Origin of the sequence: Paraburkholderia sp. J7 (assembly GCF_905220155.1) — a bacterium.
Lineage (GTDB): Bacteria > Pseudomonadota > Gammaproteobacteria > Burkholderiales > Burkholderiaceae > Paraburkholderia.
In genome coordinates this window covers 285,291-515,976 of record NZ_CAJMYZ010000002.1, presented here as the reverse complement: position 1 = coordinate 515,976, position 230,686 = coordinate 285,291, and the positions used below count along the sequence as shown (strand labels likewise).

Below are 230,686 nucleotides of genomic sequence, written 5' to 3'. Positions count from 1 at the left end.
ACGTGTGCGTCACAAGATGATCGAGCTTGATGCGCTTGCTCGCAGTGACATTCAGAAGACGGCGCATCCGCTCCTTCCCGCCAGGGCAAGTGGATGTGACGATTCGCTTGTTGGCCAAGCCCGCACCGAACCCGTCCAGAGGAATCGGAATGCTCTTCGAGTAGATCCCGACGCTTGAAATCGTGCCACCGGGCCGGGTGACATTCACGCACGTGCCGATTGTCTCGTCCCGCCCGAGGCACTCAAGCGCAACATCGGCACCGACACCTTGGGTGAGCTTTAAGACCTCTTCCACGACGTCGCACTTCGTGGGGTTCAGGACCACGTCGGCACCCATCGTCTTTGCCTTTTCGAGTCGATCTTGCACTGGATCGACTGCAATAATGAGCCCGGCACCCAGCAACTTTGCACCGGCGGTTGCGCAAAGCCCGATCGGACCTTGTGCCACAACCACGACAACGTCGCCAATCTTTACCCCACCCGATTCAGCGGCGGAGAAGCCAGTGCTGACAATGTCAGGGATGAGCAGCACGTCTTCATCGGTCAAACTGTCCGGGATGAGTGTCAGGTTTGCTTGCGCATCAGGTACGACAAAGTATTCCGCCTGGCAGCCATCGAGGTAGTTGCCGATTTTCCACCCACCGGCAATTTTCCAGCCTGTCGATGACTTGCTGCCGCATTGCGAGTGGAACCCCATCAGGCAGGACGAACACACTCCGCACGGAGTGACTGCGGCACAGAGCACACGCTGGCCTTCCTCGTAGCCTTTGACCTGCGACCCTAGCTTCTCGATGATGCCGATAGGTTCGTGGCCAAGCGTAAGACCCTGTTCTACGGGGTATTCGCCTTTGAGGATGTGGATGTCGGTACCGCAGATGGTCGTCGTCGTGATTCGGATCAACGCGTCGGTCGGTCCGATGTCGGGGATATCCTTTTCCTCGAGTGCGATGCGACCGGGCTCCACGAAAACTGTAGCTTTCATCTTAGCCATTTGACTCCTCCTGTTTTCACATGATGCTGCGCTCTACGTTGCGTAAATCAGGCGACCAATAGTGCGCAGGTAGACAAGAATGGATACGCCTGAATCTTATTTATCTTCCGATCAGTGATCGGTTGATCAATTATAGGCGAGACCCTGTGGCACAGACATCGTTGATGCGTCGGTGTTTACCCTCTCGATTCGCTAAGTGGTTGGCGGCGCGTTCCTGCAGGTGGCGTCGCAGATCCGATTCGGCCCTCTATCCATGCCGGATGGCTACCGATCGATCGTTCGAAAGCCGGTGGAGCACCCGGCTCGTGGTTCGCAATGTACGACTAGTAAGTCGCAAGCGCGATATGACCTGACTCAATTCAATGGGTCCGCTTCGCGGTGTTGAGCAAGTGCGGTCTCGCTTTCTAGCGTTCCCATATTCGAATGGTTACTGAACGATTGGGTCAAGCGCCGCTAAATTGGACGCCAGGTGAGGATTCCCAAGGTACGCCTGGCTCCCAGCGCTCCACCAGCAGATCGATGAACGCCCGGATACGTGGTGAGAGATGACGCTTGCTCGGATAGAGCACCCGAATCGGGTCAGGCTGGGGGCGAAATGCCTCCAATACCTGGACCAACGCACCGCTGTCCAGGTCATTGCCAAGGATGTAAGTCGGCAGATGCACGAGTCCAAAGCCTGCTAGCGCTGCTGCGCGCAGCGCCTCGGAACTGTCGATATTCAAACGTCCAGGTCCCTCGAAAAGATAAAGGCCATTCGGCGTCAAGAAACGCCACGGGTTCGGCCTTTCGCCGCTGAGAAATGCGATCGTGTCGTGCGCCGCCAGATCTTGCGGCGTTTGCGGAACCCCACGCCGCTCGATGTAGTCCGGCGAAGCACAGGTCACAAATTGCTGCCAGCCTACGGTACGCGTGAGGATCTGGGAGTCGTCCTTGGGCGTGCCGATGCGCACCGCAATATCGAAGCCCTCTTCAACCAGATCAACGAATCGATCGGTAAACCAGATGTCCGCCCGAAGTTCGGGCCACTGCTTCATGTACGCGTCGAGCACCGGCAGGATGTGGCGCTGACCAAACGATAGCGGTGCCGTCAGCTTGAGCGTACCAGTCGGCTTGCCACGGCGCAAAGCCATGGTCGCATCCACTTCGTCCAGATCCTCCAGGACCTGACGCCAACGCTCGTACACCACCATCCCTTCGTCGGTCAGGCTCAACTTGCGTGTCGTTCGATTGAGCAGGCGAACGCCCATTCGGGTTTCGAGCCGAACGATACTCTTGCCGACTGCAGAACGGGTCAGTCCGAGTGACGCGGCCGCGGAGGTGAAGCTGCCACTCTTCACCGCTGCCACGAAGGCGGTGATGTCACCGAATCGATTGGGCTCCATGGTACTCGGTCATGTGCGGCCCGCTCAGGGCACTGGGGTTGCGTGAGAAGGGACTCCAAATCCCTAATCTTCCATTTATTCTCTCACCGTGTCCAGATTGGAACAGGTTCAGATCTATCTCCCCGTTCTTCAACTGGGCCTCACGCGAACGCCAAAACAAGGGGTAGACGCGTCCCGCCCAACAGGAGTCCGCAGTATGAGTCATCTCCCCATCGGCCCACTCCCGTCGGAGTTGCAGACACACCCCGGATACCGGCGGGTGTTCAAGCCCGGCCAGTTGACGTTCGGCTTCATCATGCCCCTGGAAGGCTACCCGTCATCGGCATTTCCCACACTCGATGACCACCAGCGCCTGGCCACGCTGGCCGATGAAGCGGGCTTCTCCGCGCTGTGGATGCGTGATGTGCCCTTCTACGACCCAAACTTTGGCGACACCGGGCAGATGCTCGACCCGATGGTGTATTTGGGCTTTCTGGCTGCACATACCCGCCGGATCGCACTCGGCACTGCTGGAATCGTCCTGACGCTACGCGACCCGCTCATTGTGGCAAAACAGGCGGTCTCCGTGGATCAACTTGTCCAAGGCCGCCTGTTGCTGGGCATGTCGACCGGAGATCGTGCCGTGGAATATCCGGCGTTCGGCCTCGACTACGACAACCGGGGTGAGCGTTTCCGGGAGGCGTTCGAATTGATCAAGACGGTTACGGAGCAGCCATTTCCGCGTATGAGCACCACGCACTATGGCACCTTGCGCGGCGACATTGACCTGATCCCCAAGCCCGCCCATACGCGCATACCCATGCTCGTAATCGGCCGTGCGCGTCAGGACTTCGCCTGGATGGCCAGGCACAGTGACGGCTGGATTTGGCACCTGAGCGACTTCAGGCAGATTCCAGACCTCCTTGACGCATGGCATACGAGTCATGAAGGCAACTGGCTGAGACCCTATGGTTACGGCGCCTTCTTCGACCTGGCCGATAACCCGAACGCACCATTGCAGTATGTCGGCAACGGCTTGCGCGCCGGTCGCAAGGCACTCATTGCGCTGTTGCATCACCAACAGGCGCAAGGCGTTAGCCACGTCGCCTTCAACCTCAAGGCGCTGCGACGCCCGGCGGCAGACGCCCTGGCGGAATTGGCCGAATTTGTCTTGCCGCAATTTATCGCTGAATAGTGGAAATTCATCATGTCATCCAAGGTCTCTCGGCAACAACTCCTCGACTTACTGGACGCCTTCTGCGACGTCTGGGCGGGCGCGCCATCCGCAACAGACGCACCGCTATTCACTGAGGATATCGAACTTTTCAGCAGCCACAGCGGGAACGCCCAAGGCCGCGTCCAAGTCTTGAGTATGCTGCGTAGCGACTTCATCGGCTCGCGAACAGTGCGTATCTCCTCAACCAATCGCGTACCTCGGGGCAACGACAACGAAAGTATGATTGGCGGCTACATCCTTGGCGAGCTCGAACCCTCCCAGGAAAGCACCGACAATCGCGCCGCCACTTTCGGCGGCGTCATCACTCTGTCACTTGAAGGCGGTGCTGAACAGCTGCGTATCCGTAGCATTCGGTTCCAGCTCAACTTCGCCCAGGGCAATCTGTCTTTGCTGAATGGCTGGACGCTGCCAGCGATGGACCGCGCGTGGAAGCCTGGTGACCCGCCAGCTGTCATCGTGAGCGAGTTGGATAGTCCCTGGCATAGGATTCCGGCCTCCGAGCTTCCCACTACCGATGAAGAAGCGATCATCGAAGCGTGGTACCGGTATGCCTGGGCGTTAGACCAGGCTGACTTTGTCCTGTTCGACAAAAGCTTCAGCGACAACGTGGAAGCAGAACTGACGCCTATGGGAAGAATGAAAGGGCGCCGCACGCTATTGGCTACGCTCAAGGCATTCCGCTTGCCGTGGCCATGGATGAAGCACTATGGCGAACCGATTCGAGTTGACCTAGGTATCGACGGAAGAAGCGCCGCGCTGGTGGTGGCGCGAATCATCCCCGGGCAGACTCACGCACCCGATGGAAAGCGGATTTATGGTGCGCACTACCGCATCAACGCGATTCAGGAAGACGGTAATTTCTGGCGGATTGGCCAAATGGAGTACATCCCAGGCTGGATTAGCGTCGAATGAAACAGTATATGTGGCGGATTTATCTGGACACTCGTGCCACGAATATGACCCGAGCTTTGACTAGAAGTATAGAGATTGAATGAGCAGTCCCCAACCCCGTACGATCACAACGGCACCGAAAAGCCGGCGCAGCGAATTCTGGCGCGGGCCGACCGCTGCCTTACCCGTCATGGCGGGCTTTCTTCCTTTTGCCATGGTGCTGGGAGCACAGGCGTCACAGAAAGGCTTCAGCCCGCTTGAGGTGCCGCTGATGACCGGGCTCAACTTCGGTGGCGGTTCCGAATTTGCTGCGGTGGGGCTCTGGTCCTCGCCTCCGCACGTGCTACTGATTGTGGCTATCACACTCCTTATCAACAGCCGTCACCTTCTGATGGGTGCGGTCTTGGCGCCACTTCTCCAGCACTTGCCCAGGCGCAAGGCGCTGCCGGCGTTGTTTTTCATGTGCGACGAGAGCTGGGCCATGGGTTTGGCCGATGCGCGAGAACGAGCGCACGCGGGGAAAACCGTCGCACTAAGCTTGCGCTACTACCTGGGCGTCTCCGTTGGTCTCTACCTGACGTGGGTCGTCTTCACTGGCATCGGAGCCGTCGTTGGCCCGTTGATCGGCGATATCAAGGCATATGGCTTTGACATGGCATTTCCGGCGGTCTTCCTTGTGCTACTCCGCGGAATGTGGAAGGGTATGCGCGCCTCCCGGCCGTGGCTGGTCAGCCTTTTGACCGCCGCTGCAACCTACCTGATCATTCCAGGCGCGTGGTATGTCGTGGTGGGTGCGCTTTCCGGGCTCGGCGCCGCATACGTTATGGCGGGCGAATCGTGATTCCAATTGCCTCCGTTCTTACCATCGCTCTAATGGCAGTAGTCACGTATTTGACTCGAGCCCTAGGTTACATCGTACTGCGCAATCGGAACTTGAGTCCTCGTGCCACACGAGTCCTGGAAGCGGCGCCAGGCTGCGTGTTGATTTCCGTCATTGCGCCCGATTTCGTCTCGCGCCACCCCGCAGACCTGATCGCGCTGGCAGTCACGCTGTTTGCCGCGACGCGCTTATCCACACTCCCCACTGTGGTAGTTGGCGTCGTGACCGCCGCTCTATTCCGTCACTTGCTTGGCTGACAGGAGGCCGCGCCCTTTGCGTCACACGCTGCGTGTGGATTCGGCAGGGACTATTGCAGTTCCTCTGGCCGATCCACCGCGGCACTCACGCCATGCGGCGCACTACTTCGCCTGTTCTCCCTCGATGTGCGTGTAATGAATGTCGAAGGGCTTATTAGTGATAAAGAGAAATGTGGCATCGTTATCCTGTTGGGCACCATGCGTCATGGTTGTTCCTTCGGGAAACCACACAAAGCTACCTGGCCCGAACGATCCTGCACTGGTAACGAGGATGCCATCCAGAACGTACATCCCGTGCGCACAATTATGCCAATGCGAAACATTGGTAAAGCCTGCTTTGTAGCAGATCTTGCTGACCGACATCCCGGTATCGTCGTCGACAACGCACAGCTTCTGAAGAATCGATGCGTTAAGTTCTGGTACTTCGAGCACTTCCCACGGAATCGTGTTCGTATCGACGGATTTGATCTCAGCGTTGCTCATTTCAGTTTCCCTATGTTCTCTTGATTCAAATTTCTCGCTCTCGAGGCATCGAAAGGAAGCGAGAATCCACTCCCATCAGATGATCAATTGATCACTAATTGATTGACATAAGGATAGTGTTTAGCTGGGAAACATAGAATGCTAGCGACGTGCAACGGTTCCTTGCGTCGCAAGCAAAGGACAAGCCGATCGGCGAGCCACTATCCGCTTTGACAACTTGCCATCCCTGCCTCCCGCTTTCGCTCGATCGATAGCTAGTCGCGCGACACCACCTCCTGCAGCCTGATCGGCTCTCGATTTTAGAGCCCCATGATTCTGTCGCCCATCGCGATACCCCACCTCGTCATGCTGGCGCCAGCGAGTAGCTGTGATTTCTGCCAGTCAGCGAGTGCTGCATCGAGGTTTCCACTGCTTACGCCATCAAGCGCGTAGGCCAGGGCAACTGCATTCGCCGCGGCTTTGGCCGTGCTCCCCGCAGTATGTGGCCGAGGTACGAACGCCGAATCGCCCGTGAGCACGACTCGCCCGAACACCATCTGGTTCACCTGAAGGTCCAGAATGGCCTGGACGAAGGGTTCTTGTGTCACACCCACCAGGGACTGGAAGGTCGGCGCCAGAAGCTCTGACGACTTCTGCCGCATGGCTGCAATGTCAGACTCTTTCGGAGAGCCGGGCGGAAGCGAAAACGCATGGCTCACGCCTGACCGGTCGGTCAGCAGGCTTTGCAGAGGCTCGCCTGGCGAAACGGGGAGGTACCAGACCCAGTTCCACCTCCGCTCACCGATCCTCACAGACTCGTCTTCTCCGGGAACAAGGTATTCGAGCATCAGGTGTCGGGGTCCTTGCTGGAAGGCGAATGTCCTTGCCAGCACCGAGGCCGCGGCTTGGGGAAGTTCTAACTCCGGAACCAACCCACGCCACGCCACATAGCCCGCGTAAGTGGGCCGCACACCAGGCATGACCTGCTCGCGGACCGTTGACCTTGCGCCGTCGGCTGCGATTAGAAGATCCCCCCGAGCCTCGTGCCCGTTTTCGAAGAATACGTGCACCGACTTACCCTCTTGCTCAAACCGGACGAACTGGTGCCCTGGCCGCACGAGATCCTGGGGAAGGTGACGCCTCATCGCGCTGTAGACCATACTCCATGAAGTCTGGGTCTGCGGCATGGAAGACCGCTGGATGACGCGGTCGTCGCGCTCGAGATAGATACGGTCGAAAGAAGGAACACCCAGAGTGTCGCTATGGTTCACCCCACCGAAACTCAAAGCAGCGAGGACATCGGGTTGCAGGACAATGCCGCCTCCACGGCTATCGAGCGTATGGGGAGAACGCTCATAGACCTCGACGTCCCAACCAATCTTCAGCATCGTGGTTGCCGCAAACAGGCCGCCCAGGGAGCCGCCAACTATGATCGCACGGGGTTTGGTGTCTGGCACGTTGTTCTCCTTTCAGGCTTATGCCGGCTGATCGGCCGACTGGCTGATTTTGATCGGACCGTTTGCATGCACAAATGGCAGAACTTCCAGACCCAGTTCGTCTATGACTTCAAGCGCTGGCCGGGACGTACTGCCGAGATGCAGCAAAAGATGGTTGACGCCGGTGGCTTCCAGCCTCAGCAGGTATTGCGCAACCGCATCGCGCCCACCGCGAATGCCAAGCTCAATCGGTTCAGGCGGCGCATGAGGATCATCGAGCAATTGCAGATGCAGTGAATGGATGAAAGGCTTTGCGATTTCCACACCCTGTGACTCGAGTGCTCGTCGCCACAGCCCAATGCGGCCCAACTGACGAACTTCGTCCCGGTGGTAGGTCGCCCAACCATCGGCGTTTGCGGCAACCCACTGCAACGACTGGCGAGCCGAACCCACCACGATCATCGGGATGCGACTTTCCGGGGCAGGCAGAACGTCATAGCCTCCCGTTGCGAGACGCACAGCCTCGCGCTCCGTTGCATCGGTCGACAGCGCCGAAGCCAGAAGCGCCCAACGCTGCCGAAAAGCCTCAGCTCGCTGCTCGTGGTCCTCGCCGAATGCCTGAAACTCTTGCGGCCGGTCACCCGAACCGAGTCCGAGAATGAAGCGCCCGCCGGTGAGCCGATTCATTGACAAGGCGGCCTTGGCGACATGAAGTGGATTGTGCAGCGGCAGCACCACCGCTGCGGTGCCGAGAGCGGCGCTACTCGTCGCAGCCGCCAAAGTCGCTAGCCACACAAAGGGATCGTCTACTGGCGACGCCTCGTTACTGGTACCCTGCGGCACCATCAGCGGTACGTCCCGAGCCCACAGGCCAGCGAAACCGTGGCGATCCGCTCGCGCCGCGAGCTCTAGCTCGCGTTCCGGTTCCGCCATCCGCCCTTGCTCGCGCCCCGCCGGGGTCATGAGCCCGACCGTCATTCGTCCGGACCCGAACACCGTCTTGTAGGCACGATTGAGCGCCATGGCGACCTCCTCCACTAAGGTTTCAGCTGCGTCTTACCGGTGTTGAGCGTAGGCCCTTAGTCGCCACGCGAGAATCGGGTACAGGCGCAACCCAGCATTGCGCATTCCGCAAAAGCCGAACATGCCAATCGCACCCCGTTTTCCGGCGCCGCCGAATGTACTCATGGCAGACCCGATTGCTATTTTTCGAGTGATAGATAACAATGACTTGCGTAAAGGAGGCCCACTATGCCGAAGTCCACGCGTGCAGACATCGCTGAAAGCCCCAATATTGAGCGACCTAAGCAAGCCGGCACGGCCACCGGACGGCGGCTTGCTCCTGAGGAGCGTGAACAGCAAATCGTCGAAAAGGCGATCGAGCATTTTGCAACCCACGGATTTTCGGGGAGCACGCGCGAGCTCGCTCGTGAGATTGGCGTGACACAACCCTTGCTGTACCGGTATTTCCCGAGCAAGGATGCGCTGATCGATCGCGTATATAGCGAGGTCTACAAATGGGACCCGATTTGGGAAGAGCAGATCCAGGACCGGTCCGTTCCGCTCCTGGAGAGGCTGATGGGGTTCTACCGATCATATGCACGGACCATTCTTCAACGCGAATGGATACGGACCTTCATCTTCGCAGGACTCAGCAAGGAAGGGATCAACACGAAATACCTCACCCAGTTGCGCGAGCGCGTCTTTCTCCCTGTCCTGCGTGAACTCTGGACTGAGTATGGCGTCGTTGCCCCCACTACCGCAGCCGGGCTCGAACTACACATCGAGCTGATCTGGAGCCTGCACGCCAGTATTTTCTATATTGGAGTAAGAAAGTGGGTGTATGGCCTGCCTGTTTCCGAGGATATTGATTCGATCGTCGGCCGTCAGGTCGACACCTTCCTGAACGGCGCGGCTGCTGCGCTGAAGAAAGCAAGCACAATTGAACCTCCTGCACGCCGTGAGTTCGCCTGATCGTCCATGCTCCGGCCGGGTTACCCGGCAGCATTTGAATTCCTGCCTCGCAGTCCGCCGCAAGGTCCCGCCTCAGTGACCTACCCGGCACAGACGGGTGTCACCCCGCCCGCACCGACGCATGCGGTGTTTTAGACTGACTTGACTGACGCGTAGTCGATATACCCGCTCTCATCGCCGCCAAAGTAGCTCGACGGGTCGCCGGTGTTCAACGAGTTTCCGTCCTTGAATCGCACTGGAAGGTCCGGATTCGCAATGAAGGGGCGCCCGAATGCGATGATATCCGCACGTCCGTTAGCCAGGGCTTGCTCCGCAGACTCCTGGTCGTAGCCACCGGCGATCATCAAAACGCCGTCGAATTCGCCGCGCAACTGCTTGATGATCGCGTCCCAGCGCGGGTCATATTGCTCGTCCTTGACCGTTCCGACCATGGCGGGCTCAACAAGATGCAAGTAGGCAAGGCCGAATCGGTTCAGTTCGCGCACGACATAGCCAAACGTTGCTTCCGGTGTATCGTCGTTCATGCCCATAAAGCGACCCATCGGGGTAAGGCGCACAGCCACGTTTTCCGCACCGATTTCGTCGGTTACTGCCTGGACGACCTCAAGGAGCAGTCGCCCCCGATTCTCGATGGTTCCACCGTAAGCGTCCAGGCGTTGGTTGCTGCTGCTGTTGATGAATTGATCGAGCAGATAGCCATTTCCTGCGTGGATCTCCACCCCATCCATTCCGGCTGCCATTGCGTTCTTCGCAGCATGACGATAGTCATCGACGATTTGCCGGATGCCATCGACGGTCAGTTCCTGCGGCACCGGGATCTCCCCCCATACACCGTTGCCCGCTTCATCGACGATGAATGTCTTTCCAGGCACAGGAAGAGCACTAGGCGCCACCGGAAGTCCACCTTCCGGTTGAAATACCGGATGCGAAACCCGCCCGACGTGCCACAGCTGCAGGAAGATTCGTCCGCCCTCGTTATGAACGGCTTCGCTTACCGTGCGCCAGCCCTGAACTTGTTCTTCCGTGTGGATACCCGGCGTCCACGCATACCCCTGCCCCTGCTGGGAAATCTGGGTCGCCTCCGTAACGATGAGCGCCGCGCTCGCACGCTGCCGGTAATATTCCACGTTCATCGCTGTCGGCACGTTCCCCGGCTGGCCAGCGCGTGAGCGCGTAAGCGGCGCCATCGCGATTCGGTGTTCGAGAACGTGCTTGCCGATCTTGATGGGCGTGAAGAGATTCGTCATTTCAATACTCCGTTGGAGAAGGCTGTCTGATCGCTCGCTTGCATGATCGCTGTGTCGAACACAGGGTTGCACGCGATGACGACACAGTAGGTCACTTGGCGCAGCGGCGGAATATGAGCTCCGCGCTATCCACCTTTGCAGTCTGTGCAACGCAGCCACGTTTCCCTGTTGCGGCCGAGCCGTTGGTATGTGAACGACCTGGCAACGCGCACTGCAGCGTCTCAACGGTTTTGCGCCGATTGCAACGGTCCTTTGCCTGGTCGTACCGGCATCCCGCTCAGCCCCTGTCCACGTGGCTTCCAGCGATTTCACGAGAATCTTCCGCATCCTGGTGCCAGTTCGGCATCCTCTTTCATTTATCTATTGATTACTTATAATCAACTGCAAGACAAGCGGATGCAGTTTCCCTTCGTCAAAACCCTCAACTCCTTCTTGAGGAGACGCCATGTCCACGCTTCTTGACCCAATCCGGATCGGTGATCTGGAACTCGCCAACCGCATAGTGATGGCACCCATGACACGGAGCCGCGCCGGCGATGCGGACGTTCCGACGAACCTCAACGGGGACTACTATGTCCAACGAGCCAGTGCGGGCCTTATCATCTCCGAGGCCACCAACGTGAGCCGCTGGTCGAATGCCTTCGAACGAGCGCCAGGCATCTATACCGATGCACAGGTCCAGGGCTGGAAAAGCGTCGTTAGCCGAATCCACGATGCTGGTGGTCTCATTTTTCTGCAGCTCTGGCATTCTGGCCGCATTAGCTCACGCGCTCTGCTTGACGGGCGCCAACCGTTGTCTCCGTCGGGCGTGAACGACGATTTGGAGAAGCTCCAGGTTTGGGCGCAACTTGCAAACGGCGCTTACACAAAAATTCATGCGACCTCATCCCGCGCGATGACCACTGCGGAGATTGCTGAAGTCATTCAGGAGTACCGCCTGGCTGCTGAGCACGCGTGGCATGTGGGCTTCGACGGCGTCGAGATACATTCCGCGAACGGTTACTTGCCTCACCAGTTTCTGTCGCCGACCATCAATCAGAGAGACGACGAATATGGCGGCAGTGTCGAAAATCGCGCGAGGTTCCTCGAGCAAATCATCAGGAACGTCTCCGAAGTCATGCCTGCCAACCGCGTCGGCGTGCGAATTTCTCCATTCGCGGACTACAACAATGTACGCGACCCGGACCCGGGTGCCACGTATGCCTATGTGGCAGACATGCTCGAACGTTTCAAGGTTGGATACACACACCTTGCTGATACGAATGGATGGTCCGGAACGCCTGACCTTCCGAAGATCCTGGACATTGTCCGGCCGCATTTTTCCGGAACATTAATCGCGAATGGGGGTATCAGCGTCCACCAGGCGAGGCAATTACTGGAAAATGGTCGAGTCGATCTTGTAGCGTTTGGGCGCCTGTATATTTCCAACCCGGATCTCGTCAGCCGGATCGGCAAAGATGCTCCTCTCGCCGAATCGGATCCCCACGGCTGGTACGGCGGTGACGAGGTCGGCTATACCGACTACCCTCCGCACGAATAGCCGTTTCGGCGTCCCTCTCGCTCCAGGCGACCGGAAGAGTTTTGACACCCCCAGCCGATCTCTAGCCCCCGAATCAAATGGCCGGGGCGCCACAGGCGCCGCGGCCGCCCGGAACTGCATTCACTTCCTTCCAGCATCGACGATCAGAGATTTGAGCTGGCCTCTTTTGGCTCCTGAACCGCCGCTAATCTCGCCCGGATTTCTTCAGCAAATCTCTCCGGCTTTCCGTAGAACCTGCCAATCGGAAACGGTTCAACCTTGTCCCCCACCTGAAGCGCAAACGCCGGAACACCATGTGCGCCAAGTGCGGCAAGAAAGTGACTGCTCTTTTTGATGTGCGAATCGAGCGATGTGGCCACTACATCCTCGAAGGTCTTCGCGAATGTCTGGTGGTCGAAACCGAGTTCATCCGCAGTTTGGAGGATGACATCCCGATCCGCGATTGGCTTGCCTTCGATGTAGTACGCCCGTTGCAGGCGTTTGAGCATCTCGAGGCCACGCCCGGACAATTGCTCGGCAGCCAGCATCGCCGCCGTTGGAATGCTTGAGTCGAGCACGACGGAGGAATCCTCCAGTATCCCGTTGATGTACGGCGCGCCAAATTCGGCGTGACTCAGCGCGGTAATGCGCAACTCGTGCGGCCGGACGAAGTCCCGCCATTCCGGCGACATCATCTTTCGACCAGGGCCAGCCAGCATCCCAATGCCATGTGGCTCAACGTGCAACCCTTCGATCGCCTGTGCCGCAGTCAGCATGGGCGCAGCGCCGAAGCACCAACCACAATAGGGATCATATAAGTAATGCAATGTGGCGTTAGCCATTTCTCTCTCCTGCTAGCGATAGCTCATCGCAAACGTGTTGGTTACGCGGCAGCGCGCATGAGGCGATCGCCCATGCGCACTCCCCATTCGATCATCTGGCGGCCCACGTTCAACTGGTCGCTTTCCCACAGGCGCAACGCCATGTCGATGTCCGTGGGCGACGCGCGTAGCGCGGCACCCAGACTCAGAGCATTCTCGGCCGCCTTTGATGTACTCCCCGCGGTATGCGGCCTCGGTACGAACGCAGCATCACCAAGGAGAATCGCCCTGCCAAACACCATCTGAGGCACTGCGAGATCGACGATCGCCTGCACGAAAATCTCGTGGGTTTTCTCGACTAACTCGCGGAAGGCGGGATTTACATTGGCCTCGGCGTAATCACGAAACACGCGCTCCTGGGCAGGCGCAAGCATGCCAGGAGGAACGGAATGACGACGGTGGACGCCTTGCCGGTCAGTCAGGACAGCATCCAGGGTCTCCCCCTTCGCCGCCTTGAGGTACCAGAGCCAGTTGAAGCGACGCTCGCCTGGGTTCGTCGAGCCATCTTCTCCCGGCACGAGGTATTGCAGCATCAGCGATTCCGGGTCGTGCTGAAATACGAACTTGTCTGTCAATGCTGCAGCCGTCTCCGGCGACACGGATCTTTCGGGCACGAGTCCTCGCCAGACCACATAACCCGAGTAGCTCAAAGATGTCTCAGGCAACAGGATCGAACGAACCGTCGAGTCGGGGCCGTCGGCGCCGACCAGGAGATCACCCTCGGCGATCGCACCCGCTTCGAAACGAGCAGTGATGCGCTCACCATCCTGCGAAAACGACGTGAGACGCTGCCCCCTGTGGTAGCGTTCGCTGGGTATGCCCCTGACGAGCCGACGATACAGCGTGTTCCAGGAGGTCTGCGTCTGCGGCATGAAGGCGCTTTGCAAAACCTCTCCATGCCGATCAAGATAGACGCGCTCCTGTGACAGCACGCCGAGCGGCGACGCCGAGCCGAGCCCTGCGTTGTTAATCGCCGCCACGACCTGGGGTTGCAGGACGATGCCGCCACCGCGGCTATCGAGCGCGCTCGGCGAGCGTTCGAACACGTCCACATCCCAACCGGACTGAAGCAGGCTATTGGCAGCAAAAAGGCCGCCTAGTGACCCGCCAATGATGAGTGCCCGAGGCTTCTTCTCGACCAGCATGATGACCTCCTTACTCTGCGGTAGCGCCGAGTGCCTCATTCAGCGCGTCCCTGAAAACAACGACCGGTTGTGCTCCGCTGATCACGGTTGATCCGATACGGAACGATGGCACGGAGACCACTCCGCGACGGTTTGCGTCCGCCTCAAGTGAACGGACTCCCGCAACCCCCTCCTCGCTGGCGAGAAATGCCTCGACCGCATCACGGTCCAATCCGACTTCAGCAGCGATCTCGACTAGTACATTTGCATTTCCGACATCACGACCATCACGGAAGTACGCGGCAAACAGTGCATCAACCAGGCCGGACGCGTCTCCCTCGCGCTGCGCGAACCAGATCAGGCGATGTGCCAGCAAGGTGTTCGGGGTGCGTTCGACGGCGTCGTAACGAAACTCGAGTCCGTCCGCCCTACCGGTGTCGGCGACGTGCACATCCATCGCCTGGGATCTCGGCCAGCTCCCGAACTTCAAGGTCCGGTAGGCTTTGCGATCCATACCCTCGGCCGGCATCGTCGGATTCAGTTCGTACGGTGTGAACCGGACCGACACGGAATCGGAGAGGCCCAACTCGTCGACAGCGCGGCGAAGGCGCCGCTCGGCGATCCAGCACCACGGGCAAATAAGGTCATATGTCAGGTTAATTTCCAGCTTGTTCATATCAATCTCCAGGTGATCTACGGATGACAAGATATGGGCTGCGAGGTATCTGTAGAATGACTGCCGGGTGCAACGCATCATTGCGACAAAGGCAAAGGCATGGACAAGTTCTCCGCCCTTAGGGCGTTCGTAGAGGTGGCAGAAGCCGGTGGGTTTTCCAGCGCGGCACGGCGGCTTGAACTTGCTACGTCGTCGGTAGTTCGATCCGTGGATGCGCTCGAGGAATCGCTGGGCACGGTACTGCTGAACCGGACAACCCGACAGGTAACGCTGTCTGACGCAGGCGCGCTCTACTATGTCCGCGCGAAGAAGCTGCTCGAAGATCTTGCGGACGCCGATTCCCTCGTGGGCGACCGTGGGGAAGAACCATCCGGACCCCTGCGGGTTTCCGTACCCGTCGCTTATGGGTTGCGCAGGATTGGGCCACACGTCTCCGGATTCCTGGCCAGGTATCCGAAGCTGGATCTCGACATGCGACTCAGCGACGATATGGTTGACCTCGTCACGGAACGGATAGACGTCGCAATCCGGCTCGGCGAGGCAGCACCTACTGCGGAAGTCGTAGCCAGACAGCTCGGGACTTTTCGCCGCTATGTCGTAGCCAGTCACGACTATCTGGCCGCTCATGGAACACCGGTTGAGCCGGTTGATCTTTGCAACCACCAGTGCGTGCGCTTCTCCTATAGTGGCGACCAGCAGGTCTGGACATTTTCGGGTAATGGCGACACGACAAAGGTGGCCGTTGCGGGGCGCCTGAAGTGCAACAGCTCCGAGGTGTTGCGCGAAGCGGTTCTCGACGGTTCAGGCATTGCCCTTCTACCGGACTGGCTGGTCGAGGCAGATATCCAGTCGGGCAAAATGCTGAAGTTATTTGAAAGCTACGATGTCACGCCCAATGAGGCGCGGTCGGTCATCAGTGCGCTCTACCTGCCCAATCAACGCGGGTCCACCCGCGTCAATGCTTTCATCGATCTCGTTTCATCTCTCGCCAGCAATCCGGCTTAGTCGATCCACACGGATCTCCCTCACTCCGCAACGGTAGCGGCGGGCTTGCACTCACGCCGCCTCGGCGCGCTACGCTGACGCATTGCCTGTTATGCAACGTAGCGTTGCTCCCCGTTGGCGTTCCCTGCCTGAATTCCCGGATTTATTCTTGGCCGTCGATTAAATACCGAGGTTTTCAGCGATGGGAGCGAAAAATAGTTCTGCAACAACGAGAAGTGTGGCGAGCGCGCAGTTTGTCGCTATGGCCTACACGTTAGGCACGATCATGGCCGGGGCGACGATCGCCAGTCCACTGTATCCGCTCTATGAGCAGACGTTTCATATCGGACCGAGCGGTGTCACTGTCGCTTATACGATGTACATGGCCGGCACACTGCTCGCGCTGCTTTTCCTCGGACATCTGAGCGACCATATTGGGCATATCCGGACGTTGCGAGTGGCGACCATACTCGCACTTGCCGGTCTTCTCGTCTCTGCCTTCGCACCAGACCTTGCGATTCTCTCCATCGGGAGATTCATGATAGGCGTCGCAGCGGGAATTGCCTCTACCTCCGCCACTGCCGGGCTGGTAGCGGTGACCCCGCCAGAGCGGATGACGTTTGCCTCGTCCATCGGCGCGTTGATGACAATCATTGGACTGGGTGCGGGTCCCCTCGCAGGTGGCTTCATAGCACAGAGCCTGCCGTTTCCTCTGCACCTGCCTTATTGGGCGCTGGCTGGCGCGCTCTCGATTGCACTGGTGGCCTTGTTACGCTACGGAGCAAGTGACCGGCCAACGGCCGCTGGCCGTTTTATACCCCGTTTGCGCTTTCACGTCCCCAGCATGCACCACGGCAGACAATTCGCCACTGTGGCGGTCATCACGTTCACCGGCTACACCCTCTTTAGCCTGTTTGCATCACTGGCTCCGTCCTTTTTTAATGCGTTCATGCCATGGAAGGGACCGGCCGTCGGCGGCATCGGCGTCGCCCTGTTGTTTGCAGGGTCCGCGGCAGCCCAAATGACACTGCAAGGGATGAGCCCGAGGCGCGGGCTGGTCATCGGTTCGCTTATCGTGACGGCTGGCCTCGCGATGCTGGCGATCTCGGTCAAGATTTCGTCCGGGTTGCTTTTCGTCGCAAGCGACTTGCTTGGCGGATTCGGTCAGGGACTTGCGTTCATGTCGGCGCTATTCGTAGTGAATGCGATCGCCACGCCGGAACGGCGGGCGGGCATGATTTCCTCCTTTTTCACCGTCGCCTATCTCGGTGGCATTGTTCCCGTGCTTGGACTCGGGATTGCCGCAGATCGCTTTGGTCTAAACGTGTCGCTTATCGGCCTGTGTGTCGTAATGGCGATTCTCGCAATCAGCCTGGCTCTTACTGCACAGCGCCTCTTCGTCACCGACCGCGTTCAGGCACGGTAGCGGCGAGTTGAACCCCAGACTGGACGTGTATGCGTGCTGCCTTCGGCTGAACGGCCCGAGGCAGCGAAGAATGCAAAGTCCACACGGATGCACATAGTTATCTAATGATAACTTAAAAAGTCGACCTCCCAACATGCCGTCGATTTCGGAGTAGGTGTTAACCCGCTTCACATTGACACGGTATGACCCTTTCCAGTTTGTTGGCGCAGGCCACACGGTCATCACGGGTAAACACTGACGCATTTTGATCTTGTTCAAATCGTGGCCGGCCTATAATTTATCAAACGATCACTGATCGATCGATAAACAGCGGAGACGCAAATGCCAATCACCAAGCTTGCACACTACTCGATCCGCACTGCGGATCTCGAGAAGTCCAGACAGTTCTATACACAGGTTCTCGGCTTCCGTGAGGGTTTCCGCCCTCCATTCAAGTTCCCCGGTATCTGGTTGTACAACGGAGAGGACGAGTCTGACTTCGGTGTCGTTCACATCATCGGCGTTGACGCCGATGACCCCAGCGGCCTCGCTGAATACCTCGGTGACAAGGCACTCCCCGTGACCGGAACCGGCACCGTTGACCACATCGCATTTCTCGCGACAGGTTTGGAGGAGTTCTGGGCCAAGCTGCGCACCGCGGGCTACGAATGGCGAGACCGCACGGTACCGAGCCTCGGCCTGCATCAGGTATTCGTTGAGGACCCGTCCGGCGTCACGATCGAAATGAATTTCCCGGCACACGAAGCAGCGGCGCTCGAAAAGACGTCGCGGGCCGCCGCCAGTCAGTAAGGAGACACAGACATGCAAAGCAGTCTTACCAATCGCCGCTCGGCGGTCATCGTGGGCGGGTCGCTCGGTGGTCTTTTTGCGGCCAATCTTCTGCTACGCAGTGGCTGGGACGTCACTGTGCTTGAACGGGTACCCGATGAGCTCGCCGGGCGTGGCGCGGGCATCGTCACGCATCCCGAGCTGTTCGACGCGCTGACGGCGGCCGGCGTGGCGGTGGGCGACGACATCGGCGTGACGGTGCACAGCCGGGTCACGCTGAATCCGGACGGCACCGTCGGCGGCTCGCGTCCGCTCACGCAGACTCTCACTGCCTGGAGCAAGATGTTCCACGTATTACGCGCCGCCTTGCCAGACACCTCGTACCGATCGGGCGCCTTTGTGGAGCGCGTTGACAGCTTCGCAGACCACGCTGAAGTTACGCTCGCTGACAACACGAAACTGCGTGCCGATCTTGTCATCGCTGCTGATGGATTCCGCTCGAGCATCCGCCAGAACTATTTGCCGTCCGTGCAACTGGAGTATGCGGGATACATTGCGTGGCGGGGGCTGGTCGATGAACGCGACTTGTCCCGCGAAACGTGGGAGGCGCTGTTCGACAAGTTCGGCTTTTGCCTGCCGCCGGGAGAACAGATGCTCGGCTACCCGGTAGCAGGCCCAGGTAACAGCACGGAACCTGGCCACCGTCGCTACAACTTTGTTTGGTACCGTCCGACGGACGAGGCAACTACGCTGCGTGAACTACTCACGGATGCAACAGGGAAATGCCATCCCAACGGCATTCCGCCACATCTGATTCGCCCCAGCGTCCTTGCCGACGTGCGCGAGGCCGCACACGAGCTGCTTGCACCGCAGTTTGCGGAAGTGGTCGACAAGACGAAGCAGCCGCTGTTCCAGCCGATTTATGACCTCGAAGCGACCAAACTCGTATTCGACCGAGTCGTATTGCTCGGCGATGCCGCTTTCGTGGCGCGGCCTCATTGCGGCATGGGTGTCACCAAGGCTGCAGGTGACGCCACTCAACTGGCCAGATCACTTTCCGCAACCGGCAACATCGACCAGGCTCTGGCTGAATACGAGCGCCAGCGTCTGCAATTCGGTTGCGCCATCGTCGAGCACGCACGCCACCTCGGCGCCTATATGCAGGCTCAAATGAAGAGCCCGTTCGAGCGGGAAATGGCCGAGAAATATCGCACGCCGGAAGCGGTCATGCGCGAGACAGCGGTCGCCCCGACGCTATAGGGATACGTCGGGCAACCAGCCACAAGAGCCGGTGCCCGCATAGCCCATTCAAACTACCCTACGTGGAGGAAACATGAACACAAACGCGGCAGCCTGTCCGAATGGCGCCCAATCAGCAAACCTGCAGGCGGGGCGAGGGACCGCCCCACCTATTCTGGGCAATGCCCGGTTTCATCAGCTCGTGCGAAGCCGTCGCCGATTCTCATGGACGTTGGCAGCGTGCATGCTGGTGGCGTACTTCGCCTTCATCTTGCTGATAGCGTTTGCCCCATCTCTGCTTGCCACCCCGATCGTCGCTGGCCATCCGACCACGTGGGGCATTCCCATTGGTTTGGGGATGCTTGCGTACACATTTGCACTGGTCGCCATCTACGTCCGTCGCGCCAATACCGTCTTCGACGGCTTGCTCGACAGCATTCGTCGCGAGGGACAATCATGAGTCTCCGCAATTTTCTCCCGCTCCTCGCAGCATTGCCTTCGACCGGTATCTGGGCAGCCCCTGCCGCGACTAGCGGCGGCGCCGCCGCCGTGGTACACCAACCTCGCAATCCAGTTGCCATCGCAATGTTTGTCGTGTTCGTCCTTGCCACGCTGGTCATCACCCGCTGGGCCGCACGAAAGAACCACGGAGTCGCGGACCACTACGCCGCAGGAGGCAAGATCACCGGCCTGCAAAATGGTTGGGCCATCGCGGGTGACTACATGTCGGCAGCATCGTTGCTGGGTATCTCATCGTTGGTGTTCTCGAACGGGTACGACGGTCTAATCTATTCAATCGGCTTTCTCGCAAGCTGGCCGATCATCCTGGCGTTGATCGCCGAGCCGCTGCGCAATCTGGGCCGGTTCACGTTTGCCGACGTCGTGTCGTACCGGCTGCAACAGCGTCCTGTGAGAATCTTCTCAGCTATCAGCTCGCTCGTCATCGTGCTGCTCTACCTCGTGTCGCAGATGATTGGTGCTGGCAAGCTCGTGCAACTCCTCTTCGGAATCCACTATCTTCCTGCCGTCATTGTTGTCGGCGTGCTGATGGTCGTATATGTGTTCTTTGGCGGCATGCTCGCCACCACATGGATTCAGATCATTAAAGCCATCCTCCTGCTCGCTGGCTGCGCGTTCATGGCGTTCATGGTGCTGCGACACTTCGCGTTCAATCCGGACGCCTTGTTTGCTGCTGCCGTGCAGGCTCATCCGCACCATGACGCGATCATGAGCCCTGGTGGTCTGATTCATGATCCCATTTCAGCTGTATCGCTTGGGTTGGCACTGATCTTCGGTACGGCAGGCCTGCCGCATATCCTTATGCGCTTCTTTACCGTCGCCGACGTCAAGGAAGCGCGAAAGAGCATCCTGCACGCCACCGGTATCGTAGGCATCGGCTATGCGATGATTGTGATTATCGGATTCGGCACCATCGCGCTTGTATCGACTGACCCAACCTATCACGACGCCAAAGGCGCACTGATCGGCGGCGTCAACATGGTCGCGATCCATCTCGCACATGCTGTGGGCGGCAACATCTTCCTCGGCTTTATCTGTGCCGTCACGTTCTCGACAATTCTGGCCGTGGTTTCGGGTCTGACGCTTGCTGGCGCGTCTGCGGTCTCCCATGACCTGTACGCCAACGCGTTCCGGCGCGGCCGCGCGACCGACCGCGAAGAACTGCGTGTCTCCCGGGTCACGACGGTGGTTCTGGGCATTCTGGCGACGTTACTCGCGATCGCGTTTGAAAACCAGTACATCGCGTTCGTCGTGAGCCTGGTGTTCTCTATTGCTGCGAGTTCGACGTTCCCCGTACTTCTGCTGTCCATCTACTGGCGCGGTCTCACGACGCGAGGCGCAGTGCTGGGTGGGATGTTGGGGCTGGTAACTGCCGTTGTTCTGACGATTCTGAGTCCGACGGTGTGGGTGCAGGTGCTGGGCCATACCCATGCGATCTATCCGTATGAATACCCCGCCCTGTTCTCGATGATTGCGGCATTCGCAGGAATCTGGTTGTTTTCCGTCACCGACCGATCGACAGCTGCGCAACGGGAACGTGGGCTGTTCGACAGCCAACTGGTGACGTGCGAGACCGGAATGCAATTGCCGGGACACGGAGGTCACTGAGGTTCGCTCAACGGGCTCGGCAAGCTTCGTCTCCAGCGGTTTGTGCGAACCGGCCCGCGGAGTAATCAGACCCGATGTCCACGGGGTCCATGGGCAGCAGCTATTAAACGCTTAAAATTTACTAAGCATACCAAATTAATATAACAAATGAATTCTATGACAAGGATCAAAACCATGGCGGCCGTGGTTTCGGTCGGCTTCTCGTCTGCCGCATTCGCTCAAAGCAGCGTAACGTTCTATGGGATCGTGGATCCGGACATCGTCTACGTAAGTAATGCACAAACAAACAAAGCGGGCGGTGTGCTGCATGGGGCTCACCAGTATTCGATGCAGGATGCGTCTTCGTCAGCATACGTTGGTAGTCGATTTGGGTTGAGAGGCTCCGAAGATTTGGGTGGCGGAATCAAAGCGATCTTCACACTCGAGAACGGTTTCAATGCCGCAAATGGGGTACTCGGTCAGGGCGGTGCACTGTTCGGGCGACAAGCGTTTGTTGGTCTGGCAAACGAAAGCATCGGTACGATCACAGCTGGCCGGCAGTATTCGTCGTTCGTGGACTATCTTTTCCCCTTGTCGTCTGTGAATCTATGGGGCGGCTTCATCACTGCCCACCCAGACGATGTCGACAACCTCGGCCTGACCGTCCGTCAAAACAATACAGTCAAGTACACGTCTCCCACCTGGAATGGATTTTCGGCAGACGTCATGTACAGTTTTGGCGGCGTGCCGGGGAGCATCTCGACCGATCAAGTGATCTCGGCGGGAGCGGGATACAGCGTGGGGCCGTTGCGTATCGGCATCGGATACTTGAGCGCATATGATCCGAATGTCTCAATGTGGGGCAGCCAGCCGAACGGAGGCGGCGCGGCGGTAAACAATATCGGTTCCCTTGGGTCCGCTACAACGCCACAGAAGAATCCTGTCATCGCCGGCTACGCGTCCGCCAACCGTGAGGAGGTCTTTGGGGGCGGAGCGTCATACACGTTTGGTCACGCGGCTGTCGGGTTTATCTACACAAATACACGCTTCATCGGTTTGGGTTCCGATGCGGGACCGAATCCACTCGGGTATGTTGGGAGCGCCGTCTTCAGCACGATTGAACTGAATACTTCGTGGCGGTTCACGAACGCGCTTTCTGTTGGAGCCTCTTATTCATACACCAGCACGAGCGGACCAAAGGCCAACAAGGCGCATTACAACCAGGTGAACGCGGGGGTGCACTACAACCTGTCCAGACGGACAGACGTGTATACGGTAGTCGCATATCAACGTGCTGCCGGTGTCGATTCGCTGGGACAATCGGCGGTTGCGTCCGTCAACGGGATGACGCCCTCAGCAACCAACCAGCAATTCGTCGCTACGATCGGCCTCGCCCATCGCTTCTGAGGGCTGCCTTGAAAGATAGTGGATGACATTAGCCGCCGACGCAGTCGGCGGCGTCATGAGCACTCGGCGCCCCCCAGCAAGCGACGAATCCGTCACGTTGCTGACCAACCCGTTGACAATATCATGTGGCACCTGCGCCGAGGCAACCAAAAATCTGCAAATAAATCAAATACATACGAACACAACGGAATGCTTGTTTCTAGAGTGGATTTGCGGGAGCGGTAGTGGTCCAGCGGGCGACTGTGGTGAACGGTAGACCTGTTAATATATTCCGACCTAACCGATTGATCACGCGATAAGAGAGACAACATGCCGCCGCAAAAGCGCCTCGCAGCCGACAAAACACTATCCGGGCACGACCGCGGCGAGGCGGTCGACACGAGCACTATTGTTCGACGCATGGCGCCAGAAGAGCGTGAACAACAGATCGTCGAGAAGGCCATCGAACATTTCGCCACACACGGCTTCTCTGGTAGCACTCGCGAACTGGCAAAGCAAATCGGCGTAACCCAGCCTTTGCTGTATCGTTATTTTCCCAATAAGGAAGCACTCATCGACCGCGTATATAGCGAGGTCTATCGATGGGACCCTTCATGGGAGCGGTTGCTTGCTGACCGCAGCATACCGCTGCAAGAACGTCTTTGCTCGCTCTACAAGGCCTATTCGCATGTCATCCTTCAACGCGAATGGATCCGCACATTCATCTTTGCTGGGCTCACGCGTGAGGGCATCAACAAGCGCTATCTGGAAAAGCTGCGTGAGCGCATCTTCCGCCCGGTAATGGATGAGATCCGTAACACCTACGGCTTGCCCGCTCCGACGTCGCCGGCTGCAAAAGAAGCTGAACTGGAGCTAGTCTGGAGCCTGCATGCGAGCATCTTCTATATCGGTGTCCGCAAGTGGGTGTACGGGCTACCCGTGCCCAAAGACCTCGATGCACACGTTGAGCGGCAGGTTGAGGCTTTCCTCAACGGCACTCCCGCGACTCTCAAAAAGCTCTCCTCACCTACCTCCATTGCGAAAGAAACCTCGACACGGGGACGCCGGTCGCAGACTCGCTGATACCAAAGACGCCGAACCAAACCAGAATCGTACACACACGCCGCTCGGACATTCAAAGGAGTTCGCGGAAATGCTCGACGCACCGTTCAATCGAGCCCTTCGACAATGAAGGCACGGTACTTCGCCCCTGCATGTCGGTGAGCCGCCGCGTTCTGATAAGCCGGGCTGTCGTACCATTCCTTTGCCTCATCAACGGTCGGGAACTTCAGAATGACGGCTCCCTCGATCGATGGCCCCTCAAGTACCTCGTGCCTGCCATACAGCGCCAGGAACGAAATATCGCGGCCTTCAGCCGCCGCGGGAGCCAGCCTGGCATATTCGTCAAGTTGTGTCTGATCGGTCGTTTCATCTAGAGTTAAGACAACGTACGCGCTCATGATTGGATATCTCCTTGGTAAATGTTGCCGACTAGCCTGCGAACCTGTTCAGTCGGTGGCCCGTCGTGCGAATGAAAAAACTACTCTTCTCCCTGGGTAGTAGCCATCTTCGACCGGATATCGGCTGCGAACTTCTCTGGTCGACCAAAATACCTGCCTACGGGAAGCGCCTCCAGCTCGCCACCGATTTCAAGTGCAAAAGCCGGGAACCCGCGTGCATTCAGCCTGGAGAGAAGCTGATTGCTCGCCTCGATGTGTGATTCCAGGGTTACGTGCAGCGCATCTTCAAAGGCTTTGACGAAACTCTGCCGTTCATATCCGAGTTCATCGGCAAGGCTCAGAATCACCTCGCGGTTCGATATGGGCAGGCCCTCAACATAATACGCACGCTGCAAGCGTTTCAACATTTCAAGACCGCGTCCGGACAACTTCTCCGCCGCCAGCATGGCCGCTGTCGGTACGCCAGAATCGAGCGCGACAGACGGATCTTCCAGTGTGCCGTTGACGTAGGGCGCTCCGAATTCGACATGGCTATAGGCAGTAATCCGCTTTTCGTGCGGTCGCACGAAATCGCGCCATTCCGGGGACATCATCTTGCTGCGGGGGCCAGCCAACATGCCGACGCTATGAGGCTCGACGTGGAGGCCTTCGATTTCCCGGGCCTCAGTGAGCAATGGCCCAGCGCCAAAACACCAACCACAGAAAGGGTCGTATATGTAGTGCAGTGTGGTGTTCGACATCTCTTTCTCCAGTTGTCCCTTCTTCGTGACAGTAGGTGACGGCAACGCGGTTCGCCGTGTGCGCGCAGCTTTCAGCGCGCCCTGCTGTCTGGACATGAAGATAGACGTACTTGGCGGACTTTTGAATCCGAGCGAGAAGCAACGCTTCATTGCGACAAAAGCAAAGGTGCAAGCAGATAGCTCATCGGTGCCCAGTTGCGAGAAAGCGGTGAATCTGCGCGACCACAGCCGCGCCTTCACCAACCGCGGCGGCGACGCGTTTGGTCGACCCCGCTCGCACGTCACCAATCGCGAAAACGCCATCGACACTGGTCTCCAACGGCAGCGACCGAGGAACCACACCGGGAATGTCGGTGCCTGTCAAGACGAAGCCCTTGGGATCCAGCGACACCCCGCAAGTTTGCAGCCACCCTGTGTTGGGCTGTGCTCCAATAAACAAAAACAAGTGATGTGTCGCGATGCTGTGTTCCTCGCCTTCCCCTTTGCGCCGGTAGCGCACTCGCTCAAGTCGCTCTGCGCCCTCGAGTGCAGTGACCTCTGCGCGCGCGTGCAGTGTGACGTTGGGGAGCGATGTGATGCGTTCAATCAGATACCGTGACATGCTCTGCTCCAGATTCGCAGCACGGATGAGCAAATGCACGTGCGACGCGTGTGATGCAAGATATGCGACAGCTTGTCCAGCCGAATTGCCTCCGCCGACCAAAAGCACAGGGTCGTTCCGGCATAGCCGTGCCTCAACGGGAGAAGCCCAGTAGTAAACGCCGCAACCTTCGAACCGTGCAAGATGCTCGACCGGCGGTCGCCGATATTCGGCACCGCTTGCGATGACCACTGAGCGTGTCTGGATTCGGCGGCCATCGCCCAACTCGACTGCGAGTGGCAATGCGCCGCAATGCAGCGCCTTGATCTCGCAGGGTATGCCGATATGTGCTCCGAACTTCTGTGCCTGGTTAAACGCTCGGCCTGCCAATGCCTGTCCGGATATACCTGTTGGGAATCCCAGATAGTTCTCTATGCGCGAGCTCGTTCCAGCCTGGCCGCCCGGTGCACGAAAGTCGAAGGCGACAACCGAAAGCCCTTCGGAGGCGGCGTATACCGCTGCGGCGAGCCCACCGGGCCCAGCACCGACTATCGCGACATCGTAGACATGCGCTGGATTGAATTCCGGCAAGAGTCCCAGGCAGGAAGCAAGCTGGGCCTCCTCAGGGTTGCGCAACACCGAACCATTTGGGCAGATGACAAGAGGAAAGTCGTCGCGCTTCGGAGCCAGTCGCTCGATCAGCCCAAGCGCCGCAGGATCACTCAACGCGTCAAGCGCGAGGTGCGGCTGACTATTTCGTCGGAGGAAATTCTGCAGCGCAAGGAACCGCGCGCTTGCGCTCGTGCCCACCAGAATCGGGCCGTCGCCGCGTTCAATTGCAGCCACGCGCCGCAAGATCAACGAGCGCATGAGTCGCTCGCCAAGTTCGGCTTCGGCAATCATCAGTGCGCGCACCCCCTCCATTGGGAGCAGCAGCGCCTCGACATCCTCAGTCACGATCGCATCGACTACTGCGGGCTTCCCGGCCAATTGTCCAATCTCGGAGCTGAATTCACCGCGCTCCATTTGTGCGCGCACCACACGTTCACGTCCCAATGCATCGCGGCCGACGACCCGCACCTTGCCGGACAGCAGGACGAACATTCCTGGACTGATTCCCCCCGCGCGATAGAGTGCCTGCCCGGCGCTGCGATGGGTCAAACTGCCGAAGCGACGCATTCTTTCTATGTCAGCGTCGGACAGGATTGGATACAGCTGATAGTAACGCGGGTTGTTACGAACGCTCGGGTCTTCCTCGTTCGCGGGGTCTTTCGCTTGACGACCCGAGATGCCGCCTTGCTGTGTGGAGTCGCTGTCCATCATGAACCTCGCAGCCGCGCGTCGGATCTGGTGACCGATCGTGATTCGGAGATATCCTGACGACCGCCAGCGCGGATACACGGCCGCATGTTGCAGGAGCTGATGGCGTGGCAGCGCCGCTGCCGTCCCAGAAGATCATTATCGGTCAACCGCGAGGCAATGATAGGCGCTGCGCCGCGCTGCCATACCGAATTGCGACGGCCCCAACATGGTTCACGCCCCCTCAATCCGCGTTGCGTCCAAGGTGCGCCATTGCTTTTGTAATGGGTGCCGTCACCCCAACAGTCGAGTCGTCTTCGTCGAATCGGTGTGGCTGGTCGGCGATAAAAGCAATTGCCTGTACTTCAACGCCTAAACAGACCTGCTGCGGCGAGCTCTCGCGTGAGCAAACCGTTTGGCCCCCTTCGCTGCGATTGAGGGCCATGCACCGCGGTTCGCCTCCAATCTCACTCAGTGTCCAGCGCCCTGCCCGACCCTGTAGTCCACACCGCGGTTCTGCAGCACGTTTGCGAGAAGCATCACCAGACCGATACTCGAAAGGACTGCCCCGATCACCGCGGTGTACGAAACACCGATTGTGCTGATAGTCACACCTCCCATCAGCGATCCCAACGCGATACCAGAGTTAAATCCCGCGATATTGAGTCCAGCCGCAACTCCATGCGCATGAGGTGCATGAATCTCCGCGATCCCTAGCAACCTCGCCTGCAGCGCCGGCACCCCGGCAAACGTAAACATCCCGAGAAGCGCAATAAGGACAGCCATAATGATCGCAGAATGCGCGAAGCCCCAGATGCCGAGCACCGTCAATATGATGCCGATCACCACGGTCAGACTCGCTCCGTTCACGCCCAGACGGTCAGTCATCTTGCCTCCGATGACGTTCCCAACCGCCGCAAGGACACCGTACGAAAGCATGAAAATGCTGACCGTGTGACTGCTCACGCCAGTGACCTGAGTGAGAACGGGCGCGATATACGTGTACGCAGCAAACGACCCCGAGTAGGCAAACACGGTCACGAGCGCACCACCGAGGAGCTTCACGTTGAGCAGCGCCTTCAGCGCATGCGCCGCCGACGCGGGTGAGTCGCCGTCGAAGACCCGGAGCGGATCGCGCATCCCAAACAGCAGCCCCACAAATCCAAGCGCTCCAAACGCAGCGATCGCACCAAGCACCGGGCGCCAGGAAATCGCGCCACCGAGATAGGTGCTGATCGGCACACCAATCGCCATCGCGATGGTAAACCCACCAAAAACCACGGCCACAGCGCTACCCGCCTTTTTGGAACCAGCAAGTCGAGCCGCCGTACTGGAGGCAACAGCGAGAAACAGCCCGTGCCCCATACCGGCGACAAACCGTGCAACGAGGAGCATGGGCAGGTTCGCCGCGACGGCTGCAATTCCACTGCCTGCCGTGAAGACAAGCGCCGTCATCAACATCACATTCTTGCGAGACCAGCGTGCGGTCAATGCGGTCAGCACAGGCGCGGCGAATGTCGCGCCGAGCGCGTACGTGGTAATGGCCGAGCCGGTCTGCTCGATATCGACGTTCAAGCTGTGCGCCATGACGTCGGTTAGACCAATCGGAACGAACTCTGCGAGCCCCAACGCGAATGCGCTGAGGGTAAAAATATAGATGACGAATGGCACGATAACTCCGACCTCTCAACTGTGAGCGGCCCAAGGCGGCCGCGACAGAGCAAGTCTACGGAGCAGCCAGCAATATTTGAAATTATAATACTTAGCCCAGGTATTATTTTATTTATACGAAACGCAGACGATCCCGGCGCGCCGGCAGTATCGGAAGTTCCCGCAAAGATCGATCTTCAGTCTGCGCACGCACGACGAGCTACGACATGAGTCACCTTACCCATCTGCGGACGTTCCTCGATGCATATCGGCTGAAGTCATTTTCCAGGGCCGCACAACATCTGGGCATCACGCAGCCGGCGGCCTCGATGCATATCAAGGCACTTGAATCGGTGGTCGGGAAGCCACTGTTTGTTCGCAGAGCGCGTGGCGTCGTCGCGACCGAAGCCGCGGATGAACTCGCTCGCTCCGTTGGCCCGTTGCTGGACGGCCTTGAGTCGAAGCTGGCTTCGTATCGTACGGGCAGCCCGCTGGGGGGGACCATCCATATTGCCGGCCCGTCAGACTTCATTTGCTCGCAGATCGCGACCAGACTCGCCCCTTTGCTCGCCGAGGGCTATTTGGTCCGTTTTCACACAGGGAATCGTGACCGTATATATAGCCTCCTGAACGCGTCGACGGCGGACCTTGCGATTACAGCATCCCAGCCCGATGAACACTCGCACGGCTTCGCTCGCCTCCTGACCGAGCGCTTTTTGCTCGTACTGTCTCCACAGATTGCGGCGCAGTTGGGCAAGCGCCCCACTGCGGACGAGCTATCGAGAATACCGCTTATCGCTTACGACGAGGACCTGCCGCTTATCAGGCCTGTGTGGACATCCATGTTCCAGGTCGCTCCAAGTTTTCAGGCCGCATTGACTATTCCGGACTTGCGAATAATCGAAAATTTCGTCATCAGTGGGCAAGGCTGGACCGTCTTACCGGACTATCTCTGCGCGGACGCGCTCTCGTCAGGCCGCCTGGTCTCGATCACACGTCGAGAGAACGCACCAACGAATGACTTCTACCTTGCGTGGAACAAGATGTCGATGCGCAATCCCCGTATCGTGTACGTCCGCGACTATATTCTCCGTCTGTTCGAAACCAGGGTATAGAAACCGGGCAACAGGGGGCGTCAATCTCGTCGCAAAGCGATTGAACGGACTCTGGTTCCGCGCATCCGAAAAGGTCCGGAATCGCTATTGCCCCCGAAGGTGGACGCCAATGGTCAAATATTGCTCACAAGCAGACAAATAGCCTTCGTTTTGCCAGCGCCAGGCGAGTGGCTATGATAGGACGACGTCGAATGACGGCAACGTCGTACAAGTCAGACGTGTGGGCCGGGGGGCGGCACACTTCGAGCGAGACCGCTTGCCCCGATTCGATCAACTCGAGAAGATCCCGATGAGTACAAACGAGAGGCTCTGCCGCTGGGGCATCCTGGGCACTGCGAGCATTGCAAAAAAGAACTGGCACGCGATCATCAACGCCGGCAACAGCCAGATTGTCGCGGTCGGCAGCCGTTCCGCCGAGACCGCGCAACGGTTCATCGCCGAGTGCCAGGCGTCGGTGCCAACCCCCTACACGGTTGATGCCGTCGAAGGATACGACGCGCTGATTCAGCGACGAGACATCGACGCACTCTATATTCCATTGCCAACTGCACTTCGTACGGAATGGGCCATCAAGGCAGCTCAGGCAGGCAAGCACATCGTCATCGAGAAACCTTGCGGAGTCTCCGCGGCGGATTTGCAACGTATCATCGACGCTACCAATGCCTCGGGCGTGCAGCTCATGGATGGCGTCATGTTCATGCATTCGTCTCGCCTGCCTGCGATTCGGGCGGTACTGAACGACGACACGAGCGTAGGCGACATCCGCCGCATTACCAGCCATTTCAGCTTCATCGGTGACGTCGAATGGATCCAGCGCAATAGCCTGATCGAACCAGCCGGATGTCTTGGCGATGTCGGTTGGTATAACATCCGGCTTATTTTGTTTGCGTTGAACTACAAAATGCCCGTCGAAGCGCGTGGACGCATCTTGCAGGGTGTGCACCGCTCCGACGGATCAGGTGTAACGCCGACTGAATTCGAGGGCGAGCTGCTTTTTGACGACGGCGCTACAGCGACGCTATACAACGCCTTTAGCACTAGCCGCCAGCAATGGGCTTACATCGGTGGACTAGAGGGCTATCTCCACCTGAAGGACTTTGTTCTGCCCCACTTCGGAAACGAGGTTTCGTTTACCGTGGCCAATGACAGCTTCGCCGGAGACGGCTGTTTCTTCAACCTGGAGAGACACGAGCGAACAGTTTCTCTGCCCGAGTACAGCAACAACCACCACAACTCACAGGAAGCCCGTTTGTATCGAACCTTCGGCGACCTCGTCCTGTCGGGCAAACGAGATCCATTCTGGCCGGAAGTCGCGCTGAAGACGCAGCGGATAATGGATGCCCTGCTGGAGTCTGCTCGCTCGGACGGCATTCCCGTTACGCTGTCCTGACGCCACGCCTTTGAGCGCGCACGGCCAGCTTGGCCGCCAGCCCGCGCTTCTCCGCGTCTCGCGTTTTAGAGAACTGCGTCCGGCTGAAGTATGCCCCCCCCGCGGACGGCAAGTGCTTCGGCGCAAGCGTGCGTGCCGGGCGCCCGTCATACCGAACGGCTTTCTGGCGCGCTGGGCGCGACCACCGTGATTGCGAGTTCGTATATGTCGCATCTCGCGACGCGCAGGATCGAGGGCGATGTTGGGCAGTCGATGCTCGATGCCGTTCGCAACGAGTGCGCAATACGCCAGCATATTGCGTCATAGGTTTTTCGTCGCGCGAGATCGAAGTGTCCAGCGACTGTTCTCATCCTTGTCTCCCGGCGCCTTCGGAAACGGCCTGGAGTGCTTCGGAGCTCGCATCACATTCGCGCACGAAGCAGATCGGCGTGGTCTTCCACACAGCATTCAGCACCGGTGGCCAACTGCCACCGGATCCCGATAGCGCGCCTATCGTGCCGTGAAACGCGGTGTGCCGCCACCGCGAGGCATTGCCGAGCCCCCGGGCGCATCATCCATGCGCCAGAATCAACTCAAGCGGACACTGCTGACCACCGAGACACTGAGTGGCTCCAGTGTTTCACGGAAACACGACGCCATACAGCGCCATGAAGATAAGCCTTCTTGCATTGATAGCGGCGTTTGCCGCCTCGCTTGCCGAAAGGGAAGCCAACTTTGATTGCAGGGCGAGGACAGATTTCGATTACTACGCAGGAAATGTAGCGAGCCCGCCTTGGGCCAAGAATCATTGCAACCAGGGTGCATCTGTAAAAAATGCAACTCTCTTAGTTTCAAAAGGTTAGACGAGGCGCGCAGGACAGGTTTCAATTGCGAATCACCAGCGCGCGCCCGAGCAGGCGAATCGTCGGAACCGACGACGCACGACGTGCGCGCGAGCCGTCAGAATCAGGGCGATCGGCCGCCCCGCGCCTGCCTCATCGCCGCATCTGATAACACGAAGCGGCGCATCCCAGCCAGGGCGCAATCCGCATAAACAGGCGACTCAATCGCCATTCGGAGACACAACGTGAATCTCGCCCGCTATTGCTCCTATTGGGCCGCCATGCGCGGCGATGAACCGGCCGCCGTTTTCAGGGGCGAGAACCTCACATGGGCCGAATTGGACCGGCGCGCCAACGCGCTGGCCGCGAGCCTCGCGCGCATAGGCCTCGGTCGGGGCGATCGCGTAGGCTGCCTCCTCAACAATTGCCTGGAATGGGTCGTCACCTGGTGCGCCGCACTGAAAGCCGGCGCCATCCTGGTGCCGTTGAATCCGCGCTATGGCGACGGCGAACTGCGCGAGATCGTCGCGAGCGTGGGCTGCACTGCGCTCGTTTCGCTCGCGCGCGATGTCGAGCGTCTGGCGCCGTCCGTCGCGGCGCGCGCGAACGGCTCGGCCGACATCCACCTGTTCGCGCTGCAGGCCGATCTTGCGCCGATCGCGTTCAGAGAGGCGATCGAGGGAGACGCCCACCCGCCTTCGATCGACGTGCAGCCCGACGACATCGCCGTGGTCACGTTCACATCGGGCTCCACGGGCCTGCCCAAAGGCGCGATGCTGAGCCACCGCGCCATCCGCGCCATGGGCATGAGCACCATCGCGGCAAACCGCTTCACCTCGGAGGAGCGCGTGCTCCTGCTCGCCCCATTCGCGTTTACGGGCGGCATCATCTCGGTCTATTCGCCGACCTATCTCGCGGGCGGCTGTATCTATATCGAGGAATCCGCGGATCCCGAGCGCGCGCTCGGGACCATCACGAGCCAGCGCATCACGGCGATCACGGGCGTCCCCATTCTCTGGGAGCGCATGGCCGATTCGCCTCAGTTCGCCACGGCGGACCTCGCGTCGCTCAGTTCCGCCGCGACCGGCGGCGCGCCTGTTTCTCCTGCGCTATTGCAGCGTTACATCGAGAAAGGTGTACGCATCCGCCAGGTCTACGGCTGCACCGAGGCGAGCGGGCTGATCGCCACGCCCAACGAGCAACACGCGCTCGAAAAGCCCTGGGCCTGCGGCGTGCCGCTGCCCACGGTCGAAGTGCGCGTGGTCGATGTGTCAGGTGCGCCCTGCCAGAGTGGCGAGGTGGGTGAGCTGATCCTGCGCGGCGAGCAGATGTTCTCGGGCTACTGGGGCAACGAGGCCGCCACCGCCGAAGCATGGCAGAACGGGTGGTATCGCACCGGCGATCTGGGCCGAATCGACGAGGCGGGCCACATCCAGATCACGGACCGCAAGAAGAACATGGTTATCAGCGGCGGCGTCAACATCTATCCCGCCGAAGTCGAGCGCGCGATGAGCGCGCTGCCCGGGGTGATCGAGATCGTCGCGTTCGGCATGCCCGACGCGAACTGGGGCGAACGCGTGGTCGCCGTCGTGCACGGTGCGCAAGGGCTCGATGCGCGCGCGCTGATGCAGGCAGCGCGCGCGGCGCTTGGCGCCTACAAGACCCCGAAGGAGATCGTGTTGGTCGAGGAGAGCCTGCCGCGCACCTCGACGGGCAAGCTGCAGCGCACGAAGTTCGCGCAGCTCTATGAGTCGCTGCGCGATGCCGCGCGCGTTTTCGCGAACGATGTACCCGCGCCCGACAAGGCCCTCGCCGCTCCGCAACCCTGAGCGGCGACCCGGCGCGTAGCCTCGGCTTCTGCAAAGGATCGACTCCATGTACTTCAGCCCCGAACGCAACAAGCGCTTTGCACAACGGTTGTTCGAGCATGTGCGCAACGGCACGACCGATCAGACGGCCGACATGCTGCCTTACGATCTGTCCATGTACGTCGACACGGAGATCGCCGCCGCCGAGCGCACGAAGATCTTCGAGAAGCTGCCGATGATGGCGCTCCACAGCTCGCAGGTACCCGAACCCGGCGACTTCGTCACGGTGCAGCTCAACCGGACCGAAGCGATCGTCTCGCGCCAGAAGGACGGCAGCGTCAAGGCGATGGTCAACGCGTGCCGCCATCGTGGCGCCACCCTCGTCAAGCAGGAATCGGGCAGGCGCAATCTGTTCGTGTGTCCGTATCACGGGTGGAGCTACGCGGGAGACGGTTCGCTCAAGGCGATCTCGTTTAGCGAGACCTTCGGCGCCTGCCGCACAGATGAACGGCGCCTCGTGCAACTGCCGGTCGAGGAGCGCCACGGCTTCGTCTGGATCGTCGAGCATCCGGAGGGCAGCATCGACGTGGCCGCTCATCTCGGCCCCGAGATGGACACGCTGCTCGCCGAGTACGGACTCGAGCGCTACCACGTCTGGCGCAGCGCGACGTTCGAGTTCGACCAGAACTGGAAGATCATGCTCGAAGGCGTGCTCGACGGCTATCACGTGTCGTTCGTGCACGGCGCGACGATCAAGCCGTACTTCTATCTGAACATGATGGCGATCGAGGACTTCGGCCACCATCATGTGACGGCCACGCCGCGCCGCGCAATCGACAGGATCCTCGACGAGCCGCCGGGCCAGTCGCCGCTCGACGAGTATGCGGTGTTCGGCAATCTCGTCTCGCCGAATGCGACTTTCGTGCTGCATCCGCATCATATCGAGCACTGGACGATCTACCAGAACGCCAGGGACCCCGGCCGATGCCGGGCGATGCTGCGCATCCTCACGCCGCACAAGCACCTCGACGAACGCGGCGAAGCAATCATGGAGAAGAACTGGAACATCGCTTCGGCCGCCATCCTCAACGAGGACGTGCCCGTGGGCAACAGCATCCAGGCGTCGGCGAACATGCCGCATGCGGGTCCGGTGCTGCTCGGCCTCAACGAAGTCGGCAACCGCGTGTTCCACCGCGCCTGGCGCCACTACATGCAGGACTGAGCGCCTCCCTTCCCTTCGACCTTTTCGCCGCACGCACATGAACGAACCCGCATTGCTGATCGAGCGCCCGCACGAGGGCGTGCTGCAACTCACGCTGAATCGTCCGCGCGCGCTCAATGCCGTCACGATCGAGCTCGCGGACGCACTGGCGGACGCGCTAGCCGCCTCAGCCAGCGACGAGACCGTGCGCGCCATTGTCCTGACCGGCGCAGGCGAGCGTGCATTCAGCGCGGGCTACGACATTCGCGAGATGGCCGCGATGCAAGCCGATCAGATGCTTGGCGCCACGCTGCACCGCTGCCCGGTGATCCACACGATCGCGCGTCATCCCAAGCCTATAATCGCCGCGCTCAACGGTCTCGCGCACGGCGTGGGCGCGCTCTACGCAATGGCGGCCGATATCCGCCTCGCGTGCCCCGAAGCGGACTTTCGCGTCGCGGCAACGCTGCACAACGCCGCCGAAGGCGCATGGCAATTGCCACAACTCGTAGGCGCCGCGCGCGCGAAGGAGATCCTGATGACAGGACGCATCGTGAGTGCCGGGGAAGGCCTGCGCATTGGCCTGTATCACGAGGTCGTCGCGCGCGCCTCGCTGCTGGAAACGGCGCTCGCGAAAGCGCGCGAGATTGCGGCCTTGCCGCCGCTCGGCGTGCAATGGGTCAAGCGCTTGATCGACGAAGGCCACGGGCGCACGCTCGACGAGCAATTCCACGCCGAGCAGTTCGCGCTCGCGACCGTCATGCGCCCGGCCAACGGACGCGCGACGTTCGAGTCGTTCCTCGGCAAGGCCGATTCCTGAAACCGGCCTTCCGCGCGCCTACCGCGGATCGAAGAAGCTCAGCGCATCGCCGGCCGTTTCGCGCTCGAAGCGCCGCACGACGCCAACACGCAGCGCCGTTCCGTATCGCTGAGGCTGCGAACCGAAGCACGTTCCGGCGGCCGGACCACTGTGGCGCGCCGGCTCCCCGATCATCGATTCGATGTCGATCCGCTGGCTGCGCGCAACGAACAGCGCGCGCTGCATGATGAAGTAGTGCTCATGCTGCTGCTGCGGCACGTGCGTGCGCACCCATGCCATGAACCCCTTCAGCACGCCGATGCCGCCGTAGGCGGGCGGATCGACGATCGTGTCGTTCCCGTCGATGGCGAACGCCAGCAGCGTTTCGCCATTGCGAGTGAGCGTCGCGCGGCGCGGGCCGTCCACGGCATCGGGCACCGTCACGTCATAGCGGCAGTCGGCGCGCCGCGCACTGGCATGGGTCGCGGCAAGGCAGAACATGTCGTACATGTGCGTGCATTGCGAAGCCGCATCCGTGTGGCGCGCGATATCGAACAGGTTGTCGCTCAGGCGGCATCCCACCATCGCATCGGCCAGCGCCTCGGGCGCGCCTGCGCACGAGCTGAGCGGTTGACGCACCCAGCCCGCCCGGACCGCCGTGACGCGGTCGTCGCGGTGCTCGAAGTCGATCTGGAACGCGTGCACCGGGTCCTCCATCGCGAGGCTCACCCGTCCCGGCGCCGGACTGCGGATGGCCAACGACCTCACGTACACGCCATTTCCATACGCCGCCCGGTAGGGCATGGTGCGCGGTTCAGGTCCGCTCATTCTCTTTTCCCTTCCGTCTGATTGCGGCCGTCTAGCGGATGATCCCGAGGCGCCGCGCAGTGGCCACGGCCTGCGTGCGGCTATGCGCTCCGAGCTTGACGTTGATGTTGCGAAGGTGCGTGCGCACGGTGCTGTCCGAAACGAAGAGCTTGTTCGCAATGGCGCTGTTCGAATCGCCTCCCGCGAGCAGTTGCAGCACGCGGATCTCGCTGCGCGTGAGCGGCTCCTGCAAGCCACTGTTGCCGACCTCGGGCGCTGGCCCGAGCACTTTGAGCAGGCGCTGCACGTACTCAGAGAGGATAGGATTGCGAAGCGCGCCGGCCTGCTCGCGCGACAGCGCGTCGTAACACTGGATCAGCGGCGCGACGGCCGGGCCTTCCTCAAGGATGAGGCGCACGAACCCCTCTTCGCTCGCGGTGCGCAGCACGGTGTCGGCTTCCTTGACGGCCGCGCCGAGGTCGCCCGCGCGCTGCAGGCCGATCGCATGGAGCAGACGCAGTTTGAGCAACCGGCGATAACGCTGCGCCGCTTCGGCCGCCGCCATTTCGCGCGCGATGAGCGGCAGGGCCGAGTGCACGTCGCCGAACGTCAGCTCCCAGCGCAGCTTCGCCAGCGCGTAGTACTCCAGATCGTGTGCGGGCAGCCGCTGGTCGCGCTCGCGACCCCAGACCGCTTCGTCGTTGGCGCGCCGCAGTTCATCGAGCGACGCCGCGCTGTTGCCCTGGAGCAGCAGCACGCGCGCGCGCTCGAGCTTCGCGCTCGCCACCACACGCGGCAACTGGCGCAGATGCCCAACGTATTCGAGCTCGGTCAAAAGCAGCAGCGCGCTCTCCACGTCGCCGGAAACGAACGCGATACGCGAGCGGGCCACGTGCGTCATGATCATGTGGTCGGGCAGCCCGATATCGCGCGCGAGCGGCAAATAGACGTTCAGCAGGCGGTCGGCTTGTTCGAGCTTGTCGGCCTCGTAAAGGGTGCAGGCGAACAGCACACCTGCCCACGCATTGCCGTGCGAGTGCGGATAGCTCGTTTGCCGCGTGGCGTCGACGGCCAGCTGAAAGCGTGCGGTGGCCTGGCGCATGCGGCCGCCGTACAGATCGAGCAATCCTTCCGACGATTCGATGTACATACGGTTGAACGCGCTGCTGCCCTGCTCGCGGCGCGCCTCGTCGAGCAGCCGCTGCGCCTCATGCTCCTCGCCGAGCGTCGCCAGCACGTTCGCCGTCACGTTGAGCAGCAGGCTATCCGCGAATGGTTTGCCCGTGGGGAGCGCGGCCATCGCCACGCGGCCCGCCTCCAGCGCTTCCTCGTAACGGTCCTGCATGGCCAGCAGCAGCGGACGCAGCGCCGCGACATTGGCGCGCACGCCTGGATCGTCGCTCGCGATGCAGCGCGACGTTTCGAGCTGCTGCATCGCAACCCACGGCCCCTGCGTGAAGCAAGTGGCCCACAGCGCCATGACCTGAAGAAACGGATGAGCGTCGAGCAGCGCGGGCGGCAGCGCGGCGAACCAGCGCGCGAGCATGCGCATGCGCCCCTGCTCAAGATACGGTTCCGCATACTTGTCGAGCAGATAGACGGCCTGCGGAAAGTCGCCGCCTTCGATCGCGTGATCGATCGCCTGCACCACGCGTCCCTGCGACTCGTACCAGCCCGAGGCCGCGAGATTGAGGCGCATGACGTCGTCGGGCCGCTCCCGCACGAGCTGCGTACGCAGGAAATCCGCGAACAGGCTGTGATAGCGCCACGCACGCGTCTTACCCGCTAGCGGCGTGATGAACAGGTTCATCGCGTCGAGGCGTTCCAGCATTTGCTCGCAGTCCACGCGCGGGCAGATCGCCTGGCACGTCGGCGCGTCGAGCTGGCGCAGGATGCTCGTGCGCAAGAGGAAGTCGCGCACATCCTCAGGCTGGCTCGCGAGCACGTCTTCGGCGAGATAGTCCGCCACGCCAATATCCGCGCCCGAGAAGCGCTCGATGAAATCGGCGGCATCGTGGCTGCGCTCGAGCGCCATCGAAGCGAGCCAGAGCCCCGCGATCCAGCCCTCGGTTTTGCGGCGCAGCTGGTCGAGCATGTCGATGGAAAGCCGGATCGCACTGCGCTGGCCGAAGAATTTGTCGGTCTCGCGCAAATCGAAGCGCAGGTCCTCCGTGTCGATCTCACAGAGCTGGCCGCGCGCGCGCAGGCGCGCGAGGCCGAGCGCGGGCAGGTTGCGCGAGCCGATGACGACGCGGCAGCCGTGCGGCAGCTGATCGATCACTTCGCGCAGCCAGCCGAGCACGGCGGGCTCATACACCGTTTCGAGATCGTCGAGAAAGAGCGCGAACGGCCCCTGCCAGGAGGCTAGCGCGCTGATGGGGTCAACGCGCGCGTCGACGCCAAGCCGTGCAACGGCCTTCGTGAGGTTGTGATGAAAACGCGAGGTGTCGTTGTCCGAACGGTCGAGCGTGAGCCATGCGCTCGTCACGCCGCGCGCCTCCAGCATGCGAAAGCTCTGTGTGAGCAAGGAAGTCTTGCCGAAGCCGGCCGGCGCGCGCACCAGCACGACCTTGGCCGGCGTAGAGCAGATCTTGTCGCACAGCGCCTCGCGCGGAATCTGCACGCCGCCCGCCGTGGGCGGCATGACCTTGACCTTCAGCGATTCCAGAAAACGCATCGAGGTGGGCGGTCCCTCTCCACGCGAAGCAGATTGGGAAAGGCCTTCAGTTGACCTGGGCAGTGTGGGAACGATGGTGTCCATTGAGCGGCTGCCTTGTCTGGGTTGAGCAAGAACCTGGGGAAAGCCGCGGCCGGGCCGCGCGCGTTGTTTGACGCATCGCAATGATTATCTTATTCTATTAGATAAAATCGCAGTGCGTATTTACCCCGACAGAACCCCGCAAAACCGGGAGGAGACGAATGCTGAAGCTCTATCATTGCAAGGATGCCAGGTCGTTCCGCTGCCTTTGGCTGCTCGAAGAAATGGGCAAAACGTACAATCTTATTAACTTAGATTATCCTCCAAAGGAAACCGCCCCGAAGTTCCTCGAGATCAACCCGGCCGGCACGGTGCCCTGCCTTGTCGACGGCGAGACCACGCTGTTCGAGTCGGGCGCGATTCTCGAATACCTGACTGCCACCGACGCAAGCAACGCGTTCGCCGTGCCGCCAGGCCACCCCGAGCACGGCAACTGGCTCAACTGGCTGCATTTCGGAGAAGCGTCGCTCACGGTGCCGCTCGCGGCCATGTTCCGCTACGCGCATCGCTTGCCCGCGGAGCAGCGCCAGCCAGGCGCAGCGGCCGACTGCCGCGCGCAGTTCGTCGAGCGGGTCGCCGTGCTCGATCGCGCACTCGCGCATCGCGAATACCTTGCGGACGGCCGCTTCACGAGCGCCGATATCAGCGTTGCCTACGCGCTCATGCTCGCCAAGGCGCTCGGCCTTGGCGGCGAGTTGCCGCCGGCCGTTTCCGCCTACCTCGACCGGCTCTGCGCGCGCCCGGCATTTGCCGCCGCGCGCGCCGCGCAGAAAGCCGCGCCCGTCGCCACGCTCTAGTTTGCGCGCCGCCGCGCCGCCGCAGGGTGGCGGCGCATGCCGCCGCCCCTTGGCACGCGCTCCCGAGGCGGGCACACTACGCACACACGATGAGCGGCCCCTGCCCGGCGCGCGCCGCACCGGAAGCGACCCTTTTATCTATGAACCGGAGTTTTTGTGGGACGACCGACCAAGCCAATTATTTCGACCGAACGCGCCGCGCGTGCCGCGCTCGGGGTAATCGACGTCCGCGGGCTGGACGCTTTCAGCCTCGAACTCGTCGCCAATCGAATGGGGATCAAGGCGCCGTCGCTCTACTATCACTTCAAGAGCAAGACCGCCCTGCTCGCCGAGGTGGCGAGGCTCATTCTGCTCGACGTCCAGATTCCGGAAGAACTGGAGGGGGACTGGCGCGAGCGCATGATCGCGCTCAGCGTGGCGACGCGCCGCTCCGTCCTTCAGCATCCGAACGCGGCGCCGCTGCTCCTGCAGTTCTTTCCGCGCCATCTGCTGCTCGGCAGCTACGATCACTGGATCCGCGACTATCCGTTGCCGCCTGATCAGCACATGATTTTTGTCGAGGGCCTCGAAAAGCTGACGTTCGGCTCGGCGCTTTTCGAAGCCGCCTGCCGCGCACGCGGCGTGGAACCCATGCCGCAGTTCGATCACGCCCGCTATCCGCACCTTGCCGAGGCGCTGCGCACGAACGCGCTCGACGATGAGCAACTCTTCATCGAAACGATACGGCGCTTCATTGACGGCTTCGCGGCCTATACAACCGACAAGAAAAATGCTGCGAAGAAGAAGCCCGCGCGCAAGACAGCGGTCCGCAAGCCGCGCAAGACTGCCGAAAGTAACGACACCGAAGCGGTCGCGGCATCAGAAGCCGATACGGTGCAAGACGCATGAATGAGGGGCATGCGCCCCTCGCACGGCACCCTCAGCGCGAGCCGAACACAGGCTCGCGCCGCTCCAGAAAGGCCTGCACGCCCTCCGCGAATTCCGGCTGCTCCAGCAACTCGCGTTGACGCGAAGTCTCGTACACGAGCTGCTCGTCGAGCGTATTGGCGAATCCCGCATCGAACGCACGGCGCGCTTCGAGCGCGCGCGATGCGGGCAGCCGCGCCAGCCGTTGCGTGAGGGTGAGCGCCTCCTCGCGCAGCCGCTCGTCGTCAACGCACGACCAGATCAGGCCCCACTCCACCGCCGTCTCAGCGGGCAGGCGTTCGCCCAGCAGCGTCAAAGCGCTGGCGCGTGCGCGGCCCAGCAGGCGCGTGAGGAACCACGTCGCGCCCAGATCGGGCAGCAAACCCAGCTTCGGCACGAAGGGCAGATAGAAGTACGCCGAGCGCGCAGCCACGACAATATCGGCCGCGAGCGCGATGCCCACACCCGCGCCCGCGGCCGCGCCGTTGAGCGCGACCACCACGGGCACCGGCATCTCGCGCAGGTCGGTCACGATACGGTTGGACAACTCGTGCATGAGGTCGGCCGTACGCTGGCCGAGGCCGGGCGTGCCCGGCGACATCGGCCCTTCGGTCGAAATGTCTGCGCCCACGCAGAACGCCTTGCCCGCGCTCGTGAGCAGCAGCGCGCGCACCGAGCGGTCTGCGCGAACTTCGGCGAGGCGCGCGCGCAATTGCCGTTGCAGATCGAGGCTCAGCGCATTGAGCTTGGCGGCCTCGTTGAGCGTGATGATCGCGACGTCGCCATCGCGCTCGAACAGTATCGGTGATGCAGTCATGGTGTACCCAATCGAAAATGCTGGCGGGGGAGCAGCGCTCGTCGCGCTGTCTCCGTTACGCCGGATAGAAACGCCGTTGCGCGGCGGCCATCTCGCTCAGGAGCGCCGGTGCGCGGTACGCCTCGCCGAGTGGCGCATAGTGCGCGAAGCGCGCGAGCAGAGCGTCGAGGCCTAGCCAGTCCGCGTACTTCAGCGCGCCGCCCACGTGCGCCGGGAAACCGAGGCCCAGCAGCAGCGCGGTATCGAGTTCCGCAGGCGTGTCGACCACGCCCTCCGCGAGCGCATGAATGGCCTCGCCGATCATCGGCAGCATCATGCGCTCCACGATCTCGGCGTCGGCCATGACGCGTGTCGCGACGGCCCGTTGTTGCGCGAGCAGCGCGTGCGCTTCGGGCGAGACGCGCTTGCGCAGCTTGCCCGTTTCGTCCTTCTCGTAGCCATAGAAACCCGCGCCGGACTTCTGGCCGAAGCGCCCGTTCGCGACCATGAGGCGCAGCGCGCTGCGCTCGTCGGGACGCATGCGCTCGGGATAGCCTGCGGAAATCACGTCGACCACGTGGCTGCCCACGTCCATGCCCACGACGTCCTGGAGATACGCGGGACCCATTGGCCAGCCGAACGCCTCCATGGCGCGATCGATGCGCTCGAAGTCCACGCCCTCGGCGACCATCTCGACGAAAGCGTTGATATAGGGCGTGAGAATGCGATTGACGAGAAAACCCGGGCAGTCCTTCACGACGATCGGCGTCTTGCCCATCGCCACCGCATAGCCCACGGCGGAGGCCACGGCCGTTTCGCTCGTGCGCTCACCGCGTATCACCTCGACAAGCGGCATTACGGGAACCGGATTGAAGAAGTGCATGCCGACAAAGTTCTCAGGACGCGCGAGCGGCACGGCGATATCGTCGATGCGCAAGCTCGAAGTGTTCGACGCGATCACCGTGTCGGCGCGCACCTGCTGTTCCAGTTCGACGAGCACCTTGCGCTTGACGCTCAGATTTTCAACCACGGCCTCGATGACGAGGTCGCTCTGATCGAAGCCCGCATAGTCGAGTTGCGGCGTGATCGAGGCGAGCACTTCGTCGGCTCTCGCCTGTGCGAGACGGCCCGCCTTCACCTGCCGCGCGAGCTGGCGTCCGGCCTCGCCCATGCCCAGATCGAGCTGGCCCTGCGCAATGTCCTTCAGCCGCAGCGGCGTGCCGCGCAGCGCGCTCGCATAGGCAATGCCGCCGCCCATGATGCCCGCGCCGAGCACGGCCGCGCGCGTCACGGGACTGGCCTTGGCCGACCACGCATGGAACTGTTTCTTCAGCGCCTGCTGGCTCATGAAGGTCTGCACGAGCGCGCCGGCGGCCTGGGTTTTCGCGACTTCGGCAAAGGCTCGCGCTTCCTGATCGAGCGCGGCGTCGCGCGAGAGCGTCGCGCCTTGCTGCATCGTCTGCGCGGCGCGCAACGCGGCCGGCTGATGCGGCGACGCGGCTGCGCTCACCTGCTCCAGCGCGGCGTCGAATCCGGCGCGCGCATCGCTCGTCATCGCGTCGCGCTTGCGCTGCTGCGCGGCCCGCCAGTCCGCTTCGCCCGCCACGGCACGGCGCAGCAAGTCGAGCGATGAGGCGCGCAAGCCGGCTGCGGCCGCCACGGCGTCGACCACGCCCGCCTCGCGCGCCTGCGCCGCGCCGAACTGCTTGCCCGTGCGAATCCAGTCGACGGCCACCCGCGCACCCGCAATGCGGCCAAGCCGCACGGTGCCCCCAAGCCCGGGAAAGAGCCCGAGGCTCACTTCGGGCAGCCCCACGCGCGCGGTCTCGGACATGACACGCAGCGAGCACGCCATCGCCAGTTCGAGGCCGCCGCCTAGCGCGAAGCCGTTGATCTCGGCCACCGTCGGCACCCCAAGATCCTCGAAAGCGGCGAGCGCTTCGTTATTGCGCCGCACGTGTGCGGCGATTGCTTGCGCGGAACGTTCGAACAGCGCGCTGAACTCGCCGATATCGGCGCCGACGATGAACACGTCTTTCGCGCTCGTAACCAGCACGCCGCGCACAGACGCGTTGCGCGCGATCACGGCGCTCGCCTCGCGGAACTCGTCGAGGGTGCGCTGATCGAGCTTGTTGATCGCCTCGGCCTGCCGATGAAAACACAGCTCGACGAGACCCTCCTCAATCGGCTTCACTTGAATGCTTTCGCCCGCGAACACACCGTTCTCCTCATGATTTTCGGATGGCGGCGCACGCACGGCTGCAAGACGAAACGCGCGCCAGATTGCAGTCGATGATAGGCGGGGGGCGGGTGCTCAACATCGTCGAATCCGACGATTGAGCGCTTGCGCGCACAGGCCGATCATCGGCGGGGGCGGCGAGCGCCCATCACGTGGAGTCTCTACATGCATCTCACCCAACCCCTGCACAAAGCGCTGCTCCAGAAGCCCGACGCACCGGCGCTGATCTGCGGCGAGCGTCGCCAGAGCTTCGCCGTGTTCGTCACGCGCGTGGCCCGGCTCGCGGCCGTGCTGCGCGAAGCCGGTGTGAAAGCCGGCGAGCGCGTCGCGATGCTCGGCTTCAATTCCGACCGCTACGTCGAGTATCTTTACGCGGCCTGGTGGGCCGGCGGCGTGATCAACCCCGTCAACGCGCGCTGGAGCGCGCGCGAGATGGCCGCCTCGCTCGACGATTGCGACACGCGCATCCTGCTCGTCGACGATCCGTTCCTGCCGCTGGTCGACGAACTGCGCAGTCTTTCACGGTCGCTCGACACGGTGCTGCGCTTCGGCGACGGCGCATACGTTGCATTGCCGCCCGGCGTTGACGACGCCGCCGTGCGCATGGCCGCCGCCGCCCCAATCGAAGACGCACGGCGCGGCGGCGACGATCTCGCCGCGATCATGTACACGGGCGGCACTACGGGCCGCCCCAAGGGCGTCATGCTCACGCACGCGAATCTCTACGTGAGCCAGCTATCGAGCAACCTCGCGGCGCCGCGCCCCGACGACGCCGTCGGGCTGAACCTCGCGCCGCTCTTCCACGTGGGCGGCCTCGGGCTCACGCTGCAATTGATGATGCGTCTGTGCGCCCAGGTGCTCGTTCCGGCGTTCGACGAAGAGACCATGCTGGCGCTCATCGAGCGTGAGCGCGCGAGCGAGACCTTCCTCGTGCCGACGATGCTCAAGCGCCTCATCGATCATCCGCGCTTCGCGGCGCACGATCTGTCGAGCCTGAAGCTCGTCCTCTACGGCGCGGCGCCGATCGACGAGGCGCTGCTCAAAGCCGCGCTCGCGCGCCTGCCGCAAACGCGCTTCTGCCAGCTCTATGGCATGACCGAGCTATCGCCGGTCGTGGCCGTGCTGCCGCCATGGTGTCACGACCCCGCGCAGCCACCCGCGCGCCTGCGCGCCGCAGGACGGCCCGTGCCGATCGCGGAGGTGCGCGTGCTCGCAGCTGATGGCACGACGGCGCGCGCGCATGCGGTTGGCGAAATCGTCGCGCGCGGCCCGATGACGATGGCCGGCTACTGGAACCAGCCCGAACGCACGGCCGAGGTGCTGCGCGAAGGCTGGCTGCACACCGGTGACGCGGGCTATTTCGATGAGGACGGCTTCCTCTACGTCGTAGATCGATTGAAGGACATGATCGTGACGGGTGGCGAGAACGTCTATTCGGCCGAGGTCGAGAACGCCATCGCACAGATGCCGCAAGTCGCGCTGTGCGCGGTGGTCGGCGTGCCCGACGACCAATGGGGAGAGCGCGTGCATGCGGTCGTTGCGCTACGCGCGGGTGAGACGCTTGACGAAGCGGCCGTCATCGCGCATTGCCGGACCTTGATTGCACGCTACAAGTGCCCCCGCAGCGTAGCGTTCGTCGATCAGCTTCTGCTCTCGCCGAGCGGCAAGATTCTCAAGCAGCCGCTGCGCGACACGTACTGGGCCGCGCGCTCGCGCAAGGTCAACTAAGGCCTTACGTGCTCATGGTTCAGCGCGGGAACTGTGCGTCGTCCACGCGCACGCAAATGCCCGTCACGAACTCGGAGGCGGGCGAGACGAGGTAGAGCAGCGTGCCGTCGAGCTGGGCGGGTTCGCCCGCGCGCTTGCGCGGCATGCGCGCGAGCGCGGCTTCGCCGTGAGTGGCGAGATGCTCCGCCGTCATTTCCGTGCGGAACACGCCGGGTGCGATCGCGTTGACGTTGATGCCATGCCGCGCCCACTCCATCGCCAGCGCCTCGGTCAGCCGGATCACGGCGGACTTGCTCGCGCAATAGAGCGCAGCCCCGCTGCTCGCCGTGTAGTGGTACGCGCCCACCGAAGCCACATTGACGATGTGGCCTGGCTTGCGCGCCGCGATCAGCGCGCGCGCCACGGCTGAGGCCAGCACGAAGGGCGCGCGGAAGTTGGTGTCGATGATCGAATCGATCTCGTCGAACGTGAGGTCGGTCGCGAAGCGCCCTTCGGCCACGCCCGCGTTGTTGACCAGGATATCGACGACACCGAACTGGGCCTCGATGCACGCGAGCGCATCGGGCAACGCACGCGCGTCGCGCACGTCGAGTTCGAGCGGCAGCGCGCGGCCGCCGGCTGCGCGAATCTCACCGGCGAGCGCCTCTAGCCGGTCGAGCCGCCGTCCCGCCAGCACAACCGCCGCCCCTTCGCTCGCCAGCACCTGGGAGAAGCGGCGGCCAAGGCCGCTCGAAGCCCCGGTGATGAGCGCTACGCGGCCGTCGAGTCGCGTCGTGAAGTTTGGTAATGCGAAGGGAATCGTCTGGTTCATGGTCGTTGGCATGAAAGAAGGCGCGCTCACGCGAGCGCGGCGAGAAAGTCTTCGATCGCTTCGTTGAACGCGTCGTTGCGGTCGCCCGCCACCATGTGGCCCGCGCCCTCCACATCGACGTACTGCGCCTGTGGGATCAGATCGAGCAGGCGCCGCGCGCCTTCGTCGCTGACGACGTTGCTCGCCTTGCCGCGCACCAGCAGCGTCGGCACGCCGATACGGCGCGCGGCGGCTTCCATGCGCGCGGTCATGGCGTCAGGCTGGATGCGAATGGGCCCGGTCTGGAACGCAGGGTCCCAATGCCAGTACAACCGCCCATCGGCATGCTCGCGCAGGTTTTTCATCAGGCCTTCGTTCGAGGCAGGACGGGGACGATCGGGCAGATAACGGGCCACGGCGTCGGCGGCCTCGTCTACGCTCGCGAAACCGTGCAGATTCGCCCGCATGAAATCGCGGATATGGCCCACCCCCTCCGCCTCCATGCGCGGCACGACGTCGACCAGCACGAGCGCCTGCGCGAAATCGCCGCGAAGCTCGCCCGCCGCCACGAGCGCGGTAGCGCCGCCAAGCGACGCGCCGATCAGCACGGGCGCGCTCTCGAGCGTCGCGACCACGGCATCGAGGTCGGCAACGAAGGCGTCGATGGAATAATCGGCGCCCGCCGCCCAGTCGCTTTCGCCATGACCGCGCAAGTCGAGCGAGATGACATGATGGCCTCGCCGTGCAAGGTCGGCCGCCGCACGGCCCCACGAGTAGCGGGTCTGCCCGCCGCCGTGGAGCAGCACGACGGGCGGCTCGCCGATGCTGCCGCCTACGTCGGCGGCGAGCGTCACGCCGCCGGAAGCCTTGAAGCGTTCGGTGCGCAGCGGCATCGTTGCGTTCTCCACTTGCAGGCTGCTCAGTACTGCGAAGCCGGCAGCCGGATCACGGCGCCGTCGAGCGCCTCGCTCACCTTCACCTGGCAGCTCAGGCGGCTCACCGGTTCGGGGTCGAGCACGCAATCGAGCATGTTGCGCTCCTGGTTATCGGGGCTGTCGAGCCGGGTTGCCCAAGGCTCGTCCACATAGCAGTGGCAGGTCGCGCAGCTGCACACGCCACCGCACTCTCCAATGATGCCCGTCACGCCGTTCGCCACAGCCACCTGCATCAGACTCGCGCCGGTCTGCGCCTCGACTTCGACGCTCGCTCCATCGTGAGAAATAAAAGTAATCACCGGCATGTTCATCCCCTTTCACATCACAAAACAATCTTTGATATCGATGGATTCGTCCGCGACCCGCTGCGGATCGGCCGACTGCTGCTCGGCCAGAAAGCGCTTGCTCATCATGAATTCCTTGGGCCGGTTGACGGCGTCCACGGCGATCAACCGCCCCTGCCGGTAGTAGAACGCCGCGAAGCTGCGTCCATTGCGCGGGTCGCCTCGCGTCACCACGTCGTCAAAGCCTTCCGACAAGCCCGCAATCTGCAGCTTCAGATCGAACTGGTCGGACCAGAACCACGGCAGCGCGCGATAGGGCGCAGGTTTGCCGCACAGCGCGAGCGCGGCCGTGCGTGCCTGGTCGTTCGCGTTCTGCACGGATTCGAGCCGCAGCCAGCGCGCGTAGATCGGGTTGAAATGACGCGTGCAATCGCCAATCGCGTAGATGTCGGGGTCGCTCGTGCGCGCATGCTCGTTCACGACGATACCGTTGTCGATCTTCAGGCCCGCCTGTTCGGCCAGCGCGACGGCGGGCAGCACGCCCACGCCGACGATCACGAGATCGGCTTCGAGCCAGCGTCCGTCGCCAAGCCGCACGCCGCGCACACGGCCCTCGCCTTCGATTGCCTCGACTGCCACCCCGGTGAGGAGCCGCACACCCTCTTCCTCGTGCACGCGCGTATAGAACGCCGAGACCTCGGGCGCCGTCACGCGTTGCAGCACGCGCGACTGCGCTTCGAGCACGGTGACGTCGAGGCCGAGCTTGCGCAGCGAAGCCGCGGCTTCGAGTCCGATGTAGCCGCCGCCCACGATCACCGCGCGCGCGCCGGGCACGATCGCCTGGCGCAGCGCATGCACGTCGGCGATCTCGCGCAGGTAGAACACGTTCGCCAGCGAGTCGCCCGGCACGTTCAGGCGGCGCACGTGCGCGCCTGTCGCGAGCACCAGCTTGTCGTAGGCGAGTGAGGTGCCGTCGTCGAGCGTTACGCGGCGCGTGTCACGATCGATCGCGCGTGCTCGCACGCCAAGGCGCACGTCGATCGCCTGCTTCTCGTAGAACTCGCGCGGACGGATCAACAGGGTGTCGTCGCTGTCGTTGCCGCACAGGAACGTCTTCGACAGCGGCGGCCGGTGATAGGGCAGCACGGCCTCCGCGCTCACCAGCGTGACCGGTCCCGTCCAGCCCTCCTGCCTCAGGCTTGCCGCCAGTTGCGCGACGGCATGGCCGCCGCCGACGATCACGCAATGCCCTGCTTCCATGCTTGCTCCCTGCAATGCTCTGTCGTTCACGGCACGGCGTCCTCAAAGATCCTCGGTGCCGAACAGCGCCGAGCTGACCGTCGGCGCGCCTGGGCCGCCCGCCAGCAGGCAGATCTTCGCGTCCGGCACTGGGTTGGCCGATTCGCCGCGCAGCACGCGCACGGTTTCGATGGCCGTGCCGATGCCGTGCACGAAGCCGTGCGCGAAATTGCCGCCCGAGGTGTTCACAGGCAGCTTGCCGTGCGGCGCGATGAGATTGTCGAAGCGAATTACCTCGGCGACGTTCTCGAAGGTGCAGAAGCCGTGGTCGATGAGCGAGGCCACGCCCTGCGCGCTGAAATTTTCGTAGAGCTGCACGACGTCCACATCCGCGGGGGTGAGGCCGGTATCGCGCCACAGCCGCCGCGCGATCGGACGAAAGCCCGCCGACTCGTAATCGACATCGTTCTCGGCGAGATCGCCCCAGCCCTTCGACGCGCCATTGGCCACGCCGAGCAGCCGGATCGGCTGCTTGCGCAGGTCTTTCGCTCGCGCCGTGGAAGTGAGCAGCAGCGCACCCGCGCCGTCGTTTTCGCGCGAGCAGTCGAACAGGCGAAACGGCTCGGCGATCCGGCGCCCGTTGCGGTAGGCATCGAGGTCGAGTTCCTTGCCGAACGCAGTCGCCTCCGGATTGCGCGAGCCGTGGTAGTACGACGCGCGCACCAGCTCCTCGGCCACACTGGGCGGCACCTTGTGATATTCGAAGAGGCGCTGGGCGCGCAGCGCGCAGATCTGCGCGGGCGCGAGCAGCCCGCCGCCGATCACGTGATCGTTCAGATGGTGGCGCATGACCGCCGCCGACATGCGCCCGCTATTGCCCTGCACGAGCGCGCGGAACACGACGACCGCCTCGGCCTGGCCGGTTGCGATCGCCGCCGCCGCGACGCCGAACGCCGCCGCGATACCGCCGCCACCGCCGCCCCAAACCTGGGTGTTGAAGCGCAACTCATGCGTGCCGAGGTCGGACATCAGGCGCACCGGCTCGTTGTGGTCGTCGCCATAGGCGACGAAGCCGTCGATGTCCTGGGGCGCAAATCCCGCGTCTTCGCATGCATCGAGGATCGCGCGCACCAGCACACCTTGCTCGGGCTCGGGCGCCGCGCCGCGCTTGTACTGGCGCAGCCCGATACCGGCCACGGAAACCGAGTTGCAAAAAGGCGTGCGGCTCATCGCGCCTCTCCCTTCGCCTGCGGCGTGACGGGAGAGGCAAGATGCCAACGCAGCGCCGGAATCGACTCGCCTTCGAAACTCACAGGGCGGACCTCTCCAATCACGGCTTGGCCGATTGTTATTTCGGCATCCTGATCGGCTAGCGTGCCGATCAGCCGCTTGCCGCCGGCGCCTTCCAGCTCGACCACCACGCTCACGAACGGCAGCCCCAGCTCGGCGGGGGCGCCGAAGTCGTGCCACGTGCGAGTCCAGCTGAAAATGCGGCCCTTCGGCTCGACTTCACTCCAGCGATGCTCCCACGAGCCGCAATCGCCGCAACGCCAGACCGCCGGCCAGTTCCATTTCTCGCAGCCCGCGCATTGCTGCATCTTCACGACGCCACTCGCCAGCGCGTCCCAATACGCGCGGTCCGCTCCCAAGCCTTTCACATTGAGTCTCCTTGTTGTACGCGCAACGTTTCAGCGCGCGGCCTCGCGCATGATGAGGTCGGCGGCGCGCCAGGCCATCGCCATCGTCGGCGCGTTCGTGTTGCCAGAAGGAATTTGCGGGAAGATCGACGTATCGACCACGCGCAGCGCCTCTACACCGCGCACACGCAGCTCGGGATCGACGACCGAAGCGGCGTCGCTGCCCATGCGGCAGCTGCCGACCGCGTGATAGCCGCAGGTGCCGAATTTGTCGTAGGCTTCGATGATGGCGTCGTCGCTCGCGCACGCAAGGCCGGGAAACGTCTCCGCCTCGATGAAGGCCCGCAGCGGCGCCTGGCCCGCGAACTCGCGCGCGAGCTGCACGGTGCGGATCATCAGCGCGCGATCCTCGGCCGTGACGCGGTAGTTCGGCTTGAGTTCCGGAAGCTCGTGCGGATTCTTGCTGCGAATGTGGATCTCACCGCTCGACGTGGGCCGCAGCGGATAGCCGACAATGCTCATGCCCGGCTGCTTTTCGAGCGCGGTGCGCTGCGTCGAATAGTCGAAACTGAACGGCGCGACGAGAAACTGGATGTCGGGACGCGGCACGGTCCGGTCCGACTTGAGCCACATGCCCACCTCGTACGCCGCCGAAGCCATCGCGCCCGTGCGCGCCGTGTAGTAGCGCAGCATGTTGCGCAGCAGCGGCAGGCCCGCGTATTCGCTGTTGTCGGACATCGGCACCTTGAGGCGCCATTGCTGGATGATGCCGCGATGCTCGCGCAGATTGCGGCCGACCTCGGGGCTGTCATGCACGACCTGGATGCCCAGTTGCGCGAGCTGCGCCGCCGCGCCCACGCCGGAGCGTTGCAGGATCCCGGGCGAGGCCATCGCGCCCGCCGCGAGAATGATCTCCTTGCGCGCGCGCAGGACCATGCGCTCGCTGCCGCTCAGCACCTCCAGCTCCACCGCCCGCTTGCCCTCGAAACGAATGCGGTCGACCGTGGCATCGGCGATCACCTGCAGGTTGGCGCGATGCAAGACGGGATCGAGAAACGCCGTCGAGGCGCTCTGCCGCCGCCCGCGCCAGATCGTGCGCGACGCGTAGCCGACGCAAACCGCGTTGTCGGGATCGTTGACGTCTTCCTTGCGAGCAAGGCCCATTGCGCTGCCCGCGGCGATCATGGCTTCCGTGAGCGGCGTGCGCCGGTCGGCGAGCGTGAGGCGCAGCGCGCCGTTGCCGCCGCGGGTTTCGCCTTCGCCCAGTTCGTGGGCTTCGAGCGCGCGATAGGCGGCGCCGATGTGGCGCCACGACCAGTCGTCGCTGCTCACTCGCGCGAGCTCGTCGAAATCGGCGGGCTGGCCGCGCACGTACATCATGCCGTTCACGCTCGACGACCCGCCGAGCAACCGGCCGCGCGCCCAGATCTCGGGCTGGTAGGCCGTGGCGGCCTCGGGGTCCGCGCGATATTGCCAGGTGCGCTTCGGATCCGCCATCACCTTCGCGAGACCCTTGGGCATCTGGATGAACGGATGCTTGTCGCTGCCGCCGGCCTCGAGCAGCGCCACCGTGACGCCGGGCGTCGCGGACAGGCGGTGCGCGAGCACGCAACCCGCCGCGCCGGCGCCCACGATCACGTAATCGAATTCGCGCATCTGTGTGTCTCCATCGTTTTTTGTGGTCCGGTGCGCTGTGTCGCGCTTGCCGGTAAGGCCGGCTGCGTGATCAACCGTGGGCGCCCGGCCCGCGCGCATGACCGAGGAACGACTCGATCGAGCGATGGAACGGGCCGATCATCTCCTCCATGCCGCCGAAGTACACCTCGTCGATGCCGCCCGCGCACATGGCGGCCTGCTGCAGTTCGGCCGCGCGGAAGTCCTCGCCGCCGAATACGTCGTGGATCAGCTCGAACGAGCGGCGGAACAGGTCCTCGGCCTTGGCCGACTCCGCCGGCCCGCGCGTGAGCATGTAGTACTCGACGATCGTGCGGTCCTTCGCGCGCGGCATGAGGATCATCACGCTGAAGTAGTACGGGCTCGTGATGACGACCGTGTTCGGGAATACGAGGTAGGCGTGCGTCACGTACTTGTGCAGGTTGTCGACCGGTCCCTTGAGGATTTCCGGATCGAAATTCGCCTTGCCCGAGGTCTGACACTGGTGATGGCCGATGCGGCGATAAACGCTCGGCACGTCCACGAACATCGAGGCAATCGAGTTCGCGTGCAGACGCTGGATGTGATAGGCCTCGAGGAACGGCTCCATCACGAATTTCCAGTTCGCCTTGAGATCGTATTGGCGGCGCCCGTACACATGCATGTTCTTGAGCCCGAGCGCGTCGAGGTCGGCGCCCAATTGGTCCGACGCGTCGAGCATGGCGGGCTGCTGGCTGTGGTCCATGCCAACCCAGATCAGGCCGCCCGCCTCATAGGCCTGGAGCGGCACGAGACCCATATCGCACTTCTTGATCGAAGGGAAAGTCTCGGCGCGCGGCAAGCCGACGAGCTTGCCGTCCATTGCATAGGTCCATGCGTGGTAGGGGCAGGAAAGCCGGCCGCTCTTGACCGGCTCGCTGCCCTCCACGAGCTTCGAGCCGCGATGGCGGCACGCATTCAGGAACGCGCGGATTTCGCCCTTGCTGTCGCGCGTGACGACCATCGGCACGCCGTAGCCGTCCACCGGCAGCGACATGCCCGGCTCCGGCAGATAGCACGAAGGCGCGACCACCACCGGCACGCGCTTGAAAAGCTGCTGGATCTCCAGGTCGAAATGTTCGTCGCTCAGATAGATCGAGGTCGGCTGCTTGTCCTCGCGTGTCGGAATCTCTGCCTCGCTGTGCGGCTTGAGCGCACGAATCGCTTCCCACTGGCTTTCGGTCAGGCCGAGCGGTGCCGGCTCGATTGCCATTTCGTTCTGGTTGGTCACGCAATCCTCCTTGCCTGCGATGGGTGTTGCGGGTCTGGCAACGCTGGCCACGCCCGCTTCGTCGGTATGGAGGCAGATTATTCCCAGCTAAACCTAATGTCAATAGGTTTAACCCGTCCAACTATCGCCTTCGTGGCCAGCTACGACAGGGATGCCACGTGATCTGCGGGGTTACCCGACCTTATAAATCTAAAATTTGTAGATTAATATGCGCTTCGCAATCGCAATCTGAAGCCAGCACTTGCCGGGGCCGCTGTCATTCACTTCCGGCAAGCACTCACACGGGCGCACCGCCCCGACTCGACGCCGGAGTTCTACCGTGACCACCCAACTCGTGCCATTGCCTGAACACGTTTCCCCAGCGTTGCTTTACGACTTCGACTTCCTTGGCGACACGCGCGTCTCGTCGAACGTTCACAGCGACTACGAAAAGCTGCATCGCGACGCGCCCGACATCTTCTACACGCGCCACAACGGCGGTCACTGGATCGTGACGCGCTACGATGCCATCGCCGAAATCGTTCGCGACCCGGAACACTTCTCGTCCGCCGAGCAGCAGATCCCGCGCATCGACCCGCCGCCCGTTTTCCTGCCGCTCAGCCTCGACCCGCCGCACAACATTCCTTATCGCCAGGCGCTGATGCCGTATTTCTCGGCCAAAGCGGTCAAGGACATGGAAGCCAAGATCCAGTACTGGGCCAACCGGCTCATCGACGACGTGATCGAAACGGGCCGCTGCGATTTCGTGGACGACATCGCCTCGGTGTTTCCGGTTTCGATCTTCATGGAATTGATGGGCATGCCGCTCGAGCGCCTGCGCGAATTCCGCGCGCTCTCGGACGAGTTCTTCAAGACCAACGTCGCCGCCGAACTGCACGCGCTGAGCGCGCGCATCATCGGCCTGATGACGGAGTTCATCGAGCTCAAGCGCCAGCAGCCCGCGGACGACCTCATCAGCCACCTTCTGAAGGTCGAGATCGACGGCCGCCCCGTGCGCATGGAAGAGATCCAGAACATGTGCTTCCTGCTGTTTCTCGGCGGCATGGACACGGTCGCCAACGTCACGGCGTTCACGTGGCGGCAACTGGCGCAAGACCCGCAGTTGCAGGCACGCCTCGCCGCCGATCCGGCGCTGATCCCGAAGTTCGTTGATGAAGGGCTGCGCTGCTTTGGCGTGATCAGCACGCCGCGTCTCGTCGCGAAGGACTGCGAGCGCTTCGGCGTGACGTTCCGCAAGGGCGACATGGTGCTCAACATGCTACCCATCGCGGGTCGCGACGAGCGCAAGAACGAGGACCCGAACCGCTTCGATATCGACCGTCCGAAGCGCGAACACCTGACGTTCTCGAGCGGCGCGCATCTGTGCCTCGGGCACTTCCTCGCGCGTGCGGAACTGCGCGTGCTCACCGAGGTGTGGACGAAACGCATTCCCCGCTTCTCGCTGCTGCCGGAAGTCGAGCACCGGTATCGCATGGGCTTTGGGCTCGCGCTCCTGAACCTGCCGATCGAGTGGCCGGTGAACTGACGCGCCATGCAAAAAGCCGGCGCCCGTTCGAGAACGGGTGCCGGCCGGACGAGCGCTTGAAGAACGCCTAGGACTCAGACATAAGCGCCCTTCGCGGGCGCTTTTTTCGTTTACCGCACGCGTTCCAGTGTCTGATGCGCGTTCGCATATTGAGCGCGCAGCGCGGGCTTGGCGAGCTTGCCGGTCGCGAGACGCGGCAGCGGATCGGTGCCGATCACCATGTAGCGCGGCACCTTGAAGCCGCTGAGGTGCTCGTTGCAATGCGCAACCACCTGCTCGACCTGAAGCGAGGCGTCGCCGCTGATGATGGCAAGCGGCGTCTCGCCGAACTTCGCGTCGCTCGCCGCAATCACGGCGACTTCGCGCACGCCCGGCACTTCGGCGATCACGCGCTCGACCTCGGCCGCCGAGATGTTCAGACCGCCCGAGATGATGATGTCCTTGATGCGATCGAGCATCGTAAGCGAGCCCTCTGCATCGACCTTGCCGAGGTCCCCTGTACGCAGCCAGCCATCGACGACTACCTTCGCTGTCGCCTCCGGATCGTTCCAGTAGCGCGCCATGACACCCGGCCCGCGAATGACGATTTCGCCCGGCGTGTCGGGCGGGCAGAAGCGCCCCTGCTCATCGATGATCGCGATGCGCGTATAGGGCGAACCGCGGCCGCATTTCTCGGGGCTGGCGAGCGAGCCTTCGTCGCTGTTGAAGGTCGCCTGGCCGCCCGCCTCGGTCTGGCCGTAGAGCTGGCGCAGCACCACGCCCTTGTCGAGCCACGCTTGCAGCAATTGCCTCGAAACCGGCGCACCGCCCACGAGGCTGTAGCGGACACTGGTGAGGTCTGCGTCCCTGAATTCTTCGCAGGCCGCCATGCGTTCGAAGAAGATCGGCGTGCCCATCACGGTGGTCATCTTTTCGCGGATGATCTTCTGGATCGCCGCCTTGGGATCGAAGGCTTCTTCGAGGTAGACCGTGCCGCCGTAGGCGAGGTACTGCGTAAGCTGCACGTAGCCCGCCGACGTGCACAGCGGCGCGAACACGAGCACGCGCGCGCGATCGATCGCGGCCGGCCGCGCCATGCAGGTGTCGGACATGTAGCCGCACAGCGTGCGATGCGTGTAGACGACGCCCTTGGGCCGCCCCGTCGAGCCGCTCGTCGAAATGATCACGACGTCGTCGTCGGGGCCGATGCCGCGCAGCGGTGCGCCGCCGCGCGCCGGGTTCGCGGCTTCGCCACGCAGCGCGCGCACCGCATCGAGCCCGTGGACCGTCACGCCCGGTACGTCCTTCGCGACCTCGGCCGCGAGCGTGGCGCGCTCGGCGTCGTGAAAAACGAAGCGCGCCTGGTAGCGCTCGGCGACCATGTACGAGGCTTCGCTCACCGTGAAGCGCGGGTTGACCGGCGCAAGAATGCCGCCGGCCAGCATGACGCCCTGGGCGAGCACGGCCCATTCGAGACTGTTGGCCCCGATGACAGCCACGCGGTCGCCGCGCTGGAGGCCCTGCTGCTCGAGCCACGCAGCGAGCGCCTCGGCCCAGCGGTCCAGCTCGGCATACGTCACGCTATCGGAAGATGCGACGATAGCGGGCACGTTGGCGCGCTCGATCGCCCACCACTTGAAGGTATCGATGAGGGTTGCAGACACGGCTATCTCCTGTGGCCCTGGCGATGCTCGCGAGCGCGTCGCGGTCCCAGGGCAATGTTTCTCGTTGCTCGCGGGGAACGGGCTTCCCATTCCTCAGATGTTTTGGTGAATGCGCGCAGCAACCTTTATTTGCTCAAGACCGTAGCAAAGGGCCACCCCTTCGCGCAATCGTCGAATACGACGATTCCGTTGGCGGCTGCGCGCGGCTACTGCGCTTCAGCGCCCCGTGAAGCGAGGCGCACGCTTTTCGGCAAAGGCCGCCGACGCCTCGCGAAAGTCCTCGGTCATGAGCGCGAGCACCTGGGCGCGGTTCTCCAGTTCGAGCGCCTCGTCGAGCGAGCCCGCCTCGAGGTTCGCCCACATCACGCGCTTGGTGTGCTGCGTGGCGTACGGACTGTTGCGCAGCACGCCAGCGGCGATTTCCAGCGCGTGCGCCCGCAGCGCGTCGCCGTCGACGGCCGCGCTCACCAGCCCGATGCGTTCGGCCTCCTGCGCGCCAATCGGGCGGCCGCTCAGCATGACCTCGAACGCGCGGCTCGCGCCGATCAGGCGCGGCAGGTGATAGCTGATGCCGCACTCGCCGGCGCTCAGGCCAATGCGCACGGCGCCCACATGGAACGACGCCTCGCGGCTCGCCACGCGAATATCGGCGGCGAGGCTGAGCGCGAAGCCCGCGCCCACCGCCGCGCCGTTCACGGCCGCGATGACCACCTTGTCGAGCGCACGCACGCGCCGGACCATGCCCGCGAACACTTCCTGTCCCGCGTAGTAGTCGGTCACGCCGGGCGGCCCGGGGAGCGGGCTGTCGTCGGCTGCGGTAAGCGGGCTCGTGAGGTCCCAGCCCGCGCAGAAGCCACGCCCCGCGCCAGTCAGCACCACCACGCGCAGCGCCGGATCGGCGGCGAGCTCGTCGAGCATGCGGCACAAATGGCGTACCGCCGGCTGGCTCAGCGCGTTCAGACGCTCGGGCCGGTTGAGGGTCAGCACCGCGACGCCGGGCGTGCTGCGGTCGCAGAGGAGTTCGTCCTGGCTCATTGCATCGGTTCCTTTGACGTAGGGGCGAACGCTCTCAGACGCGGCGATACCACGCCACGCCCTGAGCATCCGTACTGCATTCGATTTCGCCACGCTGGCGCAGATGATTGAGGTAGGCGAGGCTCTCGCCCGTCGCCATGCGCAAGAGCGCCGCGTCGTCCTCCACGGACCGTGCGAACAGCACGCCGAATACATCGACGGCGCGCCTCGGCTCGGCGAGCCGCGCGCGCAGGCGGCGCAGCGCACGCTCGCGCTTGTCGCGCAGTTCGCCGAGACGCGCGTGCAAGCCATGAAACGGCTCGTTGTGCGCGGGCAGCACGAGCACGTCGCCGGGGACCGTCGCGGCCACGTGCGCAAGCGAGTCGAGCCAGTCGCCGAGCGGATCGGCGTCGGGCGCGTCGGGCCAGACGGAGACGTTCGACGAGATGCGCGGCAGCACCTGATCGCCCGAGATAAAGAGTCCGCGCTCTGGACAATGCAGGCACGCGTGCTCTGGCGAATGGCCCGAGCCGACGACGACGCGCCACTCGTGATTGCCGATGCGCAGCGATTCCCCCCCGGCGATCCGCCTGTAACCCGCCGGCAGCGCGTGCATCGCCGCGACTTCGCGCCGCGGAAACCGTCCTGCGTGCTGCGCGAGCGCGCGTTCGCTCCAGCCCGCGCGACGATAGAAGGCCAGATGCGCCTCGGGCACCGCGCCCTGGGACTCGCGCGCCACAGCAAGCGAGGCCTCGTGCTCGCCTTGCGTCATCCACAGCGTGACGCCGTGCTCGCGTGCAAGCCAGTTCGCCATGCCGATATGGTCCTGATGCATGTGCGTCGCGATCAGCCGCGTGACCTTGCCCGGCGCAAACGGTCCCGGCGGGCCGAGTAAATGCGTCCAGGCCGCTCGGGTCGCGTCGTCGGGATAGCCCGAGTCGATCACGGCCCAGCCAGCGCCGTCGCGCAGCGCCCAGATGTTGATGTGCTGCGGCGAGAACGGCAGCGCGAGGCGGATCCAGCGAACACCGGCCGCGATCTCACGCGCCTCGCCCACGACGGGCGGCTCGCCGCACGGATACGCAAGCGTTTGGCGCGTCACGGGCGTCACATTCATCGCGTCGCGCCGCTCGCGCACCGCATCGAGCGTCGAGCGGTCCCGAGCCTGCGAACAGGCGGCTTGCGCCGTCAAAAGAGCCGCCCATGCGCCACGAGATGCGCGGCATCGAGCAGGCCGTCGGCCAGCGTGCCGAACGCGGCATAGCGCCCGTCGTTCGTCGCCCCGCGCCGGTAGCGGTCGTGCAATTGATAGAAGATCACGGCGAGTTTGTACATGGCGAGCACGCGGTAAAAGCGGAAGTCCGAGAGATCGCGGCCCATCGCGCGCGCGTAGGTCTGCGCGGCCCACTCGCGCGACGGAAAGCCGCCGTTCGCGGTCGGCATCTGGCGCAGCGCGTGCAGCGCGGGCGGATCGTCGGGCTCGGTCCAGTAGCTGAGCGTCGTGGCGAGATCGAACAGGCCGTCGCCGCGCGTGCCCTGATCCCAGTCGAGCACGGCCGCGGGCGCGAGCGTCGCGCCGTCGAAGAGGATGTTGTCGAGCTTCAGGTCGTTGTGCAGCAGCGTGGGCGCACCATCCGGCATGAGATGCCGCTCGAGCCAGGCGCCCAGTTCCTCGACGAGCGGAATTTCGATTCCCTGGGTGGCGAGATGTGCGCGCTTGCGCCAGCCCGCGACACTGCGCGCGAGAAAGCCCTCGGGACGCCCGAGCGTATCGAGCCCGACGGCGGCCGGATCGATCCGGTGAAGCCGCACGAGCACGCCGATCAATGCGTTGGCGAGCCGCTGGCCGACCTCCGCGACACTGCGCAGCGCCTCCGGCAACTGCGCGCCCACCGCGAAGCCGCGCCGGTATTCGATGATCTGAAACGGCGCGCCGAGCACCGTCGCGTCCTCGCAAAGGTGGATGCCTTGCGGCACGAGATCGAATCCGGTCGAAAGACGCTGGAGAATGCCGAATTCCCGTCCCATGTCGTAGGCGCCGGGCGGCAGCGTACCCATGGGCGGGCGCCGCAGGACGGCGCCGCGGCCGTCGATGTCGAGCAGATAGTTGAGATTCGCGAGCCCGCCGCTGAACTGCCTGGGCGCGGGATGCAGCCCGAGCGTGTGCCCATGCGGGGCGAGATACTGCGCGAGCGCCTGCCAGGGCTGGGCCACTTGTTCGGCGGTGGCGCGCAAACGCGGTGACGTGTCGATGAGCATGACGATGTGCGATGTGGGCCTTGCGGGCGATAAAGACTGGCCGCGGCGCGGCCAGGCAGGAACGATGCCGCGTCAGAACGCGCGCGAAATGACTTCCTTCATGATCTCGTTGGTGCCGCCGAAGATGCGCTGGATACGCGCATCGGTGTACATGCGCGCGACCATGTATTCGTTCATGTAGCCGTAGCCGCCAAAGAGCTGCAGACATTCGTCGAGCACGCGCCCTTGCGCTTCGGAGGCCCAAAGCTTGGCCATCGAGGCCGTAGCGGTATCGAGCTTGCCTTGCACGAGCTGCTCCACGCAGCGATCGACGAAGGCGCGGCCCACGGTGATCTCGGTTGCCATTTCGGCGAGCTTGAAGCGCGTATTCTGGAACTCCGCAACGGGACGTCCGAACGCCTTGCGATCGCGCACGTAGTCGAGCGTCGCGCGCCAGGCGCCCTCCATCGCCGCCAGTGCGTTCACGCCGATGATGAGGCGCTCATAGGGCAGGTCGGACATCATCTGGAAGAAGCCCTGGCCCTCCACACCGCCCAGCAACCGGGAAGCCGGTACGCGCACGCCGTCGAAGAACAGCTCCGCCGTGTCCTGCGCCTTCATGCCGATCTTGTCGAGCAGGCGCCCCACGCGAAATCCCGCGCAGTTTTCGGCCTCGACGATCAGGATCGACATGCCGCGCGCCCCCTGGCTCGAGTCGGTCTTGGCAACCACGAGGACGATGCCCGCGAGCAGGCCGTTCGTGATGAAGGTCTTGGAACCGTCGATCACATAGTCGTCGCCGTCGCGCACCGCACGCGTGCGCACGCCCTGGAGGTCGGAGCCCGCGCCGGGCTCGGTCATCGCGATCGCGCCGACCAGCTCGCCGCGCGCCATGCGCGGCAGGTAGCGGTCCTTCTGCTCGGGCGTGCCGTGATTGAGGATGTAGTGCGCGACGATGCTGTGCACGCCCGTATTCATGCCGGTGAGCGCGCGCGCAGCGAGTTCTTCGAGAAACACCGCCTCGTGGCGGAAGTCGCCGCCGCCACCGCCGTAGGTGTCGGGCACGTCGGCGCAAAGCAAGCCTAGCGCGCCGGCCTTGCGCCAGATTTCGTGGCCTACATGGCCGCGCTTGCGCGCTTCCTCGTCGCCGCCTTGCACCTCGCGCTCGACGAAACGCGCGACATTGTCGCGATATAGTTCGATGTCCTCATCGCTCCACGAGCGCGAAAAGGCAAGCGGCATGTTTCATTCCCTGTCGATGTTTGAACATGGTGCCGGCGGCCATTTCGCGTTCCCGCAGGTTTGCGCTTTCGCACAGGCACCGCCGATACGTCATGTTCTCGCATCGCCGCGCGCCGGTCATCGTCGCATTCGACGATGTTGCGGCGCGCGTCGCGCCGGGCACTAACGCTCGCAGCGCTCGCTCGTGTAGACCGCTTCGGCCGCGCGCAGGCGCTCGACTTCGTGCGTGTCGAGGCCGAGCAGATCCCCGAGGATTTCCGTCGAATGCTGCCATTGCGCAGGCGCGGCAGCGGGCGCGAACGCTTGCCCCGGCGTCTTCACCGCAGTGGTGCCCAGCCGCAGCTTGCCGACACCCGGCTGCTCGACTTCGTAGATGTTCTCCCGCGCGAGGAAATGCGGGTCATGCGCCAGCGTTTGCGGCGAGTTGGCCGGTCCGCCCGGAATGTCGTGCTCCCTGAAGAGCGTCATCCAGTCGTCGAAGTCGCGCGAAGCGAACAGTTTGAGCAGTTCGACGTGCGCGCGCTCGTCGGCCTCGCCGGTATCCGGCGTTTGCTCATAGAGCGCGGCGAGATCCGGGCGGTCGAGCACGTCGCAAAAGCGCGTCCAGAATTTCGGGGAAAGCCCCTGAAAAAAGACCTTTTTGCCGTCCCGCGTCGCGTAGGCGAACAGACGGGGCCAGCCCGCCATCTTCTCGCGGCTATTCAGGAATCCTGGGCGCGCGAAAACCAGGGGCGCGTTGAGCACGCTGTTGATGCCGTCGGGCAGCCAGTGCGCCGCCGACTCCGCGCCGGTGACTTCGACGTAGGCGCCCTCGCCAGTGCGCTGCGCGCGGTTGAGCGCGGCGAGTGTGCCGAGCGCGGCGTTCAGGCCCATTGCATGCATGCCGATCGGCGCCCAGTCGGTCGCCTTGCGCTCCTCGGGTGAGAGTCCATAAGGATTCAGCGACGTGAGGCCGCCAAACGCATCGAACGATGGTCCGTGCGAACCGAGTGTCGAGTAAGGCCCTGTGCTGCCAAGGCCTGAGATCGAGCAGAACACGATGCGTGGATTCACTGCGCGCAGCGCCTCGAACCCAAGCCCAAGACGATCGAGCACGCCGGCGCGCATGCCCTCGATGACGATGTCGGCCTTCGCGACGAGCTTGCGAAAGAGCGCCGCGCCCTCCTCGCTCTTCAGATTCAGCCCAAGGCTGCGCTTACCGCGATTCCAGCGCAGATGCAGCAGGCCCGGACCGTCGGGCGCGCCGATGGCGGGCGTGCCGCTGTACCGCACCGGGTCGCCGTCGCGTCCCTCGACCTTGATGACATCGGCGCCCATGTCGGCCAGATAGCCGCCGAGGCTCGACGGCCCCAGTTGCGCGACCTCGACAACGCGCACGCCCTCGAGAAAGTTGTATCCAGACATCGAACCTCCTTCGTTCCGTGGTGCGTTATGCCGACTCGCCGTCCAGATCGCGCCGCAACTGGCGGTGCAGATGCGCGCAGGCGAGTTCGCTGCGCCCATAGCGATACGTGCCGTCGGGCCAGGCTGCGGCGTTCTGCTGAATCCACAACTCCATCGGCCAGTCTTCCTTCGTGGCCGCGTTTTCCAGCACGGCCCAGCTCTTGTGCACGCGCGCCTCGATTTCCGGGCTGAGAATGTCCTTGCGCACGAGAAAGCGCAAATGCACGGTCGAGCGCGCCGGATTGCCGGGCACGGGCCACACGGTCCAGAACTCGATATGCTCGGGCGCCGCGATCATCATCGCGTTCGGATAGATGATGAGATTCGAGGCGATGTAGCGCGAGCCACCGCTCACCTCGGCATTCGACTTCACGAGCGTCTTGAGCTTGGAACGCACGCCGAAGTGCTGGCCGTGGCGCCCGTAGTCGCGAAACACGCCGACGTTCGACTCGATCAGATTGCCCACGCCGCCCGGATGCAGGAAGCGCGGGTGGATGATGTCGCTCGCGCCGTCCATCACGAGCTTCCAGTTGATGTCGAGCGTGTAGGTCTTTTCGATGCAGATCACCGAATCGTCCATGCGCCACGGCGCCATCTGCGCGTCGACTTCCGGCCCGAGATACGAATCGATCGGCTCGGCGGGCCCTTGCGAGAGCATCGCGAACACGAGCCCATGACGCTCCTGGGTCGGGTACGCGATGAGGCTGTTGCAGCCGCGCTCGATCGTCTCGAACGACGCCTCATAGGGAACATTGCGCAACTGCCCGCCGTCGCGCTCGTACGACCAGCCGTGGTACTGGCACATGAACACACGCTTGTTGCCCGACTCGCTCGCCTCCACGCGGCCGCCGCGATGGCGGCACATGTTCAGATAAACCTGCGCCGTGCCGTCGCTCTTGCGCACGATGAGGAGCGACATGCCAAGTACGTCGCGCGTGATGAAGTCACCGGGATTCGCCAGCTCGGAGCCATGAGCGACCACGAGCGGCAGCGTTTTCATCAGCGCGATTTCCTGCTCGAGCCGCTGCGGGCAGGTGAAGTGCGACGACGGCACGAACAGATCGCTCTCGGCCAGATCGGTCGTGTCGTCGCGCAAGTGCTGGATGAGCCGCGTGGAGATGGCTTCGCTAACTTCGATGTCCTGTTTTCTTTCTGGCAGCATGACCGCCTCCTTCATGTTGTCGATGCAATGCGTGGGCGTGGCCCACATCAGGCCGGATGGCGCGGCGCCACCTTCGCGTACTGACGCGAGAGGCGCCGCAACGCGCGCAGCACGGCAAAGTCGTAAAGACGCCCAAAGGGTGGATGCATGGCCCGCACGAGGCTGTAAGGCCCCGCGCGGCGGTACACGGCGCGCGCGTGGCTGAAGCGCCGGAACCCTTCTATGCCGAAGCCGTAGGCGCCCGTGCCGCTATGCCCCACACCGCCGAACGGCAGGTCGGGCACGCTCAGATGCATGATCGTGTCGTTGATCGTCACGCCGCCCGAGAAGCTGCGTTCGAGCACGTGACGCACGTCCGCGCCGCTGCGCGAGAACACATAGAGGCCGAGCGGTTTGTCGCGAAGGCGCTGCCGGGCGAGCACGGTGTCGAGATCGTCGCGCGTGTGCAGCACCATGACGGGCCCGAACAGTTCCTCGCGGCTCGCGCGCGCCGTTTCGGGCGGGTCGATGATGACGACGGGGGCCATCTTGTGCTGCTCGTCGAGCGTCGCATGCGCGCCCATGTCCACGCCGAGTGTGCGGATCTGCGCGCCTTGCGCGCGCGCGTCGGCGACGATCGCCTTGAGGCGCTCGTACTGACGCGCACCAAAGACGCCGCAGACCTCGGGCGAGCCAATGCCGCCCGGCGACTGGCGGCGCACTTCGGCATCCATCGCGGTCAGCACCTTCTCGGCCACGGCGGGCGCGGCATAGACCGTATCGGGGCACAGGCAGCCCTGCCCCGCGTTGATGAGCTTGCCGAAGGCGAGCCGCTTGCCCGCTTCCCCGGTATCCGCATCCGGCATGATGTAGACGGGGCACTTGCCGCCCAGCTCGAGCGTGACGGGCGTGAGGTTGCGGCCCGCGGCCTCGGCCACCACGCGGCCCACCGGCGTGCTGCCCGTGAAGAGCAGATGGTCGAACGGCAGCTTCGAGAATTCGGCGGACACGTCCGCGCCGCCCAGTGCGACCGTCACCTCGTCGGGATCGAAATACTCGCGCACGGCCGCGTCGATAGCGGCGGCGCAATGCGGCGTCTGGTCGCTCGGACGCAGGAACGCGCGGTTGCCGGCGGCGAGTATCGTGGCGAGCGGCAACAGCAGCAAGGTGATCGCGCCGTTCCAGGGCGAGATCACGCCCACTACGCCGAGCGGCTGATACTCGATGGCCGCGCGCGCGCCGAACAGCGAGAACGGAGCGGGCGCGCGGCGCCGCTCGGGCTTCATCCAGCGCGCGACCGAGCGCTCGGCGCGGCGCAGCGCGTCGAGCGGCATGAACACTTCGTTCAGGCGCGCCAGTTCCGGCGCGCGGTTCGGAAAGTCGAGCTGCGAAGCGGCAACGATGCGCTCCGCGTGCGCGAGCGTCATCGCAATCGCGCGGCGCAGCCGGTCGCGGCGTACTTCGAGCGAGACGGGTTGCGCGGTGAGAAACGCCTCGCGCATGTGCGCAAGGCGCGCTTCGAGCGAAGCCGCGATGCCGGGCGGCGAGGAATGCGCCAGGTGCGGATAGCGGTCGTTCATTGAACCTCCAGGGTGGCGGCGCGTGCGAGCGTGCGGCCGCGAATGAAGTCGCTGCCGCGCTCGCCGATCATCACGGCCGCTGCATTGGTGTTGGCGCTCAACAGGCGCGGCATGACGGAGGCGTCCACCACGCGCAGGCCGCTCACGCCGCGCACGGCGAGCGTGGGGTCGAGCACCGCTTCATCGTCGCTGCCCATGCGGCAGGTGCCGACCGGGTGATAGCAGACGTTCGCATGCTCGCGCACGAACTGCGCCCAGCCAGCGTCCGTGGCGGGTAACGGCGCGGGCGTGCGCTCGCCGCGCACGAAGCGGCGCAGCGGCGGCGCGTCGAACAGGCGCTCGACGAGTTTGCACGCGCCGACTAGCGTGTCCACGTCGCGCGCATCGCCGAGCAACTGGTGCGAGACGAGCGGCAGCACGTCCGCGCCAGAGCCCTGCAGGCGCACGGCGCCGCGGCTGAACGGATGGCACACGTTGGCGGTGACCATCGCGGTCGGCTGGCGCGTCATCTCCGCTAGCGCCGCGCATTGCACGTCGGGCGTGATGTCGTAGCTGAGCGGCAGGAAATGCAGTTGCACGTCGGGTTCGTCGAGATCGGGACGCGTTTTCGCGCAGGCCATCGCCTGCACGGCGGGCGTGGCCATCGGGCCGCGCTTGCGCAGCAGATAATTCGCGAAGTGCCCCGCGATCTGCCACGGCGCCATCTGGCTGTTGTAGGTCGGCACATTGACGAACTTGTTCAGGCCCACGGCCACGTGCTCCTGAAGGTTCTGGCCCACCTCGGCGCGCTCGGCCACGACCTGAATGCCGAAGCGCCGCAATTGCGCCGCGGGCCCCACGCCCGAGCGCATCAGCAACGCAGGCGAGCCCATCGCCCCTGCGCTCACGATCACTTCGCGCCGCGCCGTAACGCGCAGACGCTCGCGCTCGCGCACAAGCTCGACGCCGACCGCTCGCTTGCCCTCGAACACCACACGTTCGGCCACGCCGTTGGTCAGCACGGTCAGGTTCGCGCGGCTGCGCGCAGAGGCCAGATAGCCGTGCGCCGTCGAGCAGCGATAGCCGTCGCGCTGCGTCGCGAGCGACATGAACGCGCCGGACTGGTTGCCGCCGCAATAGTCGTCGAGCGTGGGCAGGCCTTGTGCCGCACACGCGCTCAGGAACGCCTGCGAAAGCGGATGCGGATCGCGCTGATGCGAAACCGCAAGCGGGCCGCCGCTGCCATGAAACTCGCTCGCGCCGCCCGCGTAGTCTTCGGCGCGGCGGAAATATGGCAGGCATTCGTCGAAGCTCCAGCCCGCGCAGCCCATGGCCGCCCAATGATCGAAGTCGGCGCGCGAGCCGCGAATGTAGACCTGCCCGTTGATCGAGCTGCCGCCGCCGAGCAGCTTGCCGCCCGACCAGATGAAGCGGCGGCCAGCGATCGACGGGTCGTCCTCGCTCGGATATTTCCAGTCATAGCGCGCGTTGCCGATCAGCCGCGACATGCCTGCGGGCATGCGCACGAGAAACGAATCGGCCTCCCCGCCCGCCTCGATCAGGATCACGCGTACCGAGGGATCTTCGCTCAGGCGGCTCGCCACCACGCAGCCTGCGCTGCCGCCGCCCACGATCACATAGTCGGCTGTCAAAGCGTGTTGTTTTCCACTCATTCGTATTCCTTATCAGACATGCGCGAGATTGACCGCACGGCGTGCGGGCACCGCGCGCAGCAGGAAGTGCGAGAGCGCGGGAATCAGGACCAGCGCGCCGAGCATGTTCCAGAGGAACATGAAAGTCAGCAGGATGCCCATGTCGGCCTGGAACTTGATGGGCGACCACGCCCACGTGATCACGCCCGCCGCGAGTGTGACGCCCACGAGCGCAACCACGCGTCCCGTGAAGCCGATGGCGCGCGCGTAGGCCTCTTCGAGCGGCAGGCCCGCGCGCTGCCACGACAACTGCACGCTCAGCAGATAGAGCGCGTAGTCGACACCGATGCCCACGCCAAGCGCGATCACGGGCAGCGTGGCGACCTTCACGCCGATGCCGAGCACCACCATGAGCGCCTCGCACATGATCGAGGTGAGCGCAAGCGGGATGATCGCAACGATCACGGCGCGCCAGTTGCGGAACGTGATGAAGCACAGTGCGATCACCGAGGCGTAGACGAGCAGCAGCATCTCGCGATTGGCCTTTTCGACAGTGATGTTGGTCGCCGCTTCGATGCCCGCCGAGCCCGCCGCGAGCAGGAACTGGATCTGCGACGAGTCGTGCGCGGCCGCGAAGCGCTCGACGGCATCGACGATCTGCGCGAGCGTTTCCGCCTTGTGATCGGTGAGGTAGGCGATCACGGGCGTGACGGTCCAGTCCTTGTTGATGAGTTCGGGGTTGGAGTCCGACACCGCGTTGACGGCCTGGGTGAGCACCGACTGGTCGCGGTTGATCGTGAGCCACTTCGGCGAGCCTTCGAAGTTACCGGCCGTGCCGAAGCGCACCATCTCCGAGGCCGTCGACACTTTCTGCACGAAGGGCAGCGCGCGCAGGTTCTGCGCCAGGCGGTCCTGCTCGATCAGCGCGGCATAGGTGCCGCCCAGGCCCGCGGGCGTCTTCACGATCACCACGAACTGGTCGCCGGAAAGACCATAGTGCTTCGCGAAGAACGCGCTGTCGCGGTTATAGGTGGAATCGGCGCGGAACTCGGGGGCGCCCGCATCGAGGTCGCCAATCTTGAGATTCAGGCTCACGAGCCAGGCGCCCGCGCCGAAACAGGCCGCAATGACGAGCGCGGCGGCCGCATAGCGGCGGCGCGTGAAGTACGCGAGCTTCGCGAGGCCGTCGCGCGAGCCTTCGGCCGCGCTCGCGCGCATCGCGCGGCGCACGGCGCGCGGGCTCACCCCCGTGTACGAGAGCAGCACCGGGAACAGCACGAGGTTCGTGAACACGAGCACCGCAACGCCGAGGCTCGCCGTCAACGCCAGATGGCGAATGACGGGAATGTCGATCACGACGAGCACCGCGAAGCTCACCGCGTCGGCCACGAGCGCCGTGAAACCGGCGAGGAACAAACGCCGGAACGTGTGGCGCGCGGCCACGTACTTGTCGGTGCCCGCGCCAATGTCGCGCATGATGCCGTTCATCTTCTGCGCGCCGTGCGACACGCCGATCGCGAATACGAGGAACGGCACGAGCACCGAATACGGATCGATCGCAAAGCCCAGCATGCGCACGAGCCCCAGTTGCCAGACCACGGCGATCATCGAGCAGGCGAGAACGAGCAGCGTGCTGCGCAGGCAGCGCGTGTACCAGAAGATCACCACGCCGACCATCAGCGCCGCGACGCCGAAGTACATCATCACCTGCGTCATGCCGTTGATGAGGTCGCCCACGACCTGCGCGAAACCCACGACATGAATGCGCACTGTCGCGCTCTGGTTGGCGCGGATCTTCTCGTCGAGGTAGCGCGCGATCTGTGCGTAGTCGAGCGGCTGGCGCGTTTGCGGGTCCTTGTCAAGGAGCGGCACGAACACGGAGCTGGAGCGCTCGTCGTTCGACACGAGGCTGCCCACGAGCCCGGCGCGCTGCACGTTCTGTCGCAGCCGCTCGCGCTTGGCGGGCGAACCGTCGAAGTCGTCGGGCATCACGGGGCCGCCCTTGAAACCCTGCTCGGTGAACTCGGTCCAGCGCACGCCCGGCGCCCACAGCGACTTCATGAACGGACGGTCTACGCCCGGCATCAGATAGGTCGCGTCGTGAACGCGTTCGAGCACGCGCAGATAGGCGGGATCGTAGATATCGCCGTTGACGTTCTCCACGTCGATGCGAATCGAATTGCCGAGGCTCGCGAGCGACAGGCGGTTCGCGAGGTAATTGCGGATATAGCTCTGCGACTGCGGGAGCATCTGCTCGAAGCTCGCGTTGATCTCGGTCCTGAGCGCCTGCGCGCCAAGCACGAGCGTCACGATGGCGCACAGCAGCAGGATCAGGCGGCGGTGGTTGAAGATCAGTCGCTCGACCACGTTGCCCGAGCCCGTGTCGAATTCGGGCATCTCCTGCTCGACGGGCACCGCCTTGTATTGTTCGGGGGCGTTCATCAATACCTCACTTCGGGTCATGCGAGTCGCGCGTTATGCGCTGGCGGCCAATACCCTGATAGCCGGCCAGCACGAAGTCGTCGTTGCCGCCGTCGGCCACGACATCGGCAAACAGCATCGGCCGCGCTGCGCGCAGCGCGTGAAACGTCTGTGCGTCGTCGACGCTGTAGATCAGCTGGCCGCCTTCGGCCGTGAGCAGCAGCGTCTTGCCGTCCGCCGAAAACGCCGCCGACGTCAGGCTCGATTTCGCGCCGGTTTCGACGGGACGCCAGGTCGCGCCGCGATCGGCGCTGCGATACGCGGTGCCGTTCAGGCCCACTGCGAGCAGGAGCCGCTCGTTGCCGACAATGCGAAAGAAACTACCCTTGTACGGCGGCGAAATCGCGACGAAGCGCTGCGCGGCGCGATCGAGGCGGTATACGCCGCCCTGCTCGCCCGCGATATAGAGATCGCCGGCGATCTCGCGAATGTCGTTGAGATTGAGAAAGTTCGGATTGTCGATGTGGTCGAGCCACGGGCGCCATGTCTTGCCGCCGTCTTCGGTCGCCACGAGCATGCCGAACGAGCCCAGCGCATAGCCCACGCGATCGTTCTCGAAGTACACCGCGAGAAACGGCAGCGTGGGGCCGTCTTTCGTGTTGAGCGCCACCTGCTCGGCAAACGGCGCGAGTTGCTTCTCGCCCTTCTCGATGCGCGCCTGGTAATACGGCAGCAGCGTGCGCTGCGCGGCACGGCCGTCGAACTGCATCGTCCACGTGTCGCCGCGGTCGGCGCTGTGCAGGATCACGCCGTCATGGCCCACGGCCCAGCCCTGCCCGGATGGCGTGAAATAGAGCGCGACGAGATCGGACTGCACCGGCACCCGCGCCTGATGCCATGCGGCACCGCCGTCGTCGGAGATCAGGATGAGCCCGCGCAGCCCGGCGCCGACAAGGCGAACCTCCTTGCCCACACCGACGCGCGCGAGCGCGATGACGGGCTGCTGCAACAGCGCCGGCCCGGCGACTGCCACGGCGGCCGTGGCGAGCGGGTCGTTGAACGCGGTGGGCGTCGCAGCGGGAGCGGCCACTGCGACACCGAGCGCCGCGATGCTCACCAGTGCATGAATCAAAGCGATACGCATTCTGTATTCCATTGGATAGCGCCCTGGCGCGCGGCGGTGAGCGGGCGCGTCGCCCATCGTGCCTGCTCCGCTCACTGCCGCGATTCATCGGTCCATCGTTCGCGGCTTAACGCACGCCGCTCGAGGTCAGAGCGGAAGGCGTGAACTGGTTCATGTCGCCGAGCGCGTCCGAGGACTTCACGTAGTCGCTCGGGCGCGACATGCTGTTGATGTACAGCGTGCCCTTGCTCAAGTCGTAGATCAGCACGCCTTGCGCCGAAGTGCTCGCGTCCCAGACCGGGAAGATCGGGTCGTACTGCACCCGCACGAGGTTGCTGCTCTGATCGAACCCGTCGACGGCCGTGATCGCCCAGGTGTCTTCATCCACGTAGAACGTGCGGTGCGGCTGCGAATGGCGCTTGCCGTCCTTGAGCGTGGCGTCCACGACCCACATGCGATGCAGTTCCCAGCGCGAGACATCGGGGTTGAATACGCGCTTGGCGAGCATCTTGTCCTGCGTTGCGAACATCATGCGGCCCGCGTTGTACGGGACATAGACTTCCTTCTTGCCGATCAGCTTGAAGTTGTAGCGATCGAGCTGGCCCGCAAATCCATACGGTTCGTCGTAGTTGAGCGCGCCGCCGTTAGCGGCGATCGGCGTGTCGTACGAGAACTCCGGCGCGAGCCGCGTGCGGCGCGTGCCCGGCGTGTAGACCCACGAGAGCTGCTGGTTCTTGACCCAGTCCATCGGGAACACCGTGAGGATCTTCGTGCCGACCTGCGACGACGGCCCGAGCCAGCGCGCAAGCTCATAGGTGTAGTAGTCGGTTGCCTGCGCCTTGGCCGGATCGCGGTACGGATAGGCGTAGTTGAGCGCCACGTGGCCGATATCGGTGACGTTGCTGTCCGCGTCGACGAGCCAGAACGAGAGCGAGAGCGCCGAGCTCACACCAAACGTGTTATGCAGCGCGGCGTTCCACATGACTTCGGTGCCCGTCTTCGGGATCGGGAACGGCACGCACGAATAGGCGCCCTGCACTGCGTCGCCCGACGCGCCGAGCTTGGCGCTTTCGGCGTTGCTCTTGCAGTGCGAGAGCCACGAATTGTCGTACGCGACGCTGCGGTGCGTGGGGTACACGTCGACGCGAAACTCCGGATACTTCTTGAGCATCGCGACCGTGCCCGGCGTGAGGCGATTCGAATAGGTCTCGTAGTTCGCCGCCGTGACCGAGAACAGCGGCTTCTCCTGATCGAACGGACCGACGTCCCATCGGCCGGAGCCCTTCTTCCACCCGGCCGGATCGGTCGAGGCTGGCAATCCACCGGTGTAGGCCGGAATGGTCTTGTCGGCGTTACCGGCCACCTCCGCGCCCCAGGGGGTCAGCGATTTGCCGAGCTCGTCCGCTTCCTGCTGCGATACCGCTGCGGTCGCCACACCGCAGGCAAGCGTGAGCCCGAGGCCCGCTACAACGCTTTGAAGAACGCGCATGCTATGTCTCCGTTTAGAACTGAGCCGACACGGTCAGGGAAATCCAACCCTTGTCGTTGTAAAAGTAAGGACCGTTGCCGCCGGCGTAGTACTGCGGGCCGCCGGGGGCGAAACTGGTCATCCCGCCACTGGTGTGGGCGTGATAGCCGTTGTATTGCAGCGTGACGTTGTACTTCTGCTGAATGAGCGCGTGAATGCCCGCTGTGTAGATCAGTTCTCCCTGGAATGTGCCGTTCGTGCTGGGCGTATTGCCCCATACGCCGTATTCGACGAAAAGCGGCATGTCCAGATCGACGCCCGGCCACACCTGCAGCCACTGCGGATCGAAGCTCACGGCAACGCCCACCGAGTTATTCGTCGAACAGCCACTCCACTTGTTGCCCGTCGTGCACTCGGCGGTGTTGCCAACGCCGTTGTAGAGCGCCGCATTGCGCGTGGTGGCAGTCTTCTGAGTGAAGGCGACTTCAGCCATGGCCGTGCCGGTTTGCCACAGCGGAGAGCGCGTGAGACCCGCGACCACGTTGGCGATGATGTTGATCGTGTCGCCGCGCGCGCCTTCCTGCCCGCTCAGATCCGAAGGCAGCGGCCCGAGCCCGCTGTTGAGCGCCGTATTCTGGCGGTACGAGATTTCGAGCCCCGTGCTGTAGTCGCCGATCTGCTTGTCGAGGCTGAAGCCGTACAGGTGCACGTTCGAGGCGTAGGCCAGGTGATAGTTGGTCGCGCCCGTCGTGGGATTGACGCCAAGGAGCACCCACGGGTTCGTTTCGGTGAGGTTGCGGTAGTAGAAGCCCATCGTGCCGCCGGAAAGCCAGTTCGGCGACCACGTGTACTTCAGGCCGAAATCGTTATGAAAGCCATTGTTCGGCATGACGTCGTTGCCGCGCGGAATGCTGCCTTCGAGCAGGTTCGGGCCGTTGAACACGAAACCGTTCGTGCCGAGATAAGTGCCGCCTTCCGGGAAGCGGCTCGGCATGTATTCGAAGAAGTACTGGGCCGCCACCGACATGGTCGGATTGAGCTGCGTTTCGAACAGGATCTGGGCGCGCGGAATGGCGAGCTGCTTGGCCTGGGTGCCAGGCGTGGCCGCGCCCTGGATGCCGTCCGACGCGTTTTGGCCGTAGTTGATGCCCTGCGAACCAAAGATGAGCGCGTTGCCCCAGTACTGCGTCAGACGCCCGACCTTGATCGAGCCCGGCTGACCGGCAAGGTTGAAATTCTTGAAGACGAAGGCGTCGAGCAGTTCGGCGCCCTGCATGTAATAGCGCCGCGTGTAGCTGCTGAACTGGTTGTTCGCATACGAATTGAGCGCCGTGTACGGGATGCCCGGTGCGGCCTCGCCGGGATTGTTCCTGACGCCGCCGCCATAGGCGAAGTCCTTCCACAGCGAAGCACTGATGCGGAATCCGAAATCATTGCGGAATACCGCATCGAACTCGGTCAGGTCCGAAACGCGATTGGTGACGATATCGCCCGCGTGCGCGAACTTGTATTCCGATTCGCTCAGCAGCGGGTTGTTGCCGATGCCCGGGTTGATGCCCTGCGCACGCATGCCGAGGTTGTAGGCAATCGTGTTGTCCCAGTGAATTTCCCAGTCGGGATTGGTATCGAACTGGAACGCGTTTGCCGCGCCCGCCCAGGAAAACAACGACAGCACCGCAATCGATACCGCGGTCGCTCGCCTGCCTGATGCAAACTCTCCACGAAACTGCATACCTGTCTCCTGATTATGCTGCCCCTCGTCTTGTGCGCAGGGCTGTCTTTTATCGGCGTCATTGACGCGGCGTCGGGATGATTCCCGCTTTCTCTTGATTCGAACTACGAAATGCTTTGGCGTGTGCGCTACGCAACCGCTGTGCGTCATCGCGCGAACCGAACGGCGACACTGCCCGAAATGCACAGGACGGGTATGACCGTTGTGGGAAAGTGTCGTTGAGTCGGCCGCGTCGCGCATCGTCGAAACTGACGATTTGATCGCCCGCGCGCGGCTCGCGGCGGCTCGCGGCGGCAAGACGCAAAAAGCCGCCTGCCCGGCTTGCGGGCAGGCGGCTCCTGCTTAGTCGGTCAGGCCGCGGGGCTCAAGCCGCCTTGGGAATGAAGATCGACTTGGGCTGGGTGTATTCGAGCAGACCCGCAAGGCCGTTTTCGACGCCGAAGCCCGACTGCTTATGGCCGGCGAGCGGGATCATCGGCGTTGACTGAAGATTCTGGTTGATCCAGACAGTGCCGGTATCGAGCCGCTTCGCCACCTCCACCGCGAGGTCCACGTTCTTGCTCCAGACCGCGCCTGCCAGGCCGTACTCAGTGTCGTTCGCGCGCGCGACCACCTCGTCCACGTCGCTGAAGCGCAGCAGCGGAAGCACCGGTCCGAACGCTTCCTCAACGACAACGCGCGCCGTATCGGGCGGGTTGTCCACGAGCGTGAGCGGAATGAAGTAGCCGCGATCCGGCACCGCGCCGCCTTCGAGCAGCGTGAGACCTTCGGCCTTCGCCTCGTCGATCATGGCTCGCACGCGCCGGTATTGCGGCGCGTTCTGCAGCGGGCCGAACACGCTCGCCGGGTCCGCGCCGTCGCCCACCTTGAGCTGCTTCGCGAGCGCGTGCAGGCGCTCGCGCATGGCGTCGTAGATCGAGTCGTGAATGAAGAGCCGCTTGGTCGCCACGCAAACCTGGGCCGTGTTGTGGAACGCGCCGAAGAAAATCTGCTCCGCGACCTGCGCCACGTCCACGTCGCCGAACACGATCGCGGCATCGTTGCCGCCCAGCTCGAGCGTGATGCGCTTGAGGTCCTGCGCGGCCGAGGCCATCACCCGTTTGCCCGTCGCGGTCGAGCCCGTGAACGAGATCTTCGCGAAGCCCGCGTGGCTCGTCATCATCGGGCCGAGCGCGTCGCCGCCCGAGACCACGTTGAGCACGCCTGCCGGCAGCGCCTCGCGCAGCAGTTCGCCGAGGCGCAGCGTGCACAGCGGCGTGAACGGCGAAGGCTTGAGCACCATCGTATTGCCCGTGAGCAGCGCGGGCGCGATCTTCCACGCCGCCAGCAACACCGGGAAATTCCACGGCACGATCGCGCAGACCACGCCGAGCGGCTCGTGATGCACCTCGACGCGGCGTGCGGGTGTGTCCTCGACGATCTCCACCGGCACGGTCATCTTCGCGGTCAGCCTGAACCAGAACGAGGCGCCGAGAATCTCCTGCTTCGCACCTTCGAACGGACGGCCCTGCTCCTTCGTGAACAGTTCCGCCAGCTCGTCGGCATGGGCTTCGAGCAGTTCCGCCGCGCGGCGCAGCGCTTGTGCGCGCTCAGCGTGCGGCGTCGCGCGCCAGCCCGGCAGCGCGCGCTGCGCCGCCTCGACCGCGCGATCGAGGTCCTCTGCCGTGGCGTCGGGCACCGACGCGAAAACCTGCTCCGTGGCCGGATTGATCACATCAATCTTGCGCGGCGAACTGACCGGCACGCCGCCGATCGTCATCGTGTAGTCCACGCCGAAACTCATTGTTGTCTCCTCGCCTGTTGGCGTGTGCGGGATTGCACAGCGTTTTAATTATCTAATATCATTAGGCTAAAGTCACGAACCAGAAGACGCGGTTTTACCCGCATCTCTCCGGCATCGCACCGGGACGTGACGCGGTTGTTTACGCCGCGGGCCGCGCGGGGCGATCGACGTCCCTCACGGCCCGACCGGACCGCCAGACTGGGCTAAACATACGCACTAAGCCCGCCAAATCAAAGGAGACACGTCTTTGTCCGCCGCTCCCGAAAGCCCCGCCCAACGCCAGGCGATCGATCGCCTGTTCAATCCCCGCTCCATCGCACTCGTGGGCGCAACCGAACGCTCGATCTGGTCAGTCGCCGCAAACGATAATCTACGACGATTTGATTTCAAGGGGCCGGTTCACTACGTCAACCCCAAGGGCGGCACGATCTTCGGCGCGCCGGCTGCCACGAGCTGCGCGGCCGTCGGCGAGCCCATCGACGCCGCGCTGCTGATGGTGCCCGAGGCGAAGATGATCGAAGTGTTCGCCGATCTCCAGGCCGCGGGCGTGGGCGGCGCCGTGATTCTCTCGGCCGGTTTCGCCGAACTCGGCGAGGCAGGCGCCGAGCGCCAGCGCGACGTGGCCGCGGCCGCGAGGTCCGCGGGCATCCGCATTCTTGGGCCGAACTGCCTTGGCTTCGCGAACTTCGCCGCAGGCGCGCCGATCTGGACCACGCCGCTGCGCCGGCCCATGCCAGACGCGCGCGTGGCGATCGTGTCGCAAAGCGGCGCCATTGCGAGCCAGCTCGAGCAGTTCGCCTACCAGCAGCGCGTGGGCGTCACGCACATGATCTCGACCGGCAACGAGGCCGATATCACGATTGCCGACGCCATCGACTATCTCGCGCGGCAGCCCGAGCCGCGCGCCATCGCGCTCTTTCTTGAATCGGTGCGCGATCCAGCGCGCTTTGCCGCCGCCGTGCGGGCGGCAACGGCCGCCGGCAAGCCGGTCGTGCTGCTCAAGGTTGGCACCAGTGAGGCGACCGCGCGCGCGGCCCAGGCCCATACCGGCTCGCTCGTCGGCGACGACCGCGTGTTCGACGCCCTGTGCCGCAAGCTGGGCCTTTCGCGCGTGCATTCGCTCGAAGAGCTGATCGTCACCGCCGACCTGTTCGCGCGGCTCGGCCCCGTCGAAGCGGAGGGTCTCGCGCTCACGGCGATGTCAGGCGGCATGTGCGAGATCATGACCGACCAGGCGGACGCCGAAGGCATCGAGATCGCGCCGCTCGCGGGGGCGACGCTCGCACGTTTGCGCGAAGCGCTGCCGCCCTTTGCGACACCGGCCAATCCGCTCGACATCACGGGCGCCGCGATGCTGCAGCCCGACCTGATTCCAACGGCGCTCGCCGCGCTCGCCAGCGACACCTCGGTGGGCGCACTCGGCTTCGTGTTCGACGCCCCGCTCAAGGACGACGCACGCGGCTTCGCGCGCAATTTCATCCGCCATATCGGCGAAGGTTTCAAAGCGGCGGGCAAGCCCTGCCTGATGATGAGCCACACGTTCAGCGCCGTGAACGGCGAGGCGCGCGATATGACCGACGCGGCCGGCGTGGTCTATTCGGGCGGCGGCGTGCGGCATTGCGTGAGCGCGCTCGGGCATCTGGCCGCGCATCATGCATGGCGGCGGCGCACGGCGGTTGCCGGCGCAAAAGCGGCGCCAGGTATCGCCGGGCGCCCCAACGGCGAGCGCGAAGTGCTCGACTACCTCGACTCGGCGGGCGTGCCCGTCATTCCCATGCGGCTCGCGCGCACGGCGGATGAAGCCGTGTCGATCGCCGCTGGGCTCGACGCGAGCGTCGTGCTCAAGATCGCCTCGCCCGACATCGCGCACAAGACTGAGGTGGGCGGCGTGGCGCTCAACCTGCTGGGCGAAGCCGCCGTACGCGAAGCGTTCGACACCATGCTCGCCCGCGTGCGCGCTGCCGCGCCCGATGCACGCATCGAAGGGATCGTCGTCGCGCCGATGCGCCGGGGCGGCGTCGAGCTTTTCGTCGGCACGATGAACGATCCGCAATGGGGCCCGGCTGTCGCCGTGGGTCTCGGCGGCATCTGGGTCGAGGCGCTCAAGGACACGAGCCTGCGCCTCTTGCCGGTCAGCGAGCAGGATGTGCTCGACATGCTCGCCGAGCTGCGCGGCGCGAAGCTGCTCGACGGCTTTCGCGGCGCGCCGGGGGCCGACCGCGAGGCGCTCGCGCGCGCGATCGTCGCGATCGGCGAGGCCGCGCTCGCGCTCGGCCCCGATCTGGTTTCACTCGAAATCAACCCGCTGCTGGCAGAAGGCGCACGCGTCGAAGCGCTCGACGGCCTGACGGAATGGAGGAGCGCATGAACACGACCAGGACCACATCAGCGACCGCGCCTGAGAGCACACCTGTCATCGTCGGCGTCGGCGAATTCGTCGACCGGCCCGCGCAGCCCGCCGACGCGCGCGAACCGCTCGAGTCGATCGCCGAAGCCTTGCGCGCCGCAGACCGCGACGCAGGCGGCGGCTGGCTCGACAAGCTCGACTCGCTGCACCTCATCGCCTTCATCACCTGGCGCTACGATGACCCCGCGCGCGCGCTCTGCGAACGCCTCGGGATCGACACCGCTTGCGGCATCAACGGCCCGATGGGCGGGGAAACGCCGATCCGCGCCATTCATGACGCCGCGTTGCGCGTCGCGCGCGGCGAGATTCGCGCGGCGGCGGTGGCCGGCGGCGAAGCGATGAATGCGCGTGCCCGCGCGCGCAAGGACAAGGCAGCGCTGCCCTGGACGCCGCTCGCGCCGCGCGAAACGGCCGTCGCGTTCCCGACCGGCGACTTCGCGCTCAGCCCGATTGCGAAGCGCCTTGGCGTGACGGACCCCGCGCAGGTTTATCCGCTCTACGAAATGGCGACGCAGGCCGCATGGGGCCAAACACCCGCGCAGGCGCAGGCCGAGTCGGCGAAACTGTGGGCGCGCTACGCAGCCGTCGCCGCCGACAATCCCTCGGCATGGCTGCGCAAGGCGCCTGACGCCGCAACGATCGCGACGGTCGATGACACGAACCGCATGATCAACTGGCCCTACCCGAAGCTGATGGTGGCCAACCCGCAGGTGAACCAGTCGGCCGCCGTGATCGTCACAAGCCTCGCGCAAGCCCGCAAGGCCGGTGTGCCGGAAGACCGCATCGTCTATATCTGGGGCGGCGCGGCCGCGAACGAACCGGCCGACTACTTGCAGCGCGACGCCTACGATCACAGCACCGCGCAGGCCGCCGTGCTGCGCGGCGCGGTCGAACTCGTGGGCGGCGACGCGCACCGCTTCGGCCCGATCGAGCTGTATAGCTGCTTTCCCGTGGTGCCGAAAATGGCGCTGCGCACGCTCGGACTCGACGCCGCGGCGCACGCGCCGAGCGTGGCGGGCGGCCTCACGTTCTTCGGCGGCCCGCTGAACAACTACATGAGCCACGCAGTGTGCGCGATGGTGCGTGCGCTGCGCGCCGCGCCCGAGCAGCCCGGCCTGCTCTACGGCCAGGGCGGCTATGTCAACAAGCATCACGCGCTCGTTGTGAGCGCGCGGCCCGCCCCCCAGCCTCTCGCGCCGTCGTATTCGGTGCAGGCGCAGGCCGAGGCCGCGCGCGCGGTTGTGCCTGCGTTGATCGACGGTTATGAAGGCCCCGCGCGCATCGAAACCTACACGGTGCTGTACGGCCGCGACGGGCGTCCGCTGCACGGTATCGTCGTGCTGCGCACGCCGCGCGACGAACGCCTGATGGCAAAAGTCGCTGCCGATGACGAACTCTCCCTAGCGCTGCTGCTCTCGATAGAGCGCAGCGCCGTGGGCGAGCCGGGCCACGTGCGCACCGACACCTTCGGCCACCCCGTCTGGGAAGCAGGCGAAACCGCGCGCGAGCGTTCGGCGCGACCGCTGCGCTACTGCACGGTCGAACGTGAAGGCCACGTCACGATCGTGACGATCAACCGTCCCGATTCGATGAACGCGTTGACGCCGGCCGCGAACGCCGAACTGGCCGAAGTCTTCGACGACTTCGCGCGCGACCCGCAGCAATGGGTGGCGATTCTCACTGGCGCGGGCGAGCGCGCGTTCTGCTCCGGCAACGACCTCAAGTTCACGGCCCAGGCCATGGCGCGCGGCGAGAGTATCGAGCCGCCACTCACGGGCTTCGCGGGCCTCACCTCGCGCTTCGATCTGAACAAGCCCGTGATCGCGGCCGTCAACGGCGTGGCGATGGGTGGCGGCTTCGAGATCGCGCTCGCCTGCGATCTGATCATCGCGGCGGAGAACGCCACGTTCGCGCTGCCGGAGCCGAAGGTCGGCCTCGCCGCGCTCGCGGGGGGACTGTTGCGGCTGCCGCGCCAGATCGGCCTGAAGCAGGCCATGGGGTTGATCCTCACAGGCCGCCGCGTCACCGCCGCGGAAGGTCTCGCGCTCGGCTTCGTGAACGAGACCACGGCGCCTGGCGCCGCGCTCGAAGCCGCGAAGCGCTGGGCCGCCGAAATCATCGCGTGCAGCCCGATGTCGGTGCGCGCCTCGATGGAGGTGGTGCGCCACGGCCTGGCGAGCGCGTCGATTGAAGAGGCGTCGCGCCAGCAAAACCGTCTGCCTGCCGTGCGCGCGCTCTTCAAGTCCGACGACGTGCGCGAAGGGCCGCTCGCCTTCGCGCAAAAGCGTGCGCCGCAATGGCGTTCACAATGAGCGGCGCGTGCGCCGCCCCCAAGGAGACACGCATGGACCTGCAATGGAGTGACGCCGACCTCGCCTTTCGCGACGAGGTGCGCGCGTTCCTGAAAGAGCATCTGACCGCAGATCTGCGCGAAGCGGGACGCCTCATGACGAGCGTGTACGCCGACCACGAGGCGTCGATGAAATGGCAGCGCATTCTCGCGGCGAAGGGCTGGGCCGCGCCGGCGTGGCCGGTCGAATACGGCGGCTGCGGCTGGAGCGCGGCGCAGCGCTATATCTTTTCGCGCGAGCGTATCGCGGCAGGCGCGCCGCCGCTCTCGCCCATGGGTATCCAGATGTGCGCGCCCGCGCTGATCGAGTTCGGCACACCGGACCAAAAGGACTTTTTCCTGCCGCGCATGCTGAGCGGCGAGCACTTCTGGTGCCAGGGCTACTCGGAGCCGCAGTCGGGCTCGGACCTCGCCTCGCTGCAGATGAGCGCCGTGGAGGACGGCGGCGACCTCGTCTGCAACGGCTCGAAAATCTGGGCCACGCACGCGAACGTCGCGAACTGGATCTTCTGCCTCGTGCGCACCTCGCGCGAGAGCAAGCCGCAGCGCGGCATTACCTTCCTGCTGATCGACATGGCAACGCCCGGCGTGAGCGTACAACCCATCGTGATGTCCTCGGGCGAGCACATTCAGAACCAGGTCTTCTTCGACAACGTGCGCGTGCCGAAGGGCAACGTCATCGGCCAGATTGGCGACGGCTGGACCGTGGCAAAGTACCTGCTCGAATTCGAGCGCGGCGGCGTGGCCTATACGCCCGAGTTCCATCTGATGCTCGAGCGTCTGCGCGCGTTCGCGCAGACCGCGCCCGGCGAGGGCACGGCGCGCCTGATCGATTGCCCCGAATTCGCGGCGAAGCTCGCGGCGGCGAGCGTGCGCGTGGAAACGCTCGAGGTCTATGAGCTGCGCACGATGTCGGCGATCTCGGCGGGCGGATCGCCGGGGGCGAGCGCTTCGGTCATGAAGATACTCGGTACCGAGCTGCATCAGCACATCACGGAGCTGTGGCTCGAAGCGGCGGGGCCTTATGGCCGCGCGTACCAGCCGCAGGCCGTGCGCCCAGGCGGTCCGGTCACGCTGCCGCACGCGAGCGGCGCGCCTGCGGGGCCGCTCGCGGCCGTCGCGGCGCCGCTGCGCTATCTGAACGATCGCGCGGGGTCGATCTACGCGGGCTCCAACGAGATTCAACGCAACATCCTCGCCAAGGTGGCCCTGGATCTGCACTGACGATTTCCGGCGGGCGAAGCCTGCCCGCCCTCCATCCTGCTTCGCCGCGTGCTCGCAGAGCACATCTCTTTCCGGAAAACCCGCCATGACAGGCCAAACCAACCAGCAATGGGTCCTGCGCCGCCGCCCCGAGTCGAGCGTGCAGGCTGACGATCTCGAACTCGTTGAAGCGCCGTTGCCGGCACTGCGCGACGACGAAATCCTCGTGCGCAATCTGTATCTCTCGATCGACCCGACCAACCGTCTCTGGATGAGCGAGCGCGATCAATATTTGCCGCCCGTGGGCCTCGGCCAGGCGATGCGCGGCACCGTGATCGGCGTGGTCGAATCGAGCCGCTCAACGCGCTTTTCACCAGGCGATCTCGTCATGCCGCCACTCGGCGCGTGGCAGCGCTATTCGGTCGAGCGCGCCGCATCGTGCCGCGTGCTCAGGCCCGCGCCGGGCCTGCCATTGAGCGCGTATCTCTCCGTGCTCGGGCTCACCGGCCTCACCGCCTACGCGGGCATGCTCGACATCGGCCAGCCCCAGCCTGGCGAGACCGTCGTGGTCTCCGCGGCGGCCGGCGCCGTCGGCTCTGTTGCCGGACAGATCGCGAAGATCAAGGGCTGCCGCGTGATCGGGATTGCGGGCGGTCCCGCGAAATGCGCGTGGCTCGTCGATCGGCTCGGCTTTGACGGCGCCATCGACTACAAGCGCGAGGACGTGCCCGCCGCGCTCGCCCGGCTCTGCCCGGACGGCGTGGACGTGAGCTTCGAGAACGTGGGCGGCCCGATCATGAACGCCGTGTTCGAGCGCCTGAACCGCGGCGGCCGCATGGCCGTTTGCGGCCTCATCTCGGGCTACAACGATGAAGGGCCGCTCGCGGGGCCCACCGACTTCGGGCGCGTGCTGATGAATCGCCTTACGATCCGCGGGTTCGTCGTCATCGATCACCTCGCGCGCGCGAAGGACGCCACGGCGGATCTTTCGCGCTGGATCGGCGAAGGCCGCATGCAGTGGAAGGACCACATCGTCGAAGGACTTGAGGCCGCACCCGATGCGCTTCAGCGCCTGTTCACCGGCAATCACGACGGCAAGCTGATCGTGCGCATCAGCGCGCTCGATTAACCCCTCCCTGAGGACACGATGATCAAACTGACCTTCTGTCTGCGCCGCCTTCCGCAACTCACACCGAAGGCGTTTCGCGACTACTGGTACGACGTCCACGGTCCGCTCGTGCGCGAGGTCGCCGAGGCGATGCGTATGCGCCGCTACGTGCAGTCGCATGCACTGGTCGATGCGCGCTTCGTTGGCATTGCGGCGACGCGCGGCATCGAGGCCACGCCCTACGACGGCATCGCCGAACTCTGGTGGGACGATGTGGAGTCGATGCTCGCCGTGGGAGAAACGAGCGAAGGGCGGGCGGCCAGCCGCCGTCTCGTCGCCGACGAGCGCAATTTCATCGACGTGGTGAATTCTCCGCTCTTCTTTGTGAATGAGCGTGAGGTGATCGCGCGCTAAAGGCAACGCGCCGCTTCGCGTGGTTCCGCGAAACGGCGTTTTGTTGTGCGAATGAATGTGCTCAGGCGAGCGCGGCTGCCGCCGTCAGGCGCGCATGACGCGCGAGATGATGATCGGCGCCGCCGAACTCGTTTTCGAGCACGGTGGCGCGCTTGAAGTAATGGCCGAGCGCAAGCTCGTCGGTCATCCCCATCGCGCCGTGCAGTTGCACGGCGTTCTGCCCGACGAAGCGGCACGCCTTCGCCATCGTCACCTTCGCGGCGGAGGTCGCGCGCTGGCGCTCGGCCACGGGCTTGTCGAGCGAGAGCGCCGCGAGGTACATCGCCGAATTGGCGAGTTCCACTTGCAGATACATGTCGACCATGCGGTGCTGCAACGCCTGGAAGCTCGCGATCGGCTGGCCGAACTGCTTGCGCTGGCGCGTGTAGTCGAGCGTGTCGCCATGCAGTTTCTTGAGCACACCCACGGCCTCGGCGCAGACCGCCGCGATGGCCGCGTCGCGCACCGCTTCGAGCACGGCGAGCGCGGCGCCCTCCTCGCCCAGCAGCGCATCGACGGGGAGATCGACGCCCTCGAACACGAGATCCGACGCCCAGCGCCCGTCGATGGTCGCGTAGTCGTGCGTCGCAACGCCCGAGGCGTTCTTGTCCACGAGGAACAGCGAGAGGCCGGCCGCGTCGCCGCGCCCGCCCGACGTGCGCGCCGCGATGAGCAATTGTGTGGCCCACGGCGCGGCCATGACGACCTGCTTCGCGCCGTCGAGCCGCCAGCCGCCGTGCGCGTTGCGACGCGCGCGCGTATGGATGTGCGCAAGCGCTCGGCCTGCCCCGGCTTCATCCCAGCCGCAGGCGTAGACCGCCTCGCCCGCCGCGATGCGTTCGAGCGCCGCGTCGGCAGCAGGACCGCCCGAGCGCGCAAGCGCGCCCGCGGCCATCACGCAGGTTTCGAGGAACGGCTCGACGAACAGCACGGAGCCCAGTTCTTCCATCACGATCATCGTCTCGACCGCGCCGCCGCCGAAGCCGCCCACGCGCTCCGGCAACGCCACGCCGAGCACGCCGAGATCGCGCCCGAGCGTTTGCCAGACGTCGCGGCGCCAGCCCGCTTCGGAGAGGACCGCGCGGCGGCGCGCCTCGAACGTGTAGTGGTCCTGCAGAAAAGACTGCAATGCGTCGCGCAGCAGCGTCTGCTCTTGCGTAAAGTCGAAATTCATCGTGATCTTCCTGTGAATGGGATGGCTAGATCCGGCTGCTCCATGCGGTATCCGACGCTGTTGCAACATTGAAGCTGACAAGACCGCGCCGTGTGCCGCTGAAGGCCAGCGACGTGACCGAGGCATTGCCGATCGACTCGACGAAATCGATCATGCGCCCGGCGGGCAGGTGCAGCGCCGCGCACATCAGCACCGCGATCACACCCGCGGAGGTCACGGCCAGCACGCGCTGCCCGCGCGGTGATTGCGCCGCGAGTTGCGCAAACCATGCGACTGCGCGGCAGCTGAATTCGTCGAGCGTCGGCACGCCCGGCAAGGCCTCGCCTTCGAGCGCCCAGCGGCGAATCTCCGCGCCGTAAAGCCGCATTTGCGCGGCGCTGGTTTGTGGCCAATGGAGGCCGCCGCTCAGGCACCGCGCATGCGCCGCGTCGAGCAGCGTGTGGCCATGCGCGAATTCATCGAGCGCCGGCTCGATCTCCAGTTTCGGGGCCGCTTCGAACGCGGCGAGCGCGCCGCGTGCGGTTTGCGCATGACGCCGGCTCGGCCCGGCGACGATGCGATCGAACGCACCGACGCGCGCCGCGAGAAAGCGGCCCGCCTCGGCGGCCTGCAATTCGCCGAGCCAGGAGAGCTGATCGTAGTCCGCCTCGCCGAATGAGGCCTGGCCGTGACGGAGCAGATAAAGCGTGGACATGGCGTGGTGGGGCCGTCGCGCCGTTCAGAGGGAGCTGACCAGATGACCGCCGTCCACGGCGAGCACCGCGCCCGTGATCGAGCGGCCCGCGTCCGAGGCGAGCAGCAGCAGCGCACCGTCGAGATCCTCGGGGTCGGAGAAGCGGCCCTGCGGAATGCGCGCTTGCAGTCGCTTGCCCGCATCGCTGCCGAGAAAGTCGCGGTTCAGGTCGGTGCTCACGTACCCGGGCGCGAGCGCGTTCACGCGAATGCCGTGGCGCGCGAATTCGAGCGCGAGCGCCCTCGTCAGCTGAAGCACGCCCGCCTTCGAGATCGCGTACGGCGCGACGGCGCCCGCCACGCGCTCGCCGAGGATGGATGCGATGTTGACGATCGAGCCCGGCCGTTCGGCGGCGACCCAGCGCCGCGCGGCTTCGGTCGCGACGAGCCACGTGCCCTTGAGGTTGGTGTCGATGACGGCGTCCCAGTCGGCCTCGGTCTGTGTGAGCGCGCTCTTCGCGACCGTGACACCGGCGTTGTTGACGACCACGTCCACGCCGCCCGCGTCATACAACTTTGCAAAGCCCGCCGCGACCGAGGCGGCATCGGACACATCCATTTCGAGCGCCTGCGCCGTGCCGCCCGCCGCCCCGATGCGCTCGACGAGCGCTTGCAGCCGCTCCACGCGCCGCGCCGCCGCGACGACCTGCGCGCCCGCCTGCGCGAACATCGCGGCGAAGTGCTCACCAAGTCCGCTCGATGCGCCCGTGACCAGCACGCGTCGCCCGGTCAAATCGAAGCGGTCAGCCATGACGCGCGCCTCCCGTTTGTGCTTCTTCGCGCGCCGCCGCCTGCCGCGCGATGCGGTTGGCGATGCTCCAGCGATGCGTCTCGGAGGGACCGTCGTAGATGCGAAACGCGCGCATGTCGCTGAAGATGCGTGCGACGATGGCCTCGCCGGTCACGCCGCGCCCGCCCAGCACCTGCACGCAGCGGTCGACCACGCGCCAGAGCGCCTCCGAACACAGCACCTTCGCGACGCTCGACTCGTGCCGCCCCTTCTCGCCCTGGTCGAGCAGCCACGCGCAATGCCAGATCGCGAGACGCGCCGTATGGAGATCGATCTCGTTGTCAGCGAGCTGGAAGCCCACGCCTTCGTGTTCGATCAGCGTCTTGCCAAAGGCCTCGCGCCGGTTCGCGTAAGCCATGGCGACGTCATGCGCGCGCCGCGCGGCGCCGAGCCAGCGCATGCAGTGCGTGAGCCGTGCGGGTGCCAGACGCACCTGCGCGTAACGAAAGCCTTCGCCCACCTTGCCCAGCACGCTCGCAGCGGGTACGCGCAAGCCCTCGAAGCGCACCACGGCATGGCCGCCCGTGAAGCACGAATCGAGCGCGTCCATCAACCGTTCGACGCGAATGCCGGGCTGATCCATGTCGGCGAGAAACATCGTGGCCGCGCCGCTCTCGTCGCGCGCCATGATGATCGCGAACTGCGCGCCCTGCGCACCCGTGATGAACCATTTCACGCCGTCGATCACGAAGTCGTCGCCGTCCGCGCGAGCGGTCGTGCGCAGCATCGACGGGTCCGCACCCGCGCCAGGATCGGGCTCGGTCATGCAGAAGCACGAGCGCGCGCGGCCCTCCACGAGCGGCTTGAGCCAGCGTGCCTTTTGCTGCGGCGTCGCCACCGCTTCGAGCAGGTGGATATTGCCTTCGTCGGGCGCGTGGATGTTCAGCGCAATGGGACCGAGCGGCGAATAGCCCGCCTCCTCGAACACGATCGCCTTCGCGACATGCGACAGCCCAAGGCCGCCGAGTTCCGTGCTCGCGTGCGGCGTGAGCAGGCCCCATTCGCGCGCCTCGCCCACCAGTTCGTCGCGCAGCGCCTCGTGCGGGCCGTGCGCGTCCTGGCGCGGGTCCCGCTCGCGCGCAATGATGCGCTCGGCAATGAAGCGGCGAGTGCGCGCCTGCAGTTCGATGAGCGGCTCAGAAAGTGAGAAGTTCAAAACACTGCCTCCGGTCAGCGCGGCGCCATGCGGATCGCGCCATCGAGGCGGAGCGACGCGCCGTTGAGGTAGCCGTTCTCGACGATCGAGACCGCGAGCGCCGCGAACTCTTCGGTGCGGCCGAGCCGCTTTGGAAACGGCACCGATTCCGACAATGCGGCGAGTACGTGATCGGACGCGCCCTTGAGCAACGGCGTGTCGAAAATGCCGGGCATGATCGTGTTCACGCGAATGCCCTCGCCGGAGAGATCACGCGCGACGGGCAGCGTGAGCGCGACGACGCCGCCCTTCGACGCTGAATACGCGGCCTGACCGATCTGGCCGTCCTCGGCCGCCACCGAAGCCGTGTTGACGATCACGCCGCGCTCGCCGTCCTCGAGCGGCGGCAGCGTGAGCATGCCCGCCGCCGAGCGCGCGAGCACGCGAAACGTGCCGACCAGGTTGATCTGTACGATGCGCTCGAAGTCCGCGGTCGGGAAATGCCGGATTGCGCCGCTGTTGCGGTCGCGCGAAGCAGTCTTGATCGCGTTGCCAGTGCCCGCGCAGTTCACGCAGATGCGCTCCTGGCCATGTGCCGCACGCGCGGCCTCGAAGCCGCGCTCGACGCTTTCTTCCGAGGTCACGTCCACCTTGAAAAACGTGCCGCCGATTTCCTTCGCAAGCGCCTCGCCCGCCGCTTCGTTCAGGTCGAACAGCGCGACCTTCACGCCGCGCGCGGCAAGCGCGCGCGCTGTCGATGCGCCAAGCCCCGATGCGCCGCCCGTTATCACGGCGCTCAACGTATTGTTCAGTTTCACGTCTTGTCCCTTGTGCCGGGAGCGCCTCAAAGGCGCTCGATGATGGTGACGTTGGCGAGGCCTCCGCCTTCGCATACCGTTTGCAGTCCGTATCGTTTGTTTTCACGCCGCAGCGCATGCAGCAATGTCGTGATGAGCTTGGTGCCGGTCGCGCCGAGCGGGTGGCCAAGCGCGATCGCGCCGCCGCTCACGTTCAGCCGCGCGGGGTCCGCCTCGAGCGCCTTGAGCCAGGCGAGCGGCACGGGCGCGAACGCCTCGTTCACTTCGAAGAGATCGATGTCATTGATCGAGAGGCCGGTTTTTTGCAACGCACGCCGCGTGGCAGGAATGGGCGCTTCGAGCATGACGACGGGATCGTGGCCGATCACGCCAATGTGATGCACACGTGCAAGCGGCTCGACGCCGAGCGTCTTCAGCCCGCGCTCGTTGACGACGAGCACGCCCGAAGCACCATCGCAGATCTGGCTCGCGCTCGCCGCCGTCACGCGGCCGCCCTCACGCAACAGCTTCACGCCCGCAATACCTTCGAGCGTCGCCTCGAAACGGATGCCCTCATCGACCGTGTGCTGCTGCACCTCGCCTTCGGCGGTCGTGATCTGCACGGGCACGATCTCGGCTTCGAAGTAGCCCGCGCGCGTGGCAGCAGCAGCCTTGCGATGGCTCTCCAGCGCGAACGCGTCAAGTGTTTCCTTGGCAAGCCCGTACTTGTTCGCGATCATCTCGGCGCCGTCGAACTGGCTGAACACCACGCCCGGGTAGCGCTCGCGCATGCGCGGGCTCGTATAGTCGCCGTAGCCATGCTCGCGCGGCAGGGTTTGCGGCAGCGCGATCGGCACACGGCTCATGCTTTCCACGCCGCCCGCGACGACAACGTCCTGCGTGCCCGACAGCACAGCCTGCACCGCGAAATGCAGCGCCTGCTGAGACGAGCCGCACTGGCGGTCGATGGTGGTCGCGGGCACGCTCTCGGGCAAGCGCGAGGCCAGCACCGCGTTGCGCGCGACATTGGTGGACTGCTCGCCGATCTGGCTCACGCAGCCAAGCAGCACGTCGTCGATTGCCGCAGGATCGATGCCGCTGCGCGCGACAAGCGCGCCCAGCACTTCGCCCGCGAGATCGGCGGGATGCCATGCGGACAGACGCCCGCCGCGCCGGCCGCCGGCCGTGCGGGCCGCCGCCACGATATACGCTTCAGCCATGATGGTGTTCGCTCCTCGGTAACTCTGAATGTCGGCCCGGCCGCGGCGCGGCGCGAGCGCCAACGTTATGCGGCGAGGCGCTGCGCCGCCCCGGCAATGTGTTCGCGCGCCTCGGCAACCATGCGCTCGAGCAGTTGGGCGCAGCTCGGCACATCGTCGATCAGCCCGACGCACTGGCCCGCCGTGATCACGCCGCCGTCCACGTCACCCGCTTCGAGCGCCGCGCGTCCGCGCGTACCCGCAACGAGCGGACGGATCTCCTCGAAAGTCGTGCCGCCCGGGCGGCGCTCCATGCTCACGACCTCTTCCGAGATCGTGTTGCGCAGCACGCGCGCGGTGTTCTGCATCGAGCGGAAAATGAGCCGCGTGTCGCGCTCGCTCGCGCCGACCAGCGCGGCCTTGATCGCGTCGTGAATCGGTGCCTCGCGGGTCGCGCAAAAGCGCGTGCCCATGTTCACGCCCTCGGCGCCGAGCGCAAGCGCCGCCGCGAGGCCACGCCCGTCCGCAATGCCGCCCGAAGCGATCACGGGCACCTTCAGCTTGCGCACGGCGGCGGGAATCAGCACGAGCCCCGAAATGTCGTCTTCGCCGGGATGGCCCGCGCATTCGAAACCGTCGATCGACACTGCGTCGACGCCATTGCGCTCGGCCGACAACGCGTGCCGAACCGCGACGCACTTGTGGATCACCTTCACACCCGCAGCCCTCGCGCGCTCGATGAACGGACGCGGGTTGTTGCCGGCTGTCTCCAGTACGCGCACGCCCGCGTCGAGGATCACATCGAGATAGCGCTCGTACGGCGGTGGATTGATCGACGGCAAGATGGTCAGGTTCACGCCGAAGGGTCGGTCGGTCAGCGCACGGCAGCGTTCGATTTCCTCGGCGAGCGCCTCGGGCGTGGGCTGGGTGAGCGCCGTGACGATGCCGAGGCCCCCTGCGTTCGAGACGGCGGCCGCAAGCTCCGCACGGCCCACCCACATCATGCCGCCCTGAATGATCGGGTAGCGAATGCCCAGCAGTTCGGTGATACGCGTTTTCATGATGTCGTCGCCGGCGAGGTCAGGCTGCGGTCTGGACACGGTGGAACGTCTCGCTGCGCTCGGCTCGGGCGCGCAGCCAGTCCGAGGGCGCGTAGCGCGCTCCATGGCGCGCGGCAAAACGTTCGCAGTCCGCAACGAAAGCCTTAAGGCCATGCGTGTCGATATACGAGAGCACACCGCCCGTCCACGTCGGATAGCCGATGCCGAGCGTCGAGCCGAGGTCCGCGTCGGCGGCCGTCTCGATGACGCCCTCCTCCACGCAGCGCGCGGCTTCGAGCGCCTGGATCGTCAAAAAGCGCAGCCGCAGGTCGGCGAGCGTGGGTTGATCGGCGGCCGCGGGCCAGTGCTCGGCGAGGCCGGGCCACAGCCGCTTCTCGCCTTCGGCGGGATACTCGTAAAAACCGCCCGGGCGGCCCGGACGATCCAGTTCGCGCACCATCTTCCTGACGAGATCGATCGCCGCGCCGCGCTGGAAGCGCTCGTCGAGACCATCGGCGATCGCCTGCTCGTTGACCTTCAACTGCAACGGCAGCGAGACCTCGTCTGCCACGGCGAGCGGGCCGACTGGCATACCCGCCGCGCGCGCGGCGTTTTCGATCAGCGCGGGCGCGACGCCTTCCTTGAGCATCATGAAGCCCTCGTCGACATAGCTGCCGAACACACGGCTCGTGAAAAAGCCCGGGCTGTCGTTGACGACGATCGGCGTCTTGCGCAACTGCCTGACGAAGTCGAGCGCGCGCGCAAGCGTCTCGTCCGAGGTCTCGCGGCCGCGAATCACCTCGACGAGCGGCATACGGGGCACGGGCGAGAAGAAGTGCAGTCCGATGAACTGCGCAGCCCGTGGGAACCGCGCCGCCAGCCCCGTGATGGGAAGGGTTGACGTATTGCTGGCCAGCAGCGCGGTTCGGGGCATCGCCTCGGCAGCACGGGCGATGACATCGTTCTTGATGGCGCGGTCCTCGAAGACCGCTTCGATCACGAGATCGGCGTCGGCGAGCAGCGCGTAGTCCGCGCTCGCCCGAATGCGCGCGAGTGCGGACTCGGCCGCTGCGGGGGCAATGCGGCCTTTCGCGGCGTCCGAAGAGAGCGACGCTTCGAGCGCGGCGCGCGCCTGCCGGGCACTTTCCTGCGTCGCGTCGAGCAGCACCACGTCGATGCCGGCCTCGGCGGCAACGCGGGCGATGCCCCGACCCATCATGCCCGCGCCGATCACTGCAAGACGCTCCACGCGCGACGGCGCGATCTGCGCGGGGCGGCGCACCAGTTTCTCTGCGGCCGGCTTGTTGATGAACTGCGTGCGGATCAGGTTGCGCGCAACGGGCCCCGCGAGCAGCTTGCCGAAGTAGTTCGATTCGATGCGCAGACCCGCGTCGATACCGACTGCGAGTCCTTCCGCCACCGAAGAAAGGATCGCGAGCGGCGCGGGATAGTTTTCGTGGTTCGTCGCGTGCAGACGTGCGATGGCCGCCGTGTACGGGCCCGAGTTGTACGGCGCGCCCTTCGCGTCGCGCGGGGCCCAGCCGCGCTTGTCCCACGGCTGCTGCGCGTCGGGGTGGGCAAGCACCCAGGCGCGTGCGCGCTCGATGACCTGTGCGGCGGGCGCAAGCTCGTTCACGATGCCGAGCGCGAGCGCCTGTTTCGCGTCGACGGGCTTGCCTTCGAGCAGCAGTGGCAAGGCTTCGGCGATGCCAATGAGGCGCGGCAAACGTTGAGTGCCACCGCCGCCTGGCAACAGCCCCACCGTGACTTCGGGCAGCCCGACCACGGCGCCCACATCGTCGGCGAGGACACGGTAATGTGTGCCGAGCGCCAGCTCGAGACCACCGCCGAGCGCGAGGCCGCCTAGCGCAGTTGCGACCGGCTTGCCCATCGTCTCCATGCGCCGCAGGATCGCCTGCAGGCGGCGGCTTTCGTCGCGCGCTTGCACGACCGTGATGCCGCGGTCGAAGGCCGTCACGAGGTCCTTCAGGTCCGCGCCGGCGACGAAGCCGCGTGGCTTCGCCGAAAAGAGCACCGCGCCCTTGACAGCCGGATCGGCGGCGATGCGTTCAATCGCGTCGGCAAGTTCGTTCTGGAGCGCAGGAGTAAGGACGTTCAACGCCCGGCCCGGCACGTCGATGCCGAGCAGCGCGACGCCGTCGCGGTCCACTTCATAGGCAAGATTCTGCATGGATGTCATTTCAATCTCGTCGTGTGGGGTGGCTCAGAGCCGCTCGATGACCGTGGCGGTTGCCATGCCGGCGGCGGCACACAGCGTGATGAGCGCGCGCTTGCCGCCACGCCGCTCCAGCTCGTCGAGCGCGGTGCCGACCAGCATCGCGCCCGTCGCGCCAAGCGGATGACCGAGCGCGATAGAGCCGCCGTTCACGTTGATACGCTCGCGCTCTACACCGGTCTCGCGCATGAAGCGCAGCACGACGGAGGCGAACGCTTCGTTGACCTCGAAGAGATCGATGTCGTCGAAGCTCAGGCCGAGCCGATCGAGGAGGCGCGCACTGCACGGCGCGGGGCCGCTCAGCATGATGGTCGGCTCACTGCCGATGGACTGGAAGCCCACCACGCGGCCGCGCGGCGCAAGACCCGTTTGCCTGCCGAAATCGGCGCCGCCGATCAGCACCGCAGCGGCGCCGTCGACGATGCCCGACGAATTGCCGCCGGTATGGATGTGCTCGATCGTGTCGACATGCGGATAGCGTTGGCGGGCAATCGCGTCGAAGCCCTGCTTGCCCATTGCCGTGAAGGCCGGCTTCAGGCGCGCCAGATCGGCGAGCGTCGTGCCGGGTCGCATGTGCTCGTCGCGCTCGAGCACGATTTCGCCGGCCACGTCGCGCACGGACAGTACCGACTTCGCGAAGCGCGCCTCGTCCCATGCTTGCGCCGCGAGGCGCTGGCTTTCGACCGCGAAGGCGTCGACGTCCTCACGGCTATAGCCGTCGAGCGCCGCAATCAGATCGGCACCGATGCCTTGCGGTGCGTAATAGCACTTCCATCCCGTTTGCGGGTCGGCGTACCAGGGGCCGCCGTCGCCGCCGATCGGCGTGCGCGACATCGATTCGACGCCGCCCGCCACCACGCTGCGCGCCTGGCCACTGCTCACGAGCGAGGCACCCAGATTGACGGCTTCGAGCGCCGACGCACAGAAGCGGTTGATCTGCTGGCCCGGCACGCCTTGCGCATAGTCGGCGGCAATCGCGGCCACACGGCCGAGGTTCGCGCCCTGCTCGCCGATAGGCGCGACGCAGCCGAGAATCACGTCGTCGACGAGCCCGGTGTCGAATCCGTTGCGATCGCGCACGGCCGCGAGCGTCTGGGCGGCAAGCTGGACCGGCGTGATCTCGTGAAGGCTCCCGTCCGCGCGCCCTCTGCCGCGAGGCGTGCGCACGTGGTCGTAGATATAGGCGTCTTGCACTGGAACTCCCCTCTGATGATGTTCTGGCGCGCCGACAAACGGCACCGGGCATGCTCTGAAGATTAGCGGGAGTTGTGCGGTGCGGCGTCGTCGAATCCGACGATTCGAGGCGGGCGGCGAGGCTTGCTCGCCGGCTGCGTGCCACGGGTGCGGCCGGGATCCTCCTCGTCCTGCGAGCCTCGACTAGCGCCAGATCCTGCGCAAGAACTGGAACCTCAGGAGGTCACACTGCTCTCTTCATCGACATCACAAGTGCGGGTACTTGAATGTCGCCCCAAACGGCCGCCCCGGCCGGTAGTACGATATTCGTTCGTCTTGGCGCCACGTGCGATGCGTCACTCCGCGCTGGCCTGACGCTTCCGGATAAGGAGGACGTATGCGCATTCTGATAGTTGGCGCAACCGGACTGCTCGGCAGGGAAATCGTTCACCTGCTCTCGCCCGAGCACGAGGTCATTGGTGCTAGCCGCAACGGCCCGGACTTGTCGGTGGACCTCGCGAACAAGGCGTCCATTGAGTCAATGTACCGGCAACTCGGAACCGTTGATGCTGTGATTTGCACCGCAGGTGCCGCGAAATTTGCGCCGCTTGAATGGCTGACCGACGAAGACTTTGCGTTCAGTCTGACGAATAAGCTGATGGGACAGGTCAATCTCGTCCGGTGCTCGGCCGGTCACATTGCACAAGGCGGGTCCCTGACGCTAACCAGCGGCATTCTGTCCCAGCATCCGGTCACAGGGAGTGCCGTAGTGGGCATCGTGAATGCAGGGGTCGAGGCGTTCGTCCGGTCCGCGGCTCTCGAACTGCACGGCAAGTCGCGCGTGAACGTCGTCAGCCCAGGCTGGGTTTCAGAAACGCTTGCCGCGATGGGGCAAGCTTACTCGGCGGGTACTCCGGCCGCGGTGGTAGCTCAAGCGTACAAGCGAAGTCTGGTCGAGGACATCACGGGACAGGTCATTCCAGTCAAGAAGCCGTGAAAGCAGCGCCGCCATCGTTCAACGCGCCGCCGTATCAATGGCTTTCCACTTCAGTCTTTCTGTTTTAACTCGTAGCAACGCAGCGTTTCGTCCTTAACCGCATGCCAGCCCAAGTATTCAGGAGACGACCATGAACCTCGCCGGCAAAACACTATTCATGTCTGGAGGCAGTCGCGGCATCGGACTTGCCATTGCACTCCGGGCGGCGCGTGACGGCGCAAATATCGTGATTGCAGCAAAGACGGCCGACCCGGACCCGCGACTCGAGGGCACGATACATACGGCGGCGGCGGCCGTGGAATCTGCAGGCGGAAAGGCGCTTGCGCTGGTCGTCGATATTCGCGATGAGGAACGCGTAAAGGCTGCGGTCGCCAGAACCGTTGAGGTGTTCGGCGGCATCGACATACTCGTGAACAATGCCAGCGCCATCCGGTTGACGGGAACGCTGGATACGCCCGTCAAGCGCTACGACCTGATGCATGAGGTGAACGGGAGAGGCACGTTTGTCTGTAGCCAGGCCTGCCTGCCCCACCTTCTCAATTCGGCGAATCCGCACATCCTTACGTTGTCGCCACCGCTGGTCACCGACGCAAAGTGGTTCAAGGATTTCCCGGCCTATACCATCGCCAAATACACGATGAGCCTTTTCACCCTCGCGCTGGCTGGTGAGTTCAAGGACCGTGGCGTCGCCGTGAATTCGCTGTGGCCAAGAACCGCGATAGCGACTGCTGCCGTGCGAAACGAGATTGGCGGTGCGGATATGATTGCGGCCTGTCGCAAGCCGGAGATAGTCGCCGACGCGGCCCACTATATCCTGACCCGCCCGTCGAGGGAGTGCACGGGCAATTTCTTTCTCGATGACGAAGTGCTATTGGCAGCCGGTGTCCGGGACTTTGCGCAATACGACGTCCAGGCGGGCGCAGCATTGCAGGCGGACTTCTTCGTCGATGCGCTGCCGGGCATGCTACGGGCGGACAATATGGTCAAGTCCAAGCCGGGCCTGTGACGTGGCTGGCACGCGAGGGGAACCCGGCAGTCCGGCTTGGAGACGGGGCGTCTAAGGCGCCGCGAACGACGCGCCCAGCAACTTGACGGGCACTGCTCGCATCAATGGTCGTGCCTCCGGTCACCGTCCCCGTGGTCGTGATGCCAGTCGCCCCGCGGGCCACCTTCGTCATGGTAACGGCCCCAGTCACCGCGATGCTCGTCGTAGTGGGCACGGGCATCGCGCCACTCCCGCTCATCATGATGGCGCTCCTCCCACTCCCTACGCTCCCAGTAGCGATGCCCATCGTAGTATCTCTCACCATACCAGCCAGGACTGACGATAACAGCAGGTGGAGGCGCCTCATACACCGGCGGTGGCGCGACATAGACTGGTTGGGGTGCAACTGCAATACCGGGGACGCCAATGTTCACGCCAACATCGACGTGCGCGGAGGCGGCGGCCGATACACCTATGCCGATGCCGGCAACCAATGTAATCGCGCACCAGCGGCGAGGTGCAATGCTCATAATTTTCTTTCCGTGATAGGGATGCCTGGCGGTTTCAGTTGAACGCGCAGAAAGTCAGCTACGGTTAATAGCGGTGATAGTAGCCGCCTGCAGGTACCACGATGCAGCCGCTCAGCGCGGTTCCAAGACATACGGCCATCAGCGTCAGCGCAAAGATTCTTTTCATAAGTGCCTCACTTGTCAGTTGTGAACGCACTATATTGAGGCGGCAAATTACCGGTGTTTTTGTGTGTAACGAGACGTGTCGCGTGAAACACCTGTCCCACCATTTGTTGTGAGGTGGATTAGCGCGATCAGCGAAGGTATCGCGCTACGCCGGAGCGAGTGAGGCCGGAACGTGCGGATGACGCTACGCGTCACGGCTCTGAAATCAGGCGCGTGAAAGCAAGGCAACAGGTCAACCGAATGACGAGTTCGGCTTCGCGATTTGCAGCGCAACACCCGCAACACGGCCTGCTATTCGCCTTTCCGGAGAACAATCACCGGTTGCCTTCGAAAGACATCCTTGCACGGGTTGCCGGAATTTGCGTTTGCCCGGCCAACGGTCCACGAACGGCAAGAACCTGCGGGCGCTCTTTGCGACGCTTATCGTTGAGCCTCTGACAATTGCTTACAAACGTCGCGGTTCCAACGTGCACTTCGACGATAGCTCAAGCGTTATGTCCGTCAACATAGGCAGCGACATTTCTCCGATGTGCGCATTTCCGAACCTATCGGCCAACGAGCAACGCGTGCGCTGCAGTTGAAAACTCGATAACAGCCTCAACATCAGCCCAACTCAACCAAAGGGTTTTACACGATGAAAGCGATTAGCAAGTTCACACTCACTATTGCAATGTCCGCACTCGCAGGTATCGGAACGGCAAACGCAGCCGGTTGCATCAAGGGCGCCGTTGTGGGTGGCGTTGCCGGACACTATGCCGGTCATCACGCAGTCGCAGGGGCGGTTGGCGGCTGTATCGTCGGACATCACCTGGCGAAAAAGCACGCGGAGGAACAGGCCGCGCAGAAACAAGCGGCACGCGCGGAGTAATGTCTCAGGAACAGCGTTGCTCGCGGCGGTGCTTAAGCCTGTCTTAACTTTTGCCTCCCATCATCGTCGCATGCACGTCCGAGGTCCTGTACTTTGCCGCCAGCATATCGCCCTCGCGTTTTGTCAGTGAGCGTTGCGTTGGTGGCAGGACTGAGCGTTATTCAACGAGATTGAAATCAACATGCCCGGTAAATCACGAACCCGCAAACACACCCGGCCGGCGATGTCACCATTGCTGCGTGCACTTACTTTCAGTCGGGCTGCGCATGAGCCCGTAACGCAAGCCATGCTCCTTCAGTGTTACACGGGCCTGGACGCGTTTCGGCGAGGGCACGGCTCGCGTGAGCTCTTCACGACCTTGGAGCGACAACTCTTGATTGCCGGGGAGTTGTGTCGACTCGGATACTATCCAGACGAAATCACGGACATACAGGAAGCCCACGCGGCGATGATGCATATCGACGCTGCCGAGAAGGAAAACGGCGTCTGGGTGATGGATGATGCTGACTACGAATGGGTATGTGTGGCGTTCGAACTCTTCGGTCGCCAGCTAGCCGTGGTGTCTCTTGACGGTATTGCCAAGGCTGAAGCAAGAATGGTGGAAGGCTTGCTCAATGCCAGGCAAAAAATCGCTGCTGCAGAAATCACGACGTAGCTGAGCGCGCGTTCATCGGCAAATGGGCAACCATTCGAGATGCGTGTATGGCACGCGAGCGTGCCGTGAGTTCGTTGTGCAAGAACTGCAGGCTATCCGGCAAATGGGGCAAAGGCGTGGCGGGCGCGATGCAGACAAGACAATCGCTCCCCTTGTTAGAAGCCTGAGAAACGCATTGCATAAGCACTCCTCCCACTTCGTCGGAGCCGCAACGCCTCGCTGGCAGGTCGCTCATTTGTGCGGTTTTTTTCGTCGCTCCGGAAGCCCTCTCGCTTCCGGCTAGAACGACGTCCCGATCTGGAACTGGAACTTCTGGTACTGATCGGTCGCGTGCCTGACAATCGGGAAGCCGAGGCTCAGCTTGAGCGGGCCGATGGGTGAAATCCATTCGAGGCCCGCGCCATAGCTGTAGCGCAATCCGTTCGCGCCGGTGCTGCTGCCCTCCGTGCCCCACACGTTGCCGCCGTCCACGAACGTGAATACGCGCAGTGTGCGGTCGTAGCCGGTGCCCGGCAGCGGGAATGTCAGCTCGATGTTGCCCACCACCATCTTCGAGCCGCCGATCGGATCGTTCGTCGACTTGTCGCGCGGACCCAGCGAGCCCGACTCGTAGCCGCGCACCGAACCGATGCCCCCAGCGTAGTAATTCTTGAAGATCGGGTACGCCTTGCCGCCCAACCCGTTGCCGTAGCCGCCCTGGAAGTTCAACCCCAGCACGAACCCGCGCGCGAATGAGTAGTAGTACTGCATCTGCGCATCCGTCTTGTAGTACTGCGTGCCGACCGGTGTGCCGTATTCGGCGTTAGTCTGCACGTAGTAGCCGCGGCTAGGCACCAGTGCGCTGTCGCGGTTGTCGCGCGACCAGCCCACGGTAACCGGCACCGTGTTCGACACGCGCCCGAACTCATTCACGTAGTCCTTGTAGGTCTGCGGCGTCTCGCTGTCGACGTCGAGGCGATCCTGCTCGATGCCAAGGCCGAAGTACACCATATCCGCCTCGGAGAACGGAACGCCGAACTTCACGTCCGCGCCGTACGAGACGATACGAAAGCTGGTGTCGTTCGTGCTCGAATAGTAGAGCGGGTAGGAAGTACGGTAGTACGCATCGGTAATGCGTTTGATGCCGTCCACCGTGAAGTACGGATCGGTTTGCGTGACCGAGAGCGTGCGGTTCGTCGAGCCCGTGTTCACGTTCAGCGAAAGGCTGTTGCCGGAGCCAAACACGTTGTCCTGCGAGATGCCCGCCGAAATGCTCGGCCCTGAGCCGGAACCGTAACCTACGCCCAGCGAAAGCGTCCCGGTGGGCTTCTCGGCCACGTTCACGTACACGTCGACCTGGTCCTGCGTGCCTTCGACGGGCACCGTGCTCACGTCGACGTCCGTGAAATAGCCGAGCCGGTTGACGCGGTCCTTGGAAAGCATGAGCCGGTTCGAATCGAACCAGGCGCCTTCGAACTGGCGCATTTCGCGGCGCACGACTTCGTCGCGCGTGCGTGTGTTGCCGGTGATGTTCACGTGGCGCACATACACGCGTCGGCCCGGATCGACCTGTAGCGTGAGCACAACCGTGTGATGCTTCTGGTCGATCTCGGGCAGCGCATTCACGGTCGCGAACGCATAGCCGTACTCGCCGAGTTTGTCGACCATTCGCTTGGTCGTGTCCTTGAGCTTCTGCGCCGAGAAACGCTCTCCCGGCTTGATCGCGACAAGCCTCTTCAATTCTGCTTCGCGGTCGAGCAGATTGCCTGAGAACTTGAGGCCCGAGATCGTATAGGGCTCACCCTCATGGATCGAGATGGTGAGATACATCTCTTTCCTGTCGGTAGACAGCGACACCTGGGTGGCGTCGATATTGAACTCCAGATAGCCGCGGTCGAGATAGTACGAGCGAACGTTCTCGAGGTCGCCCGTCAGCTTTTCCTTGGCGTACAGGTCGTTCTTCGTGTACCACGAAAACCAGTTCGGCGTGGAAAGCTGCATCTCGTCGAGCAGCGTGCTTTCGGGAAATACGTGATTGCCGATAAAGTTGATCTGGCGAATCTTCGCGTTGGGCCCCTCGACGACGGCGAAAAGCAGTCCAACGCGATTTTGGTCGACAGGCGTAATGGTCGTGGTGACTTCTGCGGCATAGTAGCCGCGGGTGAGGTACTGGCGTTTGAGTTCCTGCTCGGCCTTGTCGACGAGCGACTTGTCGAAGTTGCGGCCAGCGGAGAGTCCGACCGACTTGAGTGCCTTGCTCAGATTGTCCTTATCGAACTCGTGAATGCCGGCGAAGTCGATCGTGCTGATGGTCGGGCGCTCGCTCAGCCGCACGATGACCGTGTGACCTTCCGTGGATATATTCACGTCGCGAAAGAATCCCGTGGCATAAAGCGCGCGGATCGCATCAGATGCCTTGTCGTCAGTGAAGGTATCGCCCTGCTTGATCGGCATGTAGGCGAATACCGTGCCCGGTTCGATGCGCACCAGCCCTTCGATACGAATGTCCCGAACCACGAAGGACCCGGTTGCGTGCGCAGTTGAGAAAATCCCCAGCCCGAAGCCGGCAAACGAGAGCGCGCGAGCGTAGCGCGTAATGGAAGAAACGGTCATGCGGATATTCGGTCGTAAGGACTGCGGTGGCGCCGCTCAGCGGCGTGAGACGACAATCGCGAGTGCAACGAGAGCGGCACTCGTGCGGGGATTGAACGGCAGCTTACTGCACGTGCATCGAATCGGGGCGCTGCGGCACGGCGACGCCGGTGGCAAGCAAGAGGACTTCGGATATGTGCGCGGCCTGCGCCGGACGCAGACGGAACGCCAGTTCGGCTCCGCCCGGCAGGCGAAAGCTCATCACGAGATGCTGCGCCGTGCCGGAATCGCGCCCGATCTCCCACGCCTCGCACGGCATGGTGAACTTGAGGCTCGACGCACGCTGCCGAATGCGTGCGGACCGGCCTATCGCATTGGAGAGCGCGGCGAGCAATTCGTGCATGACCGAACAGTGAACGGCGACGCTACCCGGTTGATTGCACTTCACCATCAGATACTGGCCGTCCGGCGTCAACTCAAAACCGTGCAGCGAGTCGATGGCAAGTGTCGTGGACATAGGCATGGAAACCCTCCCTGACCAAACAAGGGATGGAGTGTAATGGCCACAGCTCGCTATGTTTTTGTTCGTATGTTACCGAAACTAATTAGTTAAGCTACGCACTTGTAAAACGCATCGCGCCGCCGCCGCAAGCATTCACGCCGCGACAGGCAGCAGACAAAGACGGGAACGTTTCGTCCTCTCCCGCGCGAAACATCACCCGGCTTTTCAAATGAAAGATTTGGTATTGAAAACGATTACTCGAAGTGACGACCGGGTCTGATGCAGGAGACAAGAAAACGGAGGGCCCGCGAGCCCTCCGTTTTTTTTGCACTATGTCGCTCAATATCCAGCGTACCGATTATCCCGGAGCCGCACTCGCTTGCGCCGTCACGCTCGTCTCGCTCCACCCTCCCCCGAGCGCCTTATAGAGCGTGATCAGATTGGAAAGCTGCGAGAGCGTGTCAGTGACGAGTTGCTCCTGCGCCGTGTAAAGCGAGCGTTGCGCGTCAAGCAGCGTCAAGAAGCTGTCCGTGCCGCGTTGATAACGCGCCTGCGCAATGTCGTAATACTGCTGCGCAGCCATGACATACTCGCGGTCGGCCAGCGTTTGTGCGACGTAGGTGCTGCGCCCCGCCAGGCCATTCGCCACTTCCTTGAACGCGGTCTGAATGGCCTTTTCGTAGTCGGCGATGTCGATGTTCTTCTCGATCTTCGCGACATCGAGCGTGGCCTTGTTGTAGCCGTAGTCGAAAATCGGCATCGTGATCGTCGGTGCAAACGTCCATGCGCCGCTACCGGCCTTGAAGAGATCAGTGAGGCTCGTGCTCGATGCGCCTGCCGACGCGGTCAATTCGATTTTCGGAAAGAACGCCGCGCGCGCCGCACCGATATTCGCATTCGCCGCCTTCAGCGTATGCTCCGCTTCGACGATGTCTGGCCGCCGCGTAAGCAGATCCGAAGGCACGCCTTCGCCGATATCGGCCAGCATCGACTGGCTGGTCATCAAAGTGCCACCCTGCGGCAGATCGTCGGGCAGCGGGCTGCCAATGCTCGCCGCGAGATTGTTCTGGTCCTGCGCGACGGCACGCGTATATGAGGCCAGGCTCGAGCGCGCACTCGCGAGTGTGGTGTGCGCCTGCTGCACGTCCTGCATCGACGCGCTGCCACGGTTCATCATCTGCAGCGTCAAGTCATAGGTGTTCTGATCCGCCTCGACGGTGCGGCTCGTGATCGCCAGGCTCTCTTCGTCGGCCAGCAGTTGCAGATAGTCGGTCGCAACCGTGGCAATCAGGCTCAGCTGGGTACTCGTGCGCGCGGCGTCGGTCGAGAGATATTCTTCGAGCGCTTGCCGCTTGAGGGAGCGCAGCCGGCCAAAGAAGTCGATTTCCCATGCGGATATCCCTACGCCCGCGGTGCTCGACGAGGTGATCGCTCCGTCTGTGCGTTCGCGCGTAAGTGACCCTGACGCATCGACTTCAGGAGCGAGATTCGCACGCGCAATGCGGTACTTCGCTTCATATTCCTCGACGTTGAGCACGGCAACACGCATGTCGCGATTGTTCGCCAGCGCCAGTTCGATCAGCCGTTGCAGGCGCGGATCCTTGAAGAAGTCTCGCCAGCCTGTATCGGCGGCGAACGGCGTACTAGTGGCTTTCGCCGCGGCGCTTTGGTAGGCGTCGCCGGCCGGCCACGCCGATGTGACGGGCGCGTCGGGCCGCTGATAGGCGGGATCGAGCGTACACGCGCACAGCGCCGCCGCAACGAGCGCGCTCAGGAGCTTGAGTTTCATGCTTCTTCCTCCCGCGACGGGCGGGTTTGATGCGGGTGGCCGTGCTCGCCGAACAGGCGGCGCACGACGACGAAGAACACCGGTACGAAGAAAATGGCGAGCACGGTGGCGGAAATCATGCCACCCGCGACGCCCGTGCCAATGGCATGACGCGCGTTGGCGCCCGCGCCCGAACTCACCACGAGCGGCAGCACACCGAACACGAAGGCGAGCGACGTCATGAGGATCGGCCGCAAACGCATATGCGCCGCCTTGATCACCGCATCGATCATGGCGTGGCCCTCGGCTTGCAGGTCCTTGGCGAATTCCACGATCAGAATCGCGTTCTTGGTCGCAAGCCCGACGGTCGCGAGCAGGCCCACCTTGAAATAGATGTCGTTTTCGAGGCCGCGCAGATGGGCGGCCACGAGCGCACCGAGCACGCCGAGCGGCACCACCAGAATCACGGCGATCGGCACCGACCAGCTTTCATAAAGTGCCGCAAGGCAGAGGAACACGACAATGATCGACACCGCGTAGAGCCAGGCGGCCTGCGAGCCCGCCTGTACCTCCTGATACGACTGGCCGGTCCATTCGACGCCAAAGCCGCCCGGCAACTGCTTCGCGATGTTCAGCACGGCCGCCATGGCGTCGCCGGTGCTGGCGCCCATGCCCGTTTGCGCCGACATGCCCATTGCCAGTTGCCGGTTGTAACGCTCGATCTGCGGCGGCCCGAAGCCCCAGCGGCTCGTCGCGAACGCGGAGAACGGCACCATGACCGAGTCATACCCCGTGCCCGAAGTCGATGAAGCGGACGAGGACGACGTACTCGCATCGGAAGAAGTCGATGACGAGGACGACGACGTGCTCGCACGCACGAACCAGTTGCCGATATCGGCGGGCATCATGCGGTACTGTGCGTCCGACTGAACGTAGACCTTTTGAATACGGCCCGTGTCGATATAGTTGTTCACGTAGGCCGAGCCGAACGCCGTCTGCAGCGTGTCGTTGATATCGGCAACCGATAGCCCGAGCGCCGAGGCCTTCTCGCGGTCGATATCGACCTGAAGCTCCGGCGTGTCCTCGAGCCCCGCCGGGCGCACCATGGCCAGTGCGTGTTCCTTCGCCGCGAGCTGCATGAACTGGTTGCGCGCCGCGAGCAGCTTCGCGTGCCCCTGCCCGGCACGGTCCTCGATTTCGAAGTTCAGGCCGCTTTGCGTGCCAAGCTCCTGGATTGCCGGCGGACTCAGCACGAACGTCTGGGCGTCGCGATTCGCGCCCAGCCTGCGGTTCGCGCGAGCGATGATCGCCGCGGCACTGTCGTTGCGGCCGCGCTGCTTCCAGTCCTTCAGCGCCACGAAGGCGAACGCGTTGTTCTGGCCTTGACCGTTGAAGCTGAAACCATTCACCGTGATCATCTGCGCAACGCCGGGCTCGTCGTGCAGGAAGTACTGCTCCGCAGCCTCGACCGCCTTGAGCGTGCGCGAAGCGGGCGTGCCAACTGGCGTGCTGATGGAAACGATGACGAAACCCTGGTCTTCGTCGGGCAGATACGACGAAGGCAGCGTCACATACAGCAGGGCAACCAGCACGCCCATGAAGCCATAGACGAACATCCAGCGCAGCGGCCGGCCGACAATGCGCGAAAGCACGCCGCTGTACCGCTCGTTTCCAGAGGAAAACTTGCGATTGAACCAGCCGAAGAATCCGCGTTTCTCGTGGTGCTCACCTTCCACCGGACGCAGCAGCGTCGCACACAGCGCCGGCGTGAGCGTGAGTGCCAGGATCACGGAAAGCACCATCGCCGAGACGATCGTGATCGAGAACTGGCGATAGATCGCGCCGGTCGAGCCCGAGAAAAACGCCATCGGAATGAACACAGCCGTCAGCACGGTCGTCACGCCGACCAGCGCGCCCGTGATCTGCCCCATGGCCTTTTGCGTGGCCTCGCGCGGCCCAAGCCGCTCCTCGCTCATGAGACGCTCGACGTTTTCGACCACGACAATCGCGTCGTCCACGAGCAGGCCGATGGCGAGCACCATCGCGAACATCGAAAGCACGTTGATCGAGAAGCCGATGACAGCCATCACGCCGAACGTGCCGAGCAGCGCGACGGGCACCACGATCGTCGGAATGAGCGTCGCGCGCACGTTCTGCAGGAAGACATACATCATGATGAACACGAGCACGATCGCTTCGAGCAGCGTCTTGACGACTTCCTCGATCGAAATCTGCACGAACGGCGTGGTGTCGTACGGAATGTTGACCTGCACGTCCTTCGGCAATTGCGGCTCGATTTCGGCGAGCTTCGCTCGGACCTCGCGCGCCACTTCCATGGCGTTCGCGCCGGTCGCGAGCTTGATCGCCATGGCCGCGGCCGGCTTGCCGTTGTAGCGCGACGACGTGTCGTAGCTGTCGCCGCCCACTTCCACGCGCGCTACATCTTTCAGACGCACCTGCGAGCCGTCGCTGTTCACGCGCAGCAAAATGTTGCCGAACTGGTCGGCAGTCGTAAGCAGTCCGGACGAGCGGATTGTCGCGTTGATCGCCTGCGAATCGGTAGCGGGCGCGCCGCCCACCTGGCCCACCGAGAGCTGCACGTTCTGGTTCGACACCGCCGTGGTCACGTCCGACGTCATCAGACCGAAGCTGCGCAGCTTCACCGGATCGAGCCAGATGCGCATCGCGTGTTGCGCGCCGAAAAGCGTGACGTCGCCCACGCCGTTGAGTTGCGAAAGGGGGTCCTCGATCTGCGTGGCAACGATGTTGCCGAGATCGATCGAGTTATACGTTCCGCCCGGCGAGGAGAGCGAGACGATCATCATGAAATTCGTCGACGCCTTGGCCACCTGAATGCCCTGCTCCTGCACCGTTTCCGGCAACGAGGACGTGGCCTGGCTGACCTTGTTCTGCACCTGCACCTGGGCGATGTCGGGATTGGTGCCTGGCCTGAACGTGAGCGTAATCGTGCCTTGCCCCGCCGAACTGCTGGTGGACGACATGTACAGCACGTTGTCGATGCCACTGAGCTTCTGCTCGATCACCTGGGTGACGGTGGCGGCAACGGTGTCCGCAGACGCGCCAGGGTAGGTCGCCGTGACCTGCACCGAAGGCGGCGCGATCGTGGGATATTGCTGGACCGGCAGCGTCGTGATTGCCGCCGTACCCAGGAGCATGATGACGATCGCGATAACCCAGGCAAGGATGGGCCGCTTGATGAAGAATTGAGCCATGCGCGCCCCTTACCGCTGCGCGAGCGGTGCGGCACCGGCAGCAGCGGACGCGCCGCTCGATGCCGATGCCGATGCCGATGCCGATGCTGCAGCCGCGCTCTCGTCGGCGACCTTCACCGCAGCGCCCACGCGCACGCCTTGCAACCCGCTCACGACCACACGGTCGCCCGTGCGCAGCCCGTCGGCGACGATCCACTGATCGCCGTACGCGGTGTCGGCCTTCACATTCGCCTTTTGCACCTTCGAAGACGCGTCCACGACATACACGCTTGCCTGGCCGTCCGAGCCGCGCGTGACCGCGATTTGCGGCACGAGAATCGCACTGTCGTTCTCGCCTTCCCCGAGCTTCGCGCGCACGAACATACCCGGGAGCAAATCGCGCTCGGGGTTCGGGAAGATCGTGCGCAGCGTGACCGAGCCGGTGGTGGCGTCGACGGTGATACCGGAAAATTGCAGCGTGCCCGTATGCGCGTACGGCGTGCCGTCTTCGAGCTGCAGACTGACTTCCGCGCCGTTCTCGCCCGCGCGCTTCAGTTTCCCCGACGCCAGAGCCCGGCGCAGCGCAAGCCATTCCGAGCTGGAGCGCGTGACGTCGAGATACATCTGGTCGAACGCCTGAATCGTGGCGAGCGCGGTCGTCTGCTCCGACGTGACGAGCGCGCCCTCGGTCACGCTCGATGCGCCGATACGCCCTGAGATCGGCGCGGTGATGCGCGTGCGGTCGAGGTTGACCCGTGCGGATTCGAGCGAGGCCTCGTCAGCGATCACGTCGGCCTCGTCTTCGCGCACCGCGGCGACGGCGTCGTCATAGTCCTGCTGGCTCACGGCCTTGATCTTCACGAGATCGGCGTAGCGGTCGGCCTTGGTCTTCGCCGAGGCGAGCGTCGCGCGTGCCTTGGCCAGCGTGCCGCTCGCCTGGTCGTAACTCGCCTGATACGAAGCCGGATCGATCTGATAGAGCACCTGGCCTGCCTTGACGTCCGCGCCCTCCACGAAAAGCCGCTTCTGCACGATCCCGCCGATCTGCGGCCTGACGTCCGAAACCTTGAGCGCCGAGAGACGGCCAGACAGCTCCGCCGTCATCACGACGCGCTGCGGCGCGATCGTCAACACGCCCACTTCGGCGGTTTGCATGCCGGGTGGCGGCCCGTCGTGGCGACTGCATGCGGAGACGAAGGTCAGACAAACGCCGCACAAGGCGGTGAGCATGCGGCGCCCGGTGACACACGAACGCCTGGTCGCTCTCACGGGTAGCGAGATATTGGTATGCATAGTTTGCGAGAGTGTTGGAAGGTCGCATCGCGTGTAGCGAAGCGCGTCAAAACGATTGACCATCCCTGAGCGGCAGCCAACTCGGGATCACGCGGTCAACTAGTACTACTGAATGAATTCAGACTTGATACGTTTTGGTCGCTCAAGTGCGTGTCGAAAACTACGCTTTGAATGTCATCGAAACGCTCAGCCCGCCACCGGGTGCGTTGGCGATGGTCAGGGTTCCGCCCAGTGTGCGCACCAGCCGCCTGACGATTGCAAGACCCAGACCGCAGCTCGCGTTGCCGCCGCGCGCCGGGTCGAGCCGCACAAACGGGAGCTGGATGGACGCAAGTGTGTGCTCGGGTACGCCCTGCCCGTGGTCGCGAATGCGCAGCAGCCAGGCACCGCCCTCTTTGCGAGTCATGATCTCGACGGGCGGCGCGCCATGCACCATCGCGTTCTGCACGAGATTCTGCACGATGCGTTCGACTTCGAGACCCGGCAAGCAGAAGCGCTCGCCCGCCTGGAGATCGAGCACGACCAGCTCGCCAGCATCCGGCTCCTCGGCAATCAGCCCGCCATAGTCGCGGCGGCAAATCTCATCCACGCTGGCGAGCGGCGACGGCTCGAACGTATCGCGCGAGAAGTCCAGAAACTGATTGACGATGCGTGACATCGATTCCGCGTCGCGAAGGAAGGCGGCGCGATCGTCGTCATCGCCCAGCATGTCCGCGCGCACCTGCATGCGTGTAATCGGCGCGCGCAAGTCGTGCGCAAGGCCCGCCAGCATGACCGCGCGCTCGCGCTCGGTCTCGGACAACGCGCCGGCCATCTCGTTGAAATTCGCGGTCAGTTCGCGGATTTCGTTCGGTCCGCTCAGCGGCAAATCCTTGAAACCGCCTCGAATGCGGAATTCCCGGGTAGCGCGCGCGAGCGCCCGCACCGGCTTTTGAAGCTGCCAGGCAAACGCGAGCGCGCTCACCACGGCGAACACGAGCATCAAAAGCGACGCGCTCAAGAAGCGGGCTGGCGGCATAAAGCCTTGTGGCAACACGATTGTGTAGGGCGCGCCGCTCACGTCGACCGTAATCAAGCCGTCCTTGCGGGCCCATACACGGCTTCCCGCGGGCAGCCGCGCACTCAACGCGTTTTCGATCGGGTGCATGCCGTTGCTGCAATCGCCCGTGCAACCCGTGCCGGCTGCGGTGCGGGGCAAGTACTGGATGCCCAGATCGCTGGCGATCAGCGGCGCGAGCGCGGCATCGTGCTCGCGCACTGTCACGGCGGTCTTGACGGCCTGCGAGACGTGCATCACTTCCAGCGTCGCCCTTTCCCGGTCGACGAGCAGGAGAAACGTGACGTGAAGCAGCACGATCAGCCCGACCGTCATCGCGGCCAGGCGCAAGAACAGCGTGTTAAATGGGCGTTTCATCGTTCGTTTGCTCCGGCACGAACACGTAGCCCACGCCGCGAATCGTTTGAATGAAGCGCGGTTGGGCCGGGTCCTCCTCGACGACTCGGCGCAGCCTCAGTATCTCCACGTAGAGGCTCCGCTCGCTTGCCGTGCTGTCCGGGCCGTCCAGCAAGCGCACGATGTCTTCGCGACTGAGTGGCTCCATGGGGCGAGACACGAGGATCTCCAGCAGCTTGTACTCGCGCGCGCCAATCTTGACGGGCTGCCCGTCGCGAAGCAGCGTGCGCCCCGTGGAAGCGAGCTCGAAGCTGCCGAACGCGTTGCGCGGCCGCGCCGCTTGAGCGGGATTGCGGGGCACGTGCCGGTGGTGCCGCAGAACCGCATGAATGCGCGCCAGCAGTTCCTTGGGCATGAACGGCTTGCCGAGGTAGTCGTCGGCACCCAGCTCCAGGCCAATGATGCGATCCACGTCTTCGGCGCGGGCGGTCAGCATGATAACGGGCGTGGTCGTGCCTTCCGCGCGCAAACGATTCAGCGCCGCGAGACCGTCGACCTTGGGCATCATGAGGTCGAGGACGACGATGGTTGGCCGGATACGATCGATCGTGCGCGTCAGATCAACCGCCGAATGCAAAGCCGTGAATTCGCAGCCGTGCAAGCGGAAGAATTTTCCGATCAACTGGCAGAGGTCTGCGTCGTCGTCGACGAACAATACGTGGATGGGTAGGTCTGACATCGTGAAGCTGTCTGGATTCGCGTCCTGGAGATGAAAGTGGGCGAGACCTCATCTTCCACAAATGAGGCGCGCATGTGTTAACGAATTCTTTCACCGGCTTGACGGTCCCGGCAGCGCGCCCATGAGGTACGACGCGGCAGTGCCGCCGAACCCGTATCCTCCGCGTAACGATGAACGCCTTTGCCAGCGAAGTCCGCGACGCTTCCGGTGTGCAGCGGGGGAACGTTCGACTGCTGGCAAGTATCCTCTCAAAAGAACGCACCTGGATCGACAGCACGCAGTTACATTTTTGTAATATTGCCGCGCTGCGTATGACTTATGACCTGTCGCGCGCATCCTCGACGCTCAGGCGCGAATGGCGCTCAGCGCTCCACCCTTGTACGAGGAAAGGGAGTTCAGACATCGTGCGAAAAGTCCGTGTCGCTCCGATGCGCAACAGCCTTTCGCCTTGAGCCACCGGATGATGCGCCGTTCCAGTAAATCCGAAAACCGTCATTCCGGCAGCCATAGCGGCCGTTGCGCCAGCCACGCTGTCCTCGACCACGAGGCAGCTTTCGGGCCGCACACCGAGGCGGCTAGCCGCCATCAAGTACACGTCCGGCGCAGGCTTTGGATTCGGCACCCTATCTGCGGTGAAGAGGCGATCTGCAAAGAACGCGCTCAAGCCCGTGCGTTCAAGGACCGCGCGGACATAAGTCGAAGTGCTGTTGCTCGCGCACGCCTTGGTCAGCGGGATGTTGTCCAATGCGGTCGCGATGCCGTCGACCATCGGCGCCGTGACCGCCTCTTGCTGCACGACGCGGTGGATGACCGCAATATCGTCGGTGGACAATGTCCTGCCAACTGCGCTCGCCACCTCCAACAAGAGCCTTTCTGTCTGCACGCCAAGGAGCGGTGTCACAACATCATGCAATTCGACGCCAGGCCATCGCGCTTCCAGCTCCCGCACGAGCACTGCCCCGGCAATCGCTTCACTATTGATTAGCACCCCGTCACAATCACAAATGAGTGCAAGCGTATCTTGCATGCGCTACCCCCTTCTAGCCTGCATGAGTTCGTGCGACAAGCGCGCCGCGTTAACTCTCGAGTGATACGACGCAGTTGATGGGCACGCCCGGACCCACGATGCAACTGAAGCGGCCAGCGAATCAGCGTATAGAATCAGCGCCGGCCCATGCGAGATGAACAACCGGCCGGCACCGCGAGGCGCCATCAAGCCGCGTTCGACTCGCCGCTCCACGCGGCCTTGCGCAGGCCCGCAATGCTCAACGCTTCCGGCGGCACGGGGGCGCCATCGCAGCTGCCCTGATGGAACACGAGCACACGGTCGGCAATCTCGAGAAGCTCTTCCTCTTCACTCGACACGACGACGACACAGCGCCCCTCGGCGGCCATGCGGCGGATAATCGCGTAGATGTCGGCCTTCGCGCCAATGTCGACGCCCTTCGTCGGCTCGTCGAGCAAAACGAGCCTGGCGTCTTGACCGATGACGCGCGCGAGCAAGACCTTCTGCTGGTTGCCGCCGGACAGCGATTTAATAGGACCGCGGAGGTTGCCTCGTGTGTTCATCTCCACCAGAATCCGGTTGGCACTTTTCGCTGCGGCGCCATGGTCCACGAGCGCGCGCTTTCTGAACCGCTGCAGGATCGGCAACGTTGCGTTTGAGAAGCTCGACATCAGCGGCACGATGCCGTCCTTCTTGCGCTCCTCCGTCAGATAGCCCACGCCCTCGTCGATTGCGTGCGCGGGGCTGCGCGCGCGATAGGGCTTCCCCGCTACCCGGACCTCTCCGCTCGCGACGTCCTCCAGGCCAAACAGGGTCCGGCAAAAGCGCGTACGTCCGGCGCCAGCCAGTCCGTAGATGCCGACAATCTCACCCGGCCATGCCTGAAGCGAAACATCGCGCAGGCGCGACGTCGACAGATTGCGGACCTCAAGATACGGCGCAGCGGTTTTATCGACGAGCGTTCTCGACGCGCGCTCGCCTTCCTCCAGGGACGGAGCCGCGTCGCCGACAATGGCGTCGATGATGTCCTGCTTCGCGATCTGGCTTTTGGCGTGATAGATCACCTTCCCGCCACACATCACCGTTGCCTCGTCGCAAACGCCGAGCACCTCATCGAGCTTGTGCGAAACCAGAACGACGCCGATTTTCTTCTCACGCGCGATACGCCGAACCGATTGCAGAAGCGCCTCTGCCTGCGCGCCCTCAAGTGCGGTGGTCGGCTCATCCAGAAAGAGGAATCGTGCGTCCCTGTCCAGATTCGCAACGACTTCCAGCATCTGCTTGTCCGGATGCGACAAGTCTCTGACGAGACTGAGCGGGTCTACCTTGAGCTTGTACTCGTGCAGCACCTGCCGGGTGTGCTCTTTCATCGCCGCTTCGTCGAGCAATCCCCCCTTTCTGAGTTCGCGGCCCAGAAAAAGGTTCTGCCACACTGTCATGCCGGGAATGAGCCGCAGCTCCTGATAGACGCAGGCGATGCCCTGTTGTAACGCATCGCGCGGTGAAGACAGGGAGATGGACTCGTCGCCAATGAGCAATTCGCCAGCGTCCTGCTGGTTGACGCCCGCGAGGATTTTGAGCAGCGTGGACTTGCCCGCTCCGTTGTGGCCAAACAGCCCGTGGATTTCTCCGGGCACGACCTCGAAGTCAACACCACGCAGCACGGGTACGCCGGCAAAGGAGACCTTGATGTCGAGGGCACGATAGCATCGGTTACTGTTGCTCATTGCTCGATTCCCAATCCCAACACGAAAATGAGGCGGCGCATAACGCCACTGTATCCAGTGGCTTCACGCGCATCAGTAGGCCTGGCCAACGACCTGACCAGCGTTGTCCTTGTTGACGAGCAGCGGAGGGCTGTTCACCATGGCCGTCGTCTGCTTGCCCGCAAGCTGATCGTTCACGCTGTCGACAAGCAGTGAGGCAAGTCGCACGGGTTCCTGAATGGCTCCCGCGCGCAGAGTATCGCCCGACTGAATCTGCTTCACGCCCTCCTTGTCGACGAACGCATAGAGCTTCACTTTGTCTTTCAAGCCAAGCTGGTTGATGGCAGCCAACGCGCCCAACGCGGAGGGTTCAGTATCGGAATACACCACCGTCATGTTGGGATTGCCCTGCAGCATTTCCGTCGTGACTTTCAGCGACGTGGTTTCCTCCACCTTGCCGTTGACGAGCGCGACGACCTTCATGTTCGGGTTGGCGGCAATGGCCTGCTTGAAACCATCGTCACGTGCATTCGCCGCAATGGAGGTCGGTTCGCCAACGATGCCGATTACCGCGTTGGCCTTCTCACCCAGATCCTTCAGCAGCTGCTGGCCAATGAACACGCCGCCCGCCTTCTGGTCGGTCTGCACGCCCTGCACGATATGCGCGCCCTGCTGCTTCATCCCATCGGCGTCCGGCAGGATGTTGATGGCGAACGCGGGAATGTTGGCCTTGTTCAGCTCCGAGATGACCGAGACGCACGGCCCCGAACTCACGCAGTTCACCGCGACGGCGTCCACCCTCTTCTGGATGAAGCTTTGCACTTCCGAGAGTTCTCGCGCATCGTCGTTATCCGCGATCGAGACCTCCACACTCATTCCCTTCGCGGCGCCGCTGTCCTCGAAGCTTTTCTTCATGGCAACGTAGTATGGGTTCGTGAGATTCGGAAGCACCACCCCGAGGGTTTTCTTGCCCCCGCTGGACGCGCTGGCGTCGGGGTGGCGATTGCAACCGGAGATACCCAGCGCGAGCGCGGAGCAAATGAGACCGAGAGCGACGACTTGATGGTTTCGCATGCTATTCACCTGGTTAGGACGTGCTTTTCAACGAGTCAGTGGGCTGAGCAAACGTGCACTCTTTGCGCGACTTGAGCCAGGGAAAGCTGATTCGCTTGTTCGAACGCATCGTATCGAGCGTTACGCCAATCAAAATGATCAAACCGATGACCAGCGGTTGCCAGTAGGCGCTGACGTTCAGCACGTTCATCAGATTCGAGATTGCGGCGATGAGCATCGCGCCAATCATCGCGCCCACAATGCTGCCGCTGCCGCCGAAAAGGCTGACGCCGCCAACCACCGCGCCTGCAATCGAGAAGAACAACTCGTCACCACGGCCGGCGGTGGGATACCCAGTCATCAAGCGCGAGCCGTAGATGAGGCCACCTGCCGCCGCACACAGACCGGACACCGAATAGACGAACAACGTGACGCGCGGAACGCTGATGCCCGACAGCCGCGCAGCATCCGCGTTGCCGCCCACTGCGTAGATGTGCGTGCCCGTAACCGTGCGCTTCAGGAGCACCGCGGCCAGGACGATCGCAACAAGCAACGCAAGCACCGGGAACGGCACGCCGAATGGCCGCGATTGACCAATCAGGCTGTAACCAATCTGCGTAACGCGGATGGACTCAGCGCCGGTAATGATTTGCGGGATGGACGCCGCAACGCCCATCGTCGCGAAGGTCACGATAAAGGGCGGCACACCCGTGCGCTCGATAATCCAGCCGTTCACCATCCCCGCAAGCGCCCCAATAACGAGAACAAGCGGGACGGCAACTTGCCACGGCAACCCCAGGCTCTGCATGAGCAGTGCGCCGACAACACAGGTCATTGCCACGATGGAACCGCAGGAAAGGTCGATGCCGCCGGTCAAAAGCACGAACGACTGCCCGAGGCACAGGAAGCCAATTACGGCTCCATTGAGCAAGAGCACCATCATGTTCGACACGGTGAGAAAGTTCGGCGTGGCAATGAAGCCGCCGAGCATGACCACGAAGAACACCGCGGCGATTCCCGCTTCGGGCGGCAGCCGAAACTGGCGCTTGGTTGTCCCAGGTGATTCAAGACTGCTCATGTTTGTCTCCTGATATGGCGAAGCATCTAAAGCGTGTGCGTCGACGTGCTGCCGCGAAATCGCCGGGTGCGTCTGCGCGCGCTCTGGCTCCGCTGCTTTGCCGTAGGTCACTGACGCCGGGAGGCCGCTCAAGTGATGTTCTACGTCAACCACATCCTAATCGATAAAAGTTAGAGTTTCAACTAAATGTTAGAGATATATACAAATTGATTGGCGTGCGAATCAGGGGGAAACCTGGACGTTGCACGCCGGCATTGGCCTGAAGCACGCCACACAGGGGAAATGATCAAAGGGCCTGATCAATCGGGGTAACGGGGCCAGGTGTCAATTCGCGCGGTTCTAGTGGTGGAACTCGAACCACTGGCACTTTGAACCCGCCCGTAGCCGTTACAATTGAAGTAGAATGTTCGAGATTGAACATATCTCGAACCAGGCTGCGACCGACCGATCCGTCGATGTCGCTCTGCACGGAACATCATCTTTCTATGGCTAGCAAAGAGCAGCGGTCCGACCAGATCCTCGATATGGTCGATACCAGGCACTTCATGAGCATTGGCGACCTGGCGAAGGCACTGGACGTGTCCGAGATGACCATTCGCCGTGATGTGCGCGACCTGGCGGACATCGGCAAGGTTCGTACGGTGTATGGCGGCGTGGCGTCGCTCGAGAACGCGGGCACGGTCGCGAACTACAACGCGCAGACCGAGCGCAGCCAGCATGCCGACGAGAAGCGGCGGATTGCCCTGGCGGCCAGCAAGCTGCTCACTCCGGGCGATGTGGTCATTCTCGATTCGGGCACCACGGTCCAGCAACTCGCCGAGTGCCTGCCTGCCGAAGGCGCCTACACATTCATCTGTTACAGCCTGAACACCATCAACGTGCTGGCCAAGCGGGAAGAGACAACGGTAATTTCACTCGGCGGTGTGCTTTCGACCAAGTCCTTCACGTTCTCTGGACCCGACGCAGTCCAGGCGATGCAACGGTATCGCGCCAACAAGGCCTTTATCGGCGCGACGGGATACGAGCTCAAGCATGGCCTCACGTGCAGCTATGTCGAAGACTGCTCGTGGAAGCAGGCCGCAATGCAATGCAGCGTCGAGCGCATCCTGCTGGTGGATTCGTCCAAGTTCGGAAAGGTGTCCACCTGCAGCTTCGCCGACGTGGACGACTTCGACAAGGTGATAACCGATTCCCATGTCCCGGACCGGTACCGGCTCGACCTCGAGACGAAAGGTCTCAAGGTACTCATCGCCGATTGACCGGCGGCCGTTTCCCGAACGTTCGCGGGCGCAGCAGCCAGCAAGCCCGCGAACTTCGCGCCCGCCTGCGGGCAGCACCCTGCCGCGTCAGCTCTCCTCCTCCAGCCAGCAGGTGCCTTCACGGGCAAGCAGCGCGCTCGCCGCGGCGGGCCCCCATGTGCCGGCCGCATAGGGCTTCGGCGCCGTGGGAGACCGGTTCCAGTCTTCCAGTATCGGGGCGACCCACTTCCATGCCGCTTCCTGCTCATCGCGTCGCACGAAGAGCGCAAGCCGTCCCGCAATGACATCGAGCAGCAACCGCTGATACGCCTCCATCCTGTCGCGCAGAAAGAATCGGTCGAACGCGAGGTCGAGATAGACGCCTCGCAGATCCATACCCATACCCGGCACCTTCCCGAGCACGTTGAGCCGGACCGACTCGTTCGGTTGCAGCCGGATGGTGAGCCGGTTCGATCCGGCTCGCAATGGCATGGCGCCGAGCGCCGAATGCGGCACCGGCCGGAAGTTGACGACAATTTCCGCTACCCGACCGGCCAGGCGCTTGCCCGTTCGCAGGAAGAAAGGTACGCCGGACCATCGCCAGTTTTCGATTTCGACTTTCAGCGCGACGAACGTTTCCGTGACGCTGTCGTGCGACACGCCCGGCTCCTCGGCGTAGCCAGGAACGGGCGCGCCGCCGCCGACACCCGCGCGATATTGTCCGCGCACGACGTTCTGCCGGATGTCCTCTTCGCGCAGCGGCTTCAACGCCCGTAGCACGCGCAGCTTCTCGTCCCGCACCGCATCTGCATCCATGGAATGCGGCGGCTCCATCGCGACGATCGAGAGCAGCTGCAACAGGTGGTTCTGCACCATGTCGCGCAAGGCGCCCGTCTTGTCGTAGAAGTCGCCGCGGCGCTCCACGCCCAGTTCCTCTGCCACGGTTATCTGGATGCTCTCGACCCACTCCCTGCGCCAAAGCGGCTCAAACAACACATTGCCGAAGCGCAGCGCAAACATGTTCTGGACCGCCTCTTTGCCGAGATAGTGGTCGATCCGGTAAATCTGGTCCTCGGTGAAGATTGCGCCGACCGCGTCATTGATCGCTTGCGACGACGCCAGGTCATGACCAAGCGGTTTCTCGAGCACCACGCGCGCATGCTCGGTCAGCCCTGCCGCGGCGAGACCCTCGCATATCGGCACGAAGAGCGAGGGCCCTGTCGCGAGATAGAAGATGCGTTGGGACCGGAGCATCCCGGGTACATCCCGAAGCACGGCGAAATCATCGGCACGACTGGCGTCAAGCGCCACGTAGGTGATGCGCCCGAGAAAGCTAAGCCACGCGTCGTCGTCAACGCCTGATGCAACCATGGCGACCAGCGGCTTCACGTGTTCGTTGACCCACTGGATATAGCCATCCTGATCAAGCGCAGTCTGAGCAACGGGAATGATGCGCCCGCCCTCGCCCAATGTGCCATCGCGATGCGCGGCATAGAGCGCCGGCAAAATCTTGCGCATGGCGAGGTCTCCCGTGCCGCCAATGAGCACGAAGGAGAATGCGTTCGCAGTGGGTGACCTGGAGAACGTTGCCATAGGTGTTCTTCTAAGACAGAGAGGGTTGGCGATTAAATGGAAACGCGCGCGGTGCAGCGCCTCGACGGGTAGGCCGAGGTCGAGATGGCTTTAGCCGGACGGTCGAGATTCAATCGAGTGCTGTTGGCCTGGAGCCAAACAATTCGAAGCGCTCCACGGCAGACGCGGCGGCTTATGAACCGGCGTTCATGGACGCCGTCGCCGTCACTGCACGCCGAAGTTCGGCAAGCTCTGCGAGGCCCGCTGCGGGCGATTCTCTGGAGATGCACATGCTGCCCGCCACGAACATGTCGACCGATGGAGCGAGCTTGCGAATGGTGTCCTTCGACACGCGGCCATCGATTTCAATGGCCGTTTCAAGTCCCCGCTGTCGAATCATCTCGCGCAGGGCGAGAATCTTTCGCTCGGCATAGGGCACCTGCGACTCACCTGGAACGCCGGCATAGCCCGGGTTGGTGAGCATCAGCAGCACGGTATCGCAGCGCTCGAGAACATAGTCGAGCGCATTGAGTGGCGTCGACGGTTTCAGTGCTACACCGGCACGCACGCCCGCCGACCGGATGTGATTGAGCATCCTGTCGACATGCGGCTCCGATTCAATCTGAAACGTGAGCTGCTGCACGCCGATGTCAAGAAGCGCGTCGATGAAGTAGTCGTGCCGCGTTGCCATGACATGCGCATCGAACGCGAGGTCGGTCTTTCGCCGCAGCTGCGCGATGGTCTCGATGCCCAACGGCATGCTCGGACTGAAATGTCCATCGAGGACGTCGAGATGCACGACGTCCAGTCCAGCCGCAGCGATGCCCTGCACCTCACGTTCGAGATTGCAAAGGTCGAATGTGATGAGCGAAGGCGCAATGAGACAGGATTTTTGCCAGGCGATTTCCACGGTCAGCTCGCCTCGAAGTCTTCGTTCGCGATGGTGTCCGTGAACGCGGCGAAGAGTTCCTTGTATCGCGCTGCCACTTCCGGGCGCGGCTTCGCTGCGCGCGTTTCGTCCAGTTCGACGTACTTCTCGCAGACGTCGTATAGCGTGACGTCCGCACCCTTTGCACGCTGATGCACGGTCAGGGCGAGCAGCGCGGCGGCATACGCACCGCCCTCGTCGCACTTCACGCGAATGACGTCGACATCGAAAACGTCCGCGAGTATCTGGCGCCAGGCCGCACTGTTCGCACCGCCGCCGGTCAGGCGGAACTGCTGCGCGCGCTCGAAGCTCTGGGAAAGAAGCTCATAGCCCCATTTCAAACCGAACGCGACCGCTTCGGCGCCGGCGCGCATCAGATTCGCGCGGGTCATGTTGTCTGCCGACAGCCCTTTGATGACGCCACGCGCGCGGGGCAGCGCCGGAATGCGTTCGCCGCTGAAGTACGGGAACATGCGCACCCCGCCTGCGCCCGGATTCGCCGACGCGATGAGCGTCTCGACCTCCGCGATCTCCACTTCGAAGAGCTGTTGCAGCAGCGTGGTCGTCGACGTCGCGTTCATCGTCGCGATTGTGGGCAACCAGCCGCCGTCAAGACCGCAGAACACGTAGATGCTGGGGTCGACCGAGTCGGTCAGGCGGTCCGCATGGAGGTTGAGCACGCCCGATGTGCCGAGACCGAGCGTCGCGCGTCCCGCGGCGACGTTGCCTGTGCCCAGCGCACCCATGACGTTGTCGCCGGAACCGCATGCAACGAGCGTCCCGGGCGAGAATCCGAATTCCGCCGCCACCTCGGGGCGCACGGTGCCGAGCGCGTCGAGTGGCGAAACGATGCGCGGCAGAGCCCGTTCGAGCCTGCCAGTCGGGTCGATCAGGCCGGCCATGTGCTTCGACCACGTACGGGAGGCCACGTCGAAATAACCGGTACCGGACGCCTCACCGGCGTCCGTTGCATATTCGCCGGTCAGCCAGAAGTTGACGTAGTCGTGAGGCAGAAGAACATGTTCCACCTGCTCCCAGGTCTGAGGCTCGTGTTCTCTGACCCACGCCACCTTGGACGCCGTGAAGCCGACAGGAATCGTGGTTCCAATCAGACTGCGAATGCGGCGCTCGCCACCTGCCGCGTTGAATAGCGTCTCATTCGCCTCGGTGGTCTCCGTGTCGTTCCACAGCTTCACGTTGCGTACCACGGCGCCCTTGCCGTCCAGCATGACAAGCCCGTGCTGCTGGCCGGATACTGCAATTGCCGAAACGTCGGCGGGACTGCGCGAGGTCTGTGCGAACAGTTGCTTGAGCGCCTGACGCAGGGCCGTAATCCACCACTCCGCCTTTTGCTCCCGGCGGCCATTGGCTTCGGAAATAATCGGGTGGCTGGCATGACCGCGGGCCACAAGGGCGCCGCTCTCAGGGTCCAACAAAACGACTTTCGTTCCTTGCGTTCCGCAGTCGATGCCGAGATACATTCGAGACCTCAATTTCCTGAAAGTGAATTGCGTTATTGCACGTCGATGAGAACCTTGATGACGTCCGGCTGCGCGGACGCCGCGAGATCGAACGCCTCGATGCTGTCCTTGAACGCGTAGCGGCGCGAAATCAACGGCTTGACGTTGATCTGGCCGGACGCGATCAGGGCAATCGAACGCTCATAGTCATTTGCGTAACGGAAAATGCCGACCGTTTCGATCTCCTTGACCTGCATGGCGACGATATCCATCGGGACGAGGTCCTGCGGCATGCCGACGAACACGAGCTTGCCGGCCGGACGCAGGCAGTGCGGCGCCGCCGCGATGGCTTTCGCGTTGCCGCTGCAGTCGACGAACAGGTCTGCGCCGTTCGTAAAGTGCTCGAGGACGAATTCCTTCAGGTCCGTCTTCGCCACGTTGCACGTGATGAGCCGCTCACCGTAGTTTTCGGACAGGAAGTCGAGCTTCTCCTGCTTCACGTCGGTGATGATGACGCGGCTGGCTCCGGAAGCCAGCAGCGCGAGCGCCATCAGCGAGCCAATGGTGCCGGCTCCGGCAACGACCGCCGTGTCGCCCGGCGCGATGCCGACCTTGCGGGCCACGTGGGTACCCGAGGTCAGCGGCTCGGCCAGCACCGCCTCTTCGAGACTGACGTTGTCCGGCAGCTTGAACGTGAGGCTCGCCGGGTGAACGACCGACTCGCGCAGCACACCGTGAATCGGCGGCGTTGCCCAGAACCGGATGCCCGGGTCGAGGTGGTAGTTGCCCTGCATGGCTTCGGGCGAGTTCGGGTCGAAGATGCCCGGCTCCATGGCCACACGGTCGCCGACTTTCAGGTTCTTCACCGCGCTGCCGACTTCGGCGATGACGCCGCTCGCTTCGTGCCCGAGGACCATCGGCTCATTCACGATGAAGTCACCAATGCGGCCGTGCTTGTAGTAATGGACGTCACTGCCGCAAACGCCGACCTTGGCAATCTTGATGCGCACGTCGTTGGGGCCGAGCGACTCTTCGATTGCGATGTCGCGAATCTGAAGATTGTCTTTTTCCTCGAGGACCAAGGCTTTCATGTCATTTCCTTTCAGTTAGTCGGTGCGGTTGGCCGCTACGAAACCGTTACTTGATGTCGCCCAGCTTCTTGTGGAGTGCGATGCATTCGTCCACGTTCGCCTTCGTGTAGAGAACGGTCCCTTCGACCTGATGCAGATCCGTCTGCTTGTGGGTCAAAATATCGTGTGCCATTGCCATGGACTTCTGGGCCAGTTCGTCCGCGCTTTGAAGGGCGGTCGACGTCATCTTGCCTTGCTTGATGAGCAAACAGGCTTCACCGGTTCCGTCGGTGCCATACACCAGCGGGAACGGCTGCATGCCAGAACCCTTGAGCGCTTCGACCGCGCCGGCTGCCATGTTGTCGTTCATCGAAATCACGGCATCGATCTTGGGGTTCGCCTGAATCCAGTCCTCCATCAACTGCATGGCCTCATCCTTGTTCCAGTTCGCCGTTTGCTCCGCGACGATTTTCACGTCCGGACGCCTGGCGAAGAATTCCTTCTGCCACGCGTCACGACGGCCCAGCGAGTGCGGGTTGCCCGGGGGCCCGAGCAGAACCACGACCTTGGCGTTCTTCGGCACTTCCTTCAAGGCGAGCTGTGCGTTGACTTGCCCGAGCAGATACGGACTGGAGTCGACGGAAGGAATCGCGTCGTCGGAGAACTTCGGATTCGTCGCGACGAACTTGACGCCCTTCGCCATCGCGTTCTTGACCGGGCCGTGCTGCACTGCGGGGTCGTACGGCTGGATGATGACCAGGTCGTACTTGTTCGTGACGGCGTTCTCGATGTTCGACTGCATGACCGAGTTTTGGCTCTGGCCGTCGAACACCGTCAACTGGATGTCCGGGTACTGCTTCGCTTCCTTGACCATGGCGTTCGCGAGCCACGCTGCGAACGAGTCGCTCTGCGCACGGGCGAGGTAAGCGACACGATACTTCGCGTTCTCCGCGACCGCCGCACCGCTTGCGGCGAACACACCCAGCGCCACCGCGCACACCATCAGCTTCTTCAACTTCATTTTGTGTCTCCTTCAGATTAGACGTTATGCACTCTTCATGTGAGTAGGGAAAACCGACACCTGCGGAAAACCTTGCACTTCTGACTGCACTGCCGACTCAGCTAGCGGGTCGCCACCGTCGGCTTTTCGGTCGAGCCACGCTTCGCGGCCTTCTTTTTCTTTCCGTGCTTCGAGGAAATGTCATAAGCGACCGCGAGAACGATGATGCCGCCCTTGATAATCTGCTGGAGGTACGACTGGACGCCGAGCAGATTCATGATGTTTCCGAGGAAGCCCATGATGAATGCACCCGCAAGCGTTCCAATCGCCGTTCCGATGCCGCCGGAGAAGCTGGTGCCGCCGATGATCGCGGCCGTCATCGCGTCGAACTCGAAGCCGATGCCGGCATTCGGCAGGCCTGCGTTGACACGCGACATGTAGAGCACACCGGCCAGTCCCACGAGTGCGCCGTTCAGCAGGAAGGCGGCCATCTTGATGCGGGAAATCCGGATGCCGGAGGCACGGGCGGCTTCCTGGTTGCCGCCGATGGCGTAGATGTACCGACCAAGACGCGTATGGTTCAGGACATACCAGGTCAGCAGGGCAATCACCACGAGGAAAATGACTGGCGACGGAACACCGAGGACAGAGCCCTGGCCCCAGCCAGTGAACGTGTCCAGCTCATAGATGTTCTGACCGCTCGTCATCATCAGCGCGGCACCGCGCGCGGCTGTCTGCATTGCCAGCGTTGCGATGAACGCCGGCGTATTGAAGCGGGTGACAATCCAGCCGTTCACCAGGCCGCACGCCGAGCCAATCGCGATGCCCACGATCATCGACGGCACGAACATGCCGGTCGCCTTGAAGAACATCACGGAGAGCAAGCCGGAGAGCGCAAGCACGGAGCCCGCCGAAAGGTCAATGAGGCCGCAGATGATGAGCAGCGTTTGACCGAATGCCAGAATCGTCGTAATTGAAATCTGGCGAGAGATATTCAGAAAGTTGGTGGTGGAGAGAAACACTGGGCTAATGATCGAACTCACCACAATCATCGCAACCAGAATCAGATAAATGCTGTACCGGCCGTTTGTAAACAGCGTCCAGCGAGCGGGTACGCTACGCGTTGCAGTATTCAATTTTCGTCTCCACCAAGGGTTGCCAGTCGCATGATTCCTTCCTGGCTGAATTCAGGCTCTTTCAGTTCTCCACTGATTCGTCCGTTTGCCATCACATAGATGCGGTCGCAGATGGCAATCAACTCGGAGAGCTCCGACGAGATGACCACTACGGCGCGCCCTTCCTGCGCAAGCTCGAAGATGATTTTGTAGATCTCGAACTTCGCACCGACATCGATGCCGCGCGTCGGTTCATCGAGAATCAGGATTTCCGGGTCGCAGAGCATCCACTTCGCGAGCATCACCTTTTGCTGGTTGCCGCCGCTAAGCAGGCCAATCTGCGTGTTGAAATTCGGCGCCTTGACCTTCATGCGGCTGCTCACGCCATCGATCAGACGCTTCTCGGTCTTCGCATCCCGGTAACCGCGCTTGAAGAACTTGTTGAGCGAAACGAGACCCGTGTTCTCGGTGATGCTGCGCATGGGAACGATGCCGTAGCGCTTGCGGTCTTCGGACAGCATGGCGATCCTGAGCCGGATCGCGTCCTGTACATGGCGGATACGAACCGGCTGACCGTGCACGTTGATTTCACCTTGCGTGTACGGGTCAAGGCCGAAGACGGTGCGCACGACTTCCGTGCGACCCGCACCCATCAGGCCAGCCAGCCCAATGATTTCGCCTTTGCGCACATTGAAGCTGACATCCGAAAAGCGCTCGTCGTCGCCAAGGCCCTTGACTTCGAGCGCAGTGGCGCCCAACTTTCGCTGCGGCTTCTCTGGATAGACGTTGTCGAGCTTGCGACCGACCATCATCTGAATGATGGTGTCGACGTCAATCTCGCTCGCGGGCCGTGTGCCGACATGGGTGCCGTCGCGGATAACGGAAATATCGTCTGCAATGCGAAAGAGTTCGTCGAAGCGGTGCGAAATGTAGACAATGCCTGCGCCTTTTTCCCGAAGCTCATTGATCTTCTTGAAGAGAACATCGACCTCTTTCGACGTGATTGCCGAGGTGGGCTCGTCGAAGATGATGATGTTCGCTTCGCGCGATACCGCCTTCATGATTTCGAGCATCTGAAGGTCAGAAACACTCAGCTCCTTGAGCTTCGTGTCGGGGCGGTAATGCAGGCCTTCCCGCTCGAGCAGCGCCTTCGCGTCCGCATAAACCTTCTTCCAGTCAATCGAGCCGATGCGGGTTCTGGGTTCGTCGCCGAGAAAGAGCGACTGCGCAACGGTGATTTCCGGAATGTAGTTGAGCTCCTGCGTGACCATCGAGATCTTGAGTCGACGCGCCGTCAACGGGCTGTCGATCGTGACCTTCTCCCCGCCGACGTAAATCTCGCCGGCGTCGGGCTGATAGATGCCGCTGACGATCTTCATGAGCGTGGATTTGCCCGCTCCGTTTTCGCCGCAAATCACGTGGACCGAACCCTTGCGGACAGAAAAGCCCATGTCCTTGAGCGCAATGACGCCCGGGAACCGCTTCTCGATTCCACGCAATTCCAGGATTGGTGTGTCTCCCATCTTCATCGCCTTATATCTGTGTACAAGGAATGGCACTCAGGCCTGCCGTTCGGCCTGGCGCTCCGGAGCGCAGGGCTACATGTCGCGCTCCAGCATCGCCGCTTTGCTTAACCATGAACACACTCTACATGCGTGAAGTTCAACAATCAACATTAATGTTCTAGTCTCACCAGCATCGATTTGGGGACCGAACTGCCATCGCCAGCCTCTAAATTCGATAAACTCGCTTATTTTCCGGGACTTGAAGCTGATTTCGCACACCCTTTAGCGGCCTTTCCGACCCAGGGAATGCACCAGGTAAAATGGTGTAGCTTCACCATCATGGATTCTTGGTGTTATAGTTAGCCCAACAGACGGGACTTTCTCGCCGACCGGAATGCCGCCGCAGAGGAAGACCGCTCCGGGCGCCGGACTCCACTAACCTGACGAGAACGAAGTGCGACCATGACCGACTTGAAGCAACTGGAGGTACCGAGCCTGGCGGGCGAGATACTCGGTGAAATCCACGCCTCCCTCCGCGACGTTAATTCCGCGGACCTTGACTCGCTTGTCGCCGAAATCGAGCGCGCTCCGCGCGTGTTCTGCCTGGGGGCCGGCAGGTCGGGCATCCTGTTGCAGGCGTTCTGCATGCGGCTGAACCACCTCGGCTTCGAGGCGTATATGGCGGGCGGCCTGCCCTGTCCTCCGGTGGCCGCCAGGGACCTGATCATCGTTGCCTCGGGGTCAGGCGAAACTCGCAGCGTTTCGGCCGTACTGGAACAGGGCCGACGAGCCGGAGCGCGAGTCGCGCTCTTCACGGCGCGCCGCACTGGCGCTCGCTCGATGACGGCAGACGTAACCGTGAGAATTCCTGCTCCCGCCGATCTCGTGAACGGCGAACAAGGCCAAAGCGTTCAACCCATGCGCACGCTGTTCGAACAGGTGTTCTTCCTGCTCTGCGAAGCAGTCGTATGCCTGCTGAAAATCAAGAAGGGAATCGGCGAAGACGAGATGGCGCAGAGACATGCCAATCTCGAATGAGTGCCCCCGCGGCATCGTTGAAAGTCATGCCAGGCGCGCGGGCTTTGTCGCAAGATGCGATCAGCCGGTCTCGAAGACGGCTGCACTCAGATACCGTCAAAGCTCTCGACGAGAATCCGCTCTCGCTCGAACTTGAACGCATTCGATCCCATCGAGCAACGCGAGGATCTGCGCACGCCGGGCGCGCCCGCGAGCCACGGCTCGACCGCTGAGAGAATCTCCAGCCGATGCGTGTTGCGCCCCACACTTGCGCAAACGCGCCACGCCTCACTGCGCAGCCCGCTTACTCGTGGTCCTCGCTGACTCCATGAGCAGCGAGATTTGCCCGGTTCTATTTTTTGATTTGGGCAGTCGATCACGCCAAGCGACTGAATTAAGGGGAGCGGCGTTTCAGGTCTCATTCGCAGAATACGAACGCTCTGAAACGCCCGCCCCTTGCACTACAACTAGTGACCGCACCTATCAATCGGCGCTTAGACAATCTCGTGCAGCTTTTTAATACTGGGAGCAAAAAAATAAGCGCCCCCCTCAAGATTCACAAAGCTCTCCAGCTCAAGTTGTGGTTTATCGGCCGCCTTATGTGACTTTGGCGCGGCACCCGCAAAGAACCGGTGCGTTTGATGAGACTGTCCGATGATTGGGTCGATACCGCTATTGACTTGTGAGAATTGGACGGTGTTCGCCCATGACTGCTGAACGAACTCGAACTGGTTCTCAATCGACGTGATGTAGCACTTGAAAAGCAACCCGCGCGACATGGCGCCACCTGCCGATTGCTCATTGAGCGCCTCCTGCTCAGTCACCTCAGGGCCGAAAGCAATGCCGCGTCTAAGCATGCGGTGAGACTGCGTACACGCTTCCGCCGCGTCGATTTCCTTCTTGTCCTTGGCGTTTGGATCGCCTGGAACGTCGTCGCGCGGGTACGCCTTCCGGACATGCGCGGCAAACGGGCACTTGAAGCCGTGCCGGTCGCCGTCGAACTCAAAATCATTGACGTTGGGCGTTCCCTCAGCAATGGTGGGATTGTCACCGAGTGGCGCATTGATGATGGCAGCGCCGCTTTTCCATCTCCCAACCATCTGCGCGCCGAGTAAATCCGGATCCATCGGATTGGCGGTGCTAGTGATGCTCTGGGCGGCGAGCTTGACGGAGCGATTAAATTCAGGAACTTTCTGCGCGAGACGCCGGAACACGAGATACGCACCGTTCTCCATGAACGGCGAGGGCGCCTTCTTGACGTCTCCTTTGACTTCCAGTGAAGGGGCATTCGGATTCTGGCCTGGATAACCAAAGACGAACTCGCCTGGCCATAACAAATCCTGGCCTTTCTGACCTTCCGAGGGCTTCGCACCACTGGCGGTTGGCGTGAGTGCAGCATTGGCCGAGGTTCTCCCCTTCACACCCGGTTGCGACACGCCATCCGCATAGCCGAAATGCTCGTGACCGGCAACAGGCGCAGGGCGCACCTGTCCTTCCTCGGTGTGCAAAAGCATCCAGCCGTTTTCGCCCGGCGGAGCAAGACGCAGGGAAATGATATCCGCGATTTCAGCACGGCTTGCGCCGGTCACGACGAACACCCCGTGGAGATTCGCGTCCGGGCGCAGGATGCTCCACGACGATGTGGGCGGATCGGTCATCTTGTCTCCGCGCTGGCCCATGCCTTCGATGAAGGCCTGTGCCGCCACCGAGTCGATATCGCGAACGCCAAGCACAGTCAATCCGGAGAATGTGAACGCAATATTGAGGCCCGGCGTGGGCAGCAGTTTTCGACGCGTGCCGTTCTTGCTCTTTTTAATCATCTCTTCCTGTGCGAGCGTTTCGTCAACGCTCGTCAGATGCAGCGAATGGAGGAAAGTTTTGAAACGCTTCACATCCGATATCTTGAAGAACAGAAGATGTTCGTTTTGCTTAATAAGCCCAGCCAGAATATCGCCTTGAATTTCGTCTGTCGGTAACGCTGGTTCAGCGTTCAGATCGCGTGCCATATCCCTCTCCTTGAAGTTTCTGAAAAGAATGACGAAGACTGACGTGGAGAAGAGATCGCTCCGCCGCCCCAACCTGAACCTCAACGTGAGAGACGAGAGATGCGCGCTCGATCAGCAATAGCGCTTGTGCTGTACGGTCCGCCCCGGTCGACACAACACGCAAGACTGTCTGCATGTTGCGCGCACCCGAGACAGTTATGGCAGTCTGGAGCCCTCTCCGCCAGTGGCCTGGTCTTGATTTTTGAATTGTCTTCGACGAGAAGATTAGAGAAGCGTAAGGCTCCATTCACAGAAAATCTGTTCGCTGTGTGCGGAACCGCACAATTCATTCGTTGTTAAATAACTTTTCTTTCAAAGAATTTAATTGTTTATTCACTTATATTCAACGACCGAATAGTCGATCGAAATGCCATTCTTTTGTGCGTGAGCGCACATTTCCATTTACAAGAAGCTTTCCTCAACTTTAACTCCACCTAACCTCGTAATGAACAGGTCATCCAGTGAGATGAAATAAAGCCATCCCAACGATGAATCGATGAATAAATAATTCAGCAAAAGTATTGCGCCCAGTTTCGAAGGACGCGTTTCCATTCATTACGCCAGGAAGTCCCTGTCATGCACGGGCTTTCGGCACGTCGTTCATGCAGCAGTCTTCGGGAGATCACGTGAAAACGCCACTTGTCGATATCAATATCCCGTCCATCTACAAGAATAAGCAAGGCGCGCCCGTGCCCTTGCCGAACAGGCTCGCGCACGCGACGCCGGACATGGCAGCCGCGCTCGCCGCGCTGTCGCGCGACCTGGCCGCACGCGGTGGGCGGCTCGTGCTTTCCGACCTGTTCCGAAGCTACGAAATGCAGTTGCAGTCGCATCTCGACTACGTGAACAAGAAGAAAACCGCGTTTAGTCCGCCGCCCGGAGGCAGCTTCCACGAGGCCGGACGCGCAATGGATCTCTCCCTCGACGACCTGAAGATGGAACTGGACCAATTCTGGCTACTGGCGAAGACGCACGGCGTCAACCCTATCATCAAGGCGCCGAATTCGCGCGCGAGCGAAGCGTGGCATTTCGAGTGCCGGGGCAGCCATCAGCGCGTGATCGACTATTACGAGGCGAAGAATGGCGACAACTTCGATTATCCCTACGCCGCCGGAGCCGCCTCCGCGATCCTCGCGCTTGGCGTTCGTGTCGACAGATTCGGCTCGGCGCAAAAAGAAGCCCAACTTCAGGCGGCGCTCATCCGATGCGGCGAGGTGATCGGCAATCTGGACGGTGCGATAGGCGCGAAGACACGCGCCGCGCTCACGCGCCTCGGAATCAACGACGCCGGCCTCGACGACACGCTCGCGCACGTCGAGGATCTGGCTCAAAAGAAGTACGAGTCCGAGTATGTCCTTGCCGCGGACGCGATGTCCGTCGTCGCGGCCGATTTCGCACTTCACGTTCCCGATCACGTCGACATGCACGGCTGACGAAAGCACTCCGGACCCATCGACACGATCAAGGCGAACATGGCGCGACATTCCCGGAAGCCGTGCTCCGGCCGAGGTTCAGCCTTTGCCGGAAAACCCGTCTTTGCGTTTGAGGCCTTCGCGCGGGAAGCGGGAGCAACGAGATGATGCGAGAGCAACCAGAAGGCGAGCACGACAGTGTCGTCGATGCCAGCATCCGTGAGCGCAGAGCGCGCATTGCCGACCCGAAGCGTGACGAACAGCGCGGCGTGTGGGGGATCGCGTTGTCGGGCGGCGGCATACGAAGCGCGACCTTTTGTGCCGGCCTGCTCAACGCGCTCGCGCAAAACCGCGTGTTTCACCGCTTCGACCTGATGTCCACCGTATCGGGCGGCGGCTACATAGGCGGAACGATCGGCAAGCTTTTCCAGAATGCGCGCGAATGCAACAAAGCGCCGCTCGAGGTCGAACAGGCGCTCGCCGACATGGACGCGCGCCGCTTCTCCGGCTGGCTGCGGGCGAACGGCCGGTATCTGATTCCCGGCGGCACGAAAGACATTCTGTTCGCGGCCGCCAACTTTATCCGCGCTCTGCTTACCGTCCACGCGCACCTCGCCGTGCTGAGCCTCGTGCTGGGCAGCCTGCTCGTCGGGATGGATCTCGCGATGTGGAGCTGGGCGGATTGCATTTCGTCCGGCGCCTCATGTCACGCCCCGTCATGGATCACGACGGACACGCTCGCCGCCGTCTCGCCCTGGCCGACCCTATGGATCCTCCTGCCCTTGCTGGTCTGGTGCGGAGCCGCGCTGGTTTTCGCTTACGGCGCCGCGCCCGAAGAAAAGCGCGCAAACTTCAGCGCTCGGCATGGGCTGGTCGCTCTCGCCTGCATGGCAACGATCTACGCCATGTTCCACTTTGGCGTTTTCACTTCCGACGAGCAGGGACGAGGCATGTTTTTCGACCTCGTACGCATGCCGATTGTGTGGTTCGTCGGCATCGTCGCGATGCTGACGGCGTGCATCGCCGGAATCGCCCTCGCGTGGATATTGCGGCACACGGGCTCGCGCGAGCCGGAGCATCTCAGGAATCGTTTCACCCGATGGCTTGCGCTCGATTTGCGGATCCTCTTCGCCGTCATCGCGCTCGGCATCATCGACGGGCTCGCATGGTGGCTCGCCAAAGGGGATCTCAACGGCCAGAGCACGGCCGGGGCGAGCATCGCCGCAACGGCCGTTGTGCTGCGCGTGCTGCTGCCTAAACTGGCGGAACTGCCGCAGAATCTCGCGCCGCAAACGCGCGCCCGGCTGCTCGATCTCGTCAATCTGGCGGGACTGGCCCTGCTGATCCTGCTCGTGGTGTTTTGGGTCAGCCTCGTGCATCGTGCGGCCATGACTGCGCTCTTTCCCGGCGATGGCATGATCGCACTCGATTTCGCGTCGGCCACGCAGTGGCTCGCCATCATCGGCGGCCCCGCCCTTGCAGTCGTCCTGCTGACATCGAGCGATTCGAATGCACTGAACCGGTCTTCGCTCTACGCGTTCTATCGGGCGCGGCTCGTGCGAAGCTATCTCGGCGCGGCGAATCCCCGGCGTTTCGATTCGCGCTCGAACGACGCGACGGCGGCCGTGCCGCTGCACCCGAGCGAGAACGCCCGGCCCTCCGCCGTCGACGAGGTGCATCCGCTGGATGACGTGAGCATCGACACCTACGCGCCGCATGAGGCAGGCGGCCCGGTACATCTCATCAATGTCTGCCTGAACCAGACGCGCGATCCGCGCGGTGGCCTGTGCAATCAGGATCGCAAGGGCCTGCTGATGACGGTCGGACCAAACGGCTACTGCCGCGTCGGACGGGGACCGTGGCAGCCGATGGCGGCGGCCGGCGCGCCAAGCCTCGGTTCATGGATGGCGATCTCCGGCGCAGCGGTCGGCCCCGGTCTCGGCATGAACACGCGGCCCGGCCTCTCGGCGTTATCGATGATCGCGGGACTGCGGCTCGGATACTGGTGGGACGGCGACAGTCTGCGGCGCGGCCCGGACGACACGCGGAAAAGCCGCTGGCGGCGCGTGCTGTCACCCAAATACGGTCAGTTCTTCGCCGAACTCTTCGGTCACTTCGACGGCCAGAGCAGCCGGTACCAATATCTGAGCGACGGCGGACATTTCGAGAACACGGGCGCTTACGCCCTGCTTCAGGAGCGTTGCGAGCTGATCGTGATGGCCGATTGCGGCGCGGACGCGCGATATAGCTTCCGTGATCTGGAGAATCTGGTTCGCAAGGCGCGCATCGATCTTCAGACCGAGATCACCTTTCTGCGGCCGAAGGCCGAACTGGCCCGCACGATTCCGAGGTTCGGATCGATCGACGATATCGCCTCGCCGGAAGGCTCCACGTGTCTCGCGCTGGCCCGCGTGACCTACCGCGATCATGGGCAAACCGGGCACGTGATCGTCGTGAAACCCAACATCAGCGCGGACATGCCCGTGGATCTCGTGAACTTCAAGGCCGACAATCCGCTCTTTCCGCAGGAGTCGACGACGGACCAGCTTTTTAGCGAGGCGCAGTGGGAAAGCTATTTCCGGCTCGGGCAGGCACTGGGTCTGCATCTGAATGCGGCAGTGCTCGACGATATCTCCGGATTCGCGACGAAGTACTTCGAAGACGATCGTGACACCATGAATCCCGCGGCCGGCGCTCAGCGGCCGGCACCGGATATGAAGCGCATGCCCGCGCGCATCGCCGCCGCGAGCGCGGTGACCGCGTCGTTCAGCGTGGGCGCCATCGGCACGCTCGGCTTCACCACGTGGCAGGCCGTCGAGGCCGAACTCAAGACGCGCGACAGCGAGACGCACATTCAGCCGGCGGCATTCAAGGAGTTGACCGAAATATTCGGCAAGTTCGCACCGTCGGGCAAGGCAACGATCGCGCCCGACGACGCCCATCTCGGCGAAATGGCGTCGGCGTTTCTGCGCATTGGCGAGGTGGAATGCTCGAAATCGAACTCGCAGGCCTTCAAGACTTCGCCGCTGATCCTGCTCATGCTCGAGGATACGAAAAATGCCTGCCGCGATGCTACGCCAAAGCATCCGGCCTGCGATGCGCTCATCGACGACAACAAGGTCGCCACTTGCCTTCAGAGCGCGCCGCGCGAACGCTGCGAGCAGCAATACTGGATCCGCAGCTACGACGAAGAAAACGACAACGACGTGAAGCGCGGCATCAAGGCGGTCAACTGCCCGTATCACGCTTCATGGTCGGCAACGGGGAGCACAACCCTGGCGTCGTCGGGCGCCCCGGAATCCGGCGCGATCGAACAGAGCGAAACGGCCAGCTCGCCTCAGACCGCCAACGCTGCGCCACCCCAGTACGCCTCCGCTCTCATCGGCGCCAGCGAGTCGCCGGCCGCCTCGGCGCCGCCGCCAGCCGCACCGCCCGCACCCGTGCCGACGGCGCAGACTGCGTCCGATGGCGGCCTGCCCTGTGCCGGACAGACGATCTACATCCAGATCTACGGCCCCGAATTGCGCGACCGCGTGCTTCCCCTCGGCGACACATGGCGCGCGCTGGGCGCGTCGGTCCCGCCGGTCGAAGATGTTCTGGAAACCGCTCGCCGCAACGGGCGAAAGGCGCCGCGCCCTTACGACAGGCCGACCGTGATTTACCATCGCGAAGACGCCAGGTCCTGCGCGAATCATCTGAGCCCGCTTGACGCGCCCCAGTCGTGGAGCGTGCAGCAACTGTCCGCGAAATTGCCGAGCCGTCCGCGTACGATCGAGGTATGGATTCCGCCCTCGCCTGCGGTGACCGGCACCCTCCCCAGCCCGGCTTACTGTTATCAGGAAGACACGGGCGTAACCGGCGACAATCGCTATGGCGTTCATTGCCATGCGACATCCGAAGGCTGCGAGATCAGCCGCGGTCCGAATGCCAATCGAAAACAGTCGGCGTGCGTCGTCGTCTCGACGCTTCCTGACGATGCCGGACGCTATCGGCGCGGTTTCCGGGGATCGTGGTACATGGTCGCTTCGAAGCCGTTCGGAGCGCCCTTCCCGTCGCTGCCGGACAAGCAGTAGAGCGTCATTCGCCGCCTTCGGCTTGCACTGCCGGACCTCAACCGGCTGAACAAGTCAATGCCAGGCGACTGAACGCTTCCCGCCCCGGCTGGGCTCATGGCATATGCGCGAGGCCGCGACCTGGACAACGTTGATTGCCAGGCGAGGACAGATTTCGTTTGCCACCCGAAAAATAAAACGAAGACGAATCGCGTGGAAACGCCCTCAAGTCGGCTTTCGTTTGCAAGCCACCCAAACGAACCGTTTTCTGCACGCATTTAAAGGCGGCGCTACACTCAACCGGTTGTCGAAAGGCCGTGCTCACGTGCCCGTGCTTTGACCCGCACATTAGGCGGGCAAAGCGCAACAGCCGACGCGCGGACACTTCGATTGCGCGATCAAAAACGACAAATCCCCACTCCCGGAGAGCCGCTTCATGACGACGCTGATCATCAACGGAGAAACTCATACAGTCGACGCGCCACCCGACATGCCGCTGCTCTGGGTCTTGCGCGACATAGTCGGCCTCACTGGCACGAAGTTCGGCTGCGGCATTGCGCAGTGCGGCGCATGCACGGTGCATCTCGACGGTGAGGCGGCGCGCTCGTGCGTGCTGCCCGTCGCGGCCGTAGTGGGCCGCAAGATCACGACCATCGAGGCGATCGGCACGACGCCTGCGGGGCAGAAGGTGCAAAAGGCCTGGCGCGAGATCGACGTCGTGCAGTGCGGCTACTGTCAATCGGGGCAGGTCATGTCGGCGGCCGCGCTCATTGCCGCGAATCCGAACCCCAGCGACGCGGACATCGACGCCGCAATGGCGGGCAACATCTGCCGCTGTGGCACCTATGCGCGAATTCGCGCCGCCATCAAGCAAGCCGCGAAGGAGGCCTGACATGTCACAGGGTCTCCTCGATGCGCAGAACGGCGCGCCGCGACGCAAGCCGCAACACGACGGCGGCGGTCAACTCTCGCGCCGCACGTTCCTCAAGCTCGGTGCGGCAGCAGGCGGCGGACTGCTGCTCGGCATCAGCTTTTCCGCAGGCGCACAGGGCGACAGCCAGACGCGCAAGTCGATCGTTGGCGGCGACGGCAACGAAGCGCCGCAAGACGGTGTGTTCGAGCCCAATGCGTTCGTGCAGATCGACCGCTCGGGCAAGGTCACGCTCATCATCCCGAAGGTCGAAATGGGGCAAGGCGTGTACACGTCGATTCCCATGCTGATCGCGGAAGAACTCGAAGTGCCGCTCGATAGCGTCACGGTCGACCACGCGCCGCCCAACGAGAAGCTCTTCACCGACCCGCTGCTCGGCGGCCAGCTCACGGGCGGCTCCACGTCGATCCGCTTTGCGTGGCAGCCCATGCGCGAAGCGGGCGCCGCCGCGCGCACCGTTCTGATTCAGGCCGCGGCGCAGCAGTGGCAAGTCGACCCCGCCAGCTGCCATGCCAGGGCAGGCGAGGTGCTGCACGACGCGAGCGGCCGGCGCATTGCCTATGGCCAGCTCGTCGATGCGGCCGCGCACCTGAGCGTGCCGCAGAAGGTGGCGCTCAAGGACCCGAAAGACTTCACGCTGGTCGGCAAGCCCACGAAGCGCCTCGACTCGCCGGAGAAGGTGGACGGCTCGGCGCAATTCGGCCTCGACGTGCGCCTGCCCGGCATGGTCTACGCCGCCATCGTGAACTGCCCCGTGTTCGGCGGCACGCTCGCGAAAGTCGACGACACGCGCGCGAAGCAGGTTCCCGGCGTCACGCAGATCGTGAAGATCGACAACGCCGTGGCCGTGATCGGCGCGCACACGTGGGCCGCGAAACGCGGCGCGGCGGCGCTCGTCGTTCAGTGGAACGAAGGCGCGGGCGCGAGCGTGTCGATGCAGCAGATCGTCGGCGATCTGGCGAGCGCCTCGCAACGAGAGGGCGCCGTTGCGCGCAAGGACGGCGACGTGCAGCAGGGGTTCGGCAACGCGAAAACGCGCATCGACGCGGTGTATCAGCAGCCGTTCCTTGCGCACGCAACGATGGAGCCGATCAATTGCACGGTGCACGTGCAGCCCGACGGCTGCGACATCTGGGTGGGCACCCAGGTGCCCACACGCGCCGTGGATACGGCCGTGGCCGTCACCGGTCTCAAGCCCGAGCAGATCACGGTGCACAACCACCTGCTCGGCGGCGGCTTTGGGCGGCGGCTCGAAGTCGACGCGATCACCCAGGCGCTCAAGATCGGCAAGCAGCTCAATGTGCCGGTGAAGGTGTTCTACACGCGCGAGGAGGACATTCAGCACGACATGTACCGGCCGTACTACTACGACCGCATCTCGGCCGCGCTCGACGCGAACGGCAAACCCGTGGCGTGGCAGCACCGCATTGCGGGGTCTTCGATCATGGCGCGCTTTGCGCCACCCGCCTTCCAGCACGGCGTGGACCCCGACGCCGTGGAGGTCGCCGCCGACCTGCCCTATGACCTGCCGAACCAGTTGATCGAATACGTGCGCCAGGAGCCGCATGCGGTGCCCACCGCGTTCTGGCGCGGCGTGGGACCGACGCGCGGCACGTTCGTGGTGGAGAGCTTCATCGACGAGCTGGCCGTGGCCGCGAAAACCGATCCGGTCACCTATCGCCGCAATCTGCTCGGCAAGTCACCGCGCGCGCTGGGCGTGCTCGACGTGGCCACGCGCGCCGCGAACTGGGGACCGCCGATGCCGAAGGGCCAGGGGCGCGGCGTTTCGGTCATGCACGCGTTCGGCAGCTTCCTCAGCATGGTCGCCGACGTCACCGTGGACGACGGCGAGGTGCGCGTGAACCGCGTGGTGTGCGCCGTGGATTGCGGCATGGTTGTGAATCCCGAGACCATCGAGGCGCAGATCCAGGGCGGCATTGCGTTCGGCATCACCGCCGCGTTGTGGGGGGAAATCACGATCGAGCGCGGACGTGTGACGCAAACGAACTTCACCGACTACCGGATCATGCGCATCGACCAGATGCCGGTGATCGAAGTGCATATGGTGAAGAGCGCCGAAGCGCCTGGCGGGATCGGCGAGCCCGGTACCGCGGCGGTCATTCCGGCCGTGGCGAATGCGATCTATGCGGCCACCGGAAAGCGTCTACGGCATTTGCCCGTGGGCCGCCAGCTCGCGAACGCGGGCGCATCCGCACAGTCGGCGTGAGGGAGCGAACCATGACGAAAACGATCAAGGCATCCCAACGAGCCCGCGGCCTGCGCCGCGCCGCCGGCCGCGGTGCAAAACTCGCGCTCGCCCTCGCGGCCTTCGCGTGTGCCGGTGCGCGCCCCGCTTTTGCAGCGGCCGCAGCGGACGCCGCCACAATCCAGCGCGGCGCGTATCTCGCCACCGTGGGCGACTGCGCGGCGTGCCACACGGCGCCGCACGGCAAGCCGTTTGCAGGCGGCCTGCCGATGAACACGCCGCTCGGACGCATCTACACGACCAACATCACGCCCGACCCCGACACCGGCATCGGCAACTACACGCAGGCGGACTTTGCGCGCGCCATGCGCGAGGGTGTGGCAAAAGACGGCCACAACCTCTATCCGGCAATGCCCTATCCCTCGTACGCGAAGGTGCGCGACGAAGACGTCGCCGCGCTCTACGCGTACTTCATGCAGGGCGTGCAACCGGTCAGGCAGAGCAACCGCGACGCCGACATCAAATGGCCGATGAACATGCGCTGGCCGCTCAAGCTCTGGAACGCCGTCTTTCTCGAGAAAGGCGCGTACCAGGACAAAGCGGGCAAAGACGCGGCATGGAACCGCGGCGCGTACCTCGTGCAGGGCCTCGGCCACTGCGGCTCGTGCCACACGCCGCGCGGCGTCGGGTTCAACGAGAAGGCGCTCGACGAAAGCGGCGACGCCTGGCTCACGGGCGCCGCGCTCGACGGCTGGTTCGCCTCGAACCTGACGGGCGAGCACAACACGGGCCTCGGGCGCTGGAGCGAAGCGGACCTCGCGCAGTTCCTGAAGACGGGTGCGAACCAGCACGCCTCGGCGTTCGGCGCGATGACCGACGTGGTCAACAAGAGCACCCAGGCCATGAACGACGCGGACGTGAACGCGATCGCCGTCTACCTGAAGTCGCTGCCGGCGAAGGGCGGCGATGGTGGACCGGCGTATGCGTATGACCCGCAGGCGACGAAAGTATCGCTCTCGCGCCCGGCCAACGATGCGGGCGCGCGCGTCTACACGGCGTATTGCATGCATTGCCACGGCGCCGACGGGCGCGGCTTCGCGCCGATGTTCGCGCCGCTCGCGGGCAATCCGAACGTGCTGGAGAAGGACGCGTCGTCGCTCATCAACGTCACGCTCAACGGCACCGGCGATCTCGTGATTCAGGGCATGCCCGCGCCGTACCCCATGCCCGCTTATGCAGATGTCCTAAGCGACAAGCAGATTGCCGACGTGCTCACGTTCGTGCGCGCGGGGTGGAACAACAAGGCGGGTGCGGTGGGCGCGGCCGAAGTGGCGAAGATGCGCACGAGGACGCAGGCGGCGCGCTAGATAGGAGTGTTGAAACGATCGCGCCGGCCGTGAATGCGGCCGGCGCGAGTGAAGCAAGGCGCTGGTAGCAAAGCGCCTGTCGCGTTAGTGAGCGAGCGGTTGCGTCACGTCCTGGCCGAACCACTGCATGGAGATCTTCTTGAGCGTGCCGTCCTGCTTGAGCGAGGTGAGCGCGTCGTTGATCGCCTTCTCGAACTTCGGATTGCCCTTGCGGAACGGAATGGCCATTTCCTGATCGGCGCCCGGCAACACGGCGCCCGGACGCAGCGGCAGGTTCGACGTCTTGATGATGTACGGCAGCATCAGGCGGTCGTCCATCGTTGCGTCGATGCGCTTCGCGGCCAGGTCGCGCAGCTTCTCCGGCGCTCCGGGATACGTTTGCACGTTGATGCCCGGCACGGCGCGCGCCATCTGGTCATAGTTGGTGCCGAGCGTCACGCCGAGCTTCTTGTCGCCCTTGAATTCGTTGAGCGTCTTGAATTCGCGCTTGTCGTCGGCGCGCTGGATCAGCTGGGCCGCCGAATACGTGTACGGCTGGCTGAAGTCGAGCGCCTGCTGGCGTTGCGGCGTGATGGTCACCTGATTGACGATCACGTCGAACTTGCCGGCCTGCAGCGCCGCGATAATGCCGCTCCATTCAGTGGGAATGAACTCGGGCTTGACCCCGAGCTTGGCCGCCACGGCCTTCGCGACGTCCACGTCGAAGCCGACGAGCTGGCCGCTGCTGTCACGGGAATCGAACGGGGGATAGGTGCCCTCCAGACCGATTTTCAGCACCCCGGCCTGTTTGACGGAATCGAGCAGATCTTCCGCATGGGCGGAAATGGCGGTGAATCCCAGTGCCGATACCGCAAGCGCGCTTGTGAACAGGAGCTTCTTCAACTTCATTCAATCTCTCCTCTTTATCTGGATGTCTGGACTGCTTCGCGATGGCACATCAGCGCCCCCCCGAGGCCGCGTCGCTAGAGAATACTACGATCGGCAGCGCCATCGTAGCCCGCGCAACTGAGTACTTTCCCGCGCTCAAGCGGCATCCAGGACGGGGCAAACCCGAATAGCCGAAGCGCCGCGCTATCAGCCCGCCGAGGCGTTCATCGCCTTCACGGCCTCGAGCGCGCCGCCCACCATCGCGCTCACCGCCGGCTCGATTTTCTGCGCGATCGACGGCGCGTAGTCGAACGGCGCTGCCTCGCTCATATACGTCGACTGGCACATTTCGAGCTGCACGGCATGCACGCCGTCTTGCGGCGCGCCGTAGTGGCGCGTGTTGTAGCCGCCCTTGAAACGGCCGTTCGCGATCCATGTGAAGCCGCTTGCCGAAGCCGCGCGCTCGACCGCAGCCTGGACCGCCGGCGCCGCCGTGCGGCCGTCCTGCGTGCCGATGTTCAGATCGGGCAGCTTGCCATCGAATAGCCGCGGCAGCACGCTCGCAATCGAGTGCGCTTCCCACAGCAGCACGTTGGCATGCTGCGTGCGCAAGCGCTGCAACTCGGCGCGCAGCGCGTCGTGATACGGCTGCCAGTAGGTCGCGACGCGGCCTAGCCGTTCTTGCGCATCGGGCGCACGGCCCTCGCGATAGAGCGCCTCGCCGCGAAACGTTTCGGTCGGGCATAGCGAAGTCGTTGTCTGCCCCGGATACAGGCTTTCGTCATTGGGCGGCCGGTTCAGGTCGATCACATAGCGCGACACGCGCGCACCCAATATCGTCGCGCCCAATGACTTCGCAAACGCATAGAGCCGGTCGAGATGCCAGTCGGTGTCGGCAACCGTGAGCGCAATGTCCGTATAGGCGTCGCGCAGCGGCTCGGGTATCTGCGTGCCGAGGTGCGGAATCGAGATCAGCAGCGGCGCGGTGCCGCGTTCGAGCAAATAGAGGTCGATCATGTGGGCTCCGTTCGGTTGGCCACGCACTCAAGCGCTGGCGAGGAGATGGTTCAGCGCCTTGCGATAGCCGGCGTACAGGCGCGTTTCGTCGCGGTGGCGCCGCTGCGCGACGACTGGCTCGCCGCCCACGTACACGTCGCGCACCGGCGTTTCGCCGTGCTCGCAGAACACCACGGAGGAAAGCCAGCTTTGCGGCGTTTGCTGCGCGAGGTTCGGGTGCTGCGCGTCGAGCACGAGCCAGTCGGCGCGGGCGCCCTCCTGCAACGCGCCCACCGCGCGTCCGGTTGCGCGCGCGCCGCCAGCGAGCGCCGCGTCGAACAGACGGTCGGCCACCTGCGCCGTCTCGTGCGATGCGAGCACATTGCGTTCGCGCCGCGTGAGCCGCTGCCCGTATTCGAGCAGGCGCAACTCGGCGCGCCAGTCCACGCCGATATGGCTATCGGAGCCGATGCCGAACGCGCCCTGCGCCGCCAGGTAGTCATGGGCCGGGAAAAAACCGTCGCCGAGATTCGCCTCCGTCGTGAGGCACAAGCCCGCCACCGCGCCGCTCTTTGCGAGCGCCTGCGTCTCGTTCGTGTCGATGTGCGTCGCGTGCACGAGACACCACCGCGCGTTCACGTCGAAGCGATCGAGCAGCCATTGAACGGGCCGCGCGCCCTCGGTTGCAAGGCACGCGTCCACTTCGGCGGTCTGCTCGGCAATATGGATATGCACAGGCGCGTTCGGTAGCGCGGCATCGAGTCCTTCCAGCAGCGCGCGTAACGAGTCCTGCGACACCGCGCGCAGCGAATGCGGCGCGACGCCATAGCGCAACGCGCCGTGTTGCGGCCGTAAGCGTTGCAACGAGTCGACGATGGCGAGCAACTGGTCGGGCGTGTTGATGAAGCGCCGCTGGTCGTCGCGCGGCGGTTGCTGGCCGAAGCCGCTGTACTGGTAAAGCACCGGCAGCATGGTCATGCCGATACCGCTGACTTCTGCCGCCCTAACCACACGCTGCGCCAGCTCGGCGGGGCTCGCATAATGCTGGCCGTCCTGCGCGTGATGCACATAGTGGAACTCGCACACGGACGTATAGCCCGCTTTGAGCATTTCGACGTAAAGCCAGCTCGCAACGGCCTCAAGATCCTCGGGCGTGATGCGCGCAGCGAAACGGTACATCAGGTCGCGCCAGCTCCAGAAGCTGTCGGTGGGATTCGCGCGGTATTCGGTGAGGCCCGCCATCGCGCGCTGGAACGCATGCGAATGAAGATTAGGCATGCCAGGCGTAATCGGACCTGCTGCGCGGGCGACGCCTTGGGGCGCGTGCGCGAGATCGGGCGTCACGCCGCGCAGCGTGCCCGTTGCGTCCCATTCGAGCAGCACGTTGCGGCGCCAACCGCCTGGCAGGTACGCATGGTCGGCAAAGAGCGCGTTAGTCATGGAAAGCGGAGGAATCAGGGTGCTCATGAAATCAGGTTCGCGCAATATCGAGTGTGACGGCCAGCAGCGTGCCTTCGCCGCGCGTTTCGAGGTCCACGGTCTGCCCGGCGTCCACGCGCAACGTGTCGCCCGGCGCAAGCGCGATGAAACGCTCGCCTGCTACGCTCACTGCAACCTGGCCATGCACGGCATGCAGCAATGTGGTCTGCGCACGTACATTGCGCCGCCCTGCTTCTCGCCACACTTCGAGCGCGCCATGCGCGGCCCCACGGCGCACCATCAGGTTGAACACGCGCACGGTGCCAGCGGCAATCCGCGCATCGATCGTGGATTCACCGGCAAAGCGGGCGATATCCAGCGCGCTTTCCAGCGTGTGCGTTGCGTGGGGCATCGCTCCGGCGGCGCGCGCTTCGTCCAGCCGCAAGCCCGTGCCTTCGATCAACACGAGCGTACGGTCGACGCCATCGAAGCGCGAAAATGGTCCGGCCAGCGCGATATCGGCAAGACTCGCGCGCCAGGCGAACGCATCGGGCGGCGCGAGCGCCGCGCCACCCGCCGCGATTTCGCGCGTCACCCCGCCGCCATTCTTCCAGGGCGCGGGCGCAAGATCGACGCCGCGCAGCAGCGTCACCGTTGCTACGGACGCGCGGCTCATGCGCGTGACAACACCGCTTGCAGAAAGCTGCGCGTGCGCGGCTGCGCCGGCGCGGTGAAGATCGTCGAAGGCGGGCCCGCCTCGACGATCTCGCCGCCGTCCATCACCACCACGACGTCGGCCACTTCCTTCGCGAAGCCCATCTCGTGCGTGACGACCACCATGGTCATGCCCTCGGAAGCCAGCAGCTTCATGACTTGCAACACCTCGCCCACCAGCTCCGGGTCGAGCGCCGAAGTCGGCTCGTCGAACAGCATCACGCGCGGCTGCATGGCGAGCGCGCGCGCAATCGCGACACGCTGCTTCTGTCCGCCCGAAAGGCTGGCCGGCATCACATGCGCCTTGTGCGCGAGCCCGACTTTCTCGAGCAGGGCAAGCGCGGCGGACTCGGCCTGCGCCTTCGAAGCGCCGCGCAACATGCGCGGCCCGACCGTGATGTTGTGCAGCACCGAGAGGTGCGGGAACAGGTTGAACGACTGGAACACCATGCCGACTTCGGTACGCAGCGCGTTGAGCGCACGGTCCTTGAGCATCGCGCCGTTTTCCACGAGGCGATGACCGCAGATATCGACCGTGCCGCCCTCGGGCTGCTCGAGGCCGTTGCAACAGCGCAGGAACGTGCTCTTGCCCGAACCGCTCGGGCCGATCACCACGACCACTTGTTGCGGCTGAATATCGAAGTCGATGCCGTTGAGCACGAGGTGCGAGCCAAACGACTTCTTGAGTCCGCGAATGCTGACGATCGGATCCGGTTGCTTGCTCATTGCACCATCCCTCCCGCGCGCAAGCGGCGCTCGACGCGATGCAGCGCATAGTTGGTCGTCTGCGTGAGCACGAGGTAGACGAGCGCGATCACGAGGTACACCTCCAGCGAGCGATACGACACGCTGATGATCTTCTGGCCTTCATGCATGAGGTCGTCGATCGTCAGCAGCGAGACCAGCGCGGAATTCTTGATGAGCGCGATGAATTCGTTGCCAAGCGGCGGAATCATGCGAACGATGGCCTGCGGAAGAATGATCGCGCGCATGGCCTGCCCCGCCGACATGCCGATCGAACGCGCAGCTTCCATCTGCCCGCGATCGACGGACTGAATCGCGCCGCGCACGATCTCCGAAACATAAGCCGCCGAATAGAGCCCGAGCCCCAACATGCCGCAAACGAACGCCGGCAGCAGAATGTTGAACTGCGGCAGCCCGAAGAACAGCAGGAACAACTGCACGAGCAGCGGCGTGCCGCGAAAGAAGACAAGGTAGCCGGTGCAGAAGCCGTAAACGAGCCGCCGTTGCGGCGCGAGCCGGCCGATGCCGATCAAGAGGCCGAGCAGGCAGCTGAGCACGAGCGCCGCGGCGGTCACCTCCACCGTGACCAGCGCGCCGTGTGCGATGTCGGCCCAACCGGCTATGGCCGGAGAGAAGTCGAGTTGCATGGATCAGATCCGGCGCGTTACTTCGAACCGGTGCCGAACCACTTGTTCACGATCTGGGCGTAGGTGCCGTCCGCCTTGATCTTCGCAAGCGCTGCGTTCAGCGAATCGCGCAATTGCGGTTCGTCCTTGCGCACGGCTATGCCATAGGCCTCTTTCGTCAGCTCCGTGTCGAGCACGCGAAATCCCGGGCGCGTGCGTGCGAACTGATACGCGGCGGGCTTGCCGGTGACGGCGGCGTCGGCGCGGCCAATGCCGACCAGGTCGAACATTTCCTGGTTCTTCTCGACCTCGACGCGCGTGACCTTCGGGTAGTTGTCGCGCAGGAAGTTCACCGACTTCGTGCCGACCTGCACGGAGACCTTCTTGCCCTCGAGATCGGCGAGCGTCTTGATCGGCGAGTCGGCCTTCACGAGCGCGACGAGGCCGCCCGCGAAATACGGCTGCGTGAAGTCCACCACCTGGCTGCGTTCAGGCGTGATGTAGATGCCGGAGATCGCGGCGTCGAAGCGGTGCGCGATGAGCCCCGGAATCAGCCCCTTGAAGTCGATGTCGGTCCACTGGACCTGCTTGCCCATGGCCTTGGCGAGCGCATTCATGAGGTCGACGTCGAAGCCGGTGCGCTGGCCGTTTTCCGTGAACTCCATCGGCGGGAACGTCGCGTCGGTCGCGACCTGGAGAACGTTCTGCGCTTGCGCGCTCGCGGTGCCGGGAGCGGCGGCGGCGAACATCGCGAATGCGACGCACGTGGCGGACAGCAGTTTGTGCAGTTTCATGGTTGGACTCCGGTGTGTGGTTGATCGGGACGCTACGGTTGTTGACTTCTTTCGTTGCGGTCTATCGAAATGCAATCGCATTCGTTCGCATTCATTCGGTTTGCAGGCGGGCGGAAATGGCGTGCGCAGTGCGCAAGGTCCAGTCGGCGAGTTGAAGCTCGCGGCCCGCCACGCGCGAGGACGGCGCCATCAAGGTGATCGACGCGTTGGCGAGCGCGCCGCGCGCAACGCGCCGGAACACCGGCGCGCTCACGCCCCATACGCCGGGGTCGACTTCGCTTTCGCTCACCGCGTAGCCGCGTGCGCGAATCTGCGCTAGTTCCGCTTCGATCGCGGCGCGGCCCGGTGCGTCGCCGGCGAAGAGGCGATCGAGCGCCTCGCCGCGCGCTTTTTCTTGCATGAACGCGAGCAGTGACTTGGCCGACGCGCCGGCCTTGAGTGCAACCGCGCGCCCCTTCTCGAACGAGCAGCGCAGCGAATGCGTGCTCTCGACCATTTCGAGGCAGACCACCTGGTCGTTCACGGCAACGACGAGTCCGACGCTCTCCTGCGAGGTCCGCGCGAGTTGCAGCATGCCTTCGCGGCTCGATTCGACGAGCAGCGAATTGACGTCGAAGCCGAGCGCAAGCTGCAGACTGATGGGGCCCGGCGCGTAATAGCCGGCGTCTTCGGTCACGAAGCCCCAGCGCTTGAGCACCGCGACCTGGCGGTAGAGTGTGCTCTGCGCGAGACCCGTTGCCGCGAGCATGTCCTTCGCGGACATTGCCTTGCCGCGGCTCGCGAGTGCCGAAAGCACCAGTAGCAGGCGCTCTGCGCCGGTAACACCGGGTTCGTGTTTCACCTGGAGGACGAAGGCTGAATGGATGCAGTCAGCATGCCACGTCACTCCCGGAAATCAAAAATACGATTCCCAGCGAATGGGAATGCGATGCGAGGGTTTTCCCTGGAGAGGTCCCGCGTGGTCCGCGCGGTGTGTTTTACCCGCTTCTGGTAATGTCACGCACATGCAAACGATCCTCTCCATCGAGAATCTCTCGAAAGTCTATGCATCGGGGCTCCACGCGCTCACGAACATCAACCTCGACATCCAGCGCGGCGAAATCTTCGCGCTGTTGGGGCCGAATGGCGCGGGCAAGACGACGCTCATCAGCATCATCTGCGGCATCGTCAACGCGAGCGAAGGCAGCGTGCGCGTGGCCGGTCACGATATCCTCGCCGACTACCGCGCCGCGCGCTCGCTGATCGGCCTCGTGCCGCAAGAGCTCACCACCGACGCATTCGAAACGGTCTGGGCCACGGTGTCGTTCAGCCGCGGCCTGTTCGGCAAGCCGGCCAACCCCGCGTATGTCGAGCGCGTGCTGCGCGACCTGTCGCTGTGGGAGAAGCGCAACAACAAGATCATGACGCTCTCGGGCGGCATGAAGCGCCGCGTGCTGATCGCGAAGGCGCTCGCACACGAGCCGCAGGTCCTGTTTCTGGACGAACCGACTGCGGGCGTGGACGTCGAATTGCGCCGCGACATGTGGGAACTCGTGCGCGGGCTCAAGGCGAACGGCGTGACGATCATTCTCACGACCCACTACATCGACGAGGCCGAAGAGATGGCCGACCGGATCGGCGTGATCAACGCAGGCAAGATCATGCTCGTCGAGCACAAGGACGTGCTCATGCGCAAGCTGGGCCGCAAGCAACTGACGTTGCAGCTCGAAGCCCCGTTGCGCGCCATTCCGGAAGGGCTCGCCGCCTGGGGGCTGGAACTGGCCGGCAGCGGCGCCGAACTCATCTACACCTACGACAGCGAAAACGAGCGCAACGACATCATTGCGCTGCTGAAAGACCTGAGCGACGCGGGCATTGGCTTCACGGACCTGAAAACGAGCCAGAGTTCGCTGGAGGACATCTTCGTGAGTCTCGTCCATCAGGACCCGGCGGCCGCTGCGCCATTCGCCGCAACTGCGGTCGAGGAAGATGGCAAAGCACAGGTAAAAGGACAGGTAACCTCGCGATGAACCATTACGCAATTCGCGCCATCTACCGCTTCGAAATGGCGCGCACCCGGCGCACGCTGATGCAAAGCATCGTTGCGCCGGTGATTTCCACCTCGCTCTACTTCATCGTATTCGGCTCCGCGATTGGCTCGCGCATCAAGGAAGTCAACGGTGTGAGCTACGGCGCGTTCATCGTGCCGGGCCTCATCATGTTGTCGCTCTTGTCGCAGAGCATTTCGAACGCGTCGTTCGGCATCTACTTCCCGCGCTTCACGGGCACGATTTACGAACTGCTCTCGGCGCCCGTGTCGTACCTCGAAATCGTGATCAGCTATGTCGGCGCGGCGGCGACCAAGTCGGTCGTGCTCGGGCTCATCATCCTCGCGACCGCGGCGCTGTTCGTGCCAATCCAGATCCAGCATCCCGTGTGGATGGCGCTGTTCCTGCTGCTCACGGCGGTCACGTTCAGCCTGCTCGGCTTCATCATCGGCATCTGGGCGGACAACTTCGAGAAGTTGCAGATCGTGCCGCTGCTGGTCATCACGCCGCTTACGTTCCTTGGCGGCGCCTTCTACTCGGTCGACATGTTGCCCACCGCATGGAAGGTGATCACGCTGTTCAATCCGATCGTCTATCTCATCAGCGGTTTTCGCTGGAGCTTCTACGGGCTCGCGGACGTCGACGTCGGCGTGAGTCTCGGCATGACGGCCGCCTTTCTCGCGCTGTTCCTCGTGATCACGGCGTGGATCTTCAAAACGGGCTACCGGCTGAAAACCTGACGTTAGCGAATCAGCCGGATGCCCGCCTCTTCACGCGGGCACCTGCCCCGTTGCGCTGTCGTGCGGTCCGTCATGGGGACGGTTCAGCGGGCCGTCGAATGAGCCGTCCAGAATACGAAGCTTGTCGGTCATATCGGGAAAGCTGTGACCCGCGGCGCGAAGCTCATTGACGATCCGATGCCCAACGGCCCGGCAGTGCGCCAGCGTCTCATGCAAACGCGGCTCGGACTGCAGCCCCGTCACCGCGCGCTCCAACTCAGGCGGCGATTCGCTCAGCAGTGCGGGAACGACTTCCTCGGGTGGAATCAGCGAGCCGTGACTGAGCAATTGCGCCGTCCAGTCGCATCCGTACAGCAACGCGCGCCGGTCGGCCCTGCGCGCCTCGTCCTGCTCTAGCGCGGCGAGGCTCGGGCGGCTCTTCTGGATCTCGGCGCGCCACGGCGCAAGCACGTCGGCACGCAACGCCGCGATCGCTTCGCCGAGCGCAGCGTTTTGCCCGCCCGCCACGAGGCGGCGTTCATCGAGCCGGTCGACTTCGTCCCGATAGCTTTCGAGGTAGGCCAGCCAGTTCAGCGGCAGCTCCGGCTTTTCGAAGAATGCGCGCCTCACTTCATTGAGTTCGTTGCGAATGTCCTGCAGCGCCTGATTGTCGGCAAGCCGCGCCTCATGCACGTCGTGGGCCGTGACCATCTGCCGGTGCAGAGGAAAAAGCGGATTGCTGTAGCGCCGCTGCAAGTGACGCTCCGCGGCGCCGGGCCGGGCGCTCCATTTCCAGTTGGGCAGCGACTTCGCGTCGAATTCTACGGCCTCGATCATCGGCCGGAAAACGGCGAGCGCTTCGTCAGTGGCATGGCGAAAGCAGTCCGCCAGCTTGTAGTCGTTGCCTTGCAGGGAGGCGCCCGCCTCCCCCGCATAAGGCGACTCGGGCCGAAGCCTCAGGGTGCCGGTGGCGAGAAAGAATTCCATCGGCAGGTCAACACGCATGCCTTCCAGCGCGAATGCGCGCTGTTCGGCGGAAATCGCTTCGACAGCACGCGCCAGGCGATTTTCCTGGTCGAGCAGTGCATCGATCGCGTCTCCCGAAGACGGCTGCGCGGCATCGGCTAGCAGGCAAAACGTTTCGCGCGCCATTCGCGCCGCGATGGTGCCGTGCTTCTCGGCAAACAGCCAGAACCACAGGGCAAGCTGATAGCCCTTGACCCCATTTTGAGCGGTCGTTTCGACTTCCGGGGTGAACGCGATGCCGGGCGCGGCCCAGTTCGCGAACGGCGGCGTGCCAACGCCCTGGTACATGCCCAGGAGTTGGCGTATGGATTCATGCGTATCGGTCGGCCAGTTGCGCGCCTCTTCTTCCTGGCGCTTCTCGGTCTTCCAGAACCTCCAGTCCATTGTGCACCTCGCAAGAGAGCAAGAGTATCGGTGCTACTCGCTGCGAGGGATACTTGCACACTCCGCCGGGGGCGTAAACCGGTGATGTCCGCTCTTGCTCTTCAGGCTCCGCTCAATTCCTGGTGTAGCGCGACAAACTCACGCGTGAGTTTGTGCGCCGGGTCGAGGTGCACGACAGGCTTGGCCTGCTGATGCGATTCGCGAATCTTCACCGACGACGACAGCCGCGACGACAGCACCGGCAACCCTTCATCGACGAGTTCGTCGACGAGTTTCTGCGGCAGGCTCGCGCGCGGCTGGAACTGGTTGATGACAATGCCCTCGACCGTGAGCGCGGCATTGTGATCCTGCTGAATCTCCTTCACGTTTTCGAGCAGCGTGTAGAGCGCGCGGCGCGAGAAGTCGTCGCAGTCGAACGGAATGAGGCAGCGCTCGACCGCAATTAGCGCGGAGCGCGTGTAGAAGTTCAGCGCAGGCGGCGTGTCGATGTAAATCGCATCGTACATGTCGAGTTCTTTGAGCGCGTCGCGCAACTTGTAGATTTTGTAGCGCGACTCGAGCTTGCCGTGCAGCGTGTCGAGGTCCGCATGCGCAGGCATCACGTCCAGATTCTCGAACGGTGTCGAATGAATGAACGACGTGACCTCGATGGGCCTGAAGCTGAAAGTCAGCGCGGTTTCGAAGAAGTCGGCGACGTTGGGCTTCGCATCGGCGGAAGCGGCCCCGAGCAGGTACTGGCTCGAATTTGCCTGCGCGTCGAGGTCGATCACGAGCGTACGCTGACCCTCATTCGCGCTGATTGCGGCGAGATTACAAACAATCGTTGACTTGCCTACGCCACCCTTCTGATTGAATACCACACGCCGCATGTCTTCGCTCCCCTGTTTCTCGTCAATGCAATGAGACGGATGGGGATGAGCATACCCGATGCGGCGGTGCAGAGAAGTTTTTTGGTGGCGGTTTTCCCGGCCAGCGGCTAGTTATATGACTGCTTCATTTTCCCGGGCCGTTTGGCTGGTTATAACCACTACCGTCGCATGCGTAACTCGCGGTTGCCGGAAGCGCGAGGACAAACGATACAGCCAGCAGGGCTGCAAACACACGTCGAGCTTTCATTTGCTTTCCTCCTGTTCAAACGAAGCCGGTGCGTTAAGCATAGGTCAGATGACTTAAAGCGCAATTGCGCGTGATTACGCCCAATTACGCCCCCGCGACGCCGCTCAACGACGCCCCCAAAACCTGCGCTGCACGTCCATCACTTCTTCCTCGACCTCGGGCACGGGCCCGATCAGGTCAACGCGCTTCTGGCAATGGTCGAACACATAGCGCGACGACACACTCATCGTCGGATTCTCCGCATGGTCGCCCGTGCATTGCAGCAGCCGCTCTTCCGTCATGCCGAACACCACGCGCCCAATGTTCGCCCAATAGGCCGTGCCCGCGCACATGCAACACGGCTCAACCGTCGTATACAGCGTGCAACTCCACAAGTATTGCGGCGTAAAGTTCAGCGCAGCGGTACGCGCGAGCACCGCCTCCGCATGATTGACGGTATCGACATTGCCCTGTTCGATGAGCACCGACTCCTGATCGGGTCCAACGAGAATGGCGCCGAACGGGTGATGGCCCAGGAGCGTCGCGCGTTCCGCGACCAGGCTCGCGTGACGCAAATGGCGCACGATCTGTTCGCGCGTCGGCGCGAGCCCTTGTTCGGGAAACGCCGACGCGCTTTGTTGCGGCAAATGGGTCAGGCTCAAACTGTGTCTCCTCCTTGTTGTGGTGTTACGTCGGTGTGTTACGTCGGCGGTATTACTTCGGCAATGCGCCGTCTACGCCTTGCACGAACCAGTTCAACCGCTGCAACTCGGCATCGGGCAGCGACGTGCCGGCGGCCACCTTGATCGCGCCGCTCTGATCCTTGATCGGTCCCGCGAACGGATCGAACTTGCCGGCAATGATATCGTCGCGTTTTTGCGCGAGCGCCTTTTGCGCGGCAGGCGAAACGGTTCCCGTATTGATGTCGGCGAGGTCGATGGCTTTTTCCTTGAGGCCCCACCACGTTGGCGCATTGGTCCACGTGCCCGCCTGCACCTGTTCGACCAGGTGAGAGTAATACACGCCCCAGTAGCTCACGCATGCGCCCAACTGAGCATTCGGGCCGAACTTCTTCATATCGGAGTCCCAACCGAACGCGTGCACCTTCTTCTGCTCGGCCGTCTGCATCGTCGCCGTCGAATCGGTGTTCTGAATCAGCACGTCCGCGCCCTGGCCGATCAGCGTTTCGGCCGCCTGCTTCTCCTTGCCCGGATCGAACCAGCTATTGATCCAGATGACCTTGACCTTCGCATTCGGATTGACCGAGCGCGCGCCCATCGTGAAGGCGTTGATGTTGCGCACCACTTCCGGCACCGGCACCGAGGCGACGAAGCCGAGCGTATTCGTCTTCGTCGTATAGCCGCCAACGAGCCCGGCGAGATACGCGCTCTGGTACGTGCGCACATCATAGGTTGCGAAGTTCGCGGCCTTCTTGTAGCCCGTTGCGTGCTCGAATACCACGTCCGGATAATCCTTTGCGGTCTTCAGTTCGAAGTCCTGAAAACCGAAACTCGAGCCGACGATAATCTTGTTGCCCTTGCTTGCGAGATCGCGAAACACGCGCTCGGAGTCAGCCGATTCGGGCACGTTCTCCACGCGCGTGACCTTGATCTTGTCGCCGAACTTCGCTTCGATCGCCTTCACGCCCTGCTCGTGCGCGTAGGTCCAGCCTGCGTCGCCGGGGTTGCCGAGATAGACGAACGCAACGCCGATCGGGGCCGCGGCGGGGGCCGCGGCGGTAGCCGCGGGGCTTAGCGCGGCACAGGCGCCGAGCGTGGCGACGACCGTCGCCGCGAAGCGCAGTGAGCGCACCGCCGCGCAAGCGAATTTTGTTGCCATGAGGTCTCCGAAACAGGATTGGGAAGGATGTGACGCTACTCGACAGTTGTCCGCCGGATAGCGTCACGTTAGCGAAAATATTGGTCAGTCAAAATTAAGGCCGAAATTTCGATTCATTATGTGATGAATAACAGAATCGATATAACCAGCCACCCACGTCATAGCAGCACTCAAATGTTCATGGCTTCACGCTGGAACGCGTCGTGCTTGTCGAACCCGTTGCCCCTTCAACCTTCGCGCTCGGGAGACCTGTCATGCAAACCGCACTCGCCACGGACTTTTCGCACGTCAAGCCGCAGGACACGTCATTTACGGGCGGAGGGCTGCGCGACTTCTTCGTCTATCGAGACCTGGGAATCGCCGATGCGACGCACGGCAAGGTGGTCGCGCAACTCGTCAGGGCAAATCTTGCGCCGGAATTGGGCACGGGCTGGCACCGGCATGAGGCAGAATTTCACATTGTCATCATGCTCAAGGGCTGGGCGCGCTTCATGTACGGCGACAAGGAAACCCTCGTCGAAGCGGGGGACTGCGTGCATCAGGCGCCGGGCATCGCGCATTACCTCTTCGATTACTCGCCCGACATGGAGTACCTCGAAATCGTGAGCCCCGCCGACTTCAAGTCGATCGATGTGGAAGCGCCGTGCGCCGTGCCGGCGCCGACGCCATGGCAAACGAGCGCCGCGACGTAAAGCGACCTGACGCGACCTAAAGCGCGCCGTCCGTCCTATTTGGGCTGCGTTTCGGCCGCGCGGCTGATCGCCGATGCCGCATGTGCGTCGGCGTCGAGCAGCGCGCGCAGGGTCACCTGATCGTCGCCTACCGCCTCCGGCGCCGCAATGCGTCGCGCGCGCGGCTCGTGGTCGTGAATGGTCGAGCGCACGAGCGGATAAATCTGCGTGTCCCAGCGGCGGCCATTGAATACGCCGTAGTGGCCCACGCCCGTCTGCACATGATGCGTCTTCATATAGGGGCGCAGCCCCCGGCACAGATCGTGGGCGGCCACGGTCTGCCCCACCGCGCAGATATCGTCCTTCTCGCCTTCGATCGTGAGCAGCGCCGTACGGCGGATCGCGTGCGGCTCGACAAGGCGCTCGCCCACCTTGAGCTTGCCGAGCGGCAGTTGGTACTCCTGAAACACCGAGCTGACCGTTTCCAGATAAAACTCTGCGGTCAGATCGGAGGTGGCGAAGTACTCGCGATAGAACACGTTGAGCGCATCGGCTCTCGCGGGGTCGCCCTTCGCCCGTTCGTGGCGCATCTCCTCGAATGACGCGAGATGACGCTCCAGATTCATCGACATGAACGCGCTGAGTTGCACGAAGCCCGGGTACACGCGCCGCTGCGCGCCGGGAAAGCCGCCTGGCACCGCGCTGATGAGATTGCGCTCGAACCACGTAATCGGCTTGCTGTTGGCGAGTTCGTTGACCTTGGTGGGATTCACCCGGCAATCGATCGGCCCCGCCATCAGCGTCATGCTCGCGGGCTGCGCGGGATCGTTGTCGGCGGCCATCAACGAGACGGCCGCCAGCGCCGCGACCGTCGGCTGGCAGATCGCCACCAGATGCGCATCGGGCCCGATGCGCCGAATGAAGGACATGACGTGCTCGACGTATTCGTCAAAGCCGAAGCGGCCCGCCGCCAAGGGCACGTCGCGCGGGTTGTGCCAGTCGGTGATATAGACGTCGTGGTCGGCCAGCATGGTGCGCACGGTGCCGCGCAGCAGGGTCGCGAAGTGCCCCGACATGGGAGCGACGAGCAGCACGCGCGGCTGCGGCACGGCCACGTCCTTGCGAAAGTGGAGCAGCGAGGCGAACGGCGTGCGCTTGACGACGCTTTCGGTCACCGGCGTGCGCACGCCATCCACCTCCACGAAATCGATTCCAAACGGCGGCCGCGCATGCGAAAGCCCGGCAAGCTCGATCTGCTCCCACCATGCATCGAGATAGCGCGCGTCGAAGCCGGATGCGAGCGTGGGCCAGGCCGCGATCGCCGCGCGGGAAAACGACGCGGCGGCACGCCCGAACCTCGTCACGTCCGCGAACGTCTGGTAGGCCAGGTAGGCAAGCAGGTTCATGGGCACGGGTCTCAATTGTCTTGAACGCGAAGTGAAGCAGGCAATACATATGCCAGAAGCGTTCATTGGCACAGTGTTTGCACCTTTTCAGCGTGGCGCGGCATGCGTGCGCGAGCACGCGCGCCGCGGCTTGCGCGCCGCGCCACGGCAGCGGGGCGCGAACGCCTCGCGCAACGTGCACAGCGCGCCGGCTGCGCCGTCCTGCATGCCGCAATGTAGTGCGGCGCATGCCGCGAGAGGTGCATGCACCCGTGATGCGCGCATTCGGTGCATGCGGCTTCCTTCCCGCACCTGCCCACCGTTTCCTTACCGTTCTGGAGCACCCATGAATCAGACGAATACGACCCTGACGATCAGCAGCCGGAACTATTCGTCGTGGTCCATGCGCGGCTGGCTGCTGGCCAAACTCGCTGGACTCGAATTCGAAACGGTAACCGTGCCGCTCGACGACGCCGCCGCTCGTGCCGAGTTGCTGCTGCTTTCGCCTTCCATTCTCGTGCCCTGCCTGCGTCACGACGGCATCACCGTCTGGGACACGCTCGCGATCTGCGAATACCTCAACGAGATCCAGCCGCAAGCGCAACTGCTGCCCGCGGACCGCACGGCGCGCGCGCACTGCCGCTCCGTATGCGGCGAGATGCATTCGGGCTTCAGCGCATTGCGCTCGGCGCTGCCCATGAACCTGCGCGGCCACTTCCCGAACTTTCGCGTCTGGTCGCGCGCGCAGGACGATATCGGGCGTATCGTGACGATCTGGCGCGAATGTCTGCAAAAGTATGGCGGGCCCTGGTTGTTCGGCGAGATCGGCGCGGCGGACGCGATGTATGCGCCCGTCGTCACACGCCTGCTAACCTATGACGTGCCGATCGACCCCGACATCGGCGACTACTGCATGCGCATACTCAAGCAGCCTTACGTTGCTGAATGGATCGCGGCGGCCCAGTCGGAAACCGAGGACATCGACGAACTCGATATGGAGTTCTGAGCGTCACCGTGCACCAACAACGGGCGCGACATGCCCCCGCCCGGCATCGGCATGGAAGTTGCATGACCCCATGCAGCCCGATTATCGAACTGTATGAAGAAGCGCGAAGCAACAGCGCAGAAAAGCAGCGGACGGAAAAACGAACATGAAGCAGACATTCTTCAACGAGATGTTCGAGTACGGGGAATTCGACGTTCGCGGCCTTTCCGCCGCGGCGTTCGCGCAGGCCGGCGAGCCGCGCGCCCATTACCGCGAATTCTTCGCATGGATGCGCAGCCAGAGCGAGCAGCAAATGCTCAAGAAGCGCGCCGAAGCCGACGCCATCTTCCGGCGCGTGGGCATCACGTTCGCCGTATACGGTGAAAAAGACGTCACGGGCGCGGGCACCGAGCGCACGATTCCCTTCGACGTGATCCCGCGCATCTTCCAGCGCCAGGAGTGGAACACGCTCGAGCGAGGCTTGCGCCAGCGCGTGAATGCGCTGAACCGCTTCATCCACGACATCTACCACGAGCAGGAGATCGTCAAGCGCGGCATCGTGCCCGCCGACCAGATCCTGCGCAACGCGCAGTACCGCCCCGAGATGCAGGGCGTCAACGTCGCGCACGACATCTATGCGCATATCGCGGGCATCGATATCGTGCGCGCCGGCGAGGGCGAGTTCTATGTGCTGGAGGACAACCTGCGCGTGCCCTCCGGCGTGTCGTACATGCTGGAAAACCGCAAGATGATGATGCGGCTCTTTCCCGATCTGTTCGTGCGCAATCGCGTGGCGCCCGTCGCGCACTACCCCGACCTGCTGCTCGACACGCTGCGCGCCGCCGCGCCATCCGGGACCGACAACCCGACGGTCGTGCTGCTCACGCCGGGCATGTACAACTCGGCGTACTTCGAGCACGCGTTCCTCGCGCAGCAAATGGGCGTCGAACTCGTGGAAGGCCAGGACCTCTTCGTCGAGAACGATCACCTCTATATGCGCACCACCAAGGGCCCGCAGCGCGTGGATGTGATCTACCGCCGCGTGGACGACGACTTTCTCGATCCGCACGTCTTCCGCTCCGACTCGACGCTCGGCGCGGCGGGCCTCATGAATGTCTACCGCAAGGGCAACGTGACGCTGTGCAATGCGGTGGGCACGGGCGTGGCCGACGACAAGTCGATCTACCCCTACGTGCCCGACATGGTGCGCTTCTATCTGGGCGAGGAACCGCTGCTCAAGAACGTGCCCACGTGGATGTGCCGCAAGGCCGACGACCTGCAGTACGTGCTCGACCATCTGCCGGAACTGGTCGTGAAGGAAACGCACGGCGCCGGCGGCTACGGCATGCTGATCGGCCCGGCCGCCACGCGCGCCGAGATCGAGGAATTCCGCGCGGTGCTCGTCGCGAACCCCGACAAGTACATCGCGCAGCCTACGCTCTCGCTCTCCACGTGCCCAACGTGGGTCGAAGCGGGCGTTGCGCCGCGCCACATCGACCTGCGCCCGTTCGTGCTCTCGGGCAAGGAAGTGCGTATGGTGCCGGGCGGGCTCACGCGCGTCGCGCTGCGCGAAGGCTCGCTCGTGGTCAATTCCTCGCAGGGCGGCGGCACGAAGGACACCTGGGTGCTCGAGCGCTGAGCCGGCGCATTGGCGAACACAAGAGCGCAAGAACGCAAGCGGCGCGTGGACGTTCACGACCGGGAAGACGAAGCCGAGATCACGCGATGAACGAAGCGCAATTTGTCGATGACAGGCGTTGCCAGCGCGAACGGATAGCCGTCCGGCATGCCGAGGCTGCGGTTCAGGCTGTTGAGCGCGTAGGTGAGCGGAAACCAGCGCGCCATGAGGCTGTCGAAGCTCGCCTCGTCCACCGGCGTCTGGTCGACCAGCACAGGCTCGTCGCGGCTTTCGGGCAGCAGCGCGAGGCCGCAGGCCGTGGCCGTGTCGAGTGTGTCGACGATATGCAGGTAATGCGCCCACGTCTCGGCCCAGTCCTCCCACGCGTGCACCGACGCATACGCGCTCACGTGGCGCTCGGCCCAGTCGGGCGCGGGGCCTTCGGCGTAATGCGCGGCGAGCGCTTCGGCATAGTCGGCGCGCTCGTCGCCGAAGCGTTGGCGAAACGGTTCGAGCCAGCGCCCGGTCGGCTCCTGCGCGATGAGCCGGTCGAAATAGTAATGGCCGACCTCGTGGCGGAAATGCCCCAGCAAGGTGCGATACGGCTCGTGCAGCGAGACGCGCGTGTGCTCGCGATGCGCGTCGTCGGCCTCGGCGATGTTCATCGTGATGAGGCCGTGATCGTGGCCCGTCATGACCGGCTCGCCATCGCCCGTTGCTTCGAGAAATTCGAATTGCAGGCCGTGTTCCGGGTCTTCGGCGCGCGTGACGAGCGGCAGGCCGAGCGCCCCCAGCGTGTCGAGCAGGCGCCGCTTGGCCGTTTCGAGGCGATACCAGTAGAGGCGGTTCTCGGCTCGCGAGAGGTTGGGAATCGTGCGCGTGAACTGGCAGGCGCGGCACAGCGTGTCCTCGGAATCGGCCGGAATCATGCCGTTGCAGACGTTTTCGACCGCGTAGTTGTGGCACTGGCGAAAGAGCGCGCCGGCGGCCTTGGCATTCAGGCTGCGCCAGCGGCCGTCGCCCGCCTCTTCGAAGGCGTGCATCTCGCCCGTCTGCGGCACGTAGCCCAAGCGCGCCTCGCACCGCTCGCAGCGCTCGTTTTCGAAAAACACCAGCTGATTGCAGTGGTCGCAGTGAAAGGTCTTCATGGCCGCATTCCTGTGATGGCCGCGCGGGCCGCCGCACCTCGCGCAGCACGTGGCGTGCCTCACACGCGCGCTTACGGCGCTGTCACGTCCCGCACTCGCGCCGTCTGCATCATACGCACGCTGCGCCGTGCGCCGCTTATCCGTTTTGCGCCGTTCCAACCACGTCGATCGAGGAGTCGGGTGTGTCCATCCGTGTCGCGTTAAACCATGTCACGCAGTATCGCTATGACCGGCTCGTGCGTCTCGCGCCGCACGTGGTGCGCCTGCGCCCGGCGCCCCACTGCCGCACGCCCATCCTCTCGTATTCGATGCGCGTGGAGCCCGCCGATCATTTCGTCAACTGGCAGCAGGACCCGTTCGCCAACTATCAGGCGCGGCTCGCGTTTCCCGAGCCGACGCGCGAGTTCCGCGTCACGATCGACCTGGTCGCGGAAATGGCGGTCTACAACCCGTTCGACTTCTTTCTCGAGCCGAGCGCCGAGCGCTTTCCGTTCACCTATGCGCCGGAACTGGCCGCCGAACTCGCTCCGTATCTCGTGCGCACCGAGCCCACGCCGCGCTTCGCCGCATTCGTCGAGTCGATCGACCGCACGCCGCGCGTGACCATCGACTTCCTCGTCGATCTGAACCAGCGCCTGCAACACGAGATCGGCTACCTGATCCGCATGGAGCCGGGCGTGCAGACGCCCGAGGAAACGCTCGAGAAAGGCTCCGGCTCGTGCCGCGACACGGGCTGGCTGCTCGTGCAGACGCTGCGCCAGCTCGGGCTCGCCGCGCGCTTCGTCTCAGGCTACCTGCTGCAGCTCACGCCCGACGTCAAGGCGATCGACGGCCCGCGCGGCGCCGAAGCCGACTTCACCGACCTGCACGCGTGGTGCGAGGTCTATCTGCCGGGCGCGGGCTGGATCGGGCTCGACCCGACCTCGGGCCTGCTTGCGGGCGAAGGCCATATTCCGGTGGCGTGCACGCCGGAGCCCGGCAGCGCCGCGCCGATCTCGGGCGCGCTCGACGAATGCGAAGTCGAGTTCTCGCATTCGATGTCGATCTCGCGCGTGCTCGAAACGCCGCGCGTGACGAAGCCCTACACCGAAGCGCAATGGGCCGACATGCACGCGACGGGCATCGAGGTGGATGCCGCGCTCGCCGGCCAGGACGTGCGCCTCACGATGGGCGGCGAGCCGACCTTCGTGGCGGCGGGCGACCGCGACGCGCCCGAATGGAACACCGACGCGCTCGGCCCGACCAAGCGCCGCTACGCCATCGCGCTGATGGACAAGTTGCGCGCGCATTATGGCGCGCTGGGCTTTCTGCATATCGGACAGGGCAAGTGGTATCCGGGCGAGCAGTTGCCGCGCTGGGCGCTGTCGCTCTTCTGGCGCACGGACGGCGAGCCCTGCTGGCGCGACCCCGCGCTGTTCGCCGACGAGCGCTCGCTCACGCATCACACGGCCGAGGATGCGCAGCGCTTCATTGCACACCTCGCTACCAAGCTCGCGGTCGATCCCGGGCATGTGCAGCCCGCCTACGAGGACACCTGGTATTACCTGTGGCGCGAGCGCCGTCTGCCCGTCAACGTCGATCCGTTCGACTCGCGCCTCGACGACGAGATGGAGCGCATGCGGTTGCGCCGCGTCTTCGACTCCGGCCTCGACACCGTGACGGGCTACGTGCTGCCGCTCGCCTGCGAGCGCGGCGAGCCTGGAGCGGGGCAACCCGCGCTGCAGGGCCCGCGCTGGATCAGCGGCCCATGGTTCTTCCGTGACGAGCGCATGTATCTCATTCCCGGCGACTCGCCAATGGGTTACCGGTTGCCGCTCGATTCGCTGCCGTGGGTCGCGGAGGCCGACTACCCGTGGCAGCACACGCGCGATCCGTTCGCCGCGCCGGCGCCGCTGCGCAGCGCGGCCGAGTTGCGCATGCAGTACGAGGCGGACTTCGATGCAGCCGCGCAATTGCGCAGCGGGGAACGCGCTGGAAGCGCGGGAAGTGCGGGAAGCGCCGCCTACGCCGAAGGCGCGGGAGGCACCGGCGTGCCCTCTGCTTCACATCGCTACCCCGAACGCGGCGAGTCGGCCGCCTGGATCCACCGCACCGCCCTGTGCGTCGAAGCGCGCGACCCGGCGCGCGCCGCGGGACCGAAAGCCGAAGCCGCAACGTTCGGCCGCGCGCAGGGGCAATTGCACGTCTTCATGCCGCCGCTCGCCGAACTCGACGATTACCTCGACCTGCTCGCCGCCGTCGAAGCCACCGCCGCCGACCTCGCGCTGCCCGTCGTGATCGAAGGCTATCCCCCACCGCGCGACCCGCGCCTGAAAATGCTCCAGGTCACGCCCGACCCCGGTGTGATCGAGGTGAACATCCACCCGTCGTCGAACTGGGACGAACTGGTCGAGCGCACCGAATTCCTCTATCAGGCCGCGCACGAAACGCTGCTCTCCACTGAAAAGTTCATGCTCGACGGGCGGCACACCGGCACCGGCGGCGGCAATCACCTCGTGCTCGGCGGCGCCACGCCCGCCGACAGCCCGTTCCTGCGCCGCCCCGACCTGCTCGCGAGCCTCGTGGCCTACTGGCACAACCATCCGTCGCTTTCGTATCTGTTTTCGGGCCTGTTCATCGGGCCGACGAGCCAGGCGCCGCGCGTGGACGAAGCGCGCAACGATCAGGTCTACGAACTGGAAGTCGCGTTCGCCGAGATCCAGCGTCAGGTCGATCTGCTGCGCGGTTTCGGCAGCCCGTTCGACAACGGCCCGCGCGTGCCGCCGTGGCTCATCGACCGCACGCTGCGCAACATCCTCATCGACGTGACGGGCAACACCCATCGCGCCGAGTTCTGCATCGACAAGCTCTATTCGCCCGACGGCTCGACCGGGCGCCTGGGCCTGCTCGAGCTGCGCGGCTTCGAAATGCCGCCGCACGCGCGCATGAGCCTCGCGCAGCAGCTGCTGCTGCGCGCGCTCGTCGCGCGCTTCTGGAAAACGCCGTACACGCAGCGCCTCACGCGCTGGGGCACCGAGCTGCACGACCGCTTCATGCTCTCGACCTTCGTGCAGATGGACTTCGACGACGTGCTCGCCGAAACGACCCAGGCGGGCTTCGCGCTCGACGCCGCGTGGTTCGCGCCGCACTTCGAATTCCGCTTCCCGCTGGTGGGCGAGCTTCACACGGGCGGCATCACGCTCGCGGTGCGCCACGCGCTCGAACCGTGGCATGTGATGGGTGAAGAAGGCGGGGCGGGCACCACGGTGCGTTACGTCGATTCGTCGGTGGAGCGGCTCGAAGTGCGCGTGCTCGGCGTCAACGAAAACCGCCATATCGTCAGCGTGAACGGCCGCGCGTTGCCGCTTCAGCCCACCGGGCGCGTGAGCGAGAGCGTGGCGGGCGTGCGCTTTCGCGCGTGGCAGCAGTCGTCTGCGCTGCATCCGACCATTGGCGTACACGCGCCGCTCACGATCGATATCGTCGACACCTGGAGCGCGCGCGCGATCGGCGGATGCCAGTATCATGTTGCACATCCGGGTGGCCGCAGTTACGAGACGTTTCCGGTCAACGCCTACGAGGCCGAAAGCCGCCGGCGCGCGCGCTTCTTCACGACCGGCCACACGCCGGGGCCGGTGGAAGTGGCGCCGCCTGAGCGCAGCCTCGAATTTCCGTTCACACTGGATCTACGCCGCGGCTGATTGCGGCCGATAACCCGTCAATAGCCCTAACCGAAGGCGCGCCTCGCGAGCGAGGCGCGCTGCCACGAATCACGATCTTGCCGACCCAATCCACCCTGCCGTTCGATTCCTCCGCCAGCGACAACGAGGCGGGCGCCCCGTTGCGCACGCTGCCGGTGCGCGCCGGACACTGGGACGAGCTGCAAACGGCAGAAGGCGAGCTGCGCGAGCCGTGGCGGCAGTTCTTCGGCCTGCTCGGCAAGCCGGGGGTGGCGGGATTCGACAGCGCGGCGGCCTCGGTCGAGCGCCAGGTGCGCGAGAACGACATTACCTATAACGTCTACGCCGACGCGGGCGGGCCGCGCCCGTGGGCGCTCGACGTGCTGCCGTTCATCATCGACGAAGCCGAATGGGCGCAGATCGAGCGCGGCGCCGCGCAGCGCGCGCGCCTGCTCAACGAGATCGTCGCCGATATCTACGGGCCGCAAACGCTGCTCGCGCGCGGCCTGCTGCCGCCCGCGCTGGTGTTCGGCCACCCGGGCTACCTGCGCGCCGTGAAAGGCTTCGTGCCGCCGGGCCGCCAGTATCTGCAGATCGTCGCCCTCGACCTCGCGCGCTCGCCCGAAGGCCAGTGGACCGTCGTCTCGCACCGCACGGAAGCGCCCTCGGGCCTTGGCTATCTGCTCGAAAACCGGCTCATCGTCTCGAGCCTCTTTGCCGAGCCGTTTCGCACCATGCGGGTGCACCGTCTCGCGCCTTCCTATTCGCAGCTCGTCGCCACGCTCGCCGCGGCCGCGCGCGAGATCATGAGCGCCGACGAGCGCAGCGCGAGCGGCGCGTCTGCGCATATCGTGCTGCTCACGCCGGGGCCGTTCAGCGAGACCTACTTCGAGCACGTGTTCCTTGCGCGCTACCTCGGCCTCACGCTCGTCGAGGGCAAGGACCTCACGGTGCGCGACGACATGCTGTACCTCAAGACGCTCGACGGCCTCGAGCGCGTGCACGCGGTGCTGCGCCGCCTCGACGACACGTTCTGCGACCCGGTCGAGCTGCGCGCCGACTCGACCATCGGCGTGCCGGGGCTGCTGCAGGTCATGCGGGCGGGCAACGTGATGGTCTCGAACGTGCCGGGCGCCGGGTTCGTCGAATCGCCCGCGCTGCACGGCTTCATGCCGGGCATTGCGCAGGCGCTGCTCGGCGAGGAGCTTGCGCTGCCGAGCGGCGCGACCTGGTGGTGCGGCGAAGACGCGGCCTGGCACGACGCGCTCGTGCAGGTGCCCGAGGCGCTGCTCGTGCCGACGTGGCCCGGCGGGGCGAGTGCGTCGTCCGCGCCCGGGCTCGCCGCCGGCCTGCAAACGCTCGCCGACTGGCGCGAGCGCATCGAGCAATTGCCGGACGCTTTCACTGTGCAGCAGCCGCTGCGCTACAGCTATACGCCGCGCTATGAAAACGGCGCGGGTATGCTCGGCGCGCGGCCTGCTGTGCTGCGCGTCTACGCGATCGCTGACCAGGAATGCGGCTGGCGTGTGCTGCCTGGCGGCTTCACGCGCCTGGCAGCAGAACATCAGGAATCCGTATCGATGCAGATGGGCGGCAGCAGCGTGGATACCTGGGTGCTGTCGAGCCAGCCCGGTTCGACCTTTACGCTCCTGCCGAGCCCGATCAAGCCCGGCGAGCTGCACCGCGAGCGCCGCCGCGTGCCGAGCCGCTCGGCGGAGAACCTGTTCTGGGCAGGCCGTTACGGCGAGCGCGCCGAAAACGGCGTGCGCCTGTGCCGGCTCATTCTCGGCTCGCTCGAAGGCAGCGACGCCGAAGAGTTGTTCGGCACCTTCATCGAACTGGCCGTCGCCAATGGGCTCGTGCCCGCCACAGGCCATGAAGCGCGGCGCAGCCTCGACGACTTCGAGCGCGCGCTCGTCGCCAATCTGCACGAAAACGCGGGCGCAACGGGAATCGGCCGCACGCTCGCGAGCCAGGCGTACGCGTGCGGCGAGATTCGCGGCCGGCTCTCGAACGACCATTGGCGCACCGTGCTTGCCTCGCGCAACGACTTCCGCGACGCGCTGCACGCGCTTTCGCTCGTGCCGGCGGCGCCGCGCAACGGCACCACGCTTGAATTCAGGCGTCCCACGCCGTACGACCGCATCGCGCTGATGGGCGCACTCGATACGCTCGCCACGCAGCTAAGCGCCATCAGCGGCTGCCAGGGCGACCGCATGACCCGCGACGAAGCCTGGCGCCTGCTGTTCGCGGGACGCCATATCGAACGCGTGTCCACGCTCGCCACCATGCTGCGTATCGCCGCGCACGAACGCACGCTCGCCACGCCCGCGGGCTTCGACGTGCTGCTGCAACTGTTCGACAGCACGCTCACGTATCGCTCGCTCTACCCGGGGCGCCTCGAAGTGCCCGCGCTGCTCGACGTGATCGTGACCGACCCGACCAATCCGCGCGGGCTCTACGGCGTCTATGCGCGGCTGCGCGCGCGGCTCGACGAAATCGCCCAGGCTTCACGCGGTCCGAAGCGTGAGCCGTTCGCCTCACACCTCGCGCCCGTCGAGGCGCTGCCCACGCTGGAAGTGCTTTGCGAGCCCGGCGACGACGGCCGCTACCCTGCGCTCACCGCGCTGTGCGACAGTTTCGCCGAGCGCATGGCCGCGATGTCGAACGAGATCAGCGCACGCTGGTTCAGCCACGCCGTGCCGCTCGCCGCGCAGGTGTGGTCATGAGCGGCACGCGCCTCGCGGTCACGCACCGCACGACCTACCGCTATTCGACGCTCGTCGAGACCGCGCAGCATCTCGCGACGATCCGTCCACTCGACCTGCCGTGGCAGCGCGTGCTCACGCACCGCGAACGCATCGAACCCGCGCCGTCGTATCAAACCAGCCGCTGCGACGCCTTCGGCAACGAGGTCCTCTACTTCTCGTTCGACGCGCCACACGACTACCTGCAAATGACGAGCGAGACAAGCGTGCTGCTCACGCCTCGCTACGCATCGCTCGATGTCGCCGCGACACCGGCCTGGGAAGACGTCGAGCGCATGCTGCGCTACACGGCGGGCGGCGCGTTTTACGCGGAGTCGGAGTTTTGCTTCGCTTCGCCGAATATCGCCCTGCAGCCCGGATTGCGAGCCTACGCGCTGGAAAGCTTCACGCCCGGCGCCCCGGTACTGGCCGGGGCGATCGACCTGATGCATCGCATCCATGCCGACTTCGAGTACCTGCCCTCGGCAACGGCGTTCGACACACCCGCCGCGCGCGCGTTCGAACTGCGCCATGGCGTGTGCCAGGACTTCGCCCAGGTGATGATCGGCTGCCTGCGCTCGATCGGGCTCGCCGCGCGCTACGTGAGCGGCTATCTGCGCAACGACCCGCCCGAAGGCGCGCCGCCGATGATCGGCGCGGACGCCTCGCATGCGTGGGTGTCGCTCTACGTACCCCCGGCGCCGTCCGCACTCTCTGCGCCCCCGGCAGGCTGGATCGATCTCGATCCGACCAACGACGTGCTCGCCGATCAAGGCCACGTTACGCTCGCCATCGGCCGCGACTACACCGACGTGTCGCTGCTGCGCGGCGTCATTCTTGGCGGCGGCGAGCATCGGGTGGACGTGGCGGTCAGTGTGAACGCGGACTGACCGTCGCGTTCAGACCCAGCGTCGAAGCGGCGCCGCGCTGGGCGCCAACGGCGCTGATACCCCAACCTGTATGCACCTGGCTGGCTAGCGAAAGCAGTGAATCGACGTGCCCGGCCACGCTGGCGTCGTAGAGCACCGCTTTGCCTTTCTCCATCTCGGCGGGTTGGCTGGCAATTGCGCGCCTGATCGCCTCGCGCAGCGATCGCACGTCTCCTCGCTCGAAGACGTGCTTCGCTTGTGTGGCGATCACATCGCCGCAACCCATCGTCGAAGGAATGATCACAGGCGTGCCGCACATCACCGATTCGATACCCACCAACCCGAAAGGCTCGTAAGCGGAAGCCAGGATCGTGAAGTCGGCAGCGCGATAACAGTCCTCGATTTCGCGCTGAAAGCCGATGTAACGCACGTGCGGCGAGAGGCTGCCCACCGGCCGCCCCGCTACTGCGACGACGACGGGTTCCTTGAGGTCCCGCGCGGCGGCCTCGATGAGCGGCAGGCCCTTGCGCATGTGACTGCTAGAAGGAAACAGCAACACGCACTCGTTGTCCTGAAAGCCGAGCCGCTTGCGCAGCGATGCGCGCGCAGCGGTATCGACAGGCGTGAAGCGCGCTGTGTCGACCGGGGGGCGCAGAATGCGCACCTTGGCCTCGTCGATTCCGTACAGTTCGATCAGTTCGTCACGCATCAAAGGCGAATGCGCCAGAATGATCGCCGCATTGGCGTACAGGCGTTCCTCCAGTGCAATCTGCCAACGGTCGGTAAGCTTGGTTCTGCGGCCCGTTGCGCGCAGGAAGCCACGATGGGTGCCGCCACACACGGCGATATCCGAACTGTCGACACGGTTGCAGCCGATCATGATGTCCACGGCGGCTACACGCTTCGCGCGGCGCAATCGCCAGGAGAACCAGGCATCGCGCAGTTTGCCGGGCAAAAACGACACGTTGATACGATGCGGCTCGACCATCGCGTACTCGGGCAGCGCATGGTCGAGGCTGCGCGCGAAATAGGCGGGGCGAAAGCCGCGCTCGGCAATGCCGCGCGCAAGATCTCTCGCGTAGCGCTCCATGCCGCCGCTATGCTTCATGACATTGCAGGAAACGCCGAGTTTCATGGCATCCCCTCCTCTACAGTTGATCGATCCAATACTTCAAAACCGCCGCGTTTGAAGGCTCGCGCTCATGAACGCGACTGCAGCGCCTGAAAGTGCGCCATGACACGACCCACGCTGAGCAGCTTTGTCCACAGAAGCTCCTTGAGATTGCCGAACGGTATGACGTTGGGCGGCAATACGATGTGGCCAGGCCCCCAGCGCGGGCGCCACGTGCGCGCCAGTCCGCGCCGCATGAAAAGCGTGAGCGTGGGGACTCCGATCGACGAAGCCAGATGGCCGAGACCCGAGTCGTTGCCGATGAACCATGCGGACTCGGCGATCCACGTCGCCACGTCCTCGAGTCGCGGCAGTGAGTGAACCTCATGCCCTTGCGCCTGGCTCTCCCGCCAGGCCGCAAACTCGCCGGGCGCGACGAGAAAGCTCGGATGCAGGTGCGCGCGGCTGAGTTCGTGGGCGAGCGCGAGAAACTTCTCGCGGCTCCACATTTTTTCGCGGTGGCTGCCGGTGGGATGGATCACGACACGATCCGCGAAGCGGCCGCGCTGCACGCCGGGCGGCACAACGAGGCCGTTCGAATGCGTTACATCGCATAGCGCGAGCACGTTCACGGCAATATCGACGATGCGGTCGACCATGTGCTTCCCGCCGCCATATTCGGGCAGTTCGGCCAGACACAGCGTCTTGCCCGAGCGGCTCAGCATCGGCCCGAACTCGGTGCGGCGCAGTTCGATGACCGTGTCGAACGCGCCGGCATACGCCGCCTGATACCCCACCGTCATGTGGGGAAACCAGGCCGCGAGCTGCTCGGCCACCCAGCCGAACACGATGGGCCGGTAGCCGTTTCGAATGAGGTTGTTGACGAGAACGAGCCCAATAAGGCTGTCGCCGATTGGCGGCGGCAACGCCACCGCAACACTGCCCTGGATCTGGAATTTCATGTCCATGCGAAGGTGGGCCGGAAGATTCCGGCGCGGTAAACGTTAGTAACACTAATCATTGAATCGACGCTTGCCTCGATCGCCGATATGCGTTACCGCGAAGGCAATTTCAGGCCGGCAACGCCACGCGTTCGCGCAATACCCGAAAGGCGCGGTGCACGCGTCGCACCGAGATCGCTTCGCGCCACCACTTTTCCTTGAGGCCAGCGGTCGGCACCCACCACGGCGGCAGCACGATCTCGCCACACTGAAATCCAGGGCGCCAGCGCTGCGCGACGCGGCGCCGACGAAACACGGTCAGCGTCGGGATGCCGAGTGCCGAAGCGAGATGGCCCAGGCCCGAATCGTTGCCGATAAACCAGCCCGATTCGTAGAGCCACGCTGCGAGGTCGGCCGTATCGCGAAACGAACACAACGGCGGTGCGGTGCTGGCAAGCGGCAGCCAGCGCGAGCGCTCGCTGTCGGCAACGACGAACTCAGGCGCAAAACCTTCCCCGCTCAAACGCTGGGCGAGGCCAATGAAACGGTGTGCCAGCCAGCGCTTGTCCGCTGTGCTGGCCTCCGGGTGTACCGCTACGCATTGGGCGTGGCGGCGGTGCTGAAGCTCCGGCGGCGCGCGCATACCGTTCGAAATCTCGACGGTTGGCAATCCGAAGTGACGCGCCGCGAACGCCGCGAAGCGGTGCGCTATACAGCGGCCGTCGTCCGCGTATTCGACATCGTGCAGATCGACGAAGCCCGGATGCCATGCGCGAAGTTGCTTGAACGGCCGGTCGCGGTGCATCTGCACGACGACGCCGAAATCCGCTAGCCGATCGCGTGCTTCTTCCTCGCCGAGCGCCGGCTTCATCGACAAATGCGGGAACCAGCGGGCAAGCGACCACGCGTGATTACCGAATATTTCGACCTGCCAGCCCGCGCGCACGAGATTGTGCGCAATGATCAACAGATTCAGCGAATCCCCAAGCGCCGGCGACATCACAAACGCTGCGCTGCGTGCTTGCTCGCGCGCCAGGGAGGGACACGTTGCGTCATGCTGGGCGTGGCTCTCACGGTCGAGGTGTTGCATCGTTGCGTGTCTGATCGGGGTTCGGCAGGGTTTCTGCGGGTTAAGGCTATGGACACGCATGTTGCCACCGTGGCGCCGGTTCCGGGTTACAGGATTTTTCCGTACATTTCTTCCACGCCACGCCAGCGTGCGCGAACGTTACAGGACCGGTTACACGTTAAGAAATAGCAATGGTTCTGAAGTTCGAAAATGCGAAATCATCTGCTACGCTGGTCTCACCTGACATTGCGCGGTATGCCTCAACCGTGGATGAAGGGTGCTATACCTCCAACTCTTTGCATACCCGGCGAAAACGCCGGGTTTTTTTTCATCCGCGGGCAGCCGCCAGGTCCTGGTCGGGAAGCGCGTCGTCGGGGCAGAAAACATAGCCGTCCCTGTAACGCGTTTGAATATATTGGCGGCCGCACGGCGACAGCCCGAGCAGCTTGCGCAGGCGGAAAACGACCACGTCGACGCTGCGCGCATGAAGCGACGAATTGCGATCGATCATGTTCACAATGCGCTCGCGCGAAAGCGGCCGCAGGCGATTCGCGGCGAACACCGCGAGCACGGCGAGCACGAGGGGCGGAGCCGGGATCTTGCGGCCGTCCCTGAACAGTTGATTGTCGATGGCGTCGAGTTCGAAGCCGTCGAAGACGTATTTCGTTTCCCTGCGCGGCGACGCAGGGTAATCGATCCTGCAGCGCAACGCGTGGTGCATGCGCGCGAGCAGTTCGCGAGGATCGAACGGATCGACCATATAGTCGTTGGCGCCGAATTCGAACGCGAGCACCTTGTCGGCCACGTCGCCGGATTCGCTCACGATGATCGCAGGCGTGAGCCACCCTCGCTCGCGCAGCGCGCGTAGCGTTGCAATGCCGTCGATCTTCAGCGCGTCATGCCGAAGGATGATGAGCGAAGGCGTTTCTCGCGCGAGACGCTGCTCCAGCCGCTCGACGCCATACAGCACCGACACGGCGATCTGCTGACGCTGCAAATAGGTACGCAGGTCGTCCCGATATGCCTGATCGGGTTCGACAAGCAGCACGTGTATGTCCATCGATCTGTCCCTTCCTGTGTCATGCACGTCATTCCAGCCAGATCGCGCGCACGAGTGGCATGCATGCGCTTCGATCTGCAGCGGATCATACGGAACAACCGTGCAGGAAAAAGAAGGGAAATCTGGAGAAAATAAGGATTCGGACGGGCCACGCCCACCTTACGGTACGCTTCAGGCGAAAATAGTGCCGAATTTGCGCGCACCCACGTTTATTGCCTTCTGCTGAATCCGTCATGAAAGTCAGCGTCACCTTCAAACTCTTCCTCGCGATTCTTTCGGCTTGCGTGCTCGCCGCCGTGGCCATGGGTATCGCGGTCCGGACGAGTTTCGAATATGGCTTCGTGGATTTTCTCCAGGAGCAAGGCGCGAACGATCTGGCGGCGCTCGAACAGGAGCTGGAAGCCTCTTACGCGCAGCACGGCAATTGGGATTTCGTTCGCGCTCGCACGCGAGGCGGGCCCCCATTCGATGGCGGCCCGCCGCCGGGCGAGCCGCCGCGCGACGCCCGTCCGCCCGATGCGCCGGGCGGCTTCCACGACGAAGGCGGTAAGGATGGCCCCTTCACCCCAGGCTTTGCCGAGCACTCGCGGACGTTTCGACCGCCCTACATGCTCTACGACGCGGACATGAAGGTCGTCGCGAGCGAGGGGCCACCGCCGCCGCCCGAGGCCGTCCGCCATCCGCTGCGCGTCAGGGGTCAAACGGTGGGCTGGATCGCGGTGGCGGGACCCACGTCGCTCATCAATCAGGCGGAACAGCGCTTCAAGGACCGCCAGACGCAGGCGACGTGGATCATCGTAGGCTTTACCACGTTGCTCTGCGCTGCCGTGTCGATCATCCTCGCGCGCACGCTGCTCACGCCGATCAAGCGGATCGTCACGGCCACGCATCGCCTCGCGGGCGGTGACTACGCCACGCGCGTGCCAGCCACGGGCCGCGACGAACTGCAAATGCTCGCGAGCGATTTCAACCGGCTCGCGGCGTCGCTCGAAAAAGCCGAAAGCGACCGGCGCGACTTTATCGCCGATATTTCGCACGAGTTGCGCACACCGCTTTCGGTGCTGCGCGGCGAACTCGAAGCGATCGAAGACGGCGTGCGCCGGCCCGACGCCGCGACCATCGCTTCTCTGCAGTCCGAAGTAGCGATGCTCAGCCAGTTGATCGACGATCTCTACGAACTCTCGCTAGCGGACATCGGCCAGCTCTCGTTCGAGAAAGTGCCGCTCGATCTCGTACCGATCGTGGAGGCCGCATGCGACGTCTTTCGCGAGCGGCTCGCAGCGAAGCGAATCACGCTGGAGTTCGATCGCGACGATGCTCGCGCGACGCTCTCGGGCGATCCCTATCGCCTCACGCAGCTGTGGAAAAACCTGCTGGAAAACGCGCTGCGCTACACCAATGAGGGCGGCCGCGTGCGGATCTCGGTCACGTCGAACGACAACCATATTTATGTCGATGTCCAGGACTCGTTCCCGCCGGTTCCCGCGCCGCTGCTGCCCCATCTGTTCGACCGGTTCTTCCGCGTCGATCCATCGCGCAGCCGGCAAAGTGGCGGCGCGGGTCTCGGACTCGCATTGTGCAAGCACATCGTGGAGCAACACGGCGGCACCATCGAGGCATCACGCTCCCCGCTTGGCGGGCTGCGCATCCTCGTTCAACTTCCTCGCCTGAACACGCATCATGATTGATCCGACCATGCGGCCATCCATCCTCGTCGTCGAAGACGAGCCGAAGCTCGCGGCCCTGCTCGCCGACTACCTCGCGAAAGAAGATTTCGCCACGACGATCATTGCGGACGGCCGGGAGGTCGTGCCCTACGTGCGCGAGCATCAACCGTCGATGGTGCTGCTCGACCTGATGCTGCCCGGACGCAGCGGCCTCGACGTGTGCCGCGAACTGCGCACGTTCTCCGCCGTTCCCGTGATGATCATCACGGCGCGCGTGGACGAAATCGACCGTTTGCTCGGGCTCGAACTCGGTGCCGACGACTACGTGTGCAAGCCGTTCAGTCCGCGTGAAGTGGTGGCGCGCGTCAAGGCGATCCTGCGTCGCGCCGAGTTGCTGGCGCGGGCGCACCAGGAAGCGGAAGGCACTGTGCCGTCGCCGTTTTCGATCGACGTTGCGCATCACGCCGCGCGCCTGGACGGCCGGGATCTGCACCTCACGCCCATCGAATTTCGTCTGCTTGCGCTACTGCATTCCGGCCCTGGCCGCATTTACGCACGCGACTTTCTGCTGCGCGCGCTCTACGACGATCACCGTGTGGTCGCCGACCGCACGATCGATTCGCACGTCAAGAACCTGCGGCGCAAAATCCAGTCGATCCGGCCCGACCAGGACATGATTCGATCGATCTACGGTGTGGGTTATCGTCTGGAGATCGCGCCTGCGGGCGACTGACGTTGGGTAACTGCGTAAGATTAAAAACGTGGCTGAATGCAGGCGCGCGTGCGCCATACGCGCGCCTGCATTGCATTTCGCGTTATGGCGCGATCGGCTTGCCGCTCGAGTCCTTGACCTTGTCCTTCCACTGCGACTTGATTTCGGCGACGACCGAGTCCGGCAGCGAAATGTAGTCGAGGCTATCGGCTGCCGAAGCACCGTTCTTGAAAGCCCAGTCGAAGAACTTGAGCGTTTCCTTGCCTTGGTCCGGCTTGTCCTGTGCCGTGTGCAGCAGCACGAAGGTCGCGCCGACAACCGGCCATGCGTCCTTGCCCGGCTCGTTCGTGAGGATCTGGTAGAACGACTTCTTCCAGTCCGCGCCGGCGGCGGCGGCCTTGAACGTTTCGGTGCCCGGCTGAACGACCGCGCCCGCTTCGTTCTTCATCGCGGCATAAACCATGTGGTTTTGCTTGGCGTACGCCCACTCGACGTAGCCGATCGCGCCCGGCAGACGCTGCACGAAGGCCGCAACACCGTCGTTGCCCTTCCCGCCCGTGCCCGTCGGCCAGTTCACGGTCGTGCCTTCGCCGACCTTGCTCTTCCACTCGGGGTTGACCTTCGAGAGGTAGTTCGTCCAGATGAAGCTGGTGCCCGAACCGTCGGCGCGGCGGACCACGGCGATGTCGAGGTCAGGCAGCTTGACCTTCGGGTTCAGTGCGGCGATAGCCGGATCGTTCCACTTCTTGATCTTGCCGAGGTAGATGTCGCCGAGCACCGGGCCCGACAGCGTAATTTCGCCGGCCTTCACGCCCGGCACGTTGATCGCCGGCACGACGCCGCCGACCACCGTCGGGAACTGGAACAAACCGTCCTTGGCCAGCTGGTCGTCCTTCAGCGGCGCGTCGGAGCCCGCGAAGTCGACGGTCTTGGCCTGAATCTGCTTGATGCCGCCCGACGAACCAATGCCCTGGTAATTCACCTTGCCGCCGCCCGACTTCTGATAGGCGTCGGCCCATTTCGTGTAGATCGGCGCCGCGAAGGTACTGCCTGCGCCGGTAATATCCGCGGCCTGGGCCACGCTCGCGCCCAGCGCGAGAACGACAATCGCATACAGACTGAGTTTCATCCCGGACTCCTTAAAATCGTTATTGATGCGCTGGACCTTACGATCGCAATGTGACGATTGGGTGACACTGGAGTCGATCGTAGAAGCGGGCTTATGGATGGCGACGCGACCATTCAGAGGACATGTTAGCCAGGGCTCACGGAAGACGTTCGCGTGCGCGTTGCGGCATGAGTGGAATACCGGAATAAACCGTATATACTGTTTATACAGTTTTCAGACCGGAGAGACCGACGTGACTACAGCGACCACGCGCAAGCCCACAAAAAAGGCGTTCCACTTCCCGAAATCACCCGCAACCGGGGAGGAACAGAACGAAGCGGCCATGCCGGTTGAGGCAGCGCAAACGAGCAAGCCCAGCCGCAAAAAATCCGCATCCAAAGCGGCGACACCCGCAAACGCCCCAGCGGAGGCAGCGGCTCCTGCAGTTGCCGAGAAGGTCAAGACCAAGCGCGTGAAGAAAGAAAAAGTCGTGCGCGACAGTTTCACCATGCCCAAGGCGGACTATCAGCGCATCGCCCTCCTCAAGCGCAAGTGCCTCGAAGCCGGGGTTGCGGTGAAAAAGAGCGAGATATTGCGCGCGGGCCTGCAATTGCTGGAATCGGCCCCACAGAAGCGGCTGCTGGCCGCGATCGCGGCGCTTGAAACCGTGAAGACAGGCCGTCCGGCCAAAGGCGACGACAACGCTTGATACGCGCGAAGCGTGGGTGAAGGGCGCGGGCCGCGCCGATGGAAGGCGGATGCACTGGAATTGAGCGCTGAGAGCGCTCAATTCCTCGCGGCGAAAGCTGTGGCGTTACTTCCTGCGCCGCTGGTTGACGAGCCGCAGAATATCGCTCGTTGGCCCACTTGTTGCGAGGCGCGGGATGTCGTCGAGGTGGACCCACCGGCACCTGGCTATCTCGCTGCTCGGCCGCGCCTTGGCCTGCCTGGGTATTTCGCAGGAGAACACGTGATGGTGTTTCTGCTTGCCGCGAATGTCGAACAGATACCTGGCTGCCTTACCGGAGAGCCGGGTCTCCTCCCTGAGTTCTCGTAGCGCGGTTTCCATCAAATGCTCACCACGCTTCAATATGCCGCCCGGTAGTGCCCACTTCGACTGACTGCGTGCTACCAGGAGAATTCGCTTACCTCTGCGACAAATCACGGTGGCCCGTTTCTTCAACTCGAACTCCCACTTCGTTCCTGGGGGGCGCCTCACGAAACATCAGCATTGCATTGGCTGACTTAGCTAAGCATCGTAATACAGAAAGTCAGAAGTTCAACCTGCTGAAAGCACGATGGCCGTCACCTTGCCAGATTTTAATTGTTTCATCAAACCGTCATAAAGATCCGTTTGCTGACAGCCCTTGTGGTATGGTTTTGGCCACACATATTTTTTGTCAGACTCGAGGCTGCAATGGATATGGACAGTGACTGGCCGTTACCACGGCCGCGCACTCTCTTCAGAATCGATCGGCGGCGCGCCGCTGCATCACTCACCAGCAAGACCTCTATCGCCAGCACCTTTTCGTCATTGGCCATGCCAGTGGTCAACGAGGCGGTGCAACGAGCGAAAGCCCTGGCGACAGAAGCCGACCCCGAAGCATTTCATCAGCTTCGGGTGGCGTTCAGAAAACTTCGTGCCTTGTATTGGGCGTACTCCCCCTGGCTCGGCGAGGAAGCCACCGCGCAAGCGAGCGACGAATTCAAGCGGCTCGCTGCGGTGGCAGGCGGAACGCGCGACTGGGACATCGCAGGCGACCTCCTGAGAACCGCGCAGAAGTCGGACGCGTCCATCGAACTGCTCGTGAGCGCCGCGCGCGAGAAGCGCTCACAAGCGGTGGCGCATAGCCAGGCGATGATCAACAGCGACGCTGTCGAGGCATTCCTGAACGACGCCCTGCTTCGCGCGCAAACCACGCTGCAGTCATGTTGCAGTGATCTTCCGATACGCGCGTTCGCAAAAAAGCGAGTCCGGATGGCGCAGCGCACGCTTCGAAAGCGCAGCCGGCGCGCCGTGCAAAGCGAGGCCGGCCACGAGGAAAGTCTCCATGACGTGCGCAAGGCCGGTAAAAAGCTGCGCTATCTGCTCGAATTTTTTCAGCCGGTAATCAAGGGCGAGCACCAACGCACCCTTAAGGAACTGACGTCCGTGCAAAAGATGTTGGGCGAATTCAACGACATTGCCGCAAGCGAGACCTTGATCCGCAACACGACATTCGACGAGGTTCCAGCCGACGTCGTCGAGAAATCGCTGCAATGGCTGGAAAGGATCAAGTGCCAACGAATCGAAGTGGCGGCGCAAAGCGTAAAGGCCATATCCGGCTAGGCCAGTGCCGGCGCCATCACTGGCAGGTCACGACGCTCACAGGCAAGTTCTCGCTCGCCGTGCCGAGTCTCTCGCGCGATGCCGTGGTGATCGAACCGCCCGGCGGCAGGCATGCCGATTGCCCCATGCCGCCACCTTCCATTTGCGGCGCGCCGTTATTGAACGACTGCCACGTGATGACGACCGATGCGCCGCAATTGTTGATCAGGTCGGTGTAGTCGAGTCCCAGCTTGGCGTTTTTCCCGCGATATTCCCGGTCGATGCAGTCTGTCGAAAGCTCGCTCGGCTCGAAGCGCGGCGAAGCCGGCGGCGCCGCGCGGTCGCCGGCGGCACTCGCTGCGCCGTGCGCGAGAAGCATCAGGAGAAGGACGGCAAGTTGGCTGTGCGCCAGTTTGCGGCAAGCTGTCATTTCTTCACCTCGTTTTTTTGGGTGTCGATCACCGTCAGTTAGCTTCCCGCAGAAGCAGGCGTCAAGGGTCAGGAGGCGCCTTACGTGGGCAAACAGACAGTGTTCGCCACCTTTTTAGTAAGGAATTCGAAATGATTGGCGCGATACCCGCGTAACACTCACAAGGCCTGCACCTGCACTGCGGGTCCGGGAGCGCCGCCCACATTGGGCGCAATCACGAGGTATCGGCGGTGATCGGCAACGCCCGCTGTGCCGGGCGTACCGGGCGTGACGACTTGCCGAATCTGGCCCAGCGTATTGACGATGGCCGAGCCGGCTGGATTGGTCTTGAAGCTCGCGAGCACGTCAATGCTGCCACTGCCGTCGACGTGGTCGGAGAGACCGAGGAAATACGGCTGCCCTGCCTGCAGCCCGGTGACCGCCGCCTGCAGCACCTGCAGCAAGCCCTGATCGAACAACGCCACCGAAGTGGGCGCACCGCCCTGTCCGGCGGGCGCGCCACCCACCGGCATCAGCGACACGTGCGTCGCCTCGCCCGCCGCGCCAAGCGGCTGTGTGTTGGCCGTGCCATCGCCTTGCGGCACGGCGTCGGGCACATACGCCACGGCTTGTGGCGCCTGGCCGACCGGCACCGTGGCGATGACCTTGTTGGTCAGCGTGTCGATTGCCGTCATCGCATCGCCGTTTTCGAGGCCCACGTAGACACGCGTGCCGTCGCCGGACGGCCAGATGCCATGCGGCAGGCTGCCAACGGCGATGGTCGCCACCTGCGAAAAGTCGTCGGTACGGAACACCTTGATCTGGTTCAGGCCGCCCACCGTGACGTACGCAAACATGCCGTGGGCGTTCTGCACGATGTTCACATGATTGGTGATCGGTCCCGTGTCGAGCGTTTTCAGCAGCGCAAACGGCGGGCGCGCGTCGAACACCTGGGTCTTGCCCACATCCTTGAGCGTGAACCAGACCTGCCTGCCATCCGGCGTGGCCGCGATGTTCGGGCAGAACGGGCTCGCCTGCGTGACCTTCGCCACGATCTGGTGATCGGCGACCGAAACGACATCGGTCTCCGGGTTGAACGACGAACAGATATACCCGTACTTTCCGTCCGGCGAAAAGATCTGCATGCCCGGCCCGGCTGGCACGACGATGCGGGTCTTCTCTTCGAACGTCTTGCCGTCGAGCACATCGACGTAATTCTCGCCGCGCACGGTCACCCATACCTCATTGCCGTCTGGCGTGAAAAAGGCCTCGTGCGGCGAGCGGCCCACATAGGTCACGTGCTTGACCGAATTGGTTTGCGTATCGATGAACGTCACCGAATTCGAGCCGATGGAAACAATCGCGAGTGTGCGGTGATCGGGAGAAAAGCCCATGCCGTGTACGAGCAACTGACCGTGATACAGCGGGCTGAAGTTGGCCGGAGTCGGCTCCCCGAGCCGAATGACACCGATCAGACGATTGGCGGCGGGATCGATGACCGATACGGTGTTCGAAAACTGATCAGACGAATAGACGCGGTCCCGATGGCTGACTGGAATATCGGCAGCCGCGAGCGATCCGGGCACCTGCCCCGCTTCGGCGAGCGTTGATGCAACAAGCGATGCGGCAATCATGGCCGCGCCAAGAACGAGGTTGTACTTCATGATGATGTATTTCATGACGTTGTCTCCTGCGTCGTGACGCGCGTGGGTCAGTGGGACATCGAAGCGGGTGCAGCGATCGAGTCATGCACCGCGAGGCGCATGGCGACGATCTCCTGCTGTTGCTCGACCACGATCTCCTGAGCGATCCTGCGCAGCTGTTCGTTGTGTCCGTGCCGCAGTTCCGCCATGGCCATGTCGATCGCGCCCTGGTGGTGTGGAATCATCGTTGCGACGAAATCGCGGTCGATATCGCCTGTGGGCTTCGCCGCCATCCCGGCCATCATCTTCGTCATGGCCGCGTCGTTCTCTGATAAAAACAGGCCTTCTTCGCGGTTGCGGGAAGGTCCCGCGTCACTCGAAGGCGCGGCGCATAGACCGGCCAGGGAAAGCACGGCCGCACCGCACACCGTTGCTCGTAAAACGAGTCGAATTGCAGCGTTCATGACGTCCCCTCCGTATCGGTCGAATCGTATTCGACGTGAAGGCAAACAGCGCACTAGCCGATTTACTCCATGCGGACCAGATTTGCACTCCACATTGACGCGCCGCGAAACGTTGTCAAACGCTTTGCGGCTTCCAGGCCCTGGCGGGCCGAGTGGAATAACCGCCGCCAAACGCGTGTTCGTACCGTCAAGTTCGCGTAGGCGGGCGTACCATCAATGCACATCGAATGAAGGTCGCACTCGCAGGCCCGACTCACTCGCTTTTTGCCGGGCACCGCACAGCAGATTGGCCGCTTCAGAGCGGCGAGGAGCATTCCATGGCCGCGGGCATCGGGCTTCAAGATCAAGGACGGCAACTGCTGCCGTTTCGCGAGTCGGTGTTGGCGATGCTCGGCGTCGCGTCGGTGTCGATGCTGATCGCGCTCGACCAGACCATTGTCGGCACCGCGTTGCCGCGCATCGTTGCGGAACTCAAGGGCTTCGAACTCTATGCATGGGTCGCGACGGCCTACATGCTTGCCTCCGTCATCACCATTCCGATCTTTGGACGTCTGGGCGATCTGTTTGGCCGCAAGCCCTTCATGCTCGCCGCCATTCTTCTTTTCACCGTCGCGTCGGTGCTCTGCGGCATGGCGACCAACATGCTGTTTCTCGTGCTCGCGCGCGGCCTGCAAGGTATTGGCGGCGGCATCATGATGGGGACAGTTTTTGCGACCGTCGCCGACCTGTTCCCCGATCCGAGGCTACGCCTGCGCTGGCTGGTATTCGTCACCTCCGCGTTTGGCATTGCGAACATGGTCGGACCCACGCTCGGGGGCATGCTGACCCAGCACGGAAGCTGGCGGCTCGTGTTCTTCGTCAACGTGCCGGTGGGTCTGCTGGCGCTGTTCTTCGTGCACGCTTTCCTGCCGCATCTGCACCATGCGCGCGAAGGCGCGAGGCTGCGCCTCGACTGGCTCGGCGCTTGCGTCGTCGCTGTCACATTCGGCGCGCTGCAGCTCGTGATCGAGCTCTGGCCGAAACAAGGATGGACGACGACGACGATCGTGCTGGCGGTGATCGTGCTGGTCTTTTCGCTAACGCTTTTCTTCTGGGAAAAGCGCATGGGCTACCCGATCATCCCCGTGGACATGCTGCTCGATCGAAAACTCGGTCCGCTCTTTGCGATGTCGGTGCTCGGCGGGTTCGCGTTGTTCTCGCTCGTTTTCTACGTGCCGCTGCTATTCCAGGGCGGCTACGCGATGTCGCCGCGCGCCTCGGGCATGCTGATCACGCCGCTCCTGCTCGGCACGACGGTGGGCAGTTTCGTGAACAACCGCGTGGTCACGCGGATCCGGCGCGCCAACGCGATCCTCTACGTCGGCTTCGCACTGTCCGCCTTCGCGAGCCTCGCGGTGGTCGTGCTGCGAGGCAACGAGCCGCATCTCGTGTGGATGGCGTGCATGGGCGCGAGCGGCCTGGGTCTGGGCCTCGTGGGCACGAGCCTCACGGTCTGCTCGCAGCAGATTGTCTCGCGCGACCATCTCGGCGCCGCGACGGCGATGCTGCAATCGCTGCGCACTTTCGGCGGCATGCTGGGCACGGCGATGACCGGCGCACTGCTCGGGCACCTCTACACCATGGGCGTGAATCGCTCGCTCGACTCGTACCAGGCAACGCAGTGGTTCAAGTCGTTTGCGAGTCCCGAACTGCTCGTGGACCGCGCCGACCAGGCCGCGCTGATCAGTCGCCTCGTGAGCGCCGGGCACGCCGGCGACGCGATGATGAGCTCGGCGCGCAGCGCGCTCGTAGATTCGATCCACATGGGCCTCGTTGTTGCCGCCATCGCCGCGCTCGCCGGCCTGTGTCTCGCGTGGTTCGTGCCGCCGGTACAGGTGGGGTATCTCGAGGCGCGGCCGTAAATGAACCCCGAACATTATTTCACCCGCATTTCATTTCAATTACCGCTTAACATAGGCGTAATAATTTGGTAATTAGGGAGTAATCGAGGGTAAGCATAATTCGCCGCCGTCAGTCTGCCATCACCACACAGCATCAACCACGACGACGGAGCCCTCAGCATGTCCGCATCACACCACCGAATTGCGCTGCCACTCTACCTGGCAGTGCTTACCAGCATTGCCGCACTGACCGCCTGCGGCGGCGGCAATAACGACCCCGCCAGCACCGCCGCCATCCCCGCGCCGCCCGCCGACCCCGGCTTCGTGGACAATGCACCGATTCCCGACGTGCCCGCCTTCGTCGACAACATCGCGACCAACCAGCGCGGCGACGCGCGCTACGCCACGCTCGCGACCAACGCGGGCGTGCGCGTGGTGGCGCGCTTTCTCGATCTGTGGCAGCCGCTCACGCTGCTCGTGGACGCCGGCGTTTCCGCGCCCGCCAACGGCACGTTCCCCGCAGTCGTGCAGTCCACATGGACGGGCGTGCCCACCGACGGCACGCCCAACGGCACGATTCTCAACAGCACCGTGTTGAACGCGAATATCCAGTACGTTGTGAGCGCAACGACACAGCGCACCCAGGCGCAAGCGGACGCGGCCTACTACGACGACCGCCGCGGCAAAGGCTACAGCGTGACCGACGGCATGGGCCCGCTCACCGCCGCCTGGCGCGCGGCCGCGCAGCAAACCACGAGCATCACGTCGATTCCCGCGGACGCAACCACCACGCTCTACAACGACTCGGGCAACAACACGGGCGTGGGCAGCACGAGCAACGCGACGTTCGGCAAGGTGGTGGACCTGCTCAACACAATGGGCAACAACGCCTCGACCGAACCCGCCAAGCGCTTCTACAAATACGCGCGGCCATTCCGCTGGAGCACGAGCGTCGTGGTCGACCCCACGCTCGTGCCGGCGATCAGCACGACGCCTTCGACCGACGGCGGCTTCATCAGCGGCCACGAAGCCGAAGCCATGCGCGACGCGATGACGATGGCCTACCTCGTGCCCGAGCGTTACCAGGAAATGGCGAGCCGCGGCCTCGAACTCGGCGAGAACCGCATTCTTGCGGGCATGCATTCGCCGCTCGACGTGATCGGCGGACGCATGTTCGCGCTGGCCGCCACGGCCGCGAATCTCTACGACCCCGCGAACGCCACGCTCAAGAGCGCGGCCTACGCGCAAGCGCACAGCGCGCTCGAACAGGCAACCGGCACGAGCGCCACGACCTTCTCGACCTTCGCGCATTCGGGCACGAGCGCGAACGACCGCTTCTCCGACTACGCGACCAACAAGTCGGAATTCGCGCGCCGCTTGACGTTCGGCTTCAGCCAGATCGAATCGACCGAAGCGCCGCCTGTCGTACCCAAGGGCGCCGAGGTGCTGCTCGAAACGCGCTTCCCGTATCTGAGCGCCGACCAGCGCCGCGTCGTGCTGAAGACGACCGAAGTCGTCTCGGGCTATCCGGTCATGGACGACTCCGAAGGCTGGGGCCGTCTGAACATGTTTAGTGCTGCCGATGGTTATGGCGCATTCAACGGCAACGTGATCGTCGCAATGGACGCAAGCCAGGGCGGCTTCAACGCCGCCGACACCTGGCGCAACGACATTGCCGGCTCGGGCAAGCTCACGCTGCAGGGCAGCGGCACGCTCACGCTCGCGGGCAACAACAGTTACGCGGGCGGCTCGCAGGTGAGCGGCGGCGTGCTCGCGGCCGCGTCGGCCACGGCCTTCGGCAACGGCGATGTGTACGTGGGCTCGGGAGGCAGCGTGAGCGTCTCGACGAGCGCGCCGTTGACGGTAGCGGGCAAGTACACGCAGCTCGACAGCACGACGCTCGAACTCGACATCGACGGCAACGGCGGCGGACGTCTGCGCGTGGGCGGCCAGCTCACGGTGGCGGGCGGCACGCTGCACGTGAAGTTCGTGAACGGCTATGCGCCGAAGGCAGGCGACACGATCGACCTGATCGACGGCAGCGGCGCGTCGGTCAAGTTCGCGACCGTCACTGTAGATGGCTTCAAGGCCACGCCCGTTTATTCTTCGACCGGCGTGGCGGTGAAGCTCTCGGCCTCGTGATGTAGCCACACTGGAAAGCGGCCCCGAATCACAATGGTTCGGGGCCGTGCTTTATGCACTGAACACCGGGGCTTGCGCAAGCGCCTCTCTCGCCCCTCCGTCAACGGCACGAGATCGCGTGCCGTGAGACACCCGCATAACAGCGCACGTCCATCGGTCAACGCGTGGCGCCGGGGGGCAGACCAAACCGGGTGTTTTCGCCACACCGCACCGGGCAAAGGTTGACGCGCGCAATGCGCGGCCATTACCCTTGCGCGCTGATGGTTCCCGGCGACGGGATCAAAAGGGAACGCAGTGCAAGACTGCGGCTGCCCCCGCAACTGTCAGCGGCGAGTCCATGCCAAAGCGGGCCACTGGGAAACCGGGAAGGCCGGCAACGGACGTCGACCCGCGAGCCAGGAGACCTGCCATCAGCCGAGTCCAGCAGCCGCAGCGGGCGGGGATCCCCAATGCGCAAGCACCGCCCGTGCGGCGGCCGCCCGTTGCAAGGACAGCCCTGAACAAGCGCTGTTTCCAGCCACCGCATCATGAAGTTTCGCCAGTTCGTTTTGACTTCCGCCGCGCTCGCCTGTGCGTGGCAAACCGCGCATGCCGCCGACGCATCGCCCGCCCAGGCCCAGCAGCAAACCACCGACGACACCACGCTGCCCAATATCCTCGTCGTGGGCGACACGCAGCACCTGCCGCAATCGTTCGACCAGCGCTACGCAACCACCCAGGTGCTCACGCGCGCCGACCTCGACCGCGCCTCGCCCGTCGACCCCAGCATCGCGCAGGCGCTCGCCACGCTGCCCGGCGTCACCGTCTCGCAGACCGGCGGGCCTGGCTCGTACACGGGCGTGAGCATCCGCGGGTCGTCGGCGGACCAGGTGGCTGTGTTCATCGACGGCATACGCGTGGGCTCCGTCACCACCGGCACGGCCGAATGGGGCGATCTTGCGACGGACTCGTTCGACCGCGTGGAGGTGATCTCGGGCCCCGCGGCCGCCTCGTTCGGCGCGGACGCCGTGGGCGGCGTCGTGCAGCTCTTCACGCGCCATGCGTCGAACCAGCCGAACCAGACCACCGTGTCGTTCGGCGGCGGCTCGAACAAGACCTTCGACACGCAGGTGCGCACCTCGGGCACGATCGGCTCGACCGGGCCGCTTGCCGCGTTGAGCGGACTCACGTATTCGCTGGGTCTGCATGACTACAACACGGCCGGCATCGACGCGACGCAGCCCTGGGCCTACGGCCACGAAGACGGCCGCAACCCTTACCACGCGCAGAACCTGGACGCGCGCCTCGGCTACGCGCACGACAACTGGTCGATCTCGACCTTCGCGCTGTACCACCGCTCCGATCTCTCCTACGACAACGCAGGGGGCAACGACCGGCAGCGCGACAACCAGCTCACGACCGGCCTCGCGTTCCACCTCGACATCACGCCGACCACGCAGTTCGACCAGTCGGTGGGGTACGCCACGGACCGTGAGTTCCTCTATTCGAACGACCCGACGATCCCGACCGACGAGATCGACTCGACGCGCTTTGCCACCTCCACGTCGCTCACGCATCAGGAAAGGGGCCACACGCTCTTTGGCATGCCGCTCGACGGCGAGACCAAGCTCGCCTACGACTACACGCGCGAACTGGCGTTTCTGCCTGTGGATGTGCCGGGCGGCCTGCCCGCGCGCAACGATTCCGCCGTGTCGATGCATCAGTCCACGACGCTCGGGCCCGTCACGCTGTTCCTCGCGGGGCGGCACGAGATCGTGCAGGGGGAGTCGGTCAATACGGGCAACGTCGCGCTCTCGTGGGCGATCACGCCGGTCTACACGGCGCGCGTTTCGTATGGCAATGCGTTCCGTCTGCCCACGTTCAACGACCTGTACTATCCAGGCTACTCGAACCCCAACCTGCTGCCCGAGCGCAGCGACTCGGTCGAGGCGGCGCTCGATGCGACCACTTCGATCGGCACGTTCACAGCCGCGGTGTACGACACGCGCGTGCACGACCTCATCACGTACAACTCGCAGACCTTCCTGCCTGTGAACGTGGGCCGCGCGCATATTCAGGGTCTCGACCTCTCGTACAAGGGCACGCTCGGCAACTACACGCCGGTGAGCCTCACGGTGGGGATTCTGAATCCGCAGGACGTGACCGACCAGACCTGGCTCAATCGCCGCCCGCGCCAGACGGTGAGCCTGAGCGTGGATCACACGTGGGACGAGTTCCAGCTCCACGCGCTCAGCACCGGCGTTTCGCTGCTGTACAACGGCTCGACATTCGACGACCAGCTCAACACGATCTACCTGCCTTCGTGGACGACGGTGAGCCTGCGCGCGTCGTACAAGGTCAATGCGCATCTCGCGCTTTCGGCCACGCTCGCGAACGTGTTCAACCGGCAATATGTGACCGCGTACGGGTACAACACGCTCGGGCGCACGGCGTTTGGGAAGGTCACTTATACGTTTTGAGGATCGGAGCCAGCGGCTGGACGGCGGTTCTCCGCCTGGCACCGGCTCCAGATATTCCTGAAGACCGCTTCGTGGTAATTGGCGTCCTTGCTCAACAGGTTGGTCGCCTTGCTCAGCCCGCCACCTGCCGTCAGGTGTTCGATGTACAGCAAGCGCCGGATCTCACGCATATAGCTCGCAGGCAGCGGCATTTCGCCCTGCCGGCGGCCCTGGCGGCTCCGGTCTTCGTTTGCCATCGGCGTTTCGACCGTATAGAGCCCGCGCTCGTGATTGATGAAGCACGCAGGCATGAGCGGATCTTCCATCACGCACACGTATTGGCGTTCGAGCACTGGCACAGGAACCAGATTCTGCAGCCACTCCAGCGCGTGCTGCCATATCTTCCACGCGCTCTCTTTTGTCGGCGTAGCGTTGTGTTGCGCATGAACGAAGCGCAGGCATTCGACAACGATGTCCTCCTTTACGCAATACAGAATCTGGAACCCGGCCCGCAAATAAAGCACCAGTTGCAGAAGCTCATAGCATCGGCCCAGGATATGCGCCCCGTTGGGCGTGCACCCCTCGCGAGGCTCACCGCGCAGCAATTCGGGAAACAATAGAAGCGGCAACCCGGAAAACACGATCAGCGCGGGGTTGCGCGCCGACTGCACTACGCCGCCCGCCCCCGCGGCAACCTTGGCCGCAGCCGCGTTTTCGGCAGGCGTTTGCGCGGCGCCGGTTGGCCGCACGGCGCGAGCGGCACTGCTTTCCTCGCGCTTCATTCGTTCGTTGTGCTTGCGAGCGTCGCGTACGATATCGCCAATCGCCTTGCCAATACAGGCCCCATTCGGCAAACCGCCGCCCTCTTCGTCGGCCCAGCGGCGCACCCGCTCCCATGGAATGCTGAACGGAATCCCCACGAAATGCAGGCCGAGCCAGCTCGTCGTCAGCAAGTCGACGCGGATCTGCTCCGACTCGCCTATCGAAGTGTCCGGCGATTTTCCGCACCACGTCAGGAGCGCGCTCTTGCTGTCGGGCTCATGCGGCGAGGCCATCAGCAATTCAACCGACTGCAGGAACACTTCGGCCAGCGTCTGAAGCGGCAGGTCGGACGGCTGCGCCGCCTCGCGCTTTGCTGCGCTCTCTTCATGGTCTTCCCCGGCCAGTTCGCGCGCCACGCGCTGCGCGACCAGTTCCGGGTCGTGCAACGTCCACTTGCCGTCGGGCTGGCGGGTCACCAGCTTCGCGTAGACGCGCTCGGCAAGGTCGTCGATGTGCCTTGCCATCACTGAAAGCTGCGAAACCGGTACCGGTTCGGGCCTTGCGGCGTCGTTCATTGCAGCTCCCGGTAAATGAGGCTGGCGGTAAGCGTGCCCTTGTCGTCGGCGAGACCGACAAGAAACTTCTCGATCAGCCCGCGAAACACGGTCTTCGCATCCGTTTCGCTCCACTTCTCGACAAAGCCGTCCTGGAACTGCAGCCAGTCGCCGAAACCGATATCGAGCAGGATCTGGTCGACGATGCCAGGCAGCAAGGGAAGATCCATCTGGTACAAGCGCCTGATCATCAAGACCTGGGAGAACACAGCGCAAATATAGTCGCGCGCACTGGCCGCGCGCGAAGCCGAGCGCATGATGTCCTCCACGGCCCAGTTCACGAGATTCATCCCCGTGCGCTCGCCCTCGCGCGTGATGTCGAGCGTGAGATCGCGAAGATAGACCTGCCCCGGCGGCTTTCCGAGCAATTGATAAACGGTGCCGTCGACAACATGCATCCAGTTCGACGAATCGCCAACCCTCACGTCGTAATTCGCACGCACCCCGTGTTCCGCCTGAAGGTCGCGCGCCGCCTGCTCCAGCACCACCGTATGCCACACGAGTCCGATAAAACGGAGAAAGTCCGTTGCACGGTCCCTATCCGGCTCGCTGGCGTCGCTCCACGGCTTCACGAGCCTGAGCGGCATGTCGGTGATGATCAGCACCCTGTCGCGGCGCCCCCGCATCAACGCGGAGTACAAGGTTTCGCGGGGCGGGTTCTTGTCGAAGTAGAGCGGCCACTTCTGCTTGCGCGGGGCATCCAGCCATTCCCCGTCGATATCGAGCAAGCGGTAGACGGCATAGATTCCCGCCCCGTAGCCCTTCGGCGTCGCTGCACGGCGCGGGTCCACCGGAACACCATAGGCCTTGTAGAGCTGCCTCTGACTATAAGGTGTACCCAGTGAATTTCTGATGCTGCCAACCTGCCGGTTCAGTTCCGCGATGACGTCGCCGACTTCCGTCGCGCGTCGCTTCAGATCGGTCTGCAACGCACCTAGACCACTCGTATGTTTCTTGATCTCCTCGGCCTGCTGGCTCATTTCCCACAGTATCGAGCGCGCCGTCGCGTGCTGCTGTTGCAGCGCGACGAAATGTTCGGCCGCTACATAGATGGCGAGGACCGCCATCAGGAAAACGGCCGCATCGTCGTGACTGCGGCGGATCATTGCAGCAAAGAAGATCAGTGTCGGCACGGCAAAACGAACGTGGGGATTGCCTGCCCAGCGGCGCAATCTCGAGGTCCCGGCCGTTGCAGCCTCGCCATGTCCCTCTTTCTTGCCCGCGCTCTCGAGCCCGTGCATCAGAAAGGCGAGGAACGTGAGCGCCAATACGAATACCCCCTGGAAGCTCGTCTCCTCCTGTTCGTCAGTCAGCAGATCGCTCATCACCTTCCTGAAGGTGTCAAGCGGCCGCTCGGACTGGCTGGCGGACGCGGCCTTGGGTGGATGGAGCGAGGATGGCGCAGTCTGGCCTGGCGCGCCCGCGTGCACTCCCGCAGACGCCGCAACGTGTGGCGCTGCGTTGAAGGACGGCCAGAAGAACAGGTAAAGGACGGCAGCGATAACGCACGCGCAATAAAGCACCCACGTCAAAAAACGTCGCCAGCCTAAGCCGTTGGCATTTTCCTCGCCAACGCGGTCGATACCATTGCGCAACGGCTGGTCGTTCCCGGTTTGAATGACAACACCGTTGCCGGGCGTATTGTTTCCACCTTCCTCGGCCATGGCGCTTCCCCAAGGGCTGCTCCGGATATCGCGACGCAATCCGCCGAATGAGCATAGGCGACAGTACGGTGACATTCAAGGCAGCGCGTCAGGGTCGGCGCCGCACCCATCGATATGGATCGCTAACTATTGATGACGAACACCTGCTCTGCACACCTCCATCGGGATGACAAAAAGCGGCGCCGGCACGTGCGCTGGCGCACAGACAGTGGCGATGCCTTCACATAACAAATCGCCGCCGGTCGCTATCTCGGCCGCCGCACCGCGCGAATCTTCCCGCTGTTCCCGCCGCCGCAGAAGAACTGCTCGCCGCCATCGGACTCCAGTCCCGAGACGGCGGTTCCAGGCGGCATGTCGAGTTGTTCCAGCACTTCGCCCGTGCCCGGATCGATGTGCCGCAAGTCGCTCTCGTCGCCTTCCCAGGTGCCGTGCCACAACTCGCCGTCCACCCACGTCACGCCCGTGACGAAGCGGCTCGATTCGAGCGTGCGCAGAATCGCGCCCGTCTGCGGATCGATTTGATGGATTTTGCGCTCGCGATACACCCCGACCCAGAGCGTGCCGTCCGCCCACGCAAGCCCCGAGTCGCCGCCGCCTCCGGGCGCCGGAATCGTGGCGAGCACGCGGCCCGTTTCGGGGTCGATCTTGTGGATGCGGTCTTCGGAGATCTGGAACAGGTGCCGCCCGTCGAACGCCGTGCCCGCGTGCGCCGCGATGTCGATCGAGCGCTGCGTCTGGCCGCTCTCGGGGTCGAGCGACGCAATGCGCTCGCCCACGGCGAACCAGACCTGCTTACCGTCGTAGGTGACTCCGCCCACCTTGTCGATGCCGGGAAAAGGGCCGTACTCACGGACGATTTCGGCAGTCGTTCGTTTCATGACTTCCTCCTTGAATGAAAGGACAGGCGTTCATCCTAATCGCCCGGCAGCGGCGCGGGGAGTAACAAGGTCGTCGCGAATCCGGGAACAGGCGGCGTGGTCCAGCGGCGCGCGCGGCCGTAGCCGAACGACTGCACCTTGTCCGCCGCGGCGAGCGAATCGAGCGCGCGTTGCACGGTGCGCTGGCTCGCGCCGAGCGCCAACGCCAGCGCCGAACTCGACCACGATTCGCCGTCGGCAAGAAATGCGAGTACCGCTGCGTGCTTTTCTTCCACCGGCCGCGCCAGCACCACCACTTCGCTCGCAGTGCGCGGCGCCAGCGCGAAGCCTTGCTGCGTCGAGCCGATCTCGGCCACGTCGCGCAACAGCGTGCGCAAGCGGCCAATTTCCACGCGCAGCCGCGCACGATGCGTTTCGTCGGCGTGTTTCGTGCGAAAGGCGCGGGCGATCAGCGCGTCGCGCGGCACATCGGCAGGCCACGCCTCCGCGAGCGCGCGCGCGAGCACGAACAGCACCGGCCGCCTTGCGAGTTCGACGATCGTCGCGCCCTCGCGCGCAACGTAGCGGCACGCATCCACGACGAGCGCCTTCGAGGCGAGCAGCGCCTCGACGTCTTCCAGCAGCAGCACCCGCTCTTCGCCACGCGCGATGAGGCGCGCGGCCGGCGAGGTCAACAGCCGCGCGGCGCTCTCGATCTCGGCGCTCAGCGCCGCGATGCCCGCTGCGCGCGCCGCGCGCGCGGCCTCTGCAAGCGAGCGCCGCGCGACCTGCGTTTGAATGCGCCGCATGGCAATGCCCGCGGCGATCAACTCGTGCGCCGCGCGCAAGGCGGGCGGCAGTGGCGCGGGATCGGTTTGTGCGAGCATGCCGCCGGCCTCGTCGAGCCGGCCAATGAGCAGCAAACGGCGAATTTCCAGGTAGCGCGCGTGCGCGGCATTGAGACGGTCGCCATGGGTTTCGAGCGTTTGCCGCGCCGCAGCGAGCGTGTCGGTGGGCCAGCCGAGATCGCGCGAGGCAAGCGCAATCTCGGCCTCGGCGACCACGCAGCGCGCCTGCGCCACGGCCTCGCGCGTGCCGAAGCCGCGCGCCGCGCTGCGCAACAGCGTTTTCGCGCGCGCGAAGTCGCCGAGCTGCGCCATGGCGATGCCGCGCAACGCGAGCGCGGGCGCATCGTCGCGCAAGGCGACCCGGTTCAGCGCGCCGAGCGGATCACCGGCTGCGAGCGCGTGCGCCGCAGCCGTTATCAGCGAATCCATCGTCATGCGAATCCCGCCACACTTGTCACTCCCCCGGCTCCTCGGTCCGCGCCTAATCTAACACGGCGATCAAACGAATCATCGATCGAACGACGCGGCGGCGCGCACAGCGCGCCGTCACCCCAGTGAATCCATAGGAGCACCAGGCAATGTCAACCCATACCACAGGAACACGCGAAGACTGGCTTGCGGCGCGTATCGAACTGCTCGCGGCAGAAAAGGAGCACACACGGCGCGGCGACGCACTGGCGCAGCAGCGCCAGGCGCTGCCGTGGGTGCGTGTCGACAAGACGTATCGATTCGAAACCGAAGATGGTGGCGCGACACTCGCCGATCTCTTCAAGGGCCGCTCGCAACTGCTCGTTTACCACTTCATGTTCGGGCCGGATTACGCGGCGGGCTGTCCGTCGTGCTCGTCGATCGCCGATGGCTTCGACGGCATCGCCGTGCATCTCGCGAATCACGACGTTCGGCTCATGGCCGTGTCGCGCGCGCCGCTGCCCAAGCTGCTGGACTATCGCAAGCGCATGGGCTGGCACTTTCCGTGGGCCTCATCGAGCGGCAACGACTTCAACTTCGATTTCAACGTGTCGTTCACCACGGCCCAGCAGCGCGCGGGCGACATCGAATACAACTATGCGCGCAGCGGTCACGCGATGGACATGAATCCGCCGCCCGCGCCCGTCGCCGAATTCGCGGCGAGCTGCGGCACCGACGCGGCGACCTACACGCGCGACCGCCCGGGCCTCAGCGCATTCGTGCTGGAAGACGGCGTGGTCTATCACACGTACTCGACCTATGCGCGCGGCCTGGATGGCGTATGGGGCATGTACCAGTGGCTCGACCGCGCGCCGAAGGGTCGCAACGAGACCGGCATCTGGTGGCACCGGCATGACGAGTACACGCAAAGCTGAGGCGCATCATGGATAACGTCGGCATGACGGTACGGCGGCACGGCGGTCCGGCTCCGCGTGCGATTTTCTTTGGCGTTTCGTCGCTGGTCTTTGCGGCGAGCACCGCGGTGACGTTCGTGTGGTGTGCGTCGATGGAGGCGATGGGCGGCACGCCCATGCCCGGCGGCTGGACGATGTCCGCGCTCTGGGCACCCATGTGCGGGCGCACGTGGTTCGACGCCGCCGTATCGTTTGCCGGCATGTGGAATGTCATGATGGTCGCGATGATGTTGCCTGCGCTCACGCCGGCTTTGTGGCGGTATTTCGAGGCGATGGGCGATGAACGCACGGCGCGTGCGGGCGGGATGACGGCGATGGCTGGCGTGGGGTACTTCTTCGTGTGGCTCGCGGTCGGCGTGCTCGTATTTGCGGCGGGTGCGCAACTCACAGCGCTAGCCGTCGCGGCGCCTGCGCTGGCGCATACCGCGCCGGCCGTGGCGGGGGTTGTCGTCGTGCTGGCGGGCGCGCTGCAGTTCTCCGCGTGGAAAGCGCGCTGGCTAGCGTGCTGCGGGTACTCGCCGTCGTGCGGGCACGCGCGGCTCGATGTGCGGGCGGCGCTGCGTCACGGCTTGAGGCTCGGTCGGCACTGCCTGTGCTGCTGCGGAAATCTGATGGCGGTGCTTCTCGCAGCGGGTGTGATGGATCGGCCCGCGATGGCGCTAGTCGCTGCGGCGATTGCCGCGGAGCGATGGCTGCCGGGCGGCGCAAGAGTCGCGCGAGGGATTGGGGCGGCTGCGATTGCGGTGGGCGTGGCGATGGTCGCGCGGGCGGTGGCTGCATAAAAAAATCGCCGTTCCGCACCCGCGAAACGGCGATAAAACGCTCCGACTCTAACGTCGAACTCACGCCTCCAGACTCATGCCTGCACACGAGCCTGATCGACGCTCCGGATTGTTATTAGCAGTCCGGAGAAACAGCAAGAGGCCGACTGGATTCAACCTCTACGCTGCCGGGCGAAGCCCGGTGCAACCGGGGGGACTCCCGGCCGCACCGTACTGCGCGCCTCTTGTGGCGGCTTACATGCCGCCGAAAGACTTCTTGACCGTCAGCTTGTTGGTGACCGACGTCACACCGGGAACACCCTTGGTGATGTCCTCGACCCTGGCGATCTGTGCCGTGTCCGAAACGGTCCCATTCAGCGTAATCGCACCGCCCTTCGCGCCCACGCTGATGTTGCCCGCGTTGATCGACTTGTCCTTGCCGATGGCCGCATACACCTTGCGGCGCATGGCGCGATTCGCCTGCCGGTCGGACGGAACCGCCGCGGGAGCCGCGGTCGCGGACGCCGCCTGTGCTTCGGCGGGCGCGCTGGCGGCGCCTTGGGGCTGTGCCCACGCACTCATGGAAGCTGCCGCGACGAGCGTTGCGACCGCCAACCCGGCTACCGTGGTTTTTTTCATAAATTGCTCCATCTTTTCTAGGGTGTATGAGGATCAGAACGCGTGACGAATACCGACCATCGCCGCTGTCGTCGACTGGCCCGGCGCGACTGGCGCACCGTAGACGATCGTCTGGTTCATGGTCCCCTTGTTGCTGACATAGCCGACCTGGGCATACGCCTTGGTCGCCTTCGAGAGGTTGTATTCGGCGCCTACGGCGACTTCGCTCGAATGATTCGCCGAGTTGTTGCGGTCCTTCAAATAGTAGTACCCCGAAGTGACCTTGAAGACCGGGCTGAACTGGTAACCGAGGCCGGCCGAGATCATCTCGAAGTTATAGGTCGCCTTGGTGAACAGGCTGGACGAGTTCGACGAGCTGAACGAGCCGGATATCGAGAATCCGCTGATCGTGTACATCGCGCCGACGTAGTAGAAGTTGTTGTTGTTGCGCCCCGTGGCCGGTGCGGCCGGCGTCGTGGGGAAGTTGCCCGCGTACGGATTGGTGTCGTGGCCGCTGTAGTAGACCCCAGCCAGGTTCAGGCCGTAGTTCGAGTACTTCAGCACGGCCGATTCGCGCGTGCCGCCCTGGAACTGCCCCGGCACGCCGCCCGGCGCGTACTCCAGCTCGAGCGAAGCGCCATAGAACTTCGGCGATCTGTAGACGATCGCGTTGCTGTCATAGAGCGCGCCGATCGGCGCGTTCGTGCTCGTGCCGGGCCACCCGGCTGCCTGATTGAGGCCCAGCCACGCGGTGAGAATACTGCCGAAGTACTGCGCGCCGCGAACGTCGGTGTCCGCCATCGCGTAGATCATCGGGATGATCTGGCGGCCCGCGTCGATCGAACCGAACCAGCCCGATCCGCCGATGGTCGCGTACTGGTTGAAGACCGCGGTCACGCCCGGCGTGTCGGACAGGCCCGTCTTGCCGTTGTTCGACGTAAACGAGCCTTGCAGCTTGAAGTTGATCTTGTAGCCGCCGCCAATGTCCTCGGTGCCCTTCATGCCCCAGACGCTCGAAAAGATCCCGCCGTCCTTGAGCTGCCAGGTGCTCCCCAGATTCTTGGCGGTCCCCGAAAAGTTTGCGGCCGAAGTGCTTTGATACAGCAGGCCGCTGTCAACCACGCCATAAAGCGTGACCGATGATTGCGCATGCGCTGCGCTGGCGAACAAGGCCAACGCTGCGAGGCTACCGAACTTCAATTTCATTGCCGATCTCCGTGTGTGGCTGCCGGGTGGTCCCCGCGCCTTTTGTAGTTGCCTTAAAGGGTATTACCTGAATGAATCGTTGTGACCAGAGGGCTTAGCACGCTTGCAAGTAGTGTCCGCCGTATTGATCGCGCAGCTGGTTCTTGAGCACCTTGCCCGTCGCGCCAATTGGCACGGCGTCGACGAACAGCACGGCGTCGGGCTTCCACCACTTCGCCACGCGGCCGTCGAAGAACATGAGCAGGTCGTCCGCTTCGAGCGCGCTACCCGGCTTCCTCACGATCAGCAAGAGCGGCCGCTCGTCCCACTTCGGGTGGCGTGCTGCAATGCAAACCGCTGTGGCGACCTCGGGGTGCAGGCTCGCGACGTTTTCAATGTCGGCGGAACTGATCCACTCGCCGCCCGACTTGATGACGTCCTTGCTGCGATCCACGATCTGCATGAAACCATCGGCATCGATCTTCGCCACGTCGCCGGTCGGGAACCAGCCGTCCTGCAGCGGCGAGGCGTAGTCGCCGCCAAAGTATTCGCTCGCGACCCAGTGGCCGCGCACCTGCAAGTCGCCCGCGGCATGGCCGTCCCACGGCAGTTCCTCGCCGGCAGCGTCGACGATCTTCATGTCGATGCCGAACACCGAGCGCCCCTGCTTCGCCTGCAGCGCGTAGCGCTCATCTTCGTCCAGCCCGGTCTGATGCGCCTTGAAACTGCAAACCGTACCAACCGGGCTCAGTTCCGTCATGCCCCATGCATGAATCACGTCGACGTGATGGCGCTTCTGGAACGCCTGGGTCATCGCGGTCGGGCATGGCGCGCCGCCGATGATCGTGCGGCGCATGGACGAGAACGAACCGTCCACCGACTCGACATGGGCAAGCAGGCCTTGCCAGACCGTCGGCACACCGGCCGAAAGCGTGACCTGCTCTTCTTCGATCAGTTGATACAGCGACTTGCCATCGAGCGCCGGGCCCGGAAACACGAGTTTCGCGCCCGTCATGCAGGCAATGTACGGCAGGCCCCATGCATTGACATGGAACATCGGCACCACCGGCAGGATCGTGTCGCGCGCCGAGCAGTTCAGCGCGTCGGGCAGCGCCGCCGCGTAGGTATGCAGCAGCGTCGAGCGGTGACTGTAGAGCACGCCCTTCGGATTGCCGGTCGTGCCCGACGTATAGCAAAGCGACGACGCGCTGTTTTCGTCGAGCAGCGGCCATTCGAAATCGGCCGTGTGATTGTCGATCAGGTCCTCGTAGCAGAGGAGTCTCGAGCCAAGACTATGGCTGCGCGGCATATGCGCACGATCGGTCATGGCGACAAAGAACATCGGGCTCGTTACGCGCGCCGCGACGCTTTCGATGAGCGGCAGGAACGTGAGATCGAAGAAGATGATGCGATCCTGCGCATGTTCGATGATGTAGACGAGCTGATCGGCATGCAGGCGCGGATTCAGCGTGTGAAGCACCGCCCCCGAACCCGAAACCGCGAAGTACAGCTCCATGTGCCGGTAGCCGTTCCAGGCCAGCGTCCCTACGCGCTCGCCCGGCGTGATGACGAGGCTCGACAGCGCATTCGCCATGCGGCGCGCGCGCTGCGCGAGATCCTGGTAGCGGTAGCGGTGAATGTCGCCTTCCACGCGGCGCGAGACGATTTCGCGCGCGCCGTGATGGCGTTCTGCATGCTTGAGCAGCGAAGCGACCAGGAGCGGTTGCTCCATCATCAGGCCTTTCATGGTTTGCTATCCTAAGTAACTTTTGTTCGTGTGCGAGATTCGAATGCCGTGCTGCGCGGCTATGCCTGGCTCGAAGCCGGCGTTGCCAGCACGCTCAGCAGCAACTTTCCTTCCACGGCGCGCACAGGAAATGTCGTGAGCTTCAGTCCACCCGCGCCCGGCATACAGCCGCTGCGCACGTCGAAGCGCAGCCCGTGCGCCGGGCAGCGCAACATGCACCCTTCGAGCGAGCCGCTCGCGAGCGAGGCGCCGTTGTGGGGGCACGAATTGTCGACCGCGTGCATCTGCCCTTCGATATTGAACAGCACGATGCTGCGGCCGTCGACGAAAACCAGCTTGCGCTGGCCTGGCGCAAGTTCGTCGGCCGCGCCGACCGGTACTTCACGTGTCATTCCCTTTCCCCTCAACTTCCCTCGACTCGCATCAATTTCCGACCGCCAGCGCCATCGCACCGGCCATCGCCACCGGCGAATACACGCCCGAGAGCGAATAACCCTTGTTGAACACGAAGTACGGCACGCCGGTCACCCGCGGGTCGGCGTAGGGCACGCGCTGTCCGGTCGGGTCAGCGAGGCGTTTCGATGCAACCAGGTGCGCCTCCAGGCTCTCGCGTTCGAGGCCGGATTCAAGACCCAGGCATTCGAGCACCGCGTAATCGCCGATGTTCTGGCCTTCCATGAAGTAAGCCTTGAGCACGCGGTCGATCAGCGCCGCGCTCTGTTCGCGCGCGCCGCGGCTAGCGGCAAACGTGACCAGGTCGTGCGCGGCGGCCGTGTTCGGCAGCACCGCGATGCGCTCGAACGCGAACTCGACACCCGCATCGCGCCCCGCGCGCTGGACTTGCGCGCGCCGAGCGGCCACCGCTTCGGCGCTGCCAAGGCGGTCGCGATAGAACGCCTGATACGGCAGACCTTCGAGCGGCGTCCACGGCAGCAACTGGTGCGAGCGCCACTGCACCCGCACGCGCACATCGGGCCGCGAACGCGCGAAACGCGCGAGCGCCGCATCGAGATTGCGCTTGCCGATCAGGCACCACGGGCAGATGAAATCGAAGAAGGCCTCGATCGTCAATACGGCCGGTTCACCCGCGTCGCGGCTCGCCTGCGCCGCCCACTTTTGATCAGACAAGTTCATGAATCAACATCTCGGCCATGGGCCATTCGCCAAATCCCGCCGCCGGATTCAGATGCCCGACTTCACCCAGGTCCACGAGGGTGCTGCCCCAATCCTTCGCCATCGCCGCCACGCGCTCGAAGCGCGCAAGCGGATCGTTGCGGCTCGCGCCCACGATGCTCGGGAACGGCAGCGGCTTGCGCGGAATCGGCGTCCAACCGTGCTCGACGAGCGCATCAAACGCCGGATAACCGGCCGGCAGCGGCGTTTCGAGGTCCGCCGGCGCGGCGAGCAGCGCGCCATGGATCTTGCGGCTGTGCTGCTGCGCCCAATGCACGGTGATCATCACGCCCGCACTGTGCGCCACGAGAATGACGGGGCCGTCGATCTTCGCGAGCGCCGCGTCGAGCGCGGCCACGCGCGCCGCGCAGCTCAGTTTGTCGTGCTCGAGCGGCGGCACCGAAGCGGCCTTGGGCAGCTTGCTTTCCAGCAGCGTTTGCCAGTGCTCCGGCACATGGTCGCGCAACCCCGGGACCATCAAGATGGTCGGTGTGGTGTCCAGCGTCATTGGTTTGGGTCTCCTGCCTGCATCACTACGGCTTCAGTACGGCTTGTCGCCGATAATGCCGGCGCGTTCCATCTTGCGGTGGCAGGGCGGATAGTCCATCACGGCATAGTGCTGGGTGCTGCGGTTGTCCCAGATCGCGATGCTGTTCGGCTTCCAGCGCCAGCGTACCTGGTACTCCGGAATATAGGCCTGGCTCACGAGATAGCGCAGCAGGTCGCCCGCGCCCGGATTGGCGTCCTGACCGAAGCGCACGCGCTCGGGCGTGTGATAGTTCGTGATGTGCGTCGTGAACGCGCTCACGAACAGCACCTTCTCGCCGGTTTCCGGATGCGTGCGCACCACCGGGTGCTCCGCGTCGGGAAACCGCGCCTTGAGTTCATGGCGTTTTGCGATCGGCATGGCCGCACCAAAGCTCGCCTCGATGCTGTGGCGCGCATACAGGCCGTCGATCTGCGCCTTCACGTGTTCGGGCAGCTTCTCGTAGGCGAGCACCATATTCGCCCACATCGTGTCGCCGCCCACGGGCGGGCACTCCACGCAGCGCAGCACGGCACCGAACTGCGGCGCCTCGCGCCAGGTGGCGTCCGCGTGCCAGGCGTTTTCGTAGCGGTCGTTGGGCTGCTCGGGGTTCTTGTAGATGCGCACGAGCCCCGGATGATCCGGGTCGCTGCCCGCGACCGGATGGTCCTCCAGTTCGCCGAAGCGGCGCGCGAACGCCACATGCTCGGTGCGCGTGATGTTCTGGTCGCGCAGGAACAACACGCGGTGCTTGAGCAGCGCCGCGCGAATCTCGGCAAAAAGCCCGTCGTCGTGAACCGCATCGGCGAGATTCACGCCAGTCAGTTCCGCGCCGATGGCATAGGTCAGTTGTTCGACTTTCATGTTGCGCTCCTCAGATGACGAAGACCGACGATCCCGTCGTCTTGCGCGCTTCAAGGTCGCGGTGCGCCTGCACCGCGTCTTCCAGCGCGTAACGCTGGTTCAGTTCGATCTTGATACGGCCCGCCGCAACGTGCCCGAACAGCTCCGAAGCCAGTTCGTTCTTCTCCGCGGGGTCGGCGATATAGTCCGCCAGCGCCGGGCGCGTGAGATAGAGCGAGCCCTTCATCGCGAGGATCTGCGGATTGAACGGCGGAATCGGGCCGGAAGCCGTGCCGACGCACACCATCAGGCCGCGGCGCTTGAGCGAATCGAGCGACGCTTCGAAGGTGTCCTTGCCCACGCTGTCGAACACCACGTTCACGCCCACGCCGTTCGTCAGTTCGCGCACGCGCTTCGCGACATCTTCGCGGCCGTAGTAAATGATGTGGTCGCAACCATGCGCGCGCGCCACTGCACCTTTCGCCTCGTTCGACACCGTGCCGATCACCGTGAGGCCCAGCAGCTTCGCCCACTGCGAGACGATCAGGCCAACCCCGCCCGCCGCGGCGTGCAGCAGGATCGTGTCGCCGGCCTTGAAGTCGTGAATGCGGCGCATGAGGTACGACGAAGTGAGGCCCCGCATGGTCATGCCGGCCGCCGTTTCGCATGCAATCGCGTCGGGCAGCTTGATGAGCGGCGCCGCCGGGATCAGACGCTCCGTGCTGTACGCACCGAGCGTGTTGATGAAGCCGGTGTAGGTCACGCGGTCGCCCACGGCGACGTTGCTCACCTCGGGGCCCACGGCCTCGACCACGCCCGCTGCCTCCACGCCCATGCCAGCAGGCAGCGGCACGGGGTACAGGCCGGAGCGGAAGTAGGTGTCCGCGAAATTCAGGCCGACTGCCTCATGGCGCAGGCGAACCTGTCCGGGGCCGGGGTCGCCCACTTCAACGCTCTCATAGCGCAAAACTTCGGGACCGCCGGTTTCGTGGAAGCGCACTGCTTTCGCCATGTTCAATCTCCTGTTCTTTACTCAAACGCATTGACTGGAACTCAGTCAAGCCGACTCAGACTGCAAATTCAGATTCATCGTTGTGCGTGACCACCGGCTTCTTCGCGCAGTGTGTTCACACGATCCAGATCGACGGCGTAGTTGCGCTTGCCGATCAGGAAAACACCAGCCGCCACGAGCGGCGCAAACGGCACGAGCTGCAGCGCGCCGAGCAGGCCGATGTGATCCGCGGCCATGCCGGTGAGCACCGCGGCGGGCGCAAGACCGAGCAGGTTGTTCGCCAGCGTGAGCGTGGCGAACGCCGAAGCGTGGATCGAGGGCGGCGTGAGGTTCGCCACCATCGCGCCCGAAGGGCCCGCTGCGCCTGCGCAGAAGAACATCGCCGCGCCGATCAGCACGAGCTGCGCCGGGCCAGCCGGCATGCGCAAGCCGACTGTGAGCAGCACGAAGCAGAGCAGGCAGTATGCGATCGCAATGCTCCATTTGCGCGCGCCGTTGTCCTTGCTGAAGCGGTCCGCGAGGTTGCCGCACACCACCATGCCCACGCCCGTCACGAGCACGAACAACGCGGCGGTCGCAGCCGCTTTGCCGGTCGCCATGCCGTAATAGCGGTTCAAAAAGCTCGGCAGCCAGCTCCACACCGCCGCGGGCACGAGCAGGTGCAGGCCGCTGCCCACATACGCGCACACCACGGAGCGCGTGGAAAAGAGGCCCTTGAGCAGCGCGCGCAGGCTCAGGCGCATGCCAAGACCATTCGTTTCGCGACTCACGCTTGCCGGCTGCAGCGGGGCAATGCGCTTTTCCGTCACGACGATGCGATAGATCACGACCAGCACGATACCCAGGACCGCCATCGCGCCAAATGCCGCGCGCCAGCCAAGCTGCGCCGCGACCGCGCCGCCCAGCGCCATGCCGAGCACCGAGCCGAACGCGCCGCCCGCCATGAAGGCGCCCGTGATCGTGGAGCGCAGCCGGACCGGAAAAATACTCAGGACAACTGCAATACCCACGCTGCCATACGCCGCTTCGCCAATACCCACGAAGGCACGGGCGAGCAGCATTTCGCCAAAGTTCGTCGAGATCGCGCAGCCCAGCGTCGCGATGCTCCACAGCGCCGCCATCAGCACGATGCTCTTCACGCGGCCCCAGCGGTCGGCGAGCACCGAAAGCGGAAACGTGAGCACGCCCACCATCAGCGCGACCACACTGCTCAGCGAGCCGAGCTGCGTGTCCGAGAGGTTCCACGTGGTCTTGAGCAGCGGGAACACGGCATTCAAAACCTGGCGCGACATGTAGTCCGAAAGCAGCAGTCCGACTGTCAAGGCGAACACGACCCACGCATAGGCGGGCACGCTCGATCGGGTCGTCGTCAATTCGCCCGCAGTGGGCTCAGCATGCGTAAGCATGAGTTGTCTCCTGGGTGACCCGCTCTTCGTCGGGTTCCGTTGTTCTCTCAGGTCTGCCGGCACGCACGAAGCAAAAGCCAAACACCCGTTTCAGGACCCGGCAAAGGCACGCATGCGCGCCGGGCCCCACTTTCATTACGCCGCGCGCAGCGGCAGGTTCTTCACACCGGTCACGCGGTTCGGCGCCATGCCGTTGGCCGCGAGCGTTTCGTCGACGGTGTCGTACTGCACGCCAATGCGGTAGATCTCGCGCGCTTCCTTGCCGGTGGCAATTTCGCGGCCCAGTTCCCGCGCCACGCGCACGCACTGCTCGATCTGCTGCACGGACGTCATGCGGTTGCCGTGCTGGTCGATGATCGTATCTTCAATGCCGCAGCGCGGGTGCAGGCCCATGGCCATCGCCATCATGTTGAACGGCAGCACGTTCTTGAGCAGCGATTCCGCCGTGAGCGTGCAGCCATCGGGCGCACGGTGCACGAAGTTGAAGAAGTTGAACGGGTTCGGGCCGTCGAAGCCGCCGCCGATACCGATCCACGTGAGATTCAGCGGACCCTTGTATGCGCCCTTGCGCACGAGGCGATCGAGCGTTTCGAGCGCGTGGATGCCCGTGAGCTGGAAGTGCGGCTGGATGCCCGAAGCCTGCAGGCGGCGCAGATGCTCCTCAACCCATGCCGGGCCGGCCGGCACCGTCATCTCGCTATACGCGGCCATCAGCGCCGGGTGCGCCAGCGACGTGCCCTCCAGGTATTCCGGGTAGAGCAGCTCCATGATGTTCATCTGCGTGGTGTTGATCGCCACGGTCACCTGGTCCGGCTTCGGTTCGAGGTCGGCCAGCATGTGGCGCGTGTCGTCCGAGAGCCACTTGGCGGCCTGGCCGTCGTCTTCCGGCGCGAACGAGATGGAGCCGCCCACCTGGATGATCATGTCCGGCACCGCGGCGCGCACGCCCGCGATCAGCTCGTTGAACTTCGACAGGCGCTTGGAGCCCTTGCCGTCGAGTTCGCGCACGTGCAGGTGCAGCACCGTTGCGCCCGCGTTGTAGCAATCCACGGCCTTCTGGATCTGTTCTTCCATCGTGACCGGAATGTCTTCCGGGAAGTCTTCGGGCATCCACTCCGGGCCATACGGCGCGGTGGTGATCACTACCTTGTCCTGGTTCTCGGGGTGCAGCGAATCGTCGAGGAATTGCATCGTGTTCTCCAATATTGGGTGACGGTATTTCAACGTTTGACAACGTGGCCAGGAGCCTGAAAGACCGCTCGGAACTGGCTGATCCGTTGAGATGCACGATACGGCAATCCTGCGCTACACTTTTCTGATCGCGCGCCATCGTTTTAGCTTTTCGCGCCACCAGGCGTTAACACCAGTATCAGCGGGCGCGTATGTTCTACGGGCTAAAAGGCGCGGCGAGAGCGCGGCATCGAGGAGACACGACCATGGAAACGACTCTGAGCTCGGTCTCGCTGAGCGGCTATTTCGACGTGGCGAAGCGCGTGGGACTGAACCCGGTCGAGCTCGCGCACGAGGCGGGCGTGGACGCCGCGGCGCTCGCGAACCCGGACCACCGCATTCCCGCCGCCGCCGCGTGCCGCTTGCTGGAGCGCTCGGCAGAAAAAGCGTCGTGCCCGACCTTCGCGCTGCAAATGGCCGAGACACGCCACAAGTTCGGCAGCGGCGTGGTCAACATCCTGCTCGCGCACAAGCGCACGCTGCGTGAGGTGCTGCTCGCCACCGCCGAGTACCGGCATCTGCTCAACGAGGCGCTCGCGGTGTATGTCGAAGATACGGGCGCGACCGTCACGATCCGCGAGGAACTGGTTGTCGATCCCGGCACGCCGACCTACCAGGCCATCGAGCTCGCGGTGGGCGTGCTCGCGCGCCACTCCAGCGCGCTGCTGGGCGAGCACTGGAAACCGCGCGCGGTGCACTTCGTTCATCGGGGGCCGCCCAGCCTCACGTATCACCGGCGCTTTTTCGGCTGCCCGCTGGAATTCGGCAGCGACTTCAACGGCTTCGTATGCGCGGCCGCCGACCTCGACTACCCGAACCCGGCCGCCGACCCCGAGCTGGTGCGCTACGCGGAAAGCCTCGCTGATTCGCTCAACGTGACCGGTGAAGATTCCGCCGCGCTCGAGGTGCGCAAGGCGATCTACCTGCTGCTGCCGCTCGAGCGGGCCAGTGTCGAGGGCGTGGCCGAGTATCTGCGCCTGAGCGTGCGCACCATGCAGCGCCAGCTCGGGGCCGCCAGCACGAGCTTCACGCGGCTCGTGGAGGAAGTGCGGGGCGAACTCGCGGTGCGCTACATGAGCAACCCGCGCTACCCCATCGGGCGGGTTTCCGACCTGCTCGGCTATGCGCAGCAGGGCTCGTTCACGAACTGGTTCAGCGCGCGCTTTGGCATGACGCCGCGCGACTGGCGCAATAGCCATTTGAAGTGACAGGGCCATGGAGCCCTGCCCCTTAGCTCGCTCAGCCCGTATGCCGAAGCGGATGCGGCTCGTCGGCGTCGAACGTGGTCATGAGGCGCACCAGATCGGCGAGCGAGTTCGCTTTCATCTTCTCCATGACGCGGGCCCGGTGAATCTTGATCGTTTTCTCCGCCGCGCCCAGTTCGTCGGCCACGAGCTTGTTCGGCCGGCCGATCACCACGAGCGCCATGACCTCGCGCTCGCGCGGCGTCAGCTTTTCGACGCGGCGCTGGATCTCGGCGTGCTGCTCGCGTTGTTCGAACAGCTGGCAGCCGCGCTCGAGCGCACGCGACGTGGCCTCGAACAGCACGCTCGCGTCGATCGGCTTCGTCAGAAAGTCCGATGCGCCCGCCTTCATCGCCTGCACCGCCGTGCCCATGTCGCCGTGAGCCGAAACGAAGACGATCGGCACCCTGCCCTCGAGCCGCTGCTGCAATTCAATGCCGCTCAAGTCGGGCAACTGGAGATCGAGCAGCAGGCACGCCGGCGCGCTCGTCAGATCCGCGCCGTGCAGGAAGGCGCTCGCGCTGCCGTAGGCCTCCACCGTGTAGCCGCCGGATCGCAGCAAGCGGCTCAGCGCGTTGCGAACGTGTTCGTCGTCGTCCACGACAAACACGATGGGGGTTGGCGAGTTCATGGTAAAAAACGCGTATTCGTCTGCACGTACGCGCCCTGAGCAGGAAGTTCGATATGGAAGGTCAGGCCGCGATCGGCGTTGCGCTCGGCCCACAGCTGGCCGCCGTGCGCCATCACAATGGTGCGGCTGATGGAGAGGCCAAGGCCCAGCCCTTGCGGCTTGGACGTCATGAACGGCTTGAACAGCGTGACGAGCCGGTCGGCGTCGACACCGGGCCCATGATCGCGAATGGCGAGGCGCACCTTGCCGCGATCTTCGCTGGCCGTGACGACGATGCACACCCTGCGATCTTCGGGGCGGCAGTCGTGCACCGCGTCGAACGCGTTCAACAGCAGATTGACGAGCACCTGCTGCAGTTGGACCGCATCGCCATGCACCTGCGGCAGCCCGTCTTCGATGCGTGCGCCCACAGCCGCGCCGCAGGTTTCCGTCTCGCGGCGCAGCAGGCGAACCACGTCGCGCACGAGGCTGCCCACATCGACCGGACACATCTCGGACGGTTCGCACCGCGCCGACTGGCGCATCTTGCGGATGATCGCGTGCGCACGGGTGCTATCGGACACGACCTCGCCGAGCAGTTCCCGCAGATCGCTCAAAGCCGGCGGGTTCTGGGCGAGAAACCGCTGCGCCGCCTGCGCGTTGCTCAGAATGGCCGTGAGCGGCTGGTCGACTTCGTGCGCGAGCGCGGCGGCCATGTCGCCCACTTCGGACGCCCGCTCCCGGCGCAGCCGGCGTGGTTCGCTGCCGGGTTCCGCGAGCGCCGCGTCATGACGCTCCGGTTCGATGACGACCACCATGCGCGCCGCCGGTCCGGCGGCGAGCGAAGCCGAAGCGCTCACGTGAACGTCAATATCGGCGCCGTTCTTCGTGCGCGCGATAGCGACACGCGTCGTGCTGTGCGGCATGCCTTCTGCGCCTTGCAGGGCGGCGAACGATACCGGGCGCGCGTCTCTTCGCCAGGCCACGAGCACCGTTTCGACACGCATGCCGATCAATTCGCCCAGGGCGTAGCCGAGCACGCGGGTGGCCATGCCATTCGCCCACGCAACGTTGCCCGCTTCGTCGATCACCAGCGCCGCTGCAGGCACGACTTCGAGCACGCTGTGCACACTTTGCGCAATGGCTTGCGTGGCCTGCGCCGATACGTGGCCGGTTTTGGCCGCGGCCGATGCCTTCGAGTTCGGGAGACTGTGTGGCTTGATTCTATCGAGCCATGCCAGCAGGCTGGCCGCCGCATGCTCGGCTCTCGATCTGTTCAGTTTTAGTTTTTCGTTCCCCATGTCTGCCCTGATCACGGTGTCCTCCGACTACGCTGCCCCGCTGCGGCGTGAGAAACGTTTCGATCGCTTCAAACGCTTCGGCGCCAGGCGGGGCGGATTTGACGAGCACCAGAATTCCGGCCGTTCGCGGGGCCAGGTTGCGCGCCCCAATACCGACTACTGCCTGCTTTAGATTTTGAAGAACGCTCCGGCAGTTGCGGAGAATGAGTCATTCATTGAAGAAAAGACTGGATGGAATCATCGTTGCGGAACAGCGTCTCCATACGCTTTCGCCGCGCGTTAATTATATGAAAGAAATTGCCGATGATTGATCCCCGGTGCAATTGTTTTCGATAATTTTTTCCGCACATGCCGCCGCTCAAGCCCAGCAGGGCTTTAATGTGCGTATGATTGCCGGTATACACTGACTATTTACGGGAGATATTTGCGAACATTTTATTCGAATTCGATATTGGACCGCACAATCGATATTGATATCCATTCAATATGAATAAATATCTTTTTTTGTGCATTGTTAATTATCTGGTTTATCGACAATGAAATAACCGCGATCATTATTTCAGGCTGAAACCGCTTTCAATGACTGGCACGATCAGTCACACTTTTCACGCGCGGCGGCACGTTTGATTTCGTTGTCGATCAAGGTGCCGAAGCCGGCGCCGGTGCGCTCGCCGCATGATGCTGCGTCGCGTTCTTCTGAGTATTCTGCTGAGACTGGTTCGAGCGGGCCTTTTGCTCCGCTTTGCGCTGCACGTCGCGCATCTGCCTCGTCCCCATCGTTCCCGCTTGCGCATATACCTCAGACATGAAAACGGGCGCGCAAAGCAGGAGCACCGTCGCACACCGCGCAGCAAAACGCATCTTCATTTTGGACCTCCAGGTATCCACGCTGCTCGCTTCGACGAACGAATAGCATCGTTGCGCAGCTGTTGCGGTGTCAATAGGACTCTGGTCCGATTGCCATCACGAGGCAGCTTACCGGACTATACGCGTGGGCCGCCCCGCCTCGCCACACTCGAAAAGGAAGAATGCGCGCGCACGCGCTCGCCCAGTCTCGTTGTCGCTATCCGTCCCGTACTCCGGTTGAGCAAACGAATGGAAGGATCGGCCATGACTTCATGGATCAAACAACGCATGCACACGGTCTGCCTGCTCGTGTTCGCGTTGCTGTTCGCAGGCGCCCAGACGCTGCGCGCGCAAGACGCGCCGCAGCCCGCCCCCTACAAACCCGAGGAGCTGGAAGCGCTCGTGGCGCCGATTGCGCTCTACCCCGATTCGGTGCTGGCACAAGTCCTGATGGCCTCCACGTACCCGCTGGAAATTGTGCACGCGGCGCGCTGGGTCAAGGAGCACCCGAAGGTGAAGGGCGACGACGCCGTGAAGGCCGTGCAGGACCAGTCGTGGGACACGAGCGTGAAATCGCTCGTTGCGTTCCCGCAGGTGCTCGAACCGATGAGCGACAAGCTCGACTGGACCCAGAAGCTCGGCGACGCGTTTCTCGCCCAGGAAAAAGATGTGCTCGCCGCCGTGCAGCGCCTGCGCTCGCGCGCGCAGGACTCCGGCAACCTGAAGAGCAACGAGCAGCAACAAGTCGTGGTCGAACAGCCGCCCGCGCAGGGCGGCCAGACCATCGTGAAGATCGAACCCACCAACCCCGAGGTCATCTACGTGCCCGCGTACAACCCCACGGTCGTATACGGCGCATGGAGCGCCCCGGCTTACCCGCCGTACGCCTGGCCGCCATATCCCGCTTACTATCCCGGCGCCGCGCTGGCGACCGGCTTCGCATGGGGCGTGGGCATTGCCGCAGCGGGCGCGATTTTCAGCAACTGCAACTGGGGCGGCGGCGACGTCAACGTCAACGTCAACAAGGCGCGCAACGTCAATCGCAATTTCGACAGCACGAAGGTTCAGGGAGGCAAGTGGAAGCACGATTCGAGCCATCGCCAGGGCGTTGCGTACCGTGACAACGCCACGCGCGAAAAATTCGGCAACAACGTGGGGGGCGCCGACGGACGCCGCGACTATCGCGGCCGCAACGGCCAGAGTGGCCCAGGCGGCGCGAACGTGGCCGATCGCGCGGGCAACCGCGGGGGCGGCGGTGCAGGCGGCCAGGGCCTCGGCAATGGCAACCGCGGGAATCAAGCGAATCAGGGCAATCTCGGCGATCGCGGAGATCGCGGCAATCGCGGCGGCGCGGGCAATAACGCAAGTGTCGGCAACCGCGCCAACATCGCCGACAACGGGGGCGCGGGCAATCGCGGCAATCCCGGCGGCAACGGTCCCGGCGGCAACGCGGGCGGCAATCGCGCGGGCGTGAGCAACAACGCCGGCGCGGGCAATCGCGCGGGCGTGAGCAACAATGCCGGCGCGGGCAATCGCGCGGGCGCCGGCGCAGGCGGCGGAGGGTATGGCGGTGCCGGCGGTGGCAGAGGCTACGGCGGCGGCGGACGTGACAGCGCCTTCCAGGGGGTTGGCGGCGGCGGCGCCACGCAGCGCGACGCGAGCCGCGGCCGCTCCAGCATGCAATCCTCGGGGTTCAATCGCCCAAGCGGCGGCGGCGGCGGCATGCGCGGCGGTGGCGGCGGACGCGGCGGCGGCAGACGCTAGGGAGAACAGCCATGAACAGACATGAGATTCTCCGTCCGGCGGCAACCGCGGCAGCCGCAGCGGCTATCGCCATCGCGCTCATGGCGTACGCGCCACGGCCTTGCTTCGCCGCCGGGCAAAGCACCTTCTCCACGCCCGACGCGGCGATGGCGGCGTTCGGCGACGCCGTGGCCGGCAACGACGAAGCGGAATTGCGCACGCTCTTCGGCGCGGATTTCCGCCAGCTGATCCCGCCGGTGGGCGCCGAGCTCCGTGACAAATTCATCAGTGAATGGAAGGTCTCGCACACCATTCAGGATACCGATGCAAATCATGCGGCCATCGCCGTCGGCGACGACGGGTGGACCTTTCCGATTCCGCTCGTCAAGACCGCTCACGGCTGGCACTTCGACACGCAGGCCGGTGTCGAGGAAATGCGCGTGCGCCGCATCGGCCGCAACGAGCTTGCCGTGATGCAGACGATGCTCGCGATCTACGACGCCCAACGCGAATATGCGCAGGCGTATCACGACGGCAGCGACATGCTGGTCTACGCCAGCAAGCTCGCGAGTTCGCCGGGCAAACAGGACGGCCTGTACTGGCCGACCGACGCCGACCAGGCGCCAAGTCCGCTAGGCGTCGCATTTGCCACAGCCGGCGCGCGCAACACCGAAAACGCTGGCTACTACGGCTACCACTACAAGCTGCTGACCTCTCAGGGGCCGCACGCGCCGGGCGGCGCGTATAACTATATGGCCCACGGCAAGCTGTTCGGCGGCTTCGGCGTCGTCGCATGGCCGGTGCGCTATGGCGACACGGGCATCAAGACGTTCATGGTGAGCCACGACGGCCAGGTCTACGAGCGCGATCTCGGCCCCGATGGCGCGGCGAAAGCCGAAGCGATGACGTCATTCGATCCGGGTCCGGGCTGGTCGAAGGCTTCGCCCTGACGCGCAACGCCGGACCGATCAACGCGCGTGCGTGGAATCGCGGGCAGGTGTTCGCACCGCTGCGCCTTCGCCGAGCATATAGAGCAGCAACGCGTCGCGATCGGGTCCGCTCATCGCCGCCGTCGAGCGCATGAGCACCGCGCTCGCCCAGCAGATGTCGGCCATCGTGGCGCCGGGCCCGCCGTTCGTGACGCGTTCGAGCCGCGCCACAGCGAGCGGATCGCCCGCAAGCGCCGCGTTGACCGCATCGTCCAGATGCCGCAACGCGCTCTCGTACGCCGCGGGCGCGGGCAGCGTGAGCGGCGCGGCAAGCAGGGAACGGATCACCACGCGGTAGAGCAACGAAAAGTATTCGGCCGTGTCGGCATCGCTCATGCTGCCGATCGAAATACGGTCGGCGATGTCCTGCACGCTCGCGATCCCCTGGCAATTGCCGCGCGCCACGCGGCTCATGTACTTCGCGAGCAGCGTGAAGTACGCCAACCGGTCTGGCGGCGTCAGGCGCGCAATGCCACTGTGGATCAGGCGTTCGCGCGCCGCGTCGTCGCGCAAGCGCGCTTCGAGACCCGCCACGCCGCCGGGCACGGCGACCGCGACGGCCGGGTCCGCGCGCAGTCTGTAGAACCATGCTTCGACAATGCGCGCTTTAATCGTCTCCTGCTCCACGCCGGCCTCGCTCAAGCCAGGCGCGCTTTGCGGGGACGTTGGCTCAGCGGGCGCGACAACGTAATCGAGCACCGCGAAGAGTCCCGCCGGCGCGTCCTCGTTGCGCGGCACGCTGGCCCGGGCATCGTGGGCCGCCACCAACGTCAACGCCAGCGCCGTGCCCAGCGCCAGCAACGCACAACACAACGTCTTCATGAGAACCCGCGTGGTGCGCTCAATCCGTCGCACTACCAACTGTTGGGTGGTCAGCGCGTATCGCCGCGGCTATGTCGGCGCTGATGGCGGCGAGTGCGCGGTCATGCGCGTCGACGAGCGCGCCGTAGTCCTGGCTCGTCACCTTCTCGTGCGCCAGCGTGTGCCCGAGCGTCAGCGCCGCGTGACCGGGAGGCTTCACGATCCACTGCGCGTCGATCGTCACCGAATCGCCCAGCACGCTGTCGATGCGCGTGATATCCACACGAACGCGCCAGACCGGCGGCGGCGTTGCGCCCACATCGACCGTCGAAACGCGCGCCGCGCCTAGCCGCTGCGCGAGGTCCGCCGCAACGACGCGCCCGATGTCCAGCTTGAGCGGCGCGGCCCAGCGCGCGAACTCGTTCATCGCGATCGTGTTGTCCGGATTGCGCGTGACGATCTGCGGCCGGTCCACCATGTCGGGCACGGTCACGGGACCGACGACGACGTCGAGCGCGGCAGCGCCGGTTGGGACGGCGGGCGCTGCGGCCGCTGTCGCGGCGCTCCCGTCATCGGCGCGCAGCGCATAGAAGGTAGGCGACGGCGAGGAGCATCCGGCGAGCCACACCAGCGCAGCGCCGAGCGCGGTATGCAAGGTCACGTTGCGGCGGTTCACTGCTTGCCTCCTGGTTTGCCTTGCACCACGGCCTCGGGATGGCGCTCGAGATAGTCCGTGAGCATGCGCACGGAAGCGGCGGTGCGGGCCAGTTCGCGCATGGCGTCGCTCGTGTTCTGCTGAAGCTGCGAGTCGGGCTGCAAGGCGTCGGTGGCCGAGTTGAGCGTGGACTGCGCGGCCGAAAGCGTGTCGTGCGCCTGCGGCACGACGTCGGTGCCGAGTTTCGCCATCACCTCGTTCGCGTTTCGCAGCGTGCGCTCGGCGTTCGCGCCGATCGCGTCGAACGGAATGCCGTTGAGCTTGGCGAGCAGCCGCGTGAGCGAATCCTGCAGCGACTGCAGCGTGCGCGGCACGGTCGGCAACTCGGGCGGCGTTCTCGACCAGTCGATTTTCGCCTTCGGCGTGTCCGGGAAAACATCGAAGGCAACGTAGAGCTGTCCCGTGAGCGGATTGCCCGAGCGCAGCTGGAACCGGAAGCCGTTGGCCACCAGGAACTCGGCAAGCTGGCGCGGCTGCGCGCTGAGCCGCCCGCCCGCTTTGCCATCCTGGTAGCGCGACGTAAACCGCTCCGGATACAGGTTGATTTCAACAGGAATGCTGAACTGTTTCTTCGCGGGGTCGAAGCGCGTGTAGATGCGTGTGACCTCGCCGATCACGACGCCGCGGAAGTCGACGGGCGCGCCCACGGTCAGCCCGCGCACCGAATCGTAGAACGTCACGACGTAAGTATCGACAATCTGGTCATGGACCTTCATCGAGTCGGCGTGCGTGGCGTAGAGTTCGAACTTCGCGTTGGCGTCGGCCTCGGGCGACTCGCCGCCGGTCTCGGCATCAGGCGATTCGAACGCCACGCCGCCAATGAGCATGGACACCACCGACTGCGTGTTGATCTGCACGCCGTCGGGGCTCAGCGACACGTCCAGTCCGCTCGCGTGCCAGAAGCGCGTATCGCTGCGCACGAACCTGTCGTAAGGCGCGTTCACGAACACGCGCAGCGTCACGCCGCGGCCGTTCGGGTCCATTTCGTAGGAAGCGATCTGCCCGACCTGAAGACGACGGAAGAACACCGGCGAGCCGACATCGAGCGAGCCCATGTTCATGCTGTGGAGCACGAATTCGCGCCCCGGAATGTCGCTCGGAATCACCGGCGGCACTTCGAGTCCCACGAAGTCGTGGCGTGTTTTGGTGGAGTTGCCTTCGTCCATGCCGACGAAGGAGCCCGACAGCAGCGTGCCGAGGCCCGACACGGTGCCGCCCGAAATGCGCGGGCGCACGACCCAGAAGCGCGTGTTGTCGACGAGCATGCTCGTGGCGTCTTTCACGAGTTCGCCCGTCGCAATCACACGCTTGTGATCGGGCGAGAGCGTGACCGCCTTCACCACGCCGATATCGACGTCCTTGTACTTGATCTTCGTTTTGCCGGCCTCGAGGCCGTCGCCGGTCTTGAAGCTGATCGTGATGGTCGGCCCTTCCTCGACGATGGCCTTGACGGCGAGCCAGCCGCCGATGAGCACCGCGACGATCGGCACGAGCCAGACGATCTGCATGCGCCAGCGCGAGCCCTGCACCGGCTTCGCCTCGGGCAGATCCGGCACGGAATTGTCGTTACCTGGGGCTGCCATTCTCGCGCTCCACAGCGTCCCAGATCAGACGCGGATCGAACATGTTCGCGGCAAACATCGTGAGGATCACGACCGCGCCGAAAGCGATCGCGGCGGGCCCCGCCTTGATCGTGGCGAGCGCATTGAACTGCACCAGCGCAACGAGCATCGTGATGACATAGATGTCGAGCATCGACCAGCGGCCGACCAGTTCGATCAGCCGGTAAATGCGGGTGCGCTGCTCGGGCAGCCACGTCCAGCGGCGTTGCGTGGACCACGTCAGATACGAAAGCCCGAGAATCTTCAGCATGGGCACCGCGATGCTGGCAATGAACACGAGCAGCGCGAGCGGCCACGAGCCCGACACCCACAGATACACCACGCCGCTCATGATCGTGTCCTTCTGCGTGCCGAACAGCGAACTCGTGTCCATGACGGGCAGCACGTTCGCAGGCACGTACAGCACCACCGCCGCGACCAGGAGCGCCCACGTGCGCGAGAGGCTCGCGACCTTGCGCATATGCAGCGCGCTGCCGCAGCGCGGGCACGTTGCGGCATGCGCGGCCGCCGGCATGCGCGCGAGCATGCCGCACGCGTGGCAGCGCGCGATCCCGCACGCAGCACCCGTGAGCGTGCCTGCAATCCGGCCGCCTCGTGCTCCGGCCGCCTCGCCGGGCGCGAAGCTCGTTGTCACGTCGGGCACTGCGGCTACGCCGGCCGCCCTGGTTGCGTTGGCCTGCTGCTTCGCGCGCGCCACGCGCGCCCAGAACTGGCGCGCGTCGAACGCCGCGCTCGCGCCCGCGAGCACCAGCATCAACGCGCCAAACGACCACAATGCAACGCCCGTCACGACGGTTGCGATATGAGACAGCTTCACGAGCGCGACCAGCAGGCCAAGTATCAGCACCTCGGTCATGCCCCAGGGCCGTGCGATGTACAGCACGCGAAACAGGACCGGCGCCCGCCAGGGCGCGCGGTTGAGCGCAACGGGCACGAGAAGGGCGAGCAGACAGGCGACCTGCATGCCCGGCATGAGGATCGTCGTGGCGAACACCAGCGCCGCGATGGGCCACATGCCGTCGAGATAGAGAATCTCGACCGAATGCCACAGTGTCGTGAGCACTAGATTGCCGTTCACCGCGAGCCCGACGATCGGATACAGGTTGGAGATGACGAACAGCACGAGCGCGCCCAACGCGAACGCGAGCGCACGTCCGAGGCTTTCCGGGAGATCCCGCTCCAGCTCGGCGTTGCAGCGCACGCATCGCAGCGTGCCGCGAGGCGGACAAGCCGCGCCGCGCTGCATGAGATCGCAGTCGTGGCAAACAAGAAGCTCGGCGCGCTTCATCGCGGGGCCTCCCTGGCGCCGGTTGTGGCATGGTCGTGGCGTGGTCGCTGCATCGTCGCTGTACCGGTTCGGCCTGCGTGGCGTCAGCCTGGCGGCGCCACGCCAAGCACCGCGTGGACCGCACCTATGAGCGCGGAGTCGTCGAACGGCTTGCGCAGGTACGCGACCGCCCCGGCTGCCTGCGCCTGCTCGCGCACGCGCGCATCGTCGTGCGCCGTAATAACGATGCACTGTATGCCGGTGCCGCCCAGCCGGCGCTGCACTTCGATACCGTTGATGCCGGGCATCTGGATATCGAGGATCACGCACGTCGGCGCATGAGGCGCCGCAGCCGCCAGCGCGTTGAGAAATGCCTCGCCGCTGGTGTACACGTCGGAGTCGATGCCGACCGACTTCAGCAAGCGCTGGATGGCTCGCCCGACCGACACCTCGTCGTCGACGACGGCCACGGATCGTGTCACGTTGCTCATATGACTGTGCGCTCGGTTACCGATGGGGACAGCCAGACCCGCGCCGCCGTACGCGCCGACCGGCGTCCCGGGCACAAGCGGCTGCCCCATGCGCGACTACTTGTGTGCAGGCTTGACGGATACGGCGAACGCTTCCGTATACACAGCCTCGACCTGATCGCCGACCTTCACGTTCGCGAGCTGCTGGGGATCCTCGACGTGCAGGTCCATCGTCCCGCCTTCGGGTCCCATCAACGTGACCGTTTTCGTCTTCGCGTCGACCGACACGACATTCGCCGTCACCTTCACCTGACGCCCGACCATGCCGCCGGGCTTTTCGCCGGCAGCCGCGCGCTCGACTTGCGGCGTTTCCTGTATCGAGGTCTCCTCGCCGCCTCCCTTTTTCAGGCTCAGCGTAAGCGATTCCTTATAGGTCATGGTCACGACATCGCCAACCTTTAGCTGAGCGAAGTTTCTGACTTCCGGCCCCAACTCGGCTTCGACCAGCTTGCCGTCGTGGCGCTTGAGCGTGACGGTGCGCGTATCGGCGTCGATCTTCGTGATGGTCGCCGTCACCGTATGCATGCCGGTCACGGTTGCCTTGCCCGGCTCGTGCGTCACGTTGGCCGTGGTCTGCCCCTGCGCCGCGGCAAGCTGAGCCGCGGCGACAATGGCCGCTGAAACAACCCACTTGAGGTACGGCATCGCGACCTCCTGTTACAGATCGAGCTTCGTCACCTTCGTGCCGGCTACCGACGCGTCGGCCATGATGCCCGTATTGGTCATCACGATCGCCTGGACCGGCGCCGTTGCGGTTCTCGTGTCGATCTGGCCATTCGCACCGACCTTGACGAGCGTAACGGCAACGTCGCCGCCAACCGACCAGCCCTTGGAGTTGCGGAACTTGTCGAGCGAGTCCTGCGTCATGAAGAGGAAAATCACCGCGGTCGACTGCACCCCTGCCTGCAAGCCGAACGAAGCGGCCGCCGTACTGTAGTACCCGACTGTCGCTCCACCTACGCGCAGCGCGCCCTGCCCATATGCCCCGCCGATGATGAACGCCGCCTTCCCGACCGAAGGAAACACCAGCACGCCTTGCGCCTTGGAAACCAGTTCTTGCGAGCCTGGGACCGTCGAGAACAGCCGTGACATCGTCCCGTCCACGGACGCATCGATTTCCTGGCGTTTTGCCGCGTCGGTCGCGCCGCTCGTTCCACTGCTCGTGGTCGTGCTGCACCCCGCAACGGCCAGCCCAGCCGCAGCAGCCGCCGTAAGCACAAAAATCCGTCGCTTCATCGTTGTCCTCCATTGAGTTTTTACAGCCCGGACACAGCACTCACGTATGCGGATCGAACGTCACGCCTGAATGAGACGTTGCTCGCACATCGTTGCCAAGCGTGGCTCATCGTTCAGTGACATAGTCGCAGACGCATCGCAGCGGACAAATCGGACCTTGGTCTTACGCCGCCCCGAGGCACGGCGAGTCTTACTGGACCGTATAGCCGCGCCCTTGCATGCAAGCGGCAAACGCGCGGTTGAACGTGTCAATGGCGCCCTGCTGCTGTTGCTGCGCGTTGGCCTGCTGCGCGCGCCGGTCCTGGCGCGCGCGCGAGCCGCCCACCATCGTTCCGGCCGCAGCGCCTACCGCCGCGCCTCTACCCGCGTCGCCGGTAATCGCGCCGATCACCGCGCCGCCCGCCGCGCCGCGCGCCGCGCCCTGAACACGTTGGCCACCGCCCACGGCAGGGCCCGAAGGCGGCGGTGGTGTCGCCGCAACCTGTTTCGGGTCGATTCCCGTGTTGCTCTTCGCCCAGGAGTAGCAGGCCGATTCGTCCGCATGCTGTTGCTGTGCGCTCTGCCCCTTCGCGGGATAAGCAATAGGCGTTGCCTGCGCGGCGCTCGCCAAAAGCAGCACGGCGGCGCACAGAGCGCCTGTCCGGCGATTTATATAGGTATCCATATCAACTCCTTGGGCGCGTGCGAGAGCGCGCCGATTACGCCTGCTGCTATCGGCGGGAGGTTGGGAAGCGAGCGCCGTGCTGTCGGCACAACGCCCAAATCCAGGGCGAACACTGCACCGTGCGGCCGGCGCAGTGGTCCGTTCAATGATGTGGGAGCGGTACAGCGAAGACAATCAGACCATGGTCCTACCGCCACCTGGCGCGGCTGAAAGGCGGCTCGAAGGCGAAATGGCGCGCCCGCCGGCGCACGGCCGGAGCGGCCATGCGGTGCGGCGGGCGCAGAAGGCGTGCCGGGGCGGATGCCGCGGCCCGATCAGAACTTATGACGGATGCCGAGACTCACCATGAACTGCGAACTCGAGCTGCCGTTGAGCCCATAGTCCGCCACGGAAGCCACCGCGGTGGTCAGGATGGAGCCTGTAGCGGTCGGCACGCGCTGCGTGCCGTTGGCGTGCTGCCACGCGCCGACAAGGTACACGTCGGTACGCTTGGAGAGGTTGTAGTCGCCGCCCAGCGAGACCTGGTTATAGGTTGCCGAGGTGTCGCCCGCGCTGTGCGTCCACGTATAGCCAATCCCGACGAGAGACGCCGGCGTGAGCGCATAGTTCACGAAACCGCCAGCAACGTTGTAGCGCTGGTTCGATGGGAACAGCGACTGGGCGTCGGCCTTGTACTGCGCGTTGCTATACCGGCCGCCGAATGTAAAGGGTCCGGCCACGTATTGCAGGGCAACGGAGCCAATGCCGACCCACTTGGCCGTTTCGTATGCGAGGTTCTGAAAACCGCCATCGAACGTGCCGTCCGAGGTGCTGGTCCAGTTGGCGCGAGGAATCGTGGAGTTTGCGTTATACATGCGCAAGTAACCTGCCGCGATGCTGAACGGGCCAGTCACATAGCTCGCTGCCGCCGACCAGGTCTGCTGCGAACCCGTCGCGCCCGCGACGCCGCCGAACGCATACATGCCTTCGACCTGGAAGCCCGCAAATTGCGGCGAGAGATATTTGATCGCATTGTTCGTACGAGAGCTGTTGTCGTTGTTGTCGACGTCGCCCGGCGTGGCGAACGTGCTGCCCCAGTAATTGTCTGCGGTAAGCGGCTGGACCATATCGACGACCGGGTCGTACTGGCGGCCCAGTGTCAGCGTGCCGTACTGCGAGTGCGTCAAACCCACGAATGCCTGGCGGCCGAACAGGCGTCCGCCCTGTTCCGAAGTGCCGCTATTGATATCGAATCCGCTTTCCAGCTGGAAGATCGCTTTCAAGCCGCCGCCCAGGTCTTCCGTTCCCTTCATTCCCCAGCGGGACCCTTGCAGATTGCCACCTTGCATCCGATACAGGTTGTTTCCCTCGGCGTCGGCGTTGTGGACGAACTGGAAGGCTTCGTCGATCACGCCATACAAGGTGACGCTGCTTTGCGCTTGTGCCACCGGCGCCAGCATGGAAAGCGGAACAGGAAGCAACATAAGCGCAAGCTTTTTCATGTTTGCAACTCCTTCACGCACCGGGTAATCGGTATTCCTATATTAGTCGCTTGCTTTGGAACGACCTGCGCGTGAAATTGGTTCCGTTGTCGGCGCAAGACACTGAATACGGCACGATTGAAGGCTGCCGCTCTGTAACCGCAACTTACATAACGCATTGATACCGGCATGTTTGCAAATGCCGAAAAGCCCTTTCCCTATCGCACTGAAATCCGCTGCGCATAAACAATCAGGAGTCCATACACGATACCTGCGGCGAGGCTCGTGCATCCGCTATACCAGACGAGGCCACGCGCCCAGCCCTTGCCCGCCACCGCGAGCCATAGCGCAACGAATAGCGCGCACCAACCCGCACAGCGCAGAACACGAGTAAGCGCGGCGGACAACCGCGCGCGCAACAACGCCTCCTGATGACGCTCCATCGCCATCGCGAGACACGTAAAAGCACTCACGCACAGCAGCAAAGCGAGAACCGGCATCACGCGTCCTCCTGTGCCGCGTGTGCGTCCACGCCGCGCTTGCCCACCGCCTTCGTGCGCGGCCGGTGCCGCGCCGTGCGTAGCGCGAGCACCGCGTGCAGCGCGGCAAACGCCCACATCATCAGATCGAAGCCGGCATAAACCCAGTCGCCATCGGCGAGACTGCGCCAAAGCGGGCGCTGGGTGGTCAATGCATTGAGCACGGGCAACAACGCCAGCAAGGCAGCCGCGAGCCACAGCAACTCGATCCACGCGCGTTTCGCGGGGCGCGCAAGCGCGTAAAGCAACGTGGCCGCCCAGATCGCGAAGAACGCGTTGATTTCCGCGTCCGCGCGATGCGCGAGCGAGACCGGCAGCAGACGGTTGGCCCACACATAGCCTGTCATCGCAATGGAGAGTCCGGCGATGCTCGCGATGTTCAGGCGCTCCACCACGCGAAAGCCGAAGTACGGCCGTTCGGGATCGGGCAGCTTCTGGCGGCGCTTCACCGTCCACATCACGAGCCCGGTGCCGACCATCGCCGTGCCCGCGAGGCTCACGATGAAATACAGCCAGCGCAACTGCAGGTCGCTGAAGCGCCCCATGTGCAGCGCGTACAGCACGCCGCGCGTTTCGGCCGCCCCGCCCACGCTGTCGTTCACGCTAAGCAATTTGCCGCTCACCCCGTCGAACAGCAGGTACTGCGGACTCGTCGACACGCGTTCGGCCTCGCCCCGCGAAACGGCCACGCGCGCGCTCGCGTCGCCGGGGTTCGTCACCGTCACGCGCAGCACGTTGTCTCGTCCCCAGCGCGCCTGTGCTTCGCGCACCATCGCGTCTACCGGCGCGAGCGGCGCTTTCACGCCGAGCGGCTTGCCGGGCTGGATATACGCGCTCATCTGCGCGGCCAGCGCTTCGCGCTGCGCAGGCGTCTTCAGCGCGATTTGCGCACCCCATGGCATGTACATCGTCATCAGCGTGACGAGGCCCGTGTACGTGATCATGAGGTGGAATGGCAGGCCGAACACCGAAAGCGCGTTATGGGCGTCCAGCCATGAACGCTGGCCCTTGCCCCAGCGGAAGGTGAAGAAGTCCACGAAGATCTTCTTGTGCGTGATCACGCCGCTCACGATCGCCACGAGCATGAACATCGCGCACAGTCCCGCCAGCCAGCGCCCCCACATCACCGGCATGTAGTAGAACTGGAAATGAAAACGATAGAAGAACTCGCCGCCCAGCGTGTCGCGCGCGCTGACCTTGTCGCCCGATGCGGGATCGAAGGTCGCTTCGCCGAAGGCGCGCTTGCCTGACGCCGTAGCGGGCATACGCCAGAACGCGCTGGCGATATTGCTGCGTTCGGTCGGCAGTTGCATGCTCCACTGCGGGCTGCCTGCCGCAAGCGTTTCGAGCGTGCCGTTCACGCGCTGCGCAACGGCGGCGGGGTCGAGCGCGACCTGCTGGTGCGCGATTTCAGGCCGCATCCACTGCGATATCTCCTCCTTGAAGTAGCTGACCGTGCCGGTCAGGAACATCGCGTAGAGAATCCAGCCCACGAGCAAGCCGGCCCACGTGTGGAGACCGGACATGCTCTGACGCACGCCGCGGGCTTGCGGTTGTTTGTCCGAATACGTCATGTGTGCGTGCCTCCCGCCGCCGCTACGCCGGGTTCAGCAGACGTTGCGGACGCAACCGACGACGAAGCCCACCACGCCGCCAATGCGAGCGGCAGCGCCGCGAGCAGCAAGCCGACCCACGCGCGCCGCGCGCTTCGCGCGAGAAATACCCAGATCACCGCGCCCGTGTAGACAATGAAGCTCGCCAGCATGCCCGCGATGACGCCTTGCGGTGCGCTCATGGGCAGCGCGAGCGCAGCCACGCTCGCGAGTGCGCCAAGCGCATAGCCGCCGACAATCGCGCCGGCAATACGCGCGGCAAGCGGGCCCGCGCGACGCATGAATGCGAGCGTTGTGCTCATGCCGCCGCTCGCGCGGCTGCGGCGCCGCCCCCAGGCGAACGCGTAGACAGCAATAACCCCGCCAAAACTCGTTTCATGACGCTTCCTGCAAGCTTGAGATGTCGATCTGCACCAGGGCGCGGCGGCCTGCGCAGGCGCGCGCCAATGCTCACCTGCGCTTCACGCGAGGTGTCCGGATCGTATTGGGGGGCGTTGATGTATTACCGACGAGGTCGTGATGATACCCGGTACGCGCCATGTGGGCAAAACGGCGGACCCATGCGAAAACGCAGGCGAGCGCCTGCGTCATTGGTTGTTCATGCATCCATCTCGTACGACCAGGCGCGCCAGCACAGCTCCCGGCGCGCCTTCGGCGCTCAGATCGACTTGACCTCGCCGCCGTCCATTCTGAGCGTCGTGCCGGTCATCCAGTGCGCGCTGGGCGAGACGATGAACGCCATCAGTTCGGCGATCTCCTCGGGCGTGCCGTAGCGCGCAATGCCCGCTTCGGCCGGGAATTTCGCCGTAGCTTCCGCCACGCTCATGTCGTGCAGCGGCGCCCAGTGTTCCAGATACGACTGGCGGCGGCCCGTCATCACGGGGCCGGGCAGCACGCTGTTGACCTGCACGCCGTCTGCGATGCCGCGGTCCGAAAACGCCTTCGCGAGCGCGACAATCGCCGCGTTGATCGTGCCGACTGCCGCATAGGGCGCCTTCGGAAACACGGCCGAATTGCCCGACATCAGCACGACCGCGCCGGAACTCGCCTTCAGTGCGGGCCAGGCTTCGATCGTCAAGCGTCTCGCGCCGTGCAGTTTCAGCGCGAGACCGGCCTCCCATTGCTCGTCGGTCATTTCGAACAGATCGATCTGCGGCACCGCGCCCGCAATGTTGAGCAACGCGTCGATGCGCCCGAACGCCGCGAGCGTTTGCTCCACCACGTGTCGCGCAGCTTCGGCAAGCGACAGATCGATGTCGATGACGAGCGCCTCGGCGCCTGCCTCCCTCACCTGCGCGGCGGTCTGCTCGAGTTGCTCGCGGTTGCGCGCCACCACGGCGACAGCGTCGAAGTCGCGCGCCAGCCTCACGGCCGTCGCTCGGCCAATGCCCTGACTTGCGCCCGTTACGATTGCGACTTTGCTGACCATCTTCCCACTCCTCGTTCGATCAGTATGACGAATCATTATTCGAGAAACTGCGTGATCGCCGTGCCGATCTCGTCGGCGTGCGTTTCCAGTGCGAAGTGCCCGGTGTCGAAAAAGCGCACCACCGCTTGCGGCAAGTCGCGCTTGAACGCCTCTGCGCCTGGAGGCAGAAAGAACGGATCGTTCTTGCCCCACACGGCGAGAAACCGCGGCTGGTGCTTGCGGAAGTACGCTTGAAACGCCGGGTACAGCGCCACGTTGCTCCGGTAATCGCGGAACAGGTCGAGCTGGATCTCGCGCGCGCCGGGTCGGTTCATGTAGTAGTCGTCGAGCGAATAGCCGTCCGGCGACACCGCCGACGCATCGGGCACCCCGTGCGTGTATTGCCAGATCGTCGCTTCGCGCGTGAGCATGGCGCGCAGCGCGTCGCGATTCGTGGGCGACGGGTCCTGCCAGTAAGCGCGAATCGGATTCCAGCCGTCGCTGAGGCCCTCCTCGTAGGCATTGCCGTTTTGCGAAATGATCGCCGTGATGCGCTCGGGATGCGCCAGCGCGAGACGAAAGCCCGTGGGCGCGCCGTAGTCGAATACGTACACCGCGAACCGGTCGAAGCCGATGCGTTCGGTAAAGCGCGCGATCACGTTCGCGATGTTCTCGAACGTGTACGCGAATTGGTCCCGGTCCGGCAAGTCCGATTGACCGAAGCCCGGCAGGTCCGGCGCGACGATATGAAAGCGCTCGGCGAGCTTCGGAATGAGGTCGCGGAACATGTGGCCGGCGCTCGGAAAGCCGTGCAGGAGCAGGAGCTTCGGTGCGCCGGTGCGCCCGGCTTCGCGGTAGAACACGTTGAAACCGTCGACATCGGCGCGGCGGTAGGTAATGGCTGCCATGGGTTCCTCCAGAGTTGAACGGACAGATAAATGGACAATCGCGCGGGTTAGCGCGAAGAGACGGACCGAACGGCTTCGGCAATGACTTGCACCACGGCGTCGGGCGCCGTGACGCTCGGCGTGTGGTCGACTTCATGGGCGCGGATCTGGGCGTTCATGCGGCTTGCCATGAAGCGCTGTGTGTCGGGATCGATCATGCGGTCCTCGCCGGCGACGAGAAACCAGGCCGGCCGGTCTCTCCATAGCGGACGCGCCACCGCTTCGCCAATGCAGGCCGCCGCAATGGGACGCTGGATCGCGGCGAGCGCCGCCGCCTCCTGCGGCGTGGCGTGCTGTGCGAACGCATTGGCGAACGCCTCGTGCGGCAGCCAGATCCAGCCGTGGCGGTCGGGCGCGAGTTGCGGCGCCTGCGGGTGCGTCTTGCCGCGATAGAACACGTCGGCCACGGTCTCGCCCTCGTCGGGCGCGAGCGCAGCCACGTACACCAGCGCCGCGACGTTCGCGGCGCGCGTCGCGCCGATCACGGCCCCCGCGTACGCGTGGCCGGCCAGCACGACCGGCCCGTCCACGCGTTCGAGCGTGCGCCCGAGCACCGCCACATCGTCACCGAGCGATGTGAGCGGAAGCGGCGCGGCCACCGCGTCGATGCCCTGACGGCTCAGCCGTTCGATTACCTTGCTCCAGCTCGACCCGTCCGCCCATGCGCCGTGCGCCAGCACCACCCTCGTATTGCCGTGAGACATGCCCTGCTCCCTGGAAGAAAGTGGCGCTGACTGCGACTTCGTTCGCTCTGCGCCGTCGCGTTGAGTAACCATATTAATCACGTTTTAGAGGTTACTCATCGGTGATGTAACTTGTCAAGAACGATTTTAATGGTTACACTGAATGCACCCTGATTACCCTTTTTGCGGCAAGAACATGGACTACCGTCCAACACCTGCGATATTCGTGGCCGACGCGCCCGGGCTCGACTTCCTGAACTCGGTCGCGACACCGGTGGACGTGCCCATCGACTGGATCGCCGACGGTGAAGGTTTGCTGTCGTGGCTCGAACAGGCGGGCATGGCCCCCGCATCGGCGCTCGCCGCCCTGCGCGCGCAGTTCACGGCCGCCGAGTTCGACACGGTCGCTGGCGAGGCGCGCGCCCTGCGCGAATGGTTCCGGGGCTTCGTGCGGGAAAGAAAAGGCCGGCCGCTAGCCGGCTCTGATTTGGGCGAACTTGCGCCACTGAACGACCTGCTCGCGCGCGACGATCGCTACGGCGAAGTCGTTGCAGCCGGTAGCGAAGGCGCGGCGGCGTTCGAGTACCGCGTGAACCGGCGCTGGAAATCGCCGGAATCGCTGTTGATGCCGATTGCCGAAGCGCTGGCGCAACTGGTGTGCGAGCAAGACTTCACGCACGTGAAAGCGTGCGAAGGGCCGAAATGCACGCTGCTCTTCGCCGACCATACGCGCGGCCACGCGCGCCGCTGGTGCAGCATGGCGATCTGCGGGAATCGCGCGAAAGTTGCCGCGCACCGCAAACGGCTCAAGGAGCGCGAAGGCGCCTGAGGCGTTGGCATGGTCAGGCTTGCCTCTCTGTATTTTTTCTTCGCGCAGTCATTCGGATACCTTACCGAATCACGTCAGTCGCGATCCGGTGCGCCGAGCGGAAAGAGCGGACGGTACGGCCGCGCCTCGTTCACGGCACGTGCGTACGAAGGCCGCGCGAGCAGGCGCTCGCGATAGGCGCGCAGCACGGGATACGCCGGGGCGATGCGATGCGTCCAGTCCGCGTAGAAGAGCGACGAAGACGCGGCGCAATCCGCCATCGTGTAGTCCTCGCCCGCCGCCCAGGTTTTGCCCGCGAGATGGCCTTCGAGCCATGCATAAGCAAGTTCGAGCTTTTCGGCCGCAAAGGCCCGCCCTTCGTCGCGCCTCGCCGGGTCGCCGGTCAACGCGCCGTCCACGGCGCGTTGCACGGGCGTCATGACGTGCAGGTCGAAAAAGCGGTCGAGAAAGCGCACGTCGAGCGCGGCCATGGGATCGGCGGGCAGCAGGCGTACCGGCCCGGGATGCTCGAGTTGCAGGTATTCGATGATGATGCTTGTTTCCGCAACGTTGCGCTCGCCGTCCACGAGCACCGGAAACTTGCGCAGCGGCCAGCGTTGCAGCCACTGCGCCGTATGTTCGGGCGAATCCGGACCGATGCCGCGAAATTCGAACGGTGTGTTGTTCTCGTACAGCGCGACGAGCACTTTCTGCGTGTACGAGGAAAACGGGTGACCATATAGCGCGAGCGACATCGTCGAGTCTCCTGATTCGAGCGGGGGGCAAGTCGTTGAACCATGCGCCGGTTGCGTGCGGATTGCAAGCGCGGCCAGCGACTGCAGCGGCGCGTGTTCGGGCAACTGTACATGGCGCCGGCCCGACGCGTGACGTATCGTGCACGCGTGCGGTTTCCCTTCGCTGCCCTCTCGATATGCTCAACATACTTGGCAAAGCATCGTCCATCAACGTTCGCAAGGTGCTCTGGACCTGTGTCGAATTGAACCTTCCCTTCGAGCGGGAGGATTGGGGCGCGGGCTTTCGCTCGACACATGAGCCCGAGTTCCTCGCATTGAATCCCAATGCGCTCGTGCCGGTCATCAAGGACGGCGATTTCGTTCTGTGGGAGTCGAACACCATCATCCGCTATCTGGCGTCGCGCTATGGCGGCGCGCATCTGTATCCTGCCGATGCCGTGATGCGTGCGCGCGTCGATCAATGGATGGACTGGCAGGCGACCGATCTGAACCGCTCGTGGAGCGATGCATTTCTCGGTCTGGTCCGAGCGTCGCCCGCTCACCAGGCGACGAAGGACATTGCCCTTTCGATCGACACCTGGACCCGCCACATGCGCATTCTCGACGCGCGGCTGCAGGCAACCGGCGCGTTCGTTGCCGGCTCGCAATTTTCGCTTGCGGATATTCCCGTTGGGCTGTCGGTGAACCGCTGGTTCGGCACGCCGTTCGAGCATCCCCGTTTGCCCGCCGTTTCCGCGTATTTCGAGCGGCTCGCCGAACGCCCCGGGTTTGCGTTGCATTGCGCGAACGGGGTGCCGTGAGGAACGGCGCGCGGGTTTGCCTATCAGGCGCCGCTATCCGACGCTGACGTTCAGGCGCTGCGTCATCCAGCGCCGGTATTTGCGGGTGCGCGCCACGTCCGCCAGTTGTTGCACGATCAGCGCTCGCAACGGCGACACTGTCGGATCAGGCGTCTTTCCCCGGCTCAATCTGCGCAACTGAAACTTGACTGCAGCCATGTTGGCCAGCGAGGCCAGCGGTTTGTTCTTCCATGTGATTGGCGCAAGCGCCGGCGCGTTGTCTTTGCCGGCACGCCAGTCGCGGGGCAAACCCGGATCGATCGCCAGGGCGGTGCCAATACCGACCATATCCACCCCGCTCGCAATGACCTGTTCGGCAACGGTGCGGCGGCGAATGCCACCCGTGACCATCACGGGCATCTTTGCGATCGTCCGGATATCGCGCGCGAATTCCACGAAATAGGCTTCGCGGGCCAGGGTGCGCCCATCGCGAGCATCGCCTTGCATGGCCGGGGCTTCATAGCTGCCCCCGGACAGTTCCACCAGGTCGACTGCGAGATCGTTCAGCAACGTCACGACGTGCCTCGCATCGTCGGCACTGAAACCCCCGCGCTGGAAATCGGCGGAGTTCAGCTTGACGGCCACGGCGAACCGCGGGGAAACCACCGCACGAACGGCTTTGACGATCTCCAGCAACAGGCGAGCCCGGTTCTCGAGCGAACCGCCCCATTGATCCGTTCGCAGGTTAGTGAGCGGGGAAAGAAACTGGCTTAGCAAATAGCCGTGCGCCGCGTGGATCTCGACGCCCGTGAAGCCAGCCAGTTCGCCCAGCCGCGCCGTGCGCGCAAAGCGCTGGATCACGTCTTCAATTACTTCGCTCGTCATCGCGTGGGGCGTATTGAAGTACTTCGACATCTTGCCCAGCGCCAGAGGGACTGCCGAAGGCCCCCATGTCTGCTGGCCAAGATTGGCCCGCATCTGCCGTCCCGGATGATTGATCTGCAGCCAGAATTGCGCGCCCTTCGAGCGGCCGATCTGCGCCCAACGCCGGAATGCTTCGAGGTGCTTGTCATTTTCTAGCACGACCCCGCCCGGTCCTGTCATGGCGCGGCTGTCGACCATCACGTTGCCGGTAATGAGCAACCCGGCACCGCCTTGCGCCCACGCCTGATAGAGACGCATCAGTTGCCCGGACGGGGCGTGGTCCGCGTCTGCCATGTTTTCTTCCATGGCGGCCTTGGCGATGCGGTTCCGGATCATGGACCCGTTGGGCAATGGCAGTTTGTCGAACACGTTCATCGGTTCACCTCGTTGGATCGAGGTTCGACTTTAAGGTTGAAGTCAACTTTAATGTCAACCCCTTTTGCGAGGCGAACAAGGGCAGCCTGAACTATCCGTATCTGGACGCTTGACCTTCAAGTTGAGTTTAACCTTAAAGTGCTGGCTGAAGTCCTGCATACCGCGCTGCGTGCCGGCGCGTGCCAGGTTAAACATCGGGAAAGGTCAGCGAACATGGAAAGGCGCTACACACAGGTCGAATTTGGACTGCATAAGGTCGACGTGCCGGCAGGCGGCTACTACGACCGCTTCCGGATGAACCCGAACCTCGACGAAGTGGCGCGGGACCCTGCTGCGGGCAATATCGACTATTTCCGCAGGATTCCAAAGCAACTGGTGAACTCGCGAGTGGGTCCGACGTGGGCGCCTAACTTCTACTATCGCACGCACAATGTCCAGGTGCTCTTTCTCGCTCCCTTGTCCCGGCTGCGAGCGATGTTGCCGACCCCGCTGGAGCCGCTTCGGGCATTCCCGGGCTTCGGGCTAGTCGCGCTGACTTTCTTTTCGTATGCCGTTTGCGATAACGACCCCTACGACGAAGTTTCCGTTGCGATCGTGATCCGTCGGCCTGGCGCGAGCGGGTCCCATGCGCTGGAGCTGTTCGACTCCATGCGGCGTCGAAGTTTCTTCGCACATGTGCTGGCCTTACCCGTGAACACGGAAATCGCGCGGGTGCGTGGCGTGTACGGCTATCAGTTGCCAAAATGGCGCGCGCAGATCGATGTGAGTATCGGCGCGGATGTCAGGGCTCATATTGCCGGCCCGGGCGGCGCGCCGGACCTGACCTTGAATGCGCCGCTTCCGGCCTTGCGCGATGTCGTGTCTCAATCCCATATGGGGACGACGACCATGGTCAGCCGGGTCGATGGACAATGGCATCAGGCCACGGTGCAGACCAATACGCTATCGTTCGCTCAACGCCTTTTCCCGCGCAACGTCACCCTGTTGCGCGGTGGCGGTCCACTGAGCCAGTTGCTCGACGGAGTGGGCGTCTCAACCATCATTCGTATGGACGTGGTCAAGGACGCACAGGTCGGTCTGAATTTGCCAACGCCGCTAAAGGTCTTCGATTGTGCGTGAACGTGAGCAGGGAGGCGCGAATTCCACCGCCGCCAACACGCAGCCACACAAGGAAACGCCTATGACCGCTCCAGCCTGTGACATCGTCGTGTTTGGGGCCACTAGCTTCGTTGGTCAGATCCTGACGCGATACCTCGCCGAACACCTTGCACAGCAGCATGAAACTTTGCGCTGGGCCATTGCGGGCCGATCGCAAGCGAAGCTCGACGGCCTCAGGCGCTCGCTGGGCGCGGCGGGGCAATCCCTGCCCGTCATCGTCGCGGACGCCGCCAGCGAAACCCAGTTGCAAGCGCTGTGCGCGCAAACCAGGGTGGTCGTGTCCACCGTCGGCCCCTATGCGCTCTATGGCGAACCGCTAGTCAAGGTTTGTGCGGAAAGCGGCACCGATTATTGCGACCTCACTGGCGAGGTCCAATGGATCAAAACGATGATAGAGAAGTACGAACCGTTGGCGCAGAAGACGGGGGCGCGCATCGTGCATTGCTGCGGCTTCGACTCGGTTCCCTCGGACATGGGCGTGTGGTTTCTGCAGCAACACGCGATGCGTCAATTCGGCGTGCCGGCCACGCATGTCAAGATGCGCGTCAAAACCCTCAAGGGCGGCGCGTCGGGCGGCACGGTCGCGAGCGTGATCAACGTGGTCCAGGAGGCGGCTGCCGATCGGTCCTTGCGCAAGGCACTGATGAATCCCTATGTGCTCTGCCCGGAAGATCACGGCTTCAACGCGCGCCAGCACTTCATCAAGTCCGCGGAGTTCGATCCCGCATTCGATGCGTGGATCGCGCCCTTCGTGATGGCGGCCGTGAACGAGCGCGTCGTGCACCGCTCGAATGCGCTCTCCGGCAAGGCCTATGGCACGCAGTTCGCCTATGACGAAGCCGTCTTGACGGGGCCGGGCCTGAAGGGACGCCTGAGCGCGCTGGCCGTCGTGGCAGGGCTCGGGGCGTTCATGGCGGGCATCGTCGTCGGCCCGGTTCGCAGCCTGATGCAACGCTTTCTATTGCCCAAACCGGGTGAAGGTCCAAGCCCCGAGGCTCAACGGGCGGGTCGCTACGATTTGCGGTTTTTCGGCCGAACCGACGAAGGGCAAGTGCTGCGCGTGAAAGTGACCGGAGATCGCGATCCGGGTTACGGCTCGACCGGCAAGATGCTGGGCCAGGCGGCGATCAGCCTCGCGCGCGATCTCGTCGAGGACGGCGCCAAGGCCGGGCGCCCCGGCGGATTCTGGACGCCGGCCACGGTATTCGACACACGCTTCATCGAGCGTCTGACTCGCTATGCGGGTTTGCGCTTCGAGCCGATATGACGTGTGACGATGGTTGAAGCGGCTCGGGCAAAGCGTTAAGTTGATGGTCAGGTTCGGTCTAACCGGGGAGTGTCGGAAACATGAAAATCGGTGAACTTGCGCAGCGCACGGGACTTGCGGCTTCGCGTATTCGCTTCTACGAGGGTCTCGGCTTGCTGAAGGCCGAACGTGAGCCGAACGGCTATCGCACCTATTCTTCTCAAGCCGTGCTGGTGCTCGATCTGATTGCGTCGGCACAGCAAGCCGGTTTCAGTCTGGACGAAATTCGCACGCTGCTACCGCCCGACCTGACGCAGTGGAAGCACGGCTCGCTCGTCGAAACGCTGCGCGGCAAGGTGCAGGATATCGAAGCACTGGAAATGCGGCTCGCGCAGAGCAAAGCGCATCTTGTTGCGCTTCTGGCGGAAATCGAAGCGAAACCGGACGACATGGATTGCACCGCCAATGCGAAGCGGGTGTTGTCGCGAATGCGGTCGGGGGAGGTGAAAGCGCCTGCTCTGCAGGCCGCGGACGTCACAACGCTTCGCAAAGCGAAGCGTCGCGGGCCGGTCAAGGGCCGCTAGCGCACGTGCCGTATGGCCCACGCTTGCCGACCCTCACAGTAACGAAGCGACCCGCTCGGCCGTCGCCCTCGCGGACTGCGGGTTCTGCCCGGTCACCAGTCGGCCATCGGCAACGACCTTCGAGACGAACGGCAGCAGGGCTTTTTCGTAGCGCGCGCCGCGCCGCTTCATCTCTTCTTCGGCGTTGTAGGGTACTTTTTTCGCGACGCCCGCCAGCACTTCTTCTACCCATGAATAGCCCGTAACCCGGCGCTGCGCCACGAGCCGTGTGCCGTCGGAGAGCGTTGTATTGAGCAGTCCGCAGTAACCGTGGCAGACGGACGAAACGACCCCGCCGCGTTCGTAGATATCGCGGGTGATGCGCTGCAGGCCGGCATCGTCGGGAAAGTCCCACATGACCGCGTGGCCGCCCGTGAAATAGATCGCGTCGAAGTCTGCCGCGTCGATCTGATCGGGGCGCGCCGTGGTCGCCAGAAGTGCCTGGCGGTCCTTATCGCTTAGCCACGCTTTCACCGACGCATCGGCCAGCGGCCATTTGAGCGAGCGCGGCTCCAGCGGCGAGAGGCCGCCCTTCGGACTCACAAGACGTTGGTCATACCCTTTCCCGGCGAAGACGTGCCACGCATGCGTCAGCTCGGATAGCCAGAGGCCGGTCGGTTCGGCCTGGTCGGCATAGCTGGCGACGTTGCTGACAACATGCAGTACGCGTTTGGTCATGCTCACCACTCCCTTTCGCTTTGCCACCGGAAACTGGCGCCGATGCGTTGCACGTCACGGTGGGCAGTCACAACCATAACGTTCAAGTGAAGTTGAAGGTCAAGGTCTTTCGACACTTCGAGCTGAGCGACACGGTTATTCGCTGACGCGGAAATACTCGCTTGGCACCACCCCAAGCTGCTTTTTGAACATCGAGGTAAATGCGCCAGGGCTGTCGTATCCCATACTGAGCGTGACATCCAGAATGCTCTGACCGGTCGCGAGCCGCTCCCAGACCGTGCACAATACGCTCATGCAAGCCCCAGACCTCGAACGCCTCGTCACCCTCGCCATGCCCTTCGGCAAATACAAAGGCCGGCTCATCGCCGACCTGCCCGGGCATTACCTCAACTGGTTCGCCCGCGAGGGGTTTCCGCCGGGCGAGATTGGCCGGCTGCTCGCGCTGATGCACGAGTTGGACCATAACGGCCTGAAGGGCCTGCTCGAGCCGCTGCGCAAACGCGCCTAGCGCCAATCCGGCGCCCGGCGCACAATGCGCTGGCGAATCTCTTGCGAGGCAGCGCAACATGGCCAGATTCCAGCCCGATGGATGGCATACCGTCACGCCGCGAATCGTCGTGCGGGACGCGGAAAACCTGATCGCGTTCATCAAGGCGGTGTTTCTGGCGCGGGGCGAATTCCGTCACGGGCTGCCTGCCGAAATCAGGATCGGCGATTCCGTCGTGATGGTCAGCGGATCAGACGGCCTGCGAGATCCGATGTCGGCATTCCTGTATGTCTACGTCGAGGATACCGACTCGACGTACCAGCGGGCAGTGGCGGCACATGCGATCTCGCTCGAGCCGCCAACCGACCTGCCATACGGCGACCGGCGCGCGATGGTCAGAGATCCGTGGGGAAACACCTGGCAGATCGCCACACATCAGCGCGACCTCAGCGCCGCCGAGATCCAATCGAGGTTGGCCAACGAAAGTTAGGCAAACGGCGCTTGCAGGACAATGGCGTCGTCGCGTTCAGGGCCGGTGGTGACCATCGCCACGGGAACGCCCACTTCGTTCTGGATCGCATCGATCAGCGCCGCTGCCTGCGGTGGCAGATCGCCATATGAGCGCACGCCCCGGGTCGACCCCGTCCAGCCATCGAAACGCCTGAGGACCGGCTGAAGGCGCTGCTGCTCGGCGTTCGTGGACGGCATATAGTCGATGCGCACCCCGTCGAGCATATAGCCCACGCAAAGCTGCACCGACTCGAAGCCATCGAGCACATCGAGCTTGGTCAGCGCCAACTGGTTGATGCCCGCGACTTTGCAGCTCTGACGCAGCTGCACGGTGTCCAGCCAACCGCAGCGGCGCGGGCGGCCGGTGTTGACGCCGTACTCGCCGCCGCGTTGCCTCAGTTCGTCACCGAGCGCTCCGTCCAGCTCCGACGTGAACGGGCCTTCGCCAACCCGCGTTGCATAGACCTTGCTGACGCCGAGCACGCGCCCCAGGTGCGCCGGCGCAATGCCGGCGCCACTGGCCGCGCCGGCGGCAATCGTGCTCGACGATGTAACGTACGGGTAGCTGCCCCAATCCACGTCCAGCATGACCGCCTGCGAGCCTTCGAATACCACGCGCTTGCCCGACGAATGAGCGCGATCCAGTTGCTCCCACACACGACCCACGAACGGCAGGATGCGCGGCGCCATGGCAAGCAGGTTGCTCAACATCGGCTCGAGCGGGAACGGCTCCTGGCCCGAACCGCGAAGCCACGCGTTGTGGTGCTCGAGCAAGACGTCGAGTTTCTGGGCCAGCAGTTCCGGTTCGGCAAGATCGCACACGCGCAGGCCGCGGCGGCCAACCTTGTCTTCGTAGGCCGGCCCAATGCCGCGCAGCGTGGTGCCGAGCGGCTTCGCGCGCATGCGTTCCTGGGCGGCGTCGATGGCGCGGTGCACCGGCAGGACGAGCGTGGCCGTCTCGGCGATTTGAAGCACCTCAGGCGTCACGCGAATGCCCAATGCGGCCATCCGGTCGATCTCCGCGAAAAGCGCTTCGGGGTCGAGCGCAACGCCGTTGCCGATCAGGCCGAGCTTGCCGCGCACCACGCCACTCGGGAGCAGCGCGAGCTTGTAGGTTCGGCCATCCACCACCAGCGTGTGCCCGGCGTTGTGCCCACCGTTGTAACGAACGACGATGTCCGCCTTCTCCGCGAGCCAATCCACGATCCGGCCCTTCCCCTCGTCGCCCCACTGCGCGCCGACCACGACGACATTCGACATGCGATATTTCCCCTGGTGAGTAAATCGAACAGATCCGCAACCGGAGCTGCTGCCAAGGGGCTCAATATAGGGCTCCGTCGCTGCCACGAAAAGCGATGTAAACTCACGGAACTTGTCAGGAAAAGTCACATAGGATCTGGGTTATGTCGCGCCGTTTGCCGCCGTTGAACGCCTTGCGCGTATTCGAAGCCGCCGCTCGCGCGGAAAGTTTTTCGGCGGCGGCCGAGGAGCTTTGCGTCACGCACGGGGCCGTTAGCCGGCAAGTGCGGCAATTGGAGGACTGGCTTGGACTCGACCTGTTCGAGCGTCGCGGCCGAAGAGTCGCTTTGACAGCGTCGGGGCGCGCTTACCTGGCCGAGGTATCGGCGGCGCTCGATCGCATTGCGCTCGCAACCAGTGAGCAGCTTCGAGCCACACGGGCGCAGATCGTGAGGGTCAATGCGCCCACGACCTTCGCGCTGCGCTGGCTCTTGCCGCAGCTTTCCGGCTTCCAGCTGACCCATCCGGCGGTCGAGGTGCGGCTGACCACGTCGGATGAGCCCATCGAAAAGCTCGGCGACGAATGCGATGTCGCGATTCGCGGCAGCGAACAGAAGTCGGCCGGGTATGCGGTCAAGGAGTTCTTGTCGGAAGTCCGGCTGCCGGTTTGCTCACCCAAGGTGCTGGAAACGCACCCGATACATGATGTTCCGGACCTCGCGCACCACACCTTGCTCCACACGGCGACCTATCCCGGACTTTGGGCGGAGTGGCTTGCGGCAAGCGGCAATCCTGGGCTTGCGCCTCGCCATTCGCAGCAACTGGATCACTTCTACTTGACCCTGCAGGCCGCCATCGACGGTCTGGGTATTGCAATGGGTCCTACCGCGCTCGTCGCGCTCGACGTCAAGGAGGGCCGCCTCGTGTTTCCGTTCGACGGCCCCGCCCTGCCCGCATGGCGCTACTGCAGCTATGTCCGCGAGGCGCGGCTCGATGACCCGGCCATCAATACCTTTCTCGCGTGGTTGCGCGAACTCGGACAGCGCTTTTCGGCGTAGAGAGATGACCGCATCGCTTGCTTGACAGCTCCAATTCGATGCTTTAAAAAGTAAAGCATGAAAATTCCACGACCAGGACAACCCGTTCGCGGCTCGACAACCGGACGGCCAATCATGGTCGTGCTGGACCTGCTCGGGCGCCGGACCGCACTGCGGATACTGTGGGAACTGCGCGGCGAAGCGTTGACGTTCCGAGCGCTCCAGGAAGCCTGCGACACCAATGCCCGCCTGCTCAATACACGGCTCGCGGAATTGAGAGCGTCGGGTCTCGTCGAGCACGGCGAGGGCGGTTATCAAATGACGGCCGAAGGCAGGAAACTCCGGGCCGCATTGCAGCCGCTGCAAGTCTGGGCGCGCGAGTGGGCCGAGCGCGACCCGCAGGGGTTTGAAGCGGCGGATCGCGATCACTGCGGCCGCGAGGCTTAATTCATCAGGTTTCCGAACGATTCACGCACTAGCCTGCGCAAGCCGGCACCACAGGCAAGCCACGTTCCGCACGCGCCAGGGAGTTGAACGATGTTGCACAACGTGAACCATCTCCGCTGGAAGATCGTGGCCTTGCTCGTCGCGCCACTGACGTTCGTGATGACGCTCGACCGCACAGCCATGGCGGTCGCGGCCCCGACGATCCAGAACGAACTGGGCCTGTCGATCGTCGAGATGTCGATGATTCTCACAATCTACTTCTGGGCCTACGCAATCGGGCAGATCCCGGCGGGCCGCGCTGCCGAACGCTACGGGTCGCGCAAGGTGCTGTTCGGCACGAGCACGCTCTGGTCGCTCATGATGATCGCGACTCCCCTGGGCGCCTCCTTCGCCTGGCTCTTCGGGTGCCGCCTCGTGCTGGGCGGGGCGCAATCGGCGGACTGGTCGAGCAGTGTCGTCGCTCTCAAGCGCTGGGTTCCGGCCAGCGAGCGCGCAAAAGGCAATGCCCTGCTGCTCGCGGGGCTTTATCTTGGCCCGATCGTTTCGGCGCCGCTTACGGCGTGGACCATCGCGCGGTTCGGATGGCACGCCGTTTTCTATGGATTCGGCGCACTGGGCCTGCTGCTCGGCGCAGTCTGGTGGTTCGGCTACCGCGACACGCCGGCAGCGCATCCGCTCATCACGAAGGCAGAGGCCGATTACATTGCAGACGGCCAGCCAGTT

At 63.9% G+C, this 230,686-nt stretch carries 195 protein-coding genes, 1 pseudogene and 1 riboswitch (2 of these 197 only partly in view); of the genes and pseudogenes, 69 read left to right on the top strand and 127 right to left on the bottom strand.

Going from position 1 to position 230,686, the window contains the following annotated elements:
• On the bottom strand, positions 1-991 hold the 5' portion of the coding sequence (locus U5A58_RS05360; RefSeq protein WP_321960592.1) for a zinc-binding dehydrogenase. Its footprint begins 83 nt before the window's first position; 991 of the gene's 1,074 nt are visible here — the first part of the coding sequence; it begins with the start codon at positions 989-991; its stop codon lies off the left edge, out of view.
• Between the two features lie 443 nt (positions 992-1,434).
• Positions 1,435-2,373: a LysR family transcriptional regulator gene (locus tag U5A58_RS05355; RefSeq protein ID WP_321960591.1), complete on the bottom strand. Its 939-nt coding sequence runs from the start codon at positions 2,371-2,373 to the stop codon at positions 1,435-1,437.
• Positions 2,374-2,569: 196 nt separating this feature from the next.
• Between U5A58_RS05355 and U5A58_RS05350 the strand changes: the two genes are divergently transcribed.
• From U5A58_RS05350 to U5A58_RS05335, 4 genes are all read left to right on the top strand, one after another.
• The gene (locus U5A58_RS05350; protein WP_321960590.1) at positions 2,570-3,547 is read left to right on the top strand and encodes an LLM class oxidoreductase; all 978 of its coding nucleotides are present in this window, start codon (positions 2,570-2,572) and stop codon (positions 3,545-3,547) included.
• 12 nt (positions 3,548-3,559) lie between these two features.
• Positions 3,560-4,501 carry a nuclear transport factor 2 family protein gene (locus tag U5A58_RS05345; RefSeq protein WP_321960589.1) on the top strand — a complete coding sequence of 314 codons (942 nt, stop codon included), beginning with the start codon at positions 3,560-3,562 and terminating at the stop codon, positions 4,499-4,501.
• Between the two features lie 79 nt (positions 4,502-4,580).
• Positions 4,581-5,321 (top strand): AzlC family ABC transporter permease, encoded by a 741-nt coding sequence (locus U5A58_RS05340; protein WP_321960588.1) that lies wholly within the window; start codon positions 4,581-4,583, stop codon positions 5,319-5,321.
• Positions 5,318-5,617, top strand: coding sequence for an AzlD family protein (locus tag U5A58_RS05335; RefSeq protein ID WP_321960587.1), 300 nt, complete (start codon positions 5,318-5,320; stop codon positions 5,615-5,617). The genes U5A58_RS05340 and U5A58_RS05335 overlap by 4 nt, the downstream gene beginning before the upstream one ends.
• Positions 5,618-5,719: 102 nt before the next feature.
• On the opposite strand, the gene U5A58_RS05330 is transcribed toward U5A58_RS05335, so the two are convergent.
• The 3 genes from U5A58_RS05330 to U5A58_RS05320 form a co-directional block, all read right to left on the bottom strand.
• Complete coding sequence (locus U5A58_RS05330) at positions 5,720-6,100, bottom strand: cupin domain-containing protein (RefSeq protein WP_321960586.1); 381 nt, start codon at positions 6,098-6,100, stop codon at positions 5,720-5,722.
• Between the two features lie 299 nt (positions 6,101-6,399).
• Positions 6,400-7,536, bottom strand: coding sequence for an FAD binding domain-containing protein (locus U5A58_RS05325; protein ID WP_321960585.1), 1,137 nt, complete (start codon positions 7,534-7,536; stop codon positions 6,400-6,402).
• Positions 7,537-7,554: 18 nt separating this feature from the next.
• Entirely contained in the window at positions 7,555-8,538 is a 984-nt protein-coding gene (locus tag U5A58_RS05320) for a TIGR03571 family LLM class oxidoreductase (RefSeq protein WP_321960584.1), read from the bottom strand.
• Between the two features lie 228 nt (positions 8,539-8,766).
• Here U5A58_RS05320 and U5A58_RS05315 point away from each other — a divergent pair, with 228 nt between their 5' ends.
• On the top strand, positions 8,767-9,489 hold the full coding sequence (locus U5A58_RS05315; protein WP_321960583.1) for a TetR/AcrR family transcriptional regulator: 723 nt from the start codon (positions 8,767-8,769) through the stop codon (positions 9,487-9,489).
• A 131-nt stretch (positions 9,490-9,620) separates the two neighbouring features.
• Here U5A58_RS05315 and U5A58_RS05310 read toward each other — a convergent pair whose 3' ends face one another.
• Entirely contained in the window at positions 9,621-10,736 is a 1,116-nt protein-coding gene (locus U5A58_RS05310) for an alkene reductase (RefSeq protein ID WP_321960582.1), read from the bottom strand.
• Positions 10,737-11,181: 445 nt separating this feature from the next.
• On the opposite strand from U5A58_RS05310, the gene U5A58_RS05305 reads away from it, so the two are divergent.
• The gene (locus U5A58_RS05305) at positions 11,182-12,276 is read left to right on the top strand and encodes an alkene reductase (protein ID WP_321960581.1); all 1,095 of its coding nucleotides are present in this window, start codon (positions 11,182-11,184) and stop codon (positions 12,274-12,276) included.
• A 143-nt stretch (positions 12,277-12,419) separates the two neighbouring features.
• Here the strand turns inward: U5A58_RS05305 and U5A58_RS05300 are convergent, their stop codons facing one another.
• The 3 genes from U5A58_RS05300 to U5A58_RS05290 are packed head-to-tail and all read right to left on the bottom strand — an operon-like array spanning position 12,420 to position 14,936.
• The gene (locus U5A58_RS05300; protein WP_321960580.1) at positions 12,420-13,097 is read right to left on the bottom strand and encodes a DsbA family protein; all 678 of its coding nucleotides are present in this window, start codon (positions 13,095-13,097) and stop codon (positions 12,420-12,422) included.
• A gap of 41 nt (positions 13,098-13,138) precedes the next feature.
• Positions 13,139-14,281 (bottom strand): FAD binding domain-containing protein, encoded by a 1,143-nt coding sequence (locus U5A58_RS05295; RefSeq protein ID WP_321960579.1) that lies wholly within the window; start codon positions 14,279-14,281, stop codon positions 13,139-13,141.
• Between the two features lie 10 nt (positions 14,282-14,291).
• The gene (locus tag U5A58_RS05290) at positions 14,292-14,936 is read right to left on the bottom strand and encodes a DsbA family oxidoreductase (RefSeq protein WP_321960578.1); all 645 of its coding nucleotides are present in this window, start codon (positions 14,934-14,936) and stop codon (positions 14,292-14,294) included.
• Positions 14,937-15,035: 99 nt separating this feature from the next.
• Between U5A58_RS05290 and U5A58_RS05285 the strand changes: the two genes are divergently transcribed.
• The 8 genes from U5A58_RS05285 (at position 15,036) to U5A58_RS05250 (ending at position 23,928) form a co-directional block, all read left to right on the top strand.
• A complete protein-coding gene (locus U5A58_RS05285) occupies positions 15,036-15,941 on the top strand; it encodes a LysR family transcriptional regulator (RefSeq protein WP_321960577.1) in 906 nt (301 codons plus the stop codon).
• Positions 15,942-16,122: 181 nt separating this feature from the next.
• Positions 16,123-17,346 carry an MFS transporter gene (locus U5A58_RS05280; RefSeq protein ID WP_321960576.1) on the top strand — a complete coding sequence of 408 codons (1,224 nt, stop codon included), beginning with the start codon at positions 16,123-16,125 and terminating at the stop codon, positions 17,344-17,346.
• Positions 17,347-17,667: 321 nt separating this feature from the next.
• On the top strand, positions 17,668-18,135 hold the full coding sequence (locus U5A58_RS05275) for a VOC family protein (protein ID WP_321960575.1): 468 nt from the start codon (positions 17,668-17,670) through the stop codon (positions 18,133-18,135).
• Between the two features lie 12 nt (positions 18,136-18,147).
• On the top strand, positions 18,148-19,374 hold the full coding sequence (locus U5A58_RS05270; protein ID WP_321960574.1) for an FAD binding domain-containing protein: 1,227 nt from the start codon (positions 18,148-18,150) through the stop codon (positions 19,372-19,374).
• A 73-nt stretch (positions 19,375-19,447) separates the two neighbouring features.
• Positions 19,448-19,813 (top strand): DUF485 domain-containing protein, encoded by a 366-nt coding sequence (locus U5A58_RS05265; protein ID WP_321960573.1) that lies wholly within the window; start codon positions 19,448-19,450, stop codon positions 19,811-19,813.
• Positions 19,810-21,480 (top strand): cation acetate symporter, encoded by a 1,671-nt coding sequence (locus U5A58_RS05260; protein ID WP_321960572.1) that lies wholly within the window; start codon positions 19,810-19,812, stop codon positions 21,478-21,480. Before U5A58_RS05265 ends, U5A58_RS05260 begins: the two co-directional genes overlap by 4 nt.
• Positions 21,481-21,654: 174 nt before the next feature.
• Complete coding sequence (locus U5A58_RS05255; RefSeq protein WP_321960571.1) at positions 21,655-22,866, top strand: porin; 1,212 nt, start codon at positions 21,655-21,657, stop codon at positions 22,864-22,866.
• Positions 22,867-23,175: 309 nt separating this feature from the next.
• Positions 23,176-23,928 carry a TetR/AcrR family transcriptional regulator gene (locus tag U5A58_RS05250; RefSeq protein WP_415774167.1) on the top strand — a complete coding sequence of 251 codons (753 nt, stop codon included), beginning with the start codon at positions 23,176-23,178 and terminating at the stop codon, positions 23,926-23,928.
• Positions 23,929-24,014: 86 nt separating this feature from the next.
• On the opposite strand, the gene U5A58_RS05245 is transcribed toward U5A58_RS05250, so the two are convergent.
• The 4 genes from U5A58_RS05245 to U5A58_RS05230 form a co-directional block, all read right to left on the bottom strand.
• Positions 24,015-24,305, bottom strand: coding sequence for a DUF1330 domain-containing protein (locus U5A58_RS05245; RefSeq protein WP_321960570.1), 291 nt, complete (start codon positions 24,303-24,305; stop codon positions 24,015-24,017).
• Between the two features lie 80 nt (positions 24,306-24,385).
• On the bottom strand, positions 24,386-25,045 hold the full coding sequence (locus U5A58_RS05240; protein WP_321960569.1) for a DsbA family protein: 660 nt from the start codon (positions 25,043-25,045) through the stop codon (positions 24,386-24,388).
• A gap of 181 nt (positions 25,046-25,226) precedes the next feature.
• Positions 25,227-26,945 carry an FAD-dependent oxidoreductase gene (locus tag U5A58_RS05235; RefSeq protein ID WP_321960629.1) on the bottom strand — a complete coding sequence of 573 codons (1,719 nt, stop codon included), beginning with the start codon at positions 26,943-26,945 and terminating at the stop codon, positions 25,227-25,229.
• 450 nt (positions 26,946-27,395) lie between these two features.
• Entirely contained in the window at positions 27,396-28,595 is a 1,200-nt protein-coding gene (locus tag U5A58_RS05230; protein WP_321960568.1) for an MFS transporter, read from the bottom strand.
• Between the two features lie 206 nt (positions 28,596-28,801).
• Here U5A58_RS05230 and U5A58_RS05225 point away from each other — a divergent pair, with 206 nt between their 5' ends.
• From U5A58_RS05225 to U5A58_RS05205, 5 genes are all read left to right on the top strand, one after another.
• On the top strand, positions 28,802-29,689 hold the full coding sequence (locus U5A58_RS05225; protein WP_321960567.1) for a LysR family transcriptional regulator: 888 nt from the start codon (positions 28,802-28,804) through the stop codon (positions 29,687-29,689).
• Positions 29,690-29,978: 289 nt separating this feature from the next.
• Positions 29,979-31,079 (top strand): Gfo/Idh/MocA family oxidoreductase, encoded by a 1,101-nt coding sequence (locus U5A58_RS05220; RefSeq protein WP_321960566.1) that lies wholly within the window; start codon positions 29,979-29,981, stop codon positions 31,077-31,079.
• Between the two features lie 1,066 nt (positions 31,080-32,145).
• The gene (locus U5A58_RS05215) at positions 32,146-33,729 is read left to right on the top strand and encodes a class I adenylate-forming enzyme family protein (protein WP_321960565.1); all 1,584 of its coding nucleotides are present in this window, start codon (positions 32,146-32,148) and stop codon (positions 33,727-33,729) included.
• A gap of 46 nt (positions 33,730-33,775) precedes the next feature.
• Positions 33,776-34,930 (top strand): aromatic ring-hydroxylating dioxygenase subunit alpha, encoded by a 1,155-nt coding sequence (locus tag U5A58_RS05210; protein WP_321960564.1) that lies wholly within the window; start codon positions 33,776-33,778, stop codon positions 34,928-34,930.
• A gap of 37 nt (positions 34,931-34,967) precedes the next feature.
• Positions 34,968-35,729: an enoyl-CoA hydratase/isomerase family protein gene (locus tag U5A58_RS05205; protein ID WP_321960563.1), complete on the top strand. Its 762-nt coding sequence runs from the start codon at positions 34,968-34,970 to the stop codon at positions 35,727-35,729.
• Positions 35,730-35,747: 18 nt separating this feature from the next.
• On the opposite strand, the gene U5A58_RS05200 is transcribed toward U5A58_RS05205, so the two are convergent.
• Together U5A58_RS05200 and U5A58_RS05195 are read right to left on the bottom strand one after the other, a co-directional pair.
• Positions 35,748-36,536, bottom strand: coding sequence for a hypothetical protein (locus tag U5A58_RS05200; RefSeq protein WP_321960562.1), 789 nt, complete (start codon positions 36,534-36,536; stop codon positions 35,748-35,750).
• Between the two features lie 31 nt (positions 36,537-36,567).
• Positions 36,568-39,192 (bottom strand): LuxR C-terminal-related transcriptional regulator, encoded by a 2,625-nt coding sequence (locus U5A58_RS05195; RefSeq protein ID WP_415774172.1) that lies wholly within the window; start codon positions 39,190-39,192, stop codon positions 36,568-36,570.
• Between the two features lie 242 nt (positions 39,193-39,434).
• On the opposite strand from U5A58_RS05195, the gene U5A58_RS05190 reads away from it, so the two are divergent.
• On the top strand, positions 39,435-40,070 hold the full coding sequence (locus U5A58_RS05190; protein WP_321960560.1) for a glutathione S-transferase family protein: 636 nt from the start codon (positions 39,435-39,437) through the stop codon (positions 40,068-40,070).
• 156 nt (positions 40,071-40,226) lie between these two features.
• Positions 40,227-40,958, top strand: a complete 732-nt coding sequence (locus U5A58_RS05185) for a helix-turn-helix domain-containing protein (protein WP_321960559.1) — start codon at positions 40,227-40,229, stop codon at positions 40,956-40,958.
• A gap of 31 nt (positions 40,959-40,989) precedes the next feature.
• Here U5A58_RS05185 and U5A58_RS05180 read toward each other — a convergent pair whose 3' ends face one another.
• Together U5A58_RS05180 and fadB are read right to left on the bottom strand one after the other, a co-directional pair.
• Positions 40,990-41,793 (bottom strand): enoyl-CoA hydratase-related protein, encoded by an 804-nt coding sequence (locus tag U5A58_RS05180; protein WP_321960558.1) that lies wholly within the window; start codon positions 41,791-41,793, stop codon positions 40,990-40,992.
• Positions 41,794-41,848: 55 nt separating this feature from the next.
• Positions 41,849-43,990 carry a fatty acid oxidation complex subunit alpha FadB gene (gene fadB / locus U5A58_RS05175; protein ID WP_321960557.1) on the bottom strand — a complete coding sequence of 714 codons (2,142 nt, stop codon included), beginning with the start codon at positions 43,988-43,990 and terminating at the stop codon, positions 41,849-41,851.
• 186 nt (positions 43,991-44,176) lie between these two features.
• Here fadB and U5A58_RS05170 point away from each other — a divergent pair, with 186 nt between their 5' ends.
• Complete coding sequence (locus tag U5A58_RS05170) at positions 44,177-45,739, top strand: long-chain fatty acid--CoA ligase (protein WP_321960556.1); 1,563 nt, start codon at positions 44,177-44,179, stop codon at positions 45,737-45,739.
• A 19-nt stretch (positions 45,740-45,758) separates the two neighbouring features.
• Here U5A58_RS05170 and U5A58_RS05165 read toward each other — a convergent pair whose 3' ends face one another.
• The 8 genes from U5A58_RS05165 to U5A58_RS05130 form a co-directional block, all read right to left on the bottom strand.
• The gene (locus tag U5A58_RS05165) at positions 45,759-46,550 is read right to left on the bottom strand and encodes an SDR family NAD(P)-dependent oxidoreductase (protein ID WP_321960555.1); all 792 of its coding nucleotides are present in this window, start codon (positions 46,548-46,550) and stop codon (positions 45,759-45,761) included.
• A 26-nt stretch (positions 46,551-46,576) separates the two neighbouring features.
• On the bottom strand, positions 46,577-47,422 hold the full coding sequence (locus tag U5A58_RS05160) for an alpha/beta hydrolase (protein ID WP_321960554.1): 846 nt from the start codon (positions 47,420-47,422) through the stop codon (positions 46,577-46,579).
• Positions 47,423-47,448: 26 nt separating this feature from the next.
• Entirely contained in the window at positions 47,449-47,769 is a 321-nt protein-coding gene (locus U5A58_RS05155) for a 2Fe-2S iron-sulfur cluster-binding protein (protein ID WP_321960553.1), read from the bottom strand.
• Between the two features lie 12 nt (positions 47,770-47,781).
• A complete protein-coding gene (locus U5A58_RS05150; protein ID WP_321960552.1) occupies positions 47,782-49,008 on the bottom strand; it encodes an NAD(P)/FAD-dependent oxidoreductase in 1,227 nt (408 codons plus the stop codon).
• Positions 49,009-49,050: 42 nt separating this feature from the next.
• Complete coding sequence (locus U5A58_RS05145; RefSeq protein ID WP_321960551.1) at positions 49,051-50,217, bottom strand: thiolase C-terminal domain-containing protein; 1,167 nt, start codon at positions 50,215-50,217, stop codon at positions 49,051-49,053.
• Positions 50,214-50,645, bottom strand: coding sequence for a Zn-ribbon domain-containing OB-fold protein (locus tag U5A58_RS05140; protein ID WP_321960550.1), 432 nt, complete (start codon positions 50,643-50,645; stop codon positions 50,214-50,216). The genes U5A58_RS05145 and U5A58_RS05140 overlap by 4 nt, the downstream gene beginning before the upstream one ends.
• 30 nt (positions 50,646-50,675) lie before the next feature.
• Positions 50,676-52,280, bottom strand: a complete 1,605-nt coding sequence (locus U5A58_RS05135) for a GMC family oxidoreductase (protein WP_321960549.1) — start codon at positions 52,278-52,280, stop codon at positions 50,676-50,678.
• Between the two features lie 70 nt (positions 52,281-52,350).
• On the bottom strand, positions 52,351-53,547 hold the full coding sequence (locus tag U5A58_RS05130; protein WP_321960548.1) for an aromatic ring-hydroxylating dioxygenase subunit alpha: 1,197 nt from the start codon (positions 53,545-53,547) through the stop codon (positions 52,351-52,353).
• A 319-nt stretch (positions 53,548-53,866) separates the two neighbouring features.
• Here U5A58_RS05130 and U5A58_RS05125 point away from each other — a divergent pair, with 319 nt between their 5' ends.
• Positions 53,867-55,072: a cytochrome P450 gene (locus tag U5A58_RS05125; protein ID WP_321938158.1), complete on the top strand. Its 1,206-nt coding sequence runs from the start codon at positions 53,867-53,869 to the stop codon at positions 55,070-55,072.
• A 110-nt stretch (positions 55,073-55,182) separates the two neighbouring features.
• Here U5A58_RS05125 and U5A58_RS05120 read toward each other — a convergent pair whose 3' ends face one another.
• From U5A58_RS05120 to U5A58_RS05055, 14 genes are all read right to left on the bottom strand, one after another.
• Entirely contained in the window at positions 55,183-56,715 is a 1,533-nt protein-coding gene (locus U5A58_RS05120) for a class I adenylate-forming enzyme family protein (RefSeq protein ID WP_321960547.1), read from the bottom strand.
• Positions 56,716-56,931: 216 nt separating this feature from the next.
• Entirely contained in the window at positions 56,932-57,750 is an 819-nt protein-coding gene (locus tag U5A58_RS05115) for an enoyl-CoA hydratase/isomerase family protein (protein WP_321960546.1), read from the bottom strand.
• Between the two features lie 34 nt (positions 57,751-57,784).
• The gene (locus tag U5A58_RS05110; protein ID WP_321960545.1) at positions 57,785-58,921 is read right to left on the bottom strand and encodes an MBL fold metallo-hydrolase; all 1,137 of its coding nucleotides are present in this window, start codon (positions 58,919-58,921) and stop codon (positions 57,785-57,787) included.
• Entirely contained in the window at positions 58,918-59,988 is a 1,071-nt protein-coding gene (locus U5A58_RS05105; RefSeq protein WP_321960544.1) for a phosphotransferase family protein, read from the bottom strand. The genes U5A58_RS05110 and U5A58_RS05105 overlap by 4 nt, the downstream gene beginning before the upstream one ends.
• 72 nt (positions 59,989-60,060) lie before the next feature.
• Positions 60,061-61,209 carry an acyl-CoA dehydrogenase family protein gene (locus U5A58_RS05100; protein ID WP_321960543.1) on the bottom strand — a complete coding sequence of 383 codons (1,149 nt, stop codon included), beginning with the start codon at positions 61,207-61,209 and terminating at the stop codon, positions 60,061-60,063.
• 162 nt (positions 61,210-61,371) lie between these two features.
• A complete protein-coding gene (locus U5A58_RS05095) occupies positions 61,372-62,613 on the bottom strand; it encodes a CoA transferase (RefSeq protein ID WP_321960542.1) in 1,242 nt (413 codons plus the stop codon).
• A 25-nt stretch (positions 62,614-62,638) separates the two neighbouring features.
• Positions 62,639-63,814, bottom strand: a complete 1,176-nt coding sequence (locus tag U5A58_RS05090) for an aromatic ring-hydroxylating oxygenase subunit alpha (protein WP_321938171.1) — start codon at positions 63,812-63,814, stop codon at positions 62,639-62,641.
• A gap of 47 nt (positions 63,815-63,861) precedes the next feature.
• The gene (locus tag U5A58_RS05085; protein ID WP_321960541.1) at positions 63,862-65,373 is read right to left on the bottom strand and encodes an aldehyde dehydrogenase family protein; all 1,512 of its coding nucleotides are present in this window, start codon (positions 65,371-65,373) and stop codon (positions 63,862-63,864) included.
• Positions 65,370-67,025 (bottom strand): GMC family oxidoreductase, encoded by a 1,656-nt coding sequence (locus U5A58_RS05080; protein WP_321960540.1) that lies wholly within the window; start codon positions 67,023-67,025, stop codon positions 65,370-65,372. Before U5A58_RS05080 ends, U5A58_RS05085 begins: the two co-directional genes overlap by 4 nt.
• A gap of 12 nt (positions 67,026-67,037) precedes the next feature.
• Positions 67,038-69,446 carry an efflux RND transporter permease subunit gene (locus U5A58_RS05075; protein ID WP_321938177.1) on the bottom strand — a complete coding sequence of 803 codons (2,409 nt, stop codon included), beginning with the start codon at positions 69,444-69,446 and terminating at the stop codon, positions 67,038-67,040.
• A 7-nt stretch (positions 69,447-69,453) separates the two neighbouring features.
• Entirely contained in the window at positions 69,454-70,569 is a 1,116-nt protein-coding gene (locus U5A58_RS05070) for a glycosyl hydrolase (protein WP_321960539.1), read from the bottom strand.
• A 106-nt stretch (positions 70,570-70,675) separates the two neighbouring features.
• Positions 70,676-72,037, bottom strand: a complete 1,362-nt coding sequence (locus U5A58_RS05065) for a DUF1329 domain-containing protein (RefSeq protein ID WP_321938181.1) — start codon at positions 72,035-72,037, stop codon at positions 70,676-70,678.
• 13 nt (positions 72,038-72,050) lie between these two features.
• Positions 72,051-73,748 (bottom strand): DUF1302 domain-containing protein, encoded by a 1,698-nt coding sequence (locus U5A58_RS05060; RefSeq protein WP_321938182.1) that lies wholly within the window; start codon positions 73,746-73,748, stop codon positions 72,051-72,053.
• Positions 73,749-74,112: 364 nt separating this feature from the next.
• Positions 74,113-75,531, bottom strand: coding sequence for an aldehyde dehydrogenase family protein (locus U5A58_RS05055; RefSeq protein ID WP_321960538.1), 1,419 nt, complete (start codon positions 75,529-75,531; stop codon positions 74,113-74,115).
• A 247-nt stretch (positions 75,532-75,778) separates the two neighbouring features.
• Between U5A58_RS05055 and U5A58_RS05050 the strand changes: the two genes are divergently transcribed.
• The 5 genes from U5A58_RS05050 to U5A58_RS05030 all read left to right on the top strand — a co-directional run bounded on the left by U5A58_RS05050 (position 75,779) and on the right by U5A58_RS05030 (position 83,013).
• Entirely contained in the window at positions 75,779-77,899 is a 2,121-nt protein-coding gene (locus U5A58_RS05050; protein ID WP_321960537.1) for an acetate--CoA ligase family protein, read from the top strand.
• On the top strand, positions 77,896-80,250 hold the full coding sequence (locus U5A58_RS05045; protein WP_321960536.1) for an enoyl-CoA hydratase-related protein: 2,355 nt from the start codon (positions 77,896-77,898) through the stop codon (positions 80,248-80,250). The genes U5A58_RS05050 and U5A58_RS05045 overlap by 4 nt, the downstream gene beginning before the upstream one ends.
• A 32-nt stretch (positions 80,251-80,282) precedes the next feature.
• Positions 80,283-81,512, top strand: coding sequence for an acyl-CoA dehydrogenase family protein (locus tag U5A58_RS05040; protein ID WP_321960535.1), 1,230 nt, complete (start codon positions 80,283-80,285; stop codon positions 81,510-81,512).
• Between the two features lie 85 nt (positions 81,513-81,597).
• The gene (locus U5A58_RS05035; protein WP_321960534.1) at positions 81,598-82,620 is read left to right on the top strand and encodes an NADP-dependent oxidoreductase; all 1,023 of its coding nucleotides are present in this window, start codon (positions 81,598-81,600) and stop codon (positions 82,618-82,620) included.
• Between the two features lie 18 nt (positions 82,621-82,638).
• Complete coding sequence (locus tag U5A58_RS05030; protein ID WP_321938194.1) at positions 82,639-83,013, top strand: EthD domain-containing protein; 375 nt, start codon at positions 82,639-82,641, stop codon at positions 83,011-83,013.
• 61 nt (positions 83,014-83,074) lie between these two features.
• Here U5A58_RS05030 and U5A58_RS05025 read toward each other — a convergent pair whose 3' ends face one another.
• From U5A58_RS05025 to U5A58_RS04985, 9 genes are all read right to left on the bottom strand, one after another.
• Positions 83,075-84,226 (bottom strand): acyl-CoA dehydrogenase, encoded by a 1,152-nt coding sequence (locus tag U5A58_RS05025; RefSeq protein WP_321960533.1) that lies wholly within the window; start codon positions 84,224-84,226, stop codon positions 83,075-83,077.
• A 25-nt stretch (positions 84,227-84,251) separates the two neighbouring features.
• Complete coding sequence (locus tag U5A58_RS05020; RefSeq protein WP_321960532.1) at positions 84,252-84,920, bottom strand: histidine phosphatase family protein; 669 nt, start codon at positions 84,918-84,920, stop codon at positions 84,252-84,254.
• 24 nt (positions 84,921-84,944) lie between these two features.
• Positions 84,945-85,709, bottom strand: coding sequence for an SDR family NAD(P)-dependent oxidoreductase (locus tag U5A58_RS05015; protein WP_321960531.1), 765 nt, complete (start codon positions 85,707-85,709; stop codon positions 84,945-84,947).
• Positions 85,702-86,904: an acyl-CoA dehydrogenase family protein gene (locus U5A58_RS05010; protein ID WP_321960530.1), complete on the bottom strand. Its 1,203-nt coding sequence runs from the start codon at positions 86,902-86,904 to the stop codon at positions 85,702-85,704. The genes U5A58_RS05015 and U5A58_RS05010 overlap by 8 nt, the downstream gene beginning before the upstream one ends.
• 14 nt (positions 86,905-86,918) lie before the next feature.
• Positions 86,919-87,701 (bottom strand): SDR family NAD(P)-dependent oxidoreductase, encoded by a 783-nt coding sequence (locus tag U5A58_RS05005; protein WP_321960529.1) that lies wholly within the window; start codon positions 87,699-87,701, stop codon positions 86,919-86,921.
• Between the two features lie 26 nt (positions 87,702-87,727).
• Complete coding sequence (locus tag U5A58_RS05000) at positions 87,728-88,900, bottom strand: acetyl-CoA C-acetyltransferase (RefSeq protein ID WP_321960528.1); 1,173 nt, start codon at positions 88,898-88,900, stop codon at positions 87,728-87,730.
• Between the two features lie 65 nt (positions 88,901-88,965).
• Positions 88,966-89,940 (bottom strand): nitronate monooxygenase family protein, encoded by a 975-nt coding sequence (locus tag U5A58_RS04995; protein ID WP_321960527.1) that lies wholly within the window; start codon positions 89,938-89,940, stop codon positions 88,966-88,968.
• Between the two features lie 19 nt (positions 89,941-89,959).
• A complete protein-coding gene (locus U5A58_RS04990) occupies positions 89,960-92,110 on the bottom strand; it encodes a 3-hydroxyacyl-CoA dehydrogenase NAD-binding domain-containing protein (protein WP_321960628.1) in 2,151 nt (716 codons plus the stop codon).
• Positions 92,111-92,143: 33 nt separating this feature from the next.
• Positions 92,144-93,349: an acetyl-CoA C-acetyltransferase gene (locus U5A58_RS04985; RefSeq protein ID WP_321938211.1), complete on the bottom strand. Its 1,206-nt coding sequence runs from the start codon at positions 93,347-93,349 to the stop codon at positions 92,144-92,146.
• A 376-nt stretch (positions 93,350-93,725) separates the two neighbouring features.
• Between U5A58_RS04985 and U5A58_RS04980 the strand changes: the two genes are divergently transcribed.
• Together U5A58_RS04980 and U5A58_RS04975 are read left to right on the top strand one after the other, a co-directional pair.
• On the top strand, positions 93,726-94,325 hold the full coding sequence (locus U5A58_RS04980) for a short chain dehydrogenase (RefSeq protein ID WP_321917117.1): 600 nt from the start codon (positions 93,726-93,728) through the stop codon (positions 94,323-94,325).
• A 130-nt stretch (positions 94,326-94,455) separates the two neighbouring features.
• The gene (locus tag U5A58_RS04975; RefSeq protein WP_321960526.1) at positions 94,456-95,331 is read left to right on the top strand and encodes an NAD(P)-dependent oxidoreductase; all 876 of its coding nucleotides are present in this window, start codon (positions 94,456-94,458) and stop codon (positions 95,329-95,331) included.
• 101 nt (positions 95,332-95,432) lie between these two features.
• Here the strand turns inward: U5A58_RS04975 and U5A58_RS04970 are convergent, their stop codons facing one another.
• The gene (locus tag U5A58_RS04970) at positions 95,433-95,840 is read right to left on the bottom strand and encodes a hypothetical protein (RefSeq protein WP_321938214.1); all 408 of its coding nucleotides are present in this window, start codon (positions 95,838-95,840) and stop codon (positions 95,433-95,435) included.
• A gap of 799 nt (positions 95,841-96,639) precedes the next feature.
• Here U5A58_RS04970 and U5A58_RS04965 point away from each other — a divergent pair.
• Positions 96,640-96,873, top strand: a complete 234-nt coding sequence (locus U5A58_RS04965) for a hypothetical protein (RefSeq protein WP_321917120.1) — start codon at positions 96,640-96,642, stop codon at positions 96,871-96,873.
• A gap of 448 nt (positions 96,874-97,321) precedes the next feature.
• Entirely contained in the window at positions 97,322-97,528 is a 207-nt protein-coding gene (locus U5A58_RS40830) for a hypothetical protein (RefSeq protein ID WP_415774166.1), read from the top strand.
• 279 nt (positions 97,529-97,807) lie between these two features.
• On the opposite strand, the gene bamA is transcribed toward U5A58_RS40830, so the two are convergent.
• The 11 genes from bamA to U5A58_RS04905 form a co-directional block, all read right to left on the bottom strand.
• Positions 97,808-100,120: an outer membrane protein assembly factor BamA gene (gene bamA, locus U5A58_RS04955; protein ID WP_321960524.1), complete on the bottom strand. Its 2,313-nt coding sequence runs from the start codon at positions 100,118-100,120 to the stop codon at positions 97,808-97,810.
• A gap of 103 nt (positions 100,121-100,223) precedes the next feature.
• Complete coding sequence (locus U5A58_RS04950) at positions 100,224-100,622, bottom strand: hypothetical protein (RefSeq protein ID WP_321917126.1); 399 nt, start codon at positions 100,620-100,622, stop codon at positions 100,224-100,226.
• A 337-nt stretch (positions 100,623-100,959) separates the two neighbouring features.
• Positions 100,960-102,390 carry an efflux transporter outer membrane subunit gene (locus U5A58_RS04945; RefSeq protein WP_321960523.1) on the bottom strand — a complete coding sequence of 477 codons (1,431 nt, stop codon included), beginning with the start codon at positions 102,388-102,390 and terminating at the stop codon, positions 100,960-100,962.
• Positions 102,387-105,602, bottom strand: a complete 3,216-nt coding sequence (locus U5A58_RS04940) for an efflux RND transporter permease subunit (protein ID WP_321960522.1) — start codon at positions 105,600-105,602, stop codon at positions 102,387-102,389. The genes U5A58_RS04945 and U5A58_RS04940 overlap by 4 nt, the downstream gene beginning before the upstream one ends.
• Before the next feature lie 9 nt (positions 105,603-105,611).
• Entirely contained in the window at positions 105,612-106,874 is a 1,263-nt protein-coding gene (locus U5A58_RS04935; RefSeq protein ID WP_415774165.1) for an efflux RND transporter periplasmic adaptor subunit, read from the bottom strand.
• A 160-nt stretch (positions 106,875-107,034) separates the two neighbouring features.
• Positions 107,035-108,288 (bottom strand): ATP-binding protein, encoded by a 1,254-nt coding sequence (locus U5A58_RS04930; protein WP_321960520.1) that lies wholly within the window; start codon positions 108,286-108,288, stop codon positions 107,035-107,037.
• Positions 108,272-109,006, bottom strand: a complete 735-nt coding sequence (locus U5A58_RS04925) for a response regulator (protein ID WP_321917136.1) — start codon at positions 109,004-109,006, stop codon at positions 108,272-108,274. Before U5A58_RS04925 ends, U5A58_RS04930 begins: the two co-directional genes overlap by 17 nt.
• Before the next feature lie 316 nt (positions 109,007-109,322).
• Complete coding sequence (locus U5A58_RS04920) at positions 109,323-110,033, bottom strand: HAD-IA family hydrolase (protein WP_321960519.1); 711 nt, start codon at positions 110,031-110,033, stop codon at positions 109,323-109,325.
• Positions 110,034-110,218: 185 nt separating this feature from the next.
• The gene (locus U5A58_RS04915; protein WP_321960518.1) at positions 110,219-111,739 is read right to left on the bottom strand and encodes a sugar ABC transporter ATP-binding protein; all 1,521 of its coding nucleotides are present in this window, start codon (positions 111,737-111,739) and stop codon (positions 110,219-110,221) included.
• Positions 111,740-111,811: 72 nt separating this feature from the next.
• Positions 111,812-112,792 carry a substrate-binding domain-containing protein gene (locus tag U5A58_RS04910; protein WP_321960517.1) on the bottom strand — a complete coding sequence of 327 codons (981 nt, stop codon included), beginning with the start codon at positions 112,790-112,792 and terminating at the stop codon, positions 111,812-111,814.
• 13 nt (positions 112,793-112,805) lie between these two features.
• Positions 112,806-113,849, bottom strand: a complete 1,044-nt coding sequence (locus tag U5A58_RS04905; protein WP_321960516.1) for an ABC transporter permease — start codon at positions 113,847-113,849, stop codon at positions 112,806-112,808.
• 455 nt (positions 113,850-114,304) lie between these two features.
• Between U5A58_RS04905 and U5A58_RS04900 the strand changes: the two genes are divergently transcribed.
• Entirely contained in the window at positions 114,305-115,108 is an 804-nt protein-coding gene (locus U5A58_RS04900; protein WP_321917146.1) for a DeoR/GlpR family DNA-binding transcription regulator, read from the top strand.
• Positions 115,109-115,195: 87 nt separating this feature from the next.
• On the opposite strand, the gene zwf is transcribed toward U5A58_RS04900, so the two are convergent.
• The 7 genes from zwf to U5A58_RS04865 form a co-directional block, all read right to left on the bottom strand.
• Positions 115,196-116,680: a glucose-6-phosphate dehydrogenase gene (gene zwf, locus U5A58_RS04895; protein ID WP_321960515.1), complete on the bottom strand. Its 1,485-nt coding sequence runs from the start codon at positions 116,678-116,680 to the stop codon at positions 115,196-115,198.
• 172 nt (positions 116,681-116,852) lie between these two features.
• Positions 116,853-117,569 (bottom strand): ribulose-phosphate 3-epimerase, encoded by a 717-nt coding sequence (locus U5A58_RS04890; protein ID WP_321960514.1) that lies wholly within the window; start codon positions 117,567-117,569, stop codon positions 116,853-116,855.
• Between the two features lie 2 nt (positions 117,570-117,571).
• Positions 117,572-119,068, bottom strand: coding sequence for a xylulokinase (gene xylB, locus U5A58_RS04885; protein WP_321945378.1), 1,497 nt, complete (start codon positions 119,066-119,068; stop codon positions 117,572-117,574).
• Positions 119,069-119,100: 32 nt separating this feature from the next.
• Complete coding sequence (locus U5A58_RS04880; protein ID WP_321945379.1) at positions 119,101-120,138, bottom strand: NAD(P)-dependent alcohol dehydrogenase; 1,038 nt, start codon at positions 120,136-120,138, stop codon at positions 119,101-119,103.
• A gap of 46 nt (positions 120,139-120,184) precedes the next feature.
• Positions 120,185-121,138: a sugar ABC transporter substrate-binding protein gene (locus U5A58_RS04875; RefSeq protein ID WP_321917152.1), complete on the bottom strand. Its 954-nt coding sequence runs from the start codon at positions 121,136-121,138 to the stop codon at positions 120,185-120,187.
• 101 nt (positions 121,139-121,239) lie between these two features.
• Entirely contained in the window at positions 121,240-122,253 is a 1,014-nt protein-coding gene (locus U5A58_RS04870) for an ABC transporter permease (RefSeq protein WP_321960513.1), read from the bottom strand.
• Positions 122,250-123,755 (bottom strand): sugar ABC transporter ATP-binding protein, encoded by a 1,506-nt coding sequence (locus U5A58_RS04865; RefSeq protein WP_321960512.1) that lies wholly within the window; start codon positions 123,753-123,755, stop codon positions 122,250-122,252. The genes U5A58_RS04870 and U5A58_RS04865 overlap by 4 nt, the downstream gene beginning before the upstream one ends.
• A 444-nt stretch (positions 123,756-124,199) precedes the next feature.
• On the opposite strand from U5A58_RS04865, the gene hxlB reads away from it, so the two are divergent.
• Complete coding sequence (gene hxlB / locus U5A58_RS04860; RefSeq protein WP_321960511.1) at positions 124,200-124,775, top strand: 6-phospho-3-hexuloisomerase; 576 nt, start codon at positions 124,200-124,202, stop codon at positions 124,773-124,775.
• A gap of 473 nt (positions 124,776-125,248) precedes the next feature.
• On the opposite strand, the gene U5A58_RS04855 is transcribed toward hxlB, so the two are convergent.
• A complete protein-coding gene (locus tag U5A58_RS04855; protein ID WP_321960510.1) occupies positions 125,249-126,760 on the bottom strand; it encodes a Dyp-type peroxidase in 1,512 nt (503 codons plus the stop codon).
• Positions 126,761-127,425: 665 nt separating this feature from the next.
• On the opposite strand from U5A58_RS04855, the gene U5A58_RS04850 reads away from it, so the two are divergent.
• The 5 genes from U5A58_RS04850 to U5A58_RS04830 all read left to right on the top strand — a co-directional run bounded on the left by U5A58_RS04850 (position 127,426) and on the right by U5A58_RS04830 (position 136,767).
• Complete coding sequence (locus tag U5A58_RS04850) at positions 127,426-128,232, top strand: M15 family metallopeptidase (protein WP_321960509.1); 807 nt, start codon at positions 127,426-127,428, stop codon at positions 128,230-128,232.
• A 143-nt stretch (positions 128,233-128,375) separates the two neighbouring features.
• Positions 128,376-132,284 carry a patatin-like phospholipase family protein gene (locus U5A58_RS04845; RefSeq protein WP_321960508.1) on the top strand — a complete coding sequence of 1,303 codons (3,909 nt, stop codon included), beginning with the start codon at positions 128,376-128,378 and terminating at the stop codon, positions 132,282-132,284.
• Between the two features lie 415 nt (positions 132,285-132,699).
• Positions 132,700-133,155, top strand: a complete 456-nt coding sequence (locus tag U5A58_RS04840) for a (2Fe-2S)-binding protein (RefSeq protein WP_321960507.1) — start codon at positions 132,700-132,702, stop codon at positions 133,153-133,155.
• Position 133,156: 1 nt separating this feature from the next.
• The gene (locus U5A58_RS04835) at positions 133,157-135,421 is read left to right on the top strand and encodes a xanthine dehydrogenase family protein molybdopterin-binding subunit (RefSeq protein ID WP_321960506.1); all 2,265 of its coding nucleotides are present in this window, start codon (positions 133,157-133,159) and stop codon (positions 135,419-135,421) included.
• An 11-nt stretch (positions 135,422-135,432) separates the two neighbouring features.
• A complete protein-coding gene (locus tag U5A58_RS04830) occupies positions 135,433-136,767 on the top strand; it encodes a cytochrome c (RefSeq protein ID WP_321908549.1) in 1,335 nt (444 codons plus the stop codon).
• Between the two features lie 84 nt (positions 136,768-136,851).
• On the opposite strand, the gene U5A58_RS04825 is transcribed toward U5A58_RS04830, so the two are convergent.
• The 8 genes from U5A58_RS04825 to U5A58_RS04790 all read right to left on the bottom strand — a co-directional run bounded on the left by U5A58_RS04825 (position 136,852) and on the right by U5A58_RS04790 (position 143,768).
• Positions 136,852-137,655, bottom strand: a complete 804-nt coding sequence (locus U5A58_RS04825; protein ID WP_321934532.1) for a transporter substrate-binding domain-containing protein — start codon at positions 137,653-137,655, stop codon at positions 136,852-136,854.
• 186 nt (positions 137,656-137,841) lie between these two features.
• Positions 137,842-138,651 carry an N-formylglutamate deformylase gene (gene hutG, locus U5A58_RS04820; RefSeq protein ID WP_321960505.1) on the bottom strand — a complete coding sequence of 270 codons (810 nt, stop codon included), beginning with the start codon at positions 138,649-138,651 and terminating at the stop codon, positions 137,842-137,844.
• Between the two features lie 27 nt (positions 138,652-138,678).
• Positions 138,679-140,097 (bottom strand): formimidoylglutamate deiminase, encoded by a 1,419-nt coding sequence (locus tag U5A58_RS04815; RefSeq protein WP_415774164.1) that lies wholly within the window; start codon positions 140,095-140,097, stop codon positions 138,679-138,681.
• A 4-nt stretch (positions 140,098-140,101) separates the two neighbouring features.
• The gene (locus tag U5A58_RS04810; protein ID WP_321960504.1) at positions 140,102-140,725 is read right to left on the bottom strand and encodes a HutD family protein; all 624 of its coding nucleotides are present in this window, start codon (positions 140,723-140,725) and stop codon (positions 140,102-140,104) included.
• Positions 140,722-141,489: an amino acid ABC transporter ATP-binding protein gene (locus U5A58_RS04805; RefSeq protein ID WP_321960503.1), complete on the bottom strand. Its 768-nt coding sequence runs from the start codon at positions 141,487-141,489 to the stop codon at positions 140,722-140,724. Before U5A58_RS04805 ends, U5A58_RS04810 begins: the two co-directional genes overlap by 4 nt.
• The gene (locus U5A58_RS04800) at positions 141,486-142,154 is read right to left on the bottom strand and encodes an amino acid ABC transporter permease (protein WP_321960502.1); all 669 of its coding nucleotides are present in this window, start codon (positions 142,152-142,154) and stop codon (positions 141,486-141,488) included. The genes U5A58_RS04805 and U5A58_RS04800 overlap by 4 nt, the downstream gene beginning before the upstream one ends.
• Before the next feature lie 17 nt (positions 142,155-142,171).
• Positions 142,172-142,927, bottom strand: coding sequence for a transporter substrate-binding domain-containing protein (locus U5A58_RS04795; protein ID WP_321960501.1), 756 nt, complete (start codon positions 142,925-142,927; stop codon positions 142,172-142,174).
• Positions 142,928-143,018: 91 nt separating this feature from the next.
• Positions 143,019-143,768, bottom strand: coding sequence for an IclR family transcriptional regulator (locus U5A58_RS04790; protein WP_321960500.1), 750 nt, complete (start codon positions 143,766-143,768; stop codon positions 143,019-143,021).
• Positions 143,769-143,931: 163 nt separating this feature from the next.
• On the opposite strand from U5A58_RS04790, the gene U5A58_RS04785 reads away from it, so the two are divergent.
• The gene (locus U5A58_RS04785; RefSeq protein ID WP_321960499.1) at positions 143,932-144,936 is read left to right on the top strand and encodes an ABC transporter ATP-binding protein; all 1,005 of its coding nucleotides are present in this window, start codon (positions 143,932-143,934) and stop codon (positions 144,934-144,936) included.
• The gene (locus U5A58_RS04780; protein ID WP_321960498.1) at positions 144,933-145,694 is read left to right on the top strand and encodes an ABC transporter permease; all 762 of its coding nucleotides are present in this window, start codon (positions 144,933-144,935) and stop codon (positions 145,692-145,694) included. Before U5A58_RS04785 ends, U5A58_RS04780 begins: the two co-directional genes overlap by 4 nt.
• 30 nt (positions 145,695-145,724) lie before the next feature.
• Here the strand turns inward: U5A58_RS04780 and U5A58_RS04775 are convergent, their stop codons facing one another.
• The 4 genes from U5A58_RS04775 to U5A58_RS04760 form a co-directional block, all read right to left on the bottom strand.
• On the bottom strand, positions 145,725-147,083 hold the full coding sequence (locus U5A58_RS04775) for a tryptophan leader peptide (RefSeq protein ID WP_321960497.1): 1,359 nt from the start codon (positions 147,081-147,083) through the stop codon (positions 145,725-145,727).
• A gap of 101 nt (positions 147,084-147,184) precedes the next feature.
• Entirely contained in the window at positions 147,185-147,952 is a 768-nt protein-coding gene (locus U5A58_RS04770) for a ParA family protein (RefSeq protein ID WP_321960496.1), read from the bottom strand.
• 351 nt (positions 147,953-148,303) lie between these two features.
• Positions 148,304-148,840 (bottom strand): nucleoside deaminase, encoded by a 537-nt coding sequence (locus U5A58_RS04765; RefSeq protein ID WP_321960495.1) that lies wholly within the window; start codon positions 148,838-148,840, stop codon positions 148,304-148,306.
• A 52-nt stretch (positions 148,841-148,892) separates the two neighbouring features.
• Complete coding sequence (locus U5A58_RS04760) at positions 148,893-150,017, bottom strand: BMP family ABC transporter substrate-binding protein (RefSeq protein WP_321960494.1); 1,125 nt, start codon at positions 150,015-150,017, stop codon at positions 148,893-148,895.
• Between the two features lie 254 nt (positions 150,018-150,271).
• Here U5A58_RS04760 and U5A58_RS04755 point away from each other — a divergent pair, with 254 nt between their 5' ends.
• Positions 150,272-150,709, top strand: coding sequence for a cupin domain-containing protein (locus tag U5A58_RS04755; RefSeq protein WP_321908526.1), 438 nt, complete (start codon positions 150,272-150,274; stop codon positions 150,707-150,709).
• A 35-nt stretch (positions 150,710-150,744) separates the two neighbouring features.
• Here the strand turns inward: U5A58_RS04755 and U5A58_RS04750 are convergent, their stop codons facing one another.
• Positions 150,745-152,094 carry a polyhydroxyalkanoate depolymerase gene (locus tag U5A58_RS04750; protein ID WP_321960493.1) on the bottom strand — a complete coding sequence of 450 codons (1,350 nt, stop codon included), beginning with the start codon at positions 152,092-152,094 and terminating at the stop codon, positions 150,745-150,747.
• Positions 152,095-152,419: 325 nt separating this feature from the next.
• On the opposite strand from U5A58_RS04750, the gene U5A58_RS04745 reads away from it, so the two are divergent.
• Both U5A58_RS04745 and U5A58_RS04740 read left to right on the top strand, forming a co-directional pair.
• Positions 152,420-153,079 (top strand): glutathione S-transferase family protein, encoded by a 660-nt coding sequence (locus tag U5A58_RS04745; RefSeq protein WP_321960492.1) that lies wholly within the window; start codon positions 152,420-152,422, stop codon positions 153,077-153,079.
• Positions 153,080-153,224: 145 nt separating this feature from the next.
• Positions 153,225-154,697 carry a circularly permuted type 2 ATP-grasp protein gene (locus tag U5A58_RS04740; RefSeq protein WP_321960491.1) on the top strand — a complete coding sequence of 491 codons (1,473 nt, stop codon included), beginning with the start codon at positions 153,225-153,227 and terminating at the stop codon, positions 154,695-154,697.
• Positions 154,698-154,750: 53 nt separating this feature from the next.
• Here the strand turns inward: U5A58_RS04740 and U5A58_RS04735 are convergent, their stop codons facing one another.
• Positions 154,751-155,824, bottom strand: coding sequence for a putative zinc-binding metallopeptidase (locus tag U5A58_RS04735; protein WP_321960490.1), 1,074 nt, complete (start codon positions 155,822-155,824; stop codon positions 154,751-154,753).
• Positions 155,825-156,006: 182 nt separating this feature from the next.
• Here U5A58_RS04735 and U5A58_RS04730 point away from each other — a divergent pair, with 182 nt between their 5' ends.
• From U5A58_RS04730 to U5A58_RS04720, 3 genes are all read left to right on the top strand, one after another.
• Entirely contained in the window at positions 156,007-159,504 is a 3,498-nt protein-coding gene (locus U5A58_RS04730) for a transglutaminase family protein (protein WP_321960489.1), read from the top strand.
• Between the two features lie 77 nt (positions 159,505-159,581).
• Positions 159,582-162,212: a circularly permuted type 2 ATP-grasp protein gene (locus U5A58_RS04725; RefSeq protein ID WP_321960488.1), complete on the top strand. Its 2,631-nt coding sequence runs from the start codon at positions 159,582-159,584 to the stop codon at positions 162,210-162,212.
• Positions 162,209-163,120 carry a transglutaminase family protein gene (locus U5A58_RS04720; protein ID WP_321960487.1) on the top strand — a complete coding sequence of 304 codons (912 nt, stop codon included), beginning with the start codon at positions 162,209-162,211 and terminating at the stop codon, positions 163,118-163,120. The genes U5A58_RS04725 and U5A58_RS04720 overlap by 4 nt, the downstream gene beginning before the upstream one ends.
• A 76-nt stretch (positions 163,121-163,196) precedes the next feature.
• Here the strand turns inward: U5A58_RS04720 and U5A58_RS04715 are convergent.
• The 4 genes and pseudogenes from U5A58_RS04715 to U5A58_RS04700 all read right to left on the bottom strand — a co-directional run.
• Positions 163,197-164,234 (bottom strand): annotated as a pseudogene (locus U5A58_RS04715) (glycosyltransferase family 4 protein); the annotation flags it as partial.
• A gap of 65 nt (positions 164,235-164,299) precedes the next feature.
• Positions 164,300-165,178: a glycosyltransferase family 9 protein gene (locus U5A58_RS04710; protein WP_321960486.1), complete on the bottom strand. Its 879-nt coding sequence runs from the start codon at positions 165,176-165,178 to the stop codon at positions 164,300-164,302.
• 103 nt (positions 165,179-165,281) lie between these two features.
• On the bottom strand, positions 165,282-166,241 hold the full coding sequence (locus U5A58_RS04705; RefSeq protein WP_321960485.1) for a glycosyltransferase family 9 protein: 960 nt from the start codon (positions 166,239-166,241) through the stop codon (positions 165,282-165,284).
• A gap of 307 nt (positions 166,242-166,548) precedes the next feature.
• A complete protein-coding gene (locus U5A58_RS04700) occupies positions 166,549-167,280 on the bottom strand; it encodes a response regulator transcription factor (protein ID WP_321908505.1) in 732 nt (243 codons plus the stop codon).
• Between the two features lie 233 nt (positions 167,281-167,513).
• Between U5A58_RS04700 and U5A58_RS04695 the strand changes: the two genes are divergently transcribed.
• Together U5A58_RS04695 and U5A58_RS04690 are read left to right on the top strand one after the other, a co-directional pair.
• Positions 167,514-168,968 carry an ATP-binding protein gene (locus U5A58_RS04695; protein ID WP_321960484.1) on the top strand — a complete coding sequence of 485 codons (1,455 nt, stop codon included), beginning with the start codon at positions 167,514-167,516 and terminating at the stop codon, positions 168,966-168,968.
• Positions 168,961-169,680 (top strand): response regulator, encoded by a 720-nt coding sequence (locus U5A58_RS04690; protein WP_321960483.1) that lies wholly within the window; start codon positions 168,961-168,963, stop codon positions 169,678-169,680. The genes U5A58_RS04695 and U5A58_RS04690 overlap by 8 nt, the downstream gene beginning before the upstream one ends.
• 82 nt (positions 169,681-169,762) lie before the next feature.
• Here the strand turns inward: U5A58_RS04690 and pstS are convergent, their stop codons facing one another.
• Positions 169,763-170,788, bottom strand: coding sequence for a phosphate ABC transporter substrate-binding protein PstS (pstS, locus tag U5A58_RS04685; protein ID WP_321960482.1), 1,026 nt, complete (start codon positions 170,786-170,788; stop codon positions 169,763-169,765).
• 232 nt (positions 170,789-171,020) lie between these two features.
• Here pstS and U5A58_RS04680 point away from each other — a divergent pair, with 232 nt between their 5' ends.
• Positions 171,021-171,476: a hypothetical protein gene (locus U5A58_RS04680; RefSeq protein WP_321960481.1), complete on the top strand. Its 456-nt coding sequence runs from the start codon at positions 171,021-171,023 to the stop codon at positions 171,474-171,476.
• Between the two features lie 105 nt (positions 171,477-171,581).
• Here the strand turns inward: U5A58_RS04680 and U5A58_RS04675 are convergent, their stop codons facing one another.
• Complete coding sequence (locus tag U5A58_RS04675) at positions 171,582-171,950, bottom strand: NUDIX hydrolase (protein WP_321908483.1); 369 nt, start codon at positions 171,948-171,950, stop codon at positions 171,582-171,584.
• Between the two features lie 234 nt (positions 171,951-172,184).
• Here U5A58_RS04675 and U5A58_RS04670 point away from each other — a divergent pair, with 234 nt between their 5' ends.
• Complete coding sequence (locus U5A58_RS04670) at positions 172,185-173,096, top strand: CHAD domain-containing protein (RefSeq protein WP_321960480.1); 912 nt, start codon at positions 172,185-172,187, stop codon at positions 173,094-173,096.
• A 16-nt stretch (positions 173,097-173,112) separates the two neighbouring features.
• Here U5A58_RS04670 and U5A58_RS04665 read toward each other — a convergent pair whose 3' ends face one another.
• The 3 genes from U5A58_RS04665 to U5A58_RS04655 all read right to left on the bottom strand — a co-directional run bounded on the left by U5A58_RS04665 (position 173,113) and on the right by U5A58_RS04655 (position 175,591).
• The gene (locus U5A58_RS04665; protein ID WP_321945405.1) at positions 173,113-173,505 is read right to left on the bottom strand and encodes a hypothetical protein; all 393 of its coding nucleotides are present in this window, start codon (positions 173,503-173,505) and stop codon (positions 173,113-173,115) included.
• Positions 173,506-173,663: 158 nt separating this feature from the next.
• A complete protein-coding gene (locus U5A58_RS04660; protein WP_415774171.1) occupies positions 173,664-175,148 on the bottom strand; it encodes a YncE family protein in 1,485 nt (494 codons plus the stop codon).
• 47 nt (positions 175,149-175,195) lie between these two features.
• Positions 175,196-175,591, bottom strand: a complete 396-nt coding sequence (locus U5A58_RS04655; protein ID WP_321960478.1) for a DUF305 domain-containing protein — start codon at positions 175,589-175,591, stop codon at positions 175,196-175,198.
• Positions 175,592-175,908: 317 nt separating this feature from the next.
• Here U5A58_RS04655 and U5A58_RS04650 point away from each other — a divergent pair, with 317 nt between their 5' ends.
• From U5A58_RS04650 to U5A58_RS04640, 3 genes are all read left to right on the top strand, one after another.
• Positions 175,909-177,492, top strand: coding sequence for an MFS transporter (locus tag U5A58_RS04650; RefSeq protein ID WP_321960477.1), 1,584 nt, complete (start codon positions 175,909-175,911; stop codon positions 177,490-177,492).
• 159 nt (positions 177,493-177,651) lie between these two features.
• A complete protein-coding gene (locus tag U5A58_RS04645) occupies positions 177,652-179,613 on the top strand; it encodes an acid phosphatase (RefSeq protein ID WP_321960476.1) in 1,962 nt (653 codons plus the stop codon).
• A 244-nt stretch (positions 179,614-179,857) separates the two neighbouring features.
• Positions 179,858-180,040, top strand: a riboswitch (cobalamin riboswitch).
• A gap of 100 nt (positions 180,041-180,140) precedes the next feature.
• Entirely contained in the window at positions 180,141-182,072 is a 1,932-nt protein-coding gene (locus U5A58_RS04640; protein WP_321960475.1) for a TonB-dependent receptor domain-containing protein, read from the top strand.
• Here the strand turns inward: U5A58_RS04640 and U5A58_RS04635 are convergent.
• The 4 genes from U5A58_RS04635 to U5A58_RS04620 form a co-directional block, all read right to left on the bottom strand.
• Positions 182,060-183,388: a hypothetical protein gene (locus tag U5A58_RS04635; protein WP_321960474.1), complete on the bottom strand. Its 1,329-nt coding sequence runs from the start codon at positions 183,386-183,388 to the stop codon at positions 182,060-182,062. The genes U5A58_RS04640 and U5A58_RS04635 overlap by 13 nt on opposite strands.
• On the bottom strand, positions 183,385-185,091 hold the full coding sequence (locus U5A58_RS04630) for a hypothetical protein (protein ID WP_321960473.1): 1,707 nt from the start codon (positions 185,089-185,091) through the stop codon (positions 183,385-183,387). Before U5A58_RS04630 ends, U5A58_RS04635 begins: the two co-directional genes overlap by 4 nt.
• A gap of 245 nt (positions 185,092-185,336) precedes the next feature.
• A complete protein-coding gene (locus U5A58_RS04625; RefSeq protein WP_321908466.1) occupies positions 185,337-185,969 on the bottom strand; it encodes a PQQ-binding-like beta-propeller repeat protein in 633 nt (210 codons plus the stop codon).
• A gap of 35 nt (positions 185,970-186,004) precedes the next feature.
• Positions 186,005-187,225 (bottom strand): helix-turn-helix domain-containing protein, encoded by a 1,221-nt coding sequence (locus tag U5A58_RS04620; protein ID WP_321960472.1) that lies wholly within the window; start codon positions 187,223-187,225, stop codon positions 186,005-186,007.
• 149 nt (positions 187,226-187,374) lie between these two features.
• On the opposite strand from U5A58_RS04620, the gene U5A58_RS04615 reads away from it, so the two are divergent.
• Together U5A58_RS04615 and U5A58_RS04610 are read left to right on the top strand one after the other, a co-directional pair.
• Positions 187,375-188,139, top strand: coding sequence for a DUF899 domain-containing protein (locus U5A58_RS04615; RefSeq protein ID WP_321960471.1), 765 nt, complete (start codon positions 187,375-187,377; stop codon positions 188,137-188,139).
• 8 nt (positions 188,140-188,147) lie between these two features.
• Positions 188,148-188,960 carry a DUF2182 domain-containing protein gene (locus U5A58_RS04610; RefSeq protein WP_321960470.1) on the top strand — a complete coding sequence of 271 codons (813 nt, stop codon included), beginning with the start codon at positions 188,148-188,150 and terminating at the stop codon, positions 188,958-188,960.
• A 234-nt stretch (positions 188,961-189,194) separates the two neighbouring features.
• On the opposite strand, the gene U5A58_RS04605 is transcribed toward U5A58_RS04610, so the two are convergent.
• From U5A58_RS04605 to U5A58_RS04560, 10 genes are all read right to left on the bottom strand, one after another.
• Positions 189,195-189,578, bottom strand: a complete 384-nt coding sequence (locus U5A58_RS04605) for a BON domain-containing protein (RefSeq protein WP_321960469.1) — start codon at positions 189,576-189,578, stop codon at positions 189,195-189,197.
• A gap of 33 nt (positions 189,579-189,611) precedes the next feature.
• Positions 189,612-190,763 (bottom strand): porin, encoded by a 1,152-nt coding sequence (locus U5A58_RS04600; protein WP_321908457.1) that lies wholly within the window; start codon positions 190,761-190,763, stop codon positions 189,612-189,614.
• Between the two features lie 94 nt (positions 190,764-190,857).
• Positions 190,858-192,489, bottom strand: coding sequence for a 3-(methylthio)propionyl-CoA ligase (locus U5A58_RS04595; RefSeq protein WP_321960468.1), 1,632 nt, complete (start codon positions 192,487-192,489; stop codon positions 190,858-190,860).
• Positions 192,490-192,548: 59 nt separating this feature from the next.
• Entirely contained in the window at positions 192,549-192,881 is a 333-nt protein-coding gene (locus tag U5A58_RS04590) for a Rieske (2Fe-2S) protein (protein ID WP_321908453.1), read from the bottom strand.
• A 31-nt stretch (positions 192,882-192,912) separates the two neighbouring features.
• Positions 192,913-193,623 carry a DsbA family oxidoreductase gene (locus tag U5A58_RS04585; protein WP_321960467.1) on the bottom strand — a complete coding sequence of 237 codons (711 nt, stop codon included), beginning with the start codon at positions 193,621-193,623 and terminating at the stop codon, positions 192,913-192,915.
• The gene (locus tag U5A58_RS04580; RefSeq protein WP_321934560.1) at positions 193,610-194,170 is read right to left on the bottom strand and encodes an RBBP9/YdeN family alpha/beta hydrolase; all 561 of its coding nucleotides are present in this window, start codon (positions 194,168-194,170) and stop codon (positions 193,610-193,612) included. Before U5A58_RS04580 ends, U5A58_RS04585 begins: the two co-directional genes overlap by 14 nt.
• A 33-nt stretch (positions 194,171-194,203) precedes the next feature.
• Complete coding sequence (locus U5A58_RS04575) at positions 194,204-195,052, bottom strand: TauD/TfdA dioxygenase family protein (RefSeq protein WP_321960466.1); 849 nt, start codon at positions 195,050-195,052, stop codon at positions 194,204-194,206.
• Between the two features lie 10 nt (positions 195,053-195,062).
• Complete coding sequence (locus tag U5A58_RS04570) at positions 195,063-196,043, bottom strand: quinone oxidoreductase (protein WP_321960465.1); 981 nt, start codon at positions 196,041-196,043, stop codon at positions 195,063-195,065.
• Positions 196,044-196,117: 74 nt separating this feature from the next.
• On the bottom strand, positions 196,118-197,449 hold the full coding sequence (locus tag U5A58_RS04565) for an MFS transporter (RefSeq protein ID WP_321960464.1): 1,332 nt from the start codon (positions 197,447-197,449) through the stop codon (positions 196,118-196,120).
• Between the two features lie 135 nt (positions 197,450-197,584).
• Positions 197,585-198,640: a 3-keto-5-aminohexanoate cleavage protein gene (locus tag U5A58_RS04560; RefSeq protein WP_321908442.1), complete on the bottom strand. Its 1,056-nt coding sequence runs from the start codon at positions 198,638-198,640 to the stop codon at positions 197,585-197,587.
• Positions 198,641-198,885: 245 nt separating this feature from the next.
• Here U5A58_RS04560 and U5A58_RS04555 point away from each other — a divergent pair, with 245 nt between their 5' ends.
• Positions 198,886-199,887: an AraC family transcriptional regulator gene (locus U5A58_RS04555; protein ID WP_321908441.1), complete on the top strand. Its 1,002-nt coding sequence runs from the start codon at positions 198,886-198,888 to the stop codon at positions 199,885-199,887.
• 31 nt (positions 199,888-199,918) lie between these two features.
• On the opposite strand, the gene U5A58_RS04550 is transcribed toward U5A58_RS04555, so the two are convergent.
• Together U5A58_RS04550 and U5A58_RS04545 are read right to left on the bottom strand one after the other, a co-directional pair.
• Positions 199,919-200,554, bottom strand: a complete 636-nt coding sequence (locus tag U5A58_RS04550) for a response regulator transcription factor (RefSeq protein ID WP_321908439.1) — start codon at positions 200,552-200,554, stop codon at positions 199,919-199,921.
• Positions 200,551-201,849 (bottom strand): HAMP domain-containing sensor histidine kinase, encoded by a 1,299-nt coding sequence (locus U5A58_RS04545; protein WP_321960463.1) that lies wholly within the window; start codon positions 201,847-201,849, stop codon positions 200,551-200,553. Before U5A58_RS04545 ends, U5A58_RS04550 begins: the two co-directional genes overlap by 4 nt.
• Positions 201,850-202,944: 1,095 nt before the next feature.
• Here U5A58_RS04545 and U5A58_RS04540 point away from each other — a divergent pair.
• Positions 202,945-204,444: a DUF3300 domain-containing protein gene (locus U5A58_RS04540; RefSeq protein ID WP_321960462.1), complete on the top strand. Its 1,500-nt coding sequence runs from the start codon at positions 202,945-202,947 to the stop codon at positions 204,442-204,444.
• A gap of 11 nt (positions 204,445-204,455) precedes the next feature.
• On the top strand, positions 204,456-205,373 hold the full coding sequence (locus tag U5A58_RS04535; protein WP_415774163.1) for a DUF2950 domain-containing protein: 918 nt from the start codon (positions 204,456-204,458) through the stop codon (positions 205,371-205,373).
• 18 nt (positions 205,374-205,391) lie between these two features.
• Here the strand turns inward: U5A58_RS04535 and U5A58_RS04530 are convergent, their stop codons facing one another.
• The 15 genes from U5A58_RS04530 to U5A58_RS04460 form a co-directional block, all read right to left on the bottom strand.
• A complete protein-coding gene (locus tag U5A58_RS04530) occupies positions 205,392-206,234 on the bottom strand; it encodes a hypothetical protein (RefSeq protein WP_321960461.1) in 843 nt (280 codons plus the stop codon).
• Between the two features lie 19 nt (positions 206,235-206,253).
• A complete protein-coding gene (locus U5A58_RS04525) occupies positions 206,254-206,889 on the bottom strand; it encodes a PqiC family protein (RefSeq protein ID WP_321908432.1) in 636 nt (211 codons plus the stop codon).
• Complete coding sequence (locus U5A58_RS04520) at positions 206,886-208,511, bottom strand: intermembrane transport protein PqiB (protein WP_321960460.1); 1,626 nt, start codon at positions 208,509-208,511, stop codon at positions 206,886-206,888. Before U5A58_RS04520 ends, U5A58_RS04525 begins: the two co-directional genes overlap by 4 nt.
• On the bottom strand, positions 208,495-209,838 hold the full coding sequence (locus U5A58_RS04515; protein ID WP_321960459.1) for a paraquat-inducible protein A: 1,344 nt from the start codon (positions 209,836-209,838) through the stop codon (positions 208,495-208,497). Before U5A58_RS04515 ends, U5A58_RS04520 begins: the two co-directional genes overlap by 17 nt.
• A gap of 83 nt (positions 209,839-209,921) precedes the next feature.
• On the bottom strand, positions 209,922-210,308 hold the full coding sequence (locus U5A58_RS04510; protein WP_321908425.1) for a response regulator transcription factor: 387 nt from the start codon (positions 210,306-210,308) through the stop codon (positions 209,922-209,924).
• A gap of 96 nt (positions 210,309-210,404) precedes the next feature.
• Positions 210,405-210,992, bottom strand: coding sequence for a copper-binding protein (locus U5A58_RS04505; RefSeq protein WP_321908423.1), 588 nt, complete (start codon positions 210,990-210,992; stop codon positions 210,405-210,407).
• Between the two features lie 12 nt (positions 210,993-211,004).
• The gene (locus tag U5A58_RS04500) at positions 211,005-211,583 is read right to left on the bottom strand and encodes a YSC84-related protein (protein ID WP_321908421.1); all 579 of its coding nucleotides are present in this window, start codon (positions 211,581-211,583) and stop codon (positions 211,005-211,007) included.
• Between the two features lie 190 nt (positions 211,584-211,773).
• Positions 211,774-212,247, bottom strand: a complete 474-nt coding sequence (locus U5A58_RS04495) for a glycine zipper family protein (protein WP_321908419.1) — start codon at positions 212,245-212,247, stop codon at positions 211,774-211,776.
• A gap of 314 nt (positions 212,248-212,561) precedes the next feature.
• Positions 212,562-213,728, bottom strand: coding sequence for a porin (locus U5A58_RS04490; RefSeq protein ID WP_321908418.1), 1,167 nt, complete (start codon positions 213,726-213,728; stop codon positions 212,562-212,564).
• 197 nt (positions 213,729-213,925) lie between these two features.
• Positions 213,926-214,207 (bottom strand): DUF3325 domain-containing protein, encoded by a 282-nt coding sequence (locus U5A58_RS04485; protein WP_321960458.1) that lies wholly within the window; start codon positions 214,205-214,207, stop codon positions 213,926-213,928.
• On the bottom strand, positions 214,207-215,772 hold the full coding sequence (locus U5A58_RS04480) for a PepSY-associated TM helix domain-containing protein (protein ID WP_415774162.1): 1,566 nt from the start codon (positions 215,770-215,772) through the stop codon (positions 214,207-214,209). The genes U5A58_RS04485 and U5A58_RS04480 overlap by 1 nt, the downstream gene beginning before the upstream one ends.
• Before the next feature lie 44 nt (positions 215,773-215,816).
• Entirely contained in the window at positions 215,817-216,161 is a 345-nt protein-coding gene (locus tag U5A58_RS04475) for a DUF3649 domain-containing protein (protein ID WP_321960456.1), read from the bottom strand.
• Positions 216,162-216,517: 356 nt separating this feature from the next.
• Positions 216,518-217,288 carry an SDR family oxidoreductase gene (locus U5A58_RS04470; RefSeq protein ID WP_321960455.1) on the bottom strand — a complete coding sequence of 257 codons (771 nt, stop codon included), beginning with the start codon at positions 217,286-217,288 and terminating at the stop codon, positions 216,518-216,520.
• A gap of 35 nt (positions 217,289-217,323) precedes the next feature.
• Positions 217,324-218,175 carry an alpha/beta hydrolase gene (locus tag U5A58_RS04465; RefSeq protein WP_321908411.1) on the bottom strand — a complete coding sequence of 284 codons (852 nt, stop codon included), beginning with the start codon at positions 218,173-218,175 and terminating at the stop codon, positions 217,324-217,326.
• A gap of 47 nt (positions 218,176-218,222) precedes the next feature.
• Positions 218,223-218,918, bottom strand: a complete 696-nt coding sequence (locus tag U5A58_RS04460) for an alpha/beta hydrolase (RefSeq protein ID WP_321960454.1) — start codon at positions 218,916-218,918, stop codon at positions 218,223-218,225.
• A 175-nt stretch (positions 218,919-219,093) separates the two neighbouring features.
• Here U5A58_RS04460 and U5A58_RS04455 point away from each other — a divergent pair, with 175 nt between their 5' ends.
• Complete coding sequence (locus U5A58_RS04455; protein WP_321960453.1) at positions 219,094-219,726, top strand: CGNR zinc finger domain-containing protein; 633 nt, start codon at positions 219,094-219,096, stop codon at positions 219,724-219,726.
• A gap of 74 nt (positions 219,727-219,800) precedes the next feature.
• On the opposite strand, the gene U5A58_RS04450 is transcribed toward U5A58_RS04455, so the two are convergent.
• Positions 219,801-220,460 (bottom strand): glutathione S-transferase family protein, encoded by a 660-nt coding sequence (locus tag U5A58_RS04450; RefSeq protein ID WP_321908404.1) that lies wholly within the window; start codon positions 220,458-220,460, stop codon positions 219,801-219,803.
• A gap of 176 nt (positions 220,461-220,636) precedes the next feature.
• Here U5A58_RS04450 and U5A58_RS04445 point away from each other — a divergent pair, with 176 nt between their 5' ends.
• Complete coding sequence (locus tag U5A58_RS04445) at positions 220,637-221,260, top strand: glutathione S-transferase (protein ID WP_321960452.1); 624 nt, start codon at positions 220,637-220,639, stop codon at positions 221,258-221,260.
• A 33-nt stretch (positions 221,261-221,293) separates the two neighbouring features.
• Here the strand turns inward: U5A58_RS04445 and U5A58_RS04440 are convergent, their stop codons facing one another.
• On the bottom strand, positions 221,294-222,538 hold the full coding sequence (locus U5A58_RS04440; protein WP_321960451.1) for an NADH:flavin oxidoreductase/NADH oxidase family protein: 1,245 nt from the start codon (positions 222,536-222,538) through the stop codon (positions 221,294-221,296).
• Between the two features lie 213 nt (positions 222,539-222,751).
• Here U5A58_RS04440 and U5A58_RS04435 point away from each other — a divergent pair, with 213 nt between their 5' ends.
• The 3 genes from U5A58_RS04435 (at position 222,752) to U5A58_RS04425 (ending at position 225,526) form a co-directional block, all read left to right on the top strand.
• The gene (locus U5A58_RS04435) at positions 222,752-223,657 is read left to right on the top strand and encodes an acetoacetate decarboxylase (RefSeq protein WP_321960450.1); all 906 of its coding nucleotides are present in this window, start codon (positions 222,752-222,754) and stop codon (positions 223,655-223,657) included.
• A 61-nt stretch (positions 223,658-223,718) separates the two neighbouring features.
• A complete protein-coding gene (locus tag U5A58_RS04430) occupies positions 223,719-224,963 on the top strand; it encodes a saccharopine dehydrogenase family protein (RefSeq protein ID WP_321960449.1) in 1,245 nt (414 codons plus the stop codon).
• 80 nt (positions 224,964-225,043) lie between these two features.
• Entirely contained in the window at positions 225,044-225,526 is a 483-nt protein-coding gene (locus U5A58_RS04425; protein WP_321960448.1) for a MerR family transcriptional regulator, read from the top strand.
• A gap of 33 nt (positions 225,527-225,559) precedes the next feature.
• Here the strand turns inward: U5A58_RS04425 and U5A58_RS04420 are convergent, their stop codons facing one another.
• On the bottom strand, positions 225,560-226,243 hold the full coding sequence (locus tag U5A58_RS04420; protein ID WP_321960625.1) for a type 1 glutamine amidotransferase domain-containing protein: 684 nt from the start codon (positions 226,241-226,243) through the stop codon (positions 225,560-225,562).
• A 135-nt stretch (positions 226,244-226,378) separates the two neighbouring features.
• The gene (locus U5A58_RS04415; RefSeq protein WP_321960447.1) at positions 226,379-226,537 is read right to left on the bottom strand and encodes a helix-turn-helix domain-containing protein; all 159 of its coding nucleotides are present in this window, start codon (positions 226,535-226,537) and stop codon (positions 226,379-226,381) included.
• Here U5A58_RS04415 and U5A58_RS04410 point away from each other — a divergent pair.
• Both U5A58_RS04410 and U5A58_RS04405 read left to right on the top strand, forming a co-directional pair.
• Positions 226,536-226,751: a DUF3820 family protein gene (locus U5A58_RS04410; RefSeq protein WP_158761255.1), complete on the top strand. Its 216-nt coding sequence runs from the start codon at positions 226,536-226,538 to the stop codon at positions 226,749-226,751. The genes U5A58_RS04415 and U5A58_RS04410 overlap by 2 nt on opposite strands.
• A 58-nt stretch (positions 226,752-226,809) precedes the next feature.
• Positions 226,810-227,220 (top strand): VOC family protein, encoded by a 411-nt coding sequence (locus U5A58_RS04405; protein ID WP_321960446.1) that lies wholly within the window; start codon positions 226,810-226,812, stop codon positions 227,218-227,220.
• Here U5A58_RS04405 and U5A58_RS04400 read toward each other — a convergent pair.
• Positions 227,217-228,500 (bottom strand): adenylosuccinate synthase, encoded by a 1,284-nt coding sequence (locus U5A58_RS04400; protein ID WP_321960445.1) that lies wholly within the window; start codon positions 228,498-228,500, stop codon positions 227,217-227,219. The two genes, U5A58_RS04405 and U5A58_RS04400, sit on opposite strands and share 4 nt — an antisense overlap.
• A 143-nt stretch (positions 228,501-228,643) precedes the next feature.
• Here U5A58_RS04400 and gcvA point away from each other — a divergent pair, with 143 nt between their 5' ends.
• The 3 genes from gcvA to U5A58_RS04385 form a co-directional block, all read left to right on the top strand.
• Positions 228,644-229,537, top strand: a complete 894-nt coding sequence (gene gcvA / locus U5A58_RS04395; protein WP_321960444.1) for a transcriptional regulator GcvA — start codon at positions 228,644-228,646, stop codon at positions 229,535-229,537.
• 114 nt (positions 229,538-229,651) lie between these two features.
• Positions 229,652-229,963, top strand: a complete 312-nt coding sequence (locus tag U5A58_RS04390; RefSeq protein WP_321908381.1) for a winged helix-turn-helix transcriptional regulator — start codon at positions 229,652-229,654, stop codon at positions 229,961-229,963.
• A 90-nt stretch (positions 229,964-230,053) separates the two neighbouring features.
• Positions 230,054-230,686, top strand: partial view of an MFS transporter gene (locus tag U5A58_RS04385; RefSeq protein WP_321960443.1) — the beginning only. It continues 765 nt past the right edge of the window; the window shows 633 of its 1,398 coding nt (coding positions 1-633); the start codon lies at positions 230,054-230,056; its stop codon lies off the right edge, out of view.

Coding starts and splice junctions, on each gene's coding strand:
- U5A58_RS04455 (WP_321960453.1), top strand. CDS start 219,094: ATGGACTACCGTCCAACACCTGCGATATTCGTGGCCGACGCGCCCGGG.
- U5A58_RS05220 (WP_321960566.1), top strand. CDS start 29,979: ATGAGTACAAACGAGAGGCTCTGCCGCTGGGGCATCCTGGGCACTGCG.
- U5A58_RS04445 (WP_321960452.1), top strand. CDS start 220,637: ATGCTCAACATACTTGGCAAAGCATCGTCCATCAACGTTCGCAAGGTG.
- U5A58_RS04425 (WP_321960448.1), top strand. CDS start 225,044: ATGAAAATCGGTGAACTTGCGCAGCGCACGGGACTTGCGGCTTCGCGT.
- U5A58_RS04695 (WP_321960484.1), top strand. CDS start 167,514: ATGAAAGTCAGCGTCACCTTCAAACTCTTCCTCGCGATTCTTTCGGCT.
- U5A58_RS04970 (WP_321938214.1), bottom strand. CDS start 95,840: ATGAGCATTGCACCTCGCCGCTGGTGCGCGATTACATTGGTTGCCGGC.
- U5A58_RS04925 (WP_321917136.1), bottom strand. CDS start 109,006: ATGTCAGACCTACCCATCCACGTATTGTTCGTCGACGACGACGCAGAC.
- U5A58_RS04745 (WP_321960492.1), top strand. CDS start 152,420: ATGAATCAGACGAATACGACCCTGACGATCAGCAGCCGGAACTATTCG.
- U5A58_RS05350 (WP_321960590.1), top strand. CDS start 2,570: ATGAGTCATCTCCCCATCGGCCCACTCCCGTCGGAGTTGCAGACACAC.
- U5A58_RS04605 (WP_321960469.1), bottom strand. CDS start 189,578: ATGAAAAAAACCACGGTAGCCGGGTTGGCGGTCGCAACGCTCGTCGCG.
- U5A58_RS04655 (WP_321960478.1), bottom strand. CDS start 175,591: ATGAACGCTGCAATTCGACTCGTTTTACGAGCAACGGTGTGCGGTGCG.
- U5A58_RS04770 (WP_321960496.1), bottom strand. CDS start 147,952: ATGCGGCGTGTGGTATTCAATCAGAAGGGTGGCGTAGGCAAGTCAACG.
- U5A58_RS05260 (WP_321960572.1), top strand. CDS start 19,810: ATGAGTCTCCGCAATTTTCTCCCGCTCCTCGCAGCATTGCCTTCGACC.
- U5A58_RS04400 (WP_321960445.1), bottom strand. CDS start 228,500: ATGTCGAATGTCGTCGTGGTCGGCGCGCAGTGGGGCGACGAGGGGAAG.
- U5A58_RS04880 (WP_321945379.1), bottom strand. CDS start 120,138: ATGAAAGCCTTGGTCCTCGAGGAAAAAGACAATCTTCAGATTCGCGAC.
- U5A58_RS04530 (WP_321960461.1), bottom strand. CDS start 206,234: ATGAAGACGTTGTGTTGTGCGTTGCTGGCGCTGGGCACGGCGCTGGCG.
- U5A58_RS04595 (WP_321960468.1), bottom strand. CDS start 192,489: ATGAAAGGCCTGATGATGGAGCAACCGCTCCTGGTCGCTTCGCTGCTC.
- U5A58_RS05075 (WP_321938177.1), bottom strand. CDS start 69,446: ATGAACGCCCCCGAACAATACAAGGCGGTGCCCGTCGAGCAGGAGATG.
- U5A58_RS04550 (WP_321908439.1), bottom strand. CDS start 200,554: ATGAACTCGCCAACCCCCATCGTGTTTGTCGTGGACGACGACGAACAC.
- U5A58_RS05225 (WP_321960567.1), top strand. CDS start 28,802: ATGAGTCACCTTACCCATCTGCGGACGTTCCTCGATGCATATCGGCTG.
- U5A58_RS04995 (WP_321960527.1), bottom strand. CDS start 89,940: ATGAAAACGCGTATCACCGAACTGCTGGGCATTCGCTACCCGATCATT.
- U5A58_RS04600 (WP_321908457.1), bottom strand. CDS start 190,763: ATGAAATTGAAGTTCGGTAGCCTCGCAGCGTTGGCCTTGTTCGCCAGC.
- U5A58_RS05070 (WP_321960539.1), bottom strand. CDS start 70,569: ATGCGTATCGCTTTGATTCATGCACTGGTGAGCATCGCGGCGCTCGGT.
- U5A58_RS04430 (WP_321960449.1), top strand. CDS start 223,719: ATGACCGCTCCAGCCTGTGACATCGTCGTGTTTGGGGCCACTAGCTTC.
- U5A58_RS04635 (WP_321960474.1), bottom strand. CDS start 183,388: ATGAACGACGCCGCAAGGCCCGAACCGGTACCGGTTTCGCAGCTTTCA.
- U5A58_RS05240 (WP_321960569.1), bottom strand. CDS start 25,045: ATGTCGAACACCACACTGCACTACATATACGACCCTTTCTGTGGTTGG.
- U5A58_RS04965 (WP_321917120.1), top strand. CDS start 96,640: ATGAAAGCGATTAGCAAGTTCACACTCACTATTGCAATGTCCGCACTC.
- U5A58_RS05030 (WP_321938194.1), top strand. CDS start 82,639: ATGATCAAACTGACCTTCTGTCTGCGCCGCCTTCCGCAACTCACACCG.
- U5A58_RS05210 (WP_321960564.1), top strand. CDS start 33,776: ATGTACTTCAGCCCCGAACGCAACAAGCGCTTTGCACAACGGTTGTTC.
- U5A58_RS05025 (WP_321960533.1), bottom strand. CDS start 84,226: ATGAATTTCGACTTTACGCAAGAGCAGACGCTGCTGCGCGACGCATTG.
- U5A58_RS05055 (WP_321960538.1), bottom strand. CDS start 75,531: ATGAGTTTCGGCGTGGACTACACGATGACGATCGGCGGCGTGCCGGTC.
- U5A58_RS04620 (WP_321960472.1), bottom strand. CDS start 187,225: ATGGATTCGCTGATAACGGCTGCGGCGCACGCGCTCGCAGCCGGTGAT.
- U5A58_RS04440 (WP_321960451.1), bottom strand. CDS start 222,538: ATGAACGTGTTCGACAAACTGCCATTGCCCAACGGGTCCATGATCCGG.
- U5A58_RS04520 (WP_321960460.1), bottom strand. CDS start 208,511: ATGGCAGCCCCAGGTAACGACAATTCCGTGCCGGATCTGCCCGAGGCG.
- U5A58_RS04555 (WP_321908441.1), top strand. CDS start 198,886: ATGGAAACGACTCTGAGCTCGGTCTCGCTGAGCGGCTATTTCGACGTG.
- U5A58_RS04480 (WP_415774162.1), bottom strand. CDS start 215,772: ATGTCCGGTCTCCACACGTGGGCCGGCTTGCTCGTGGGCTGGATTCTC.
- U5A58_RS04750 (WP_321960493.1), bottom strand. CDS start 152,094: ATGAACCTGCTTGCCTACCTGGCCTACCAGACGTTCGCGGACGTGACG.
- U5A58_RS05295 (WP_321960579.1), bottom strand. CDS start 14,281: ATGCTGGTCGAGAAGAAGCCTCGGGCACTCATCATTGGCGGGTCACTA.
- pstS (WP_321960482.1), bottom strand. CDS start 170,788: ATGAAACTCAGTCTGTATGCGATTGTCGTTCTCGCGCTGGGCGCGAGC.
- U5A58_RS04540 (WP_321960462.1), top strand. CDS start 202,945: ATGACTTCATGGATCAAACAACGCATGCACACGGTCTGCCTGCTCGTG.
- U5A58_RS05300 (WP_321960580.1), bottom strand. CDS start 13,097: ATGGCTAACGCCACATTGCATTACTTATATGATCCCTATTGTGGTTGG.
- U5A58_RS04700 (WP_321908505.1), bottom strand. CDS start 167,280: ATGGACATACACGTGCTGCTTGTCGAACCCGATCAGGCATATCGGGAC.
- U5A58_RS04505 (WP_321908423.1), bottom strand. CDS start 210,992: ATGCCGTACCTCAAGTGGGTTGTTTCAGCGGCCATTGTCGCCGCGGCT.
- U5A58_RS05200 (WP_321960562.1), bottom strand. CDS start 36,536: ATGAGCGGACCTGAACCGCGCACCATGCCCTACCGGGCGGCGTATGGA.
- U5A58_RS04670 (WP_321960480.1), top strand. CDS start 172,185: ATGGATATGGACAGTGACTGGCCGTTACCACGGCCGCGCACTCTCTTC.
- U5A58_RS04775 (WP_321960497.1), bottom strand. CDS start 147,083: ATGGACTGGAGGTTCTGGAAGACCGAGAAGCGCCAGGAAGAAGAGGCG.
- U5A58_RS05285 (WP_321960577.1), top strand. CDS start 15,036: ATGGACAAGTTCTCCGCCCTTAGGGCGTTCGTAGAGGTGGCAGAAGCC.
- U5A58_RS04510 (WP_321908425.1), bottom strand. CDS start 210,308: ATGAGCAACGTGACACGATCCGTGGCCGTCGTCGACGACGAGGTGTCG.
- U5A58_RS04640 (WP_321960475.1), top strand. CDS start 180,141: ATGAAGTTTCGCCAGTTCGTTTTGACTTCCGCCGCGCTCGCCTGTGCG.
- U5A58_RS05275 (WP_321960575.1), top strand. CDS start 17,668: ATGCCAATCACCAAGCTTGCACACTACTCGATCCGCACTGCGGATCTC.
- U5A58_RS05135 (WP_321960549.1), bottom strand. CDS start 52,280: ATGCGCGAATTCGATTACGTGATCGTGGGCGCCGGCGCGGCGGGTTGC.
- U5A58_RS04490 (WP_321908418.1), bottom strand. CDS start 213,728: ATGAAAAAGCTTGCGCTTATGTTGCTTCCTGTTCCGCTTTCCATGCTG.
- hxlB (WP_321960511.1), top strand. CDS start 124,200: ATGACCGACTTGAAGCAACTGGAGGTACCGAGCCTGGCGGGCGAGATA.
- U5A58_RS04465 (WP_321908411.1), bottom strand. CDS start 218,175: ATGGCAGCCATTACCTACCGCCGCGCCGATGTCGACGGTTTCAACGTG.
- U5A58_RS05160 (WP_321960554.1), bottom strand. CDS start 47,422: ATGCCGCTGCGCACCGAACGCTTCAAGGCTTCCGGCGGCGTGACGCTC.
- U5A58_RS05255 (WP_321960571.1), top strand. CDS start 21,655: ATGGCGGCCGTGGTTTCGGTCGGCTTCTCGTCTGCCGCATTCGCTCAA.
- U5A58_RS05080 (WP_321960540.1), bottom strand. CDS start 67,025: ATGAGTGGAAAACAACACGCTTTGACAGCCGACTATGTGATCGTGGGC.
- U5A58_RS04905 (WP_321960516.1), bottom strand. CDS start 113,849: ATGAGCAGTCTTGAATCACCTGGGACAACCAAGCGCCAGTTTCGGCTG.
- U5A58_RS04910 (WP_321960517.1), bottom strand. CDS start 112,792: ATGCGAAACCATCAAGTCGTCGCTCTCGGTCTCATTTGCTCCGCGCTC.
- U5A58_RS04980 (WP_321917117.1), top strand. CDS start 93,726: ATGCGCATTCTGATAGTTGGCGCAACCGGACTGCTCGGCAGGGAAATC.
- U5A58_RS04405 (WP_321960446.1), top strand. CDS start 226,810: ATGGCCAGATTCCAGCCCGATGGATGGCATACCGTCACGCCGCGAATC.
- U5A58_RS04625 (WP_321908466.1), bottom strand. CDS start 185,969: ATGAAACGAACGACTGCCGAAATCGTCCGTGAGTACGGCCCTTTTCCC.
- U5A58_RS05180 (WP_321960558.1), bottom strand. CDS start 41,793: ATGACTGCATCACCGATACTGTTCGAGCGCGATGGCGACGTCGCGATC.
- U5A58_RS04630 (WP_321960473.1), bottom strand. CDS start 185,091: ATGGCCGAGGAAGGTGGAAACAATACGCCCGGCAACGGTGTTGTCATT.
- U5A58_RS04495 (WP_321908419.1), bottom strand. CDS start 212,247: ATGGATACCTATATAAATCGCCGGACAGGCGCTCTGTGCGCCGCCGTG.
- U5A58_RS04840 (WP_321960507.1), top strand. CDS start 132,700: ATGACGACGCTGATCATCAACGGAGAAACTCATACAGTCGACGCGCCA.
- U5A58_RS05205 (WP_321960563.1), top strand. CDS start 34,968: ATGAACGAACCCGCATTGCTGATCGAGCGCCCGCACGAGGGCGTGCTG.
- U5A58_RS04710 (WP_321960486.1), bottom strand. CDS start 165,178: ATGGACATGAAATTCCAGATCCAGGGCAGTGTTGCGGTGGCGTTGCCG.
- U5A58_RS04835 (WP_321960506.1), top strand. CDS start 133,157: ATGTCACAGGGTCTCCTCGATGCGCAGAACGGCGCGCCGCGACGCAAG.
- U5A58_RS04705 (WP_321960485.1), bottom strand. CDS start 166,241: ATGCAACACCTCGACCGTGAGAGCCACGCCCAGCATGACGCAACGTGT.
- U5A58_RS05165 (WP_321960555.1), bottom strand. CDS start 46,550: ATGAACCAGACGATTCCCTTCGCATTACCAAACTTCACGACGCGACTC.
- U5A58_RS04755 (WP_321908526.1), top strand. CDS start 150,272: ATGCAAACCGCACTCGCCACGGACTTTTCGCACGTCAAGCCGCAGGAC.
- U5A58_RS05040 (WP_321960535.1), top strand. CDS start 80,283: ATGGACCTGCAATGGAGTGACGCCGACCTCGCCTTTCGCGACGAGGTG.
- U5A58_RS04475 (WP_321960456.1), bottom strand. CDS start 216,161: ATGAGCACAACGCTCGCATTCATGCGTCGCGCGGGCCCGCTTGCCGCG.
- U5A58_RS04740 (WP_321960491.1), top strand. CDS start 153,225: ATGAAGCAGACATTCTTCAACGAGATGTTCGAGTACGGGGAATTCGAC.
- U5A58_RS05045 (WP_321960536.1), top strand. CDS start 77,896: ATGAACACGACCAGGACCACATCAGCGACCGCGCCTGAGAGCACACCT.
- U5A58_RS04735 (WP_321960490.1), bottom strand. CDS start 155,824: ATGAAGACCTTTCACTGCGACCACTGCAATCAGCTGGTGTTTTTCGAA.
- U5A58_RS04945 (WP_321960523.1), bottom strand. CDS start 102,390: ATGAAACTCAAGCTCCTGAGCGCGCTCGTTGCGGCGGCGCTGTGCGCG.
- U5A58_RS04585 (WP_321960467.1), bottom strand. CDS start 193,623: ATGAACTTGTCTGATCAAAAGTGGGCGGCGCAGGCGAGCCGCGACGCG.
- U5A58_RS05245 (WP_321960570.1), bottom strand. CDS start 24,305: ATGAGCGCGTACGTTGTCTTAACTCTAGATGAAACGACCGATCAGACA.
- U5A58_RS05090 (WP_321938171.1), bottom strand. CDS start 63,814: ATGCTGCCAGAAAGAAAACAGGACATCGAAGTTAGCGAAGCCATCTCC.
- U5A58_RS05150 (WP_321960552.1), bottom strand. CDS start 49,008: ATGGAAGCAGGGCATTGCGTGATCGTCGGCGGCGGCCATGCCGTCGCG.
- U5A58_RS05095 (WP_321960542.1), bottom strand. CDS start 62,613: ATGTCTGGATACAACTTTCTCGAGGGCGTGCGCGTTGTCGAGGTCGCG.
- U5A58_RS04645 (WP_321960476.1), top strand. CDS start 177,652: ATGTCCGCATCACACCACCGAATTGCGCTGCCACTCTACCTGGCAGTG.
- U5A58_RS05330 (WP_321960586.1), bottom strand. CDS start 6,100: ATGAGCAACGCTGAGATCAAATCCGTCGATACGAACACGATTCCGTGG.
- U5A58_RS04950 (WP_321917126.1), bottom strand. CDS start 100,622: ATGCCTATGTCCACGACACTTGCCATCGACTCGCTGCACGGTTTTGAG.
- U5A58_RS04900 (WP_321917146.1), top strand. CDS start 114,305: ATGTCGCTCTGCACGGAACATCATCTTTCTATGGCTAGCAAAGAGCAG.
- U5A58_RS04975 (WP_321960526.1), top strand. CDS start 94,456: ATGAACCTCGCCGGCAAAACACTATTCATGTCTGGAGGCAGTCGCGGC.
- U5A58_RS05345 (WP_321960589.1), top strand. CDS start 3,560: ATGTCATCCAAGGTCTCTCGGCAACAACTCCTCGACTTACTGGACGCC.
- U5A58_RS05155 (WP_321960553.1), bottom strand. CDS start 47,769: ATGCCGGTGATTACTTTTATTTCTCACGATGGAGCGAGCGTCGAAGTC.
- U5A58_RS05310 (WP_321960582.1), bottom strand. CDS start 10,736: ATGACGAATCTCTTCACGCCCATCAAGATCGGCAAGCACGTTCTCGAA.
- U5A58_RS04845 (WP_321960508.1), top strand. CDS start 128,376: ATGATGCGAGAGCAACCAGAAGGCGAGCACGACAGTGTCGTCGATGCC.
- U5A58_RS04930 (WP_321960520.1), bottom strand. CDS start 108,288: ATGAAACGCCCATTTAACACGCTGTTCTTGCGCCTGGCCGCGATGACG.
- U5A58_RS04805 (WP_321960503.1), bottom strand. CDS start 141,489: ATGAGCAAGCAACCGGATCCGATCGTCAGCATTCGCGGACTCAAGAAG.
- U5A58_RS04780 (WP_321960498.1), top strand. CDS start 144,933: ATGAACCATTACGCAATTCGCGCCATCTACCGCTTCGAAATGGCGCGC.
- U5A58_RS05320 (WP_321960584.1), bottom strand. CDS start 8,538: ATGGCGCTCAATCGTGCCTACAAGACGGTGTTCGGGTCCGGACGAATG.
- U5A58_RS04830 (WP_321908549.1), top strand. CDS start 135,433: ATGACGAAAACGATCAAGGCATCCCAACGAGCCCGCGGCCTGCGCCGC.
- U5A58_RS04420 (WP_321960625.1), bottom strand. CDS start 226,243: ATGACCAAACGCGTACTGCATGTTGTCAGCAACGTCGCCAGCTATGCC.
- U5A58_RS04565 (WP_321960464.1), bottom strand. CDS start 197,449: ATGCTTACGCATGCTGAGCCCACTGCGGGCGAATTGACGACGACCCGA.
- U5A58_RS04915 (WP_321960518.1), bottom strand. CDS start 111,739: ATGAGCAACAGTAACCGATGCTATCGTGCCCTCGACATCAAGGTCTCC.
- xylB (WP_321945378.1), bottom strand. CDS start 119,068: ATGTATCTCGGCATCGACTGCGGAACGCAAGGAACGAAAGTCGTTTTG.
- U5A58_RS04390 (WP_321908381.1), top strand. CDS start 229,652: ATGGTCGTGCTGGACCTGCTCGGGCGCCGGACCGCACTGCGGATACTG.
- U5A58_RS04485 (WP_321960458.1), bottom strand. CDS start 214,207: ATGCCGGTTCTCGCTTTGCTGCTGTGCGTGAGTGCTTTTACGTGTCTC.
- U5A58_RS04535 (WP_415774163.1), top strand. CDS start 204,456: ATGAACAGACATGAGATTCTCCGTCCGGCGGCAACCGCGGCAGCCGCA.
- U5A58_RS04590 (WP_321908453.1), bottom strand. CDS start 192,881: ATGACACGTGAAGTACCGGTCGGCGCGGCCGACGAACTTGCGCCAGGC.
- zwf (WP_321960515.1), bottom strand. CDS start 116,680: ATGGCAACGTTCTCCAGGTCACCCACTGCGAACGCATTCTCCTTCGTG.
- U5A58_RS05060 (WP_321938182.1), bottom strand. CDS start 73,748: ATGCAGTTTCGTGGAGAGTTTGCATCAGGCAGGCGAGCGACCGCGGTA.
- hutG (WP_321960505.1), bottom strand. CDS start 138,651: ATGATCGACCTCTATTTGCTCGAACGCGGCACCGCGCCGCTGCTGATC.
- U5A58_RS05020 (WP_321960532.1), bottom strand. CDS start 84,920: ATGTCCACGCTTTATCTGCTCCGTCACGGCCAGGCCTCATTCGGCGAG.
- U5A58_RS05065 (WP_321938181.1), bottom strand. CDS start 72,037: ATGCGCGTTCTTCAAAGCGTTGTAGCGGGCCTCGGGCTCACGCTTGCC.
- U5A58_RS04990 (WP_321960628.1), bottom strand. CDS start 92,110: ATGCAGAATCTTGCCTATGAAGTGGACCGCGACGGCGTCGCGCTGCTC.
- U5A58_RS05305 (WP_321960581.1), top strand. CDS start 11,182: ATGTCCACGCTTCTTGACCCAATCCGGATCGGTGATCTGGAACTCGCC.
- U5A58_RS05085 (WP_321960541.1), bottom strand. CDS start 65,373: ATGAACGACCGCTATCCGCACCTGGCGCATTCCTCGCCGCCCGGCATC.
- U5A58_RS04460 (WP_321960454.1), bottom strand. CDS start 218,918: ATGTCTCACGGCAATACGAGGGTGGTGCTGGCGCACGGCGCATGGGCG.
- U5A58_RS05015 (WP_321960531.1), bottom strand. CDS start 85,709: ATGGCTGACCGCTTCGATTTGACCGGGCGACGCGTGCTGGTCACGGGC.
- U5A58_RS04795 (WP_321960501.1), bottom strand. CDS start 142,927: ATGAAACTGCACAAACTGCTGTCCGCCACGTGCGTCGCATTCGCGATG.
- U5A58_RS04815 (WP_415774164.1), bottom strand. CDS start 140,097: ATGAGCACCCTGATTCCTCCGCTTTCCATGACTAACGCGCTCTTTGCC.
- U5A58_RS04450 (WP_321908404.1), bottom strand. CDS start 220,460: ATGTCGCTCGCGCTATATGGTCACCCGTTTTCCTCGTACACGCAGAAA.
- U5A58_RS04470 (WP_321960455.1), bottom strand. CDS start 217,288: ATGGTCAGCAAAGTCGCAATCGTAACGGGCGCAAGTCAGGGCATTGGC.
- U5A58_RS05035 (WP_321960534.1), top strand. CDS start 81,598: ATGACAGGCCAAACCAACCAGCAATGGGTCCTGCGCCGCCGCCCCGAG.
- U5A58_RS05170 (WP_321960556.1), top strand. CDS start 44,177: ATGCATCTCACCCAACCCCTGCACAAAGCGCTGCTCCAGAAGCCCGAC.
- U5A58_RS04690 (WP_321960483.1), top strand. CDS start 168,961: ATGATTGATCCGACCATGCGGCCATCCATCCTCGTCGTCGAAGACGAG.
- U5A58_RS04825 (WP_321934532.1), bottom strand. CDS start 137,655: ATGAAGTTGAAGAAGCTCCTGTTCACAAGCGCGCTTGCGGTATCGGCA.
- U5A58_RS04875 (WP_321917152.1), bottom strand. CDS start 121,138: ATGAAGTTGAAGAAGCTGATGGTGTGCGCGGTGGCGCTGGGTGTGTTC.
- U5A58_RS04435 (WP_321960450.1), top strand. CDS start 222,752: ATGGAAAGGCGCTACACACAGGTCGAATTTGGACTGCATAAGGTCGAC.
- U5A58_RS04650 (WP_321960477.1), top strand. CDS start 175,909: ATGGCCGCGGGCATCGGGCTTCAAGATCAAGGACGGCAACTGCTGCCG.
- U5A58_RS05105 (WP_321960544.1), bottom strand. CDS start 59,988: ATGCTCATCGACACGTCACCGCGTTTGCGCGCCACCGCCGAACAAGTG.
- U5A58_RS05265 (WP_321960573.1), top strand. CDS start 19,448: ATGAACACAAACGCGGCAGCCTGTCCGAATGGCGCCCAATCAGCAAAC.
- U5A58_RS05270 (WP_321960574.1), top strand. CDS start 18,148: ATGCAAAGCAGTCTTACCAATCGCCGCTCGGCGGTCATCGTGGGCGGG.
- U5A58_RS04660 (WP_415774171.1), bottom strand. CDS start 175,148: ATGAAGTACAACCTCGTTCTTGGCGCGGCCATGATTGCCGCATCGCTT.
- U5A58_RS04415 (WP_321960447.1), bottom strand. CDS start 226,537: ATGAGCGTATTGTGCACGGTCTGGGAGCGGCTCGCGACCGGTCAGAGC.
- U5A58_RS04760 (WP_321960494.1), bottom strand. CDS start 150,017: ATGGCAACAAAATTCGCTTGCGCGGCGGTGCGCTCACTGCGCTTCGCG.
- gcvA (WP_321960444.1), top strand. CDS start 228,644: ATGTCGCGCCGTTTGCCGCCGTTGAACGCCTTGCGCGTATTCGAAGCC.
- U5A58_RS05000 (WP_321960528.1), bottom strand. CDS start 88,900: ATGGCTGAAGCGTATATCGTGGCGGCGGCCCGCACGGCCGGCGGCCGG.
- U5A58_RS05355 (WP_321960591.1), bottom strand. CDS start 2,373: ATGGAGCCCAATCGATTCGGTGACATCACCGCCTTCGTGGCAGCGGTG.
- U5A58_RS05280 (WP_321960576.1), top strand. CDS start 16,123: ATGGGAGCGAAAAATAGTTCTGCAACAACGAGAAGTGTGGCGAGCGCG.
- U5A58_RS04940 (WP_321960522.1), bottom strand. CDS start 105,602: ATGGCTCAATTCTTCATCAAGCGGCCCATCCTTGCCTGGGTTATCGCG.
- U5A58_RS05235 (WP_321960629.1), bottom strand. CDS start 26,945: ATGGACAGCGACTCCACACAGCAAGGCGGCATCTCGGGTCGTCAAGCG.
- U5A58_RS04865 (WP_321960512.1), bottom strand. CDS start 123,755: ATGGGAGACACACCAATCCTGGAATTGCGTGGAATCGAGAAGCGGTTC.
- U5A58_RS05250 (WP_415774167.1), top strand. CDS start 23,176: ATGCCGCCGCAAAAGCGCCTCGCAGCCGACAAAACACTATCCGGGCAC.
- U5A58_RS04935 (WP_415774165.1), bottom strand. CDS start 106,874: ATGCATACCAATATCTCGCTACCCGTGAGAGCGACCAGGCGTTCGTGT.
- U5A58_RS04500 (WP_321908421.1), bottom strand. CDS start 211,583: ATGAAGCGACGGATTTTTGTGCTTACGGCGGCTGCTGCGGCTGGGCTG.
- U5A58_RS04920 (WP_321960519.1), bottom strand. CDS start 110,033: ATGCAAGATACGCTTGCACTCATTTGTGATTGTGACGGGGTGCTAATC.
- U5A58_RS05195 (WP_415774172.1), bottom strand. CDS start 39,192: ATGCGTTTTCTGGAATCGCTGAAGGTCAAGGTCATGCCGCCCACGGCG.
- U5A58_RS04610 (WP_321960470.1), top strand. CDS start 188,148: ATGGATAACGTCGGCATGACGGTACGGCGGCACGGCGGTCCGGCTCCG.
- U5A58_RS04515 (WP_321960459.1), bottom strand. CDS start 209,838: ATGAAGCGCGCCGAGCTTCTTGTTTGCCACGACTGCGATCTCATGCAG.
- U5A58_RS04580 (WP_321934560.1), bottom strand. CDS start 194,170: ATGACGCTGGACACCACACCGACCATCTTGATGGTCCCGGGGTTGCGC.
- U5A58_RS04785 (WP_321960499.1), top strand. CDS start 143,932: ATGCAAACGATCCTCTCCATCGAGAATCTCTCGAAAGTCTATGCATCG.
- U5A58_RS04575 (WP_321960466.1), bottom strand. CDS start 195,052: ATGAAAGTCGAACAACTGACCTATGCCATCGGCGCGGAACTGACTGGC.
- U5A58_RS05340 (WP_321960588.1), top strand. CDS start 4,581: ATGAGCAGTCCCCAACCCCGTACGATCACAACGGCACCGAAAAGCCGG.
- U5A58_RS04665 (WP_321945405.1), bottom strand. CDS start 173,505: ATGACAGCTTGCCGCAAACTGGCGCACAGCCAACTTGCCGTCCTTCTC.
- U5A58_RS04810 (WP_321960504.1), bottom strand. CDS start 140,725: ATGAGCCGCGCGTCCGTAGCAACGGTGACGCTGCTGCGCGGCGTCGAT.
- U5A58_RS05190 (WP_321960560.1), top strand. CDS start 39,435: ATGCTGAAGCTCTATCATTGCAAGGATGCCAGGTCGTTCCGCTGCCTT.
- U5A58_RS05290 (WP_321960578.1), bottom strand. CDS start 14,936: ATGAACAAGCTGGAAATTAACCTGACATATGACCTTATTTGCCCGTGG.
- U5A58_RS05100 (WP_321960543.1), bottom strand. CDS start 61,209: ATGCCGCTTGCCTTTTCGCGCTCGTGGAGCGATGAGGACATCGAACTA.
- U5A58_RS04855 (WP_321960510.1), bottom strand. CDS start 126,760: ATGGCACGCGATCTGAACGCTGAACCAGCGTTACCGACAGACGAAATT.
- U5A58_RS04410 (WP_158761255.1), top strand. CDS start 226,536: ATGCAAGCCCCAGACCTCGAACGCCTCGTCACCCTCGCCATGCCCTTC.
- U5A58_RS05115 (WP_321960546.1), bottom strand. CDS start 57,750: ATGAGCCAGGACGAACTCCTCTGCGACCGCAGCACGCCCGGCGTCGCG.
- U5A58_RS04800 (WP_321960502.1), bottom strand. CDS start 142,154: ATGCAACTCGACTTCTCTCCGGCCATAGCCGGTTGGGCCGACATCGCA.
- U5A58_RS40830 (WP_415774166.1), top strand. CDS start 97,322: ATGATGCATATCGACGCTGCCGAGAAGGAAAACGGCGTCTGGGTGATG.
- bamA (WP_321960524.1), bottom strand. CDS start 100,120: ATGACCGTTTCTTCCATTACGCGCTACGCTCGCGCGCTCTCGTTTGCC.
- U5A58_RS04560 (WP_321908442.1), bottom strand. CDS start 198,640: ATGCAATTCCTCGACGATTCGCTGCACCCCGAGAACCAGGACAAGGTA.
- U5A58_RS05145 (WP_321960551.1), bottom strand. CDS start 50,217: ATGAGCCGCACGCCTTTTTGCAACTCGGTTTCCGTGGCCGGTATCGGG.
- U5A58_RS04720 (WP_321960487.1), top strand. CDS start 162,209: ATGAGCGGCACGCGCCTCGCGGTCACGCACCGCACGACCTACCGCTAT.
- U5A58_RS04570 (WP_321960465.1), bottom strand. CDS start 196,043: ATGGCGAAAGCAGTGCGCTTCCACGAAACCGGCGGTCCCGAAGTTTTG.
- U5A58_RS04615 (WP_321960471.1), top strand. CDS start 187,375: ATGTCAACCCATACCACAGGAACACGCGAAGACTGGCTTGCGGCGCGT.
- U5A58_RS05315 (WP_321960583.1), top strand. CDS start 8,767: ATGCCGAAGTCCACGCGTGCAGACATCGCTGAAAGCCCCAATATTGAG.